Here is a 228,324-nt window from a genome sequence, read left to right as displayed (position 1 = left end):
GAGGCCGTACTGCTGGAACTGCTCCACACCGCCTCACAGGAATGGCTGGAGCACCTGGACGACGCACTGGGCCGCGTGGTGGACTCGGACGCGGATCTCGTCGGGCGCAGCCGAGCGGTGGCCGCCACGCTGGCAACGACCCTGGCGGCACGCCCCGTCCTGTGCGATCTGCTGAGCGCCCAGGCGGCGGTGCTCGAACGCAACGTCTCGGCGCGCGTGGCCGCCGAGTACAAACGCGCCGCCATCGGTGACGTCGAGACTCTCGCGGGCCTGGTCGACGGGCGACTGCCCGAACTGGGGGCGGCCGACGCCCTGCGTTTCGCCGCCGGCGCCGTCATGATGGCCGGCACGATCTGGGCTCACGCGCACCCTTCGGCCGCCATGCTCGCCGCGTACGAAGCCGAACCGGCGCTGGCCGCGATGCGGCTGGACTTCCCGGATCCGCTCCACCAGCTCCTCGAAACCCTGCTGGCCGGCCTACTGGCCAAGTGGGACTGACGCGATCGTTTCGTGGCAGGTCGGCTCCACCGTCGTACGCGCGCCGAAGGCCACCCGACCGGGCAACGGGCTTCGCCAGACGGTCGACCACTTGTTCTTCCTGGTCAGATGGCTTTCACGGCATCCACTGATTTTAGGTGCGGGCCCGTTTCGGTACGACCGACCGGGTCCGTGCCGGTCTAGGAGGAGAGCCATGAGGCCGCCGAGGCTCTGCTGGTCCTCGACGGCCGGCTGGAACTGGAGGTGGGTGGCCCGGACGTGTCGGTGCGGGCGGGCGAGCTGTTCATGGTGGCGGCGGGAACCGCACACACGGTCCGCCCCGGAAGCCGGGGCACGTTGGTGATCGTGGAACCGCCCGAGGAGTGACGGCTCTTTGATCCGCGATTCAGTACGGGGCCTTGCCCGGATTCCCCGCGCTGAGCCGTGCGCCGGCCGCACCGAGGGCCGGTACGCGGTCGTCTGTGTGGTCCGGCGGCTGCGGAGGCCAGGCGAGGCCGTCGCCCTTCTCCCAGATCTGATTGCACGAGCCGGTGTGCGCGCACGTGGTGGCCCGGTCGCGCCAGCCGGCCATGTTCATGAGTCCGGCCTTGTCACCCGGGGTCCACACGTCGTTCCAGCTGGAGACGTCGTCCGCGACCCGTACGGAGGACATCAGGGTGTTGTAGTCGCGGAAGGGGGTGTTGTAGTGGGCCAGGCCGAGGGTGTGGCCGATCTCGTGCATCACCGGAATCGCCATCGCATAGCGGGACCACCGGTCGCCGTCCTCGCTGCCGTCGACCAGACGGGTCCAGGTGTCCGAGGCGGTGAGCCGGATCAGACCGCCGTTGTAGATCGCTCCCCGGTTGTCCAGAGCGGTCGACGGACTGGCGATCCCGGTCGCGGGAATGGTGTCGAAGACGAGGGCGATCTCGTCCGAGGGGCGGGTGCCGGGCCAGGTGTCGCCGTCGTTGGGCTCGTAGCGCAGCCGTCCGCCCACCCATTTGTTGGTCTCCAGGACCATGGTCGACATGACGTCGTCCAGACCCTCCACCCAGTGCCTCTCCTTCGCCTTGGTCGCGGCATCGGTCGAGCCCCGGTAGTTGAAGTAGAGCTTCACGGTGTAGCTGTCGCGCAGTTCGTAGTAGGCGGGATTGTTGAGACCGCCGACCCTCACGAGGTTGAAGCCGTACGAGTTGGAGATGTTGCCCCCCGTACCGGGGTTCACGAGCATGGGTCCTGGCTGGTACGGGGTGCGGCCGATGCTCGGATCGTAGGGCGGAGCGGCCGAGGCCGGGCCCCCCGCCAGCACGGTGAGAGGCAGGGCAATCGCGGCCGCTACACTCACGCGCAGTCGCCGCCAGGTGGTTGAACGCGCGCGCATCGTTCTCCGTCCGTAGGGGCACGCGATGCGAGGGACCGCGGGCCGGATCAGAAGAGCACTGCTCGATCGGCTTCACTGTAGGAGAAGCCCGGCAGGCGCCGCTGAGAAACCCTTGTTTACAGTCCGTCGGTGAAGAGGACGGCATTGGGGGAGGTCTTGGTGAGCTTGGTCAGGACGCCCTTGGTGGACTCGGAGTCCAGGAAGTCGGCGAGTTCCGCCGGGTCGGCCTTGGGATGGGCCTCTTTGTAGAGGGTGGCGACTCCGGTGACGTGCGGTGCTGCCATCGAGGTGCCGTTGAACGAGACGGAGCCGCCGCCGAGCTTGGCGGAGAGGATGTCCTCACCGGGGGCGTAGAGATCCACGCATGTACCCCAGTTGGAGAAGCCGCTCTCCTCGTCGGACTTGTTGCTCGCCGCCACCGTGACCACCCGGTCAGCCGAGCCGGGGGACGCGCCGCAGGCGTTCTTCGCGTCGTTGCCCGCCGAGAGGACCGGCAGGACGCCCGCGTCGGAGAGTGCGGTCGTGGCGGCGTTGAGGGCTGCGGATCTGTCGCCGCCGACGGAGGCGTTGAGGACCGCGGGCCGCACGGCGTTCTTGGCGACCCAGTCCAGGCCCGCGATCACCGCGGAGTCTTCGCCGTCACCCTGGCAGTTCAGGACGCGGACGCTGACCAGGGTCGCCTTGGGCGCGACGCCGTAGGTCTTGCCGCCGACGGTGCCGGCGACGTGAGTGCCGTGGCCGTTGCAGTCCGCGCCGTTCCTGCCGTCCTGGACCGCGTCGAAGCCGAACGTCGCACGCCCGCCGAACTCGGAGTGGGCGTACTCGATGCCGGTGTCGAGGATGTAGGCGCTCACCCCGGCGCCGTTGCCCGCAGTGGTGAACTTCCCGTCGAGCGGCAGATCCCTCTGATCGATCCGGTCCAGGCCCCAGGCCGAAGCCGGGCCGCGCTGTGCGAACGCGGCGGGTGTGGTCGTGGAACTGGGCGCGGAGATCTTCGCGTCCTCCTCGACCGCCTTCACGCCGAGGCTGCCACGGACGAGCGTCAGCTGCCGGGGGGTGAGGGGGACGGCGAAGCCGTTGAGGACCTTGCTGTAGAGAAAGGTCGGCTTCAGACCCAGCCTGGCCGCGGCCTTGGCGGGGTCGACAAGCTTGTCGAGGGTGACGATGTACTGGCCCGGTACCGGGTTCGCCGCACGCACCAGCGGTGCGGGTTCCGGTGCCGGAGCGGAGGCGGATGCCGTACCGGCGGCGAGGGGCCCGGCCAGGGAGAGCGCGACGGCGCAGGCGAGAACGAGCTTGCTGCGAGTATTCACGCGGACCACACGATCACACGGAAACGATCCTTCCCAAGAACCGACCCCGGCGATTCCGGCCCGGCCGATCCGAATCCCCGCCCGTTCATGCCGGGCCATCTGTACGGTCTTCGGTCGGCTGACGGCTAACGGCTAACGGCTGACGGCTGACGGCTGACGGCTGACGGCTGACGGCTATGAGCAGCCGCCGTGTTCGCCAAGGAGCAGGGAGACGCCCTGCGATCCGCCAAGGGGGAGCTCGGTCCCCGCGGCGGTCTGTTGTGCCGCTGTCGCGGCTCTGCTTGCCGCGTCCTCGATCTCTTCACGTGTCATGCCGACGAAGTAGACCATCTCCTCGTGGTTCGTGGACCCGATGAAGTTCTCGGCGAACGTCGAGTCGTACAACGTGCCGGAAGGCGCAACCGTACGTGTACGGGCCCGCGGCGGCGAGCGCTCGGCGGAGCCGGCCAGGGCCGGGCGGCGGCACGTCTCCCGTTGCCGCCCGGTGAACCCGCCACCGTCACGGCTTGACGGCCAGGAACCCCCACTGCACGCACGCGTCGGCCCCGTCCGGAGCCGTGACCGCGGCCGGCAGGACCAGTTTCGGCAGCGGGCCGAGCCCCGGCGGGAGCAGGGTCAGGCCGCGTGCGCAGTCGGCGATCTGGTCGGGTGTGCGGGCGAGGTACGCCCCGTCCGGATCAGCCTGTACGTAGTGCTCCTGCATCCTGAGCACGCCGGGTGTCTCGATCGTGTCGCACACCGCCAGGCAGGAGCCGGAGGCCAGACGGCTCGTGTACCGCTCCACCAGGCCGGCTGCCTCGGCCGGCGGGAAGTGGCCGAGCGTGGACAGGACGAGCAGCGCGACCGGCTTGTCCAGGTCCAGGGTTTCCGACGCCTCCTCCAGGACGGCGTCCACGTCACGGAAGTCCTTCCGGAGGCACTGGATCCTGCCCTCGGGTGAACTCCGCAGCGAACCGGCGTGGTTGAGCACGACGGGGTCGTTGTCGACGTACACGACCCGCGACTCCGGGGCCGCCTTCTGCGCCACGCCGTGGGTGCCGATGCCCGTGGGGATGCCGGCACCCAGGTCGAGGAGCTGGCGGATCCCGCCCTCCCGGACCACGTAGGCGGACACCCGCTCCTGGAAGGCCCGCGACTCCATGGCCGCCATCCTGATCTCCGGGAAGGAGCCCATCATCACGTCGGCGAGGTCCCGGTCGACCTGGTAGTTGTCCTGACCGCCCTGGGCGTAGTTCCAGATCCGCGCGGAGTTGGGGACGGTGGGCACGACGTCGATGCCGGGGCGTACGGAGTCACTCATCCGAGATCCTTACTCGTCAGGGGCAGGGGAGTGAAACGGGGCGACGCCAGTCCGCTGATCACGTCCATCGCCATCCGGCCATCCGGCCTTACGACCGCGTCGAAGTCGTCCGTGATGAGCATCATGGCCGGGTGGAGGCCGGTCTGAATCAGACTCTCCCCCCTCCCGAACCTCTCGAACTCCTTGAAGCGGAGAATTCCGAGAGGGCCGCAGAGGCTGACGGTCGGCGAGTGCGGTGCGCGCGCCCGTCCCCGCAGATGCCCGTCTCACACCGTCACGACAGAGCAGACATCAGAGCCGCTTGCGACTCAAGTCCATGAGGCATGACCAGCGACATCGTCATCGCTTCACGCCCTTGCGCAGGAAGAGGAGTCCGCCAACGGTCAGAGCGGCACCGATGACGATCGGCAGCACCGCCCGGGTCCTTCCGTCCCCTGCGTCATTCAGCCCGAGAAAGATCAGAGCGACGCCGCAAAGTAGCGCCAAAATCGCTGATCCGGTCACTGCCGCTGTACGCATCGGTAACTCCTGCCCTATGGGGGCGGGATACACATCCCGCGCCTACTTCCAGATCAGCTGTACGCGGCGGTCGTCGCCCCGGCGACCGTCGCCACCAGCGTCATATGCACACGTCTCACGTGCACAACCCCCTCGGAGGAGCGCGCAACCTCAGCACCCCGGAAAGGCACCGGGGTTATGCACATATGGGAAGGCGCGCGCTGAGACGGCAGGTACGCAGGACGGGCGGTCATGCGTGATGTACACGACACGCATGACACTCCACCACGAGGGCACACGCCGCGGTTTGCTTGATCCTGGCAACGGCCCTCACACGTGTCGGCGACCTTCGCCGACCCTGCCGCGGCCCTCCAGGAATGTCCGCACCGTCCCCGGCGTGCCTTATGCCAAGCGGCTCCGCAGCTCCTCGGTCTGGGCGGGGCGGCGCTGTGTCTCGCACAGGGCCAGGGCCTGTTCCCATGCTTCGCGTGCTTGGCCCGGCAGGTTCATCGCGTGGTACGTGTCGCCGAGGTTGGTGAGGGTGTCGGCCTCGTCGTAAGTACTGCCGACGTGGCGGAAGAGCGACAGCGCCTGCTGGTAGTGGTCCAGGGCTTCGGTGTGCCGTCCGGTGTGGTGGGCGATGTAGCCCAGACTGTCGTGAGTTGACGCCTCGTCACCGCGCTGGCCGTCCGCGCGGAAGAGGGCGAGGGCCTGTTCGCAGTGGTCCTGCGCCTCGGAGTGGAGCCCGAGTTGGGCGTGCATCCAGCCGACCGCGTTGAGCTGGTTGGCCAGCCAGACGGGATTGTCGAGCCTCCGGTACAGGCGCAGAGCGCGGACGGCGTGGTCGAGAGCCTTCTCGTCGTCCCCGTGTTGCTCCCAGGCCCGCCCGAGAGTACGGCAGATGTGCGCCTGGCCGGCGAGGTCGTCGGACTGCTCGGACAAGGTGAGGGCCAGGTGCAGGTGGTCCAGGGCCTTGGCGTGCTCTCCTGTCTGCGCGTGGGCCTGTCCCAGCCGCCAGTGGGCCAGGGCCCGGGGAACGGGAGCGTTGCCATGGCGTTCGGCCGCGGTGAGGGCGGCACGCCAGACGGCGAAGTAATCCTGAAGGTGGTGGCCGCCCAGGTGGTAGGAGATCAGCGTCCAGGCCAGCTGCCACACCTGCGCGTAACGGCCCTGCTCCAGGGCGAGAATCTGGGTGGCCGGCAAGCAGGAATGTTCGGTGGTGAACCACTCCAGCGCGGCTGCCGTGTCCGCCAGCCGGAGCGGGGCGCAGCCCGGGGCGGGAGAGTCCAGTTCGGGCCGGAAGGGGGTGTGCGGGCCGTCGAGGAGCTGGTTGGCGGCGAAGGCGGTATGCAGATGGAAGTCGACCAGCCGGGTCAAGGCAGCGGCAGTGGAAGTGCCAGCGGCGGTGTCGGTGTCGGTATGGGTGTCGGTGTGAGTGTCCGTGCCTACGTGAGTACGGGTGTCAGGGGCCTGGCCCCCGTTGCTCAGTTCGGCGGCGAACAGTCCGATGAGGTCGTGCATGCGGTACCGGCCCGGGCGGTGCTGCTGGATCAGGTGAGCGGCCTCCAACTCGGCCAGGAGTTGGCGGGTCCGGGGCAGGGGAAGAGCCGCGAGGGAGGCGGTCGCGGGCAGACCGATGTCCGGGCCCGGCGCCCGCCCCAACAGGGCGAACAGGTGGCCGGCCGGTGGGGTCAGAGCGCGGTGGGAGGTGGAGAACACCGCGCGCAGGTTCACGGACACATCTCCCGTGGTCAGTGCGTCGAGCCGGCCGGTGGCCGAGCGGAGTTCCTCCGCGAGTACGGCGAGAGGGAAACCGGGATGCGTGACGGCGCGGGCGGCCACGATGCCGAGGGCGAGAGGGAGGCCCGCGCAGTGCTCGACCAGCGCGTCGACCGCGTCGGGTTCGGCCGCGGCTCTGTGCGCGCCGAGATGACGGGTGAGCAGCTCGCGGGCCTGGTCCGCCTGGAAGGCGTCGAGGCTGACGAGGCCCGCACCGTGAGTGGTGACAAGGGAGACGAGGCGATCACGGCTGGTGATCAGTACGCGGCAGGACGGGCTTCCGGGCAGCAGGGGACGGACCTGATCGGCATCGCGTGCGTTGTCCAGCACGATCACCATGCGCCGCTCCGCGAGCAGACTGCGGTAGAGGCCCGCCTGGGCTTCCGGGTCCGCCGGGACGGCGTCAGGGTCGACCCCCAGAGCGCCGAGGAATCCGCGCAGGACGACCGTCGCCGGCAAGGGTGCCGAGGACGGCTCGAAGCCGCGCAGGTTCACGTACAACTGCCCGTCAGGGAAGTGTGCCACGTTGTCGTGCGCCCAGCGCAGCGCCAGCCACGTCTTGCCGACCCCGCCGATCCCGCCGATCGCGGAGATCACCGCGGCGCTGCTCGGGGAGGTCTGTTGGGCACCAAGGGCGTCGGTGAGCTGCTCAAGCTCTCGTCTCCGGCCGGTGAACACCGGCGGAGAGGAGGGGAGTTGACGCGGGGTGGTACCGCGTGGCGCGGACGGTGGCGCGGCCGGGGCGGACAGCGCGGGGGCGCCGGTGAGTATCTTCCGGTGCAGCTCCCGGAGCTGCGCACTGGGGTCGGTGCCGAGTTCTTCGGCGAGCCGTTCGCGGGTGCGCTCGTAGTGCGTGAGCGCCTCGGCCGGGCGGCCGCACCGGTAGAGGGCGAGCAGGTAGTGGCCCGTCAGGCACTCGTCGAGGGGATGATCGGTGACCAGCTTCGCGAGCTCCGGGAGGATCGCTTCGTGGCGGCCGAGGTGGAGCTCCGTCTCGTACAACTCGGCCAGCAGGCCCAGTCGTTCCTGGTGGAGGCCCGCCCTGTTCCGGGCCGCCCAGTCGCCGCCCACGCTCCCCAGCGCCTCGCCGTGACAGATTTCGGCGGCCCGGCGGTAAAGCCTCCAGGCCTCCTGGTGGTCCTGCTGCCCCGCGGCCTTGCCGCCCCGCTGGACCAGCGCCCGCATCACATGGACGTCGACCTGTTCCGGGTCCAGCGCCAGAACGTAGCCGCCCGACTGCTGCGCCAGCGGAGAGCTCGTACCCGAAGAACCACCGCCCTGGTCCAGCAACTTGCGGAGCCGGGCGACATAACTGTGCAGGCCGGCCCGGGCCGCTCGGGGCGGGGCGTCGTCCCACACCCGCTCGATCAAGGTGTCCACGCTGACGAGCCGGCCGCTCTGCAGCGCGAGAACCGCCAGGACACACGCCTGCTTCGCCGGACCGGCGGAGACGTACGCGCCGTCGGCGGTCTCCACCATGATCCGGCCGAACAGGCGGATGCGGGGCTGAGCGGAGAGGGCACTCTCGATACGGCTCATCCGGCAACCGTCTCACAACACGGTCCCGCCATCCTCCCGGATTCCGGCCGCCGGGCGACGGCATATTCCGGCCGCGATGCCTCCTCTCAAGGAGCTGATCGACAAAGATCTGCCCGGAGAGCACTGTCAAGCTCCGAACCGGCGCTGCCTTGCCTCGTTGACGGGCAGTGTGAGGAGGGTCGTACCGTGGTCGACGGTGTACGTCGTTGTCGCAAGCCCGGTGCCGGTCGCCGGTGCCTCTCCGGTACCGAGGTTGCGGTCGTATTCGGGGAACGAACCACCGGAGATCTGCAGTCGGATCCGCTGACCGGCCGCTATCCGGTGAACGCAGAAGTCGAGGATGAGCTCGATTTCGCGAAGCCGTTGGGGTTCGGCGACGACGGGAAGACGTAGCATCCCGTCGGAAACGTTGACCGAGCCGCCCGACTCGTCCACGACACACAGGCGGGCATGCAGGTCGGCGTGGGCATGGTCCGAACGAAGGCCGAGGATCAGTGTGGGAGTCCCGGTGATCTCAAGCGGGTGCTGGAGCGGTGCGGTGCTGAAGGTCATGACGTCGTCACGCTGCTCGCGGGCCGTGTTGTCGCCGGCTCCGCCGTCCGGTGCTACGCGCCGGCCCCCGACCGTCGGTGTGGGGTCGGCAGGGTCATAGGTAAAGGTCGAGGTCGAGGGCCAGATCGACGCGTCGCCGTCCGGGATCAGGGAACCGGATGCGTCCGGCCGCAACTCCCAATGCTCCGTGGCGCGGGGCAGATCAGCGAGTTCACGCCATTCATCCGTACCGCCGACGTGGATCCGGACCTTCGGACGGTCCGACTCGGCCACGCCGTCACGCAAATGATCGTTGAACCAGGACTGCGCTTCGTCCACCATGACCGCCGCTGCGGGGCCCACGACATCGGTGTGCACCCATGGTCCCAATGTCAGCGCCGTATCGACGCCTCTGGCGCTCAATGTCCGGAAGGCGTGCAGTGTTTGCGGTAGGAAAACGTCGTAGCTGCCACCGATCAGAAGCGTGGGGGCGGTGGACCTCCGCAGGGCTTGGCTGTGGTCGTAGGGCCGCCAGAAGGGATCGGCGGCATCAGGGTGACGAGTCCAATCGGCATACCAGGGGGCGTTCGCCCCGAGCAGCTCCGCACCGGCCAGCAGCGGCAATCGCCGGGCGGCATCAGCGGGCAACTCGACAGGCTGGCCGGGCGTCTTGCGGCGCACGAGATCGCTCCAGCCCAGGCTCTCTTGTACGGTGAACGCGCCGGTGCCGACAAAGTGGCGGCCGAAGTCGTACGGGCCGACCACGATCACCGCCGCCTTGACCTCTTCGGGCGGGTCCCGCAACAGGGCGTACACGCAGTAGGCCAAGTAGGACATCCCAAGGAGCCCGAGCCGCCCGTCGAACCATGGCTGTCGCCGGAGCCACTCGACCGTGTCAAGACCGTCCGCGGCTTCCTGGACCATGGGGTTGAGCTGGCCTTCGGAGTCAGCGGTCCCCCGACAGCTTTGCAGCAGGACGTGGTAGCCGGCGCCGGCGAAAACGCGCGCCAGCAGTAGGTCATAGGGGAATCCACGACCGTAGGGTGATCTCACCAGAATCGTAGGCGCCGGTGCGTCACCCATGGGGGCGTAGTGCTCCGCACCCAGTTCGACGCCGTCACGCATGGAGACCCGGACAGAGGTCACCTGGCAGTCCGTGCTCCGCGCGCTGATCCCCAGGCCGGCCAGCACTTTTGACGGATCGGTCAATTCCGTCCGCTCTTCAAGCACGAAATCAAAGTGGGATTCAGACATATGTCGCGCCCTTCTTCTTTTCTTCAAGAACGGAAAGCCACGGCAGCACCAGGACAGAGCGCGCTCAATCTTCGAACCATTCAGAGGCCGGCGAGCCGCCATCAACAGACCATCGGTTCCTTAATAAAGTACCACCAGTCTCCTAGGGATGCAATCGCGAGGGCTTTCCCTCATGCGCCCCACGCATCGGCCGATCCATTGGGACCGCCATGGCTTCCAGTGCGTCATCAACTGGGTCATCAAGAAGCGGCTGAGTCACGCACCTCAGACCCGGCCCGGCTCAACGAGATGCGGGAGCGGCGCGGGGACCAGCCGGGTGGGCAGGGCCTCGTGCCGGGCCGCGAGCAGATGCGGTGCCTTGATGAGCAGCTCCCGGCCCAGCCGTCCCGCGTGAGGCCGGTGGTTCACTCCGGTCGTGGACCGCACTCCTCGTCGGGGACGGTGTATCCAGAGACAGAAGGCCATCGCAAGGTCATGACCACGGAGTCGTCCTCGGCGAACCAGGAGTGATCCACCCCCTGGCCCCAGACGACGTAGTCGCCCTGCCGCGCCAGCAGCACGCTGCGGCCGGGAAACTCCATGCGGAAACGTCCCGTGACGAGAACCAGCAGAGCCGTCCGCACCTCCCCCTTCACCCACCGCGCCCGTCGCTCACCGCGGGGATGGACACCCCACTTGACCTCGACGGTGTCACTGTGGCGGGGATCGCCCCGCTCCTTGAAGTGCCCGAGCAGCCATCCCCCATGAGCCGCCGCGTCCTTGTCCGCACTGCCCACGTACACGCCCTCATCCATGAACCCGAACGCTAGCAATCGAGGGCGCGGTGTCAGCCACAGCCGTCAACCGCGGGGTCGTGGTTCCGCATGCCGAGGGCCCGGACGGGTCCACCACGCCGGGGGTGGACCCGGATCGGCCCTACGGGCCGGCGCCGTTCACCGGGACTCGTCGACCAACCGGCGAGCGGCCATCTCCGCCCCGTCGGTACGGAGCCGGCCTCCCAGGGACCTCGCACGCGCCCGGGTCCCGGGTGACAGAGCGGTCTCGAGCGCGCCGCCCAGGGATTCGACGGTCGTGGTCGGAGCGTCGATGGCCGCGCCGAGGCCCAATGCCGCCACCCGGCCGGCCCAGTACGGATTGTCCGACAGCTGAAGAGGTATCACCACTTGGGGCGTGCCCGCCCGGGCCGCCGTCAGGGTCGTACCCGCGCCGCCGTGGTGGACAACAGCGGCCACCCTGCCGAACAGGTTCTGATGGCTGACCTCGCCGATGGCGAAGCAGTCGTTGCCGTCGTCGACGAGCTCCAGGTCCGCCCAACCACGGGACACGAGCACACGGTGCCCCCGTGCACGGACCGCCTCGACGGCCATGGAGCCGACGCCTTCGGCCGGGGACATACTGCCGAAGCCCACATAGACCGGCGGACTGCCCGCATCCAGGAACCTCGCCAAGTCCGCCGGCAGGGGGCGTTCGTCCGCGAGGGTCCATGCGCCTGTCTGTACGACGTCGAGGCCGGGGTTCTCCCGCCACGCCCCCAGGTCCGGGTCCGCCGCCAACCAGGGATGATCGGTGATCACGTGATCGCGCACGTTGCTCACCGGCGGCAGACCGAGCACCGCCCGGTGACTGTTGAGTGCCTCGCCGAACTGCGCGTTGACGTTCTGGGCGTCGAGCTCCCACAGGGTCCGGTTGTCGGCGGCATCAGGCTCCGGCCAGCCCGGCCGGGGCGGTGGCGCGTGGTACGGCGACGGCAAATGGACCGCCGCGTAGCTCACGTACCGGTACGAGACACCCGTGGCCTCGGCCACGGACCGCGCGGCGATCTGACCCAGACCTGCCGCCACCACCACGTCACATCCGTCGACCGCCGCCGGCAAGGTGTCGAACTGTGTCTCGACCAACTCGTTCCTGTAGCGGACCAGTTCAGTCGCCGAGGGCAGGACTTTTCCGCGCATCACCTCCCTGACAGGCGGCCCCACCGTTACCAACTGCACTCCAATACCTTCGAGCCGCTTGGCGAACTCCTCGTCCGGCGGGGCACACATCCGCACGGCCACGCCACGTGCCCGTAGCCGCACCGCGAGTGCCACCAGCGGTTCGACGTCGCCACGTGTCCCGTATGTAGACAACAGCACCCGCATTCAGCGTCCTCTTTCCTCGGGGCTTCCATGGGGCTTCCATGCTTTTCTGTCGTTTCCACCCGAGCTCGGGGTAGTGGCCGGCGGCGACAGGTGGGTCGTCACCGTGATCGGCAGCAGTGTAAGTCGCCTGCGGGTCAGGGAAGTCGGTAGTCACCTGGAACCGTCGTGTCGGTCAACTCGGCTATTTTGCGGCGGATTTACGCCTTTGGGAGTTACCCGGAAGAGCCGTACCGGTGGCGACGGCGCGCGTCGGCTTGCCCGGGGCCGGGAGGTTCGGCGGTGGTCGACTCTGGGCAGTCTGTGCTCGGCGAGGTGTGCAAGATCCCCCATCGTCCACACAACCGGAGTGCTGCGATGCAGAGTTCGTCCACACCCGTACCTGATGTTTCGGTCATCCTGCCCTGTGCCGGGTACGGAACACGTTTCGGGGCGCCCTACCCGAAGGAGTTGCACTGTCTCGCTCCTGGGGTCACCGTGCTGGACCGCAGCCTGGAAGGCGTCGTCGAACTCGCCAAGAGCGGACTCAATGTGCGCCTGGTCATCGTGTTCGGAACACACAAACTGGAGACGGTGAGTTATCTCGCCCGCTATGCCGACACCTTCCAGATGGTCTTCGTCTACCAGAACGAGTCGTTCGGACCCGGTCTCGACGGGGCGATCCGTTCCGCCCTGCCGATGACGCGGGGGCCGGTGGCTCTCGTGCTGCCCGACATCGTTGTCACGGGATCGGACACGCCGGGCAAGCTCCTTGACGCCCTGCGCCAGGTGGAGGTGGCGGGCTGGTGTGTGGTGGCCGCGGAGGAACGGGACCACGACACGCTGCGGCAGATGGGCGCGCTGGCCGTGGCCGAGGTGGGAGGCGTCCTGACCGTGGGGGCGGCCACCGACAAGCCGGCGGATCCCTCGGGCTTCAATGCGTTCTGGGGCATAGTGGCCGTCACCGAAAGTGAGGCGCACAAGCTGCCCGACGTCGCGGCCACAGGAACGCCCAGCCCGTTGGCCGGCGCGGTCGCTCTCATGGTGGACGGCATCGTCAACTTCAACACCCCCGCGGGCTGACTGCTCGCGCCCCGTCGAGTTCGCCCGATCTCCGCCATATGTGAACGAAACAGCAGGTCAGACGTGGCTCTTCGGCTCGGCCGACCCGCCTTACGAGGCTCGGATGGACGCCACCGCCAGGCCGACTGGTCCCCAACTGGTCCCCAAGAACGACGGAAAGGCGGTACCGGATTTCTCCGATACCGCCTGCGACCTGCGTAAACGCTGGTCGGGACGACAGGATTTGAACCTGCGACCCCTTGACCCCCAGGAGTGTGAGTCACCTGGATTATCCGCAGATAACAGACTTAATCTGGGCGCATGGTGTGCCTGGGAAGCTCTGTCGTGCGTTACTGCGCACATCGTGTGGTCCCCAACTGGTCCCCAAGATGCCTCGCGGGCCGTTGAATCTGCCCTCCCCAGATCTCTCACTCGGCTGCGTCGCTGGGGGCCTCGACGAGGTAGCCGTGATACCGATACACCCAAGCGTGCAGCCGCCCGGTCGACAACATCGGCTCCAGGTCCGGGCGATGGAACTGCCCCGTGCGCCAGGCGAACCCCCTCCAGGGAAGCCAGCCGCGCAATCGTCCTTGAGTCCCGCTCCCGGGAAACCGAGGCCGCCAGGGTTCCGGTCGACGCGTCCGGTCACGCGATCCCGCTCTGCCGCTTCGGCTGCGGTCAACCCGCAAGCCTTCCAGGACCCGAAGGGCTGCCCGAGCACTTCTCGTGCCGCAGGAAGCATGAGGCGTAATCCATTGGCCACCGCTGACCGCCCTCGCCGCGTCACCTGATGCCAGAGCCCCTGCCCGGTTCGGGTAAGGGATTTCATGTTTCCGCCCGACATCTCAGACCCCAGCGGCACAGTGGGCGCAGCACACCCAGCACCTCTTTCCCTAGGAGCCGACCGTGGCCCAGAGCACCACCTTCCGCACCAGCACCAAGCAGGACACCCTCGCCGACCACGGTGTGGAGTCCTCAGCCGGGTCTCCCGCGTACTCCGGAACTTGGCCGACTCGGCCGACCACGCGGCGAAAATGGTGCGGAAAGCGGACGCGGCACGGCGAAGCTGAACCGGCACACCCAGGAACGCCGGCAGATGTGCTCTCCGCGCGAGCGGCGAAGAGCCGCTCCTTGCAGGGGAGGAACAAGGCCAATCTCCAGCGCACAGCCCCGGCCCCGGCCCCGGGTGCGGTGATCTGTGCGGAGGCGGTGGCTGCGACGGTGATGGACGGTGCTGATCCCGACACGCACGTCGACGCCGAGACGGGAGATCGCCCGCACCCGCAGGACCTTCCCCAGGCGGTGGTCGCGGCCCGTTGTAGCGGCGCTTGGCGGGCAGTCGTCCGGCGCCGGATGACGGCCGCGGGGGCCAGCTGACGAGGCAGGGCTAGGCAGGCTGTTGGGTCAGGACGGGATTCGGCCTTCGAGGATCGCGGTGACCTTGTCGCTCATGAACTCCATCCACGTATCCCGGTCGTACCCGTTCATCGGATGGAGCACGGCGGGAAGCGGCGCTCGGCACAGCGAATGGAGATGGGCTGCCGTTCTGTCCTCGCCGTATTGCAGCCAGTCGTCGACGACAGCCCAGCCTTGCCTTTCCACCACCGATTGACCGGCATGCTCCCCCGGCCCCCGGCCCCCGGCCGCCGGGCGTGAGGGCCCAGGCCAGGGGGCGGAAGTAGACCTCCGAGAAAACGTCGTAGTGCTGCGTGTGCCGACTGGCCCGGACAGCGTTGTACATTCCCGCCAAGCGGGTCCGCCGGTCCAGGCATATGGCCAGGCGCAGACTGGCTCCGTCTGGCATCGTGATGCGGTCTCGTCGGCTGCGAAGGTCCTCGGCAAGCCCGCGGAACATCACCCGCAGATGCGGACTGGTGGCGAACATGCCGATGAGGATGGACCGGGCCACGCGGGCCGGCGCCAGACGCAGAGGAGGCAGGTGGAGACGCTGTCGCAGGTTCACGCGCGCCAGCACGGCGTTGCTGAAGTCCGCGTAGGCGGCGTCGTAGTGGGCGCCGGCCATGCTGTTGCAGTCGCCGCACAGGCTGTAGAACCACATGCCGCCCTGTGCGGCTCGCCCGTGGCCCAAGGCTCGGTTCGCCAAGCGTACGTTCGCGCTGACTACCCGATCCTTGTTGCCGGCGGCCTGGGGCGGCACGTGTGCCTTGGTCATTTTGCGAACGTCACCACAGAGACCGCACGGGCGGCTGCCTGCGCTACGCAGGTCAATTCCCAGAGTTCCAGGCGGTCTTCTGTCAGGCACGTGGAGAGCCTAGCCGGGGCGTCGGACAGAGCCGGAACGGCTTAACGCCTATTCCCGCCTCCGGGGCCCAGTCGCCCTGGTCTGCCGGACAGCCCTTGTCCCGGTCAGGGGTGAAAAATGGTTGGGGAGCGAGGCGGTGGGTGCTCCACGGTCCGGCGACGTTCGATGTTCTGACTGGGCGGAAATACGGGGTATTCCAAGGCGTACTGAGGAGCAGAGTGGGTCTGCCCGTCCCACGGCTTGGGCTGGCCCGGGCTGTTCGGCTCCCAATGCTTCCAGGGATCGTGCTCCGGGTGGTGGATCACGAACTGGTCAGCCACGTCGTACGCCACCTCCACAAGCGCGAAGCCGATGGCGCCCTCCGCGTGCATCAAGTGGTCCATGTGCTTCAGCCGGTCGGCGCCCCGGGTAGCCGGGCCGGGCAGGAACAGAAGGCGGTGAGGGTCCAGCGAAAGCATGATGTCGCTCAGTGCGGCAGCGCGCAGCTGGTCTTCGTCGTCGGGGCGGTTCCATATGGCGATCGGGGTATCGCTGGTTAGCAGGCACATGTCGCTGAAGCCGAGCGCCCATGGACGTGCTTCCAGGGTGAGCGCCAACGTGACGATATTCTCAACGATGTAGCGCAGATGGGGCTTGTTCTGCGCGAGTCTATGCACGTCCTGCGGGAGGCTGGTGATGTCAGGTGCTTCGGTCTGATGGTGGGTAAGCCGTTTGCGCTGACGCGTGGTGCGCAAGATCTGGGCGGCCATCCACCCCCGGAGGAGATCACGGAGCGCACCGCACGGTTCGCGAAGGACGGCGTACGGGTGTGCTGGGTCGCCACCCGGCTCCGGCCCTGGGTCGGCGCCGTGCCCTCCATCCACGTCCGGCCGCCGACCGAGGACGAGGCGAGGTGGACGGTCGCCGGTGGACTCGTACGGTTCGAGGTCGAGAGCTGCAACGACCGGCGGGAGTGCCCGGCCGGTCACGGCCACTGGCGCCAGGCCGGTTCCGATCTGCGGTCCTTCGTCCAGTGGGTGCTCGCCGGACGCGCGGTCCCCTTCCGATTACCCGTCCTCTACTCCGGCGGCTACAGCTTCCACGACGGTGATCACGTCTGGGCCGGTGCGTGGACCGCGCCGCAGTACATCGACGCCGCAGCCGACTTCGCCCGCTGGCTTCACCGCGCGAACGTCCTGCGGGAAGAGAGCAAGGCGCGCTGGCTGGAGCGCAAGCGCCGTGACCGCCCAACTGCGGCACACCGACGGTAACCGCCGATGGGCTCCGGGCACACCCCTGTACGTCCTCGACCGTCCCTACGCGGTGCTTCACCCCCGGCCCGCGTTCGTCAACTGGAGCCGGCTCAAGGGCATCGTCATCTTCGTTCGGAACACCGACGAGCTCCGCCTGCTGGGCCTGACCGCGCCCAACGGCCCCGCATCATTGTCCTGCCCGAGGACGGCGGCCCCGCCTGACCCGCCGCATCAAGTCCCATCGACCGCCCCACGCGAAAGCAGCACCACGTGACGGACCAAGCGCAGGAGTCATGGGCCGAGGCCCTGGCCGAGGAGATACGGACCAACTACCCGGGCGTGCGCCTTGCACTGGGAATCGACCACGGCCCGTATCTCGTGCTCTTCTCGATCCTCCTCCCGGAGAGCGAGCGAGGGAACGGGCTCGGCACCCACGTCATGGAGCACATCACCGCCGCAGCCGACCTACACGGTGTACCGATGACGCTCTAGCCCAAGCGACACCTTCGGCGGGGACCTGGTCCGGCTGCACGCGTTCTACCGACGCCTCGGCTTCATCACCAACACCAGGCGCGGTGAGATCGGCGCCCCAAGAGAGAGCATGGTCCGCGTACCACTCGGTTCCGCCGCGGTTGGTGAAAGCCCACTGACATATCCGTGGCAGACCCACTGACGTTCTCGTGGCAACCGACAGGCGCACGGCTGCGCCGGCGGCAGGGAGGGCCGAGTACTGCGTCCGTACGTACAAGAGGGCTGACGCGGGTTGTCGTCCGCCACGAAAGTGTCTGCGGGCTTTGCCAGTCGGTGTCAGCGGTTCCGCGAGGTTTGTCAGCGGGGGTGCTTTGGCTGACGGCCGCGATCGGTGGGCGGTAGCTGGGGTCGGGGTCGAACGGGCCGAGGGCCGTCCGATCGGATGGCTCGCCCCGTCGTTGCTCGTGTCGCGGGTCGGCACGGTCCGGGCAGGCGGCCGAATGGCCCGAGACGATCCCCCCACCCCCACACCCTGGAGTCCCCATGCGTACATGTACCCGCCTGCTCGCCGTCGCCGCGTCGGCCGCCCTCCTGTCCCTCGCCGGCACGGGAGCCGCCACCGCCGACGCCTGGGAGACCGCCGTCAGCAACAACGGCGCCACGGTCACCTGGAACAGCGACGCCGGCAATGGCAGCGTCACCTTCTTCGATGAGGGAAACAGCTTCCAGGGCACCGCGCAGTTCCCCGGCGAGGGCCCGGTCGGCTACCGCGGCTGACCCACCCCCACCACGCCCGGCGCCGATCGTTCGGGGCCGGGCCGTCCGTCCGCTCCCCCTTGGACACGCGGTGCATCCGGAGGACGACGACCAGCCCTCTGGCCGCCGCCAACTGCTGACACTTGGTCATGGCGAAGCCCGCGACACTTCCACAGCGGACAACAAAAGCCTCGTGTCAGCCGAGACACCCTGGTGTCAGAGGGCGCTGGCAGGATGCGCTGTATGACTTCCGCCACCGCAGCCGATTACGGCTGGATACGTTCTCCGGCCTCGCCGTTCGCCTACGGGCTGGAGGTCGGGTACACCCTGACGCTGGTGCGTGGGATCTCGCCTTCGGAGTTGTTCCGGATCGTGGGGGCCGAGCCGCGCGATGAGGAGTGCGAGGGGCTCGGCGATCTCATCGTCGAGCAGCAGGAGTTTCTCGACGAGTTCGAGGAGTGGCCCGATGCCTTCCTTACGGGAGCGTTCACCGTGCCGGGCGAGGGCGGCGAGTGGACGCTCGCCCTGGAGTTTGGAGGCGATCTGGGCACGCGCCCGCGCCTCATGGAGGCATTGTCCGCCGGGACGCGTGCTGTCTCCCATTCGAGCAACGGGGGGAAGCCCATGGACTTCTTCCACTGGTATGAGGATGGCGAGCTGCGGACCACCTTCGAATGGCCCGCCGACCGGTCTGGCAGCACCCCCGATGAACTGAACGCCATGATGGGGGCGGTCGGCCTCAACCCCTCAGGGGACACGGATCCGAGCGTCGACACGAAGGCGGCGGTCATGGCGCTTGCGGAGCGCCTCACCGGCGTTCGGGTGACCGCGCAGCTGCTGGCGGAGTCCGAGTACCAGCTGGGAGTAGTCCCGGAAGAACCCGTCGAGGGGTGGGAGAGCATCACCCTCGACATAACGGACGCGCACGGCGAGCGGACGTATGCACAACTGCGACGAGGTCAGCTCTGAGACACGAGGTGTCGCCAACCCCACTGACATTTTCGTGTCGCCCAACGCGGTTGTGGTTGGGGGCGTAGCGTGCGCGTCCCGGCCCTCCCCGGTGATGCAGGAGTGGCCTCCTCCCCGGCCTGAAAGGGGAGGAGGCCATGCCTGTCAGCAGGCGACTCCGGCCCCGCGCCAGGCCTTGAGGACTTCGTCGAGCGCGGCCCGTGATCCGGGCCGGCTTCTCCGTTCAGCACGAGGTGGGACATCAGCCGGCGCGCGGCGGGCAGGTCGAGACTGAGCACGGCGAGGACTCTCTCCAGAGCCTGGATCGGAGTGCGCAGATCGATGCTGTGGGCGCCGTCGAGGTAGTACGACAGCAGGCTCGCCAACCGCGCGCTCTCATCGTCGGTCTCGGCAGCCCGGACGAGTGCGGCGTGGCAGGACCACGCCGCGTCCAGGGCGTAGACGGGCAGGGACAGTGCGCGCAGGTGCTCGGGGCGGTGATCGGTGGTGGCGTAGTCGGTGACCAGTTCGGCGACGATCTGCCAGGTCAGGGTCGGCAGCAGGTAGAGGGTGTCATCCAGATTGGCCGCGGCAGCCGACCCCACGGTCCCCAGGACCTCACCCGCCAGTTGGGCGTCGGCGCTCCAGACGACGCTAGAGGGAAGAAGGACAGGACGGTCGGGACCAAGGGCGCTGCCCCTGTGGTGGATTGGCATGCCTCGATTTACCCAAGGGGTGCGGACGTCATCCGGAGAACAGTCCGAGTGCGCGGTCGTGATCGAACCGGGCTCTTCGCGCTTGCCTCTTGGCGTGTTGAGCGACAGGACAGCCGCTCACGTGAACGGGGTTGATCGATTGCCTCGTCGGTCTGCTGCGCGATCTGGCAGATCCGGCAAAGATCAAAGGTGTAGGCGTGTACGTGGAGCTGGATTGTTCCCGACGCGCCGTGAGAGATCGCACCATGACCGCGATGCCGACCGATCTGATCAACACTGCCGCCGTCATCGAGGCGATCGCCGACCCTGTTGCCCGGGAGAAAGCCGCCCGCGATCTGCAGGACACCCTCACCAAGGCGATCGCAGCACCCCTCGCCCAGACCAAGGCCATACGGCAACAGGCCGTGCTCGAACTATGCCAGAGCCTCACACTGGCCAAGACCGGCGCACTACTCGACTCGTCCGTCGCGCGCGTCGACCAGCTCGCCAAGGGCAAATAGGCTGTTTCTGCGGTGAACGGGCCCCGCCACACGGACGCACCCGTCCTCGCCCCCCACCTTCTTGACGCCGCGCGGGCGGTAATCGCTGCCGGCCGACATCTTGGGGTGACGATGCGTGACCAATGGGGCCGGCACCTGGTTGACCGGGCATGAATCTCATCCGTAAGCCGCGCTGTGCGGCGGTCCTCGCTCTGCTGTTGACCGCCCTGGTTGTCCCGGCGGCCTCGTCCGCGACGGCGGGAACACCCGCCAAGGCTCCGACTGTCCGGGCCGCTGACGTCATCAACCCGCCGCTGCCCGTGGAGGCGTTCCCGGGGCAGGTGAAGGAAGCCTGCGGGATCTGGAAGGAGCTCGCTTGGCCGCAGGCCAAGCGCCCCACGGACTACACGGTGGTGAACACCCGGTTCGTGATCCGGGGCAGCAACGTCTACGGCAACCGCTCCGGTGACCTTCCCCTGGAAGGCCACTACCGCGAGTACGACGTCAACCCCCGCACACCCGGCACCCACCGCGACGCGGAACGCCTCGTCCGCGACCCCGACACCCACACCGTCTGGTACACCGGCGACCACTACGACAACTTCCAGGAGATCGCCTCCGGCTGCTCCTGATCCGCCGACAAGCGCGAACGGGGCCGGGGGATCCAAGGCGGTCTCCTTCCCGTGTCGTACGGTACGCCCGCCCGTACGACTGCCCCGGTTCTCGCCGGAAGTCGTACGGGCGGGCGTGAAGGCCGCGGCCGGAGCGGCCGGCCCTTCACCGTAAACGACCCGTACGACCGGGCCCTGGACCTGGGCGACGGCTGGATCCGCCACACCGTCCGGCCCCTCATGAAACCCGAGGCCCGATCACAGACCTCGACCACTTCCCCAGCACCGGGTAGCCCGGGCTCACACCGCCTCAGCGGCGGGGCACGGTGAACCCAACCTCGTTGACCGCGTCGGTCCACACGCCACGGTCGAGCCACTTCCGGATGTCCGGCTGCAGCTCGGTGATGATCCGCATGCGGACCCCCAGTCGTGTCCCGCCGGTCCGCACTCGCCGGGGCAGCCGTCCTCCCCGTGAAGGTGCCCGGCCATCCAGGCGTTGACCGCCACGTTCACGATGACGCCGTACAGGTCGCCGCCGCTCTGCGCCAGCGCGTGCGGCACCCCGCCGAGGATGACCGCCAACTCGGCTTTGCCCACCGGCGGATCGGGGGCGCGCCCCCGATCCGCCCTGGCGTTCCCCTCAAGCTGCCGCTGACTTCCGCGAGGCGGTCGGCGAGCGCGGGAGCGGGTCACGACGAAACCCCGCTGGGACCTTGCCGTCGACCAGACCGAGCGGGACGCCCTGCGTACGGTCGCGGCCGGCTGCGGCAGCCTGATCCTCGCCTGCACCCGTGCCCCGTAACACCTCTCCCCGCCCGGCCGGGGCGGTACGCCGTCCGGACCGCATGCTGGCGGCGGTCAAGGCCACGTCGACGGCCGGCCGCACCTGTGCCCTCAGCATTGCGGCTGCCGCTCGCACCCGCTCCGCCACGCGGTCGATGACGTCGACCCTGACCCGGCCGGGCCGGCTTCGCGGCGGGCCCTGCCGGGCGCGCCGAGGAGCGCTGTAGGCCGCTGACTCGGGGCGACTGCGGTGGGTCTTTATGTCGGGCCCGGCCGATGCGGCTCGGGGACTGGCGGTCTTCGCCGTCTCTCCAGCGTTCAACGCGTTCACGCTTCCGGTCGCTTGCGGGCTCGTACCGCGCCATATCGCGGCGACACGACGAGAACAGCACACGAAGAACAACGCACCTGTGCCCCGCCGGGCACCCTCCAGGGCCGGCCGTGCACACCGAACACACGAGAGCGAGGAGATGACGGTGGATTCCCAGTTCGACACAGCGGTGGCGGCGTACGAGAGCAGCATGAAGGAGATGCCGTTCCGGGAGCACGTCGAGGCGTACAGCTTCCTGAACGCGGTCGGTGACATCGTCGGGCGGAATGTGCTCGACCTCGGGTGTGGCAGCGGGTTGTACGCCCGTCGGTTGCGCCGTGCCGGGGCGGCCCGTGCGGTGGGGATGGACGAGTCGGCCGCCATGGTCGAGCACGCCCGGCGGCGCGAGGAGCGCGAGGGACTGGGCGTGGAGTACCTGGCAGCGAACGCCGCCGACCCCGCCGCCGGAGACCTGTCGGACATCGCCGGTTCATTCGACGTGGTCACGGCCGTGTACGTGCTGCCCTACGCGTCCAGCCAGGAGGCGCTGCAGGGGTTCTGTGCGACGGCGCGGCGAGCGCTGCGCGCGACGGGCGGGCGGTTCGTGGCCGCGGTCCTCAACCCGGAGTTCTCCACGGACCCGCAGTGGTACCGGGGCTACGGCATGCTCCTGAGCTCGCAGCGGTCACCGGCGGAGGGTACGCCGGGGCACCTGCGGGCCTGGGTCGGGCCGGAGGTGCTGGACCTGGACTTCTTCCGCTGGTCCGCGGCAGCGCACGAGCAAGCTCTCGAGGCGGCCGGATTCGACCGCGTCTCATGGATTCGTCCGACCGTCTCCGAAGAGGGTCGCGCGAGGTACGGGGAGGCGTTCTGGGCAAACTACCTCGACTGCCCTCACGCGCTGATCATCGACGCGCACGCCGGCCCCACGGCTGTACCCGAACGCCGTGCCCGCCCGGCTGAGGACACCGCAGCGACACCGAAGAGCTGAGCCCCTCCCCCACGAACAAACTCTACGTCCCGCCCCGCCCCAACCCATCAGAGAAGTAAGGCCACTGCCATGAGCCGACTCCATACAGCTTCACCGCCCCCCACCGCTACAGACGGACCCCCGGGGACCGCGGCACAAGACACCCCAGGCCCCAGCGGGTTCCGGGTAGAGGGGTTGGACCTTCACAACCCGCGCCTGGCCGAGCGGTACGGCACCCTGGTGCTGGGTCTGTCACCGTTCAATTCCTTCTACTCCACGCAGACCGTGACCGCCCTGTGCGAAAGCGCGGCCAGGTCTTTCTCCGACGTGCACGTGGTCCTTCCGGGGGCCCCCGAATCGGCGCTGCGCTACATATCCGCCGGCAAGGCGCCGCGGCACGCGGTCCAGCGCTCCAAGCGTGTCATTCACAACATGCGCAACGTCGCACGGCGCGCCCTGGCCGACTGCGGGATGGCCGACACGGACTCCCGGGTGCATGTGATGACCCGTTTCGCCTCCCATCCGCGCTACCAGAAGAGCCGGGCCCGTATCGAGACCGCGTACCGCACGCAAACTCCGATGCGGGAGGCGGTGCACGCGATGACCCGGACGGCCCTGGCCACCTCCCTCGACTCCGAGCCCACACGGGCGCAGATCGAGAGCAACACCCGCTACATCTTCGCGGAGGCCCCGCTGCTGCTCGATGCGGCCGGCATGCTCGCGCGGCCCAGCGCCCTGTTCGTCTACCACCGCAGGGTGCCCCTCTATGACGTGGTGGCCGCCGGCCAGGTCCCCGGCCTCACCGTCGGGACCGGCCATGCCCTGTCCGTGCTCACCGATGAGAGGAACGACCGTGGCAACGACGATTCCCGATGAACTGACCTGGCCCGACTCCTTCCCCACCCGCGGACACGGCCTGCCCCCTGAGATGTTCGACCTCCTGCGCCGCGAACGGCCGGTGGCCCCGGTGACCTTCCCCTCCGGCCACCGCGCCTGGCTGGTGACCCGCCGTACCGACATCACCGCGATCGGATCCAGCCGCAACTTCTCCCGGGACCTCACCTGCCCCGGCGGGCAGCGCATCGCCGGAGACGACTTCAACAGCGTGCCCGGCGGCATCTTCAACCTCGACCCGCCCGAGCACACCACCGTACGGCGCGTAGTGCAGCCGTTCTTCAGCCCGGCCGCCGCGACGGCCCTCAAACCCGCCATCGCCCTGGCCGCCTCCGACCTGGCGACCGCTCTGCGCGACGGTCCCAACCCCGCAGATCTGCACCGCGCCTACGCACACCCGCTCGCGGCGACCCTGGCCTGCGACCTCATGCGCGTGGCACCACGCCAACGCCGCAAGATCGTGCCCCGGCTGCGCTCGCAGGTCGACTACACGACACCAGCCGCCAAGATCGACACTTCCACCCGGTGGATGCTCGACTTCGCCGCCGAAGTCATCGAAGCCAAAAGGGCCGACTACGAAGACGGACGCGAACCGCGCGACCCGGTCGAAGCGCTGATCCGCGCCCACCACCAAGGGACCATCACCTCGGAGCATCTGCACGCCACGGTGATGTACCTGTTCGTCACCTCCGCCGAACCCGTCACCGGCCCGGTCACCACCGGCGTCTACACCCTGCTGCGACACGGCGACCAACTCGCGCGCATCCTGCGCGACCCCGGACTGTGGCCCACCGCAGTGGCCGAACTCCTGCGACTGCACCACAACGGCATGACCTCGATGCCCCGGCTCGCCCTGGCCGACACCGAACTGCACGGGGTGCGCATCCGGGCCGGCGACGCCGTCGTCACCCCCTGGGTCGCCGCGACCTGGGACCCGGAACACTACAAACAACCAGAGCGATTCCGCCTCGATCGCGGCACACGGGAGGACCCGGCCATCACCTTCGGTACCGGCCCCCACTTCTGCCTCGGCGTCAACATCGCCCGCCTGTACCTGCAGACCGCGCTCTCAACCCTCTTCACACATCTGCCGGACCTGGCCTTGGCGGCCAAACACGAGGACATCGCCTGGGAACCGGACACCTACCTGTTCACCCGACCGACGGAACTGCCCGTCACCTGGTCCTGAGCCCCCGGCCCGCACCTCCGACACACCTGCCCCCTGCCGCAGTCGGCCCGCTGGCAATACTGCGGCGTGGTGGTTTGACCAGCGCCTTGCTGAGGCGTTTCGTCGGCCCTGGGCCCGTGAGCGCCCGGCCGCGCGAAGGAAACAGCCCCGTTGATCCTTCGCCCAGGACCGGTCAGAAGCTCACTCTCATCAGCCGCTTCATCATTGTCGTGAGCCGTCGCCATTGCCGTCGGCCGTGCGGGGCCGGTCCGGCGTGGAAAGATCGCCATGAGCTCACCGAAGGCACTGGCCCGTACCGCCGACCGGCGCCGCAGCACTGGCGAGTTGCACCAAGCCCTCGCCCCGCTCCTGCCCGACGACGACAGCGTGCTGACCATCCCGGCGGCCCGGCATGAGGAGCAGGCGCGGCTGGAGGCGAAGGTCTTCCTCGGTCTCGGAGCGGTCGGCGGCCTCTCCGCGCACCCGCTCGGCATCGTCCGCCTGCGCCCGGAGCGCGACCGGCTCACCATCCGGGTGACCGACGCGCCGTATGTGGTGATGTGCTGGGCGGACCTTCTCCTCCCCTGCGCCAGCGGCGAACCCGGGGAACACCCCCTTGACCGCATCAGGGGCGTCCCCGGCCTTCGCTACCGCCGCGACCACGGCGGCATCCACCTCCACCGGCCGGACACGCCGACCCGGATCACACTCACCGGGTTCCCCGCCCATTGGCGGGATCGCATCACCGACCGGATGCACCGCGACTACGACCACCTCCTCCAGCAGCATCCCGACTGGACACCGGACGAACAGGCCGCGTACGCGTACGACACCCGCTGGCCCTACCCGCCCGGCCCGGTCTTCTCACCCCTCCTGCGCCGGATCCGGGCCACGGCCGGCCCCGGGACGGTGAACTCCACCAACGCCTGGACTTCGGAGGGCGGCTACCGGATGGAGGCCACCGACGGACCGCCGTGCCCCGACTTGATCCGCCTCCTCGGCGCCGGCCCCACCGGGGCCGGTTGGCAGGTCACTCACAAGCGCTGCACCTGCCGATGCGACCACGAGCACGACAGCTGCACCGTCGACTTCCTCGACCCGCCCACGGGAATCGCCATCCACTACGGCAATGGCCGTTGGGGGCCGGACCGCCGACAAGGCCCGCGACCAGCACATGGCCGAACTGAACGCCACAGCCTTCGATTGAGTACGGCCGGCCCGATGACGGTACGGGAGGGGCCCCGGTCGGATGGGGGCGCAGCGTCAGGCCATCGAGGACTGGATGTCCTCGGCCTCGGCCCACGCGGCGGGCGGTGGCAGAGTGCAGGATGCCCCCGTCGCTCTGGTCGCCCTGGGTTTGCTCGACGAACTCGGCGTGCCCGACGGAGGTGTAGCGCAGGGAGCGCCAGCGGGGAAGGTAGTCGGGGTGGTTCGCGAAGCGCTCGGCGGTAGACATGAGCCGGTTCCAGTTGGTCCACAGGCGCTGGCTGAGCCTGCGGACCTGCGCGGGCTCCCTGGTGTCGTCCCCGGTGGGCTCGATCTCCCAGGAGACCAGGTCGTCGCTGAGGGTGCGGCAGTTGTCGGCGATGGTCGCGGCGAGGTGGTCGGCGGCCCACCGGCCGTCGGTTCCCTCCGGCTGGGCGCTGGCGATTTCGCCCAGCCGTGCGGCGAGGAAGGCGTCGAGCGGTTCGATGTCGTCTAGGCGCAGGTCGTCGGAGAACTCCAGGGTCGCTGCGGGGGCGAGGAGATCGTCGCGGTGCGTCATACGGGGGTGTCCCTCCCTGATGTCCGGCAGCCGGGGTGACCCGTCGTCATATCCCGTTCTGTCGCGTCGGACAAGGATTGTCCGACGCGATCACCCCTGTCCGCGCTTCGCGGACGCCTGTCCGCCGGATTGGCCGGAAAGGACGCCCGGATCCGCCGGACAACTCACGCGGATTCCTGGAGCAGAGCCCGATTCGGAACCACGGCCGCAGTCCCGGCCTCACGCGCCACGCGCTCCGTACGGGCCCGGTGCACAGCCGCTGCGTGGGAGACGTCGGCCTGGCGGCGGCGCTCGGTGCGGGGCCGGCCTGGCCCGCGCGGGTAGGCCGGCCCTGGCTCGGCCGATCAGGATCTTCGGAACGAACACCTCGTGAAGGCCGAGACAGCCCGGGACGTACGGCCCAAGAGCCGTACAGTGGCTGGAAGGATCGGCTCATGCTCATCACACCCCGGCCGGGAGCCGACCCTCGCAACGTCCTTCAGGCCCTCGGCGGTGCCCAGCTGACGGCGGACAACCTCCGTAGCTCCCACCGAGGCAGCGCCTACACCCAGCTCCTGGCCTATCTCGAATGGGCCACCGAGGCAGCTGGGGTCCTGCGTCATCAGGTCCGCGACGCCGACATCGACCACCTGGTGCTCACCCGCCGGTACCAGGCGCTCCTCGGCAGCTGCGGCACCCTCGCTGGAAGCGCCCAGCAACGTCTGATCAATGGTCTGGTGGCCCCTTGAACCAGAGGAGCGCACGCAGGCTCTCCAGGCAGCCGGCGAGGCACTGAAGGCGCAGATAGACCGGTGGAGTAAACCGGAGGCGCTCGTGGTCGCCGACTCCAGCTTCTACGTCCAGAACCCCGACAAGCTCGCCGACGCCGATCTGCACCAGATCCTGGACCTGCGGTCCCACGACGATGTCCGTCTTCTCTTCCCGATCACAGTTGTCGACGAACTCGACGGCCTGAAGGAGTCGGGCAAGGAAAGGAGCCGCTGGCGCGCGTCCCACACCCTCGGACTCCTGGACGGGATCCTGGGCGGGCGCACCTCCAGCGTCTGGCGGAGCGGAACCTCCTTCTTCTCCGACGACGGCACCGTGGAAATCCGAGGCCAGGTGAGCGTCGAAATCGTCCTCGATCAGCCTGGTCACGTACGGCTCCCCATCGCCGACGACGAGATCATCGATCGGGCTGTCGCCATCCAGTCGATGGCTTCGCGCGCCGTACGGCTGCTGACGTGCGACACCGGGCAGCACACACGGGGGCGGGCAGCGGGTCGGGAAGTGACCAAAATCCCCGCCAAGGACCCCGGTCCGGAACCGGACTGGGCCTCTCAAGGCAAGCCGGGCCATGGTACGAGGCAGAAGCGTCGTGACCGTGCGGCCGCACAAGCAGCCGGAGAATCGGACGTGTTCCCGGCTTCCTGAGGACCCTCGCGAGCCAACCTCCCAGGCCGGAGGATCTCTGTGCCCGGAACCCGTACGCCGGGGCGGTCCAGGGCCCGCAGCAGCTCGGGCTCCCACCCGGCGCGCGGGGTGTCGTAAGCCAGCAGGCCGGAGGCTTCGAGGGCGTCGAGCTGCACCTGGTGCTCGACGCCGAGCCGCTGTCTCCGAGGTCTTCGCCGGACCGGTAGGCGTAGCCAGGGCCGGGGCTACCGGGGTGACGTCGGCCGGGCCGGGCGGGGATACGGCACCGGGCATGCGGGCCTTCGTCGTCCAGGCCGTTGCCTCCGGGCACACGGTGAGCCGGCACGAGTCCGGTTCCTACGACACGGCGGTGACGTGCCCGGCGAGGTCGATGGCCGCCCACCGCTCCCGCAGCGAGGCGCTGGCGGCCGGGAACTCGCAGGCCCGTTCGGTGATCAGCGCGCCGATCGCCGGCCGCCCTCTCAGGCCGTATCCGTCACCAACTCGCTTGGTCGGCAAGGCAGTTCAACCGCCTCTCGCAAGTGATCTTTGCCATCGTTCCCGCTGGCTGTAGCGCTATGACCGATCGTCGTTGATCTTGTAGCGCCTGCCCTTGTCAGATGTTGTGCGCATGACGAAAAGGATCGACATGCGTAAGCACCGGGAGCGACCTGGAGGATGAGTAGCTAGCGGCGGAGGACGGTGAGTTCTCGGAGGACCCTGTGCCGCGTCAAGATATCGCCCGTAACGCACATAGGGCACATAGGGCACACCCGCCAAAGCCGCAGGTCAGCGGCCCTTTACGGCAAATTTATGGATCGCCACGCACTCCACGTGGTGGGTCATCGGAAACATGTCACCCTGGACACAGGCGGTAAAATTGCAGGTCAGAGAGCCATTCTGGTCTCGAACGAGGGCCAGCGGGTGCTCGGAGCGTCAAACGAGCGTCACGGCCGCAAGAAGGACCGATGCCTGCGCGTGCGTTCCAGGGTGGTCACCGCGGCCCAGCCCCCGGCATCCCCACTGCCTCGCCGATCCTCTTGGCGGTCTTCCCCATCCTCATCCCGTGTTGGGGGTAATGGACCGCTTCTCCCCAGTCATAGATGACAGGGCCGTTTTACGCGGCGCCCGAGGACGTTGCCGCAGGCGCCCCGCCCCCCCTCCTCACACGGCACCGACCAGAACATCCAAACAGCCCCCACTGACAATCACCCTGACCTGCAACGACGTTGCCACCTGCCTCCCCTCACCACCGGAGGCGTTAGGCTCAGCAGATGACGACCAGCAACCCGAAGCAGCAGGCCAAGGAATTGCAAAGCACCGCCTAAGCTGCAGGTCAGGAAGAGTCCTCCCCGCCAGCGCGGGGGTGTCCCTCTGACGGCGACCCCCCGTCAGATTGGCGGGAAGTCCTCCCCGCCAGCGCGGGGGTGTCCCGTCGCCGCTCTCCTCGCCGACCCCGCCTACGACGTCCTCCCCGCCAGCGCGGGGGTGTCCCGGAGTTTCAGGGGGGCGAGGAGAGTCCCGCCGAGTCCTCCCCGCCAGCGCGGGGGTGTCCCGGATCTCGCCGGGCGTGAACGGCCATGCGGGTTGTCCTCCCCGCCAGCGCGGGGGTGTCCCGGACGTCCGCCGGATGATCACCGCGGCGATCGCGTCCTCCCCGCCAGCGCGGGGGTGTTCCGCGGAAAAGGGGCTGGAGCGAGGTTCCGCCGAAGTCCTCCCCGCCAGCGCGGCACCAAGGCGGCGCTTCCTCATCTGGTCAGGGCAGCCGAAGGGGAGCCGCGGCACACCGCGGACGTGGTGAACATCAGCTCCTCGGCCGGACGGGTCGCCCGCGGGGGTACGGCTGTGTACAACCTGACGAAGTTCGGAGTGAACGGCTTCAGCGAAGCGCTGCGGCAGGAACTGCAGCCACTTCGCGTCCGGGTCAGCGTGATCGAACCGGGCACCGTCGACACCGAACTCGCCTCTCATACCCGCGAAGAACTCCGCAGCCGAGTTGAGGCTCAGACTCAGGCTATCGAGAGGCTCCAGCCGGAGGACATCGCCGACGCTGTCGCGCACATTGTCGGCAGTCCACGACGCGTCGCCGTGAACGAGGTCTTCGTCCGTGCTGCGGACCAGAGCTGGTAAGACAGCCGCCGGGACCCACCGTCCACCGGAATCGCCAGCGCCGACATCGAGTCGCAGACCGCCGACGGGCACGCGCGCGTTTATGTACGCATCGACGGCACCCAGACGGCCCGCCGAATGCGTGCACGGGAGGGGTTCTGGCGCCGCGGCGGTATTCAGTCGGTCTGGGACTTCGCTGACCCGGACCACGCAGGCATCGGCACCGTCCCTTACGTCCGCACGCCCCACTTGCCGGCCTCCGTCATCCGCGTGCAGAACGACCCCGTCGCGGTCCAGGACGGCAATTTCGTCCTGGAGGAGGGCGAGTGCAGCCAGAACGGCGCGCTCACCCGGTGCCCGGAGAGGCCCTACGACTCGGAGAACCCGACCGACGCCGGGTACTGCGGAGCTGGCGCGGCGCCTCGCCAGTTTCTTCAACGGGCAGGACTGCGAGTGCGGGCCAGCAGAAGGGCGATGTCGTCGTCCAACAGCTCTCGCATTGCCGCATCGGGGATGACGGAGTCCGATTCGCGGTGTGGCTTCGGAGACATTGCCGTGATCACTTCTGTGCAGAGATCTTTCAGTGGGATCCCGGGATGTGCGAGGGCCAACTCGAGTCGATTCAAGCCTTCATCAAGGTCGGCGCCGCGGGACTCGATGAGCCCGTCGGTGTAGAGGGCTATGACGGTGCCCTCGGGTAGTTCGATCGACAGGGACTCGTACGCGTCGAGGCCCATGCCGATCGGTGCTCCGGAGGGCAGTTCGGGGAAGGTGACGCCGCCGTCCGGGTGGAGCAGTGCGGGTGGCGGGTGTCCCGCCCGTGCCAGGGTGCAGATCCGGGTGACGGGGTCATAGACCGCGTAGACGCAGGTGCCGCCCATGGTCTGGGACCACATGCCGGATCCGCCGTCGTCTTCGGCGTCCTGTTCGGTGAGACGGACGACGAGGCTGTCGAGTCTGGAAAGAAGTTCGTGGGGCTGTAGGTCCATCTCGGCAAGGGTGCGGACAACCGTACGGAACTGTCCCATCCGCGCGGCCGCGTTGATGCCGTGCCCGACGACGTCTCCGACCACCAGCGCGGTCCGGCCGCGGGGAAGCCGAATCACGTCGAACCAGTCGCCTCCGACGCCCTCGTGTGTGTCGGCCGGCTGATAGCGCGATGCGACCTCGAGTGCCTCGCCGCCCGCGAGATGGTGGGGGAGCAAGTTCCGCTGGAGTGCCAGTGAGGCGGCCCGCTCGCGGGTGAATCTGCGGGCGTTGTCCAGACTCAGTGATGCCCGCCCGGCGATTTCCTGGCATAGGAGCAGTTCGTCCCGCGAGAACGAAAGGGGATTGTTGTTGCGGACGAACACCGCTTCACCGAGGAGTGTGCCGCGCGCCTGGAGCGGGACGATGATCAGGGAGTGCATACCGGTCGCGCGGATGGTGCCCAGGCGGTCCGGGTCTTGGTCGAGCCAGGTGCCTGGAGAGGTGTCGAGGACCGGCTCGTAGTGGGCCTGTCGGGAATACAGGGCACGGGTGAACGGGGAGGACGGGGGGACGTAGACCGCATCCCCGATGTTCCAGAGGGACTCAGGCATTCCCGGATGGACCGAGGCCGCTCCCGCACGGCGGAACACGGGAACACGCTGGTCAGGGGAGGTGAGACGCTGAAGGGGCTCACCTCCGAGCGGGACTGATTCGGCGAGGTCGACCGTGATGTAGTCGGCCAGCCGTGGCACTGCGAAATCGGCCAGTTGCTGAGCGGTCGTCATGACGTCGAGGGTCGTGCCGACGGACGTGCTTACCTCGCTAAGCATAAGAAGGTTCCTGCGGCGTTGGGACTTGCTGGCGTCCGCCGCCATGCAGCACACACCCAGTGGTCGTCCGTCAGCGTCGTCGAGGCGGAAGTACGTGCAGGAGAAGACGCGCTCCTCGTCCGAGCCTGGGACGGGCCACCCCTGCTCGCGCTCGATCACCGGCACCCCTGTTTCGAACACCTGCCGGATCAGGGCCTCAACGGTCTCACTCTCGCTGCCGGGCCACAGCTCCGTGGGCGCGCATCCCACCCGCTGGTTGTTCGCCCACCGGTCCCAGCGCGCAGTTTCCTCGTTCACCCAGACGTATCTCCCTTCACCGTCACAAATCGACACGGCGATCGGTGAGCGAGCCAGCAGCGCGGCGCCAAGAGGCGCTTGCGATGGCGTGTCGGGAAGCGCTTCGGTGAGAGCCGTAGCAGTTACCAACCAGTCGGTCGGGCCACCGCCGAACAGGGGGAACGCCTTGATGGATACCCGGACTCCCACGCCGTTGCTACGGCGCAGTTCCGTCATCCCCGACCACTGCTCCCTCAGCCGCGCCCGTCCGGCCCACTCCGCCAAGCCCTTAGCCGCGAAGCGCGGCGCCAGCAAGAGGTCGGCGGAGCGGCCGACCACCTCCGCGGCCCTGTACCCCAGAAGTTCCCTGGCCCCTTCCGTCCACCCCCTGACGATTCCCCGAACATCCACGGTCGCCACAGCCGCACCCATCCGAGTGGGTTCCGATGTTCCGCCTGTCGGGTCGGTCATCACTCTGCCTCCCGTCGGCTCGTCCTTTTCCAGCCGGCACTCCTTCGTCCAACAGCTTTTCGGGCCGGGTCCGCCGGAAAAGTGGGCACGCTTGTCGAATCATTGAACCAGTAGGGCTCGCGTTGAATCCGGCCCCCACAATGATATTTCTGCATGCACCCACCGAGTCCAAAGATCATTACAACTATCGACGGCAACGAAAACAGCCCCGTCGCGGTTTCCGCGACTACCTGGTCCCCCTGCCTCGGCCGACGGCCTGTCCAAGGCCGTTCGCCGCCTTGGTGCCCACTACGAGCACGGCCATTGATGTGCCTGGAAAGAAACAGCCGACCAAATTCTCGAATGTTGCACACTCATACGCCGAGACCTCATTCACACGACATCAGCCGTTCAGGATTGCCTGGGCGACCTCGTCGGGGTGGGTCAGCAGGCCCTCGTGGGTTCCAGGAACCATGACGGGTTCCTTGCCCAGCCGCGCCGCGAACTCGGTGCCGGGCTGGGGAAGCGCATGGTCGTCCTCGCCAAGGATGTAGAGCGAGGGAATGCCGAGCTCGGCCACCCCGGGGACATCGAGTGCGTCCAGGAAGTAGTTGCCGGGCAGCGGGGTCAGCAGCTCCGACACCAGACGCTGCGTTTCCTCCTCGACGTCCTGCATGAAGATGCCCTGGACGAACTGCAGCGAGGGTGAGATTGAGCGCGTCGGAGACGCGTCGATCAGCCCTCGCAGCATCGCCGCGGCCTCCGGAGGGTTGTCGTCGACCAGCGACCTGCCGCGCACAGGGACCTGGGCGGCGTAGTGGACCACCTTGGTGACCTTGGCCGACAGCCGGTATGCGGCTCCGGCCGCCGGATATCCGCCCCAGCTGTGAGCGACGAGAGTCACATCGCTGAGGCCCAGCCTCTCCACCTCGGACACCACGTGGTCCACCGCGTCCTGGAGTCCGATTCCCGAGGGATCGTCGCCGTCGCCCGTGCCAGGAAGCGTGAGACAGAAGGCGCGGTGCCCGGCGGCACGCAGCCGCTCGGCGACCGGACGCCAAGACCACCCACCATGCCAGGCACCTGGGATGAGAACATAAGTAGAGGCTTTCCCGCTCATTACAGATCCTCACTAATTGAAGGTTCACCCTCAGTAAGACTGTGGATGACTACTCAAATCCGGGTCAGGTGAGCGCGATAGTGAAGGGGGAATCGGCTCTCGTCCCGCCTTTCCGGTGTTTTCGCCTGCGATTCGGAGCTCCGGTGTTATCCGGCCGGTCGACGGTAGGCGCCGTACCACCAGATGCTTCCGAGCTCGCGGGCCAGCGCGGCGTCGCCGCTGCCGTCGTCCACACTGATGTGGCGGGCGATGGCCTGAGCTCCGCCCCAGACGATGACCCGGCTCGCGGTCACGGCATCAAGGTCGGCCGGTGTTGCGCCGGCCCGCTGCTGCTCCAGGAGCGTCGCGAGGACGGCCTCGTCGAACCCCTCCAGATCGGCCGCGTAGAAGTCCCGTACTGCCGCGTCGTAGGAGGCGACCTCTCGCACCGCGGACAGCACCGGATGGTGCGCTCGGTGCAGGGCGAGCACGCCTTCGAAGAACCTCGCGTACCGCTCCGCGCCGTCTTCGCCCGCTCCTGGGTCCCACTGCTGGGCCAAGCCCAGCGAGGCGTCCCGGACCTGTTGTGCCAGCCGCTTGAGGATGTCCGGCTTTCCCGGGAAGTACGCGTAGAAGGTTGCCCGTGACACATCAGCCTCCTCAATGATGCGCTGCACGCTGAGGTCCGTGAAGGACTCACCCGCACCGAGCAGTCTTTCCACCGCGGAGAGCAGCTTGGCCTCCGTCGCCGCGGACCGGCGTTGGTGATCATCGCTTCGCCGTCGCGTCACCGACGTCATGTTCGCCTCCCAGGATGGTGGCGGATCGGGCCGGACCAACAGGATGCCGGTCCGGCTGAGCATCTGAGCACCAGCATACTGGATGTTCATACACGATGTTCAGTGGTGCGCGCCTTGACTGCGGCGCAGAGGGCACGTGGTCTTCCGAAGATCCCTGTGCGTACGTGAGGTCGTCAGCGGGCAAGTGAAGGGATGCCTCCCGGGAGAGGCATGCTCACCGGGTGGGCGCGGTGGGGCCGTGGTTTTTCAGAACTCGATGACGAGGCGGCCTCTGACGCCGCCGGCCGCGAGGAGACGGTGTGCCCGAGAGGCATCCTCGGGTGGGAAGCGGGCGGCGACGCGGAGGGTGAGGGCGCTCGTTTCGGCGAGTCGGCGCAGGTGGTCGAGCTTGTCGCGGCGTCCGTCGTAGGCGTGGACGAAGGCCGGGACGAGCGTGATGCCCAGCCGCCTGGCGGCCTCGGCGAACGCCCGCTGGTCCGGCAGTTCGCGTACGTACGCCAGGGCGCCGCCCGGGCGGATCGCGCCGGTCAGGGGTGCTCCGATCACGGCGGCGTCGACGACCGCGTCGACGCCGGCGGGCACGAGGGCCCTGAACAGTTCGGCGATGTCCGGGCCCCGGGCGACCACCTCGTCGGCGCCGAGCGCGGCGACAAGGTCGGCGTCGTGCGGTGCGGTGTCGGCCAGCACGTGGTGTCCGGCGGCCTTCGCGAGCTGCACGGCGTACCCTCCCACCGCGCCCGCCGCCCCGGTCACCGCGAGGGTGCTCCCCGGCGTCAGGCGCAATTGGTCAAGGGCATGCAGGGCGGTGAGGCCGTTCATCGGGAGCGTCGCGGCCTCGGCATGGGTGCTGCCGACCGGGGCGCGTACCACCCAGGACTCCGGGAGCACCACCCACTGTGCGTACCCACCGCCTTCGGGACGGGTCGGGTTGACCATTGCCATGACCCGATCGCCGAGTGCGAGATCGGAGCTTGCGCCGGAGCCGATCTGGTCGACCGTGCCTGCGATGTCCAGGCCGGGGATGACCGGTTCCGTCCCGGTCAGCCGCACGAGCGAGGTGCCCGCGGCGATGAGAGTGTCCACGGGGTTGACGGCCGCGGCCCGCACACGGATGCGCACCTCGCCCTCACCCGCGTGCGGTGTGGGCCGGTCGATGATCCGCAGCACCTCGGGGCCGCCGTACCGCAGAAGTCCTACCGTCTTCATTGGCGCTCCTTCTCAGTCTTCGAAGGCGCCCGGGAGTCGCGGGACGCCTGCAGGTCAGGTGGTCGATGCTCCGCAGCGCCGACAGGCCGGCTCGGAGGCCGGCCGGTCGGCCTCTGGAGAGTCAATTCACCGCCTGGGTGCTGCCCGTCTCCGCAGCGCGTTCGATCGCGTCGATGAGGCGGTGTCGCGCCAGGGCGTGTTCGAAGTCGGGCACGGTGTGCGTGCCTTCGGCGAGGTCCCGGGCCAGCGCGGCATAGAGCCGGGCGACGTTCGCGGCGACGGTGCCCCGCAGTTCGGCCGGGATGTCCTCGGTGTAGGACGCGGGTAGGTCAAGAGGCTTCACCGCGCTGTCCGTTCCCCGCCCGCCGGCGAGCTCGAGCTGAGCGACCTGCATATTGCCCCATGCGGAGGTCAGTACCAGGTCGCCTTCCGAACCGTTGATCTCCCAGCGGAAGTTGTCACCGCGCGACGCGCCGCCGCGGTAGAAGACAGAAGCGGCAGCCCCGCCCCTGAGAGTGCCGATGACGGCGACCTGGTCGGCGACCGTGACCGGGACGGTGCGCCCGCTTCCGGCGACCGCGGCCTCCTTGCGGCCGACAACCAGGTTGCCCGCCACCGTGTCGAACTCGCCCAGGACGAAGTGCAGCGGGTCCAGGGCGTGGAGCGTCGGTGAGGTCAGCGGGCTGGCGCCGTTGGCGTTGTCGTACCAGTAGACCTGGCTCTCCTCGGCCTCCGCTCCCCAGGCCATGCCGGAGCCGGTCATCGTGGTTCCGAGGACCTCGCCCACGTAGCCGTCGCGCACCAGGTCGCGGGCCAACCGCACCTCGGGGGCGTACCGTCCCTGCAACCCGGCCACCGTACGGACGCCGGCGGCCCTGGCCAGCTCGGCGAGCTTCTCCGCCTCGGTCAGACCGTTCGCCAGCGGCCACTCGCTGTAGACGGTCTTCCCCGCCGCGAGCGCCGCCGCGACGATGCCCAGGTGTTCGGTCACCTTCACCGCCACCACGACCACATCGACGCCGGGGTGCGCGATGAGTTCCTCATGATTGTCGTACGCTGGCACGCCGTGCTGCACGGCGGCGGCCTCTGCCGAGCTGGGGCGAGAGGTGCTCACGGCCCGCAGTTCAAAATCGGGAGACGTGGAGAGCACCGGGAGGTGCGCCAGGGACGCCCATCCACTCGTGCTGCCGCCAATAACACCGACACCGGTCGTCTTCATAGTGATCCTTTCACCCTCTTATCTTGAACGTTCAATCCACAATTTGGGCAGGACTGCACCCGCAAGACCGCGCCCCGAGAGCCGTCGGCCGATCTCTCAGTCGAGGCAGTTCAGCGCGACCTCCGCAGAGCGCATCAGCGTGGCGCGGTCGGGGTCGATCGCCGCCATCACCCGTAGGCCCTGGAGGTTGGTCACCAGGAATTTCGAAAGGTCGGAGGCGCTGCGGTCGCCCGGAATCTGCCCTCGCACCTGCCCCTCGGCTATCACGTCGAACAGTGCGAGCTCCAGCGCCTGCGTGGTCGATCGGAGCCGCGTGGCCACCCGGTCGTCATCCCTCGCCCGTTCCATTGCGGCCGCCACGATCAGACAGGCCCGGCGCCGACCGTCCCTGGCGATCTCGTCGACAGCGCTGACGAAGACCGCCCGGACGACCTCCCGGGCGTCGCCGCGGGCGGAGCGCAGCAGGTCGGTCAGCGGCAAAGCGTACCGCTGCCGATACAGGTCGAGCGCCGCGAGATAAAGGCCCTCCTTGCTGCCGAAAGCCGCGTAGATCGACCCGCTCCCCAAGGAGGTGGCCTCGGCGAGATCCCGCATCGAGGTGCCTTCGAACCCCGTACGGCGAAACGCCTCCATCGCCGCCTCGACGGCGGCGTCAGTGTCGAACTCCCGAGTGCGTGCCATGTCCTCAACGTACCCTATCTGGAACGAACGACAAAGTATGGGGCCGGTCACTTGTCTGAACCGAACCTCGACGCCACCGCACCACACCGCATGCGGCCGGCTCGACATACGGCCCGTACACCGCGCGGCAGAGTCCACACCAGGAACCCCCCTCGGCACCCCGGCGAGCGTCTCGACGAGCCGAATACTCCGTTCGGCCGCAGACTGAGATCCGGCGGGGGAGTTGATCCCTACCGAAGACGACGCAGACGTCGGCGGCCAGCAAGCGCCCGGGAGCGTGACCGAAGCGCCAGGGCGGCGCAGATATTGGCTGGGAGATCAAGGAGGAGCTGATGGGGAAGAACTTTGTGATGATTCCAGGCGCTTGGCACGCCGCGTGGTGCTGGAGGCCGGTCGCCAAACGACTGCGTGCCGCTGGGAACACAACGCTGGCGCTCACCATGCCGGGTTTGGGGGACGACGAGGAAACTACCGGTCTGCATCTGCAGGACGCCGTCGACCATATTGCCGCAGAGTTCCAGCGCCGCGATCTTACCGACGTGACGCTCGTGGCGCACAGCTGGGGCGGCTACCCCATGACGGGCGCCGCTCACCGGGTGGCGGACCGCCTTGCCAAGATCGTCTACTGCAGCGCCTTTGTGCCGCTCCGGGGCAAGAGCGCACGCGCGGAGCTGGCCGGCGAAGGGGCCGCCGCGATCCGCGATGAGGGCATCCGCGTCTCCACCGAGGGGCCGGCCTGGCTTCCACCGTGGGAATTCGCGCGGGAATCGCTCATTCAGGATGAACCTGAAGCGGTACAGCGCCTGGTGTGGGAGCTGCTGACACCGCAGCCGGCCAACTACGGAGCCGAGGCGCTCGATGTCCCGGATGTAACGACACTTGGGATCCCGGTGGCCTACGTCCTCAGCGAACACGACCTCGGCCTGGGCACGCCGGAGGCGGGCGCACGATTCGCCGCACGCCTCGGAGTGCGGCCCATCATGGTTCCCGGATCCCATGAGTCCCTGCTCACCCATCCCGACGAGGTCGCTCACGCCCTCATGGAGGCTTAAAAGAGCGTTTTGTTCCGGCAGGGGTGTTTGGTAACGCCGACCAGCCGGTCAAGGTCTGGGAGATCACGTCGACGCGGTTGGGGTGCCCTGAGGCTGCCGGGGTCGATGTCGCCTGCTGAGTGGATCGCGTTCATGCCTCTGCCCCAGCCCGATGATCTAACGTCGCTGATCCTGCGTACCGACTTCGGTGACGACGGGGCCTGGGATGCGGTGCGTATCGCACTCGACGCTGCTGGCGAGTATCCCCATGCCACGTATGTCAGCGACGTTCGCTTCGCTGCCGTGGATGTCCAGGAGCTGCTGGACGAAGAAGCTGCTGCGGAAGAAGACGACCGGATCATCGACTTGTTCCTTGCGGACGCGACCACGATGGAGGATCCGGATCATCCTCTTTTGGCCGTGGACCTGTCGGACGAACCTGGGCGAACGTTCAGGGTTCCGGCTCAGTGGTTTCCTGACGTGTCAGCCAACCTCAGCATCGCCAATATGGACTTTGCGGACTTCGCCGATGCCGCTGATGAATCAGGAACTTTCCGCGGCTTTGACGGGGGCTGACGCCTCACCGCTGAGGCACGCGGGGTGAGCTATATGTCGCGCCAGTTCAGCGTGGCTTCACGCGTGAGTCTGCGGCTCATCAGGTCGATCATCGCGATGCGGATCATGGCTTCGGAGCGGTGCGGGTGGGTTTCGTAGTCGCGGGCGAGGCGGCGGTGATTCATGAGCCAGCCGAACGTCCGCTCGACGACCCAGCGCCGCGGGATGACCTTGAAGCCCTTCTGGTCCGGGTCGCGGCGGGTGATCTCGATGTCGATGCCGAGGGTGGCGCCGTGGTCGATGGCCTTGGTTCGATAACCGCTGTCGGCCCATGCCTGGGTATTTCACACAAATACCTTGCTTGGCTTCACAGAACTCCCAGCACGGATTCGTCCGGGCTGGGAGTTCTTCGTGTGTGGGGGATCTTGTTCGGCAGAGGCCCGGCGGTGGAGCCTGACGGCGTCGTTTGGCCGGTTCATCCCATTGGTGTTGGTGGGACGGTCGGTTCGCCTCGGGCTTCTGACGTCTCGTTGCTGCTGTCCGGGGGCATGCCGGGATGACTCGTTGTGCGGGTGTGGGTGGTTCGGGTTGGGAGCCCGTCAGCCGGGTGGGGCGCCGTCGACAAGTGCCGTGAGGCTGGTGGTGCGGCGGCGGGCGCGGGTGCGTGGTCCGGGTACTGCTGGTTCCGTTGTCTCTTCGCCTGTGAACGTGACCCAGGGGTCGGGGAGTTGGCGTTTGGTGTGCCAGGCGCGGAGGAGGGTGTGGTTGAGGCCGGCGAGGGCGAAGGCGATGAGGATGCTGTTCTTGGTGGTGCCGAAGACGCGGGTGAAGCCGCGGTCCATGTGGAGGCGGTGGGTCTTGATCTCGGCGTTGCCTGATTCGATGGCGGCGCGGCGTCCGTAGTCGGCTGCCCAGGCGTTGGTGCCCCAGACGGTGCGCTGGCGGGTCCAGGCCATGACGTCGGGGCTCAACGTGATGGTCTTCCCGCACGCGCACTGTGCGCCGATGCGGCAGGTGGTGGTGGGGCGGGTGTGCGGGAGGCGCATGGAGGTGGGGTGGTTGGGGCAGCGGAGGTGTCCGGCGAGTGCGGGGCCTTTGAGGCGCTGGTAGCCGTCGGTGTCGGGGCGGCTGTGCGGGGTGAAGGCGTAGGCGGCGCGGTGGTCGTAGCGGGCACGGAGCTCGGTCTTTTCCGCACTGCGCATGCCGATGGGGAAGCCGGGCAGGTCCCGCAGCGGGTGCGGGAGGGCGTCGGTGAAGACGGTGCCGTCGATGATGACGGTCCCGGCCAGGGGCCCGGGGTGGGTGCCGCGCTGGTTCGGGTGGAGGTCGATGACCGGCTCCAGGCCGCGAGCGCGGACGGGGTGGGCCCATCGGGCGGGGGTGCAGAAGGAGTATCCGCGGTCGGCGATGACCTCCCTGGTGTGCGGGCGGCGGGCGAGGTGCTGCTCGATCAGGCTGATGCCGGCGTCGCCCTTGTGGGATCCGGCCACGGCGAGGTGCATTGCGGTGAACACGAACGGCACCTCGGGCGCGCGGGCGCCGAGGGCGCGGGCGTTGACGGCGAGATGGAGATCGTGGCCGCAGAAGACGTTGCCGGGTGAGGCGTTGGTGCCGGAGTCAAGGAGCGCAACGAACCTGACAAAACCTTCTCCGAATGCTCCGTCGTGGGCAGCCCCAAGGTCATCACCAACATCGCGGCGCTGCTGTCCCTGCGCGACCTTGGCCGTACCGACCCCGCCGTCCGTGTACCCCCGCTCCTCATCATCGACTCCCCCCTCGCCGACCTCGGAGCCGTCGACCGATCCACCAGACACCGCCTCATCGACACCCTCATCGACGTTGCCTCCGACGGCTACGCCTGCCAGATCATCGCCGCCACCAACGACCTCCTGCCCCACCCCTACTCTGGCGTTCGCGAAATTTCCGTCAACACCGACAACCGGCTCTTCGACCACGCACCCCGCAGCGACACCTGAACCACCAGCCTGCTCGAAGCACGCTGGGACGACATATAGATATCGCCGAGGTTCGCATCGATCTCGCCTGATAGTCGAACTGCCGCCGCTCGCGCCCACACCCGAGGGCCTCTTGCAGCTCGCCCCATTGGCGGATGCGGGCAGAGTCGCGCGGGCAGAAGCGTCGACCGCCAGCGCCCGCGAACTCAACCTCTTTCCGTGTGGGCCGCCCCTGCATGCTGTGGTGGCCGATGTCCAGACATCGTTGCCGCGCGGCCGCCCGAGAGGGTCCTCTGGGACTTTTCTGGGACTTCCGGCTTCATCAACCGGCACGAGCGTGAAACAACTGAAAGGCCATTCGCGCAGGTCAGCGACCAAACCCCTCTCATCGTGGCAGGTCACCGCGCTGGCTGGTCTCTTCCGCGACATCTGAGGAGCGAACGCCGCGACACCCCGTCCGACCCTGTTTCGTCATGGGGCGGACGGGATGCGGTCGCATCTGTGGGGCCGCACCCGGCGTGCCTGCCCTGCTCCGCGCCTTCGGCGGACGACCGTCCTCGGGTCCGCGACGCGGTACGTGAGCCGGCGAGGGCGCTATAGGGGCACTCCGGCGTCTTCCGATCGACGTCACGTGCAGGATTCGAGGTGCCGGATGCCAGGGAAGAGACTCTTCCACAGCTCTTGGCTCACGCTCTCGGGGTGATCGGCGCAGAGCGCCTTGTGGATGCGGTCGGTGTCGAGGTCGAGCAGAAACGTCTGTTCCGGCTCGTCGCTCGATGCCCGCTTCGGCAGAACAGCGATGACGGGACGCTTGCCGGGGAGGAGTTCGGCCTTTTCCGCCACGTCAAGGGTCACCCGGCTCGGTGTCTGCCATCGGCCGTCGGCTCCGATGTCCCAGATCCGGTACGGAGCGCTGGTGATCATCTGGGATCCGTCCGGACTCAGCTCAAAGGTGTCGATGGGGCGGTCGAAGCGCATCGGCGCCTTCGGCCGGGGGTGGCGGGGGTCCGTGAGGTCGACCAACTCGACCGTCCCGTCACTGAGTGCCGTCGCCAGGGTGTTGCCGTCGTCGCCGGCCGAGTAGTAACCGCCGTCGGTGGCCTCGAGGCTGCTGAGTTCCCGAGGCCGCGTCACGTCGGAAATGTCCCACACCTTCACGGTCTCGGCGACCGAGTCGGTCAGCAGCAGGCCGGACTTGGCGAAATAGGAGGAGGCTTCCCCGGCAGCCGCGTCCACCAGCCGCTTTCCCTGGCGAGGATGCGCGGGATCGGTGAGGTCCCACAGTCGCAGATCGGAACGCTCCAGTGTGATCAGTGTCCTGTTCCCCGCGAACCAGAGCGCTCCCGAGGTCATCAGCTTCAGGTCCACGTTCACGGTCATCACTGCCCGCCGTAGCGGGTGGGCCCTGTCCCTGATGTCCCAGAGTTCGACACGTCGCCCGCCCCCCGCACCGATCGCGAGGGTCGAACCGTCCCGGCTCACCGCGGTCAACGGGTCAGCGGTTTTGAAGGGGATGTCGGCGCGCGGCACGGGAGCGCCGTTCTCCCCGAACTCCCAGAGCCGGAACGTATGCGAGTCCGTTCCCTCGATCCACCGGTGCCCCAGCAGCACGGGCGCCCCTGCGCCGGGAAGGAAGTACCGGGCTTCCCACTGCTTCGGCACCTCGAACCTCAGGCGAGGGCTGGCGGTCACGCCGGTTTTTTTGTCCATCGCACCGATGTCCCAGACCTGGCTCGTCAGCTCGAATTTCTCGTCCGCCGATCTGGTGACCATCAACGTGCCGTCCCTGCTGACGGCCTCCGTACCCGGATCCCCCACCGCCAGGCTGCCGTCGGCGGCCGGTGCGGGCGGACGCTGCGGCCAGATGCGGACGGCGCCCCCCACGTCCCCCGCGGCGAGGGAGGTGCCGTCCCGGTTGTAGGCGACCGCCTGGACCGCTTCCCCGCCGGGCACCCCGGTGAGGGTGTCGTCGTACAACGAGGTGTCCTCACGGCCGACCTTGCGCAGCGCGACCCCCGCGTCCCTGTCGGCCGCGGCGAGGATCCCACCGTCCGGCCGGAAACTGAGCGAGGGCTTCTCCTGGCCGCTCACCCCTCCCCACACGCGCTCGTAGTCCTCCGCTTTGACCTTCCGTAGCGTGCGCCCTCCCCGGGCGTCCCACCATTCCAGCCGGTCCTGGGCGCCTGTGGTGACGAGCAGGTCGCGTCTCGGATGGAATGCCACGGCCCACAAGGTCTCCGTGGGGGCGGTGGCCCGCAGGACCGGCCTGGCCGGATCGGTGGTGTCCCACAGTTTCACCTCGGCCGGCAGCTCAGCCTTTCGGCCACCCCTGCCGTGCGCCGTGGCGAGCAGGCGCCCGTCACGGCTGAACGAGAGGGAGATCAGAGCGACCCCGGCAGCGCTGACGACGCGCTCCGCCCGCAGCACGGGGGCGGTCGGCGCGGACAGGTCCCACAGCCGGAGCTTGCCCCGGTCGTAGCCGCCGGCCAGAGTCTTCCCGTCAGGGCTGAAGGCCGCGGTGAACGCGACCCGGGAGGTCGTGGCGTGGAACCCGACCCGACGCGGGGCGTACGGGTCGGTGGTGTCCCACAGACTGAGCCGGTCCGGCGCCAGCACCGCCAGGAGTCGTGACGAGGGGTGGAAGGCGATCGCCGCGTTCTTGCCCGCCTCGATGGCCTTGGCCTTGCGTGGCCGGGCCCCGCGCCTCATCTCCCACAGCTGGACCCGTCCACCGCGCTGGCTGGTGGCGAGTACCCGGTCGTCGGCGCGGAAGGTGACGTTGAGGACGGCCTTGCGGGTGCCTCGCAGTTCCACCGGTGCCAGGGTGGTGTACGCCGCATAAAGACTGGAGCGGGTCTCGGTGGTCCGCGCCGTCCCGTAGGCGGCAAGACTCAACTGCAGGGCTGTCAGAGGGTCCCGTTCCCGCATGGTGTCGGCCTGCGCAGCGACCCGCCGGGCGATCAGGTCGGTCTCCCGGCTCTCGGCGTCCTTCTGCGCACCCCGGGCCGTCACGGCGAGCAGGCTCGCCACCACGGCGAGGGCAAGGACCACGGCTCCGACCGCCGTCAGTGTGCGCCTCTTCCTTCGCTCCGCCCGGTCGCCGGCCCGGAGGAACGCGTCCTCCACCGGCCGCATCGGAAGGACCTTCCCGACGTCCGCGGTGAGTGACCTCGCCGCGGCGAGGTGTCTGCCCGCGTACAGGCCGCCCGCCGGCCGGCCGGACTCCTCCCAGGCGTCAGCCGCGTCGGCCAATCGCCGCCGTACCAGTAGTCCGTCGAGATCGGCGTTGATCCACTCCTGGAGGAGGGGCCAGCCATGGAGCAGCGAGTCGTGGCACAGCTGCGCCTCACCGTCGTCGACGATCACCAGTCGGGCGTCCACCAGCCTGCGGAGGAGTTCCCCGGCGTTGTCGCCCAGTTCTTCGGTGCGGACCCGGCGGCGGACCGCCACACCTCCGTTGTCCACCAGCCGGACCAGGCGCAGGCAGAGTTCACGGAGTTCGGCTCGGCCTGCCTCGTCCAGCGAGTCATGCAGTCGGCCCGCGACCCGGGCCACGGAGGTACCGATACCGCCGGTCGCCTGGTATCCGGCGAAGGTCAGGAGACCGCCCTGCCGGCGCCGGGCCCAGGTCTCCTGCAAGGCGTGGGCCAGGAAGGGCAGGGCTATGGAGTTGCCGTTCCCACCCCGTGTCAGGCTCAGTTCACGCAACAGGAGATCGGACAGGCCGCTCTCCAGCCGGAGGCCGGCGTGTACCGCGGGCAGCTCGATGGCCTCCCGCAGCTCGTCATCGGTCATGGGGGGAACGGTGAACTGCCCGGCCGTCACCAGCACGGAGAGCCGCGGGTCGCGCAGGCAGGCACCGAAGTAGTCGGCGCGCAGGGCGAGTACGAGCCGGGGACCTGGCAGAACCGCGTCGTCCTCGGGGGAACTCGCGCCGGTCAGCGCACGGATGAAGAGCTCCCGTTCCTCGGGGTCCTCACAGTGCGTGAAGATCTCCTCGAACTGGTCCACGACAAGGTATCCGGGCGCCTTGTGACCCTTCGCCGGCTGGGGGAAACGGCCTGCTCCCAGGGCGAGTTCGGCCTCGCCGAACGACACCCCCACCGCCGAGGCCCAGGACGTCACCAGACTGCGGAAGGGCCGGGGTCCCGGCGCGGGCAGCAGCAGGACGGGCCCAGGGGCCGCGTCGCTCTCCGCTCCCGTCGGACCGAAGGAACCCATCGGACCGGAGGAGCCGGGCACACTGCCGAGTCGGGCCCCGAGGCCCGCCCTGAGCAGCGAGGACTTGCCCACTCCCGAGGGCCCGACCAGCACCAGGGGACCGGCCCCCTGTCCGGTCTCCTTCGCCCGTCGGACCAGGGCCCGGGTCAGCTCCTCGCGACCGAAGAAGAGGTGACGCTGCTCGGGCAGGAACGGCCGCATGCCCGGGTACGGACACGGGCCCTCCTCGGTCTCCTGTCCCCCGGCAGCGGACTCGTCGACGGCGGAAGGAGCGATGTAGCGGGCGTTCGCGGCCAGAACCAGGTCACCGATGCCCCCCACGCTGTCGGTGTGGGGGCGGGCCGGTGCGCCGCGCAGTTGCCGGTCGAGCCTGCGGTGGGTCTCCGACAGGGTGAGCCACTTCGGTCCGCCCGCGTCGCCCTCCCGCAGCAGTCGCAGCAAGGCGCCGCTGAACAGGGTGTGTTCGTCACCTTCCGGCGCGAAGGACGAGGCGTAGTGGGTGGCGGAGGCCAGCAGGAAACTGCCGTTGGGCCGGGCGGAGACGTACGGGTCGGCGCGAAGCCCGTGGCGGGCGGGCTCCGCGAGGCCCGAGAAACAGCAGTCGAGGATGACCAGCGAGCGCACACCGGCCGCACTCAGCCGGTTCTTGATCTCGGCGTACGGCACCGCGTGGACGCTGCTGTCTGCGGATGCTCCACCGGAGGTGGCGAGGTAGAGCTGGTCGCCCGGGCCCAGGAGACCGTGGCCCACAAAACAGAAGACGACGATTCCGCCGTCCGCGCGTTCGATCGCCTCCGCCAGGGCCCCGAGTACGTCGGTCGGCCCGTCCGGGTCCTCGATCAGCCTGACCCGTTCCTCAGGCATGCCGCACACGGACCGCAGCGTCCCGGCGATCCCCGCGGCGGAGCGGAGGGCACTCGGCAGATCCGTCAGCGGCGAACCGGCCGGATAGCTGCCTGTCCCGACCACGACCGCGCTGCAGTCCGCTCCGGTCAGGTCTCTCGCGTCCCCCCACTCCACAGCTCAGGTCCCCGCTCTGCCCGGCTGGTCGGGCAGGTCAGTGCCTTCGGCAGGAACGGCCCGGTCGGAGCTCTCTTCCTCCTGCGTCTGCTCGGACTCCCTGGCGGTGACGGCGCGTTGCCGGATCGACTCCGCGACCTGCGCCGCCACCTCGCCCGTTCCCTCCGCGGTCAGCCCTCGCACCCGCTCGGAGGCAACGGTGACGCTGGTTCCGTCGGGCAGAGTGATGGTGACGGTCCTGTTTCCGCGGCGGTTCTGGAGCCACGCCACCAGCGCGGCCCCGAGGGTGGCGGCCACACCGCCGGGCTCCAGCACCAGCGACACCAGTTCCTGCGCCGCTCCCATGCTCCCCGGCTCGGGCGCGGTGATCGCCGCACGGGCCATGCGGGGCCGCAACTCCGGGTCCCGGCCGAGCCACTGGCGAAGGTCGCTGGTGCTGCTCCTGACGTCGTCCGCATCGGAAACAACGAGCGTTATGCGCACCAGTGCCCCTGTCCTTGTGGAAAGCAATGTGCCAGAACGTGTCAGGATAGACGTCAATTCTTCGTAGGGAAAGATCAGTTACGTGAACCGGCCAGGTCCGGAACTCCTGCGGACGCGGCCGGTGGAGACCGGCGCCGCGGCCGACTCCCAGCTGTGGATCCCGGTCGGGCGGAGCGGTCGGAGCACCAGGGCGTGAACACCGCTGTGCCGCTCCCCACCGGCCGGTCGGCGTACCTCGAACGGCACGGTCCTCCCAGCTCCGGGCCGGTCCAGGTAAGCCGGGTGGTGACGTATCCTCATGCGACCTCTGTGTCCACCACCAGGGGATCCATGGGCATGGCCCCGCTCGACCACTGTGAAGTTTCATGCGTGCAGCATCCATAGGCGTGCTCAGCGGCGCCCTCGCACTGCGCGGTTCCGCCCTCGCGGTCTCGCCCACCCACGCGGCGGACCGTACGGAATGGCGGGCCCGGTTTTCCGCGGACCGGCTGGAGGGCCTGGTGGACCGGCCGCGCTCGGGGGCGCCGCGGCAGATCACGGACGAACAGGTCGAAGCCCTGGTCGCCAGGACACTGGACCAGGCGCCACCGACGGGTGACTCACACTGGTCGACGCGTTCGATGGCCGGGGCGGCGGGCATGTCGCAGTCGGCCGTCTCGCGGATCTGGCGGGCGTTCGGCCTCAAGCCGCACATCGTGGAGACCTGGAAGCTGTCGACCGACCCGCAGTTCGTGACCAAGGTCCGCGACGTGGTGGGCATCTACCTCGCCCCGCCCCAGAACGCCCTGGTCCTGGCGGTGGACGAGAAGCCGCGGATACAGGCCCTGGACCGAACCCGGCCCGTGCTGCCCATGGCGCCGGCCACACCGGCGAAGATGACCCATGACTACGTCCGGCACGGTACGACCAGCCTGTTCGCCGCCCTGGACATCACCTCCGGCCCCGTCATCGCCCAGCACTACCGCCGCCACCGACACCAGGAGTTCCTCCGCTTCCTGAAGGTCATCGACGCAGCCGTCCCCCAGCACCTCGAACTCCACCTGGTCCTGGACAACTACGCCACCCACAAGACCGAGCCGGTCAAGAAGTGGCTGCTCCGGCACCCCCGCTTCCACCTGCACCTCACCCCCACCCCGGCATCCTGGCTCAACCTCGTCGAACGCTGGTTCGCCGAGCTGACCTCCCGCAAACTCCGCCGCTCGGCACACCGCAGCGTCCTCGAACGGCCATGTCTACGGCGCCATAGACCTATCATCGCTGTTGCCCACCGCGGATGCGCTGATCTTGTGCGCACCTTTGACAGATGAGAAACAACGGATTATCGATGGCCGACGTCTGGCTCTGCTCAAGGACGGCGCCTTGGTCGTCAATGTGGGCAGGGGCGAGCTCCTCGATACCGATGCGTTGGTCCGTGAACTCGAACGCGGTCGCCTCCGTGCCGCCTTGGATGTCACCGACCCCGAGCCGCTGCCTCGGGAGCATCCGCTTTGGCATCTTCCCGGCGTTCTGATCACACCGCACACCGCAGCGTTCACCGACGCCTTCTCGGCCGAGTCGATACGTTTCCTCCGCCGACAGCCTCACTCCTACGCACGAGGCGAGGCCATCGAGAACGTGGTACTGACAGCGGAAAAGTCTCCATGATCAACTGGTCCAGCCGGGTGGGACGCTTCACAGGTGAAGCCGGAACAAGCCGTGGGATGTCGGCTCCGCGTCCGGAGATCAGCGATCCCCCTTGCTGGGCTTTTTGCGACGAAGGTCGCTTGAGTCATAATATGTCTATTCGTGTGTATGTACCGAGGTAGGCGGCGCTGGTGGCCCCTTTCTCCTGCCACATACAGAACTGACGCCACCTTCTGCCTTCACGCGTTGCCGGGGGAGGCCCTTCAAGATCGTTGTTTCGACAAGTGGGATGTATTGATGACGAATCCGCCATGGCTGAGCGTTCCGAACTCGACGGAATTGCCGGACGACCGGTCGGCCGGACCGGATGCGGGTCTGCCCCGGGTGTTCGACGTGTACGAGCGTCTGGGCCACGCCGATCCGACCGGGGCATGGGACTCGTTCTGCCGGGCGCACAACTGGGCCGCCTCCTTTCCCGGGGCTTCTCCCGCCGACGGCGCGGGCGACCACGTCCTGTCCATCCGGCCCGCCGAGGGGGGTTGGCTGCTTTCCGGGGTGTGGCGACTGCCCCCGGCGTACCGGCGGGCGCGGTGGCTGGCACTGCGGTCCGCCCCCTCAGGAGACGGGCGGGCGACGGAGTGCCATCCGCTGTACGTCGTGGGTGTCGGAGCGCTGGAGCGCTCGGGCGCGGTTGACGACGAGGCTCTCCTGATACGGCTGCGCGACCTGTACATACCGGCGGGGCTGACCGCCTGTGCGGCGGGACGGGAGCTGCGGGCGGAGGAGGCGGAGTTCCTGTGGGTCGCGGTCACGGCGATGGCGATGGGGGCCGCGAGGCACCTGCTCGAGACCACCGCACGGCTGGCCCCCGAGCCCGTACCGCCCGACTCGCCGACCGCGGGCCTGGGTGCCGCGCTGGACCGGAGGCGGGAGGCCGTACGACGGGACCTGACCCTCGCCGCGGCCTCGGGCGCCGGGGCGAGGGCGGTGACCCCCGGCATCGTCGAGCGGGTGGAAGAATCACACCATCTGGTACGCGACGTGTACGCGGCGGCGTACCAGTACGCGCTGCCGCGTACCCGAAGCGTTCACCCCCTTGAATCGATCATGACAGGGAGTGTGCCGGTACTACAGCACGCCCGGTTCATGACCAGCCTTCTCCCCTCCGCCCGCACGACCTCCTGACTAGGACACGGCACCCCCTATGACAGTCATCGCTTACCAGGGCGAACCAGGCTCCAACTCGGCGACGGCAGTGGCCCACTTGTACCCCGGAAGCCAAGGGCTGCCGTGCACCGGCTTCGACCAGGCGCTCGACGCCGTGCTCCTGGGGTCCGCCGACCTCGCGGTCATCCCGGTGGACAACTCTGCGGCCGGACGGGTGGCGGACGTGCACCACCTCCTGCCGGACGCCGGTCTGTCGATCATCGGGGAGTACTTCCTCGACATCCGCTTCGACCTCATGGGCGTACCGGACGGGTCGCTGGAGCAGGTCGAGACCGTACGCAGCCACGTTCACGCACTGAGTCAGTGCCGGAAGGTCCTGCGGGAGGGCGGCTGGCGGACCCTCGTCAGCGATGACACCGCGGGTGCGGCTCGCGAGGTGGCGGAGTTGCGCGATCCCCGGCAGGCGGCACTCGCCCCGCCGGCCGCTGCGCAGCTGCACGGGCTGCGGGTCCTGAAACCGGGTGTCGAGGATGATCCGGACAACACCACGCGCTTCGTCGTCCTCTCGCGCGATCCGGCACGTCCGCCGGACGCCGGCGTTCCGACGGTGACAAGCCTGTTCTTCCTGGTACGCAACATCCCCAGCGCGCTCTACAAGGCGCTGGGCGGGTTCGCCAGCAACGCCGTCAACCTCACCAAGATCGAGAGCTACCAGCTCGGGGCCGGGACGCAGCCCAGCCGCTTCTACATCGAGATCGAGGGCAGTCCCGACGAGACCCGCGTGGCCCACTCCCTGGACGAACTGCGCTTCTTCTCCTCCGAGGTACGCGTTCTGGGCGTCTACCCCGCGCATCCGCGCCGCTTCCGCGATCACGCACACCGACCTTGAGGTTCACCGGCGCGCCGCGTCCAGGAACTTTCTGGCGGCCGGCCTCGGTCGGGCTCTTGCCCGGGTCGGCGTGCGGAGCCTCCCGCAGGACCTCTCCCCGCTCCGTCAGGAGGCCGCGAAGGGCCGCCAGTTGATTGAGTCGCCGGGCCGGTGGATTGGGCCGGACGGACGCGAAGGTACGGCGCGGTCGGGCGTCGCGAACGTGATCTCGGATCCGGCCTCGCCGAGGATCCGGTGCGCTTCGGTGAGCTTCTCGGCCCAGGCGTCAATGTCAGCGGCTCCGAGGCCCTTGATTCAGCCGTGCGGGGCCGCCGACGGCTGTCCGGCGAACAGCGCTTGGGTGGCGATCAAGTGCGCCGCGCGCTCGGCAATGCCCAGTACGGCCGCATTGGTGTTGGCCGAGACGATCGAGGGCATCACAGAGGCGTCGGCGATCCGCAGGCCGTCGATACCGTGGACGCGCAGGGCCGTATCGACCACTGATTCGCTGTCCGTGCCGATGCGACAGGTGCCCACCGGGTGGAAATAGGTGCCGGCGGTGTGACGGACGTACGCACGGCACTCGTCGTCGGTGTCCACCTCCCCGCCGGGGAGGATCTCGTCACCACGCCAGACCGACAAGGCGTCGGCCCGCGCAATGTGCCGTGCCATGCGCAAGGCGGTGACCATACGGTCCACGTCCCCGCCTTCGGCCAAGTACGCCGGGTCGATGAGCGGATGGGAGTAGGGGTCCGCGCCGCGCAGGCGCACACTGCCCCGGCTGGCGGGGGTGGCGAGCGCGAAAAGGATCGAGAAGCCCTCCTGGCCACCCTCCCATCGTGGCTTCAGCGCCACGGACGTGAAGCTCATCAGAATGTCCGGGTCCCCGCCCTGGCCGGTGCGTGTGAGGAGCATCGCCTGCCGCGAGGAGCCGGGCACCGGGGACTTCTTCACCCCGTAGGAGATCCAGGCCAGCGGATGGTCGTGCAGATTGGCGCCTACACCGGGGAGATCGGCACGAACCTGGATCCCGATCTGCCGCAGATGGTCGGCAGGGCCGATCCCGGAGAGCATGAGCAGCTGCGGGGATCCGACGGTTCCCGCACTCAGCACGACTTCCCGCTCGGCGCGGACGGTACGCGCTCTGCCGTCCCGTACATACTCGGCACCTACGCATCGCCCGTTGTCGATGACGAGCCGCCGCACCTGCGCATCGGTGACGACTTTGAGATTGCGCCGTGAGAGCACCGGCAGGAGATAGGCGTCCGCCGCACTCTGCCTGCGGCCTCCGACGACATTCCTCTCGGCCCAGAACACCCCTTCGGCCCCAGGGGCATTGCCGTCCGCACAACGAGGGAAGCCCGCGTCGGCCGCCGCGTCATGGAGGCTCTGTGCGAGAGGACCGGCGACGGGCGGCTCCTCGATGATCATGGGACCCTCCTGTCCCCGGAAACGCGGATCTCCGCCCTCGGCCCGCTCGCTGCGCATGAGGAACGGCAGCATGTCCCGGTAGTTCCAGCCCACGGCGCCCTGGTTCTCCCAGGCGTCGTAGCTCGACGCGTGGCCACGCAGGTGAATCATGCCGTTGATACTGCTGGAACCGCCCAGTACCCGCCCTCTGGGCCAGATATGGACAGTGTTCTCGGTACCTGCCTGAGGCAGTGTCCTGTAGTTCCAGTCCACGGGTGAGCCCCACAGACCGATCGCTGCCACGGGATCGGCATCCGACATGGCTGCGGGCCCTTCCCCGGCTCCGGCCTCCAGAAGGGCCACACGGACGTCAGGGTCTTCCGACAGCCGGGCGGCCAGCACGGCGCCGGCGGTCCCCCCACCGATGATGACGTGATCGTAGACGTTCTCCAATGCCGTCCCCATTTATCCGGAAAGTTCGCACGTCCTGTCCGACGGTTCCGCGAACGATGAATAGGGTCGACGCTAATGAGCCGATGTCTATTTCGCATGCACAACTTGTCTACGCCGCTCAGCCGGCCCGGTGCAGGCCGTTGAGGACGGTGGATCAGGAACCTTGGTGCGCCGCCGAATCGGGGCGACGACCCGCGGCCGCGGTCCACCCCGACACCCGTTGACGCAGTGTGACCGCCTCCGGAGCGGTCAGCTCAGCGAGCAGATCACTGGCGCGCCGCCATGAGTCGAGGGCGGCCGCCGTGTCGCCCCCGGCCGCGTGGGCATCACCGACGTACGCGAAGCTCTCCGCGACCAAGTAGGTCACCTCCGGTTCCGCGAATGATGTCGGCGCCGCCATCAGGGCGGGCAGCGATGCCTCGGGACGGCCCTTCCGCAGGTGCACCAGCGCGAGGCTGTCGCGGAGGGCCGACACCTCAAGGACATCACCGAGTTCGTGGTGCCGGGCGATGGCGGCCTCGTAGTGTCCGATCGCCTTCTCGAACTGCTTGAGTGAGGCGGCCGCTTCGCCCAGGCTGCCCAGGGCGTCCGCTTCGCCGCGCCGGTGCCCGGCTGCCTGGTACGCGCCTGTTGCCGCGGCTGCCGCCGCGTAGGCGGCCTCGTGGTCGCCCAGCAGTTGCCGCGCCTTGGCGAGGGAGTGATGTGCCCCGGCTTGCTTCACCACGTCGCCCAGGTCCCGGGCGCACTGGAGCGCGACCCGCTGGACCGTGGCCATCTCCGTCCAGTGGCCGACGCGTATCTGGAATGTCTCCAGCTCCCGGGCCAGGTGCCAGGCGTGGCGGGGGAACCCGGTCGCCGCTGCGGCGGTGACGGCGGCCAGCAGCACCGTATGCTCGCGCGCCGTCCAGGTCAGCGCCGCGGCGTAGTCGGCCGGGTGCTCCGCCACGACGTCGCCGACCGGGAGGTCCGGGGTGTACCGCGTGCGGGACGGGTCCAGAACCGAGGCCGCGTTCGCGGTGCTCCGGAGAAGTTGGTCGAAGAACCTGCGCCGTGCGTCGTTCCAGCGGTCGGCCCGGTCGATCCCGGTGTCGATCTCGCCGGCGTACGCCTGTAGGAGGTCGTGCCAGCAGTAGCGTCCGGGCCGCCGCTCCTCAAGCAACAGGACGGCCTCGGCCAGTTCGCGCAGGGCGTTGCCGGCCGTGCGGTGGGGCACATCCGCCAGCGCCGCGGCGGCGGCGACGGTGATGCCCGGGCCGGGATGCAGTGCGAGCAGGCGGAAGACTCGTGCCGAGGATTCGCTGAGGGCGGCGTACGACGCGGAGAACACGCTGCGGGCGTCACTGGCCGGGTCGCCCGCACCGAGTGCGTCGAGGCCGTTGCCCGAGACCTCGGCGGCGATGTCACGGAGCTTGAAATCGCGACGCGACGAGGCCCGCGCCGCGACCAGGGCGAGGGCGAGCGGAAGGCCGGCGCACAGTCGTACGAGCTCTTGCACCGCCTCCGGCTCCGCCGCCATCCGCTGTTTGCCCAGGCGCCGCTGGAGCAGATCAATGGCCTCCGCTTTTCTGAGCAGGTCCAGGTGGATCGGATGAGCACCGTCGACGGCTACGATCCCGCCCAGCTGGGCACGGCTGGTGATGATCACCAGACAGGCTGGTCCGCCGGCGAGCAGCGGACGGAGCTGCTGAGCGTCGCGTGCGTTGTCGAGCAGAAGGATGAGACGGCGTTCCGCGAGGGTGCTGCGGTACAACGCGTGTTGCGCCTCGGGATGGGCCGGAAGCCGGTCAGCGGCGACGCCGAGCGATTGCAGGACGATGCGCACCGCTTCGTCCGGCGATGTCGGGGGGCTGGTGGGGTCGAATCCGCGGAGATTGACGTACACCTGGCCGTCCGGGAAATCGTCCGACACCGCGTGGGCCCAATGCACCGCGAAAATGGTCTTGCCGACCCCGGCGGTGCCTGTCACCAGGCCAATCGTGGGGCCGGGTCCGGTCCGCGGTCGCGCGTGCAGCCCGACGGCCTCGCGGAGATGTTCCGCCCGGCCGGAGAAGACGCTCAGGTCCGGCGGCAACTGCGCCGCGGCCGTGACGGGAGCGGACCGGGACACCGGCTCCTCGTCCACGCTCGGCGCGACCGCCAGCCCGGGATCGGCCTTCAGGATGCGTTCGTGAAGCGTTCGCAGCCCTACTCCCGGATCGACGCCCAGCTCGTCGGCGAGCACCCGGCGCGCCTCCTGATACGCGGACAACGCTTCGGCCTGGTGCCCGCAGCGGTAGAGCGCGACCATCTGCATCTCGCGCAGCCGTTCGTCGAACGGCCGGTCCGCGACCAGGGCGGTCAGCTCGTCGACCACCCAGGTGTGTCCGCCACGGTCCAGCTCGGCCTGTAGCAGCGTGTTACGAGCGGACGAGCGCATCCGGTCCAGCGCGTCGCGTTGCCGTTCGGCGTACGGGCCGGGCAGTCTGGCCAGCGCGGTGCCCGGGAACAGGTCGAGGGCGGCCCGCAATGCGGAGACGACCCGTCCGGGGGCGCCGGAGCGCCGGGCGGACTCGGCCTCGGCGGCATGCCGGCGGAAGACACCGAGGTCGAGCTCCCCGGGCTCGAGCGGAAGCTCGTATCCGCCGAAACCCGAACGGATCACGGGTCCTCCGGTGCCGTCGCCCAGGGCACGGCGCAATCGGTAGACGTATGTCCGCACAACTCCGGCAACGGTCGCCGGAACGTCATTGCCCCACAGGGCGTCGGCGATCTCGTCGATCGACATCGGCGCGCCGTCATGCAGCAGCAGCGCGGCCAGGAGGGCCTTCTGCTGCGGCGAGCCGAGAGTGAGTTCGACGCCGTGCCGACGGGCGGTCACCGGGCCGAGAACGGTGAACGACAGACCTCTGCTCATCGGCGTTCTCCTCGAGCTTCGCGATCAGGCCGCTGACCTCGGTGGTGATCCAACGGTGATACCGCGTCGATACCGGCCGGGTTGGATGCGAGACATGGCCGACCGCGCAGGCCGACCTGGAAATTACTGCACATTGGAGAACCACCATCATGACAACCGTGCGGGACATAACCGGCAGGAACGCACTCGTCACCGGATCGACCAGCGGCATCGGCAGGGCCACCGCGACGGTCCTGGCCGGTCAGGGCGCGTACGTCCTCATCACCGGGCGGGACCAGGAACGGGGGGACGAAGTCGTGGACGTGATCCGTGCCGCGGGCGGCAAGGCCGACTTCCTCCGGGCCGATCTGTCCGACGCCAGCTCCGCCGACATTCTCGCCGAACTGGCTCTCGATACGGCCGGGGGCCGGATCGACATCCTGGTCAACAACGCCGCGATCGGTGCTCTCGGCGCCACCGCCGGGTTCGACGAGGCACTGTACGACAACCATTTTACCCTCAACGTGAAGATCCCGTTCCGCCTCGTGGGCGCGATCGCTCCCACGATGGTGGAGCGGGGCAGCGGCGCGATTGTGAACATCACGTCGATGGCCGGCCAGTTCGCCATCCCGGGCATGGCCGTATACGGAGCGTGCAAGGCAGCCCTGGGCCTGCTGACGAAGAACTGGGCCGCCGAGTACGGTCCCTCCGGCGTACGCGTCAACGCGGTCAGCCCGGGTACCACCCGCACCCCCTTTGTGGCGCCTCTGGGCGACGCGCTGGAAGGGCTGGCCGCGCAGTCTCCCCTGGGCTACGTCGCAGACCCGGCCGAGATCGCCTCCGCGATCGCCTACCTCGCCAGTGATGACGCCAGCTTCGTCAACGGTGTCGTCCTCAACGTCGACGGCGGCCGCACGGCCATCTGACCACGAAGACACGGATCGGCGTGATCCCGGGGCGGGATCACGCCGGCTCACGCGCCCTCCCGCGAAGGGTTCTGCCACCCGGTGTCGCTCCGATCTAGCTCCGGTGACACGCCGTAGCGGGTGGGCCCGCGGTGTAACCAGCACAAAGCCGCAACCCGGTTCCGCGTCTACAACGCTGCGGAGGCATTCCCAAGTGGAACCGTGACCACAAACTGGCCGGGCTGCTCCTGGCCCTTATCGGCCTTATCGCTTTCCTCCAGCTGAGTGTCGATTCTGGCCTCTTTCCCTGGGCCGGGTACTCGATCCTGGCCGAGTTGATCGCGAGCGCCCTCCTCCCTGTTCGGCTGACCTTCGTGGTTGGGTTCGCGGACCTGGGCGCGGTGGCCAGTGTCTACGGGGCAGGCATCCAGGAAGTCGCCGCGCGCGACCGCTTCATCACGGTTCCGGCGGTGTTTCTCGCGTTCGTCATCAGTCTCGTCGTCTGCCGCCTCCGTGAGGAACAGCACAAACGTCTCAGAAAACTGACGATCTCCCGAGCCCGCTTGCGCCTGCTCAGCGAGGCGGGCCGTCGTGTCGGCAGCACTCTGGATGTCTCGCGTACGGCAGCCGAACTGGCCGATGTGGCCGTGCCGGAGTTCGCCGACCTGAGCCGGGTCGACCTTCTCGTCGGCCGGGAACCTTGCGCCGCGCCGACCAACGGCACGGAACGGGTCTACCTCGCCGCGAGGCAGGGCGGTCCCTCCGTCGTGCACGAGACTCCAAGGGGCCCTGGGAACCCGATGACGTATCGGGAGTCGTCCGGTCCAGCCTTCATCCGCATGACGGTCACGGGGTGAGGGTGCTTCAGACGCTCAGCCGTCTGTTCCCAGCACGGCCGTAGCGCCGTCGAGGTAGGCGTCGAGCTTCAAGGTGACAGCCATCGCTCCGGTCAGTCCTGCGCCCCGTCCTCGTCGTCGTCGAGCCCGGGTACGCCCGCACGTCCACCGTCTGCTGAGTGACCACCGGATCATCCCAGGTCAGCCGTATTCGTTGGTTTTGCGGCCGATGATCCGGCTACCCCAGCAGAGACAGCAAAACTCACTGAGCTCGGATACGAGGCGTCAGCACGCCAAGTACCCTCCCGCAGGCCCAAGCCCCCGCCCGGCGAGCCGCTCCATACAACCGTGCAGAGCCCTCGAGGAACCTGAGCGCCCACGCCGTGCCATCGAGATGGACGGCGGGTTCCTCTCTGTTCGACGCCCGGAAGCCACGCACCTGATCGCTTCCATGTTCGATGTCCTGCACCGCGATCGCCTGGCCCGGCACATCCACGAGGGCGCGCTCTCCGCCATGGACCTTACTGTCCGCCACCCCCGTGTCCCGGCAAGTGATCGCGGCTCCCGGCTCGCCCTTGCACTCTGCCAACCCCTTGACAGCGCCCCGGGGACCTCGGTAGTCCCAGCACAGCGCAAGGCTATTGACCAACCGCGCTTCCCGAGTTGAACAGAAAGGCTTGACAGGGAAGGCCCCGTCGCCATCCTCCCGTGGGCCACCGCGAGTGACAGCAGCATCGCCTTCGGCGGACTGCTCAGCGCCCTGTACGGGCTGGCCTCCTCGCTGGCTCAGCCGGTCAAGGGACGCCTGATGGACCGCCACGGCCAAAGCACCGTGCACCTGCCGGCCGCCCTACTCAACTCAGCCTTCCTGGTGGCCCTGCCCCTGGTCGGACCGTACGGCGGATCGCGTCTCGCCGCAGCCATCGTCGTCACAGCCGGCCTGACCACTCCTCCCCTGGAGGCCGGTCTCCGGGTGCTGTGGCCCAGCGTGCTGCCCGACCCACGGCTGCGGCACGCGGCACTCGCTCTCGATACCGGTTCGCAGGGCCTCCTGTACATCGTCGGCCCGCTGCTCGTGGCCGCGCTCGCCTCCGCGTACAGCCCCGCTGTCGCGCTGACCGTCACCGCCGCCCTCGGTCTGACCGGCACCGTCGCGGTCGCCTGCACACCGCCCTCCCGCCGCTGGCGTCCCGCACCGTCCGCCGGTACGGACATCCGGTCGGCGCGGGGTCTGGCCAGCCGGGGCCCGGTGTTGCTGTTCATGTCCCTGACTGGGATCGGATTCGCGATCGGGGTCATGAACGTGTGGTCGTTCGCGATGGCCGAGCAGCACGGCCAGGACATGCTCTCCGGGATCATCCCCGCCGCGTTCTCGACCGGCAGCTTCCTCGGCGGCCCCGCCTATGCACGCCGCGCCTGGACCGGCGCCACCCGCGACCGACTGATCGCAGCCGTGGCCGCGTTCCTCGTCGGATGGTTCCCGCTCCTTGCCCTCCTGGGACCGTACGCGGCCACCTGTGCGGTCGCCGTGCCCGGTGCGTTCCTCACCGTTGTCGTCGCTTGTTCGTACGTGGCCACGGACGCGCTCACACCGGCGCGCCGCACCGGTGAGGCGTACGCGTGGCTGAGCATTTCCCCGAAAGGGTGTAGTTCGATTCCCTTTCCCGGACAAGGCGCTTTTCGCAAAAGCAGATGAGCTAACCCAACGTGAGCCCGAACCACCTTGCCCCAGCGGCGGTCGATGGTCTGGACCGTCTGGCCCTTGCTCTTGCCGCCGACGACGTAGGAGCAGGCCCGATTTCCCTGTGTGATCGCTTCGTTGATGCCACTGACCACCCGAGATCTCACAACGTTCTCCAAAGCGACCTGGCAGATGCCCTCGACGACTGCGCGCGGGAGTGTTCCGTCGGCCGGACGCGGCCGGTGGTCGTCGCCGAGGTCTTCCCCGCCGGTGCGGAAGTGTTCCGGAGAGCCCTCGAACCGCGCCCCAGGCCGAGCGGGCCTCCCGGCCGGCGCGAGGGTCCTCCGCTCGCCAAACCTGCGGAGATCAAGGGAAAAAGTCCTCAACGAGACCGCACCAGCGCGCGGCACCCCGCTCCCCTACGGCTCTGGACCACCACCTGGCACTGCGAAGTTCGAACATCCTGCCTGATCGGACGCCATCTCCACGTACCCCGACCAGCACTCCAGAGCACCTGACGCTCCATCAGAAAGAGCGTCAAATGAGCGTCAAGATACCTCTGAGAGCGTCATTTCAGCGTCAAGATATCGCCCTTAAAGCACATAGAGCACATCATGCGCACCCACCAAAGCCCCAAGTCAGCGGCCCTTCACGGCAGGTTCAAGGATCGCCACACACTCCACATGGTGCGTCATCGGGAACGGGTCGAGGGCTTCCCGATGACGGTTGCGGCGTGAAGAAGGATCACGCTTGCCCTACTGCCTCCAGGCTGGACAGGGCATCGTGTCCCGCCGTGGCGTACACGGCTCTGTCTTGGCTGGGATGGCACGAGTTGTGCCCGCGTGTGGCGGCGGCTTTGTAGCAGGTGATCGCCGGTTTCGGTAACCGGGGAAGTTTCGGAGACCCGACGTGTGAATTGCTCCCACGCGCCCCCTCCGCCTCACACCACACCGCCGCCGGCCGTCCCGCCTACTCCCAGAACTCCATGGCCGCCCCCTCCGCCCCGCCCGAAGCAACCAACACCGGCGAGTCACCCTCCCCGCTCTCCGGCACCTGGTACTCGACCAAGAACCTCGCCGGCATCCTGCACGTCAATCCCTTCTCACCGTGGACGAGGCCAGAGCGGCTCAGTCGACGGACCCGGTGAAGTCGCAGGCGTGGTCGCGTGCCCACTGCGCGTAGGAGCGGCCCGGGCGGCCGAGGACTTCGGCGAGCGTGAGGTAGGTGCCGTCGAGATCGAGGTTCGCTTCGCGGGGTTCGTCGGTAACCCCTTCCACTCCGTCGTAGCTTGTGAAGCCGGACAGCCAGTCGGCATTGTCGGCGGCGAACCCCCCTTGCCGGCGGTAGAAGCTGAGCGCCTGTTGGGGCGTCACCTCGTCGAGGGCGATGTCGTCTCCGATTGCCGTGGCAATGGAGGCGACCTGTTCGCGCTTGGTGAGCGTGTCGGGGCCCACGATCGTGTCAACGCGTCCACGGCGGTCGGAATCAAGCAGGTCGGCGATGATGACGTCGGCGATGTCGCGCTCGTGGATCGGGTTGCCGGCCTGGTCGGGGAACGGCTCAATCACCCGTCGGCCGGAGCGGATGGACGGTCCCCAGATGAGCAGGGCGTTGGTGGCGAACTCGCCGGGCCGGACGATCGACCAGTCGAGCCCGGACGCCTGCACCGCGCGCTCGACGGGCAGGTTGTAGGTGGTGTCGTAGCCCGCGGTCACGGCAGCGGATGACACAACCACGATGTGCTCGATGCCCGCCGCCCGCGCGCACGCAACAACCTCGGCGGCGGTGTCGGGCACCGCGATGAGCACAAGGGCCGTAGCCGTCCTGAAGGCGGTGTCGAGCGTTGACGGCTCGTAGAGATCACCGGCCACCACCTCCACGAGAGGGGGTAGACCGGCTTGTTGGGGACGCCGGGACACAGCACGCACTGGTCGGCCGGTGCTCAGTAGCCCATCCACGACGTGTCGGCCGAGGATCCCAGTTGCGCCGGTTACCACAGTGAAAGGCAGCACTCTATCAAGATGAGACATCACAGTCTCATAATGGTACCGTGCAGTACGATTTGGCAATGGAGTTGTCACCGCAGAGGCAGCGCACGTGCCATGCCATTCTCGACGCGGCGGCCGGCGAGTGGGCTCAGGACCCCACTGTGAGCCTGGGCCGCATCGCCACGGCGGCCGGCGTCGGCCGGGCTACCATCCATCGCTACTTCCCCGACCGCGAGCACCTCCGGTCAGCGCTCGTCAGCGATTCCTGGGCTGTCCTGCACACGGCGATCGTCGAGGCTGCTCCCGGCACCGGCCCGGTGCCGGAGGTAATCGACCGGATCGTCAGCGCCATGGTCCATGTCGGTGACCGTGTGCTGTTCCTGTTTGCCTCGACAGAGGGGAGTCCCTCCCATGCCGACGTCTCGCTCGCGAGCGCGGTCGATGAGATCCTCATCGCAGAGATCCAGCGAGGACAACGGGATGGTGACCTCGACTCGACCGTCCCAGCCCAGTGGATCCAACGCATGTTATGGAGCATCGTCTACACCGGCCTCCACGCCACCGGCGACGGGCTCGTCGCACGGCATGGGGTCGAGAACCTGATCCGCTGGACCCTTCGCGGCACCATCAGTACACGCTGAGACAGCTATGACGCCAATGCCGTCCACGCCCTGGCCCAGCTCGTCCGACTCGGCCTGCCAACGGGACCGCTGATCGCCGACCGCACCCAACCCCATCCGCACCCCCCTCTCCCTCACCGTCCAACCAGCCCCAGGACCACGCCGCTAGACCAACTGGTCCCCAACTGGTCCCCAAGAACGACGGAAAGGCGGTACCGGATTTCTCCGATACCGCCTGCGACCTGCGTAAACGCTGGTCGGGACGACAGGATTTGAACCTGCGACCCCTTGACCCCCAGTCAAGTGCGCTACCAAGCTGCGCCACGTCCCGATGGATCCCGGGTCACTGGGGAGAACCCCGCGTGACCACGTAGGAGAACATTACCGCACTTCGTGGGGCGTCGAGACGTGGGTTGTCCGGGTGGACGGGCGGACAATGGGGGGATGACGGAGAACCCGCGGGACCGCGACGGTGAGGGGCGGGCGCGGAACGCGCGGCCGCGGGACGGGTTGGGGCGGCCGCTGCCCTACGGGGCGTCGGGCGTGGAGCGCCAGCCGGAGGGCGTGGTGCGCTCGCCCGCCGAGACCGTGTGGGAGGCGCAGCTGCTGCTCGACGCCGGGAAGCCGTTCCACGCCCACGAGGTGTTCGAGGACGCGTGGAAGTCCGGTCCCGGCGAGGAGCGGGCGCTGTGGCGGGGGATGGCGCAGCTGGCGGTGGGGCTCACCCACGCCGCCCGGGGCAATACGGCCGGCGGGGCGCGCCTGTTGCTGCGCGGTGCCGGGGGGATCGCGCCGTACCGCGACGACCCGCACGGCCTCGACATCGGCGGACTGGTGGGCTGGGCCCGGGAGTTGGCCGCCCGGGTCGAACCGGTGGAGGGGGTGGGGGCGGCAGGTCGTACGGCCGGGACCGTCGACGCCGCCCGCGAAGCTCCCCGGCTGTCGGGCTGATGGGACGACCGGGCTGATCAGTCCTCCACCAGCACGACCTCCAGCGTGCGCGGGCCGTGTACGCCCTCCACCCGGTCCAGTTCGATGTCGCTCGTCGCCGACGGGCCCGAGATCCAGGTCAGGGGGCGGGTCGGGTCGAGCCGTGGCATGGCCTGCGGTACGGATCCGACGACCTGGTCCGCGACCCGTACGACACAGATGTGGTGGTCGGGTACGAGCGTCACCCGCCGCCGGCCCTGGTCCGGGGAGCCGTCGAGCACGAGGGTGCCGGTCTCCGCGACGGCCAGCGCGCAGCCTGTCACCACGCTGTCGACGAGGTTCAGTTCCTGGGCGGTGGACCCGAGGGAGTCCTCGACCCGGGTGATCTCGGGGCCCAGTGCGGCCAACCAGGCGGGTGGGACGCCCGGTGGTGCGAGAACGGTGGTCGATCCCCTGGTGGTCAGGAGCGTCGCGACGAGGGCGGGAAGGCCCTCCTCGTCCGTACGGTGGACCAGCGCGCGGTAGTCGGCGAGGTTCTCCGCCAGCAGCTCGACGACGCGTTCCGGCTCGGTGTGCGTGGTGCGGTAGTCCCGGGTGGCCGGCGGCGCGTCGGGGGCGTCCGCCACCGCGGCGCGTACCCGCGCGAGGATCTCTTCCCTGGCGCTCGTGTCCCTGGCGCTCGTGTCCCTGGGGCTAGGGTCCCCGGGGCTCATATCCGTGGCGCTCATGTGGTGCTCCCCTTGCCGCGGTTCTTCGTTGAGCTGTTCTTCTCGGCCCTGTTCTTCTTCCACCAGTCGCGGAACGGCTCGGGCGGCAACTCCGGCAGGTCGCGGCTGTCCGTCCACGCGGCCCCGCCCGGCACGCGCGACGGATGCAGCTTGCGCGTCTTCGACGCGACCCGCTCCCCCGCCGCGAGCACCTTGGGATGGTCGAAGACCCACCCGGACGCCTTGATCGCCGCCTTCTCCAGCCGGTGCCCCTTCCCGCCCCGGTCCGCGATCCTCTCCCGCAGGTGTACGAGCACCTCGGGGATGTCGATGGCGACCGGGCAGACGTCGTAGCACGCGCCGCACAGGGAGGAGGCGTACGGCAGGGAGGCGTCGACCTCGCTGCCGATGCCCCGGAGCTGGGGGCTGAGGATCGCGCCGATCGGGCCGGGATAGACCGAGCCGTACGCGTGCCCGCCCGCCCGTTCGTACACGGGGCACACGTTCAGGCAGGCGGAGCAGCGGATGCAGCGCAGGGCCTGGCGCCCCACCTCGTCGGCCAGCGTGTCCGTGCGGCCGTTGTCGAGCAGGACGAGGTGGAAGGCGCGCGGACCGTCGCCGTCCGTGGTGCCCGTCCACATGCTCGTGTACGGGTTCATCCGCTCCGCCGTCGAGGAGCGCGGCAACGTCTGGAGGAACACCTCCAGGTCCTGCCAGCTCGGCACGATCTTCTCGATGCCGACGACGGAGATGAGCGTCTCCGGGAGGGTCAGGCACATGCGGCCGTTGCCCTCGGACTCGACCACGACCAGCGTGCCCGTCTCGGCGACCATGAAGTTCGCGCCCGAGACGCCGACCTTGGCGCGCAGGAACTTCTCGCGCAGATGCAGCCGCGCCGCCTCCGCCAGGTCCGCCGGGGTGTCGGAGAGGCCCTCGGGGGCCGCCCGGCCCCACGCGCCCATCTGCTCGCGGAAGATGTCGCGGATCTCGCCGCGGTTGCGGTGGATCGCCGGGACCAGGATGTGCGAGGGCAGGTCGTCGCCGAGCTGCACGATGAGTTCGGCGAGGTCCGTCTCGTACGCGCTGATGCCCTCGGCCGCGAGGGCCTCGTTGAGGCCGATCTCCTGCGTGGCCATCGACTTGACCTTGACGACCTCCGACTCGCCGGTCGCCTTGACCAGTCCGGCCACGATCCGGTTGGCCTCGGCCGCGTCCCTGGCCCAGTGCACCACCCCGCCGGCCGCCGTCACCGACTCCTCCAACTGCACCAGGTACCGGTCCAGGTGGCGCAGCGTGTGGTCCTTGATCTGCTTGCCCGCCTCCCGCAGCAGGGCCCAGTCGTCCAGCTCCGCCACCGCCTTCTCCCGCTTGTCGCGGATGGTGTGCGTGGCGTGCCGCAGGTTCCCGCGGAGGGTCTCGTTGCCGAGCGCGGCCTTCGCCGCCACCGGGAAGGCCGGCATCCCCAGATACGTACCGCTCATGACCAGGGCTCCTCTTCGGTGGACGCAAGGATCTCCGCCAGGTGCAGGGCCCGCATCGGGGCGTCCTCGCGGCTCAGGATGCCGCCGAGGTGCATCAGACAGGAATTGTCGGCTCCGCAGAGCACGCCGGCGCCGGTGGAGACGGCGCTGCGTACCTTGTCCTGGCCCATCGCGGCGGAAACATCGGAGTTCTTGACGGCGAAGGTGCCGCCGAAGCCACAGCACTCCTCGGCGCCGGGCAGCTCTCTCAGCTCCAGGCCCTTCACCGCCTCCAGCAGCTTGCGCGGCCGCTCCCCCAGGCCGAGCATGCGCAGGCCGTGGCAGGAGGGGTGGTACGTGACGACGTGCGGGAAGTACGCCCCGACGTCCGTCACGCCGACCACGTCGACCAGGAACTCGGTCAGTTCGTAGGTGCGTGAGGCGAGGGACGCGGCGGCCGCGTCGCCGATCTCGGGGTAGTGCCGGCGCACCATCGCGGCGCAGGAGCCGGAGGGCGTCACGACGTACTCGTACCCCTCGAAGGCCCGCGTCGTCCGGCGGACCAGCGGTTCCGTCTCGCGGCGGTAGCCGGTGTTGAACTGGGGTTGTCCGCAGCAGCTCTGAGCCTCGGGAAAGTCGACTTCCACACCCAGGCGTTCCAGCAGCCGTACGGTCGCGATCCCGGTGGACGGGTATACGGCGTCATTGACGCAGGTCACGAAGAGGGCGGCGCGCATGGGCGGAGCATATGCCGCGCGTGGGGGCATACGAAAGTCTTTCAGGCGACTGATGGGTCGTCAGACATCCGAGGGGTGATCGCGTCCGCCTTTGTGGGGTCCGCACCCCCGTCGGGCGGTCGGGCGCCATGGGGCAGACTCGGTGCGGTGAGAAAGATCTATGTCATCGGCATCGGGGCGGGCGACCCGGACCATCTGACGCTTCAGGCGGTCAAAGCGCTCAACGAGGTCGACGTCTTCTTCCTGCTCGACAAGGGTACGGAGAAGTCGGACCTGATCCGCCTCCGGCACGAGATCCTGGAGCGGCACGCGACCGGCCGCCCCCACCGGCTGGTCGAGGCCCGGGACCCGGACAGGGACCGGGACCGCACGGCCGGCGGAGCCGCGTACGCCGGCGCCGTCGACGACTGGCGCGGCAGGCGCGCCGACCTCTACGCGCGCATGATCACGGACGAGCTGGGCGACGGCACCACCGAGGCCGGAGACGGCGGCTCCGACACCGGCGACCGGAGCGTCGGGGCCTTTCTCGTCTGGGGCGACCCCTCCCTCTACGACTCCACGCTCGCCATCCTGGAGGAGATCCTGGAGCGGGGCACGGTCCACTTCGAGTACGAGGTGATCCCGGGCATCAGCAGTGTCTCCGCGCTGGCCGCGAAGCACCGGATCGGGCTGAACCGCGTCGCCAGGCCCGTCCAGATCACCACGGGCCGGCGGCTGGCCGAGGGATGGCCGCAGGACGCGGACGACGTCGTGGTGATGCTGGACGCGCACCAGTCGTTCCGTCACCACCTGGCGGACGACCCGGTCATCTACTGGGGCGCCTATGTGGGGACCGAGGACGAGATCCTGGTCTCCGGGCGGCTCTCGGAGGTCGCCGGGAGGATCGAGGAGCTGCGGGCCGAGGCGCGGGCGCGCAAGGGCTGGATCATGGACACGTATCTGCTGCGACGGGACTGACCCCGCGGCGCCTCGTAGGCGCCGCGCATATCGGCGGTACCGCATATCGGCGGTACCGCGGATCAGCAGCACCGCGGATCAGCAAGCAGCACGGCATCAGCGGCACCGCGGACCATCGGCTGCTGTCACCGGGTCGTACGCGCCGTGCGCCCGGAGAACGCCCTTCGGCGACCTCCGGACCTGAGCCACGGTGTACGACACGGTGACAGCAGCCGACAGTTCCCCCGTTGCCGTCCCCGTCGGGCCCCCGCACCCGCCCCCCCGCTTCCGCGGACGGTGCAGCGACCATAACCACCTTCCGCCGCCGTCCGACAGCCTTTGCGCGGAGAGGCAAAAGGGCGCTCGCCGGGGGCGGTCGGCATGATCCCGTCCGCTTGCCTCATTTGGCCTGTTTTTTGCACCCGCCCTCAGGCCGGTCGCCCCTAGGGATTTCCCGCCCTCCCCCTGCTCAAGGCCGCACACCTCTGGGGAAGTTGCACACGTACGACCGGTATACACCCTTCCGCATACTCCTCCGGGTCGATGATTTTTACGTCAGGCTTCAAAATTTGCGCAGATTCATAGACTTCCTGCGGTCCCACTCCTAGCCTTTTCGCGTCCGCAGAGTCCCCACGAGCCGCAAGGACGTATGTCTGTGACACTCCCTCCGAGACGCCGTCTGCTTCGGCGCGGCATATCCGCATCGGTCTCGCTGGCCCTCGCCGTGGCCGGGACGGCCACCGCTGTGGTGCTGTCGACCGCACCCGCCGCGCAAGCCGCGGCGGTCCCCGCCCCCTCCCCCCTCAACGTTCCCGGCCGCGGCGCGACAGTGCCGTTCAAGGAGCAGGAGGCCGAGTACGCCGCCACCAACGGGACCCTGATCGGCCCCAACCGCCTCTACGGTTCGCTGCCTTCGGAAGCGTCGGGCCGGCAGGCCGTGACGCTGGACGCGGTCGGTGAGTACGTCGAGTTCACCCTCACCGCACCGGCGAACGCGATGACGTTCCGCTACTCACTGCCCGACAACTCCGCGGGCACCGGCCGGGACGCCGCTGTCGACCTGCGCGTCAACGGCACCTCCCTCAAGAGCGTGCCCGTGACCTCCAAGTACGGCTGGTATTACGGCGGTTACCCCTTCAACAACAACCCCGGCGACACCAACCCGCACCACTTCTACGACGAGACCCGCACGATGTTCGGGTCGACCCTGCCCACCGGTACGAAGATCAGGCTCCAGGTCTCCTCCACGGCCGCGTCGCCGACCTTCACCATCGACCTCGCCGACTTCGAGCAGGTGGCGGCGCCGATCGGCAAGCCGGCCGGCGCGCTGGACGTGGTGACCGACTTCGGCGCCGACCCGTCCGGGGCCACCGACTCCACGGCCAAGATCCAGGCCGCGGTCGACGCGGGCCGGACGCAGGGCAAGCAGGTCTACCTCCCCGAGGGCACGTTCCAGGTCCGCGACCACATCATCGTCGACCAGGTGACCCTCGCGGGCGCGGGCCCCTGGTACAGCGTGCTGACCGGACGCGATCCGTCCAACCGCGCCAAGGCGGTCGGCGTGTACGGCAAGTACGCCAACCAGGGCGGCAGCAGGAACGTCACCCTGAAGAACTTCGCCATCATCGGTGACATCCGCGAGCGCGAGGACAACGACCAGGTCAACGCCATCGGCGGGGCCATGTCCGACTCCACGGTCGACAACATCTGGATGCAGCACACCAAGTGCGGCGCCTGGATGGACGGCCCGATGAACAACTTCACCATCAAGAACAGCCGCATCCTCGACCAGACCGCGGACGGCGTCAATTTCCACATGGGCGTCACCAACTCCACCGTCACCAACACCTTCGTACGCAACTCCGGTGACGACGGCCTGGCCATGTGGGCCGAGAACGTGCCGAACGTGAACAACAAGTTCACGTTCAACACGGTGATCCTGCCGATCCTGGCGAACAACATCGTCACGTACGGCGGCAAGGACATCACCATCTCCGACAACGTCATGTCGGACACCATCACCAACGGCGGCGGGCTGCACATCGCCAACCGCTATCCCGGGGTCAACTCCGGTCAGGGCACGGCGGTCTCGGGTACCACGACCGCCGCGCGCAACACCCTGATCCGGGCCGGGAACAACGACTACAACTGGCAGTTCGGGGTCGGCGCCGTCTGGTTCAGCGGTCTCAACGAACCGGTCAACGGCACCATCAACATCACCGACAGCGAGATCCTGGACAGTTCGTACGCCGCGATCCACCTGATCGAGGGCGCGACGAACGCGTTGAACTTCAACAACATCCGGATCGACGGCGCGGGGACGTACGCGCTCCAGATCCAGTCGCCGGGCAAGGCCACGTTCACCAACGTCAAGGCCACCCACATCGCCCAGTCCAATCCGATCCACAACTGTGTCGGAACCGGCTTCCAGATCACCCAGGGCGCGGGTAACTCCGGCTGGTACGCGAACCCGCCGGCCTGCACGGGCCAGTGGCCGGCCCCGGTGTGGACCAACGGCGGTGTCCCGCAGGGCGGTACGAACCCGCCCACCGACCCGCCCACCACACCCCCGACCACGCCGCCCACCACCCCGCCCACCACTCCCCCGACGACCCCGCCGGCGGACACGGGCAACCAGGCCCAGGGCCGCCCGATCGCCGAGTCCGGTCACGCCGACGTGTACGGCGCGGGCAACGCGGTGGACGGCAACGCCGGCACGTACTGGGAGAGCACGAACAACGCCTTCCCCCAGTCCGTCACCGTCGACCTCGGAGCGGCGAAGGCGATCAAGCGGGTTGTCCTCAAGCTGCCCCCCGCGGCTGCGTGGGCGACCCGTACCCAGACCCTGAGTGTGCTGGGGAGCACCAACAACTCCTCGTTCAGCACCCTCAAGGCCTCGGCGGGCTACACCTTCAACCCGTCGGTCAACAGCAACTCCGTGACGATCACCCTGGACGGTACGTCCACCCGCTACCTGCGGGTGAACATCACCGGAAACACCGGGTGGCCGGCCGGGCAGCTCTCCGAGCTGGAGGCCTACACCAGCTGATCAGTTGGTGATCCTCCGCCCGGAACACGCGTGCGGGCCCGTCCGCGAAGGTCGGGCCCGCACTGCTGTGCCGCGGTCAGGTCAGGTGTCCGGTCGGCTGTCCGGTAGCCGACCGGTCAGCCGTCCGGTCAGCTGTCCGGCTCGCAGTCGACGTCGAGCAGCTGGATCGTGTACGTGGCGTCGAGATCCACGTACGCCTTGAAGGAGGAGGTGTTCGCGCCGCTCCCGCCCCAGTGCGCGGTCACCGTGGCCCAGCCCCGCCCGAGGGACTGCGCGGTCGTGGCCGGGCCGATGTCGATCGACTGCGGCGTGTTCTGCGCGCAGAGGAGCAGGTCGAATCCGTCGGTGTCCTTCACCCGCTGGGCGAGGTGCGGGGAGATGCCGTACTTGCGGGCGAAGGGGCCCGGGCCCTGCTCGCCGTAGAAGTCCTGGAGGAACGTACGGATCTCGGCCGCCGTGTAGCGGTTGTTCGGGTCGGTGGCGGTCGCGGCGGAAGCCGGCAGGGTCGCGGAGAGGGCGAGGCCGACGGCGGCGGCGACGCCGGCCGCCGCGACGGCGGAACGCCTGGCGGAGCGTGCGGTGACGCGGAACATGTGGATACCCCGTTTGTTGTGCTGCGCCCGTGGTCCCGGGCTGGTCACTGGATCAGACAAGGCCCGGGGGGTACGGGTTGTACCGCGCCGGGCGCTGTTGCCGTTCCGGGACGATCGGCACAGGTCTCATACGTCCCCGGCGGCACACGGCACACGGCGTACGGCCTACGGCTCACGCGTCGCCGAGGTAATACGTGTCCAGCCGCCCGCACATGCCGAAGCGGCCCCGGACGTCCGGGAGCCGGGAGCGCAGACGCGCCTCGGCCAGATGCGAGGAGTCGCCCGCGGCGAGCCGGTCGAGCTGGACCCCGGTCCGCCGTGCCGCCTCGGCCGCCCCGGCCTCCCAGCGGGCCCGCCAGTCCGCCAGCCGGGGCCGTATCAGCGCGGCGGCGGCCCGGTGGAACGCCCGCAGGGGCTCCGGGTCGCCGCGCTCCCCCGCCGTACGCAGCGCCGCGAAGCCCTCGACAGCCAGATCGCGCCGCCGGCGGGCGGCGGAGGCCTGCTCGGCCTCGGTGCCCTCGGGGATACGGACGGCTCGCGCGTACGTCTCCGGGTCGGTGAGGTACGGCGGTGGCAGCGTCAGCACCGCGTCCCCGGCCTCGGGCAGTCCGTTGTTCTGCATCAGGACGACGAGGCGCAGCCCGTCCTCGTTCACGAGCCGGTGGATGGTCCCGGGGGTGAACCACACCAGGCCGCCCGGCCCCAGGGGCGTGGTGGCGAAGCCGTCGGTCTCCGTCACGGTCTGGACGGCCCCGCGGCCCGCCGTCACGACGTACCCCTCCGAGCAGGTGAGGTGCAGGTGCGGGGTGCCGCCCCGGAGCCCGTCGGCGGCCTCCCAGTCGTACACGGCCAGGTGCGAGACCGCGACCGCTCCCGGCAGCCCGGCGAATCCGGCCGCCGCCTCACGCGTGCTGTGCTCCGCCCGCTCTCGCAGCTCTTCCATGGGACTCCTTCCGTCTCCCGGAAGGATGCGCGCCCGCGGCGGCGGGAAAACGCGCGTGGCGTGGATTCGCCGTGGCCTCGCGGCCCCGGAGCGCCGGTCCGGAGCACCGGCCCCGGGCCTCAGCGGGCGAGCACCGCCCGGATGGTCTTCCCGCCGTCCGGGCGTGGCAGGACGGTGACCTTGTCGGCCAGGCGCTGGATCATCGGCCAGCCGAACCCGCCCGTCCTGCCGGTGAGATCGGGGGTGCGGTCCTGCGGCTGCGCGGGACTGGGGTCGTCCACGGCGACCTGGAGGCTCCGGCAGTCCGCGCGCAACCGCAGGGACGTGACGTCCCCCGCGTGCCGCAGCGCGTTGGCCACCAGCTCGGACACGACCAGGATGACGTCCTGGGTCCTGCGCGGCGAGGGCGTCGGACTGAGGCCCGCGAGGAAGCCGTAGGCCGCGTCACGGGCGTCGGCCGCCAGCTGTGGCCGGGAATCGCACTCCGCAGGAGGAGGGAACGGGCTGTCGTGCGGGTGTGGGCGCTGCCAGGGGGTCGGATGGTTCGAATGAGAGGGATGGTGCGGGTGGTACATGTCGGCTCACCCCGAAGATCGGTCACGTCTTGCGGCGTCGGTCGTCCCGACGTGTACCCCCGCAGCCGCGAGCGAAGACCCTCAGAGGCGGTGACCCGGTCCGCGAGGCGATTTCCCCGGGGTCACCGGGCCTCCCTCTCCCCCGCGTCCGCGGTGAGAGCCGCCTCGACCGTCTCGTACAAAGGCAGCGCCGTCTCCAGGCCGATCACGGCGAACAGGCGCCGTACGAAGGCGGAGGGCCGGGCGAGGCGCAGCCGGGGGCCGAGGGTGGCGCGGGCCTGGAGCAGCACGTTCACCGTCGTGGAGTCGGCGAAGCTGACTCCGGCCAGATCCACGACGACGGAGCCCGTGACGGACTCGCCCGAGTGGGTCAGCGCCGTGGCGAGGGGCGCGACGCTGTCGAGGTCGAGCTCACCGGAAACGGTGAGAACGGCGGAGTCGCCGTTCTGTCGCGCCGTCACTCCCACGGTCCGGCCTGCGTTGTGAGGAGGTAGCACGGTAGTTCCTTCGGGGCGGCGGAAGGGGCGTTCACAACACGGTGGCACCCACGATAGAAGTGATAGTTGCCATTTGACAACATTCTCTTGTGAGCAACAATCTGTTCACTGCTCCGGAGCCGCCCCGCGCGCCTCCGGAGCGGCGATGTCGTGCGCGAAGTGATGTCGCGCGGAGAGTAACGTGCCCATCCCAGGAAGTAGGGCTGAATGAAGCTACGCGCTGTCCGCCACGTGGTCCCGCGCAGGCCCTGCGGCTGCGCTGTCCCCGGCGCCCAGGCGCTCGGTAGCCGCGGCACGGAACGCGGTGAGGCCCTTCGCCAGCATCAGGATGTCCGACGGATCCATCTGCTCCAGCACCATGGCGACCTCGCGCGTCCGGAAGGCGCGGTACTCGTCCAGCACCTGGTGACCGCGCCGGCTGAGCCGCAGCTCCACCTCGCGGCGGCTCGTCGGGCTCGGCGAGCGGACCACCAGCCCCATGGCCTCCATCCGGTCGCAGAGCCTGCTCAGCGAGGACGGGCGGGAGCCGAGGGCCTCACCGAGGGTCCGCAGGTTCGCGCCCTCGTACTTCTCCATGACGAGCAGGGCACGTAGTTGGGAGGGCGAGACCGGCCCCGAAGGCGCGGCCTCCTGACCTCGCCCCCACAGCACCTCGAGCAGTTCCGAGGCATTGGACGCGGCCTCGGCAACCTGCTCGGGCTGGTGCGGCTGACCGGTGAAGCGGGACATCGATTCACTCTTTCATCCGGCACGGGCCTTTGTCAGCCCAGACGGACCCGACCCTGGCAGAAGAAGGCCTGAACAACAGTGACTCTACTCGCGGACGTCGAAAGAGCGGTTCGCACAGCGGCGCCGCATGCTCTGGTGGACTCGCTCAGCGGTGCGCTGGCCCCGTACGGAGCGACCTCCGTACGGCTGTACCTCGCCGACTACGGGCTCACGGTGCTCCAGCCCGTCACGGGCGTCTCGGGCGCCCCGCACCCCGACGAGGCCCTGTCGCTGCACAACACGCCGGAGGGCCGGGCGTTCGGCAGCCAGGAGCCGCGCGGCGAGGAGGTCAGGCGCAAGGACGCGGTGGACCACCACCTGCCGGTCACCGTGCGGGGCGAGCGGCTGGGGGTCCTGACCGTACGTCTGCCGGGCGACCGTTCCACCCCTCACGCCGTCGACGAGCTGACGCAGGTCGCCGAGCTTCTGGGGCACGAGATCCTGGTGGCGGAGCGCGACACCGACCTGTACCGGCGGGCGCGCCGCGTGAACCGGCTCACCCTGGCGGCCGAGATGCAGTGGGAGCTGCTCCCGGCGCGGGCCTGCACCGCGCTGGAGTACGCGATCGGCGCCCAGCTGGAGCCCGCGTACGCCATCCACGGCGACAATTTCGACTGGTCCTCGGACGGCGACCAGCTCACCCTCGCGGTGACCAACGGGATGGGCGAGGGCATCCAGGCCTCCCTGCTGACCAATCTGGCGGTCAACGCGCTGCGCAACTCCCGCCGGGCCGGGATCGGGATCGCCGACCAGGCGGCGCTGGCGGACCAGGCGCTGTACGAACAGCACCGGGGCGCGTCCTACGTCTCGACGCTGCTGCTCCGCTTCGAGCTGGCGACCGGGACGGTCGAGGCGGTGGACGCGGGGTCGCCGCAGCTGTGGCGCCGGCGGGACAGGACGGTGGAGCGGATCCCGTTCGACGCGCAGCTGCCGCTGGGCATGTTCGAGGAGTCGGACTACCGGGTGCAGACGTTCCAGGCGCTCCCCGGCGACCGGTTCTTCTTCGTCAGCGACGGGGTGTACGCGGCGGTGTCGCCGCAGGGTGAGATCTACGGGGAGCGGGCACTGGCCCGGGCGATCAACGCGACGAGCCTGCTGCCGGCGGCGACGGTACCGCGCGCGGTACTGCAAGAGCTGGCCACGTACCGCGACGCCGAGTCGACGGACGACGCGCTGGTGCTGTGCCTGGACTGGTTCGGCCGGGAGAAGGACTGACACCGTCCGGAGCGTCGTCCCCGCGGGCCTGAGCATGCCCGGTGGGCGCCCACCGGCCGGGAAACGCCCCGTCGGGGCTGCCTGCCGCCGTACTGGGCGCCTCAGAGGTCGAACACCGCCCTGACCCGCTTGCCGACCGGGACCAGCTCCGAGGTGAGGCGGTCGCACAGGGCGTGGACGATCTCCAGGCCGTGCCCGCCGAGCCTGCTGGGGTCGCGCTCGAAGCGGCGCGGCAGCGTCACGCTGCTGTCGTACACCGTCACGGTCACCTGCCGGTCGGTGCCCTCCAGCTCCAGCAGGTACGGCCCGTGGCTGTGCCGCTCGGCGTTGGTGACCAGCTCGCTGACGACCAGGAGCAGGTCGCCGCGCCTGCGTTCCCCCACGTCGGCCAGCCACTCGGCCTCCAGCTGCTGGAGGAACCTGTCCGCGAGCTGCCTGGCCTCGGCGATGCAGCCGGGCTCGCCGGTGAACTGGCCGGCCTGGACCAGCGGCTGCACGTACGCTCCCGCGCCGGACGCGAAAGCCGAATCACTCATCCCACTCATCATCTGATCGTTCACTGTGCTCCTGCCCGCGCTCCCCGAGGGCGTCGGGCACCCCCCATCTCGGGACGGCTTATGCCCCCCGATGCGAGAGGTATGCCCGGCGATTTTTGTGAGGGGTGTCACGTCCGTCCGGGAAGCCGGACCACGGAGACGAAGAACTGGTCGATCTGCCGTACGGCGGCGATGAACTGATCGATGTCGACGGGCTTGGTGACATAGGCGTTGGCGTGCAGTTTGTAGCTGCGGAGGATGTCCTCCTCCGCCGACGACGTGGTCAGGACGACCACGGGGATGAGCGCCAGCTCGGGGTCGGTCTTGATCTGCTCCAGCACCTGGCGGCCGTCGTACTTGGGCAGGTTCAGGTCGAGCAGCACCAGGTCGGGCCGGGGCGCGTCCACGTACGCGCCGCGCCGGTAGAGGAAGTCGAGTGCCTCCTCCCCGTCCCGTACGACGTGCAGGGCGTTGCGGATCTTGTTGTCCTCGAACGCCTCGCGGGTCATCAGCTCGTCACCGGGGTCGTCCTCCACGAGCAGGACCGCGATGGGCTGCACCGGCATGATGGGCGTGTTCACTGGGCGACTCCGGGCGGGGTGGTGAGAAGGGCGTCGTGGGGCTGGTCCCCCGGGGGCATGCCCTCCACGGAGGGTACGTCGAGCGCGGGTACGGTGAAGTGGACGCGGGTGCCGCCGGTCTCCACGGGCTCCAGCCAGATCCTGCCGCCGTGGAACTCCACGATCTTGCGGCAGAGGGCGAGACCGATGCCGGTGCCTTCGTAGCTGTCGCGGGCGTGCAGCCGCTGGAAGATGACAAAGACCTTCTCGGCGAACTCGGGCGCGATCCCGATGCCGTTGTCCGCGACGGTCAGGTGCCACTCGCCGCCCTCGCGGACGCATCCGACCTCGATCCGGGACGGCTCGCCGGCCCTGCGGAACTTGACGGCGTTGCCGATGAGGTTCTGCCAGAGCATGGCGAGCGTGGTCGGATCACCGTTCATCTCGGGCAGCGGGTCCCGCCGTACGACGGTGGTGCCCGACTCCTCGACGACCAGGGCGAGATTGGCGAGCGCGCGGTCCAGCGCGCGGTCCAGGCCGACGGTCTTCCAGGCGTCGTGGACCCGGCCCACCCGGGAGAAGGTGAGCAGGTCGTTGATGAGGATCTGCATGCGCTTGGCGCCGTCGACCGCGAAGTCGATGTACTGCTTGCCGCGGTCGTCCAGTTCGTTTCCGTACCGTTTCTCCAGCAGCTGGCAGAACGAGGCGACCTTGCGCAGCGGCTCCTGGAGGTCGTGGGAGGCCACGTAGGCGAACTGTTCCAGTTCCGAGTTGGAGCGGCGCAGTTCCTCGGACTGTTCGGCGAGGCGGTCCTCGCGGAAGCGGGTCGAGGCGAGTTCGTCGGCCAGGCGGCGGCGCATGTCCTCGACGGCCGCGCCGACGGCCCGCAGGTCGGAGGGTCCGCCGACCTCGATGCGCTGGTCGAAGGCGCCGGCGCGCACGCCGTCCGACGCGGCGCGCAGCGCGTTGAGCGGCCGGCCCACCATGCGGTGGAGCACGATCCCGAGGCCGCCGACCGCGAGGAGGAAGACGACGAGGAGGGTGAAGAACACGACGTCGCGCAGCGTACGGGCGTGGTTCAGCTCGTCCCGCGCCCGGTCACGGGCGGTGTCCAGATGCTTCTGCTGTACGGCGAAGAGGCCGCGCAGCTCGTCGAAGGAGGTCTTGCTCCCGGTGAGCCGCTCCGCGGAGGCGGCTTCCGCGCCGCGCGTCCGTACGGAGGCGATCAGCGGCTCCGCCTGCCCGGTCCGCCACCGCTCGGCGGCGCGGGTGATCCGGTCGAGGTCCTCGGTGAACTGGCGGTCGGAGGCCACCCCGGCGGCGAGGGACCGGGTGTACCGGCGCTCGTCCTGGCGGCCCTGGTCGTACGGGGCGAGGAAGGAGGCTTCCGCGGTCAGCGCGAAGCCCCGTACGCCGGTCTCCTGGTCGAGCAGCGACTTCTGGAGCAGGAAGGCACCGGACCTGGCGGGCTGGATGCGGTCGACGAGTTCGTCGGTGCGGGCGTTCGTCGTGGACAGCAGCACCCCGCCGACAACCGCGCAGGCGCAGACGACCAGTACCACGGCGGCGAGGATCAGCCGGACCCAGCCCTGCACGGAGAGACGGGTGAGCGCGGCGCGCCAGGCCGAGGGGGGCGCGGGCGGGGCCGGGGGCGTACCACCCTGCCCGGGAATCCGTTCCTTGTCCGTATGCGTCACATCCTCCGTGCTCGTCCCGGTCCGCGTGCTCGCGCCGGCCCCGGTCCCCGTGCGGGTCCCCGTCCTCATGGGGCCGCTCTGGTGCGGTCCCACGCGCCGGCACATCTCACCGTGTGCCCCAACCGAGATGAAGTACGGCCACGTCGTCCGCGAGGCCGCCGTACGGCGCCGCTCCCTCGGCCGCCTCGTCCACCAGCGCGTCCACGAAGGCGTGCGCCCGCAGCGTGCCGTGTTTCCTGGCCAGGGCGAGCAGCCCTTCCTCGCCGAGGCGGGACGACGGTCCCGTACGGCCCTCGAAGAGCCCGTCGGTGAAGAGCACGACCTGTCCGCCGGGCGGCAGCGCCAGCTCGGTCCTGCTCCAGCGGCCGAGACCGGGCAGCAGCCCCAGGGCCATGCCCACCTCGGGTTCCTCCCAGGCCACCGCGGAGTGGTCGCGTACGAGCAGCCCCGGGTGGCCGGCTCTGACCACCTGTACGGTCCGGCCGCCGGGCGCGAAGTCGAGCGAGGTGACCGTGGCGAACACGTGCGGGTCGGCGCGTTCCGCGACGAGGATCTCCTCCAGGAGCCGCACCTGTTCCAGCTGTTCGGTGCCGCACAGCACGGCCGTGCGCCAGGCGACCCGCAGGCAGACGCCGAGGGCCGCTTCCGCGGCGCCGTGCCCGGACACGTCGCCTATCACCGCGTGCACGGCCCCGTCGGCGGTCTGCACGACGTCGTAGAAGTCACCGCTCAGCAGGCCGTGGGCACGGCCGGGCTCGTACCGGGCGACCGCCTGGAAGTTGTCGTCCCTGAGCAGGGGCACGGGCAGCAGGCCGCGCTCCAGACGGGCGTTCTCCTGCGCCATCAGGGCGTTGACGCGGAGGGCCGCGGTGGTCCTTTCGACCTGCTTGCGCTGGAGGGCGTAGCGGACCGCGCGGCTCAGGGTCTCCGGGTCGAGGCGGCCCTTGACGAGGTAGTCCTGGGCGCCGGTCGCCACGGCCGTGAGCCCGGCCTCGCCCTCGGCCGTCCCGGTGAGGACCACGATGGCCGCGTCGGGGGCGGTGTGGACGATACGGGTGACGGCGTCGAGGCCGTGGACGTCGGGCAGGTGGAGGTCGAGCAGGACGCACACGGGGGTGGTACAGCCGTCGAGGAACCGCTGCGCCTCGGCGAGCGATTTGCACCACGTCAGCGACGAGTCCAGGTCGCTGTCGGCGAGCATCTCCTCGACCAGCAGCGCGTCACCGGAGTCGTCCTCGACGAGCAGGATCCGCGTGTCGGCGGCGTGCGGGGCATCGCCGTCGAGCGCGGTGGTGTCCTGCGCGGGGACCGTTCCCCGGGTCCGGCGGACCCGCACGGGACGCGACGACAGGTCAACGGGCAACTCGACCACACTCCACCCCCTCATGCGAACGACGCGGGTTCACGGCGTCGTTTCCGGGCGGAAGCATATGCGACAACCGGAGCATCATTCCGGGCGTGTCGGGAGCACACCCCTTCCGGGGGAAGGTACCGGATCGACGAGGGGGCGGCGGCGCCCGGTGAAGGGGGTGGCGACACGCGCCGCGGGGGGTGGCGGCGCCCGGCGGAGGCTGTGGCACTGTGAGGAATCCGACGGCGAGAATGACGTGAAACATGCGATGCTCTTCGGCGGACACCCCTGCCGGTTGTCCAGTTGGTGAGGGTCACCTGGTGACTCATGGGGCACACAGAAGACACAGAGAAGAAACAGGTACTCATCGGCTCGCACGACGGCCGCGTACGGGGGTGCGGGGATGACTACGGTCGACGACGGAGCGGACAACGCCGTCACGGGAGCGCCGGCGTGGTTCGACGCCCGCCCGGCGGACGCCGCGGAGGCCCGTGCGCTGGCGCGCTCCTTCCTGGACGGGCACGCGGCGCCGGAGCGCACACTCGCCGATGTCCTGCTGGTCGTCTCGGAGCTGGTGACGAACGCCGTGCGGCACGCCGGCGGGGTGACGGCGTTCCGGGTCGCCGCCCGGCCCGGCGTGGTGGAGATCGTGGTGCAGGACGCGAGCCCGGTGCCGCCGGTCACCAAGGAGCACCGGGGGCAGTGGCTGCCCGGGGGCTACGGCTGGCCGCTGGTCAACCGGCTGGCCGAGGTGACCGTGGTGCCCCTGGGGGACGCCGGGAAGATCGTACGGGCGTCGGTGCGCCACCAGGACGTGTAGGCCGTCTCTTACGGATCCTGCCTCCCAGTGGCGAGGCTCCGCCGAGGAGCGTTCACTGAAAGTCCGGGGCCGGGCCCGTGTCCGTGGGAGAAACGGCTCCGCCGTGAGCAGCTCATGACGTCCAGCAGCAGGGCATGCGTGCTCCGCGGCCTGCACGGTGCCACGGAGCGCCGTCCCGGCGGCGAGAGCAGAGAGCAGGCACCCCTATGCCGTTCGTGAACGTCGGCCAGGAGAACAGTGGCCCCATCGACATCTACTACGAGGACCACGGCAGCGGCCGGCCGGTCGTCCTGATCCACGGCTATCCGTTGAACTGTCACTCGTGGGAGAAGCAGGAGCGCGTCCTGCTGGAGGCCGGGTACCGCGTGATCACGTACGACCGGCGGGGCTTCGGCAATTCCAGCCAGCCCGTGATCGGCCACGACTACGACACGTTCGCCGCCGACCTCAACACCCTCCTCGACCATCTCGCGTTCCCCGAAGTGACCCTGGTCGGTTTCTCGATGGGGACCGGCGAGGTGACCCGGTACCTCGGCACGTACGGCTCCGGCCGCGTCGACAAGGCCGTGCTGATGGGCGCCATCCCGCCGTTCCTCCTCAAGACCGACGACAACCCCGAGGGGGTGGACCGGTCGGTCTTCGAGGACATCAAGAAGGCGGTGGTCGCGGACCGGCCCGCGTACTTCAAGACGTTCCTTGACAACTTCTACAACGTCGACCAGTTCGCCGGGACCCGGATCAGCGACCAGGCGTGGAACAACAGCTTCAACATGGCCGTGGCGGCCTCGGCGCACTCCGCGTACGCGTGTGTGGACACGTGGCTGACGGACTTCCGCGAGGACCTGCCGAAGATCGATGTGCCGACGCTGCTGGTGCACGGCACCGCGGACCGGATCCTGCCGTACGACAACACGGCGAAGCGGCTTCCGGCGCTCATCAAGGACCTGACGTTCGTCACCGTCGACGGCGGGCCGCACAATGTGGCCTGGACGCACCCGGAGATCGTCAATCCGGCGCTGCTCGACTTCCTGGCGAACTGAGCGGGCGCTCCTGGCCGACCGACCGGCCACGCGCGTCAGGTCCCGGGTTCACCCGCCTTCCCGGGGCCTTCCGCGCGCGGCCGAGACCTCGACGAACTCCGCCCGTCCCGTCGCGGTCAGCCGGAGGACCGGGACGGCCTTGTCACGTGGGTTCCCGTTGTTCTGGAAGGAGAGGAAGCCGCTGGCCCCGGCCACCTGCTGCCCTCCGTTCATCTGGTGGAACATGCGGGCCACGGCGTCTCCCGTGACGGTGACCTTTCCTTGGCCGGCGGCCATCTGGATGCCTCTCGCCGCGGTCAGGACGGCGTCGTGCGCCATGATCGCCTGGCCGTCCTCCCGTGAGTTGTTGGGAAAGGTGGTGTCGAGGAAACCGCCCTCGGCGAAGTACCGCGCGGACGGCGCCGAGACCGCCTTCGGGTTCGTGCGGTACATGTCCGGGTGGGCCAGGCCCGTGTAGAGCACCTCGACCTGGGTCTTCGCGGCGGCGGCGAGCTGTTCCCTCGTCAGGTTGGTGGTGTCGTCACCGGCGATCACGGTGAACTCGACGTCCTGGCAGGCGCGGTTGGACAGCGCGTCGAGGAACCGCATGAGGTGGGTGCCGCGCCCGGCGAAGTAGATGACCTGGGGCTCCTCGTCGCAGAGCTGCGACGACATGAAGTTCATCTCGCTCTCCCAGGCGTTGGCCACCGATGAGTCGTACGTCATGGTCTCCGCGACGAGCCGGTGACCGGTGGCGGGGTCAGGGAAGGCGCGGGTGAACTCCGAGCCCAGGGTGGTGGCGTAGAGATTTCCCTTCGCCGCGTCCTGCACGACCACGGCCGTCCGGAACTTCTTCCGCTTGAGGTACGCGGCGGCGGCGTACGCCTCGTCGACGTTGGTGGGCGACACCCGGACGAAGTTGTGTATGTCCTTTATGCTCGTCGCCGTCATCGTGGACGCGACCATGGCGATGCCCTGCTTCGAGAGCAGGTCGACGGCCGCGCGGTTCTCGTCGGTGCTGGGGCCGAGTCCGGTGACCGCGACCAGCTTGTCGTCGGTGTTCTTGCGCTTGACCAGCTCACCGACGGTGTAGCGCCAATGGTCAGAGCCCCCACCGGTGTTGGCGATGAGGAGCCGGATCTTCGGGGACGCGGCCAGGTCGCCGCGGTTGTGCCGGTACTGCGCGAGATAGGCGCCCTGGAGTTCGTGCCGTACCGATTCGTCGGAGTTGCTGTCCGTACCGTCGAGGGTGAAGGACGTCATGTAGGCGACGCTGACGTACGGCTCGTCGCCGTTCTCGATACGGTCGTTCTCCTTCTCGATCTCCCTCTCGACCTGGGTGAGATGGCTCCGGAAGACGTACGAGCCGTCCGTCACCCCGACACACTCCTTGTCCTCCCCCCGTTTCACCACCCCGTCACCGCAGCGCGCCCTGCTGTCCTCCAGCCAGGACACGGCGAACCAGCCGCCCAGCGCGAGGACGACGGCGGCGACGCCGGCGAGCACGACCCGGCGGACGATGTGCAGCGGCCATTCGATTCTGACCATCGGATCAGACCTCCCCCGTCGTCTGCGGATGGCGCCAATGCCGGTACCGTTCGGCCTCGTTGAAGAGGGGCACGATGTCGTTCCTCCGGAGTTGGGACAGCTGCGTGAACCCTTCGGCGATCAGATGGGCCAGCCGCATCCCGGGGTCGGCGAGCGGATCGCTCCACACCCACCGCGCCACGACCAGGCCCTGGATCAGGGAGGCCGCGTCCACGGCCCGGGCGGGCCCGCGCCGGGAGCCCAGCGCGGCGAGCAGTTCCAGCGGGCCGCCCTCGTCCGGCAGCCGGTTGGGGGCCGAGGTGACCGTGTCGAACTCGCTGATCCACTGGGCGGCGGGCACCGCCGTGAAGCGCCGCAGCAGCTGGTCCGCCACGTCGTCCACACGCTGCACGGCAAGCTGGTGGTACATCTCCTGGACGGGCCGGCCCTCCGACCTGTAGTGCTCGGCGAGCAGTTCGTGCGCCATGTCCCAGTCGTCGGGGCGGCGGGCGAGTTGCCACAACAGCAGGCGCCGCAGCCAGGGATGGAGGGTGGGGACAAACGTGCCGGGCCCCGCCAGCAGCCAGCGTGCGCGCATCTCGCCGAACAACTCCTCGCCGTGGCCGAGGACTTGCGTACCCACGGAGAGGTCGCGGGCGGCGGCGCACTCGGCGAGCATGGCGCGCTCGACCGGGTCGATGCCGCGCAGCAGATGGCCGAGCGCGGTCTCGGCGAGGGTCGAACTGACCTCGCCCGTACGGAGTTGGCGGTCGGGGAGCTTGCGCAGCCAGCGGTCCTGGTCGGGCCCGGACTCGGCCGGGGCGCCCGACTGGCGCAACACGTCGAGGATCTGCTGCACCGCGCGCGGCAGTCCGCCGGTGAGCCGGTGCACGAACGGGGTGAGGCGGGTGTACTGCGCCAGCTCCGGGTGGCCGCCGAGCTGGAGTTCGATCCGGATGCGCACCTCGTCGAGGTTGAGGTCGCGCAGCCGCAGCGGGTACCACCAGGTGTCCTCGCCGTCCCGGGTGGGCCGGTAGGTGTGCCAGTCGGCGAGGGAGGCGCGGTCGGGGCCGCGCAGCTGCCACGGCCAGGCGTCGCCGGTGGCCGGGCCCCAGCGGGGCAGCCAGCGGTTGGAGCTGGCGACGACCGTGAGCGGGTCGCAGTCCCCGCCCGTCACGACGGTGTCGTCGTGACGGGCCCGTACGAGCAGGTCGAGGAAGCGCCTGCCGTACGGGGCGTGGGTGTTGTCCAGCAGGAGCAGGTGCGAGCGGGGCATGAAGTTGCGGGCGGTGTTGCGGCGCAGGTCCTCCAGGAACGCGGAGAACAGCACCCGGTCCAGCCGCTCCTGCTGCTGTTCGTCGCCGTCGTGGCGCCACAGGTTGAGCTCGACGAGCGCCTCCCACCGGTCGCCGCTGCGGATCAGGGGATGCGCGCCGAACCAGTGCGCCCCGGCGGTGAGCCGTCCCATGAGGCCGCGGACGGGCAGCCGCCGACCGCGCCGCAGGGCGTCCTGGAACACCGCGAGAGCGACGGACGAGGCGCCTTCCGGGACGCCGATGGCGCCCATGCCGACCTCGAAGAACGCCGCGAGGTAGTCGCCGTGCCTGGCTTCGTTGGCCTGCTGGAAGTGGTCGAGCTGGCGCTGCACCGCCCGGCGGCCCTGCGCCATGCTGTGGCCCTGGGCCATGCTGCGGATGTTCAGCTCCTCGTCCGAGGCGAGCAGCCCGAGGCTGAGGAGGGGGAAGCGGGAGCGGCCGTACCGGGGCAGCTTGCGCTCCAGCTGGCGGGCGAGCAGGGCGAGGGCGTAGCGCGGCAGCAGCGACTGCGTACCGCCGAAGTTGACGTACGCGAACGGGTGGTCGGGGCCGAAGTGCTCCATCAGGGCGCTGTGGGCCTCGCTGGCGCCGCTGCCGCGCGGGCCGAGCAGCATCGTGATCGGTCGGTCGGCGGTGGGCGGCTGCCTCAGGCATTCGTCGACGAGCGACAGGATGCCGCTGCGGCCGCGCAGTCCCAGACCGCTCCCGGACTCCATGACGGATCCCCCCTCCGCGGCCCGCCGTGCGCCCCCGTGACGGCCGGACGGCCCGCGAGTGCCCACGGTAGGCGGACGAACCCGTCAAGTCACGTGTGTTCGTGCTTCATCAGCCACCGGGGCACGAGGGAGGTGCCGTGGCGCCGGGGCGGTGATGGTCTCAGCTCAGGACGCCGGTGCCCAGCAGGCCGAGGAGCAGCACACCGACGATGATCCGGTAGATCACGAAGGCGTTGAAGGAATGCTTGGCGACGAACTTGAGCAGCCAGGAGATGGAGCCGTACGCGACGACGAAGGAGACGAGGGTCCCGGCGACCAGCGGGGCGGCGCCGACCCCCGCGCCGAGCGCGTCCTTCAGCTCGTAGAGGCCCGCGCCGGTGAGGGCCGGGATGCCGAGGAAGAACGACAGGCGGGTGGCGGCCACCCGGTCGAGGTCGAGGAGGAGCGCGGTGGACATCGTGGCGCCGGACCGCGAGAAGCCGGGGAAGAGCAGGGCCAGGATCTGTGAACTGCCCACCAGCATCGCGTCTTTGAACGAGGTGTCGTCCTCGCCGCGTTTGTGCCGGCTCATCTGGTCGGCCACCCACATCACACCGCTGCCGACGATCAGGGAGGCCGCCACCACCCAGAGCGACGCCAGGGGGCCCTGGATCAGCGGTTTGGCGGCCAGTCCCACCAGCACGATCGGGATCGTCGCGTAGATGACCCACCAGGCGAACTTGTAGTCGTGGTGGTAGCGCTCCTCGGGCTCCCGCAGGCCGGTGACCCAGGCGGTGAGGATCCTGACGATGTCCTTGTAGAAGTAGACGAGCACGGCGGCGATGGCACCGACCTGGATGACGGCGGAGAAGCCGATGACGGCGTCGTCGTCGACCGGGATGCCCATCAGGCCCTCGGTGATCTTCAGATGACCGGTGGAGGAGACCGGGAGGAACTCGGTCACGCCTTCGACGGCGCCGAGGATGACGGCCTGGCCGACGCTGATCACGCTCATCGGATCTCTTTCCGGAGGGTTCGAGGGGTACGGGAGCGGAGACACGGGCGCCGACCGCCTGTACGTCCGCCTGCCTGTACGTCTACTGCACTGTAGACGATGTCGGCGGCCGCGACGCTCTCAGGCCGTCCGGCAGCGTGTCCCCGTACCCCCGCGGAACCCCGTCAGGCGCCCAGCCGGTTGATCTCCGGGCTGTACAGCACGTGCGGCTCCGCGCCCCGCAGGCCGACCACGGCGAGCATCGCCCGGCCCAGGTGTTCCGTCGTGGTCACATGCGCGGGCATCACGCGGCGCAGCAGCGGATGGAGCCAGGAGGTCAGGCCGTACATCAGCCGGTAGACGGGCGTCCTGGACCTTGCCCCGTTGCGGGGCTGGATGTAGCCGGGCCGGAACATGTAGGCCGGGAAGTCCATGGCCAGCAGTTCGTTCTCGGTGCGGCCCTTGACCCGCGCCCACGCGCTCCGGCCGCGCTCGGTGCTGTCGGTGCCCTCGCCGGAGACGTACGTGAAGGTCAGACCGGGGCTGCGGCGCGCGAGCGCCCGGGCCGCGGCGAGGGTGTAGTCGTGGGTGATACGGCGGTACTCGTCCTCGCTCCGGCCGGACGAGGAGACGCCGAGGCAGTAGAAGCACGCGTCGAGCCCCGAGAGCTCGTCCTCGATCGCGCTGAAGTCGGTGAAGTCGTCGTGGACGATCTCGCGGACCTTGGGAGGGTGCCCGCCGGCTCTCGTACGGCCCACGAGGACCACGCTCTCCACCCGCTCGTCCAGCACACATGCGCGCAGGACACCCTGCCCGACCATGCCGGACGCCCCAAAGATGATGATGACCTTCACGTTCGACCGCCCTCGTGTGACCCGGCGCGGCCCCGTACACACCGCACGCTCGCTTAACCATCCGGTTAGACAGGGGCATCGTAGCCGCACCCCTCCGTCGGTCGCCCGCCGGGACGGTGGGTCCGGGGACCGGCCGGGCCCCAGGTGTGATCCCGCGCCTCGGCGAGGCCCACTAGCGTGCCCCCATGACGAGTAAATCCGACGCCACGCGGGCCCGCCTTCTGGACGCGGCCACCGAGGAGTTCGCGGCCCATGGACTGGCCGGCGCCCGGGTGGACCGTATCGCCGCCGCCGCTTCCGCGAACAAGAACCTGATCTACGTCTACTTCGGGAACAAGGAAGCGCTCTTCGACAGCGTCTTCAGCAGAGCGGTCGACACCTACCTGGCGGCGGTGGACTTCGACCCCGAGGACCTGCCGGGGTACGCGGGCGCGCTCTTCGACTTCTTCATGACGCGGCCCCACCTGATGCGCCTGTCGCGCTGGCACAGCCTGGAACGCCCCGGCGAGCAGCGGCGGCTGCCGCTGCTCGCGGCCACCGCCCGGGACAAGCGCGCGGCGCTGGCCGAGGCCCAGCGGAAGGGTGCGGTCGAACCGGCCCTGGCGGCGCCCCACTTGTGGGAGATGGTGCTGTCCCTGGCCGCCACCTGGGCGCCGGGGAGCCCCGATCCGCTGACGAAGGACACCGATCCGCAGGAGATCGCGGCCCGGCGTCACGCACTGGTCGTCGCGGTCGGACTGCTCAGCCGTCCCGGCGCGGAGCGGAGGCGGAGCGCCGGCCCGGAGGCCAGTTAGCCATCCGGTTAGTTATGGATAAACTGATCGGATGCGGAAGAAGTCCGATGCCACCAAGGCCCGCCTGTTGGCGGCGGCGACCCAGGAGTTCGCCGCGTACGGGATCGCGGGCGCGCGGGTGGACCGTATCGCCGCGTCGGCCGCCGCCAACAAGAACCTGCTGTACGTGTACTTCGGCAACAAGGAACGTCTCTTCGACGCGGTCCACGAGGCCGCGATCCAGGAGCTCCTGGAGGCGGCGCCCTTCGACGCCACGGACCTGCCCGGGTACGCGGGGGCCCTCTTCGACTTCTATCTGGCCCACCCGCACCTGATCAAGCTCGCCCGCTGGCACGGCCTGGAGCGCCCCGGGACGGTGCGTCTGCCGCTGGCGCGGGAGTCCACCCGGGCCAAGCTGCGCGGCCTGGCCGCGGCCCAGGCGGACGGGCTGGTGGACGCGGGGCTGCCCGCCGCCGTGCTGCTGACCCTGGTGCTCACGCTGTCGTCCGCGTACAGCGAGGGTTCCCTGGAGCCGCTCACGGCGACCGACGATCCCGCGCTCCTCACGTCCCGCCGCCACGCCGTGGTCGTGTCGGTGGGCCGCCTGACCCGCCCGCCCGGTGCACTCTGAGGACTCGTCGGTCCGTACCCGTCCCCGTCCCGCCGGGAGTCCCGGATGAGCAAGGCCCTCCCTCTCGAAGCCACCCCTGACCTGCGAGGCCGCCTGGCCCTGGTCACCGGGGCCAACAGCGGCATCGGGTTCGGTGTCGCCCGCCGCTTCGCGCGGGCGGGCGCCGAGGTCGTCCTGGCCGTACGGAACACCGCCAAGGGCCGGGAGGCCGCCGAGCGCCTCGGCGACCCGGCGCCCGGCGGCGGCCGGGTGCGGGTGGAACAGGTGGACCTGTCCTCGCTCGCTTCGGTCGGGGATCTGTGCGGCAGGCTGAACACCGAAGGACGGCCGCTCCACTACCTGGTCAACAACGCCGGGATCCTCGCCCCGCCGCAACGGTCGCTCTCCCCGGACGGCATCGAGCTCCAGCTCGCCACCAACCACCTGGGCCACTTCGCCCTGACGGGACTGCTCCTGCCCCTGCTGCGGCAGGCCGGCGGACGGGTGGTGAGCATGGGCAGCCTCACGGCCCGTACCGCCCGCCTCTCCCCCGAGGACCTCCGGGGCGGGACGTACCGCCCGTACGCCGCCCACGGCACGTCCAAGCTCGCCCAGCTCGTCTTCGCCCTCGAACTGGACCGGCGCAGCCGGCTCCACGGGTGGGGCATCGGCAGCAACGCCGCCCACCCCGGCGCCGTGGTCACCAACCTCCAGGTGACGGGCCCGACCCTCGGCGGCCACCGCGCGGGCCTGGTGGCCCGGCTCACCACCCGGATCTACCAGCTGCCCGGCCTGGGGCACGGCGTGGCCCCGGCGTCCCTGCTCCCGTTCTTCGCCGCGACGGCCGGGCAGGCGGAGGGCGGCGCCTACTACGGCCCCGCGGGCTTCGCCGAACTCACCGGCCCGCCGGCCCGGGCGAAGGTCCCCGCCCGCGCCCGGGACACGCGGACGGCCGCGCGGCTGTGGACGGCCTCCGAGGCACTCACGGGGGTGGCTTTCCCGGACTCCGGCGACTGACCGGCCGTACCTGACCGCGCCGGCCGCGGGCCCGCTCTCCGAAAAGACGGACAGGCCCTAGCCGCGCGGGAGGCGCGCCATCCGGTAGAGCATGGTGCGCTGCCGTTCCGTGGTGAACGGCGGGAGCAGGCCGCCGGAGAAGCGTGCGAGGAGCCGGCTCTGCACGCTGACCGACTTGGGGTTGGTGAACGCCTCGAAGCCGACCCTGCCGCCCCGGTAGCGCCCCATGCCGCTGGGCCCGACACCCCCGAACCCCATGCTGGTCGACATGGCGTGCAGGGACAGCTCGTTGACCGACACACCGCCGCTGGACGTCTCGTCGACCACCCGGCGGATCGCCCGGCGGTTCCTGCCGAAGACGTACAGCGCCAGCGGTTTCTCCTTCGCGTTGACCAGGTCCAGCGCCTGGTCGAGCGTGCGGTACGTGTAGACCGACAGGACCGGGCCGAAGACCTCCTCCCGGTGCACGGCGAGGCGGTCGTCCGGGTCGACGACGATGGTCAGCGGCAGCTGCCGCGTCTCCGGGTCGAGGGTCTCGCCGCGGTAGCGGTCCGGCTGGACGACCCGGAACCCCTTCTCCCGCGCCTCGGCGACATAGCCGAGGACACGGTCGTACGAGCGCCGGTCGATGATCGCGGAGACTTCCGGATTGCCCTGCACCGTGGGAAAGTCGGTGACAGTCTTCTCGATCACCGCGTCGAGGAACGCCTCCAGCGACGCCTCGGGCACCAGCGCGTAGTCGACACACAGGCAGATCTGACCGCCGTTGCCGAGCCGCCCCTGCGCGACCTTCGCGCCCACCGCCGCGATGTCCGCGTCCGGCAGGACCACCGCCGGGCACTTGCCGCCCAGCTCCAGGATCACGGGCGTCAGGTTCGGCGCCGCGGCGGCCAGGATCTTCCGCCCGACGCCCGTACCGCCGGTGAAGACGAACTTGTCCCACGGCAGCGCGGAGAAGTGCGCGGAGATGTCGGGTCCGCCGCTCACCACCGCCAGCTCGCTCTCGTCGAAGTACCGGGCGACCAGCCGGCCCAGTACCCCGGCCGTACGCGGGGTCAGCTCCGAGGGCTTGACCATCACGCGGTTCCCCGCCGCCAGCGCCTCGACCGCCGGGTCCAGCGCCAGACTGACCGGCGCGTTGAACGGCGACATCACACCGACCACACCGAGCGGCTCGTTGACCACATAGCTGCGCACGCCCGCGAGACCCAGCGCGCCCGACGACCGCCGCCGCGGCTTCACCCACTTCTTGAGATGCCGCTTGATGTGCGGAAGGTGCGACATCACGGCGAAGATGTCCGCCCCGACGATCTGGTCACGGCTGCGGTGGCCGAAGTCGGCCTGGAGCGCGTCCACCAGCTCGGTGTAGTTCTCCTGGAGCATCTTCTCGACGCGCTCCAGCCGGTCCAGCCGCTCGGCGAGGGTGGGGGGCCTGGCCGGCGAGTAGGACGCCTTCTGCACCTGGAAGATCCGGTCCACGTCCTGAGCCGTGCTCACCGCGATGCCGGCGGTCGTGTCCGCGTCGGTCGTCATCTCTGCGTCGGTCGTCATGTCTGTCTCCCGGGGTGGCGAATAAACCATCTAGTTAGTTTTACATCATCGACAGAGATGCGCCAGCCGGACGTGGGCAAAATGTCCATTTTTACGGCCACCTCGGTGGAACAATGCCGACGACCGTCACCTGCGGAGGAGCGCGCCATGGCCACCCAGCGGATCCCGCTCAACCTCTTCGGCACGTCCTTCGGCCTGGTGGGCCTCGCCGGCTGCTGGGTGACCGCCGGCGCGCAGGGCCATGTGACCGACGCGGTCGGGAACGCCCTGCTGGCGCTGACCGCCGTGGTCTGGCTGGCCACCGTGGGGTTCTACCTGCGGTACGTCCTGACCACGCGCGGCGCCTTCGTGGCGGACCTGCTGGACGACGTGGGGAGCCCGTTCGCCGCTCTCGCGCTCATCACACCGATGCTGCTCGCGTCCGAGGGCATCGCCCCGCACGCCCCGACCGCCGGGAAGGTCCTGGTGGACGTCTTCCTCGTGCTCACCGTGCTGGCCGGCGGCTGGTTCACCGGCCAGTGGATCTACGGTCCGCTCGCGCTCGACCGGCTGCACCCCGGGTACTTCCTGCCCACCGTCGCCGGCGGATTCGTCGCGGCGACCAGCGCCGCGCAGGTGGGTCAGGAGCGACTGGCCCAGGCGATGTTCGGCCTCGGCATCGCCTGCTGGTTCATCCTCGGGTCCATGATCATGGCGAGGCTGTTCTTCCGCCCGCCGCTGCCACCCCCGCTCATGCCGACCCTGGCGATCGAGATGGCACCCCCGGCCGTGGGGAGCGTCGCGTACTTCGCCCTCGACGGGAACCGCCTGGACATCGTCGCGGCGGGCCTGGCGGGGTACGGGCTGGTGATGGTGGGGGCGCAGCTCAGGCTGCTGCCCGGCTATCTGCGTCTCGGCTTCGCCCCCAGCACCTGGTCCTTCGCCTTCTCCTGGGCCGCCGTGGTCACCACCACGCTGCACTGGAACGAGCTGGGGCGGCCGGACGGGCGCACCGTCTACACCTACCTGCTGCTGGCCGCGATCACCGCGTTCGTGGGCGGTATCGCCGCGAGGACGGTGCTTGCCGTCGTACGGCGCCAACTGTTGCCGAAGGGCAGCTGACGCTGCCGAAGAGCAGCTGACTTCGGGGCGGCACCACCGGCTTTCCGCCCCGGTCAGCCCTCGAACTTTCGGCCCCGGTCAGCCCTCGAAGCCGTTGTCCTCCAGGATCCGGTCGACCCGGGCGCGATGCGCCGCCTCCCACATGTCGAGGGATTCCCCGGCCTCCTTGGCCGACTTCGCACGGGCGTCGAGCAGTACGCGCTCCTGGCGGGCGCGGGGAACGACCACGATGCCCTCTTCGTCGGCCACGACAACATCGCCGGACTCCACGTCCACGCCGCCGCAGCGCACCGGCCGGTTGAGCGGTCCGACGGCCGACTTGACCCCGGGAACGGGGATGACGCCCCGGGCGAAGACGGGAAAGCCCATCTCCCGCACCTCGGCGAGGTCACGGATGACCCCGTCCACCACAAACGCGGCGATGCCCCGCCGCTGGGCGACGGCACAGACGTTGCCCCCGGCGACCGCGTAGTCCACGTCACCGGCCTGGACGACGATGACGGAGCCGGGCTCCGCGCGGTAGATGGCCGCGTGCAGCATGAGGTTGTCGCCGGGAGGGCACCGTACGGTGAACGCCGGGCCGGCGACACGCGGGACCGAGGCCCACAGCGGGCGGATGCCGATGTCCATGACCTGTTCGCGTCCCAGCACGTCGGCGAGGGTGGTCGGCGGGATGCTCTGGAATCCGGTGGCGTCGTCCATGGCTCTTCCTTCGTCCGGGCGGCCCCTTCCGTGGCGGAAGGGGCGTGGTGCGCGGCGGCCGAGACTACCGAAGCACCGGCGCGCGCCTTCCGGCACGTTCGGGTACGTGCCGTTCCGCGGGCCCGTCACGCGAGGCCGTCACACGGGGCCGTCACGCGGGCACGTCACGCGGCGAGTTCGGCTGCCAGTTGGGCGGCCACCTCGCCAGGTGCGGGCATGGCGGCGATCTGGCGGGCGATGTTCCGCGCGTTCGCGCGAGGGCCGGGTTGTGCCGCGACGTCGAGGACGGTTCGCGCCAGCGCCGCCGGATCGGACGAGGCGGAGTCGAGGTGCACGGCCGCTCCCGCCGCCGCGACTCGTTCGGCGTGGCCCTTCTGGTCGGCTCCCTGGGGGATGAGCACGAGGGGGCATCCGGCCGCCAGCGCGCCGAGGTTGGTGCCGGCGCCGCCGTGGGCGACCACGACGTCGATGCCGTCGAGGAGCAGGTCGTACGGCAGGAATTCCTCGAACGTGACCCGCGCGTGGTCGACGGTGAAGTCGCCGACGGACGTCGTCGTGCCCAGCGTGACGCGTACCCCTGCCCCGTGTGCGGTGAGTTCGCTGATCAGCGGGCCGAGGACCGCGGGGTCGGTGAACAGGGTGCCGAAGGTGATGAGGATCCTGGGACGGCCGCTCACGGGGTCCGGCGGGCGTGGCGACGCGCCTGCGGGGGCGCGATGCGCTTCCGGCCGGAGGGGCAGCCGGCCCGGGGGAGGCTGCCAGCCGTCGACCTGGAGGGCGGGAGGGCAGATGTCCAGGACCCAACGGGGCTCCTGCCAGGGGACGCCACGTGCCGCGTAGTCCCGCACCGCCCGGTCGGCGCAGGTGCGCCTGAAGGCGGCGGACACGTCCGCGCCGAAGGTGAGCACGGCGTGCGGAACACCGCGGACGGCGGCCAGATACGGCCCCACGAAGTCCAGCGGGTCGTGGATCACCAGATCAGGGCGCCACCGCTGTACCGCTGGTACGCACTCCTCCACGGACAGGTCGAGCCGGGTGGTGACAAATGCCTCGACCTCCACGCCGCTGTTGGTCCGCACGTCCAGCCCGGTCCGGCGCGTCACCTCCGCCATGACCGCGGAACTGTCCGCGCCGGCGGCCAGCATGTCGACGTCCTCGTCGGCGAAGACAGGGACCAAGGAGGCCGGGACCATCAACGCCACCTCGTCGCCACGTGCGCGGAACGCCCGCGCCAGAGGCAGCAGCGGCAACAAATGCCCATACAGGGACACACCGGTGAAAAGGACGCGCATCTCATCAACCTATCCGGGGCGGAGGCGTACGGGCGGGACGAACAGAAGGCGGAGGCCGTGACCTCGCTGTAGTATTATGATCATAATGCAATGGGGCGCGGGGCCTCCGCTCCCCCGTCCGGGCCCGCGGCGGACGCCGCCGGTCCGGGCGCGCCCCTCGTACGGCGACAAGAAGGCGAACCCCCATGAGTACGTACTTGGCCGACGCAGCCGAAGACCTCACCGTGGAAGGCCCGTCCGCACGGTTCACCTATCGGCGCATGGGCCCACGGGGCGGCACTCCCCTCGTCCTGCTGGTCCGATTCCGGGGGACCATCGACTGGTGGGACCCGCAGTTCCTGGACCACCTGGCCGCCGACCACGACGTGATCGTGTTCGACAACGTCGGGATCGGCTACACCACCGGCCACCCTCGCGACTCCGCCGAAGGCTTCGCCGACGGCGCCATCGAATTCATCCAGGCGCTGGGCCTGCCGCAGGTCGACCTGCTCGGCTGGTCTCTCGGGGGGATCGTCGCCCAGTACGTGGTGCGGCGCAGACCCGAGCTGGTGCGCAAGCTCATCGTGGCGGGCAGCAGCCCCGGCGCCCCCGTGCCCGGCGCGCCGGGCATGAGCGACAGAGTCCGCGCCATCATGGCCAAGCCCGGCGGAGGCGCGCCGGACGACGTGCTCTATCTCTTCTTCCCCGAAACCGACGCGGGGCGGGCCGCCGGGCAGCGGCACCTCGCCAACGTCTCGACCCGGCTCCGGGCCGGGGGGCCCGCCATTTCCGACGAGGCCGCCAGGGGGCAGCTCACCGCCGTGGCGAAGCTCCAGTCGGTGCCGTTCGATCAGGTCCGCTCCCACCTGGAGAGCATCGAACAACCTGTTCTCTACGCCAACGGCGTCCACGACGTGATGATCCCCGCCCTGGCCTCCTATGTGGCCGTTGAGCATCTCGGCTCGGCCGTGCTCGTGATCTACAGCGACGCCGGACACGGCTTCCTGTTCCAGCACGCGGAAGCGTTCGTCACCCAGGTGACAAACTTCCTGGCCGGCTGAACTGTCCGGCTCCGCCACCGACGGGGCCGAGGCCTGTCCTCCCATGAGCGTACACTTGTAATATTATGCAAGGTGCGGGAGGGCAGGCTCCCTCTCCGGGAATTGGGGGAAGGTATGGCGCGATACGGGAAAGACCACAAGCAGGCGACACGGCGGCGCATCATCGAGATGGCGGGCCGCCGGTTCAAGCGCGACGGCATCGACGGCTCCGGAATCGCCGCGCTCATGTCGGACGCGGGACTGACGAACGGCGCGTTCTACGCCCATTTCGCCTCCAAGGAGGACCTGGTCACCAACGCGGTCGCCGACCAGTTGAGAGCGCAGCGCGAGAGCTTCGCCGCGCAGACGTCCGACGGCGGGCCGGGACAGGTCGTTCGCGAGTACCTCTCGGTGCGGCACCGCGACAACCCGGGCGAGGGCTGCCCTTCCGCCGCCCTGCTCGACGAGATCGGGCGCTGCACCGACGCGACCAAGCAGGCGTACACCGAGGGCATCCTGGCCATCATCGACGGCATCAACAACGCGCGCTCGGCGACGGACGATCCGGAGGCGGCACGCGTGAAGTCGCTCAGCGTCTTCGCCATGATGGTCGGCACGCTCCAGCTTTCCCGCGCCCTGTCCGACCCGGCGCTCGCCGACGCCGTTCTGGAGCAGGGCCTGCGGAACGTCCTCGCGGTACGGAGCGCCGATCAGCCGGGCTGAACAGCTGAACAGCTGAACAAGCGTCACGCGGAGCTGAGCAGGCGTCACCGACGCCGGATCACAGGACGGCCTCGGCGAGCTTCTCTATTTCCTCCGGGTCCGCCAGTGCGGGGTGGAAGATCAGCTCGTCCGTTCCGATCGCGGCGAACGCTTCCGCGGCAGCTTTCACCGCGTCGCCCCCGACACTGATGGATTCCGCGACCGATTCGGCGTATTCGGCTCCGATGGCGGCGTAATAGTCGCGGATGTTGTCCTTGCCCCGGCGGACGTCCCCAAAGGCGAAATACGCGATGGCCACGAGTTTCGGCGCTCCTTCGCGTCCCTCTTCCTCCCAGGCGCGCCTGGCCGCGTCGAAGTACGGCTCCACCGCGGGAGCGGGCAGGCTTCCCGCGACGTAGCCCTGCCCCCAGGCGGCCATCCGCCGGAACGCCACCGGAGCCAGGCCGCCGAACAGCAGGGGAACGGCCCGCGTTCCGGAGGGAACAGCCGCGTTGACGCCCTCCCCCACCGGTTCGCCGCGCCATACGCGGTGATAGATGTCCAGGTCGCGGTCCATGCGCTTGCCGAGACCCTGGGGCGGCAAGCCGTCGACCACGAAGTCGTCGGGACGGTTTCCGCCGATCCCCACCCCGAGTGTGAGGCGGCCCCCGGACATTCCGTCGATTCCCGCCAGTTCTTTCGCCAGGAGAACAGGCGGCCAGACGGTGGCCAGCATGATGTTGCTGCTGAGCCCGATCGTGCGGGTGGCGGCCGCCGCACCGGCCAGTGCCACGGTGTCCATGATTCCTGGATAAGCGGTCCGGCCCACGGTTGCCAGCGTGGAGAAACCCGCTTCTTCGGAACGTACCGACCACTCGGGGATGATCCTAGGGTCCACATCGCGAACCTGATTCGGAAGCCCGATTCCGATCTTCATAGCCGTACCGCCAATCCGTGCTGATGGAATCTGTGCTGATGGAATGCGTGCTGATGGTGAGTGAGGCCCGCGCGGAGCGCGAGTCCCGTGGAACCCGCGTCGTGTCCGGAGTCAGGCGAGGGCCGCTTCGAGTGCGGAGTAGGAGCCGGAGCCGGTGACGGTCCTCCGGAGGGTGAAGCCGGCGTCGGCGAGGAGTTGGCGCCATTCGGTCTCGCTGCGCTGGCGGCCGCCGAGCATGCCGAGCATCGTGATGTCGATCATCTTGGTGGGGTGCGGAGCGTCACCCTCGGGCACGACCATGTCGATGACAACCAGCCGGGCGCCGGCCGGAGCTGCCGCCGAGACGTTGCGCAGGATACGCAGAGCAGACGAATTGTCCCAGTCCTGGAGTACGGCCGACAGGACGTAGAAATCGGCGGTGGGCACGCTGTCGAAGAAGTCTCCCGCGACGATGTCCACGCGCCCGGAAAGTCCCGCCGCCTCGATCACGGGGCGCGCGGCGGAAACACTGCTCGGCCGGTCGAAGACGATGCCCCGGGAATCGGGACTGCCGGCCAGGATTTCCGTCAGCAGAGTGCCGTCGGCTCCACCGATGTCGGCGATGGTCCCGTCGCGGGGAAAGTCGTAGGCGGTCAGCAGGTCGCCGCGGGCGTTCTGGGTGAATCCCGCCATCGCGTCGTTCTGGAGTTCCGCCAGTTCCGGGTTCTCGTCGATCCAGTCGAAGAAGGGTTTGCCGAGGAACAGGGTCGCGGCGGGCTCGCCGGTCCGCACCGTTTCGAGCAGCTCGCCGAACGGAGCGTAATGGGTCCGGCGGAAGTACCGGGCGACGTTACGGAGGGAGTCGGCCGGGCCCTCGGCGAGGGTGTGCCCGAGATCAGTGATCTCGACCGTGCCGTCGAAGGTACGGAACACACCGTGCTGCGCCAGGAAGCGGATGATCCTCCCGAGCGCGTCGGCGTCCGCGCCGACCTCCGCCGCGAGGTCGTCGACCTCGCGTGGGCCGTTCAGCAGCGCTGTCGCCACACCGAGTTCGGCGACCGCGAACACGGCCTGGGAGACCTGGAATCCGGTGAGCAGTTCATGCATCTGCGCGGCCGGGGGCAGTTCGGTGTCGGTCATGGTTCTCTTCCTGATCTTCGAATCGGGAGCGCACCCAGGGGACGCGAGCCACACGCGAGCCGCCGCCCTGGTCCTGGGACCCCGCATCCCGGTCATTTACTTACGATCGTAATACTATCGTCGCGCCTTTGTCGAACGAGCCGGCGGCGGTGTCCCGGCAGCGGCCAGGTCCGTGCGTGACGTGGGACAACCGGGGCAGACGTGGTTCGTCTCCAGGCCGCGACCGGCATGGCCGCGGGGGCACGGAGGGAGCGAGCGCCATGGCACGTACCCGCGCGGACGCGCGGACCCGGCATCCCCGGCACGAACGGCGCGGGGAGGCCCGGCTGCCGGGTGTGGTCGCGACCCTCGCCGCGATCACCCTCTACCTCGCGCTGCCGGAGCAGTTGCTGATCGCCCCGCGCTATGTCCTGCCGGCGCTGGAGCTGCTGCTGCTGGTTCCCCTGATCGCGATCAACCCCAGACGGCTGACACGGCAGACCAGGTTGTTCCGCCTCCTGTCGCTGACACTCGTGGCGGTCATCGCCGTCAGCAACCTGGTGGCCCTCGGCATCCTGGTGCACCAACTCGTCTACGCCGGGGTCAAGGACGGACGTTCGCTCCTCGTCGCGGCACTCCAGGTCTGGCTCACCAACATCATCGTCTTCGGCCTCGCCTACTGGGAACTCGACCGGGGCGGCCCCGTCAGCCGCACCCAACTACCCCGCTCCGAACTCCCGCTGGCCGACTTCCGCTTCTCGCAGGACGAGAACGACGACGCCGTCCAGGAAGTCGCGGACGGCGCCAGCGGCTCCGCCGACTGGGTCCCCGCCCTCACCGACTACCTGTACGTCTCCGTCACCAACTCCACGGCCTTCAGCCCCACCGACACCATGCCCCTGTCACCCCGGGCCAAGCTGATGATGAGCGTCCAGGCCGTCGCCGCCCTGCTGACCTCACTCCTCGTCATCGCCCGCGCCGTGAGCATCCTCCACTGAGCAGCGGCGGCGCCGGCCGCGGGACCACACCTCTCCATCACAACTCGGCCACCAATAAAACGCATTGCTCACATCGGTCCAATCCGCGCCGCTACGGTCATGCCTCCACGAAGTACCCCTGGGGGACACATGTCGTACAACCAACCGCCGCAGCCGCCGCAATGGGGACAGCCGCCCGCCGGTCCGAACCCCTACACCCCGCCGCCCGTGCCGGGCGGGCGGCCGGGGTGGACACGGAAGCGGGTCCTCTTTCCGGCCGCGTTCCTGCTCTTCTTCCTGGGCATCGGCATCGGTGGGGCCGGCGACAGCACGGAGAACACCGAAGCGGTGGCCACGTCGGACCCCGGCCCCACCGCGACCGCGACCGTGACGGCGACGCGGACCGAATCGGTGGCGCCGACCGCCACGCCCGAGCCGGCCGTGACCACCACGGTCACCGCGAAGGCGAAGCCGGCCCCGACCGTCACCAGGACGAAGACGGTACGGGTCACGGTGGCGCCCGCCGCGGGCGGCGGTGGCGGCGACGATTCCGGCGGGGACGACAGCTCGTCGACGTACTACGCGAACTGCACCGCGGTCCGCGCCGCCGGTGCCGCCCCCATCCGCCGCGGCGACCCCGGCTACGGGTCTCACCTGGACCGCGACGGTGACGGGGTGGCCTGCGAGTAGACGCGGAGAGGACAGGGGGCAGTCGGTCGCCCGGTGGGAGGGTGTCGCGCGCTGGTAAAATGGGGGAACACGCTTCGACGCAGCCGGGGCCCGTACCGCGTGAGGTACGGGCCCCGGTCCGTTCCGGGCGCCAGACCGAGGAAGGTTCCCCCATGAACGCGAAGCCGTCAGCCTCCGGGCGCTCCGGTGCCGGCAGGACCGACCGTGCCACCGCGCCGCGGGGCGAGCTGTCCGTACCCGAGACGGTGGTCCCCGGCCTGCCGCCGGCCGGGTCCTTCGCCGAGCTGGATCTGCCGGCGGAGCTGCTGGCGACGATGGCCGGGCTCCAGGTGCGGGAGCCGTTCCCGATCCAGGCGGCCACCCTGCCGGACGCCCTGGCCGGCCGTGACGTCCTCGGCCGCGCGCGGACCGGCTCGGGCAAGACGCTCGCCTTCGGGCTCGCACTCCTCGTCCGTACGGCGGGCCGGCGCGCCGAGCCGAAGCGGCCCCTCGGGCTGGTCCTCGTACCGACCCGGGAGCTCGCCCAGCAGGTGAGCGACGCGCTGGCGCCGTACGCGAAGGTGCTCGGGCTCCGGCTGACGACCGTTGTCGGCGGTCTTTCGATCTCGCGGCAGGCGGCGGAGATCAAGGCCGGCGCCGAGGTGGTCGTCGCGACCCCCGGCCGGCTCGCCGACCTGGTCGGCCGGCGGGACTGCCACCTGGACCGCGTACGGATCACGGTCCTGGACGAGGCCGACCAGATGTGCGACCTCGGGTTCCTGCCGCAGGTCTCGGAGGTCCTGGACCAGGTGAGGCCCGAGGGGCAGCGGATGCTGTTCTCCGCCACGCTCGACCGCAATGTGGATCACCTGGTACGGCAGTACCTGCACGACCCCGTCTTCGCCTCGGTCGACCGCGCGGCGGCCTCGGTCACGACGATGGAACACCACGTACTGAACGTCCATCCGGCCGACAAGTACGCCACCGCCACCGAGATCGCCGCCCGCGACGGGCGGGTGCTGATGTTCCTGGACACCAAGGTCGGTGTGGACCAGTTCACCCGCCACCTGCGGGACAGCGGGATCCGGGCCGCCGCCCTGCACAGCGGGAAGTCGCAGCCGCAGCGCACGCACACGCTGGCTCAGTTCAAGGACGGGGAGGTCACGGTGCTGGTGGCCACCAACGTCGCCGCCCGCGGCATCCACATCGACCACCTCGACCTCGTGGTCAACGTCGACCCGCCCGCCGACTCCAAGGACTACCTGCATCGCGGCGGGCGCACGGCGCGTGCGGGCGAGTCGGGCCGGGTGGTCACGCTGGTCACCCCCGGCCAGCGGCGCGACGTGAACAAGATGATGTCGGGCGCCGGGATCCGGCCGACGATCACTCAGGTCCGGTCCGGCGAGGAGCAGTTGACCAGCATCACCGGGGCCAAGCGGCCTCCGGTGGGCGACCGGACCAAAACGGGCAGCATCCCCTTCCGGGGCATGGGCGACCGTACGGGCCGTCCCCCGAAGGAATCCCGCAAGGCCGCCGACGCCCGTAGGACGGCGGAGGCGCGGCGGGCCGCGCAGGTCCGTAAGGCGCGCTGACGACCGGCCGTACGTGCCCGGGCGCGGGGGCCGCCTCCCCTTCGCGGAAGCGGCCCCCGGGCACGGCATCAGTCGGTCGTCAGTCCGAGCGTGCCGTGGGCGGGCGGCTCACCCCCGGGCCCGTGAACGTGTAGCTGTCCAGGTCCAGGATGGCGCCCGAGCCACCGGTGAACACCACGTAGATGTCCCGCGGGGCGTCCACGGCGCCGGTGATCGGTGCGCTGACCTCGGCGTACGTCTCCCAGCCCCCCGTGTTCGGCACGGTCACCCGCGCGAGTACCGGGCCGGTGACGGAGTCGTACCGGAAGGTGGCGACGTTGCCCGCCTTGTCCGACGAGACGCGTGCCCTGACTCCGGTGATGCCCTTGAGGCTCACGGGGTGGTAGCGGACCCATTCGTTGTTCTGTACGTCTCCGAGTCGCTTGCCGCCCTCCGCCCCGGCGGCCGTGATGATCTGCGGTCCCGACAGCTGAGCGAAGTGCTCGGCCTGCCACCGCTTGGGCCACAGGGTCTGCTGGCGTTCACCGGTCAGCGCGACCGTGCCCGGGGCGCCCTGGTCGGTGTAGGTCGCCCGCACCACGTAGAACTGGGTGGCGTCGAGCCCGGAATGGATCGGGCCCGTGTTGAACGTCATCGAGCAGCCCGTTCCCTCCGCGGCCTCGTGGGCGTGCTCCTGGTGGCCGAGCGCGACCCGGACGATCACCTTCGAGCAGTCGACGGGCCCGTCCTGCGGGTCCGTCGCGGAGGCGGTCACGGTGACGTTCTCGTTCCACTCGAACGTGGCACCGTCCGGTGGGGCTCCGATGGTGAGGGTGGGACGGTTGTTGCCGACCACGACGGGGATCGTGGTGGTGCCGCTGCGCCCGGTGCCGTCGCTGACGGTCAGCCTGGCCTGGAAGCTGCCGTTGGCGGTGTACGTGAACGACGGGTTGGCCGCCGTCGAGTCGGTGCTGCCGTTGTTGGTGAAGTCCCAGGCGTAGGTGAGCGGATTGCCGTCCGGATCGCTGCTGCCCGCGCTGGAGAACGTCACGGCCAGCGGGGCGAGGCCGTTGTCCCTGTTCACCGACGCCTTGGCGAGCGGTGACCGGCCGCCCTGCACGTAATTGATCTTGTAGAGTCCGGCGTCCTCCGCGCCCGAGAAGTAGCCGCTGCCGTATTCGAGCAGGTACAGCGAGCCGTCGGGGCCGAACTCGGAGTCGATGGGGTGGACGAACCGCATGCCGTCGAGGACCGGTTCGATGGCGGTGGGGGTGCCGGTGGAGGGATTGCCGTTGTTGAACTGAACTTCCTTGATCCAGTTCCGGCAGTACTCGGATATCAGCAGCTTGTTGTCGTAGTACTGGGGCCACTTGACGTCGGAGTTCAGGTTCGGGTCGTAGTGGTAGACCTCGGTGTGGTTGGGCGAGCCACAGCCTCCCGGGGTGTCCAGTTGGGGCCATTCCTTGCTGCCGCCGTGCTGTTCCCACACGAGGGCGGGCTTGGTCGGCGGGAGCTGCTGAATGCCGGTGTTCCGAGGGGAGTTGTTGACGGGGCCGGCCGAACCGCCGCAGGGGAACCAGCCGCGCGGGGCGTTGGCGGCGAAGTCCCAGTCGTTGTAACTGACGTTGGGGCCGCCGCAGTACGGCCAGCCGTAATTGCCGGGGCCGGTCGCGCGGTTGAACTCGTCGTACGCGGCAGGGCCCCGGTTGGCGATCGTCGCGCCGGCGTCGGGGCCGACCTCGCCCCAGTACAGGGTGTTGTTCGCCTTCTTGTCGACCCAGACGCGGTACGGGTTGCGTACGCCCATGACGTACACCTCGGGGCGCGTACCGGCGGCCCCCTTCGCGAAGAGGTTCCCGTCGGGGACGGTGTACGTCCCGTTGTCCTCCGGGTGGATCCGGTTGATCTTCCCGCGCAGGTCGTTGGCGTTGCCCGAGGTGCGCTGGGCGTCGTACTGCGGGTTGCGCGAGGTGCGTTCGTCGATGGGCGCCATGCCCGCGGCGTCGCCGCCGGAGTTGGTGTTGTCACCGACCGCGAAGTACAGGTTCCCCGCGGTGTCCCAGGACATGGATCCCGCGGAGTGGCAGCACAGCTCCCGCTCGGTCCGCCACTCGATGATCATGTCCTCGCTGGCCGGGGCGATGGTGTTGGTGGTGCTGTTGAAGGTGAACCGGGAGATGCGGTTGACCAGCGGGGTGACCTTCGGGGAGTAGAACAGCATGACCCAGCCGGTGGTGGCGAATCTCGGGTGCAGGGTGATGCCGATCAGCCCGTCCTCGAACCGGGCGTCGAGCGGAAGGGTGAGCGCGACCGTGGTCGCCTTGGTGGCCGGGTTGTAGACGCGGACCTGGCCGCCGCCGTCGCTGGTGCCGCGGTTGATGTAGAGGACCTTGCCGTCCGGCAGGACGGCCAGCTCGATGGGCTCCCCCATGGGGAGTCCGCCGTCGAGTTTCACCTTCTCGAACCCGCTGGCCGGCGGGGGCGCGGCGGCGGCCTTGGGTTCAACGGCCGCCTTGGACAGAGCGGTTGCCTGAGGTGCTGCGACCGCTTGAGGTGCTGCGACCGCCTGGGGTACGGCGGTTGCCTGGGACACGGCGGTCGCCTGGGGCGCGAGCAGGAGCGCGGACACGGTCAGCAGTGCGGCGAGTAAGGAACGAGTGCGCGACAACACGGCACCTCCATGGGCCGATCGCGGGTGGGGTGGTGCGGGTCCGGGGCGTGTGCGAGCGCGGACGCCCGCTCCCTAGCGTCCGAGTACGGCGAAGTCCCAGAGGGAGTAGCCCCATTGGGTCGCCCGGGCGGTGCCCTGGACCCGTACGTACCGGGCGGTGGCACCCACGGGGATGGTGTCGAGCCCGCCGTCGCCCGCCGTGGTGGTGGCGACGGTGCGCCAGGTCGCATTGTCCGGTGAGGTCTCGACCGTGTACGCCCTGGCGTAGGCGGTCTCCCAGGTGAGCCGGACCTGGTCGACGGTACGGACGGACCCGAGGTCCACCGTGATCGACTGCGGGTCCGTGTAGGCGCTGCCCCAGCGGGTGGCGGGGTCGCCGTCCACGGCGTTGGCCCCCACGTGCGCGCTGCCCGGCTCGACACTGGTGACCGTCACCGGCCGGCCACGCGCCAGGTCGGTGCTCTGCGTACCGTCCTGCCTGATCCTGATGTCGCGGTAGTTGATGTCCATCCCGGCGCCGTCGTTCTGCACGCCGATGTACCCGGTCGCGATGTCACGGGTGCTGGTGTAGTCGTTGATCTTCACGCCGTTGAGGTGGATCTCGACCCGCCGGTCGTGCACGGCGATCTCGTAACTGTTCCACGTCCCGGGCGGGTTGAGCGCGGCGGCGCGGGCCGCCGTGTCCGGAGCCTTGAGGCTGTAGACACTGCCGGTGGTACGGGAGGGGTCGGCGTCGGTCGCGTCGATCTGGATCTCGTGGCCGAGGTCGACCGGCCGCCACGGATCGCCCTGCGGGTCGGGGAAGCCGATGAACACGCCGCCGTTGTCGTCACCCGGCATCATCCAGTCGACCTTGAGCGAGTAGTCGCTGAACGGGGTCACCGGATACCAGAGCAGTCCCATGCCCCCGACGGAGGTGAGAGTGCCGTCGGCGAGCGAGAACCCGCCGGGACCTGCCTGCCGCCACCGGTCCAGGCTGCTCTGCGTACCGTCGAAGAGCCGGGTGTACCCGTTCTCCGGGCGGCAGTCGGCGGGGGTCGCGCCGGCGGCGGTCCGGATGCCGCCGAGCAGCGTGGTGGTGAAGGCGGGGTCGGCGTACGACTCCTCGGTGTGGCCGAGACCGGTGTACCAGGACCGGCCGCCACGGTAGTTCTGGCACCAAGTGATCGGATGATCTCCCATGCTGCCGCCCGTGTACGAGGTCTCGTCCAGGCTCGCGAGCACCTTCACGGCGGAGCGGGGATTCGCGCGGTAGTTGTACCACTCGTCGGTCCGTGTCCAGCGCTGCGGCAGGTGCGCGGTGGAGGGCGAGGAGCGGTCCTCGACCTTGACCGTCGCCTGCTGGGTCGCCGGGTGGGAGGCGAAGTAGGCGCCCACCAGGCCGCCGTACCAGGGCCAGTCGTATTCGGTGTCGGCGGCGGCGTGCACGCCGACGTAACCGCCGCCGGAGGCGATGTACGACTCGAACGCCGTCTGCTGGGCTGCGTTCAGTACGTCTCCGGTGGTCGACAGCCAGACGACGGCCTGGTAGCGGGCGAGGTTGGCGGTGGTGAACGCGGCGGCGTCCTCGGTGGCGGTGACGGAGAACCCGTTGGCCGTACCGAGCTGCCGTACGGCGGCGATGCCGGCCGCGATGGCCGAGTGCCGGAATCCGGCGGTCTTGGAGAAGACAAGGACGCTGGTCAGCGGGGCGGCGGCCGCGGCGGAGGAGACTGGGGCGCTGCGGGAGACCGGCGCGGGGAGGGCGGTGGAGGACCGGCCGGTCTGCGGCGCCTGGGCCGCGTGGGCCGCCTGGGGTAAGACGGCGAGGGACAGGACAAGTGGAAGAAGCACGGTCACGACGCGGGACAGAAGGCGCACTGTGCAGTCCTCTCTCGGTGCGCCCTGGGGCGCCGACGGAGGTACGAGTACGTGGCCTCACGAGTGAACATCGGAGGTTTGGGAGGGTCAAGGGGCGGCGTCGAACTATCCCAACTTTGTTGCGTCCATGCCAAGATCAGAAGACGACCACGTCACGCCGCGCGCCGGAAGGTGGTCAGGACCGCCGGGCCCGCCAGGGTGACGGGTGCCGGTGACCGGCGGGGCGCCGCAGTGGGTGGGCCAGAGCGGCCGTGGCCCGGCCGCCGCCACGCTCGGTGCCTCACTGGCCGCCGGTGGGCGCCGCCTGGTTGGCCGCCACGGCGCGTTCCAGCAGCAGGGGGTCCGCCAGGGTGAGGGGGTGGCGGAGCATGAAGGAGACGTTGTTGAACGCCTTGGCGATGCTGCCGTCGACCACGGTGGCGCCGATCACCTGCCGGAGGGCCCACCGCTGTCGCCGCACCTCCTCCGGCACCTCCACCCCGTTCTCCGCGTCAAGACGCGCCGCGTCACCCCCGGCGGACACGGCCCACGCGGCGTCCACGACCACGTCCTGCAATCGGAAGAACCCATCGGCCCGCTGGTCGAGTGGGGGGTCGTCCCGAAGGAACTCGGACAGGCAGGAGGCGTGGAGCGCGGCGGAGGACATGCCCTGCCCGTAGACGGGGTTGAAGGACGCGACAGCGTCCCCCACACTCACCAGGCGCGCCGGGAAGCGTCGCAGGTCCGTGAAACCACGCCGTCGGCTGTCGGCCTGACGGTACGTCACTACCTCGCGCACCGGGACACCGCGCGCCGCCTCCCCGTACACCGGGGGAAGTTCCTCGCACACCGCGCGGAAGTCCTCGATCGTGCGGCCCGGTCGGTCCTCCCCGAAGCCGACCAGCAGGGCCAGCCACTTGTCGTCCTCGATGGCGTTCACGGCGGCCACGCCTGTCCCGCCGCCCGGGTACGGGGGTGAGTACACCACCAACGAGCAGGCCACCGGCAGGTCTTCGGCCGGTGTGGAGCGCTCGAAGAGGGCGGAGGCGTAGTTGATGCCGGACGGGAGCCGCTCCAGGCGTGGCTTGTCGTAGCCGTCGCTGTGGACCCACTCCGACAACCTGCTGGAACGGCCCATGGCGTCCACGACGAAGTCCGTCTCCAGGACGTCTTCCCCCTGGCTCGTGGTGTGACGGACGCCGCTGACGGCACCGTCCCGGTACAGCAGGCCGGTCGCCCGGCCCCGCACGGTCGAGACGTTGGACAGCGCCAGGACCCGGGCGCGTAAGCGGGATTCGAGGAAGGGCCGGCTCGCGCCGAGCAGCGCGTGCGCCCCGCCCGGGGCCTGCGGCTGACCGTCGAGGCAGGTGAGGGCCTGTTCCGGGGTGGCGAGGACCGCGCCCAAGTCCTGTGCCTCCCGGGTGAATCCGGGGAGCCACCGCTCGATCCACAGCCGTCCCGCGGGCAGCAACGAGTGCACCTGCTGGTCCTGGGGCACTCCCGCGCGCGACCGGCCCTCCGTGCCGGCCTCGTCCCGTTCGACGATGACAACCCGGCGCGCGTGGTCGGCGAGCACCCGGGCGGCCAGCAGCCCCGCGATGCTGCCACCGAGCACGCAGGCCGTGCCGAGGGTCGGACGGGTGGACGTGGCAGGTCCCGCGTTGACCAGCCGGTCGAACACGGATATGGGTGATTCGGTCATCAACGGCTCTTCCCCTGGGCCCAGTTGCCGAGACGGACCGGGTCCGTCCCCTCCGGCGTGGAGCGTAGCCGCGAGGGTGTCGGGACTCCTATCGTTTCCGGACGGCCCGGTGTGTCGCGCCGTGATCCCGGCTTGCGCACCGCGCCCCTGGACGTTGTCACCCCGTGCAACGGCCGGATCGCTCAGCCGACGAGTTGCTGACCGCCGTCGATGTCGTACGTCGCGCCGGTCAGCGCCGTGTTCGCCATGATGTGCACAGCGAGCGCCGCGACATCGTCCGCCCCCACCACACGGCCGATCGGCAGTGTGGTGCGCAGCTCCTCGCGCCGGGCGTCCAGCCCGTCGCCGAGGAGCTGCGCGGACAGCGGCGTGTCGACGAAGCCTGCCGCGATCAAGTTGACGCGAATCGGGGCGAGTTCGAGCGCGAGACTGGCCGTGAGCACCGGCATGGCGATGGTGACCGTCGGCAGGATCCCCAGGTCGCGCTTGATCCGCCGGCCACCGGTGCCGCCCATGAACAGCAGCGTGCCCCCGGGTCGCACCGCGTCCACGGCGTGGCGCGCGACCTCCAGCGGCAGCACCATGTGGTCGGTCATCGCCCGGCGCGCCTGCTCGGCGTCCATGTCGAGGAGCGGCCCGTAGGACGGCCGCCCGGCCGTGACCAGCACATGGTTGACCGGATTCGGCAGCGCCTCGAAGAACCGCGCCAGCTTCGACGGATCGTTCGCGTCGAAGGCGGCGCTGCTGAGCGCGTCGACGTCCGCCGCCGCACTGCGCAGCCGCTCCGGGTCCCGGCCGGTCAGGATCACGTCGGCGCCCTCGGTCCGCGCGTGCCTGGCCGTGGCGAGCCCGATGCCGGCGCTCCCGCCGATGACCACAACGGTCTGCCCGAGCAGGGCGGGGTCGCGGTGGCCGACAGAGACAGTTGTCGCGGTGCCCATGGTGCCTCCACTGTCGTGTGCGTCTTCACAGGTTTCGACGGGCCACACTCACGCCCCGACGGTCGCGTACCGCTCCTACGGTCGCTCTTTTCGCGGTACGCCGCACCTTCGCGACGCCTCGGGCGCTCGCGCCCCGGCCCCCGCCCCGCCCCCGCCCCCTGAAGTCGTTCCTCATGGCGTGATCGACAGGCCGTCGCGCCCGGCCCTCGATAAAATGAGGATCACCAGCCCCGCGGTCGGAAGGGTGACCAGGCCATGGCCGGAACGATCAGCTACCGGCGGATCTACGAGGACGTGCCGCCGTCACAGGACGGCACACGCGTGCTCGTGGACCGGCTGTGGCCCCGTGGAATGAGCAAGGAACGCGCTCACCTGGACGAATGGCTCCGCGATGTGGCGCCGACGGCCGACCTGCGCCGCTGGTACCACCACGACCCCCAGCTCTTCGCCGACTTCCGCGACCGCTACATCGCCGAACTCGAGGACGCCGGGCACCGGCCGGCCGTGGAGCGTCTGCGGAGCCTCGCGGCCCGCGACAAGGTCACTCTGCTCACCGCCACGAAGGACCTCGATCACAGCGAGGCCGCGGTGCTCGCCCAATGGCTGGACAGCGTGGGCACCACGAGCGGTTAGGGCCTGTCCGGCGGGATCCGTACCGTCGGCGGGGAGGTGTCCGCGCCCCGCGCCTGGCTCCGGAATTCGGCCGGGGTCATGCCTGTCCGCTGCCGGAAGAACCGGGCGAACGCCGTGGCCTCGGGGAATCCGAGCCGCTCCCCGACGCTGTGCCCCGTCAACTCCGTGTGAACCAGGAGGCGTTTGGCTTCCAGCAGCACACGGTCGTCGATGAAGCGCTTGGCCGCGCATCCGGCGGCCGCCTGGGTGACGCGGGTGAGGGTGCGGACGCTGTAGCCCAGGAGCCGGGCGTAGTCCTCGACGCGCCGGGTCCGTACAAAACCGGATTCCACCGCCAGGCGGAAGCGCCGGAACGCCTCCCCGCCCGTCCGCACCTCGTCGTGCCGCCCCGCCGCGTGGGCCAGGCGCAGCACCAGCACCGCGAGCAGGTGGCGCATGGTCGCCGCGTACAGCTCCGGTGGCAGGGTGGAGGAACTGTCGTGCTGGCGTTGCAGCAGCGCCAGCACGTCACGCTCGGTCTCCCCCTTGGCTCCCCGCAGGTCGAGCGGGCGGCCGGGTCCCGGCTCGTCGATGCGGGCGGCCGTCACCGTCGCGGCGTCGAGGTAGTCCGACTGGAAGAGGACCATGGTGCCCTCGGCCTCGGCGACGCCCGAGCGGTACTGCCGCACCTGCCCGGGGCGGACCCAGAGCCAATGGCCGTCGGTCAGCACGTGGTCGGTGAAGTCCACCGAGCAGCGCAGGGTGCCGGAACACACGACGATCAGCTGATGGAAGTCCGGCCGCAGTGCGGCGTGCAGGTCGACGCCGTGGCGTTCCGCCCGGGGAGGCAGCGCGGAGCAGCGGAACACCTCCACCCCGGGAGGTGCGCCGACTGTCGGCCAGAAGGCGAGATCGGTGACCTCGCCGCTCCTGATGGTGTCCGTTGTGTCCGTCGTGTCCATGATTGAGGCTCAGCATATGCAGGGTGCGGGGAGCGCCGCCGGGCCGCCGTGCTCCTCCGCCGGTCAGCCCTGGGGCGGCGCGGGGACGGCGCCGAAGGTGGTGTGGGCCCAGAGCGCCAGATTCACCTGTCCGGTGTACGGCCCCACGCTGTCCTCCAGATCGAAGACCTTCGCGACACGGCTCTCGGAGTCGTACGCGGGCCAGCCCGGGTCGCCGCCGCCGGCGAACGACGTCCATGCCGTCCGCATCCGTGCCGACAGGGCCCGCTCCGCCTCGGTCGGCTCACCGCCGAAGGGACCGGCCCCGAAGTTGCCGAAGACGAGGGGAAGGTCGCTCCCGTGCGGAGCCCCGTGCACCGGCCGCCCGAACAGCGTGGTCTTCCAGGCCAGTTCGTAGGCGTACGCGGTACCGCCGCCGGCCACCTGCGCGTCGAGCAGGCGCAGGAGCGGCGCGCGGAAGGACCAGTCCGTCATCAGCTTCTCGTACAGCTGCCAGGGCCGGGCCTCGGGGAAGGCCTCGCGGTAGGCCTTGCCGCCGTCGGGGGTCAGGGCGTGCAGGTACGTGTCCACGACGGCCTCGTCCATGCCGTCGAGCTGGCCGGCGAAGGCCATGATGGCCAGCCATTCGTTACGGGTGTGGCCGCCGAGCACCGTCACGTCGCGGGCCTGTCCGGCGGCGAGCGCGTCCCACGGGGACCGGGGAAGGACGTCCCCGTCGATGACGGGGCTGACGGGCCGGTTGGCCTCCACGCCCCAGCGCCGGGGATCGCCGGCCATCCGGCGGGCGAGTGCGGTGGTGGCGTCGGCGAGGGCCCGCGGTTCGACCGAGGCGACGCCGGCGGCGGTGGCCGGCACACCCGCCTGGTCGGCCATGGCGCGGCCGAGTCCCTCGGCGAGTTCACGGCTGTAGAACTTGCCCGGCATGCTCTGCACGACGGCGCGCCGGAAGAGCCCTTGGGTACGGGGCATGGCCAGCAGGGCGGCGACCGAACCGCCGCCCGCCGATTCGCCGAAGACGGTGACGCGGGCGGGGTCGCCGCCGAACGCGCCGATGTTGTCCCGCACCCAGGTGAGCGCGGCGGTCTGGTCCAACAGGCCGCGGTTGGCGGGGGCACCGGCGAACAGGCCGAAACCCTCCGCTCCGAGGCGGTAGTTCACACTGACAACCACAACGCCGTTCTCGCTGGCCAGCCGGGCCCCGTCGTACATCGGATCGTCCGCCCGGCCCTCGGTGTAGCCGCCACCGTAGATCCAGAACAGCACGGGCAGGCCCGCGGCACCGAGGTCCGGTGTCCAGACGTTCAGCGTCAGCCATCCCCGGTCGTCCGTCCCGGCAGGGGCTGTGCCGCCGGATCCCCGGGGAAGCGTGGTGTCCGCCGACATCGACATGCCGGACTGCGGAGGACACGGGCCGAAGGTCACCGCGTCGCGCACACCGTCCCAGGGGGCCACCGGCCGCGGTGCGGCGAGCCGTAGGGCGCCGACGGGGGGTTGGGCGAACGGAACGCCGCGGAAGACATGGACGTCCGCCTCCACGGTGCCGCGCACGGCCCCCTGGGAAGTGGCGACCTGCGGGCCGCGCGGTGTGTCACTCATGTCGGTCTCCTGTCGTCTGCCCGGCCGGGCCGGGGTGGGTGAGGCGCGGGGTGGGGGCGCTCCGCGCGGCGCGCACGGGCGGGACAGCGGGTACGGAGGGCGCGTTCCCGATCTCCTCCGCCGTCATTTTGAATGTGTCGGGGTAGAAGTCGCGCTGGGTGCGCCGCGGGGGTTCGCTGGTGCGCCAGCAATAATGGCAACAACCGCATTGAAGGACTTCCCACACCCCTGGGACAGGGGAGAGAAAAAGCGATTCGATGACGTCGTGGGCACAGCGGGGGCATATCGGTACGGCCATCAGGATCCTTCCGGGAATTGCGGGGGTGGTCAGGATTGCGCGTTCGTGTCGGCCGCTATTCGCTGCAACTTCGCCAGCCACTCGCGCGTCTCGGGGAGATCGTGCACCTGATTGCCGTAATTGCCGCGACGGTCCGGGGCTACCGGAGTGGTCGCGTCGATGACGAGCTTGTCCATGATGCCGGGGTGCTCCGGCTGCGGGGCCAGCTCCATGACGGGCTGGCCGGCGACGCGCACCAGGTCGGCGGCCGGGTTCATCTTGGTCGAGAGGGCCCACATGACCTGCGGGAGGTTGAAGGGGTCCACGTCCTCGTCGACCATGATGACGGTGGCCGCGTACCCCAGGCCGTGCGGCAGGCTGAGGACGCGTGTGCCGACCGCCTTGGCGAAACCTCCGTACCGTTTCTCCGTCGAGACGATGATCACGAGTCCGTGGGTGTACGTGGCGTTGACCGCCTGGACCTCGGGGAATTCGCTCTTGAGCTGCTGGTAGAGCGGCGCACAGGTATTGGGACCGATCAGGTAGTCGATCTCGGTCCAGGGCATTCCGAGGTAGAGGTGTTCGAAAATGGGGTCGGTACGGTACGAGATCCGGTCGATACGCAGCACGGGCATTCTGCGGCCCCCGGAGTAGTGGCCGGTGAACTCACCGAACGGGCCTTCGATCTCGCGCTTGCCCCGTTCGATGACTCCTTCGATGACCACTTCCGAGCCCCAGGGCACGGGCAGGCCGGTCAGTGGCGCCGTGGCGACGGGCGCGGGGCTGCCGCGCAGCGCACCGGCGAGTTCGTACTCGTTCTCGTCGTACTTCAGAGGTGTGGAGGCGACGATCGAGATGACGGGGTCGTTGCCGACGGCGATCGCGACCGGAAGGTCCTCGTCGCGCTCCTCGGCCTTGCGCAGGTGCTGGGCGATGTCGTGCACCGGGACCGGCTGAAGGGCCAGCTTGCGCCTGCCCTTGACCTCGATCCGGTAGATGCCGACGTTCTGCTTGCCGCTGTCGTCCGGGTCGTCGGGATCCTTGGAGACCACGGCGGCCTTGTCGATGTAGAACCCACCGTCACCGTCGTTGAGGCGGAACAGCGGCAGGACCCGGAAGATGTCGACGTCGTCGCCCTCCATGGTGTTCTGCGCCCACGGAGGGTCGTCGCGCAGTACGGGGGCGACGGGGAACCGCTCCCAGCGCCGGATGAACTCGTCCACCTGCTCCCGCGCCCCGGTGTCCTTGGGCAGGTCGAGCGCCAGGGCGTGGTTGGCCCACGAGCCGTGCACGTTCATCGCGACGCGCGCGTCGGTGAATCCGGTGACGCGGTCGAAGTACAGGGCCGGCGCGTGGTCGCCCCACCGGGTCACCGCGTTGGCGGCGGCGGCGAGGTCCGGCTCGGGCAGCACTTCTTCGGTGACGCGGAGCAGTTGGCCCTCTGTGTCGAGGGTGTCGAGGAAGGCGCGGAGGTCGTCGTACGGCAAAGGAACTCCAGACTCCGGAGAGGAACGGACGCGGAAGGTGGCTGCTTCGTGAGGGCGGCGGCCGAGGGGTGGCCGAGGGGGTGGCCGACGGGCCCGGGGCCGTCAGTCGACGGGGTGGTCGACGGGCCTGAGGGCGCGCGCGGCGCGCAGGCCGTCCCACCGCTTGGCGGCGGGCGCGGGCAGGTCGAACTGGTCGAGGACGCGGGCCGTGATGTGGTCGACGATGTCGCCGACGGATTCCGGATGGTTGTAGAAGGCGGGCATGGGCGGCACGATGCGCGCGCCCGCCCGGCGCAGGGCGAGCATGTTCTCCAGATGGATCTCGCTCAGAGGTGTCTCGCGAGGGACCAGGACCAGCTTGCGGCCCTCCTTGAGGGTCACGTCCGCGGCTCGTGCCACCAGTCCGTCCGCGTAACCGGCCCGGATGCCCGCCAGGGTCTTCATGGAGCACGGGATCACGGCCATGCCGTCGGTACGGAACGAACCCGACGAGATCCGCGCCCCCTGGTCATCGGGGGCGTACACCTCGTCGGCCAGCGTCTTGATCTCCCGTACGGAACGGCCGGTCTCCAGCTCGATGGTGCTGAGGGCCCACCGGGAGACCACCAGATGGGTCTCCACGTCCGGCAGCAGCCTCAGATTCTCCAGGAACCGCACCCCCAGCACGGAACCCGTCGCTCCCGTCATCCCTACGATCAGTCGCACAGCGCTCGGCTCCTTCACGGCCGGGCATCCTGGTGATGCCTCGCCCCGCTTTCGAACCTATGCAGCGCGACCCGGGGTGGAGCCGCGCATCGCAGCCAGGTCATGTGCAGAAACGGACAGCCTGGAGAGGGGCAACTCTTGCGGCGGGCGCCGGAGACGGCACGGCGCAAGAGGGCTCGGAGTTACGCCGGAAGGGCTGGGTCAGCTGATCTCATTCATCGGCTGCCGCTCCAGGATCGTCCGCACAGTCACCCTCACGAGGTCGTCAACCTCTTCCGGGCCTCCGGAGGTGATTTTGCCGTCCAGGATCAGGGAGGCCAGGCCATGGACGAGCGCCCAGGACCCGATGAGGAGGGCCTGTCGTGATTCCTCGGGAACGAGCTGGGAAACGCGGTTCGCCAGTACCTGCGCCGACTCGGCCGCCGCGGCATTCGCCTCGGCGTCGTAGCGGCTACAGGGGTGGCCGTACATCAGCCGGAAAATCCCGGGGTGATCGAGGGCGTACCGGACATAGCTTTGCCCCAGAGCCAAGAATTCCTCACCGGGATCCGCAGAATTGTCCGCCTCCTTCATGAGGCGTCCCAATTCATGAAATCCATGCGTCGCCAGAGCCGCCAGGAGGGCATTCTTGTCACGAAAGTGTCTGTACGGCGCATTGGCGGAAACTCCGGCTCTGCGAGCGACAGCCCGCAGGGAAAGGGTGGACTCGCCGCCCTCGTCGAGCAGGCTGATCGCCGACTCAATACACGCCGCCCGGAGGTCGCCATGATGATATCTGTCGATATCCGTCCGGTTTGGCATTGGGCCTCCTTGGCAGCGGTCGACCCAAGTTTAGCAGCTTCAGTGACACGAGCCGGGTGGCCTCAACGTGCCGCTCAAGTGAGAATGGTGAGCCGCTTCTCGGGAAGCACACGCATTAGGAGGCTGATCAGCTGCCACGGCAGCCTGGGAACGGTGGCCTTCGACGTTTCGGACTCGATGGCCCTGACGAGTCCCTTCACCCCTTCCTCCGCCGTGCTCACGTGAGGTCGATCAATCTGAAGCACGTCGTTCAATTCGGACTCGATATAGCCGGGCTGAAGAGTGGTGATCTTTATCGGAGATCCTTGCAGCTCCACGCGTAGCCCCGTGCTCAGAGAGGAGAGACCAGCTTTCGACGCATTGTAGGCATTGAGATGGCCCGGCATTCCCCGCACGGCACCGAGGGACGACATGACAACGAGGTGGCCCGCGTTCTGATCACGAAATATCTCGACCGCAGCCTCGACCTGCGCAAGGGCGCCCAGGAGGTTTGTCTCGATTGTCTTTCTGTTGGAATCAAAATTACCTGTCCCCAGGGACTGACCTATGTTGATTCCCGCGTTGACGATGACGCGGTCGAGCGTGCCGAGTTCGTCCCGGAATTCCCCGAAGGCTGAGAAAACCTGCGCATGGTCATTCACGTCCACACTGCGCGTCACCACGCGAACCCCGTGCAGCGAGCGCAGCTCCTCGGCCAACGCTTCCAGGCGGTCCAGCCGCCGTGCCGCCAAAGCGAGATTGCGCCCACCGGCCGCAAATGAACGAGCAAGCCCCTCGCCCAGCCCGGAGCTGGCACCAGTGATGACAATGTTCTTCCGCAGAGGCATCAGTCTCTCCCTCACCGCACTTGCGCGCCGTTGTGTTCGATCGCCCAGGAATGTGACCGACCGGCCATGGATGGGACTTGTCGCGCGACGAAAATACGCGATGTGTGGCCCGTCAACATGAGCCTAGATCTATGCCGTGTGCAGTGTCAACATGGGCTTTCCGTAGCGCGCGGTGCGGCCCCGTGACGACGCATGCCCAAACCTCTGGCGCCCGTTTCCCGCACCGGGACCGCGCCGCTGGACCGACCGGCTCAACCAGCCCCCAGGACAAACGGAAGGCGGTACCGGAGCTCTCCGATACCGCCTGCGACCTGCTTGAGAATATAAATTCGGGAGGGGAAGTGGGTCGATTGCAACGACGACCGCGACGATCCAGCGGCCTGTCAGGCGCCCGTTCGGCCCCCCGACCCGGCGAGCGCCCGCCGCTCGATACTGGCTGCGAAGAGGGGGGTTTCCCGGCGGTTGTGGTCGCCGGACGCGGCCTGCCGATCCGCCGAGGCCTCCTCGAAGCTGATGCTCTGCTCCTCGCTGAAGGCCATGAACTCCGACGTCGGCTGGCTCGACACCTGGTTGGTGTACGTGAGGGTCCCGTCGCCGTTGTCCGTGACGGACAGGTCCCAGATCACCTGGACCGTCGTCCAGCCGTGCGGGGTGAAGACGTCCGAGGTGGGGACCATGTGGCAGTGGTGCCTCTCCAGAATCTCCCCGACGTAGTGCTGAATCACCAGACCGGTGCCGATCATCTCCACGTTGATCGACATCGGCCTGCCGTCGTCAGTCGTGGTGTAACCGCCTTGTGGTCCGGCGGGGCGCAGCGCTGGTACTCCTTGTCGGGCAGGTTCAGGAGCCAATTGCCGATGTCGACGGCGTCCATCGGCGCGCTGACCGTCGCCGTCTCCGTGGAGGAGGAAAGGAAGAGGTCGGAAAGAATCTCGTTCCGCACGGTCATCGCACATTCTCCCTCTCGGCCTTGTTTCCCCCTGTCCACGCGAACTCCACCGTCATGGAAGGGCCGGGCGTCCCGGAACGCGCTGGGCACCGGCTGGATCCACCGGCCGGTCCCCCACAGGTCCGGCCGGCGCGGGCCGCCCGTCCGCGCTCCGTCGGCAGTCGCCGGACAGATTTGAGGCGATGCGGATCTCGATATACTCGGCCCATGCCTCGGGGAATCACTGCCAAAGGCCTCGCGACGAGGCAGCGCATCGTCGAAGGCGCGGCGGAGGTGGTCCGTACGCGCGGTGTGGCGGCCACGGGGCTCGAGGACATCCGCGAGGCGACCGGGACCAGTGGCGGTCAGATGACCCACTACTTCCCCGGCGGCAAGACGGAGCTGCTGCTGGCCGTCGCTCGCCATGAAGGGGAACAGATCCTTCAGGAACAGCGCCCTCTGCTGGACAACCTCACGTCGTGGGGGGCGTGGCTCGCGTGGGCGGACGGTTTGGTGGAGCGGCACGAGCGGCAGCGTGAGCACTGTGGTCTGAGCACCCTGCTCAGTCAGCTGGACCCCGGTGACCTGGGTGTCCGCCAGGTTCTGCTGGAGCTGTTCGACAGCTGGGGCAAGGCTCTGGAGGAGGGGATCCGGGCGATGCAGGGTGCCGGGGAGATGGACCCGGGGGCGGATCCGGGCGAGTCCGCGCGTGCCTTGCTGGCGGGTGTCCAGGGCGGTGTGGTGATGCTGCTGGCGACGGGTTCGCCGGATTTTCTCAGGTCCGCCCTGGACACCTGTTTCGCCAGACTGCGCGTCAGCTGAGCGCTGCTGTCGGGCCGTTGTGGGGACGGAGCGGCGGGGCCGCCCGGCGCCGGGATTCCTTCGCCCGGGAAGCCGGGGCACGCGCCCGGCTCACACGCCCAGGTCACGCGCCTGAGTCACCGGCGCAGGTCACGCGCCCGGGTCACCCGCCCAGGTCACAACGCCAGGAATCCGCCGTCGACCGGCAGGGTCACGCCGTGGATGTGCGTCGCGTCGTCCCCGGCCAGGAAGACCACGGCGGCGGCCACCTCCTCGGCGGTGCCCGGCCGACGCCGCGGGTGGGCGCTCGTGAGGCTTTCCTGCCGTTCCTTGTGCGCCACGTTGTGTTCCGTGGTGGTCGGGCCGGGAGCGACGGTGTTGACACGCACGTTCTTGGCCGCCAGTTCCGCCGCCCATGACTTGGTCAGGGAGTGCAGTCCCGCCTTGCTCGCCCCGTACAGGGCGGCGACGTCCATACCGACCTCACCGTTGATCGAGCCCATGTTGACGACCGCGCCGCCGCCGCGCTCCACCATCGAGGGCACCAGGGCGGCGGTCAGCAGGAAGGGGGCCTTGATGTTGACGGCCAGAGCCCGGTCGATCTCCTCCTCGGTGGCCTCCAGCATGGACTGCGCCGGAATGAGGACGGCCGCGTTGTTGACGAGCACGTCGATCACCCCCACCGCCGCGGTCGCGTCGCGGGCGAGGTCCCGTACCGCCTGCCCGCCGGCGCCGAGGTCCGCGGGGACGAAGACGGCCTTGCCGCCCTCGTCCCCGATGCGGCGCACGATGTCCTCCCCGCGCTCCGCGTCCCGTCCCGAGACCACCACGGTGGCGCCCTCGCGGGCCAGGGCTATGGCAACGGCCCGCCCGATCCCTCCGGTCGCTCCGGTGACCAGTGCGTTACGTCCCTGCATGCGGCCGGTTCCAGCCATCGCGCGCCTCCATTATGGGTTAGTGAACCCATAATGTTGCGCGAGGGAATGGGTTGTCAAACCCAGACTTGCGATCTCATCCCCCGCCGCCGAGCGGCCACTCCACCCCGGCCGCGCGCTCCGTCGCCGACCAGAGCCGTTCGCCGGCCCGAGGGTCGGTCATCCTGGCGAAGGGCTTCTCCCTCACAGGCCGCCCCCGGCCGCGCAGGAAGCGGGGCCCCCACAACTGCCCGCCCCGGGCGAGCGGATCGAGCGCGGCACGCACCGCCGGCCAGGCCGCGTGCTCCTTGCTCTGCGCGACGGGGACCTTGGGCAGGGCCCCGAGAAAGCTGGTGGCCGTACGGATGTGAAGCGGCGGACGCGAGGGGGTGAGGCCGTCGAGCGCCCCGCCGGGATGGGCCAGGACGCTTGCCACCGGGCTGCCGATGTCACGCAGGCGCCGGTCCAGCTCACAGGCCAGGACCATCTGCGCCAGCTTGCTCCTGCCGTATGTCCGGAACCCCTTGTACGGGGGTCGCGCGGCCTGGAGGTCGTCGAAGTCCAGCTCGGCCAGGCGTGCGGCGACGCTGCCCATCGTGACGATCCGGCTGCCGGCGGTGCGGGCGAGCAGCGGGTACAGCGAGGCGGCCAGGACGAAGTGGCCGAGGTGGTTCGTACCGAACACCAGCTCGTTGCCGTCGGCCGTCTCACGGCGCTCCGGCTGTGCCATCAGCCCGGCGTTCAGGACCAGCCCGTCGAGCCGCTCCAGAGACCCACACAGAGCGTCCGCCGCCTTGCGGACGGACTCCAGGTCGGCCAGATCCAGGACGAAGGTCCGCGGCCGCGCCTCGGGAACGCGGGTCCGGATCGCCCTTTGGGCCAGTTCAGCCTTGCCGCTGTCGCGCCCGGCGAGGATCACGGTGGCACCCGCGCCCGCGAGTTGCTCGGCGATGAAGTAGCCGATGCCGGACGCGCCTCCGGTCACCAGGAAGGTTCTGCCGTGCTGGGGTGGCGGCTCATGGACGTTCCACCGACCGGCGTCGCTCACGTCCTCACCGCCAGGGCTCGACGTACTGCCCGGCGGCCGGGTCCGTGCGTGGTCGCGGTCATGCGTACCTCCATATTGGTTTCTTCAGCCCACTATGGATGTGCGATTTTGGGCTGTCAAACCCAATCTGAGGCCGCCCCCGCGAGCCTCCCTTCGGCGGTGGCCCGGCCTACCCGGCGTCCGTACCGTCATGGAATCCGACAACGGCGCGGCCCGCGCGGTAGAGCGACCTGGCGAGGGTGCGCGAGTCGCCGAGGTAACCGCCCACCATCGCGCCGTCCCGCAGCATCACCAGCTGGTCGGCGGTGCCGGAGACGTCGGCGACCCCGATCTGTTCGAGCATCTCCTCAATGGCGCCCTTGAACCAACGCCGATGGGCGTCCACGACCTGGCGTACCGGATGCCCGGCATCCGCGTACTCGGCTGCGGCGTTGATGAACGGGCATCCCCGGAAACCCGGGGAGCAGCTCTCGGCCCCGATCCCCTCGGCGACCATGCGGAACACCTCGCAGACGCCCCCCGCGGCGGCCAGCCGGGCCCCCGCGACGGCGTCGCGCTCCCATCGGGCGCGGCGTTCGAGGTAGGCCACGATCAGGTCGTCCTTCGTGGGGAAGTGCCGGTAGAAGGTGACCTTGGTGATCCCGACCCGGGCGATGATCTTCTCCGCGCTCACCGCCCGGATGCCCTGGGCGTAGAACAGCTCCGTCGCGGCCTCGATGATCCGTTCCCGCATCGACGGCTTGTCGGTACGTCCCGGAGCGGGTGCCGGAGCCCCGGATCCGTCCGCCGCCGTGTCCGCCGCCGGTTCGGGGTGCTCTGTCATGTGATCCACGCTCCCCATCCTCCCCCCGTTCCGATCCCCATCCTGACTCCCGTTCTGACTCACCGCGGGCGGGTTCCGCCTCCCGATGCCGTGCTACGTTGAGGTGGAGTTACTAGTTAGTCTACCTGGCGCAGGTGCGGAGGAACCCAGACATGTCCCCATCAACCCCGATCCCCACCCCGGTCGTCTTCGTCCACGGGCTCTGGATCCACTCGGATTCCTGGCGGAACTGGTCGGATCTCTACCGGCAGGCCGGCTACGACCCAATCGCTCCGGGATGGCCGGGTGAGTCCGCCACCGTGGCCGAGACACGGCGGAATCCGGCCGCCGTCGGCAACCACGGCATCGACGCCATCACCGCGAGCCACCTGCGCGTGATCAGCGGTCTTGGCGCAAAGCCGGTCGTGGTCGGCCACTCCTTCGGCGGCCTGATCGCCCAGAAGTTGCTGGCCGGCGGACACGCGTCGGCCGCCGTCGCCATCGATCCGGGCCAGATCAAGGGCGTCAGGCCCGTACCGCTCGCACAGATACGCGCGGCCCTGCCGGTGCTCTCCAGGCCGGGCAACAAGAAGAAGGCGGTCTCGCTCACCCGGAAGCAGTTCCGGTACGCCTTCGGCAACGCCGTCCCGCAGGCCGAATCGGACGAGCTGTTCGACCGCTGGACCATCCCCGGCCCCGGCAGGCCGCTCTTCGAGGCGAGCACCGCCAACTTCAGCACGCGCTCCCCGGCGGCGGTGGACACCGGGAAGCACGACCGCGGGCCGCTGCTCGTCATCGGCGGGGGCCGGGACCACACCGTCCCGGAGGTCGTCGCCCGGGCCGCGTACAAGCTGTACGCCAGCTCCCGCGCGACCACCGACTACCAGTCGTTCCCGGACCGCGGCCACTCGCTGGTCCTCGACCACGGCTGGCAAGAGATCGCTGACTTCACCCTCGCCTGGCTGCGGCGCCAGGGCGTCTGACCGCCCGCCGTCCGGCCCTCCGTCCCGCGCGCCGCTCAAGCGGTGCGCACCCCCCGAAGAAGTAAGAGATAAGAGAAGAGAGAACCCCATGAAGTCAGCAGGAAAGTCAGCTGGGAAACCGCGCAAGCGCGGAGTGCGGTTCGCCGTCCTCGGCACCGCCCTGGCCCTCGCTACGGCGATCGTCCCCGCCGCCGCGGCGTCCGGTGCGAGCGGGAAGTCCGGCCACGGGACGGCCAAGCCGACCGTTGTGCTGGTCCATGGCGCGTGGGCGGACGGCTCCAGCTGGAACGGCGTCGTCCGCGACCTCCAGCACGACGGGTACACGGTCGACGTGCCGCCGAACCCGCTGCGCGGTGTGGCCGGCGACTCCGCCTACCTCGCGAGCTACCTCAGCACCGTCCCGGGACCGATCGTCCTGGTCGGACACTCGTACGGCGGCTTCGTCATCTCCAACGCCGCCACCGGCAACGCCAACGTCAAGGCGCTCGTCTACGTCGACGCCTACCTCCCGGCCGAGGGCGAGACCCTGAACGCGCTGACCGCCCGGTTCCCGGGCAGCCAAGTCGGCCCGGACGCGCTCAACTTCGTCCCGTCGGCCGGCGGTGTCGTCGACGCCTACGTCAAGCCCGCACTGTTCCGCGGCATCCTGGCCAACGACCTGCCGGCCGAGCGGGCCGGCGAACTCGCCGCCACCCAGCGCCCGATCGCGGCGTCCGCCCTCAACGAACCGTCCGGCGCACCGGCGTGGAACACCATTCCCAGCTGGGACGTGATCGGAACCGCCGACCACGCGCTCCCCGCCGCCGCCCAGCAATTCATGGCCAAGCGCGCCGGGGCGACCGTGACCAAGCTGAACGCCTCCCACCTGTCGATGATCTCCCATCCGAACCGGGTCACGGACGTCATCGAGGACGCGGCACACCACACCGCCAACTGACCCGGCCGGGGCAGGAGTCAGGGCCGCGCGGGAAGACCTCCCGCGCGGCCCCGGCCCCTGCCGCTCCCCGTGCGGCGGCACTCCTGCCGTACGTGAGGGCGATATCTGAGTGCGCGCGGGCCTAGGGCGTGTCCGCAAAGTGGCGTCGTTCGCCCGAAGGGCGTGGCCCGCGGCGTCTGGTGCGTGCAATCGCAAGGCGGAGGACCTACCTCGTACTGGATGTACTAGGTAGGTCCGACAACGCGGCGAGTGCGCGTGCCAGACGCCGCGGGCCAGACGCCACTTTGCGGACACGCCCTAGAGCGCTGAGACACTTCCCGGATGCCGATCATCGAAGCCTCGCCAGGAGTGTCCCTCGCCTACGAGACCTTCGGTGATCCATCCGATCCGGCCGTCCTGCTGGTGATGGGCTTCAGTGCTCAGATGATCGCCTGGCACGAGGACTTCTGCCGTGCCCTGGCAGCACGCGGACGCTACGTGATCCGGTACGACAACCGCGACTGCGGGCTGTCCACCAAACTCGACCATCACCCCGTCGACATAGGCCGGTTCATCAACGCCGTGAGCTCCGGTGACCTCTCCTCCGCTTTCGCGATGGCGCCCTACACGCTGCGGGACATGGCCGACGACGGCCTGGGCCTGCTCACCGCGCTCGGCATCGAGCGCGCTCACGTGGTCGGGTCCTCGATGGGCGGCATGATCGCGCAGACGATGGCCATCAGCCGGCCGGAGCGCGTACGGACCCTGACGTCGATGATGTCCTCGACCGGCGAGCCCGAGTACGGCCGCCCGAGCGCCGAGGCCCAGGCAGTGGTCTCCGGCCCGAAGCCGGCCGATCGCGAGGGATACGTCGCGGCGGCGGAGGCGGAGCTGCTGTGGGCCTCGAAACGTTACGGCAAGGCCGCGCCCCTTCGCGAGCTGGCCGCCCGGAGTTACGACCGCGCTTACTACCCCGCCGGAGCCGGACGGCAGCTCGGAGCGATGATCCTCGGCGGCTCGCGCGCCGACGCGCTTCGCGAACTGCGCGTACCGACCCTGGTGATTCACGGTCTGGACGACACACTGATCGACCCCAGCGGCGGCCGGCGCACCGCCGAACTGGTGCCCGGAGCGAAACTTCTACTGCTCCCCGACATGGGGCACGACCGGCCCCGTGAGCTCTGGCCCGAGATCATCGACGCCCTGGACACGCACACGCGCTGAGACCCCGCTCCCGGAACGGGAGCCGGCCGAGGGCCGACGTGGTCATGGGCAGATCCGCCACCGGGACGGCGACCACCTCCCGCGTCAGGCGGGCCACAGCGGCCGTACCGTCGCGCAGGGCCCCTCCCCCGGCGTGGGTGAAGACGAGTTCGGGTTCGGTGCCGTCGTGAGAGCGCAGGACTTGGGCGAGCAGCCCGGAGCCGGTGCCGGGGCGGACCGCGAGGATCAGCCGCGCGGGGCGGGCCGCTCGTTGGGTACGGTGCACCGCGGCGTCCAGGTCCCGGAGCAGGCGGCGAGACTCATCGAGGAAGACACCGCCCGCCGCCGTCAGTTCCACCCGGCGGCTGGTGCGCTCCAGAAGACGTACTCCCATGCGGCGCTACAGCCGGGCCACCGCCCGGGACAGCGGCGGCTGGGCGATGCCCAACCGCTCGGCCGCCCGGCTGAAGTGCAGCTCCTCGGCCACGGCGACGAAGACACGGGCCGCCGCGGAGCTTGTTCTCGCGGGAGTGCCCCGGTGCCGGGACCCCTCGGAGGTCCCGGATACGACGACGACCGGATGCGACGACAAAAGGACACCCCCCTCATGAGCGACGAGCGCAAGGCTCAGGGAGGTTTTTTGTTCACCGACGAGCTGTCGTGCAGATCTTCACCAGGACCGGCCCCGACAGCTACGAGCCGGTCGGTGAGCCCCTGATCGGCGGGGCGGGTGTGGAGTACGCGGTCACGCACCGCCGCCGCGCGCCCGGCCGGCGGCCGGCCGGGGTCTCCGGCGCGCAGGCCACGGTCGAGCCGATCGAGTCCGGGGATTACGACACGGATCTGCGCCGGGTCGACGGCGAGTGGAGGATCGTCAAGCACAGCGTGCTGCTGGACACGCCGATCGCGATCCCGGGCGCGTGAGGGGAGCCGTGGGCCACCGCCGAGGCGCCGGCAGCTGCGGTCAGCCCTTGTACCACTTCTGATTGGACGTGCCCTTGCAAGTCCACAGCTGCAACTTGGTGCCCGAGGCCGTGCCCTTGTCCAGGACGTCGACGCACTTGTCGGCGGAGCTGTTGACGAGATCGCCCGGGCCCGCGAGGTAGAACTGCTGGCCGGGGCCGCCGTTGCAGGTCACCAGCTGGATGGCGGCCCCGCTGCTCGTGGAGTTCCCCGCCACGGTCATGCACAGGCCCATGGAGCGGACGGTGCCGTCCGGGCGGAACGACCACGACTGATTGGCCTGCTTACTGGAGTTGCAGTCCCACAGCTGGAGGCGGGTGCCCGATCTGCCCTTGCCGTTCAGGGAGTCGGTGACATCGATGCAGCGGCCCGACGCCACACCCACCAGCCGCACGCCCGGCGGCGCGGTCTGACCCGAGCCCTGGGCCTGCTTCACCGGCGCCTTGCTCCCCGGGCCGGTACCGCCCGTACCGCCCTCACCGCTCCCGGCTCCGGAGCCGCCTGTGGACCCGCCGCCCTGCTCCGTACCGTTCGCGCCGCCGCCGTCTTTCGCCGGAGGCGTTGACTTCGACCCGCCGTCCTTCGGCCGGTCCTTCGGCCGGTCCGAGCCGGCCGGCGCCCCACCACCTGCGGGCGGTACAACTCCCGCGCCCACGCCGGGATTCGGCGGGACGTACGCACCCCCGCCGCCGCTGCCCCCTCGTGGGGCGGGCGACCGGTCCGTGCGCTCCTCCGACGAGGCGGGGGAAGGGGAGGGGGACGGGGTGGCCACCCCCGGCTCCCGCTCGGCCGCCGCCTCGGCCACGCTCGTGCTGGATTCCCCGGAGCCGGGGGTCAGGTCGATCGACGCGAGCAGCGGCACGGTGAGGATGCCCACACCCGTGAGGGCGGCGGCGACGGCCGTCGTCGCCCAGACCCGCGATCCCGGCAGCAGACCCCGGCGGGGCAGTGACGGGCGGCGGGCGAACGTCTCGGCGAAACCGCCGCCCTGTCCCGTACCAGAGCCGCTGCCCTGGCTCGTGCCGGGGCCGGGAGTGGGTTCCTCGGGCCGTCCGGAAGGGGTGGTGTGGGGGAAGGACGGCACGTGGGCTCCGTACGGATCGGATGGAAGCGGATGAGCGGAAGGCGGCACTCCGAGGATCTCGGTCCCCACCGACACCGCTCCACGCACATTGGGAAAACGCTTGGTTAACACGGCCCGCACAACCCGTCGGTTCGTCATGATCGGCGCACAGATGCCCAGTTCAGAGCCGTGCGAGGCCGACACAGGACGAACCGCCCACCGCCTATCCTCCTCTCGTCCGCCACTCATCCGTACGCCACTCCCGAGGGAATCAGGGGGCTGAGGCCATGCCACGCATCGACATCGGGCACACCGGCATCGAGCACACCGGCGAGGAACCGTCGGCGGCCCACGCGCCGCCTCCGGGCGATCGCACACTCCCCCTGCTGCTCGCCGAACGCGACAGCCTGCGCCACTACGTCGCGGGACTGATGGGCCGCGACACCCAGGGCGCCGAGGACATCGTCCAGGAGACCCTGTTGCGCGCGTGGCAGCTCGCCGGGCGGCTGGACTGGCAGGACAGGCCGATCAGGATGTGGCTGTTCCGGGTGGCGCGCAATCTCGTGATCGACGCGAGGCGCAAGGACCGGGCCGTCCCGGTCGGTCTCTCCACGGCCGACTTCGCGGCCGTCGCGCCCGCCTCCGTCCCCGACCACGCCGAACAGGTCAGCGAACGCTGCCTGTTGGTGGCGGCGATGCGCACGCTGGACCCGCCGCGCAGGGAGGCGGTCGCCCGTGTCCACCTCCTGGGACAGCCGGGCGAGGACGTCGCCCGGCTGCTGGGCGTCCCGCGAGGGACGGTCAAGTCCCGTACGCATCACGGGATCCGGGCGCTGCGCGCGGAGCTGAGCGGGAACGCCGCGTGAGCGCCTCGGGCGGGGCGGCCCAGTGGCTCGGACTCGCCGGGATCCTGGTCCTGGTCATCACGCTGACACTCTGGCTGGTACGGCGTGCGGGCGGTCCGCGGGCGGTGTGGCGCCGGGCGACGCGTGAAGTACGGCTCACAGGGCGGGCGTTCAGCGAACCCGTACGCGCCCAGCTGCGCTATCGGCGGCGGGTGCGGCTGCTCGGCCGGCTGCTGCGCGACCGGTCCGGATGGGCCGACGCGGAGCGGGCGGTGCTGCTGGCGGCACGGCTCCTGCCGGGATTCACGCCGTACGGAGCTTTGCTCGGACCCGACCTGGTCGGCGTGCTGGTGACGGGGCAGGCGGCGAACACGGCTGGTGGTACGGGGGGTTCGGGCGGCGTGCCCGACCTGCCCGAGCCCTGGGTCGCGGACGACGCGGAGCCCCGGCTGTGGTGGATCGCGCGGTCGGACGTGGCGACGGCGGAGGAGCCGGACGCCGGGGCGGCGGGTGAACCGGCAGGCCCGGAGGGCGCGTTGTCCCCGGCGTCCCCCGCCTCCCCGCCCCTGCTGTGCTGTGTCGGGACCGACGGCCGACGCGCCGTACTGCTCGACCTGCACGCCTGCCCCGCCACGGTCGCGGTCCTGGGAGTCCCCCGCACCGCCCGCGCGGTGGTGCAGTCGCTCGCCGCTCAGCTCGACGCGCGGCTTCCCGCCGGGTCCGTGGAGGTCGCGTCCGGAGTACACCCGCGGTACGCGGGCCGTACGGGCGCGGAGGTGCTGGCCTCGCCCGCCGGGACGTACGCGGTGTGCGCCGAGCCGCCACGGACGCCGGTGCCCGAAGGGGTCAGGCTGCTGTGTCTGGGGGTGGGCCGGGGGCGCGCGCTGTTGCTCGAAGCCTCCCAGGACGGCCTGTTGGAGGTGCACGGCGCCGCGCCGTCGCTGCGGGTCGACGCGCTGCCGCTGACGCGGGCGGTGGTACGGGCCCTCCCGGTCCTGCCTCCATACGACGACACGGCCGGGCTCGGCGCCGGTGCTCCCGGCCCGGAGAGCGACCGTGAACGGACGGGCGCGGGCGGTGGTGTGGCAACGGTGAACTCCGCACGCCCCGTGGCCGGTTCGGGAGCCACGCGCGCCCTCGCCGGATCGAGCGCCGCGCGCCCCGTGGCCCCCGCGACCGCTCCCGACGAGTTCACCGAACCCGAGGCGACCGTCGGGGCCAGCGCCGTACCGCAGGGCCCGGAACACACCGGCGCGCGTACACCGCCCCCCGTACAGCAAACCGAGCCACCCACACCCCTCCCCCGGCCCGGCGACGACGATCTCGCCGAGCCCTCCGAGTCCGGCACCGCCGGCGTCTCCGCCGCAGGGGCGCCCGCCGCGGGCGCGGTGCCCGCGGCCCGTGGAAAGAGCTGACGTGCATCTCACTCTCACCACCGTCGACAGCGCGGACGGTGTCCGGCGCGACCATCTGCTGCGGCTGTCCCCGCACGCCACGGTCGGCGAGGTCGCCGCCGCGGTGTCCGAGCCGCCCCGGCCGCTCTACTCCGGTGCCGACCGGCTCGACCCGTCCCTCGCGGCGGCCAGGGCCGGACTGCGCGACGGTACGCTCCTGGGCCTCGGCGGCCCGGCCGAAGGGCCCGATCTCGTACGGCTGCCGGCCATCGACGCGCGGCCCGCGCTCGTGGAGCTGCACGCGGTGTCGGGACCGGGAGCGGGCCGCACCTGGCGGCTGGGCCAGGGCAGTCACGAGATCGGCACCGACGTCCTGTGCGCGGTCGGACCGCTCGGCGACGCCCCGGCCGGCGGCCCCGACGCCCCCGCCGCCACGCCCGGTGTCCCCACGCACGGCCTCTGGGTGACCGTGCGCGCGGACGGCTCCGCCTACTGGCATCGCACCGACACGGCTCCCCGCGACACCGTGCTCGGCAGGACCGTGGAACCGCCCGCCGAGGACGCCGTGACCGCCGCCGTCTCCCGCGGGCCACGGCCCCGCCGGGGCGCGCCGGCGGCCGGCGGCGCGCCCGCTCCCGGACCCGGCGGGCCCACACCCTGGCCCCTCGGCGAGGATCTGACCGTCGGACCCGCCCTGCTGCGGCTGACCTCCCTCGTCGAGCCGGACGCGGCGGTCACCGAGTCCGCCGACGGATTCGGCCTCGACTACAACCGTCCGCCCCGCATCGCCCCGCACCTGGACGGTGACCGCGTACGGATGCCGCAGCCGCCGTCGCCCTCCGCCAAACGGCCGTTCCCGGCGCTGATGATGATGCTGCCGATCGCTCTCGGCCTGGTCATGGTGTGGGTGTTCCACTCGTACTACTTCCTGGTCTTCATCCTCTTCAGCCCCCTGATGCTGGTGTCCAACTGGGTCACGGGCCGCCGCTCCGGCCGCAAACTGCACGAGGAGGCGGAGCGGCGTTACGCGCGGCGGCGCGCGGCACTGGAGGAGGAGATCAGGACGGCGGTCGCGCGCGAGCGCCGGATCAGGGACGTCACCGGCCCCGACCCGGCCGCCGCGGCGCTGACCGCCACGGGTCCCGGGGGCCGGCTGTGGGAGCGGCGGCGGCACGATCCCGACCACCTCGTCCTGCGTCTGGGCACGGCCGACCAGCCGTCGCTGAAGGAGCTGGAGGATCCGGCCAGGGAGGAGAACCACCGTACGGTGCGGTGGAACATTCCCGACGTGCCCGTCGGTGTGGACCTGCCCGCCCACGGTGTGGTCGGGGTGGCGGGCGCCGCCCCGGCCGTGGGGTCCCTGGCGCGCTGGCTGGTGATCCAGTCCGCCGTCCTGCACAGCCCGCGCGACCTGCGGATCGTCCTCCTCACGGAGGCGGACCGGGCCGGCGGCTGGGACTGGGTGCGCTGGCTGCCGCATCTGCGGCCGATGTCGTACGAGGGGGCGGCGGCCACCGTCCCCACCGGACCGGCCACCGTCCTCACGGGACCGGCCTCCATCCTCATCGGCAACGACGAGGCGTCGACCTCCGCCCGGATCTCCGAGCTGGTCTCCCAGGTGCAGTCGCGCCGCCGGGCGAGGGGGGACGGCGGCCGCGCCGAGGTCCCGGGGCCCGATCTGCTGGTGATCGCCGACGGCGCGCGGCGGCTGCGGGACGTGCCGGGGATGGTCCAGATCCTCACCGACGGGCCGGGGGTCCGTATCTTCAGCGTCTGCCTGGACGAGAGCGAGCGGCTGCTCCCTGAGGAGTGCACGGGGGTGGTGCTGGCCGACGGCCCTCTGCTCACCGTCAAACGCCCCGGGATGCCCGACCTCCCCGCCGTCCGGGCCGACGAGGTGCGGCCGGACTGGTGCGAGCAGGTGGCGCGCGCGCTGGCGCCCGTACGGGACGTGAGCCCCGAGCACGACGCCGGACTCCCGCAGCGGGTAAGGCTCGTGGACCTGCTCGGCCAGGAACCGCCCAGCGCGGCGGCCCTGTGGGAGAACTGGCGGGAGCGCCCCGCGTCCACGTCCTTCGTCCTCGGTACGGGATTCGACGGTCCAGTGTCGCTGGATCTGGTCCAGGACGGTCCGCACGGGCTGGTGGCGGGGACGACCGGGTCGGGCAAGTCCGAGCTGCTCCAGACGTTCGTGATCTCGCTGGCGGCGGTGAACCGGCCGGACGAGCTGACGTTCGTGCTGATCGACTACAAGGGCGGCAGCGCCTTCAAGGAGTGCGCCGAACTCCCGCACACGCTGGGCATGGTGACCGACCTGGACGCCCATCTGGTCGAGCGGGCCCTGGCCTCGCTCGGTGCCGAACTGCGCCGGCGTGAGCGGGTGCTGGCAGCGGCGGACGCCAAGGACCACGTCGAGTACCGCACGAAGCGGGCGGCCGATCCGGCGCTCGCGCCCCTGCCCCGGCTGGTGCTGGTGATCGACGAGTTCGCGACGCTGGTGCGGGAGGTGCCGGACTTTGTCCCCGGGCTCATCAGCCTGGCGCAGCGCGGGCGTTCGCTCGGCATCCATCTGATCCTGGCCACCCAGCGTCCGGCCGGTGTGGTGACGGGGGACATCCGCGCCAACACCAATCTGCGGATCGCCCTGCGGGTCACCGACCAGACCGAGAGCCACGACGTCGTGGACACGAAGGAGGCCGTGGACATCTCGCCGCGCACCCCGGGGCGGGCCGTGGTGAAGCGCGGTCCGCGCTCCGCCGAGCCTTTCCAGACGGCGTGGGTGGGTGCCGAACGGCCAAAGGTCGAGGAGGAGTTGGAGGAGGTACGGGAGGGGGCGCCGGAAGCCGCTCCGGGAGGCGGGGTCGCCGCCGTGCCGCTCGCCTGGGAGACCCTCGGGCGTGGGGCGGTGCTCCCGCCGGAGACCGTCGTGACCCTCGGAGCGCCGCAAGGGCCCGCCCGCACCGACCTCCAGACGCTCGTCGCCACGATCCGCGAAGCCGCCGCCGGGCTGGACGACTTCGTACCGCAGGCCAGTCCGTGGCTGCCCGCGCTCGGCGAGCGGGTGCTGCTCGACGATCTGGAGCCGCCGTCGGCGCACGGCGCGAACCGTCAGCTCCTCATCCCGTACGCCCTGGAGGACGTACCGGAGTTGCAGCAGCGCAGGCTCGCGGTCGCGGACCTCTCGTCCTTCGGGCATCTGTACGTGATCGGCGCGCCCCGGTCGGGCCGTACCCAACTCCTGCGCACTCTGGCCGGATCCGCCGCCAGGACGGCGAGCTGCGCCGACGTGCACCTCTACGGGATCGACGCGGGGGGCGGCGGCCTGGCCGCGCTCACCGCCCTGCCGCACTGCGGCGCGGTGGTCTCCCGGCACGACGTGGAACGTCTCGGCCGCCTGCTGCGCCGCCTCAACCGGGAACTGACGCAGCGCCAGGACCTGGCCGGGGAACACAGCGCGACCGGCATCACCGAGCTGCGCCGGGTGCTTCCCAAGGCCCAACGGCCCCCGCACATCATGCTGTTGATCGACGGCTGGGACGCCCTGTCGGCGGTTCTGGACGAGCACGACCACGGTCAGCTGGTGCAGGACGTGACCCGGCTGATCCGGGAGGGGGCGGCGGCCGGCATCCATGTGGTCGCGACCTCCGAACGGGCCCTTCTGGGCGGTCGGCTGGCCGCGCACAACGACCACAAGCTGCTGCTCAGGCAGGGCGACCGCAGCGACTATCAGGCGGCCGGCCTCAAGCTGGGCCGGGTGCCCGCGGTCATCGGGCCGGGGCGGGGCTGGCACGTCCTCACCGGCACCGAGACCCAGATCGCGCTGCTCGCGCCCGGCGGTGGCACCGAGCAGGTCGAGGCGCTGCGGGCGATCGGCCGCGAGGCGGCGCGGCGGGACGGACAAGTCCCCGAGGAACGGCGGCCGTTCCGGGTGGAGCCGCTGCCCCGGTCGGTGGAGTTCGCCGACGCGTACGGCAGGGTCCCGGAGTCCGCGCGCCGGCCGCTGTGGGGGCTGCTGGGGCTGGGCGGTGACGACGCGGGGACGGTGGGCGTCGATCTCGCGGGCTCCTCGTCGGTCTTCGCGGTCCTCGGCCCGGCCGGCTCGGGGCGCAGCAACGCCCTTGCCTCGCTGGCCGTTTCCCTGCTGGCCGGTGACACCTCGGTGGTCGTGCTGACCCCCCGCGAATCGCCCCTCAGGGCGCTGGAGCGGCATGCGCGGGCGCGGGTGCTCAGCGAGCCCGACCCGTCGGCCGAGACGGTACGGGCCGCGCTCGACGCGCTCCCGGGACCCCGGGTGGTGGTGATCGACGACGCCGATCTGCTGATGACACCGGCCGCGGACAAGGTGCTGCGGGAGATCGCGCTGTCGGGCCGGGACCAGGGGCTCGGGCTGGTGTTCGCGGCGTCGGCCGACGGTCTCCAGTCGGGGCTGAGCGGCTGGACGACGGCGGCGAGGCGGGCGCGGCGGGGGTTGTTGCTGGCGCCCAAGAGCATGGCGGAGGGTGATCTGGCGGGCATCCGGCTGCCGACCAGCGTCGTACGGTCGGCGGGCCGGCCGGGACGGGCGTGGACGGCCGGCCCCGACGGCACGCCGATGGCGGTGCAGGTGCCGCTGACGGTGCTGCGTCCGGCGCAGTAGCCCGGGTGAGCGCTCGTACACGAGAGGGGCGGGACCGGTGTCGTACCACCGGTCCCGCCCCTCTCACCGTCGGCCCTGCGGCCGACTCCCGCCGGGATCAGCCCTGGTTGAGGCTGTTCTTGATGCCCTCGTCGAAGTCGATGGCGTTCTTCATGATGCCGTTGAACATCTCGGAGAAGTCGTTGATGCCCTTCACCGCCGCCGTGAGGCTGGTGTCGAAGTTGTTGTACGTCGTGCGGATGACCTCGCTGGACTGCTGGAAGACCATGCCGTCGTCGACGAGCAGGTTGACCCTGTTGTGGAGGTTGACGAGCATCGGCACGATCTGCTCGTGGGCCGCCAGCAGCAGGCCGGCGACGTCCTCGATCTTGTCGTACTGGAGGTTGATCCCGTTGTAGGCCATGTCGTCCTTCGCTTCGGTCGGTTCGGTCGGTTCGGTCGGTTCGGTCGCTTCGGTTGGGGGGTGTGACGGATCTGCGGGACAGCGGTCAGGCGGAGTCGGAGTTGTCGCCGCCCACCTGGTCCCAGTCCGGTGGGTTCTGTCCCTCGGCGGGTCGCGGGCCCCGGGTGTAGTCGGTGCGTTCGCCGTCGCTGTTGGTGACCGTCATCGTGCCGCTGCCGTCGGTGTTCAGATGGGTCTCGGAGCGGACCGTACTGCCGTCGGGGTAGGCGGTGTCGGTGACGTAGGTGTTGCCGTTGTCGCTGTAGGTCGTGGTGGAGGTGTACGTCTTGCCGTCGTACGTGACGGTCGACTCCTCCTTGATCACATGGTTCTCGCCGTCGAGCGTCAGATGCGTCTGGACGCTGCCGCGCTCCGTGGTGATCGTCTGGTCGACCGGGGGGTTGGGTCCCGGGTCGGTCGCCGAGCAGAAGTCCGGCATCGAGCCGTCGGGGCCCGGCACACACTGGTCGAGGTGGGCCTGGCGGTAGTCCCACTGCTCCTTCTGCCGCAGGTAGTTCCCGAGGCCGAGGTTGCTGCCGGTGATGCCCATGCCCTGGGCCAGCTCGGAGTCGAAGGAGAGGAACGCCTCGCCCACCGAGCCGAAGGCGCCGGCGAGTTCCTTCAGACCGTCGTACGCCCTGCTCAGGGTGTTCTTGGCCTCGGCGCGCAGCCCGGAGACCGCGTCGGCGACGTCCACGCTGCCGAGGACCGCCGCCGCGTCGCCGCCCGTGGCCAGTTCGGTGAAGAGGCTGCTGTCGAGGATGGGACCGATGTCCCCGGCCAGTCGTTCCATGTCGCGCTTGGCGTCGTTGAGGACGTCGTAATCGATCCTGAGCCTGTCCGGCAAGGTGTGCCTCCCTGGCGCCGTCGCCGCTCCGGGACTGATCCCGTTCGGCAGGACCACGTGCGGGGGACGGAACCGGTTCACGGCTCGGGGTCACGGCGACGGTTCATGGCGCGGAGCGTCGCCGTGAACCGGAATCGCCGCCCGCACGTGGTCCGTTGGGAATCCGGGGTGCTTCCGGGTACGGAGGGAAAAGCCGCCATGCCACGTCCGACGGACTGGAACGCGATCGGGCTGTCGGGAGACCCCACGCCCGGGGAACCCGACCGGATCACCGAACTGGCCGACCTGTTCACCGAACTCGGCGGTACCGCCCGGCGCATCTGGATCGCCGTCGAGGCCGTGATGAGCAACGCCAACGACAGCGTGTTCGTGGGCGAGGCGGCCGACGCGCTGCGGGGCAAGGTGGACGGCCGGCTGCGCGGCCATGTCGAGGACGTGGCCTGGGCGTTCGAGACGTCGGCCGGCGCGTTGCGTGAGTGGGCCGGGACGGTCACCGAACAGCAGCGGACGGCCGACGCCGCGCTGGCGGCCGGGCGCGGGCTCGCGGAGGACGATCCCGTACGGGAGCAACTGGCCACCACCGCGCGGGAGGCCGGGGACGCGCAGGCGGAGCAGGGCAGGAACGTGGCGGGGCGGATCTCCGCCGTCTCGCACATCTCGCTGCCGATCTCGGCGTGCAAGGTCTTCTGGGAGGCCTTCCAGTGGCTGGCGATCATCCTGATCATCCCGGCGCTGATCTTCGGCGGCCCGATCGCGCTGCTGGCGCTGGGGGTCAATCTGACGCTGTTCATCAAGACGGTGGTGGACTTCGCGCGCGGTGACGCCACGTTCCTGGACCTGTTCCTGGCCGGGCTCGGGCTCATCGCGCCCACCACCAAGGGCCTGCCCATCTTCCAGATCATCAAGGCGGGCACGAAGGCGTTCACCCAGGGGCTGGCGAACTTCGGCAAGGCAACGCTGGTCCTGCTCCGCAACCTGTTCACCGGGGGCGGGTTCCGCTTCGCCACGATCTTCCCGGGTCTGCGTGATCTGGTGCGGCTGTCGACGAGTTGGGTCCGCACCGGCGGGCTCTGGGTGATGCGGGGCATCACCGACCTGCCACGGATCGCGAACGTCGTGCAGCGGGGCGGACTGATCGTCTTCCAGAACGTGAAGGGCCTTCCCGCGCTCGTACGGGGTCTCCCGGCGGCGCTCGGCCGGGGCGGGGCGTTCGCCTGGCAGGGCGCGCGGGCCGGGCTCGGCGCGACCTGGTCCTTCGCCAGGGCCGAGTTGGGCGGCGGGAAGTGGCTGCGGCTGCTGCTGCCCGTGGACGCGCGGGAGATCGGGCGGTTCGGGCTGGCGAAGGCGCTGCGGATCGGGTTCTTCGAGCGCGGGGTGCTCGGGCAGGCGCGGTACGGCGCGGCGGTGGGCGCGGTCGGCCGGGGCATCAGCGGCGCGCCGATCCCGACGTCGCCGGCGCACGGTCTGGTGGACGGCCTGGTCGATCTGCCGCGCTTCGACCTGGCGAACGTACGGCTCGGGGAGTGGGCCGGGCCCGGGGCGGGTCTGCGGCCGTTCGAGATGACAAACGGGGCGCTCCACACCGGGCTGCGCCCGCCGGAGCTGAGTCTCGGTCCGGTGGGGAGCCTCGGCGCGGGGGTGGGCGAGCGCACCGGGCTCGGCTTCCACGCCTCGCGGCAGCTGGACGCGCTGGTGGATCTGCCGGCCGGTCAGCTGGGTGCGATACGGGCCGGGGACTGGGCGGTCGGGCCGGGGCGGGTGGACGTGGGGCCGGGGGTCAGCGTGATCGGCGCGCCGCAGGTCGTCCATCAGTCGGGGCTGTATCTGCCCGCCTCGGCGGGGGTGCCCGGGACGGCGGGCCTCGGCGCGCTCGCCACGGGCACACCGGTGCCGGGCGCAGCGCACGCGGGACTCGCGGGGGTGCAGGCGCCGCCGCCGGGCACGGCGACGGTGGATCTGCTCACGTCGTCGGCGCGGCCGGGGGCGACCCCGGCGCCGGTACACACCGCGCTCGCCTCCGGCGGTGTCACACCGCCCGGTGTCACGGTCACCCCGCACGCGCTGGTGTCGGTGGTGCCCGGTACGGCGCCCGGCCTCGGCCACACCGCGCTGAGCGCCGTCCAGGCGCCGCCGCCGGGAGCGGTGGTCGCGGGCGACCTGCTGACACCTGCCTCCGCCCCTGCCCCGCACGCGGGCACACCGGGCGGCGCGCACACGGTGGCCGGTGCCGGGCCCCACGTCCGGCCGGCCGCGTCGGGGAGTGTGTCGGCGCTCGACCTGGTGGCGGGCGGCAGGGCGGGCCCCGACCTGACGGTGACGGGGGTGAGCGGGGCGGGAAGCGGTTTCGCGGAACGTACGACCAGCGCCCTGACGGCCCATCAGGTACGGCTGCACCTGGACGACTTCGTACGGATGCCGGGCGCGGAGACGTCCCGTACCGGGCCGACGCTCACCGGAGCGGTGACCACGGGCCCGGCCGCTCCGGGGCCGGTCAGCACGACCGCTGCCCCCACTGGCCCGGCCACCACCGGCCCAGGTGCGGGCCCCGTCACGGCAGGGGTGGTTCCACCCGGGTCCGGACCGGGAGCCGTCCCGCACGGTCCCGCCTTCGACACGGCCGGCGCCGGTCTCGACGGCCGGCCGCCGGTCAGGGGCGCCGACCACGCGTCGGCCGGGGCCCCCGGGCCGCACGGGTCGCAGGGTCCGCGCCCCACCACCGGCATCCCGGCGGACGGCGGCCCCGGGATGTCCGGCCTCGGCGACCCGGGCGGTACGGCGGGCTTCTCCGCCGTCGACAAGGGCAAGGGCAAGGCCCACGCGGGCGCCCCGGCCGCCGGGCCGGGACCGGCCGTCGCGCCCGGTGCGCCGGTGGGAACGCGACTCCCCCACGAGCCAGGAACAGCCGTATCCCTGACCGGCACACCCCACCGCCTCACCCCGGACCAGATCGCCCGGCTGTGGGCCAGGGACGCGGACCGGGTCGACGCGCTGTTCGGCGCGGCGGACGATCCGCTGCGCGAGGTACGGCGCGACGCCTGGCGCGACTTCGCCCAGGCCCGGCACGATCTGGGACGGAACCAGGCCCTTTTGCGGGAGGGGCCGGCGGCCACCTCGTCCGGTCCGAGCGTCCACGACCTCGCCCTGCGCGGGCGGCTGGACAGCGCCGGGCAGCACTACACCGACACCCACCGGCGGCTCACAGACCTGGGGGTGGACCCGGCAGGCATCGACCGGGGCATACACGCCATCCACACCCGGAGCCTGGCGGAGCACCCCCGGCTGGACGGCGGCATGTTCCACCTCGACCACACCACACAGCCCCAGCCACACCCCCAGCCGCACCCACACCCCCAGCCCCAGCCGCACGGGATCGCGAATCTCCTCGCCGGCCCAGCCCCGCACCACCCACCCGCACCGCCCGTCCCCCTCCGGGGGTTCGACGGACAGCCCACCGGTCAGGTCCTCCACCTCGACCCGGCGGGCGGCGGCCCCCGGCTGGAAGGCCCGGGCGGGGCGGCCGTCGAGCTGCGGGACGGCCGGGTCCGGGTCGCCGGACCCGACGGCGGATACCGCGACTTCGACGCGACCGGCGGTCAACTGCTCCAGGAACGACTGCCGTTGTACGGCCCCGACGGACGCCCCTTCCACCGCGCGGCCGTCGACGTGGGCCCCGCCGGCACGTACGCCCTGCACCAGGGTGGCGGACGCCACCTCGACGTCCCGGGCGGCGGCGGGTTCCGGGTCAGTGACCCGGCGACCGGCGCCACGGCCGCCTTCGACGCGCGCGGCGCCCATCTGGCCGACGGCGTACGGCTGCGCGGGCCGGGCGGCCACTTCGCGCCGGGCGACGAGATCGTCACAGCGGGCGCCGGGGGACGTACCATCACCGACCTGGACGGCACTCCGCTGCCCGGACGGCAGGTGCACGCCCTCGACGGAGGCGGCCTGCGGGTCACCGACCCCGCGACCGGCGCGTCCGCACGCTTCACGCCCCAGGGCATCGAGGTCGAGCGCGGCACCGCACTCGCGCGCGCCGACGGGGCTCCCGTCCACGCGGTCGCGAACGGCGACGGCGGGTACCGGCTGACGGACCTCGACGGCGGGCGCCTGCCCGGCCGGGTCGCCGCCGATCCCGACAGCGGCGGCTTCCGCGTCGCGGACGGCCAAGGCCCCGGCCATCAGCTGTACGGGCCCGACGGCGCGCACACCGGGCGCGGTATGCCCCTCACCGGCCGCGACGGCCTCGGGGCCGGCCATCTGGACCTGCGGACGGACGGCACCCTGCGCTGGGTCGACGACCCGTTCGCCCCCACGGCGGGCCGCGCCGCCGAGCGCGGACCCGGCGGGCAGATCCAGGTCGGGCTGCCCGGCGGTGGCCACCAGGTGTTCGACCCGGCGTCCGGGGCGCTGCTCCGGGAGGTCACCCCGCTGCCGGGCGGCGCGGGCACCCGGACCGAGTGGGCGGGTCATCGCAGCTTCCGCCAGGGCGAGTTCATGGAGGTGCGGGCGGACGGCAGTCCCCTGCGCCAGGGCGTGAACGTCGTCCAGGACGGACGCAGGACCGACTTCCAGTACGTCGTGGACTTCCCGCAGGGCGGCGGCCGGGCCACCTGGCACCGTACCCGCGCGGGAGCCGGGGGCGGCGCCGAGCGGGCCGTGGACGGCACCTTCCACCAGGGCAAGGTCACGTCGTACGGCCCTGACGGCAGTTGGCTGCGGCTGGACAGCTCCACCGGCAAGGGCGTCGAGGTCTTCCAGCGGCGCGTCCTGCCGGGCGGTGGCGTGCTGGACGCCTTCCGCCGTACGGACACCGTCGGCTTCGGCCACTTCAACCGCCGTACGGTCTGGGTGCGTTGGGGCGAGGACGGGGCCCTGCGCGACTGGGGCACCCGGCACTACGACACGGCAGGTACGGGCTGGCGGGACCTCCCGCACACCCGCCTCGGCGGCGGGCGGCCCGGGACGGGCGCGGTGCGGGAGTACCGCGACGGCCTCCAGGCGTACGACAACGGCGCCGGCCACGTCCTGGCCGTCCGGGACGACGCGGGGGCCTGGACCTGGCACCGCTACGACGGCGGAGGCGGCCATCTGGCCGAAGGCCCCCGCACCCACGACCTCGGCGGCGGCTGGACGGACCGTGACGCCACGGGCGGCGTGGTGCAGCGGCAGTGGGGCAGCGGTCATCTCCCGCAGGACGCACGGCACTTCCAGGAGAACCGGCTGGCCTCGCAGGACGGTGTCTGGAACCGCACCGACCTCTGGGAGCGCCAGTCCCCCCACGGCAAGGAGAGCGGAAAGTACGAGGCGATGGGGCCCGGCACCCATCTGCGCACCGAGCGGCTGGGCGAGCAGCGCCCGCCGGCGTGGTTCCGCGACCGCTTCATGGCCGATGTCGGGCACGCCCCGCGCACCCACGCCCATCTCGGCGGCGACAACCGCTTCCAGATGTTCCTGTGGAGCAAGGAGGCGCCGGGCGTGGACGCGATGGGGGGCGCGCGGTACGTCGGGATGGACGGCGGGAGCGTCGACCTCAGCGCCGGCGGGGACTTCGTACGCTCCACGAACAAGCTGCACAGCGGCGACACACTCAAGGTCGGCGACCACGCGCCCCGGCCCGCGCACGACCCGACGCCGGGTGCCCTGGCGTGGCACGAGGGCGGGGCCGCCCCGCGCGGCGGGTACCGCTTCGAGAGCCCGGCCGGCGGCCGGACGCTCTGGGAGGACCGGATCGCCGTGCCCGATGTGCCGCAGGGACAGTGGCCCGTCGCGCGGGAGGGACTGCCCGGCGGCATGGTCCGCGAGTACGCGGATCCCCCGCCCGCCCACCGGCCCCGGGAAACGGGATCATGGGTGACGCGCGACGCGCACGGCAACCTGACAGGCCTTCAGCATCCTTCGCGGGCGCCCCAGGTGGCGGGCCAGGGCGATCTGTTCGTACGGGGCACCGGTGATCCGGACGCGTCGGCGTGGACGTGGAAGCTGGTGGACGCGGCGGGTGACGACGTGGCCGGGGCCGGTGGTCCTGTGGGCGGGCGGCGGGAGTTCTTCCGTGGTTCCACCGACCCGGCGCTGGCGTGGGACGACTCGTTCCGCGACTTCGACGCGGCCGGGAATCTGGTGCGCGAACGCCGCATGCTCGACGGTGGCGGGTACGTGGACGCGTGGGCGGACGGCGACCGGTGGCTGAGCGCCAAGTACCGGCGCGACGGCCAGGCCGTGGACTTCGGCGGGGGCGCGCAGGTCCGCCAGTGGTGGCACGGCGGTGCCTGGCAGGACGACTGGGCGCGCGGCGCCCGGCACTGGCAGGACGTGCTGCGCCCGCAGGGCGGGGCGGACACGACGCTGCGGGCCGTCCCGGTCCACACCAACGGCCCGCTGCGGGTGCGCGAGTACCGCGCGGACGGCCAGGTGGCGGCGGCGGACGGGGTGTGGAAGGAGTTCGACCACGGCTCGGTCGTCCGAGAGCGCAAGGCGCTCGGCGACGGGACGTTCCTGGAGACCGACGCGTGGCGCGGCCAGTGGCGCCGCTACGACGCCGACGGCGGGCTCCTCGCCCAGCGCACCGACAGCGGCCTGGTCTTCGAGACGCACGGCGGTCAGCTCCAACTCACCGGGAACGAGTACGACTTCCGGGGTCCGCTGACCGAAGTGCGCGGCTGGGGACGCCGGGTCCGTGAGGCGCAGCGCATGCCGTGGAGCGGCACGCCGCTCCAGGTCGGCGAGTCGCTCTACCAGCCGTACTGGCAAACGGTCGCGGGCAAGGCGGCGTTGGAGTTCGGCCAGGAGTTCGTGCTGGAGTTCGGCGCGAACCTGGCGGTGAACGGGATCGTGGCGGCCGTGCAGAACAAGCCCTTCACCGGGAAGGACGCGCTCAAGGCGTTCGCCAACGCGGCCGTCTCCGCCGGCATCAAGACCGGGGTCGGCACGATGATCCACGAGAACAGCCTGCCGCTCTTCCGCGATCTCGGCTCGGGCCGCGCGGGCCTGGCCAACGTCGACGGCGGCAAGCACTGGGGGCGCGCGCCCATGAACCACGACAAGACGTGGGCCAACGAGTGGGCCGGCAACGAGACGGCGACCCGCTGGCGCGGCGGCGCGTACGACTTCGGGTTCGGGGTGGGCACCGGTGTGCTGGCCGGCTGGGTCAACGGCTCCATGAACGCGGCGGTGTGGGGCATCAGCGACGCCGAGGGCAACACCGTGAAGCTCACCGGCTGGGACGCGGTCGGCGACGGCGGCATCAACGCCCTCGCCTCCCTGACCACTTCGGTGTCCACCGGTCTCGCGAAGAACATCGCCCTGCTCACCACCGGCGGCCGCCTCTTCCACCGGCAGGGTTTCGCGGACTTCTGGCTCCAACTGCCCTTCAAGATCTTCGAGAAGAGCATCTCGTCGCTGTATCTGACCTCGCCCTACCGGGCGAGCATCAATCCGGCGTGGTACCAGGTGCCGCCGCCCGCTTCCCAGACTCCGTGAGGAACCGCACATGACCCGTCACACGGTGGCGCCCAAGGGCCAGGGCGGCCGGGGCGCCTTCCGCCGGATCGGTGACGCCGTCCGGGCCGCGCGCCCCGGCGATCTGGTGGTGGTCGCGCCCGGCTCGTACCCCGAGGCGGTGGTGCTCGACCGGTCCGTCACCCTGGCGGCGGACGGCGCGCCCGGCTCCGTAACGCTGGCCGCGCCGCCGGGAGGCGGGCCCGCGCTGACCGTGACGGGGCGGGACTGTGCCGTACGGGGTCTGACGGTGCGCGGGGCCGCCGCGGGTGAGGCCGCCGTGAGCGTGACGCCGGGCGGGGGCCTGGTCCTGGAGGACTGCGTGGTCCTGGACGGCCGGGTCGAGGCGCGGGGGGCGGAGGACGAACCCCCGCCTCTCGACGGCGACTTGACGGAGAGCACGGAAAGCACGGAGCGCACGGACTCAGGGACGGACGGGACCTCCGAGGTCAACGCCGGCGTCACCGCGCTGCTGCTGCGGCGCTGCCGGCTGGAGGGGGCGGGGCTGGCCGGGCTGCGCCTGGCGGGTGCCGTACGGGCACAGCTGGACGACACCGGGATCCACGCGGTCGAGGGCACGGGCGTGGTGCTGTCCGGCGCGGCGCGCCTGGTCGCCGTACGGCTGCGGCTCGACGGCACCACGGGGTCCGGGGTACGGCTGCGCGGCCGGGCGCGGCTGCGCCTCACCGATTCCGTGCTGCACCGGGCCGGGCGGGCGGGGCTGCTGCTGGAGGACGGTTCCGAGGCGACGGCGGAGGAGGTACGGATCGACGCGCCGGGCTCGGCGGGTGTGCACCTCACGGGCGCGGCGCGGGCCGAACTCACCGACGTCCGGATCCGGCAGCCGGCGGCCAGCGGACTTGTGGTGGCGGGCCGGGCCGCGCTGACCGCGCACGGGTGCGTGGTCACCGGCGCGGGGGCCAACGGGCTGCTGGTCACCGACGGGGCCGAGGCGCTGCTGACCGACTGCCGGATCGACCGCAGCGCGTTCAGCGCCGTACACCTGTCCGGCACGGCCACCGGGCGGCTGACCGACTGCCTGGTGCGCGAGGGCGCCGAACACGGGGTCCATGTCACGGAGGCGGCCCGCGCCGAGCTGGCGGACTGCGCGCTGGGCGGCCTCGGCATGACCGGGGTCGCGGTCCTCGACAAGGCCGCCGCGACGATCACGGGCTGCCGGATCGACGGCGCGGCCTCCGGCCTCGTGGTGGGTTCGGCCGCCGGGACACGCGTGGAGCACACCGCCGTGAGCGCCACGGCCGAGACCGGCGTCCGGATCGCCGAGGGCGGCGCCGCCACGCTCACGGGCATCCGGATCACCGGGGCGGGGGCGGCCGGTGTGGTGGTCGACGCCGGGGCGGACGTGACGGTGACCGGGGGGTCGGTGGAGGACTGTGCCGGGTCCGGGATCGTCGTATGGACCGGGGCGGAACCGTCGTTCACCGACGTACGGATCCACCGCCCCGCCAAGAACGGCGTCTTCCTCGCCCCGGGCTCCGGCGGCACCTTCACCTCGCTCGACGTGACCGGCGCGGGTTTCCCGGCCCTGCACGTCGGGGCGTCGGCGGAGCCGGTCTTCCGGCAGTGCCGCATCCGCGACTGCGCCGAGGCCCTGGGTGAGGACGCGGGGGCCGCGCCCGTACTGGAGGACTGCACGGCGGACGGGACACCCCTCGTACGGCCCCGGCCGGACACCGCGCCGGCGGCCCTTCCCGCGCCGTCCTCCCCGGGGGCGTCCGCCGCGCCCTCCGCCGCCGCCTCCTCGGAGGACTCCGAAGCCGTCGAGGAGCATCTCGACGACCTGCTGGCCGAGTTGGAGGAGCTGGTGGGCCTGGACCGCGTCAAGCACGACGTGGGCTCGCTGGTCCAGCTGATGCGGACCGTCCGCCGCCGCGAGGAGGCGGGGCTGCCCGCCCCGCCGCTCAGCCGCCATCTGGTCTTCGCGGGCAACGCGGGCACCGGCAAGACGACGGTCGCGCGGCTGTACGGCAGGCTCCTCAAGGCGCTCGGGCTGCTGCGGCGCGGGCACCTGGTCGAGGTGGACCGTACGGCCCTGGTCGGGGAGTACGTCGGTCATACGGGGCCCAAGACGACCGCGGCGTTCACCCGGGCCCTGGGCGGGGTGCTCTTCATCGACGAGGCGTACGCGCTGGCGCCGCCCGGCGGCGGCAACGACTTCGGCCTGGAGGCCGTGACGACCCTGGTCAAGCTGATGGAGGACCACCGTGACGACATCGTGGTGATCGCCGCCGGCTATCCGGAAGAGATGACCCGTTTTGTCAACTCCAATCCGGGTCTGTCCTCCCGCTTCGGCCGGACGCTGGTGTTCGAGGACTACGCGGCGCCCGAACTCGTCTCGATCTTCGAACACCAGGCGCGGGAGCACCGGTACGAGCTGACACCGACGGCCAGGGAGGCACTGACGGGGCTGTTCGAGCGGCTCCCCCGCGACGAGGGCTTCGGCAACGGCCGTACCGCGCGCCAGACCTTCCAGGAGATGACGGAACGCCAGGCGCAACGGGTGGCGGAACTCGGCGCGCCGACCCAGGCGGAACTGATGAGCCTGGAGATCCAGGATCTGCCGTAGGACGCGACGACCCGGCCGTCCCTGCGAATGGGTGCGAATGGGGTCGATATTCACTTCGACACCGTCAAGTAATGGGCTACACCTCGTACGCGGTATTGCGCGCAGCGTGATGGATATGTTCGCGGAGCGAGGAGAGTTGACGGGCCGCAAGATCAGCAGTTCAATCACGAACGTATAGTCGAACTGCCAGCACAGAGGGCGGCGCATCTTCACCGCTCCGACTCCCGAGGACTCTTCGGGAAGCACCCGCTCGCGGTCCGGCGATCCCCCCACAGTCGCCCATCCCACCAGAGGGTAAACATGTACCGCAAAATAGTGCCTGGCATATGCGGCCTCGCGCTGCTTGCCGCGGGCGCGTTGTCCGTACAAAGCGGCACCGTTCGCACCGAATCCGTCGCCACGGCCGCCACCCGGACGACCGCCGCAGCTCAAGCCCTGTCCGAGCCGCAGATTGTCGCCGCGGCCGGCGCCACCACCCCCTTCGTGACGGTCGAGGCCGAAACCGGAACACTCGGCGGCGGCGCTCGCGTCCGTTCCATCGCGCCCGGTGCGGCGGCACCGACCAAAGCCACCTTGGAAGGCGAGGCTTCCGGCTATTCGCTGGTCGAATTGAAGACCAACGGCGATTCGGTGACGATACCGAACAGCACCGGCAAAAACGCCAATACTCTTGTGGTCCGCGCCTCGATTCCGGACTCGGCGGGAGGCGGCGGCATCGACGCGTCGCTGAACCTGTACGTGAACGGCACGTTCCGCCAGGCGATCACCCTGAGTTCCCGTCAGGCGTGGAACTACCGCGGTGCGACCACGAACCCGGACGACCCCCGCGCCGGCGGAGTGGCCTACCGCTTTTACAACGAGTTCCCCGTCTGGGTCACGGGCGCTCCCATCGCCGCGGGCAGCACCATCAAACTCCAGAAGGATTCCGGCAACACGGCCGCCGTCTACGACGTCGATTCCGTCGATCTGGAAAACGTCGGGGCCGCCCTGGCCCAGCCGGCCAACTCGATCTCGGTCGTGAGCAATGGCGCGGACCCGAACTTCTCCAAGGATTCGACGGTCGCCATCCAGACCACGGTCGACGCCGCCCGGACGCAGAAGAAGTCCGTGTGGATCCCGGCGGGCAAATACCTGACGAACAGCCTGGCCTCCAAGCCGCTGGACTTCACCGGCGTCAAGGTGCAGGGCGCCGGCATGTGGTACACCACCCTCTACCGCAAGGTTCCGCTTCCGGCCGGCTCGTGGCGCTCGCAGATCTCGATCGGTACGGGCACCACGGTGACGGATCTCCAGATCGACGCGAACGCGGTCTGGCGGGGCATCGGCGGTGACGGCGGTTCGGACTACGGAGTCAACGCGCAGGGCACCGGCTGGCTGGTCGACCGGATCTGGACGCGGCACATCGACGCCAACTGGCTGTCGGGCACCAACGGTGTCGCGCAGAACAGCCGGACCGCGGACAGCTACGGTGACGGTTTCAACATCAACAACGGCAACACGCCGAACGCGAACAAGCTCGGCCAGAACATCACGGTCAAGAACAACTTCGCCCGGAACACCGGCGACGACTCCTTCGCGACGTACTCCGACGCCGGTGCCGGCGGCACCAACGGTCAGGTGACCGGCGCGAAGATCCTCAACAACACCGCGATCGCCCCCTGGTGGGCCAACGGCATCCGGGTCGCCGGCGGCAAGAACGTCGAGGTGCGCAACAATCTCGTGAACAGTGTGTCCTCGAACAACGCGCTGGAGGTCAGCGTGTTCGGCGAGACGGGGCACCCCCTGGAGTCCGCCACGATCACCGGGAACGTCCTCAACGGTGGCGGCGGCTGGAACGGCCTTCGGTACGGTGCGAACGTGGGGTCCACGTCGAGCACCTCGCTGTTCCCGAACGCCTACTCGAACGTCACCATGACCGACAACATCATCCGAGGGTCGCTCACCGCGGGATTCAGCGTCACCGGACCTCGCGTCAACCTGACGCTGACGAACAACACCATCGACCGTCCGGCCAAGCAGGGCATCTGGGTGGCGAAGGGGGTGACCGGCACCGGGAAATTCACGGGTAACACGATCAAGAACCTCTTCGCGGGCCAGGTCGCCCAGCAGAACGACTCGCCCTCCACGTTCAAGATCACCGGCTGACCCTGTCCGGTCCGCTCATCAGTCCGACTCGCGGTCGGGTCTGCGCCTCGGTTTCCCTGGCGCCGGCCCGACCGCGGTGCGTGGGGCGGTGCGCCGGGCGGGGGTTGCCCCCTCGGACGGAACCACGCGCCATGCCCACGGCGTCCGTCACTGGCATGGGCGAAGATCCACTGGACGGGACCACGAGCACCCCTTCGGGCACCACCGGCGGCGCCGGATGCCTTCTGGCCGGCCTCGGCGCGGCGATCGCGCCGTTCGTATGGGCCCCGCGGGCCGCGTTCAGCATCGACGGTGGATTCGAGGGCCATGCCCGCGCTCGCGCTCGGCACGTGGGGCCTCCTGGAGTGGTGGATCCCGCGCCAGCACCCGGATCCGGGCTACGGGCCGGGAATCTGACGCTGGCCTCCAATGGATGATTCTCGCGCGGTTTCGTGTCTCTTCCCGAACAGGTTCCGTTCTCGTATTCCAAGAGCGGTCCGCGCGACGGAGGGAGCGAATATGAACGGTGATGAGGAGGTCGGCCCGGTGCGCGTCGTCACACCGCGCACCGGCCGGCGGGGCAACTGTGCTTGATCCGGAGCTACTTCACTCGTCAAGAGGAACTCTCATGCAAGCCATCACCGTCCACGATCGTGACGCCGGTGCCAGTGGTCTCACCCTGGGGGAACTGCCCTATCCCCACGCCGCCGAGAACGACGTCGTCGTGCGCGTGCACGCCGCCGGTTTCACTCGCGGGGAACTCTCCTGGCCCGCGACGTGGACCGACCGCGCCGGCCGCGACCGCACGCCGAGTGTGCCCGGACACGAGCTGTCGGGAGTGGTCGCCGAGCTGGGGTACGGCACCACGGGTCTCACGGTCGGCCAGCGGGTCTTCGGCCTGGCCGACTGGACCCGTAACGGATCACTGGCCGAGTACACCGCCGTGGAGGCCCGCAACCTGGCCCCGCTCCCCGCTGACGTCGACCACACCGTGGCCGCCGCGCTGCCGATCTCGGGGCTGACCGCGTGGCAGGGTCTGTTCGACCACGGGCGCCTCACCGCCGGGCAGACGGTCCTGATCCACGGCGCCGCCGGCGGCGTCGGGTCGGTCGCGGTGCAACTCGCCCGCGAGGTGGGGGCGCGGGTGATCGCCACCGGCCGGTCCGCCGACCGGGACACCGCTCTCGGCCTGGGCGCCGATGTTTTTGTGGACCTCCGGGCGGACCGGCTGGAGGACACCGGAGAGGTCGACGTCGTGTTCGACGTCATCGGTGGCGAGATCCTCGACCGCTCGGCCGCCCTGGTGCGCGCCGGCGGCACCCTCGTCACCATCGCCGCACCGCCCACGGTCAGGCCCGAGGACGGGCGGGCCGTCTTCTTCGTCGTCGAACCGGACCGGACCACGCTCACCGCCCTCGTACGGCGGGTGAGGGACGGGCGGCTCAAGCCGGCCGTCGGGGAGGTACGTTCGCTGGCCGAGGCGCCCGCGGCGTTCGCACCGGGCCCACCCGGCCGACGCGGACCCGGTAGGACGATCATCCGCGTCGTACCGGGAGGCGCCGCGTAGGCGCCTCCCGGCCGAGTGCGAGAGCAAGGGCGAGGAAAGCGAAAGAGCTTGTATCTGCAGAAAGAATGGAGAAGGAAGCCCTTTCATGGCCTCGCCGTGGCCCACGCTAGCACTCAGCCCGGGATCAAGTCGCGCAGGTTTTCGAGGGTGATGACCCGGGAGTCCGGGTGCAGCCCCTCGGGACGTTCAAGCCCGATGTACGTCACGGGCTCGTCCGGGACCGGCCGGTCGGCGTCCCACAGATCCACGACCGTGACGTCGTCCGACATCAGACCGACCAGGTACCACACCGTCAGGTGCTCACGCTCCACGACGGCGCGCACCACCTTGGACACCGACACCTGGTGTTCCTCGACCCGGTTCGCCGACGAGATGCCCCTCAGGTACAGGTGCAGCCACACCGCGCGCCACCGGCCGTCGTCCCCGCGCCGGAACACCAGCGGCAACGCCACCCGCCCCACCCCGCGAAGCTCCGACTTCATCCGTACCGTACGAGGCTCGAACGGCCGGCCCTTCCGCTCACCGTCGCGCAGCATGAAACCGAAGAACGACTCCTCGACGTCCTCGAAGCTCTCGCCGTCGTAGATGTGGACCTGCGGGACGATGAAGGTGCCGCGCACCCGGTCCAGGGACAGGTTGATGAACTCGGAGGCGCCGTCGGGCGCCTCCGTGAGGTCGCCCGAGTGCTCGCCGCCGACGGCGGTGAGAGAGGTGTACGAGAGCCAGGAGTCGGTGCTGTAGTCGGAGTTGAGCAGCACCGCCGAAAGGTCGTAGTCGGTCCGCTCCCCGGTCTCCTTCCAGTACACGAAGAAGCGGAGCTGTTCGCCGTCGACCATCGAGACCGACCCCCGCGGCAGTACGCCGATCCCGGCGGCGGTCGCCCGGCCGCTGAGCGGGAGCGCCACGTCGAGGACGTCGGGGTCGAGCAGGAGCCGGCCCGGCGCCGGGAGCCTGCGGCGTACCTCGTCGTCGAGGGCGGCGATCAGACGATCGCGGTCGGCGGCGGGGACGGGCGGCCGGACGTCGGGGGCGGCCCAGCCGCGGCCCCGGTGGTTGACGAAGATCCGGGGTGCGCCGGTCTCCCGCTCCCGGTTCTGGAAGTGCTCGCGGACCGAGAGCACGACCCGGCAGGACACCTCGGGAGCGACCCGTACCGCGGCCGCCACCACCGCGTTCCGCTCGTCCTGGTCGGCGCTGATCCGCAGGAGGAGGTCGAGGGTACGGAACAGCTTGCCGGGAGCGGCGGTCAGCAGCTTCACCGCACCGATGACGTCGAATTCGTCGAGCAGGCTCTCGACGCGGCTGTCGAAGGACCGCGCCTCCTTCTCGCCCCGCGCCACGGCGAACACCGCGGCGGCGTGCGGCCAGCGGGGGTACTCGTGCGGGTGGAGGCGCTCACCGAGCCGCTTGAACGGCTCACGGTGCGCGTGTACGTCCGCCAGCTTGGCCGGGTTCGCCGCGACCAGGGCGTCGAGGCCCGCGAGCAGCGCGCGGCGAGTCGGCCGCGACAGAGCGCGGAACCGGGTGGGCTCCACCAGTGTCACATCGCCGCCCGACAGCGCGCAGGCCAGCCGCAGCACATCGGTGACGGTGTCCAGCAGGAGGTCCGTACCCACGGCGAGACGGCCGGCGTTGACGACCGCCCGGTTCTCCCGGACCGGGATCGACTCCGGCTGGGGACCGAGCGCACACCGCTCGGCAAGGGCCGCGAGGTCGCGCAGGTGCTCCTCGCCCAGCGGTGTCGTACTGCCCGCCAAGGCCAGGTACAGGTCGGTGAGTTCGTCGTCCAGGTCCCGCCCGAGGTGCAGCACGGTCACCCGGTCTCCGGCCGAGGCGATCAGCTCGTCCTGCGCGGCGAGCATCTCCTCGTAGGTGTGCTGGTAGCGGCCGTACGTGGGCAGCCCGAGCAGGTCCACCACCCCGTGTGCCAGCTGAACCAGCACGTTCTCGCGCGACTCCTCGTCGGCGAGTGCCTTCGCCACACACCGCATCCAGAAGTCCTCGGTGTCGGGCACGTTGGCCGGGAAGTCGATGAAGTAGGCATTGTGGCGGACATGGTGACCCACCATCACACCCACAGTCCGCAGCGTCCGTTCGGCGGCGCGCACGACCACGGCCTCCGACAACCCCGACAGCCGTTCCAGCAAATCCCCCGAGAGTTTGAACCCCACGGAGGCCAACGCCACGTCGAACTGCCGCGCGGCGGCGGCTCCTTCCCCGGCGGAACCCGTCGGCGAGGGGAGGCGGTGGGTGTGCCGGATGACCAGCGATTCGAGACTGTGCGCCATTCGTGGATGATCGCAGAGGTGTACGAGCCGACGCACGGGGTTTACATGGCGCCGAGGGCGGCCCGGGAGGAGGTCGAGCGTCGAACGCCCGGTCCCACGTCATGAGGATCATCAGTCATGAATGGCGTGGTGCGGCGCCAGGGTGCGGAGCACGCAGAACTCGTTGCCCTCGGGATCTGCCATGACCACCCAACTGCGGTCCGAGCCCTGGCCCACATCCGCCCGGGTGGCGCCGAGGCCCAGCAGTCTGGTCACCTCCTCCTCCGTGCTGCCGTCGATCGGGCTGACGTCGAGGTGAAGCCGGTTCTTCACGGCCTTGTCCTCGGGCACCTGGATGAACTGCACGGTGGGCGCCATCTGCCGGGCCCGGACCTCCTCGACGGTCGGCATCCAGGAGCCGATCTCGACCAGGCCCTCGGCCCGGTCGATCACCTTGAAGTCCAGGACCTCGCACCAGAAGACCGCGAGCCTCTCCGGATCGTGGCAGTCGACGGCCAACTCGGTGAACCTGCTTGTCATGTCTCTCCTCGTCAGGTGCGCAGTTGGGTACCGACGGTCGTCAGACGACGGTGAGGGCGGAGCGGTGCGGCACCGGGTCGAGCTCAGGGGCGACGCCCTCCAGCATCCCGCCGTAGGTCGAGGACAACCGCAGCTCGGAGAGCTCGATCGAACGGCCCGACAACAGGACTTTGTGGCTCAGCGGCATACTCACACCCTATGCGCGAGATCCACTTCCGATCCACGCGATACCGCGCGTTGCGGAAGGCCGGGTGCGTCGCGGAAGGACGGTCCGGCGGGCGCTCCCGCCGGGGCCGCGACACGGCGCCCTGACCGCTGAGGGCCGCGACACGCCGCCCTGACCGGTCAGCCCGTAAAACGGCGGCAGACGTAGCCTTTAGTGGAGAGAGTGCGCACATGACACGTTCACCGCTCACCGCCCACCACGCACAGTGACGTGCCCGGGGCGGACGCACAGGAGGCTCGGCCAGGGGGGCTCGACCAGGGGATCCTCATGACGCAGCGCGCAGAACCGACCGGTCCGGTCCCGTCCGGGGAGGCCACCGCACTCGCCTCCGTCGTGGCCGGCCGCGTCTTCCTCCCGGGCGACGACGGGTACGCCGTGGCGACCGGGCTCTACAACCTCAATCTCGTACTGGAACCGGCCCTGGTGGTCGCCGCCGCGAACGCCGCCGACGTCCAGGCCACCGTCAGGTTCGCGGCGCGGCACGGGCGGCCGGTGGCGGTGAAGACGACCGGGCACCAGACCGCCCTTCCCGCCCGCGGAGCCGTCCTGATCACGATGGAGGCGATGACCGACGTGGTCATCGACCCGGACGCCCGGACCGCCCGGGTCGGGGCCGGAGTGATCTGGCAGAGCGTGATCGACCGGGCGTGTACGGCCGGGCTGGCGCCGGTGAACGGTTCGATGCCCCGGGTGGGGGTGGCCGGCTACACCCTCGGGGGTGGGCAGAGCCCGTTCCTCGGCCGGACCCGGGGGTACGCCGCCGACCACGTCCGCTCCCTCGACGTCGTGACCGCCGACGGCGAGCTGCGGCACGTCGACCCCACGAGCGACCCCGAACTCTTCTGGGCTCTGCGCGGAGGCAAGGGCAACTTCGGCATCGTCACCGCGCTGGAGTTCGATCTGTTCCCCCTCGCCCGCCTCTACGCCGGCGGCATCTACTTCGCCGGTGAGCACATGGCCGACGTGCTGCGGGCCTGGCGGACGTGGATCGCGGACATCCCGGAGGAGATGAGTTCCTCGCTCGCCGTACAGCGGCTCCCCCCGCTTCCCGAACTGCCCGAACCGCTGCGCGGAGCGTTCGTCCTGCACCTGCGGATCGCCTACCTCGGCTCCGCGGCCGACGGCGAACGCCTGATCGCGCCCCTGCGCTCGGCGGCCCCGGTGCTGCTGGACACCGTGGCCGACATGCCGTACTCGGCGATCGCCTCGGTCCACATGGACCCACCGGAGCCGATGCCGTACTTCGACCGGACGACCATGCTCCGCGAGTTCCCGCCGGCCGCTGCCGACAAGCTCGTCGAACTCGTCGGCCCCGACTCGGACTGCCCCCTGGCAAACGTGGAAATCCGTGGCCTGGGAGGGGCGTTCGACCAGCAGCCCGCCGTCCCCAACGCCGTGGCGACCCGTGGTCTCCCCTTCGTCATGTTCGCCTTCGGCGTGGGTCCGCCGGACCTGGCGGACCAGCTGCGGGGCCGGCTCGCCGAGGTCGTCGACGGCATGGCACCGTGGGCCGACAAGCGCCAGATGGTCAACTTCCTCTCCGCGGACGAGGGCAGAACACCGGAGGAACTCTCCGAGGTGTACGGAGCGGACGCGTACCGGCGCCTGGTCGCGGCCAAGTCGTCGTACGACCCCACGAACATGTTCCGGATGAACCACAACATCACACCGGCACGCGGCGCCGCGCCCGGAACGGAGAGTTGACGCCGGGAGTCAGTTCGTGTCGGGACGGCCCGTGAGTTCGCGGGCGCGGCGGACCGTCGCCGCGTCGACCATCGCGCCGTGGGTGTCCCGGAACGCGCCGCTGCCCTCCGTCAAACGGTCCTCGAAGAGGTCGAGCAGGGCGTGTGCGTCGGCGAGTTCGGCGGGGTCGACTCCGAAGACCTCGTTGGCGACAGCGACCTGGTCGGGGTGGATGCAGGCGCGTCCCTGGAACCCGAGCCCGCGCAGGTGCGCGCTCGACGCGCGGAAACCCCCGATGTCCGAGGTGTGTACGGAGACGGGGGCGACGGCGGAGGCGAGGCCGTGCGCGGCCGTGTGGGCGACCGTGAGTCCGCGGGCCCAGTCGAGCAGGTGGTCCCCGGGGACGGGGTCCGGGGCCATGCGCAGATCCGCGCGCAGATCGACCTCGCCGAGTTGGAGGTGACGTACCCCGGGACGGCCCGCGACGCTGCCGAGGGAGAGCAGCCCGGCAGCGCTCTCGATGAGCAGCCCCAGGGCGACGGCCGGAACACCGGATCTCACATCGGTTCCGGCCGCGACCAGCGCGATCAGTGTGTCCAGGTCCGCCCCCGCCGCCGCCTTCGGGACCCACAGCCCGTCGACGCGGCCGGTGGCGAGCAGCGCGCGGGCGTCGGCCAGCCCGCGGGCTCCTTCGTTGATGCGCACCCATAGTTCGGGACCTTCGTCTCCGTCGCGTTCCCCGGCGAACGCGACGGCGGCCGCCCGTGCCTCGTCCTTCTTCGACGGCGCGACCGCGTCCTCCAGATCGAGGATGAGCGCGTCGGCCCCGGAGCGGTTCGCGGCCCGCAGAAAACGAGGCCGGTCGGCGGGAACGTACAGGTGGGAGCGGGGTGGCTGACCAGGCATGGGCACTCCTTGCACATCATGAATCAGATGATGCATTTTCTATGTCGATGATGTAGCTTACGACTCACCATACTTCAGGCCTGGACCCCACGTACGAAAGTGGTCGTGGCCTCCGGGCTCGTGAGCCGGACTCGTAACAACGGGAGGACCGCGGCGTGTTCGAAGCCGACAGCGTGACGATTACCGTGCTGGTCGAGAACCAGGTGGACATGCTGCTGCCCGACCAGGCCAGCCCCACCGGCGGGAGCGGGAGCGGTACCGGTGACGCGGACGACCACTGCGTCTCCCGCTACGGACTGATCGAGCACTTCGACCCCAAGCGCCTGCCGCCCCAGGCCGAGAACGGCATCAGCTTCCTGGTCGAGGCGGTACGCGGCCGCCACACCACCCGCGTCCTGTTCGACGTCGGCCTGACCGGCACCGTGCTCGAACACAACATGGGCGTGCTCGGCGTCGACCCCGCCTCCATCGACCACGTGGTCATCAGCCACGGGCACCCGGACCATTTCGGCGGGATCCACCGCTTCCTCGACCTCGCCGGACGCCGTATCCCCGTCGCCACCCACGCCGACGCGGAACTCCCGCGCTACGCCGTGATGGGCGACGGCCGCACCTCCTCGGTCTACAACGCCGCGTTCCGCTTCGGCGAGGTCGAGAGGTCGGGCGGCGTGCCCGTACTGACCCAGGACTCCCTCGACCTCGGCTGCGGCGTGCACACCACCGGGGTGATCCCCCGGAAGGTCGCCTTCGAGGCGGGCGCCGCGCCCGCCTTCCGCCCCGGTGACCCCGGTCTCTACCAGGTCTCGCCGGACGGCAGGCTGCGCCGCGACGAGGTGATGGACGAGATGGGCCTGGTCATCGATGTCCGCGGCGCCGGCCTCGTGGTCCTCACCGGCTGCGCGCACGCGGGCGTCATCAACACCATCGAGCAGGCGCGCGCCGTGTGCGGGCCCAAGCCCGTCCGCGCCGTGATGGGCGGCTTCCATCTCGGCTTCCCCACCACCCCGGCGGAGAACGTCGACCTGACCGCCGCCGCCTTCGCCGAGCTGGAGGTCGCCACCGTGATGCCGATGCATTGCAGCGGACTGCGCACCCACACGCGGCTGTCCACCGACATGTCCGCCCACTACGTGCAGCCCGCGGTCGGTACCGTGCTGCGCTTCGGCCGCTGATGACCGGCGATCTGCGGGGCATCCGGGTGATCGCGGTCGAGCAGGCCGTCGCCGCACCTCTGTGCTCCCGCCATCTGGCGGACCTGGGCGCCGAGGTCATCAAGATCGAGCGGCCGGGAGGCGGCGACTTCGCCCGCGGCTACGACGAGAGCGTCCACGGCCAGTCCACCCACTTCGTGTGGCTCAACCGGGGCAAGCGCAGCGTCGTGCTCGACCTGAAGTCCGAGCCGGGGCGCGACGCGCTGCGCCGCCTGCTCGCCGGGGCCGACGTGCTGGTGTGCAATCTGGCGCCCGGCGCCCTGAACAGGATCATCACCGACGAGGCGCTCGCGGAGCTCAACCCGCGCCTGGTGCGCTGCTATCTGTCCGGTTACGGGCCGAGCGGGCCGTACGCCGACCGCAAGGCGTACGACGCGCTGGTGCAGGGCGAGGCCGGCACGATCTCCGCCACCGGCACGCCCGAGACCCCGGCCAAACCCGGTGTCTCGCTGGCCGACCTGGCGGGCGGGACGTACGCGCTCAGCGCCGTCACGGCCGCCCTGTACGCGCGGGAGAGGACCGGCGTGGGCCGGCGGATCGACGTGGCGCTCTTCGACGTACTGCTGGAGTGGATGAGTCCGCTCCTGCTCGCCGAGCTGCACTCGGGATCCGCGCCGCCGCCGGCCGGGATGCGGCACGCCAGCATCGCGCCGTACGGCCCGTACACCACGGCCGACGGCCAGGACGTACTGATCGCGGTGCAGAACGAGGGGCAGTGGCAGCGGCTCTGCCGCACGGTGCTCGACCACACGGAGCTGCTCGACGACCCGGCCTTCGGCTCGAACAGCGCGCGGGTACGGCACCGGGAACGCACCGAACGGGCCGTACAGGCGCGGCTGATCACCCTGTCCACGGCCGAGGTCACCGCGCGGCTGGAAGCGGCGGACGTGCCGTACGCGCGCCTGAACCAGATCGCCGACGTCCTGGCCCATCCGCAGGCGGAGGCGACCGGCCGCTGGTCGGAGGCCACGCTGCCGGACGGGCGGGCGGTACGGGTGGTCACCTCGCCGCTGCACCGGGTGCCGGAGCCGCCGGGCGGGCGGCGGGTGCCCGCGCTGGGGGAGCACACCGGCGAAGTACTGCGCGAACTCGGGCTTCCCGAGACGGACGTGACTCCCGCGGCGGTCGCCGAATAGGGAGCCCCCCAACCGTCACAGCAGACGTCCGGTCGTCCCCCTCACCGAGGAAGGGCGGCCGGACGGCTTCCGGGTCAGTCGTCGCCGACGTCGCGTCCGTTCGGTCGTCGCCGACGTCGCGTCCGGTCAGTCGTTGTCGACGTCGAACGGGTCCGCGACCTCCCGGCCGGTCAAGTGCCTGCCCAGCGCCTGGAAGCTGCGCGAGAGGTGCCACTCCGTCGCCTTCGCGAGCGCCGCCCCGTCACCGAGCCGCGCCGCCGCCAGCATGGACCGGTGTTCGTTGGAGGTTTCGTCGGCGCGGTCGTGCAGCACCTGGAGCACGTCCCAGGGGAACTTCTGCCAGAGCTGGTCGATCTCCGCCGCTAGCCCCTCGTTGCCGCACTTGGCGTAGAAGAGGAAGTGGAACTGGTAGTTGGAGGCGTTCAGCCGCGCCCGGTCCCCTTCCTCGGCCGCCTGCTCCATGTCCGCGACCAGCCGTTCGGCGAGGTCGATGTCGAGCGGGGAGAGCCGCCGGGCGGCCCGCTGCATCGCGTACGGCTCGATCAGACGGCGCAGCAGGTACACGGTCTTGACCTGCTCGTACTCGGCGTCCGCGACCCTGACGCCCTTGTGCGGTTCCCCGACGAGCACGCCCTCGGCCTCCAGCAGCCGGAGCGCCTCGCGGACCGGGGTGATGCTGGTGTCGAACATCGAGGCGAGGACGTCCTGTTGGATACGGCTGCCGCGCGGCAGCTCGCCCTCGCTGATCATCCGTCGTAGCTCGGTGGCGATGTGGTCGCGCTTGGTGGGCGCCTTGACCGTCTTGGCCGGCTTCGCGGGCTTCGGCGCGCCGCCGTCGGTGGCGGTGGTCTTGAGGCGGCGGGACTGCGGCGGCATGTCGTTGTCCTTGTCGTTCGGCGCCCGGCGCGTGGTGAGCGCCGGAGGGTGACCGGTGGAGGGCTGCGGGATCTACGAGTGTCGCATCGGTACGGCGGATCAACGGACCTGCGGGGACGGACAGTTGGCGGCCCTCACCCACCGGGCTCCAGGGCGGGGCCATGGTGGAACGCGGCGAGGGTGGCGGCGAAGGCTTCCGGTTCGTCCAGGTACGCGACGTGGCCCGCGCCGGGTACCGCGGCCGTCGAACCGCCGAGGCGCCGGGCGAGGGCGGCGGCGGAGGAGGCCCCGACCCGGTGGTCCCGCGCGCCGCGTACCACCTGGCACGGCAGGGCGAGCGGCCCCGGGCGTACGTGTCCGGCCCAACCGAGCGTCGCGCGCAGCGAGTCGAGCAGGACGTCGGGGCGCGTCGCCGCCATCGAGCAGTACAACAGGTCCCTGTGGGCGGGATCGCCGCTCAGTACGGTGCTGTCCACGTACGCCCTCGCGAACCGTTCGCTGCCGTCGCGCGCCAGCAGAGCCTCGGTCTCGGCCGGCCGGCGTGCGGCCTCCGGGCCGTCGGCAGGGGGGAAGCCGACGAGGGTCAGCGACCGGACGCGGTCCGGACGCAGCTGAGCGAGGAGAAGAGCGATCAGCGCCCCGAGTCCCGAGCCGACGACGTGCGCCGATCCGGCCGGCCGGTCCAGCGCCGCCGACCCCGCCGCCACGGCCCCGTCCACGGTGAACGGCTCGGCGGCGCGGGCGCCGTGTCCGGGCAGGTCGACCGCCTCCAAGCGGGCCTCACCGGCGCCGAGATGGCGCGACGCCGGACCCCAGGTGCCGGCGTCGCCGCCCCAGGTGTGCAGGAGAAGGAGAGGGGTCTCCCTCGAAGTCATAGGCACCTCATACCAAGATGATGCATTCTCTGGATTCTTAAGTATAGCTATTGCATGTCAGGCATCGTAGCCCCAGAATCCCCGGTATGACCACGATCAAATCGGTGCGCCACAGCGAGGGCGACAAGCGTGGCGGCCCCGAGGACAGTGCGCGGAGGCCGGCGGAAGAGGCCGTACCGGCCGGCGGCGACGCCGGTGCCACCGTACGGCTGGACGGGCTGACCATGCGTTTCGGTGAGCGCACGGTATCCAAGGACATCAATCTGACGATCGGCGCCGGCGAGGTGCTGTCCATCGTCGGGCCGTCGGGGTGCGGCAAGACCACACTGCTCCGGGCGGTGGCCGGGCTGATCCGGCCGGCCGAGGGTGTGGTCCGCATCGACGGCCGGGCGGTGGACGGCACCCCCGACGGGGTGGCGATGGTCTTCCAGCACTTCGGCCTCTTCCCCTGGAAGACGGTCGAGTCCAATGTGGCGTACGCGCTGCGCGTACGAGGGACCGGAAAGAAGGAAGCACTGGAGCGGGCCAGGGAGCTGATCACGCTGGTCGGGCTCTCCGGCTTCGAGAAGTCGTACCCGCATCAGCTGTCCGGCGGCATGCAGCAGCGCACCGGCCTGGCCCGGGCACTCGCCGTACGCCCCCGGCTGCTGCTCATGGACGAGCCCTTCGGTGCGCTGGACGCCCAGACGCGCGAAGTGCTCCAGTTCGAACTCCTGCGCATCTGGCAGGACCACCCCGTGACGATGCTGTTCGTCACCCACTCGATCGACGAGGCCGTTCTCTTCGGGAACCGGATCGCCGTACTCAACGGCCGGCCCAGCGGCGTCGCCGAGCTGATCGACGTACGGCTTCCTGCGCACCGGGACCGGTCCGTGCTGGCCACACCGGAATTCCTGGCGATCCGCGAGCGGGTCTGGTCCCTGATCATGAACGCCGACTCGGGCCGCTGAAAACACACCACTCCCTCAGTCGCACCACCCCATGAGTCACACCCCCTTCAGTCACACCCCTCCATCGGTCACACCCACCCTCAGTCATGCCATGCCCGCCGTGCACCTGGGCGCGGAAGCAGAAGGAGCAGTTCTCATGAAGATTCCGCGGCGCAGGTCCGCCCTGGTCGGGGCGGCCACCGTCCTCGCCCTCGTCGGTGTCCTCTCCGGTTGTGGCGACAACGGCTCGGATTCGGCGGCCGGTTCCGCGTCGGGCGGTAAAGGCGGCGGCGGCAGGATAACCATCGGTGTGCCGGGCATCCCGCCCATCTTCCTCAACACCGTGATGTACGTGGGCGAGAAGCAGGGCTTCTTCAAGGACCGCGGCCTCGATGTGACCCTGCGCCCGCTGACCACCGGCGCGGACGTCGGCCGCGCGGTCCAGAGCGGTGAGATCCAGGGCGGCATCATCGGCACCCCCGGCGCGGTCGCCCTGCGCGCCTCCGGCGGCTCGATCGTCTCCGTGATGGGCTTCCCCAAGCCGACCTACCTCCTGGCCAGCACCGACCCGGGCGTCACGAGCTGCGAGGCGGTCAAGGGCAAGACGGTCGCGGTGGACGCGGTCGGGGCGCCGAAGGCTCTCGCCCTGGCCAGCATGCTCGACAGCTGTGGACTCGGCGCGAAGGACGTCAGCACGATCAATGTGGGCGGGCCGCCCACGGTCGACGCGCTGGTGGCCGGCCAGGTCAAGGTCGCCGTACTGCACCCGGACGAACTCGCCACCGTACGCGAGAAGATCAAGCCCGGCACGAAGGTCGACGAGATCATGACACTGGCCGGCGTCGACCCGCTGGAGCACTACACCGTGCTCGTCACGTCCAAGAACACACTGGACGGCCCGGCCCGCGCGCAGTGGGTCGACGTGGTCGCCGCGATACGTGAGTCCATCGCCTACATGAACGACCCCGCCCACATCAAGCAGGTCGCCGCCGTCGCCTCCGGAGTCACCAAGGCCCCCGAGAGCGTCACCGAAGCGGCGCTGCCCACGTTCCTCTCGCTCGGCGTCTGGCCGAAGTCGGGCGACGGCCTGGACCGTAAGGCCATCGAGCACACGATCGAGGGCGCCGTCGCCGCCGGCAACGTACCCCAGCAGAAGGCGCCCACGTACGACGAGCTGGCGGATCCGTCGGTGTTCGCCGACGCGACGGGCAAGTGATCGGCTGATGGACACGAAGACTTCGGGTGTACGACCCGGGGCACACATCGCCCGCCGTCTGATCCCGCTCGCCGTCTCCGCCGCCGGTCTCCTCGTCGGCCTCGGACTCTGGCAGTGGGCAGGCGTCCGCGACCCGGTCCTGTTCGCCACCCCCGGCCGCTCGCTCTCGGCGCTGGCCACCCTGACCGAGGACGGCTCGCTGCCGAGCGCGCTGCTCTCGTCGGGGAGGCTGCTCCTCGTCGGCCTCGCGCTGGCGATCGTCGCCGGTGTCGGACTCGGTCTGCTGCTCTCCCGGGCGCGGCTGCTGCGCAGCAGCACCGACTGGCTGCTGTTCGCCCTCCAGTCCGTCCCGATCGTCGCGCTGGCCCCGCTGATCCTCTCGGCCTTCGGCTTCGGCCTGCCGGCGAAGACCCTGGTCGTGTTCCTGACGGCCGTGTTCCCCATCCTGGTCAACACCGCGGAAGGAGCCCACCGGGTGCCGACCACTCTGCTCGAAGTCGCCCGCACGTTCCGCAGCAGCGAGTGGCGGATCTGGAAGGACGTCCTGCTGCCGCACACCGTGCCGTACGCGATGACCGGTGTACGCCAGGGCATCGCCATGGCCTTCGTCGGCACCCTCGCGGCCGAGTTCTTCCTCAACGCCAGCGGTGTGGGCGGGCTGCTGCTCGCCGCGAGCACCCGTTTCGACTCGGCCACCGTGCTCGGACTGACCCTGCTCGTGTCGGTGCTCGCCGTCGCCCTGATGGGCTGCGGCCGGGCCGTCGAGGGCTACTTCGCGCGGTGGCGGGAGGTACGCCCGTGACCACCACCGGCATCACGAAGGGCCCGGACGCGGAAGAGACGTCCGCGCCGTCCGCCTCCACGGGGAAGGGCCGCCGCCCCCGGCGCGCGGACCGCCCGGCCGGCCGACGCGCCGACATGCTCGGGAAGCCGGCCGTCGCCGCCCTGGTCCTGGTCGTGTGGGAAGGCTCCGTACGGCTGTGGCTGCCCGACTACCTGCCCACCCCCACCGGCGTCGCCGGCTCGGCCTGGCCGACCCTCAGCTCGTCGGCGTTCCGCACGGCACTGGGCGAGAGCCTCGGCGGTGTGGTCCTCGGCCTCCTCGTCGGCTGCGTCGCGGGCACCGCCCTCGGCCTCGGTGTCGGACGCGTACCGTGGCTGCGGTATCTGATCTCTCCGTACGTGAGCGGCCTGTACGCCATGCCCATGCTCGCGATCGTCCCGATGGCGACGATCTGGCTCGGCTACTCCGGCGAGACCCGGCTGGCCGTCATCGCCCTCTCGGCGTTCCTGCCGTGTGTGGTCAGCACCGGCGACGGCGCCCGGAACGTACCGCTCCAGTTGTCCGAACTCGCCCAGATGCTGCGGCTGTCCCGCACGCGGGTCGTGATCGATGTGCTGCTGCCCGCCACCCTCCCGTTTGTCATCGCGGGCGTCCAAGTCGCGGTGGGACGGGCGCTGGTCGGCGCGGTGGCGGTGGAGTTCCTCGCCAGCCTCCCGGGACTCGGGACCTTCATCCTCACCAACGCCCGCTCGTTCGACCAGGACGCCGCGTTTGTCGCGGTGCTCGTGCTCGCGCTGCTCGGTATCGCCGCGCGCACCGGGACCGAGGCCGCGCTCCGGCGGCTCGCGCCCTGGCATCTGCACGTCAACCGCTGACCGCCACGCCGTCCGTCCGGCGCCCTCCCCTCCCCCGGCGCCCTCCCCTCCCCCGGCGCCCTCCCCCGTACAGAACCAAGGAGCAAGAAATGCCCGACGACGGCGGCACCCGGCCGTTCCGGACCGAGATCACCGCAGGCATGCGCGTCGAGTGGGACGTGCCCGTCACGATGGACGACGGGGTCGTGCTGCGCGCGGACGTGTTCCGTCCGGTGACCGACGAACCGGTGCCGGTGATCATGACGTACGGGCCGTACGCGAAGGGGCTGCCCTTCGAGCGCGGCTACCCCAGCGCGTGGGAGGCCATGGCGCGGGACCACCCCGACACCGTGGCCGGCACCTCCAACACGTATCAGAACTGGGAAGTGGTCGACCCGGAGAAGTGGGTGCCGCACGGCTACGCCTGCGTACGCGTCGACTCGCGCGGCACCGGCCGCTCCCCCGGCCGCGTCGATCCCTTCTCGCCGCGCGAGACCCAGGACTTCCACGACTGCGTCGAGTGGGCGGGCACGCGCGACTGGAGCAACGGGCGCGTCGGCCTCAACGGCATCTCCTACTACGCCATCAACCAGTGGCAGGTCGCGTCGCGGCGGCCCCCGCACCTGGCTGCCATCTGCCCGTGGGAGGGCGCGTCGGACTTCTACCGTGACGGCTCGTACCAGGGAGGCATCCGCTCCACCTTCTGGGAGCACTGGTACGACATGCAGGTCAAGACCGTCCAGTACGGCGTCGGCGAGACCGGGGGCCGCAACCCGAACACCGGCCAGCTGATCTGCGGCGACGAAGCGCTCACCCCGGACGGGCTGGCCGCGAACCGCACCGACCTGGGCGCGGACATCGCCGCGCACCCCTTCTACGACGCCTACCACCGGGAACGGTCGGCCGACTGGGACGCCATCGAGGTGCCGGTCCTGAGCTGTGGCAACTGGGGCGGCCAGGGCCTGCATCTGCGGGGCAACGTGGAGGGCTTTGTACGGGCGGCGTCCCGCGCCAAGTGGCTGGAGATGCACGGCCACGCACACTGGCCGCTGTTCTACACCGACTACGGCGTCGACCTCCAGAGGCGTTTCTTCGACCGCTATCTCAAGGACGAGGCCAACGGCTGGGAGGACCGCCCGGCGGTGCAGTTGCAGATACGGCACGTCGACGCGACCTTCACACCGCGCGGCGAGGACGCCTGGCCGCTGCCGTCCACCCGGTGGACGAAGCTCTATCTGGACGCCGCCGGACCGTCCCTTCGCACGGAAGCCGCCGCGTCCGGCGGCACGGCGGACTTCGCCGCACTCGGCGACGGAGTGGAGTTCAGCACCCCGCCGCTCACCGAACAGACCGAGATCACCGGCCCGTTGGCCGCCAAACTGTTCGTCTCCTCCAGTACCACCGACGCCGACCTGTTCCTTGTCGTACGGGTCTTCTCACCCGACGACGAGGAGGTCGTCTTCCAGGGCGCGCTCGACCCGCACACTCCCGTCGCCCAGGGCTGGCTGCGCGCGTCACACCGACGCCTCGACCCCGAACTGTCCACCGCCCACCGCCCCTACCACCCGCACGAGGCCGCCGAGCCCCTGGAGCCGGGGGCGGTGTACGAACTCGACGTCGAGATCCTGCCGACCTGCCTGGTCGTTCCGGCCGGCTACCGGATCGCGCTCCAGGTGCGGGGCAAGGACTACGTCCATCCGGGCCCTGTCGCCCGGCTGTCCAACCTCAAGAACGACCTCACCGGCTGCGGGCCGTTCCTGCACAACGACGAACGCGACCGGGTGCCGGGGACGTACAACGGACACACCACCGTCCACACGGGCGGCGCACACGCCTCGTACCTGCTGCTCCCGGTCATCCCGGAGAGGTGACCACCTGCATCCTGCCCTGCCCTGCCCTGCCCTGCCCCTAGAGGATTTCTCCTGGAATCGACTGGTACGTCTTCCGGAGGCGGGCCAGGACGGGGTGGTCGCAGGCGAGTTCGGTGTCATCGATCGCGGACAGGGCGCGGACGCCGACGCTGGTGTTGGTCGCGAAGGCCGCCGCCATGGCCCGGGCCTGTTCCAGTGTGACGGGGGCGACCCGGTGTTCGGTGTGTTCACTGTGCTCCTGGAGCAGGGCCATGGTGACACCGGGGAGCACCGGGCCCCGCGGCCACACCACGGTCCCGCCGTGATCGACAAATCCGGCGTTCCAGGTGCCACCCTCGGTGACGAGGCCGTCGCGGCCGACGAACAGCGCGTCGTCGAAACCGGCGAGTTGCGCGGTGCGGCGGGCGTGCAGCGCGCCGAAGAGCCCGACGTGCTTGACCTCGGGGAGGTCACGCTCGTACGGCAGGCTCATGGCCCGCAGAGGCTCCGGCGGCCGGGCGCCCGCGCCCCGTACGGACACCAGGACGCGCGGCGCGTCCGCGCGGGCCGGGTGTCCCATGTCCACCGTGGGGTCGTAGACCGTGACACGGACGACGCAGGGCCGGCCGGTCACACCGGCCAGGCCCTGTCGTACGTGGTCCCGCACGCGGCCGGTGTCGAGGTCGGCACCCCACACCGTCCCGCAGTCGCGCACGAGACGTTCCAGGTGGAGCGAGAGGCCGCGGATGCCGCCGTCCGCGTCGACGCGCATGGACGTGAAGTGGCCGACATTGGTGAGGGCCAGAGGGAGCAGGTCGTCCGCGGATACGGGCGTCCCGTCAAGTGTCACTGTCACAGGTCCGAGACCCTCGCCTTCGGCAGCGCCCGCAGGGTCGCCTGGGCCTTGAGCAGCATCTCCTCGTACTCCGCGGTGGGATCGGAGTCGAGCACTATGGCGCCGCCCGCGCCGATGGTCAGTTCACCGTCGTGGCTCACAGCGGTGCGGATCGTGATGCTGAGGTCGGTGGTTCCGGTGTATCCCATGAAGCCGATGGCTCCGGAGTAGATGCCGCGGGCCTCACCCTCCAAGGCGTCGATGATCTCCATGGTGCGCAGCTTCGGCGCGCCTGTCATGGATCCGCCGGGGAAGCAGGCCCGTACCGCGTCCACGGCGGACGTGCCGTCGCTCAGCCTCCCGGTGACCGTGGAGACCAACTGGTGCACGGTGGCGTACGACTCGGTCACCATGAGCGCGGGGACGGCGACACTGCCGATCTCGCAGATCCGTCCGAGGTCGTTGCGGAGCAGATCCACGATCATGAGATTCTCGGCGCGTGTCTTGGGATCCATCTGCAAGGAGCGCCGTCGCTCGTCGTCGGTGCGCGGGTCCGGGTGGCGGGGCGCTGTTCCCTTGATCGGTTTGGTCTCCACCGTACGAGCGGCGTCCACCTTGAGGAATCGCTCGGGTGACGAGCTGAGAACCGTGACCCCGCCGAGGCGCAGGAACGCCGCGTAGGGAGCGGGATTCAGCCGGCGCAGGCGCTGGTAGTAGGCGAGATCGTTCGCCGGTGCGGGCAGGCGGAGTTTGTTGGTGAGGCATATCTCGTAGCTCACCCCCTCGCGCAGCCGTCGGTCACACTCACCGATGTCGGCCAGGTACTGGGTGCGCGAGCGGGCCAGTCTTCGTGACGCGTCATGGGTTTCGGCGCGGGGCGGTGGGGACGTGTCGGGCGGCGTGGTGGGCAGATCGGTCAGTGTGGAGACCACTGTGCTGATCCACTTCTGGGCCGCGCCCACGTCTTCCTGGTCGCACACGGCGACCACATAGGTACGGTCCTCGGCGTGGTCCACGGCGACGAAGCGGTCGGCCTGAAGCCATACGGCGTCCGGGGTCTCCGACCGGTGGGCGCGCCGGGCCCCGAGATCGGCCTTCAACTCGTAACCGAAGTACCCGACATAGCCGCCGGTGAAATCGAAGGGCAACTGCTCGGAACCGGCGACCACCCGGCCGGTGCGGCGGTTGAGGGCGTCGAAGATGGTGCCGCCTTCCGGACGGGGAACACCTCCCGCGGGTTCCACGACGACATGGCTGTCCTCCACCCGGTAGGTCAGCATCTCGTCGCCGGGTTCCTCCGCGGAGCCGAAGAACGAGAAGCGGGCCAGGCCCGGTTCGACGTGGGAGCTGTCGAGCCAGAAGGAGCGTGCGCCGGCACCGTACAGGGTCAGGAACGCGGCCTCGGCGTCGACGGCTCGGTCCAGGACGCCGATCTCCGCCTGGAGTTGTACGGGGTCCGGGTGCGGAGTCGACAGCGCGTCGGGCAGGGACACACCATTGACGCCGGTGCCGGCCCGGCGGTCCCGGGTGCTCGTACCACTCTCGCCGGAGCCCGGGGCCAGTGCCAGGTCACGGAAGTTCGCCAGGAGGAGGGCTCCGTGTTCCGTGCAGATCGACTCCGGGTGGAACTGCACCCCCCACCACGGCCGATCGCGGTGGGCCAGGCCCATGACCACGCCGTCCTCGGCGCGCGCGGTGATCGTGAGGTGGGCGGGCACGGGTTCGGCGACGCTCAGCGAGTGGTAGCGCACGGCGGTGAACTCCTGCGGGATGCCCGCGAAGAGTCCGTCACCACTGTGCCGGATCGTGGACAGGTGTCCGTGCCGGGGCTGCGGGGCGGGGACGATCCGCGCGTCCGCCAGGAGTCCCATGCCCTGGTGCCCGAGGCACACGCCCAGGACCGGGAGCCGGGCGTGCTCCAGGACGTCGCGGGAGCGGCCGAAGTCGCGGGGGACGGCCGGGTGCCCCGGTCCCGGCGAGATGACCGCGGCGTCGAAGCCGTCCAGATCGAGGTGGCCCCAGGCCGCGGCGTCGTTCCGTACGACGACGGGCGACATGCCGTACACCTTGGCCAGCAGCTGGTAGAGGTTGTAGGTGTAGGAATCGTAGTTGTCGATGAGCAGGACGCGCATGGGCTGACACCAAGGGGTTGTGGGAGGCGGAGAAGAGGGGGGTGCGGGCACCTCACGGGGCGTCGGTCGTCACCGTTGACCAGTCGAAGGGGACGGAGTCGACGACATCCAGCTCCTGGCACAGCTGACGCAGCCCACTGAAGTCCTGAAGGAGCCGGCCACTGCCGGAGGTGTTCTTGATGTCGTGCAGCATCTGTCCGCCCTCCTCCACCCCGAGCAGTTCCAGGATCCTCGCCCAGGTCGTGAAGTCGTGGGCGGCGAACGCCTCCATCCCGTCGGCGAGTTCGGCGAGGAAGTAGCCGCGTTCTTCGGCGGTGAAGCGTTTCCATGCCTCCTGGACGACAGTGCTCGCGACGGAGGCATGGCAGTATTCGTCGCGGTTGTGCAGGACGGCCGTCAGGCGGTTGACGGGCTGGATCTCGTGATCCTCGGCGATGAGGTCCAGGTGTGCGTTGATCGACACTTCCGCGACGGTGGTGAAGGCGAGGGAGACTAGGGCCTGTTGCTCCGGGGTCCCGGCGGCGGCTAGCCGGTGCGCGTGCCGGCGTGTTTTGTATCCGAGGGGGAGTACGGAGTCGGGCATGCGCCAGCCGCGCCGGCGACGCGTCACGGCGCTGGCGTTCAGATGCATCAGTGTGTGGTACTGCTCATCGACCATGGCCTGGGTGACCGCGATCTCCATGGACTCGTCCAGCCCGGTGTCGAAGACGCCCTTGGCCATCAGGCTGAACCCCGGGTTGACCACGTACTGCTCGATGTCCATGACGTTCTTGTTGAAAGCCACCCAGCCCCACGCGAGGAGTCTGGCCTTGAGGTCGTCGTCAAGACCGAGATAGGTGGGGTGATTCCGGAAAGGCAGCAGGGCCACGGGAAAGTCCGGCCTGTTGTGCTCGAACACGTCGTCCAGACTCTCCTCCCGCCGCCTGACCGTGGCGCGCCGGTTCCAGTTGTCGGCGAGCCTGCTGATGATGGCGTTCTCCACTGCGTCATTCGGATCGTGTTCCGGGAGCGACCGCAGCCGTTCCGCCACGGAGAATGCCCCGGATTCCGGATTGATCATCCTTGTGATCTCCCCTGCTGTCGATGGATGGGCCGGGCGGACACGCGGTCCGGGTCAGGGCCGGCCGGACTCCGCCGCCGCCGCCGCGACCACGGTCTTGAGGGACTGGACCTCGTCCGGTTCCAGGGTGACCCCGAAGATCTTCTCGGAAGCGGAGAGCGTCTCGTCCTCGTCGAGTTCCCGGTGGGTCGCCAGCTCTCCGGGCCGTATTTCGGTGAGGGTGTTTCCGATGAGCACGTGCCTCACCGTGGGCTGGGTGCGCTGGAGGATGACCCGGTGGTTGAACGGTGAGCGGGGGTGGGACAGGCAGAAGTGGTTGAGGATCTCGAAGTCCGCCGGATAGCGCGGGTCGGTGGTGAACCCGTAGAGTTCCGCGGCTCCCTCGGCCCGCAGGAAGCGCAGAACGTGTTCGCCCTGCGGCTCCCGCACCAGGTCGAAGGACCAGTCGCCGTCGACCTGTGAGCCCTCGGCGAGGCGGATCGGCTCGTGCAGCCCGTACCCGCCGAAACTCACGTCGAAGAGCCACTGTTCGCCGTCCAGCTCGACGCACAGAGCGACATGGACGGCGGGACCGAATGTGTTTCCGGTACGGATCCGGGACCTGGCGGCGAGCGCGGAGAACGTGAACCCGATGCGGTCCAGCACCGCCGCTATCAGGACGACCTGTTCCAGACACCAGCCGCCGCGGCCACGCCGTACGATCTTGTCCTGCACACTCTCCAGGTCCAGCGGAACCGCCCGCCCGAGCATCGCGTCGATGTTCTCGAAGGCGATCGCGTCGACGTGGGCGGTGTGCAGACGCCGCAGTGTGTCGAGATCCGGAGCCACGTCGCCCAGGTGTCCCACGCGAGACAGATAGGCGTCCAGGTCGACGCCGTTGCCCTGCCACATCGAATCCGTCATTCGTATCCCATCCTTCATGTGAACTGTCCGGCCTTCAGGTGAACTGTCCGGCGATCGCCGCCGCGAGAATGATCCAGCCGAAGTAGCGGTTGGCGACGAAGGTGTCCCAGCAGGATTTCGGGTCGTCCAGGTTCACGCGTACGGTCAAATAGGACAACAGGAGCCCCGCGCACGCGACGAGTACGGAGAAGGCCCAACCGGTCTCCGTCTCGGCGCCGGCCCACAAGGCGCCGGCGACGCTCAGCACGATGAAGACGGCGAGCCACGCCTTGCTGGCCCTGCCGAACATCAGGGCGGAGGACTTGACACCGATTCTCCGGTCGTACTCCTTGTCCTGGTGGGAGTAGACGGTGTCGTGGAACAGGGTCCAGAAGAACCCGCACGCGTACAGGCCGATCACCGCCGCGGGGAAGTCGAAGCTCCCGGTCACCGCCGTCCAGCCGGCCAGCGCGTAGACGTTGATCACCAACGCCAGCCATGCCGTGGGCCACGGGAACACACGCTTCATGTACGGGTACGCGACAAGCAACGGGTACGAGGCCCCGACGACCAGGGCCGTCTCCCAGTTCACCAGCGCCAGGATCAGCAGGGAGGCGACCGCCTGCGCGGCGGAGAAGAGAAGGGCGTTCCGTACGCTGATCGTGCCCGCCACGACAGGACGCGACGCCGTACGGGCGACCAGGGCGTCGATGTCCCGGTCGATGACGTCGTTGACCGCGCAGCTCGCCCCGCGTACCAGTACGGCCGCCAGGGCGAGGAGTACCACCGGCACCAGGTCCGGTCGCCGTCCGGAGGCGAGGGACACACTCCACAGTCCCGGAAGAAGGTAGAGCACCACACCCGTGGGGGCGTGCAGACGCATCAGGATGAGATAGGCGCGGAGTGGATCAGGGCTCTTCTTGACCACGCGCTCGGAGAACTTCGGGGAACGAGCGCGTCCCGCAGCCGCCGGGACGCCGGTCACCACGTCACCGGAAGTTCGACCAATCCGCCGGTCAGTGTGTCGTGGCGCAGTTTCAGATCCTCCACGTCGACGGCCGGCCGCATGGTCGGGAAGCGCGTGACCAGCCGGGCGAGCGCCACCTGGAGCTGCATCCGGGCCAGCGGCGCCCCGACGCAGTAGTGCGCGCCGTGTCCGAAGGTGAGGCTGCCCCCGGTGTGGCGGGTGACGTCGACCCGCTCGGGGTCGGCGAAGACCGTCTCGTCGTGGTTGGCCGCGATGATGTTCAGCAGCAGGAGGTCTCCGGCCCGGACGGTGGTTCCGTCGATCTCCAGGTCGGTCAGCGCGTAGCGGGGCATTCCGCCGTTGTGCGGGTTCGGCATCGACATCCGCAGGATCTCCTCCACCGCGCCCGGGATGAGGCTGGGGTCGTCCAGCAGTGCCTGCCGCTCGTCGGGGTTGACCAGCAGCAACAGGGCGCCCGTGCCGATGCGGGCCACCGTGGTCTCAAAACCGCCGAACAGCAGCAACGCGGTCAGTCCCACGACCTCGTTGTCCTTGAGGCCCTCGGTCGCGCACAGCCTGGAGATCGCGTCGTCGCCCGGATTCTGCCGCTTGTCGGCCACCAGCTTCTGGCAGTAGCCGAACAGCTCGCCCAGCCCCTGCTGGGACCTGGCCCGGTCCTGGACGTTGGCGGCGTCCTGGGTCCACTGGCTGAACCGGTCCTTGTCCTCGTGGGGCACGCCGAGCCATTCGCACATCACCAGGATGGGGAGGGGCAGTGCCAGGGCCTGGCGGAGATCCGCCGGTGACGTCTGCCCGGCCAACTCGTCGAGCAGTTGGTCGGTCAGTGTTTCGACGTGGTTCCGCAGCGCCACCATGCGCTCGGGTGCGAAGTGCGGCTCCAGCACCTCCCGCATCCGGGCGTGGTCGGTGGCGAAGCCGCCCAGCAGGCTGGCGAGAAAGACGGACCCGCTGTCCCGGGCCGCCGACTCCGGGTCGGGATTGGAGCGGCTGAGCCGGTCGTCGTCCAACAGCTGCCGCACGTCGGCGTGACCGGTGACCAGCCATGCCTCATCACCGTCGACCGTACGGACCGGATGGATCGTGCCCTGGGACTGGAGCGTGCGCAGACGCGGCGCGACGTGCAGCAGATGCGTCTGTTCGAAGGGCAGTTGAGCTGTGGTGTTCACTGACAACCTCCTCGTCGAAATGCCCCACCGCCGCACTCACGTTCCGTTCGGTGATCACCGGGACGGCGGGTACCACTCGAGCACCGAGCGTCTTTTCGAGGGCACCCGCCGTGCGGGCGGTGTGTGCGGCTTCGGCCACAACGACTATGTAGTTGAGTTCGTTGCTTCCGTGTCCGTCGAGGAACCGTTGTTCTAGGCCGGCGGTGTGTATTCGGCGACCACGACTATGTAGTTCAGTTCGTTGTTCCGGTGCGCGTCGAGGAACGGCTGCTCCACGCCGGTGCGCAGCCCGGAGTGGGATCGCAGGTCCCAGTAGGGGATGGCCTCCTGGGTCAGGTCCCAGACCTGCGAGGGCACGAGGTGGTTGTCGGCGAGTGCCTTGAAGTATTCGCTGCGGTTGTTGATGTGGCAGTCGTAGTGCTCATCGATGAGCTTCACGGCCTGGCTGTTGGTCGACACGGCGTCGTTGGCGCACCAGGTGACGCAGACGTAGCGGCCACCCGGGCGCAGGAGCCTGGCGAACTCCGTGAAGGCCTCGGCGGGGTTGACGTACATGGTGGTCTCGTTGGTGTACACGGCGTCGAACGAGTGGGCGGGCAGACCGGTGTCACACATGTTGGCGAACTTGAAGGACACCTTGTCGTCGCAGCCGTGCTTCTCCTTGGCGAGGCGCTCGGCGAACTCGATGTGGTGGGCGCAGAAGTTGGCCCCCACCACCTCGCACCCGAACCGCCGGTTGACCAGGAAGGACGTGCCGCCGCGACCGGACCCGCCGTCCATGACCCTCGCGTGGGGCGAGAGCGGGGCCAGTCCCCGCAGCACCAGTTCGACCTGCTCGTTCTCCATCCGGCCCATCTCCGCGAGGATCGCCGCGTCCCGCTCGTGCTCGGGGACCTCCAGCACGGATTTGTCGTAGCCGCCGACGGCGTAGTGGTGGTGGTACAGCCCGTCCTCCTCACCCAGCAGGAGGTTGATCGGGTCCTGGGTCTTGGTTTCGTAGTGGGCCTGCGCCCGGCGCTCGAATTCGGTGCGGACGACAGGGGAGGCCGGGTTGTCGTGGGTCGTGGTCATGTTGCGTACTCCCATCCAGGTGCCGCCCCTGTCGGGCGGCGCGGGTCATGCTGCGCGATTGACGATGCGGTCGAACAACGTGGTCAGTTCGGCGGTCGCGGTCGGTGTGAGTCCGGCTCGTCCGAGGGCCTGTACGGCCGAGTCCAGGTGGCGGCCCGACAGCCGCTCGGCCGCGTGCCGGCCGCCGGCTTCGTCGATGAGATCGGCCAACGCCTGGAGGTGGGCGGGCGTGGTGCCGTCGGCCTGCCACAACCGGCTCAGCCGGTCGCCGGCCGGGCTGTCGGCGGACAGGGCGGCGAGTACGGGGAAGGTCAGGTTGCGCCGTTTGATGTCTCCGCGGATCGGCTTTCCGGTCACCGCGGGATCGCCCCAGATGTCCTCCACGTCATTGGAGATCTGCAAGGCGATGCCCAGGTGCCGGGCCGCGTCGCGCAGGGCGGCCAGGACGTTCTCCGGTTTACCCGCCCGTATCGCCGGGGCTCCGAGTGAGAACTCCAGCAGTGCTGAGGCTTTTTCCGTCACCATTTGCTCGTACGTGGCCATGCCTGCGCCCGGTCCCGGCCTGATGGTGAGTTCACGAGCCTGGCCCGCGTGAACCAGAGCGACGGCCTTGGCGAACGAGCTGGCTATTTCATTGTGGCCGGGACCGGAGTCGTCCACCACTATCCGGAGACCGAGAGCCTGTAGCGCGTTACCGGCGTGTATGGCCAGACTCACGCCGAATACCTTCCAGGCGGCCGGCCGGCCGCGACGCAGCTCGTCCGTGTCGGCGATGTCGTCGTGGACCAGAGTCGCGTTGTGCAGCAACTCCACCGCCGCCGCCGGGGACCGTACATCCTCCGGCAGCAGTCCGACTCCATCGGCGACCGCCGTCATGAGGCCGGCGCGGGTCAGTTTGCCGACCCCTTCGGTGCTGGGGTCACCATGTTCGTCAATGAAGCCGAGATGGTAACGGCAGATCCGGGCCAGCGTCGGCGGATCCAGCAGAGAAACCTTTTGCTGAATAACGGGCAATACGGTGGAACGCACTACGTTCGGCGACAGAAGGGCTTGGGACCCGGCAGGCGATGTGACACGTGTACTCATCGCGATTCTCCTCCGGCCGCGCGAGTGAAGCACATGTCGTTCGCGAATTGAACCAGTGAACACCCATCAATGTGTTGAACATGTTGCACACACGCCATCACACCTCTTCACCTCCTGCTCGACTTAGCCGTGCGGTGAAATCCCGATGCTTGGAGGCTTATGCGAAAGCCCATGATCACTCAGCATCACCGCAGGTCAACGGGCATGCTGGTCACCGGTAAGCCGCTTCCGGTTTTCACAAACCCCGGAATCCGCGCTACCGGATTGGAGTCTGAGTGATCTCTCCCAGTCGTGTCAACGACGCCTTACGGCCCTGGCGGGAATCGAGCCCAGCACTCGGCGGCGCCGGCGGATGTTCGACCTGTTCGATATCCGGTTGCCGACCGGTCAAGCTTTTCCCCGGCTTGGGCGGTTTGAGCGGCATGTAATTCGCCATCCCGAAATCCCCTGATTGGCCATGGGCGGACGTTGTCCCGTAAATGATCTACGGCACGCTGGTTGACCAGCGCCACTCCCCCTCATCCGACCGGCATGAGGCAGTGCGGGCGGACGGGGGCGCGCATGGCATGATGAACGCCGCCGCCTTTCCGCCGACGGTCGCGATGGATGTTCCAGATCGCCGTCCGGGAGAAGCCGCGCTCGACGCGGGCGCCGAACGGGCCCACCCTCCGCTCTGTTCGGGCGCCATCCACGCCCGATCGGTTGTGCCCCTCTTTTGAGTCTGGCTTGAATTACTTGCCCGCCTCAGAGCGCGGGCCGCAGCTGTCCCCTTCCTTTTCGATAACGAGTCCGCGGACAAGAACGCCCATTACAGGCCACGATCAAGGAGAATCGGCCTCTGCCGCCGCATGGCTCATATGTCCGCCCCAGCGGCTCCCGGGCATGGGAAACCGCCCGGAAATGACCGGTTGTATGGGGGGAGCCGCCATCGACGCACCGCGGGCCGTACAGGGTGTATACACCGCCGGTTCACGGACGTTCTACCTGACGAATATGCCGTCTCCCGACGCGGTGACCCGTACGTCCGCCCACGCGGAGACCAGCGAGACAGCCTGTCCGGGATTGAGCCGCGGGTCGCACAGGCTGGTACGGCGGACGGCCTTCTCCTCGTACACGGAGAGGTCCGTGGCGCATTCGAGGACGTCGTCGGGGGTGGTCTCCAGGTGCAGTCCGCCCGCCGTGCCACCGACGTCGGTCACGGCCCGGAGGAATCCCCGGATCTCCCGTGCCATGGTCTCCAGCAGGCGGGTCTTGTGCCCGTCCGGGCCGACCACGGTGTTGCCGTGCATGGGGTCGCTGAGCCAGATCACCGGATGTCCGGCCACCCGGACCGCCTCCACGAGCGGGGGCAGCCGGTCGGCGACCGCCTCGGCGCCCATCCGTGCGATGAGAGTGAGCCGGCCCGGTTCCCGCAGTGGATCCAGCCGTTCGCACAGGACGGTGACGTCCTCCGGTGTGGTGGCCGGACCCACCTTCACCGCGACCGGGTTGACGATACCGGCGACAAGGTCCAGGTGGGCGCCGTCCAGCTGGCGGGTCCGCTCGCCGATCCACGGCCAGTGCGTGGAGCCCAGCCAGCGGCCTCCGTCACCCAGCTCACGCATCATGGGGACCTCGTAGTCGAGGACGAGGGCCTCATGGCTCGTCCACAACCGGGGCTCCACCTGGGGCTGTTGACCGGGGGCCTCGGGCCCGCGCCAGCCCAGGTGCTCCATGACGTCGCAGGCGGTCATGTACGAGGTCAGCAGGCGGAGCGGATCGTGCCGACGGCTCTCCGGGTCGTGCTCAGGACCGTTGACCATGTGGCCCCGGTAGACGGGCAGTTCCAGATCCCCGATCCGCTCGAAAGGCCGGGACCGGGGCTTGGCGAACTGGCCCGCGATGCGTCCGACCCGTACGACCGGCTTGTGCGTGGCCGCCTTCAGTGTCGCGGCGAGCAGGTCCAACACCGCGGATTTTCGCGACACGTACGCGGCGTCGCACTCGTCCGGATTCTCGGCGCAGTCCCCGGCCTGCACCACCAGGGCTTCGCCCCGGGCCACCCGGGCCAGCAGTGTCCGCAGCCTGCGTACGTCCTCCGCCCTGACCAGCGGCGGACGCGCGGCCAGTACCTCCCGGATGCGCCGCACCTGTGACGGGTCGTCCCACTCGGGTTGTTGCAGGGCCGGCTTACCCATGCCGGTCACGGCGTACGCGGCCGGGACCGGCCGGGGAAAAGTGTATATACAGCACAAGCAGCCTCTCCACTGGTCAACCTGCGGTCAACACACTTGTCGGCACGGCCTGTTCGCTGCCTGTCCTGTCGTACGGACTGTCCGCTACCGTAGCGTGGTGGTGCTTCAGCTGCGACCCCTGGTGTGCGATGCCTCTACCGAGCGGCCCGCCGGTGTGACGCACGGCGAGCGTAGGCCGCGCGGACGTTGATTGTGTGCGGTGTTCCCAGTGTGCCCGCAGCCGCGGTGCTGACGCGTTCCGAACGGAGGTACCTGAAGAAGCCTCGCCCTCCATAACAACAACGCAGCCACAACGGTCCTCGCGACTCGTGCTGCGCTTGTCCACGGCGGAAGGATGCTCATGCCCCCCACTGCAACTGTCCTGCCACGAAACCCACTCGGCCCGCACGACGTGCGCGCCCTGCCGACCGGACAACTCGCGGCCCTGGCCCAGGACATCCGTACGTTCCTGATCGAGAAGGTCTGTGCGACGGGCGGCCATCTCGGCCCCAACCTGGGCGTGGTGGAACTGACCATCGCCCTGCACCGCGTCTTCGACTCGCCCCGCGACGCGATCCTCTTCGACACCGGCCACCAGGCCTACGTCCACAAGATCCTGACCGGACGCGCCGCGGACTTCGACCGGCTGCGCCAGGCCGGAGGACTGTCCGGCTACCCTTCGCGCGCCGAGTCGGTGCACGACTGGAGCGAGAACTCCCACGCCTCCACGTCCCTCTCCTACGCCGACGGCCTGGCCAAGGCCCACGAACTGCGCGGGTACCGGGACAGGTCGGTGGTCGCCGTCATCGGCGACGGAGCCATGACCGGTGGCATGGCGTGGGAAGCGCTGAACAACATCGGCGGCGGTGAGCGTCCGGTGGTCGTGGTCCTCAACGACAACGGCCGCTCCTACGCCCCCACCACCGGGGCCCTCACCAACCATCTGCACGCCCTGAAACATCCCGGCGCCCCCGCCACCGTCCAGGACCAGGCCGGTGCCAATCTGTTCACCCGGATCGGCTTCACCTATCTGGGTCCCGTCGACGGCCACGACACCGTAGCCCTGGAGGCGGTCCTGGAGCGGGCCCGCCTCCTGCGGCGGCCCGTACTCGTCCACGCGGTGACCGTCAAAGGCTCCGGGTTCGGGCCGGCCGAGGACGACGAGGCGGACTGCCTGCACGCGGTGGGCACCGTGGACGCGGTCACCGGCCGGGCCGCCTCCGGTCCGGCCTCCTCAGGGCCGCCCGCCGTGTCGTGGACCAGCGTCTTCGGCCGGGCCCTCCTCGAACTGGCCGGGGAACGCGAGGACCTGGTGGCCATCACCGCCTCCATGCTCCGCCCCACCGGCCTGTATCCGATGGCCGTGAAGTACCCCGAGCGGGTCTTCGACGTCGGAATCGCCGAGCAGCACGCCGTCACCTCCGCGGCCGGTCTGGCCATGGGAGGCTTCCACCCCGTCGTCGCCCTCTACTCCACCTTCCTCACCCGGGCCGTGGACCAGGTCCTCATGGACGTGGCCCTGCACCGGCTGCCGGTCACCTTCGTCCTGGACCGGGCCGGCGTCACCGGCCCCGACGGCGCCTCGCACCACGGCATGTGGGACGCCTCCCTCCTCGGCATCGTGCCCGGGCTGCGGCTGGCGGTGCCCCGCGACAGCGGCCAACTGCGGTCGCTGCTGCGGGAAGCCACCGCGCACGAGGGACCCACCGCTCTGCGCTTCCCCAAGGGAACGGCCGGGCGCGACCTGGAGGCCGTACGCCGCGTCGGCGGCGTGGACATCCTGTCGGCGTCCGGGATGCGGGACGTCCTCCTGGTCTCGTACGGACCGATGGCCCCCCTGTGCCTTCAGGCCGCCACTCTGCTCAACGGGCAGGGGGTCGGAGTGACCGTCGCCGACCCGCGCTGGGCGATACCGGTCGCGCCCGAACTGCTCGACCTGGCCGCCCGGCACCGGCTGGTCGTCACCGTGGAGGACAACTCCCGTACAGGAGGCCTCGGCAGCACCCTCGCCCAGACCGTGCGCGACCACGCGATCACCACCCCCGTACACAATCTGGGGCTGCCGCGCGCCTTCCTCACCCACGGCCCCCGCGAACAACTGCTGGCAGAAGCCGGCCTGACGGCCGCGCGGATCGCCGGCGCGGTCCTGCGCGCCCGCGCCGGGAAACCGCTCGAACACACCGCCCCCACCGACGGGATCCCCCAATGACCTTCGTCGATCTCCCCATGCCCACCCTTCCCCCCGCACCGGTACGGCGCCGCTCCCGGCAGATCCACGTCGGCGACGTCCCCGTGGGCGGCGACGCGGCGGTCTCCGTCCAGTCCATGACCACCACCCCCACCGCGAACGTGGACGCGACGCTGCAACAGATCGCCGAACTCACCGCGGCCGGCTGCGAGATCGTGCGCGTCGCCGTGCCCTCCCAGGACGACGCCGACGCCCTGCCCGCGATCGCCGCGAAGTCGCAGATCCCCGTCATCGCCGACATCCACTTCCAGCCCCGCTACGTCTTCGCCGCCCTGGACGCCGGCTGCGCCGCGGTGCGCGTCAACCCCGGCAACATCAAGGCGTTCGACGACAAGGTGAAAGAGATCGCGAAGGCCGCCACCGCGGCCGGGGTGCCGATCCGCATCGGCGTCAACGCCGGCAGTCTGGACCGGCGGCTGCTGGCCAAGTACGGCAAAGCCACCCCCGAGGCGCTGTCGGAGTCCGCGCTGTGGGAGTGCTCCCTGTTCGAGGAGCACGGCTTCACCGACCTGAAGATCTCCGTCAAACACCACGACCCCATGACCATGGTCGCCGCCTACCGCCACCTCGCCGCCGCCTGCGACTACCCCCTGCACCTGGGCGTCACCGAGGCCGGTCCGCCGCCCCAGGGCACGATCAAATCCGCGACCGCCTTCGCGATCCTCCTCAACGAGGGCATCGGCGACACGATCCGCGTGTCCCTCACCGCGCCCCCCGTCGAAGAGGTCAAGACCGGCCTCCAGATCCTGCAATCGCTGGGACTGCGCGCCCGCCAGCTGGAGATCGTCTCCTGCCCCTCCTGCGGCCGCGCCCAGGTCGACGTCTACGCCCTCACCGAACGCGTCACCGCCGCCCTCGACGGCTTCCCCCACCCGCTGCGCGTCGCGGTCATGGGGTGTGTCGTCAACGGGCCCGGCGAATCGCGCGAAGCCGACCTCGGCGTCGCCTCCGGCAACGGCAAGGGCCAGATCTTCGTCAAGGGCGAGGTCGTCAAAACCGTACCCGAGTCGAAGATCGTCGAGGCCCTCGTCGAGGAAGCGATGCGGTTGGGCGAACAACTGGCCCTAGAAACCGCGGAGGAGGAGAACCCGGCGTGAGCGACCCGTCCCCGGCCACCCCCTTCGACCAGGACGCCTTACGCCGCGCGGTGGACACCGTCCTCGCCGACCACCTGAGCGGCCAGATGCGCGACGCCCGCCGGCACGGCCTGCCGCGGGAAGCCGTCCAGGCGTTGAGCGACTTCCTCGGCGCCGGCGGCAAACGCATCCGCCCGGTGCTGTGCGTGGCCGGCCGGCAGGCGGCCGGCGGCGCCGGCGCCCCCGAAGCGGTCCTCAGGGCCGCGGCGTCCCTGGAGATGTTCCACGCCTTCGCCCTCATCCATGACGACATCATCGACGCCTCCGACACCCGCCGCGGCCGGCCCACCGTCCACCGCCAGGTCGGCACCGAAGCCGCCATCCTCGTCGGTGACCTCGCCCTCGTCCTCGCCGACGACCTCCTCCACAGCGCGGGCCTCACCCCCGACCAGCTCGCCGCGGTCCTGCCCGTCGCCAACCAGCTGCGCGCCGACACCATCTACGGGGACCTCAGGAAGGGCAAGGCCACCGTCCTGATGGCCCTCGCCCTGCACCACGCCGACGCCGGCCAACTCCGTGCCCTGCGCCGCCATGTGGGCAACCCGTACCTGAACCACGACGACGCCGCTCACGTACGGACCATCCTCATCGACACCGGTGCCCGCGCCGCCCTGGAGGAAATGATCGCCCAGCGGCGCCAGAACGCGCTCACCACCCTGGACACCGCCGCCCTGCCACTCCACATCAAAGCCGTACTGCGTTCCCTGGCCTTCACCACAACGTCGAGGACCACATGACGAAGAGGACCACATGACCCATTCGCCCGCAGTATCCGAACCGTCCGCGTCCCCCCGCCGCGTCCTGCTCGCCTCTCCCCGCGGCTGGTGCGCGGGCGTGGACCGCGCCGTGCTCGCCGTCGAGAAGGCCCTGGAGCAGTACGGGGCGCCCATCTACGTCCGCCACGAGATCGTGCACAACAAACACGTCGTGCGGACCTTGCGGAACAAGGGCGCCATCTTCGTCGAACGTACGGACGAGGTACCCGAGGGAGCCATCGTCCTGCTCTCCGCCCACGGCGTCGCCCCCACCGTCCACGCCGAAGCCGCCGCGCGCAACCTCGCGACCATCGACGCGACCTGCCCGCTGGTCACCAAGGTCCACCGGGAAGCCGTCCGGTACGCACGGGAGGACTACGACATCCTCCTGATCGGCCACGAAGGACACGAAGAGGTCATCGGCACCAGCGGCGAGGCCCCGGACCACATCACCGTGGTCGACGGCCCGGACGACGTCGGGAACCTCTCCGTACGCGACGAGTCCAAAGTCGTCTGGCTCTCGCAGACCACCCTCTCCGTGGACGAGACCATGGAAACCGTCGACGCCCTCAAGACACGCTTCCCGCACCTGACCTCCCCGCCCAGCGACGACATCTGCTATGCCACGCAGAACCGCCAGATCGCGGTGAAAAAACTCGCCGAGGACGCCGAACTCGTCATCGTCGTCGGCTCGCGGAACTCCTCCAACTCCGTCCGCATGGTCGAGGTCGCCCTCGACGCCGGCGCGCCCGCCGCCCATCTGGTCGACTTCGCCCACGAGATCGAGGAAGCCTGGCTGGAAGGCGTCACCACGGTCGGTCTGACGTCGGGCGCCTCCGCCCCCGACGTCCTGGTCGACGGCGTTCTGGAATGGCTCGCCGAGCGCGGCTACGACGACGTCACCACGGTGACGACCGCCGACGAATCCATCACCTTCGCCCTCCCCCACGAGCTGCGCCGCGATCTGCGGTGACACGACGAACACGCGGTCGCTAGACCTCTGTTCCGGGTCCCGGAAGGCGCGGAAACGCGGAAGGGCGGTATCGGATTCCTCCGATACCGCCTGCGACCTGCCCCTCGCCCCACAGCCCTCGCCGAACTCATTGACAGCGGACTGACCCCCTGTCACTGTCTCGTCTGACAGCGGCAGTTCCCGGAGAGAGCCCCCAGGACACCGCCGCTCGACTCCCCCCACCCGCGTCTCCCGCGCAGCTGAGTCAACGCCGATGTGGGAGCGCTCCCAGAGAGGGCTGCACTCATGAGAAAGATGATGCGTACGCTCGCCATGTCGGCCTTCGCGTGCCTCCTCCTGCCCCTCGGCACCGGGCGGGCCGACGCCGGCGCCCTGGCCGATCCGATCGGCATGACCAGCGGGTTCTACGTGGATCCGCACTCGAATCCGGCCGCATGGGTCGCGGCGAACCCCGGCGACGGACGGGCGCCGGCGATCCGGGACAACATCGCCTCGCGCCCCATGGCCCGGTGGTTCGGTTCCTGGAGCGGTGACATCGGGGCCGCGGTGGGCTCGTACGTGGGAGCCGCGGACGCCGCCGACAAGCTTCCCGTCCTGATCGCCTACAACATCCCCGGCCGCGACGCGTGTGGCGGCCACTCCGGCGGCGGGGCGGGTTCCCCGGCGGCGTACCGCGCCTGGATCTCCGCCTTCGCCTCGGCCATCGGCGGGCGGCCGGCGCTGGTGGTGATCGAGCCCGACTCCCTCGGTGACTTCAGCTGTATGTCCCAGCAGCAGATCGACGAGCGCAACGGCATGCTCAGAGACGCCCTGGGGCAGTTCTCCGCGCACGCGCCGAACACGTGGACGTACCTGGACGCCGGAAACCCCGGCTGGATCGACGCGGGCACCATGGCCCGGGCCCTCGACGGCGCCGGGGCGCGACAGGCGCACGGCTTCGCGTCGAACATCTCGAACTACTACGGCAACGGACGGAACATCAGCTACGGCAACGCCGTCAACTCGGCGCTGTCGGCGTCGTACGGTTACACGAAGCCCTTTGTCATCGACACCAGCCGCAACGGCAACGATTCCAATGGCGAGTGGTGCAACCCCGGAGGGCGGAGGCTGGGGGCCGCCGGCCAGACGGGCGGCGGAGCCGAGATGCTGCTGTGGCTGAAGACTCCCGGTGACTCCGACGGCAACTGCGGAGTCGGCGCCGGCTCCGCGGCCGGTCAGTTCCTCCCGGAAGTCGCGTACAAGATGATCTTCGGATACTGAGCCGGTCCGATTCGTCACCCCTGTGGGCCGCGCCCTCCCGGTCGCGGCCCGCGGTCACCGGTGACGGCACGGTGCAGTGGCGGTGAGACCGTCGCCCGCTGATGAACCGGGGCGGGCTCGTCGGCCGGCCCGTCGGAACCGCCATGCCCGGCCGGCCGGGTCATGACAGTGGTGAGACGCGTGAACCGATCTTGTCCGTGGTCTCCATCGGGACTCGGGTGCCGTTGAGGAACAGGCTGAGCATGCTGAACCAGGCGATCGTCGTGACGTATTTGCGTGTTCCGACGTCACCGAAGGCGCCCAGGAGGGACCTCAGTGTGTGGTCGGTGAGTGTCCCGCTGGTGAGCAGCTCATCGGTGGCCCTGGCCAGTAGTTCATACTCCCGATCGATTCCCTCCGCCGGACCGTCCGCCACGAGGGAGTCGATCTCGGCTTCGGTGAGGCCTGCGTTCGCGGCCATCTGCTCGTTCGCCTGCCATTCGTAAGGGCAGTTCAGAATCGAAGCGGCGCGCAGGATGATCACCTCGCGGTGCTTCGGATCGATGCCGGACGTACCGAAGACCGCCTTCACCATCCCCATCAGCGCCGGGTACATGTCCTCGGTGCCCGCGAACATCTTCAGTACGTGCAGAGTGGTGTCGGGATCGTAGCCCTTGCCGACGATCTTCCCGATGTCCGCTTCGTCAGGGAGCGGGACTGCGACCTCCGACGCGTAAGGAGCGGGCCTGGCCATGGTTCTTCTCCTTCTGAAATGGACAGCTGCCCGACCGCGGGGACCGTCCCGTCGCACCGCCGACAAGCGGCTCGGGCTACGGACAGCCTCGGCCACAGCACGGTGACCGAACGGCGCCGCTCATTCCCCCTCTGCTCTCACGGTGCGCGCGCCGCCCGGGTCGCGCAACCGGTGCCTGCGGGCATCGCCGGCCGGAAACGATCAATCGGCCTCCACGACCACTCGAAGCGAAGAAGGATTGATGCACCTTTTGCCGAATCCGGTGAAGTTGCACGAGAACGGCTACCCCCCGGCGTAACGCCGCAGGTTACGGAGCCTGCTCCTGCTTCGGGTGCGTGTTGGATCCGGTCGACGTCCCGGAACGGTGTGTGGCTACGCCGAGGGGGCGTGAACTGCCAGCCACCGTCCCCTTCTCGCGCAGGCGAGCGGCGATCGTCGCCACCGTCGTCCTGTCCACATCACGGTCGAGTGCCGCGTCGATCCGCCGGGGCTCCTACGCCGGCGTGCGCAGCGGCGACTCCCGTGACGTACGGCACGGCACCACCCCCCGCCAATTTCTACATCATGTAGTAGCTTCTCGTAGCAGCCCCCTGGCCGCACGCCAGAGCCCCGCAGGGTGGCGACCATCCTTCGCGCGCCTTCAGGAGGCCGATCCGCCATGCCCCGCCGCCCTCAGGTGAACGACAGCCGGCCCGACCGGCCCACCCCTCGCCCACTCCGACGGATCATGATCATCTCCGCACGCGTGGGCGCGGGCCACGACGGCGCCGCCTCCGAGCTGAGCCGGCGCCTGGAGGACGCCGGCTTCGCTGTGGACCGGCGCGACTTCCTCGATCTGCTGCCCGCCGGACTGGGCCGGCTGCTGGCCGCCACTTACCACCGCATACTCACCCGGGCCCCCAGCGGCTACCAGCGCCTCTACGCGTCGACCGAACACCTCGCCCGCCCCGGGCTGTTGGTGCGCTCCTTGATCCGCTCCTGCCAACGGCGCACGCTCCGGGCCGTCGCGCCCGGTACGGTCGCCGTCGTCTCCACGTATCCCGGCGCGAGCCATGTGCTCGGCGGACTGCGCCTGGCGGGCCGGCTGCGCGTGCCGGCCCTCACCTACCTGACGGATTTCTCCGTCCACCCGCTGTGGGTCGCGCCGGGTATCGACGCGCACCTCGCGACCCACCCGGTGCCCGCCGGGCAGGCACAGGCGTGGGGAGCGGCCCGGGTGACCGTGGTGAGCCCCGTGACCGGTGAGAAGTTCACTCCGGTGCACGACAGCGCGCGCAGAGCGGCACGCGCGGCGTTCGGCCTGCCCGCCGGCCAGACCCTGGCCCTGGTCGTCGCGGGTTCCTGGGGCGTCGGTGCCGTACGGGAGTCGGCCACGGAGATCCTGCGGGGCGGGGTCGCCGTCCCTGTTGTCGTGTGCGGCGCCAACGAGGTGCTGGCGGCGCGGTTGCGCGCCGACGGCTTTCCGTACGTCCGCGGCTGGGAGACCGACATGCCGGGCCTGATGCGGGCCTGCGACATCCTGGTCCAGAACGCGGGCGGTCTCACCTCGCTGGAGGCGTTCGCCAGCGGACTGCCCGTCGTCAGCTTCCGCTGCATACCCGGTCACGGTCAGACCAACGCCGCTGCCCTCGACGAGGCCGGGCTCGCTGTCTGGGTACGGGATCCGGCGGCCCTCGGAAACGTACTCACCTCGCTCGCCACCGGGGCGCTCGGCGAACGGCAACGCGCCTCAGGACTCCGCCTGTTCACGTCGGAACCAGGGCCGGCCGCGGTGATCACCACCGTCGTCGGCGAACACGGCGCCCGTCACGAGCCGGTCACGCACCACCCCCGCGCGGTGCGGCGTGGTGTGAGAACGGTGGCGGTGGCCCTGGCCGGTGTGGCCGCCTTCGGGATCGCCGCGCCCGCCCAGGCCGCCGACGTGGTCCCGGCCCGCTTCGCCACCGCCGCGCACCACCTGATCGAGAGGTACGAACTGTGAGCCACCACGCGGCACGGACCGCCGGCGACCTCCGCACCCGCGCCGGTCTGCTGGCGGCCGGTCTGGCCTCGGCCGCCGCCGCGGCCCACTCCGCCCCGGCCGTCTCCGCCTTCGGCCCGTTGCGCAACCGGCTGATGCCCCGCCTCGCCGGGCAGGGCCGCCCGGACCATGTCGCGCTCACCTTCGACGACGGGCCCGACCACCTGTCCACGCCGCACTTCCTCCGGCTCCTGGAGAGCCGGGGGGTGCGTGCGACCTTCTTCCTGCTGGGCTCCATGGTGGTCAGGTCGCCCGGTCTCGCCAGGGAGATCGCCGCCGCGGGACACGAGGTCGCCCTTCACGGCTGGGCCCACCGGCCACTGCCCCTGCGTCACCCGCGTGCCGCCCGCGACGACCTCGCGCGCGGCCGGGACCTGCTGGCAGACGTGCTGGGCGAGCCGCCCCGGCTCTTCCGGCCGCCGTACGGGCTGATGACCACCGGTGCGCACCTCGCCTGCCGCGAACTGGGCCTGGTGCCCGTGCTGTGGACCGCGTGGGGCGAGGACTGGCGGGCCCGCGCCACTCCTCGTTCCGTGCATGACACCGTTATGGGGTCCCTTCGCGGCGGCGGTACGGTCCTGCTCCACGACTCCGACCGCACTTCGGCGACCGGGTCGTGGCGTGCCACTCTCGGCGCGCTTCCCCGGCTTCTCGACACCTTCGGTGCCCGTGGCTGGGAGACAGGTCCGCTCCGTGCCCACGGAGGTGCATTCGGCGACCGGTCGGCCCGCCCGGTGGCCTTGGCACGGCAGGCGGCGCGGTCTGCTTTCTACAGCGAGTAGTAGGATCGACCGACCCGTGCCGACGGCGCGCGCCCGCGCTCGGGGCCGCCGGAGCGGGACGACCGGGCACGCGACGAAGGGAGTGGGCGCGGTGGGAGACGAGGGAACGGCACCCCCGGGCCGGCGAGCCCCTGGCGAGCTGGAGAACGAAGTACTGACGGCGCTGTGGGCCGTCGGCGGGCCGGCGACCGCCGCGACCGTGCGCGAGCACGTCGCGGGGAACCCCGCGCACACCACCGTGCTCACGATCCTCTCCAGGCTCCACGACAAGGGTCTGGTCAGCCGGGAACGAGCCGGCCGCGGGCACGCCTACACCCCCGTGCGGGACGAGGCGGGACACACCGCCGCGGGCATGCGGGCCCTGTTGGAGAAGGGCGGTGACCGGGCCGCCGTACTCGCCAAGTTCGTGTCCGGCCTTCCCGCCGAGGACGAAGAGCTGCTGGAGCGCCTCCTCCGCGGACACGCGGAGGGCTGAGCGATGCGCGTCGTCGTCTTCCTGCCCTTCGTTGTCAGCGGGCTGCTGGCGGTTTCCGCCCCCTGGGCAGGACGCCGGTTGCCACCGAGAACCGCCTCCTGGCTGCTGACCGCCGCGTCGACGGTGGCGGCCGGGGGCTGGACGGCCGCGCTGAGCATGCTCGCGTTCACTCTCGTCGGGCAGGTCCCGGCGGTCGCGGAGGAGGGACGCTGGTCCCCGGGTGCCCTGGCCGCGAGCACGCCGGTGAACCGGACGGTGGCCGCCGGCGCCACGCTGCTGCTCGCCGGATGTGTCGCCGCGTTGGCGGTCGCGGCCTGGCGCCGGGCCCGGCTGCTCGTCGCGGCCCGGCGGGAGTCCCGCCTCCACCCCGGCCGGGGAGACCTGGTCGTTCTTGACGATCCGGTGCCGACCGCCTTCGCGCTGCCCGGGTCGCCGGGCCGCGTGGTGGTCTCCTCCGGCATGCTGCGCGCCCTGTCCGCCGACGAGCGGCGCGCGCTGATGGCCCATGAGCGGGCCCACCTTCACCATCGCCATCATCTGTTCCTCCTGGTGCTCCAGCTGACGGCGGCGCTCAACCCCCTGCTGCGGCCCGTCGCGAACGCGGGCGGTTTCGCACTGGAGCGGTGGGCCGACGAGCACGCGGGCACCGTGGTGGCCGACCGGCCGCTGGTGGCGAGGGCCGTCGCGCGGGCGGCGCTGGCCACCAAACGGGGAGCGCGGCCCGCTCTGGCCGCGACGGGAGGCCCCGTACCGCAGCGTGTCCGCGCACTGCTCAGCCCCCTGCTCCCGTACCGGCGGCGGTGGGTGGCGGCACTGTCCTTCCTGATGATCGTCTGCTGTGTCAGCGTACTGATGTCGGCGCAGGACATGGACCAGCTGTTCGACGCGGCTTCGTACGCCCCCTTCGCGTCGCGGCGCTGACCTCCGGACGAGACGCCTCACCGCTCAGGCGGCGTTCAGGTACCCCGTGTCAGCCTGCGTGCCATGACACCCCCTATCGACACGCCGGTCACCAACGGTTCGCCCGCTCGCCTCTCGCGACGCCGGATGCTGAACAAGGTCCCGGAGATCACGCTCTACTTCTGGATCATCAAGATCCTCTGTACGACGGTGGGCGAGACCGCCGCCGACCTGCTCGACGCGAACCTCGGTCTCGGTCTGACCGTCACGTCGCTGGTCATGACGGCCGCTCTTGTCGGCACGCTCTTCTTCCAGTTCAGGTCCGAGCGGTACGTGCCGGGAATCTACTGGCTGAGCGTCGTCCTGATCAGTGTGGTCGGCACTCTCGTCAGCGACAACCTCACCGACAACCTCGGTGTCTCCCTCACCGTCACCACACCTGTCTTCGCCGTCCTGCTGGCCGTCAGCTTCACCCTCTGGTACGTGAGCGAGGGGACCCTGTCGATCCACACCATCCGCACCACCCGCCGCGAAGCCTTCTACTGGCTCGCGATCCTGTTCACCTTCGCCCTCGGCACCTCGGCCGGTGACCTGACCGCGGAACGCCTGCACCTGGGTTACTGGCTCTCCGCCCTGCTGTTCGGCGCACTGATCGCCGTCGTCGCCGTGGCCCACCGTCGCCTGGGACTGGGCGCCGTCCTCGCCTTCTGGATCGCGTACGTCCTGACCAGGCCTTTCGGCGCTTCGATCGGCGACTATCTCTCGCAGGCGCGGTCGGACGGCGGGCTCGGCCTCGGCACCGTCGGGACCAGTGCGCTCTTCCTCGCCGCCATCCTGGGCCTGGTGTCCTATCTGACCGTCACGCGGCGCGACGTGGTTCCGGACGGGCCGGAGCCGAGCTGACCCGCCGAGCCGCGAACGGATCTCATCCCAGGGGCAGTACGACCACGAACCGCGCACCCGATGCACCGGATTCCAGCGTGATGTCGCCTCCCGCCGCACGCGCCAGCCGACGGGCGAGCGCCAGACCCAGCCCCGCGCCGTCATGACCGTCCGCCGGGTCGCCGCGGCGGCCCGGCTCGAACACACCGGATCCGATGGCCCGCGGCACGCCGGGCCCGTCGTCCTGGACCACGATCCGCACCGCTCCCGCCGTCACCGCGCACTCCACCACGACGCCGTCGACCGCGTAGCGGCGGGCGTTGTCCAGCAGGGGGGCCAGGATCCGTTCGGCGACGGCGGCGGACACGCCCGCGACGGCCGGGCCCGCCGCCCGTACGGTGAGGGGCGGCGCGCCCGGAAACCCGGTCCATCCCCGGCGGACAGTCGTACGCGCCAACTCGGCCGTGTCGCACCGGCCCGGGGTCTGCCCGCCGCGCGTCCGGGCCTCGGACAACAGCGTGTCGCAGATCTCGCGCATGGTGGCGGCGGCGGAGGCGATGGCCGCGTGCGAGGTCCGCTGTTCCCCCTCCCCTCGCGGACGGGCCGCGAGCCAGTCGGTCTCGGCGATGACGCGAGCGAGCGGAGTACGAAGCTCGTGGGACAGTTCGGCCGACTGCTGCCGCTCGTGCCGGAGCACGGCGGTCAGGCGGTCCAGCAGTTCGTCGAGGCTCGCGGCGAGCGACGCCAGTTCGGCCGGCCGGGCAGCGGGCCCGAAACGCCGGGCGGCACCGTGCTCACTCCACCGCGCCGCCCGGGCGCTCATCTCGGCGACCGGCAGCAACGCCCGGCCGACGACCTTGCGGGTGACGAGGTAACTGCCGCCCAACAACAGAACGGCCAGCCCCACGGACCCGGCGAGTACGGTATCGGCGCTGCTGCGGTACGGGTCCAGCGAGACCGACGCCACCACGGTCCCCACCTGGCTCCCGCCCGAGACCACCGGCAGCGCGTAGAAGCGGGTGGCGTACGGATCGGGACTCTGGGCGAAGGCGGAACCCTGCCCGGCCAACCGGTCCGCGGTGGCCTCGGAGGAGGCACCGGCGGGCCTTTCGATCACGGAACCGCCCCGATAGATCCAGACCCCGACATCAAGAGCGCGGTCGTCGACCGGTTCGCGTACGGCAAAACGGCCGTCGGACCGGACCTCGATCGTGGAGGCCACCGCGGTGGCCCGGGTCCGCAGCAGGTCGTCGGCCTCCTGGCGAAGCCGGGCGCCCAGGACGGCGTTGAAGGCGACAGTCAGCAGCACCACCCAGCCGCCCGTGGTCACCAGCGCGAGCAGCGCCAGCCGACCGCGCAGGGTGACGGGCAACGGTACGCGCCGTGCCCAGCGCCTCAGGCGCGACCCCCGACGGCGCGGCGGGCTCACGGCCCGTCCCCCGGTCACGGTCATCCGAACCGGTAGCCGACGCCACGCACCGTACCGATGGCCCGGAGGCTGTCCGCCTCCCGCAGCTTGCGCCGCAACCTCGCGAGGTACTGGTCCAGCGTGTTGTCGCTGACCAGCGCTCCCTCCGGCCAGGCCGCCCGCTGGAGTGTGCGCCTGCTGACGACCGCGCCCGGCGTTCCCATCAGGCAGGCCAGCAGCCGGAACTCCGTCGGCGTGAGGGCAACCGGTTCCCCGTGCACCTCCAGGGCATGCCGTACGGGATCGAGACGCACGCCCTCGACCTCGACCGACCGCTCGGGGCCCGCACGACGCAGCGCGGCACGTACGCGTGCGGCCAGTTCGGCCAGGTGAAAGGGCTTGGTCACGTAGTCGTCCCCTCCCGCCGAGAAACCCGAGAGCCGGTCGGTGAGGTTGTCGTGCACGGTCAGGAAGATCACCGGGGCGGCCAGGCCCGCCGCACGCATCGCCTGGCACACGTCCCGCCCGTCCGAGTCCGGCAGACCCACGTCGAGGACCACCGCGTCCACGGGGCCGCGCGCGCAACGCAGCGCGCTCGCGCCGTCGGCGGCCGTCAGCACGTCGAAGTGCTCCTCGCGCAGACCACGGGCGAGGACATCACGCAGGCCGTGATCGTCTTCGACGACCAGCACGCGCGGAAGGTCCGCGGGCCCCGTACCACCCTGAGGAACCCGCTTCTCCGGCAACGGAATCGCTTCACGCCCTCTCATCGTCTACAGTCTAGTAGACCGTCTACACAACTGTAGTCCTTCGCGTGTGGTTCTTCAGGGGCGGGCGCCGTCCCCTCCGCCACCTCTTGAGAGGTCGTGCCGTGGCAATGGTCCCGCTCGCCCAATCGCTGGCGGTGAACGTTCTGGACGCCGGCTCACTGCTCTCCGCCTTCGGGGCTCTGGGTATCGCCGTCGTGCTGTTCGCCGAGACCGGCCTCCTCGTGGGGTTCTTCCTGCCGGGCGACTCACTGCTGTTCACCGCCGGCCTGCTCTGCGTCGACGGCTCGCGGGGTTCGGGGCACCTGTCACTCCCCCAGGTACTCGCGGCGGCGGTCGTCGGCGCGCTGGCCGGCGCGCAGGCGGGGTTCTGGATCGGGCGCCGCGGCGGCCGGGCGTTGCTCGCCCGCGGCCGGGCGAAACGACTGCGCGAAGGAGCGGCGCGGGCCGAGGAACTGCTCACCCGGTACGGCCACGCCAAGGCCATCGTCCTCGCCCGCTTCGTACCGGTCGTGAGGACCGTCCTCAACCCGCTCGCGGGAGCGCTGGACGTCCCCGCGAGGGTCTTCCTGCTCTGGCAGACCGTCGGTGGTGTGATCTGGACCGCCGGACTCGTACTCGCGGGATACGCCCTGGGCTCGTCGATCCCCAACGTCGACCGCTACCTGCTCCCGATGGTGGCGGTGGTGGTGATCGTCTCCCTGATCCCGCTCGCCCTGGAACTGCGCCGCGCCCGTACGCGCGGGCGGGCAGGCGAGGGTGACATGCCGTGAGCGGTCCACGACCGGGAACAGCCGTCCTTGCGTGCGCCTCGGCAACACTGTTCACCGCACTCGCGGTCCTGGTCGCCGTACGGCACGGGACGCCGCTCCCGGGCGACGGGGCCACGCACACCTGGTCCGTGCGGCACCGCCCCCACCTCGCCGTGAGCCTGGCGCGCGGGATCACCGCGACCGGGACGGGCCCCTGGCCCTACCTGATCGCCATGGTCGCCGGCCTGTTGGCCGGTCGCACGACGTCGGAGCGGTTGCGAGCCGGCGCTCTCGCGCTCACGGTCCTTTTCCTGGGGCAGGCGTTCCGCTACGGCCTGCTGGCGCTGATCGCCCGGCCACGACCGGCCCTGGCCGACTGGGCCACCCACGCCTCAGGGTTCTCCTTTCCCTCCGGCCACGCCACCACCTCGGCCTTGGCGGGCGGCCTGCTGTACTGGGGAATCAAGCGGCACACCGCACGCGCCTCCGCGGATCCCGGCGCCGCTTCCACCGACGGCGGCCCCCCGTTCCGCCGCGCCCGCAGCCGTCTCATGTGGACCGTTCGCGTTCTGCCGCTCGCCTGGGCGGCGGCCGTCGCCCTCACCAGGATCTACCTCGGCGTGCACTGGGCCAGCGACGTGATCGGCGGCTGGCTCTACGCCACGGCATGCCTCACGGGCGCCGCCCTCCTCGTACGCACGCGGCCGTCGCGACCCGGCTCCTGACCAGCCGTCGCCCTGCCCGGCGGCTCGGAGCGACGGCCGCGACAGCCGTCGCGAAGCCTTGATCGCCGAAGCCGCCAAAGCCGCCGAACCGCTGACGGCAGTCGTCCCCTGTTCCGCGATCGTTCAACTCCCCGCCCCCGACTTAGGTGTACATCACACCTAGGGTCCCTAAGGGTTCACAAGGGAGGGATCGATGGACACGTTCTCCACCATCCGGGCGCGCGGGATATCCAAGTCGTTCGGCGACGTCATCGCACTCGACGGCGTCGATCTGGAGGTGACGCGGGGCCAGATCCACGGCTTGGCCGGGCCGAACGGCGCCGGCAAGACCACACTGCTCGGCCTCCTACTGGGCCTGGCCGTCGCCGACAGCGGTGAACTGGACGTACTCGGCACGCCGGTGGGACGGGCTCTTGCCGCTCCCGACGGGGTGGCGGGCTTCGTGGACGGGCCCGGCCTGTACCCCTCGCTCACCGCCAGGCAGAACCTCGCCGCCCTGGCCGCCCTGCGCGGCTACGACAGGCGGACCGCGGGGATCGATGACGTACTCGACCAGGTCGGGCTCACCGATGTCGCCGACGACCGGGCCCGCGGCTTCTCCCTCGGCATGCGCCAGCGGCTCGGTCTCGCCGCCGCGCTCCTGACCAAACCCCGCGTGCTCGTGCTGGACGAACCTTCCAACGGCCTCGACCCGGCCGGCGCGAAACACGTCCACGGCGTCCTCACCCGGCTCGCGGCGGACGGGACCAGCGTCGTGCTCTCCAGCCACCGCATGGACGACCTCGAAGCACTCTGCTCCGAGGTCACCATCCTCTCCACCGGGCGCGTCGTCTTCTCCGGCCCGCTGAGTGAACTGGCCCCCGAGAGCCGGGAACTGGACTACCGGCTGCGCACCTCGGACCCGCGGGCGACCCGCCGACTGGCCGCCGCCAGGGGGATCCGGGTCATCGATGGCGCCGCGCCACGCCACGACGCACACGTGCTGATCGTACGAGCCCTGGTTCCGGCCCTCGACGAACTCGTGGTGAGCCTCGTGCGGTCAGGTGTCGCGCTGCGTGAACTCGCCCCGGTCGTCTCGCCCCTTGAGGCGGCCTTCCTCGCCCTCACCGAGCAGCAGGAGGCCACCCCATGACCGCGACGACCGCGACTCTTGTCACCGGGCCGGACACGCCCCTCGCCACGCGCCCTGTCTCCGTCGCACGCTGCTATCGCTTCGAACTCGTCAAACTGGTCTCCCAGTGGCGCATCCGCCTGGTGGTCCTCGCCTGCTGGATCGCCCCGGCGCTCTTCGTCGCGGCGGTGAGCCGGCAGGGCTCCCTCCCCGTCGACACCCTCTTCGGCCGGTGGATGCACGCCACGGGCTGGGCCGGTCCGCTGGTCGTTCTCGGTTTCTCCGGCCAGTGGGCGCTTCCCCTGCTGACCTCGCTGGTGGCCGGCGACGTGTTCGCCGCCGAGGACCGCCTCGGCACCTGGCGCCACCTGCTCGTCGCGATCCGATCGCCGCGGCGGATCTTCGCGGCCAAGGCACTGGCGAGCCTCACGGTCATCGTGCTGCTCGTGGGAGGACTGGCCGGCTCCAGCGTCGTCGGTGGCGTGGCCGCTGTCGGCGACCAGCCGCTGGTGGGTCTGGACGGCGATCTGCTGTCAACGGGGGACGCGGCGGGCAAGGTTCTTCTCGCATGGGCCTGTGTACTCGCCCCGACCCTGGCCCTCGCGGGGATCGGACTGCTCGGTTCGGTCACGCTCGGACGCTCCCCGATGGGGCTTCTGCTGCCGGCGCTCGTGGCGCTGGCGATGCAGCTCGCCCAGATGCTGCCCCTCCCCGTCCCCGTACGCCTGGCGCTGCCCGGTTACGCCTTCATCGGCTGGAAGGGCCTGTTCACCACTCCCGAGCAGCTCGGCCCGCTGCTGATCGGCATCGTTGTCAGCCTGGTGTGGGCCGTCATCGCGACGGTCCTGGCCCATCTGCTCTTCCTCCGGCGCGACTTCACGAGCCTCGCGGACGGCGCGTCGCCCCGCCGCGCCCTCGCCGCCGGAGCCCTCCCGCTCGTCGGTCTGCTCGCCGTGTCGGTCGGGGTCGTCACGGCCGCCGTGCCGAGCACAGGCTCCGGGATCCAGCAGACCAAGGTGGAGAACTCACTCGCCGTCGCCTTCGCCCATCTCTACCGCCAACAGACCGACGAACTGCACCGACCCGACGTGACGGAAGCAGAGCTGAAGTCCTCGGCGGCCTGCACCAAGGGCGGCCTCTCGGACAACGCCGAAGGGGCGGGCAACGACTGGCGCTGTGTCGTCTCCTGGCATCTCCCCGACATCGAGGCCACCGGCACGGCCGTCTACCAACTCGACATCACTCCGGACGGGCGGTTCGTCGCCGATGGCGACGGGCCGAAGGAAGTGAACGGCTACTTCCTGGTGCGCACACCGATCGGTGACGCGCCCAATCCGCTGTGGCAGTTCGACGGCAATGTCGATCTGCTCGGCACCACGAAGGGATAATCCCATGCAGGTAACACGCCGCAGGCGTCACCAGGAGGAGCTGTCTTCCTCCGCGAACAGAGGCCTCGGACGCCGCGTCCCCCTCATGACAGCGGGCATCACCGTCCTCGCCGTTGCCGCGGCGGGCACCGCTTTCGCCCAGACAGACCAGTTCGGCAGGCAGCGGGTCGGCCAGACGACCGCCAAGGGCCAGGTCATCTCGAGTGATCAGTACCTGGCGCCGTACGGCAAGCGGGCGCTCGTGAGCGACGGCAAGATCATGTCGTCGTCCGTCAGCCCGGACGGGACCCACATGGCCGCCTCGGTCACCGACGGCGGCGCGGTGCTGAACATCATCGACCTGAAGACCTGGAAGGTCCAGCAGGTCATAGGCAGCGGCGCGACCGCCGATCTGAAGATCAGCGGCGGGGACGTGGGCCAGGAAGCCCCCGCCTACTCGCCCGACGGCAAGCACCTGTGGCTGGGCCGTACCGACGGCTACACCAAGTTCACCGTCAACGCGGACGGCAGCCTGTCCAGCCCGACCACCATCTCGATCCCGGCGGACGGGACCAAGCACGCGCTGGTGGCCGCGGCGGTGTTCTCCCCGGACGGCTCCACCGTGTACGCGGCCGTCAACGGACAGAACCGGGTCGTCGCCGTCAACGCGTCGACCGGAGCCGTTCAGCAGAGCTGGGAAACCGGCAACGCCCCGCGCGGCATGGTCCAGGTCGGTGGCAAGCTCTACGTCAGCAACGAGGGCGGCCGTGCGGCGAGGCCCGGCGAGACCACCATCAACTCGTACGGCACCCAGGTGCCGGCGAACCCGGTGACCGGCGCCACAACCACCGGCACCGTCAGCGTCATCGACCTGAACAAGCCGCAGGCCGCCCCCACGAGCGTCGACGTGGGCCTGCACCCCACCGCCGTCTACGCGACGAAGAAGGCGGTGTTCGTCACGAACACCGCCGACAACACCGTCTCCGTCATCAACCCCAAGAACAACAAGGTCGTCCAGACCATCTCCACCCAGCCATGGGCGGAGGCGACAGTGGGCTACGAGCCCAACGCGGTGACACTCACCGACGACGGCCACCTCCTCGTGACGCTGGGCCGCGCCAACGCGGTCGCCGTCTACAAGTTCACCAGCGCCCAGGAACCCGTCAGCTACGTGGGTCTGCTCCCCACGGACTACTTCCCGGCCGAGGTCACCACGGTCGGGAGTGAAGTGGTCGTCTCCAACACCCGTGGCATCGACGCCCGTCGGACCACCGACAGCGACAAGCACGGCACCCACGACACCACTTCCAGCCTGACGCACTTCACGCTGCCCGGCGACAAGGCCATCAAGGCCCAGACCGACAAGGTCTTCCAGCAGAACGGCTGGACCAAGAACGCGGCACAGGCGGCGAAAGGCAAGAGCAAAGCCAAGGCCGTACCGGTCCCGAAGAAGATCGGGGACCCCTCGACGATCAAGCACGTCTTCCTGATCGTCAAGGAGAACCGGACGTACGACCAGCTCTTCGGCGACCTGCCCCAGGGCAACGGCGACCCGGCTCTCGCGGACTTCGGCGAGAACGTGACTCCGAACCAGCACGCGCTGGCCTCGCAGTTCGGGCTGTACGACAACACGTACGACATCGGCACCAACTCCGCCGAGGGCCACAACTGGCTGATGCAGGCCGACAACCCCGAGTACACCGAGTCCTCGGCCGGCGAGTACCTGCGCTCCTACGACACCGAGGACGACGCGCTCGGCCACCAGAAGAGCGGATTCCTCTGGACCGGCGCCCAGGCGGCCGGCAAGTCCGTCCGTGACTTCGGGGAGTTCCAGCAGTTCCTCACCAAGCCGTCCGGCGCCAGCTGGCAGAACCTGTACTGCGACAGCAAGAACATGCAGGCCACCGGGGACGCAACGGCCTACCCGCTGACCTCGTCCTCACCGATCCCCTCACTGAACGACGTGTCGGTGCCGGGCTTCCCGAAGTTCGACACCAGCGTCCCCGACCAGTACCGGGAACAGATCTGGAAGCAGGACTTCGAGAAGAACGGGCCTGCGAACCTGAACATGTTCTGGCTCTCCAGCGACCACACCGGAGGCCCCGCGAGCCCGGCCGCCCAGGTCGCCGACAACGACCTCGCGGTCGGCAAGATGGTCGACGAGATCTCCCACAGCACGTACTGGAAGGACTCCGCGATCTTCGTGGTCGAGGACGACTCCCAGGCCGGCCTCGACCACGTCGACGGCCACCGCGCCCCCGTCCAGATCATCAGCCCCTACGCCCAGCACGGCGGAGTCGACAGCCGCTACTACTCCCAGATCACGATGATCCGCACCATCGAGCAGATCCTCGGGATCCAGCCGATGAACCAGAAGGACACCGCGGCCACTCCGATGACCGGGGCCTTCACCAAGAAGCCCGACCTCACGCGGTTCAACGCCGTCACCAACCGGACGTCGCTGACCGACGGCCTGGCGACCGCGCCTTCCTGCGGCCTCGACACCCCCGCTCCGCAGGACCCGGAGGCGGAGGCCGTACCGGCCTCGAAGGTACCGGCGAGCATGAAGTCGACGGCGTCGACGTGGGACGAGTGGAAGTCGCACCAGCGCACGACCGGTACCCACGCGACGGCCGACTTCGCGAACCCGGAGCAGATGAACCACTTCACCTACTACCAGCGGTACAACTGGTCCAAGCCGTACCCGGGTGAGAAGAAGATCTTCACACCCAACGACGTTCCGGGGGCCTTCATCCCCTCGACGGACACCGACGGCTGACGCCCCACGGGCGACACCGCTCAGGGTCCCGGGCCGGCCGCCGCGCCGGCCCGGGACCGGTCCGGCGCGGCGCCACCGGCAACGCGGATGATGCCGGCGTGGGTGCGCGCGTGGATCATCTCGCCTCAAGGCCCGGGGGATTCCCGTGGCGAATTCCAGATAGGCCGCGCACGCCGCCAGCAGCCTGTCCCGCGCCGAAGCGGGCTCGCCGGTTAACGGCGGCGCATCCTCAGGCCGTTTTCCCGCGGCACGGCGCCGAACGTCCGCCGGACCTCGCCCGGCGCCGGTGACGCCCTGTTCGCACCGGACCGCCCAACCCCGCGCCGGACGCCGTCAGTTGTCCGTGCCGGCCAGCGCGCGGAGGTGCGCGCCGAATCCGTGCGGGGCGCGGGCGTCGGGCCGTCCCGAGGTGAGCACGGGGCACAGGTCGGTGCGGAGAATGCGACGGCCGTCGCGTTCGAGCGCGGCGACCAGGGCGCGGTCCTCGCTGAACGGGAGCGGCGGGAAGCCGCCGGCCCGCCGGTAGGCGGCCACGGCGATCCCCAAGTTGGCGCCGTGGACGTGCGGGTGGGACCAGAGGGCGGGTACGGCCGGACGGCCGTCGAAATAACGGGCGTCGTGGCGTGCGACGGTCGCCGGGCTCAACTCCGCGTGCGGGGCCAGCCGTACGGTACCCGCGAGGCATTCCCATCCGGCGCGCGCGTGGCGCATGTGGTGGGCGAGCCAGTGCGGTGGTACGAGTGTGTCCGCGTCGGTGGTGACGATCCAGACGCCGTCGCCGTGGGCCCGGAGCCGGTCGAGGGCCTCGGTGACCCCGGCCGCCCGGGCGGCTCCCACGTTCCGGCGGGACACGTCGACGACCAGCGCACCGGCGCGCCGGGCCACGGCGGCGGTGCCGTCCGTGCAGTCGTCCGCCACGACGACGGTCAGCACCGTGACTCCCGCCAGTTCGTGGTGGAGGGCCGCCGTACGCACGCTCCTCAGCGTGGCGGGCAGGTGGCCGGCCTCGTTGTGGGCCGGGACGACGACGGCGCAGGCGGACGGGCCGCCGCGGCCACGGTCACCGCTCACACCAGCCCCTCCTCCGCGGCCGGGGAGAGCACCGGGCGCCCGTCGGGATGCCTCCGGGCGAAGGTGTGCAGGACGAAGTCCGGGTCCCGGTGGTCGGTGAGCGGCTGGAGCTCCGGTACGGAGGTGAGGAGCGGCGCGAGTTCCGTACCGGTACGGAGGTGTTCGGCGACGGGATGGTTCCAGTGCGCGGTAACGAGCGTGCCGCCCGGTTCCAGGCTCTCCACCGTGCGATCGAGGATCTCGCGCAGTGCGATGTCGTCGAAGTAGTAGAGCAGTTCGGACAGGACGATCAGGTCGAAGCGGCCCTCCGGCCACTGCGCAGGCACGGTGAGCCGCTGGACGTCCACCTGGGGAAGGCCACGTGTCCGGTCGGCGGCGGCCCGTACGGCGGCCGGTACCCGGTCGGTGGCCAGCAACCGGTCGCAGCGGGGGGCCAGCAGGCTGGTGAGCACGCCGACGGAGCAGCCGGGTTCGAAGGCGGAGCGGTAGCGGCGCCGGGGCAGCGAGGCCACGGTCAGCCCGTACTTCCGCCGCTCGTACCAACGGCCGGCCAGATCCCACGGGTCGGACGCGCCCCGGTACATGCCGTCGAAGTAGTCGGCCGGTGTGGAGGCGCCGGACGGCCCGGTCATCGGAGGACCACCTCGAACGGCCTGGTGTGGTGGGCGAGTTCGTCCGGAGGGAGGATGGCCGCGTTCTCCTCCCCCTCCGCGAGCGGCGCCGTCTGGCTGGTGAAACACCGCACCGCGCGGTGCTTCCTCGCCAGGGTCCCGGCGGGCATCGGCAGGCGGGCGGCGGCGGCCCAGGGGACGCGCGGGTCCCCCGGCCGTGCCCAGTGCCACATCCAGACGGGGTAGAACCACAGCGGCGGGCCGCCCGCCGCGCAGGCCACCGCGGCGGCGCGGCCGGCGGCTTCGTGGTCGCTGTGCAGGTCACCCGTCCACGGAGCCACGCAGAGGGCGGCGCCCACGTCCCGTACCAGGCCGGCGATCGCGTCGGCCACCCGCGTCTCGTGCCGGTGCACCTGGGTGTCGGGCACCCGCAGCCGGGTGGGCCGGAGGCCCGGGAGCCCCAATTCCGCGAGGGCGGCGAGGAGTTCGGCCTCCCTCACCCGGGCCATGCGGGCCTGGTCGATCCGCGCGCTCCTGGGGTGGGAGCCCTCACCGTCGGTGACCGACACCAGGTGCACCTCGGTGCCGGCCGCCGCCAGCTCCGCCATGGCCCCGCCGAACCCCAGCACCTCGTCGTCGGGATGTGCGGCCACGACCACCACGGGACCGGTGGGAAGTGGTACGGCGGGGAGGGCGGCCAGAGGCAGCCAGGCGGCCCACTCCGGTTCCGGGGTGCCCGGTGCGTCGATGGCGTCGGCGGCGGCCTGGCGGCCGGTCGCGACGGGGTGGTTCCCGGCGCTCACCGGACGTCCGCGTTCCTGTGGTCGCCCACGCCGCCGATGTCGCCCACACCGCCGGATTCACCAGACTCGCCGGATTCACCGGATTCACCGACGTCGCTGAGCAGGTGGCCCAGCTCGGCGAGGTTGCGCTCGGCGTGATGCTGGCGGAGGTAGACGGTCAGGTCGGCGACCGCGCGGGCGTGCCCGGCGTCGTGGCACAGCGGTCCGGCTCCGGTGGCGCGTCCCACGTGGGTCAGGACCTCGGAGCAGACCTTCTCCACCAGGGCTCGCACCCGCAGGCTGCGCACCCGGCCGCCGCCCAGGGCGTCGTCGGGGTCGGCGTCGATGTCGTCGGCGGCGCGTTCGAGGACCGTCTCGGCGGCGCTGAGCAGGACGTCCACCGCCCCCAGGTGGGCGGCGGTGTGCGCGTCGGGGGCGCGGCGGCGGGTCGCGGCGGACAACGTGTCGGCCACCCCGCGCGCCCCGCCGAGCCAGCACGCGGCCACCCCGATCCCGCCGTGCTGGAAACCGGGGCGGTCGAGATAGCCGCCGACCGTCCCCACCGGCACGGCCGGGACGTCGGAGAAGGCGACGTCGGGTGAATCGCTGCCCGCCATGCCGACCGCCTGCCAGGTGCCGGGCAGCGGCGAGACGCCGGCCGCGTCCAGCCGTACGGCGAACAGCCGGCGGCCCTGGGCGGTGTCCGCGCTGATCAGCGCATGGGTGCAGACGTGGGCGCCGGAGCAGTACGGCTTGACGCCGTTCAGCCGCCAGCCGGTGGCTTCGTGCGCCTCCCCGGACGCGGCGCGGGCGGTGCCGGGCCCGCTCTCCCCCGCCGCGGAGCCGCGGCCGGGGCCGTCACCGGAGCCCGGGGTTTCCCGGGCGGTGAGGCCCGGGCCCGGCGGCTGGGCGGCCCACACCGCCCAGCGCTCGCCGTCCTGCGGCAGCGGGCCGCCCAGCTCGTGGAGGATCGCGACGGCGTCGGTGTGCCCCTCGGCCAACCGGGCCAGTGACAGGTCCTCGCGCGCCAGGTCGGAGAGGGCGCGGAAGCGTTCCCGTGTGCGTCCCTCTCCCGGCAGGGGCAGCCGGAGCGCGCCCGCGTCGGTCAGCGCGGTGAAGCGAGCGGCGACGGAACGGCGGACGGCGGCGGGATCGAAGGAGCCCACCTCACCACGGAGGCCGGGGTCGTCGCGGAGGCCGGAGTGGTCGCGGCGACCGGCCGTCGGTGGGGACCCGGCGGGAGAGCTCGCGTCAGCGGACACTTTTCCTCCTGTACGGACAGAGCGGGGCCCTCGCCTTGCCGACGGGGGCCGCTGCCGCCTGCCCTCCTCCGACCGGCGCAAACAGGTCGGCGCCGGAAGGTCCGCCCTTGTCACGGGTACGGGCGGCCACCGGGCCGCCTCAGCCGGAGGCGCCGCCCAGCAGGCGGGCGAGGGCACGGAACGGCAGGGTGACGACGGTGGCGATGGCGCCACCGATGGCACGGAGCACATCTGCGATTGCGGTGAGCATGGGGACCTCCAGGATGGACCTCCTCCACACTACGCATTTCACCCAAAAGGTGCGCTGCGCGCCCATGGGCCGGAGCCGATCAGGTGAACGGCGCCGCGCCCGCCCCCGGCAGACCCGGGAGCAGGCGCCACCCCGGCAGGACCCGGGAGCAGGCGCCGCCTCCCCCGCCGCTCATTCCTCGACGAGCAGCCCGGCGCGGAGTCGGGTCAGCGTGCGCGACAGGAGCCGCGAGACGTGCATCTGGGAGATGCCCAGCCGCTCGCCGATCTCGGCCTGGGTCAGTTCCTGGCCGAAGCGCAGCTCCAGGATGAGGCGCTCCCGGTCGTCGAGGGTGGCGAGGAGCGGGGCGAGGCTGTGGAAGTCCTCGACCAGTTCCATGGCGGGATCGACAGCGCCCATGAAGTCGGCGAGCGACGTGGTCTTCGTACCGCCGCGGCTGTCCGCACCGGAGTCGGCGGGCAGGTCGAGCGAGTCGCTGTTGTAGCCGTTCGAGGCGACCAGGCCCTCGATGACCTCCTCCTCGGTCAGCTCCAGGTGCTCCGCGAGTTCGCGCGCGGTGGGATCGCGGTCCAGGACGACCGCCAAGTGGTCCTTGGCCTTGGCCAGTTCGACCCGCAGCTCCTGCAACCTGCGCGGCACGTGCACCGCCCAGGTGGTATCACGGAAGAACCGCTTGATCTCGCCCACGATGTACGGGACCGCGAAAGTGGTGAACTCGACCTCGCGGGAGAGCTCGAACCGGTCGATCGCCTTGATCAGCCCGATCGTCCCCACCTGAATGATGTCCTCCATCTGGTCCGCCCGGTTGCGGAAGCGGCGTGCGGCGAAGGCGACCAGGGACAGGTTCATCTCGATCAGCGTGTTGCGGGCGTACTGGTGGGCGTGCGTGCCCTCCTCCAGCTCCCGCAACCGGTCGAAGAACAGCTTCGACAGGTCCCGGGCGTCCTTCGGCGCGATCTTCTCGGCGTCCTCGATCCAGGGCAGCCCGCCGGTCCGGGCGTCACCGTCGGATGTTCCTGCCGCTTCCCGGAGCGACGTCGCGGACGGGCGGTGCATGGACATGTTTTCCCTCCCGGGAAGATGAGCCGAGGCAAAAGACGCGGGATGGCCGAGGCGGCTGCTGCCCTCTCCTCCCGGCCTTACACCTGAAGATCGGCTGAAGACACCTCACGGCGCGTGAGGACGTGCGGGGGAACGAGGGTGGACCGCCCGGGCCGTTCACGGGCCCGTGCGTCCCGGGACCCCGGCCGGCCGGACGGCGCGCCGGGACGGAGGGCTTCTCAGGCGGCCTGGACCAGTTCCGCCCGGCCGAACAACAGCGCGTATCCGGGCGGGAGTTGGGCGATGACGCGCGTGAGGAGATCCGGGCCGGCGAGGACGGCGAGCGCGGAGAAGACCGAGCCGGTGTCCCAGCGCGCGACAGCGGGGGAGGTGCCGGTCCTGGCCGCGAGGTCCTTGACGAACCCCCACCCGGTGAGCGGTTCGGCGGCGGGCGCCTGCCCGCTGACGGCCAGGGCCGCCTCGAGGGGAAGGGCGGCGGAGAGGTCGGCGCGCTCCTGGCCGGTCAGTTGCCGGCCCAGGCCCGCGAGGACGGCGCGCGCGGCCCCGTCGGCGCGCTCCCGGGTCGGATAGGCCCCTTCGTACCGGATCCTCTCCAGCATCTGTTCGTACGTCATCACCGGGGTGCGCCGGCTCGGCTCGGGGCGGTACATGACTCGGTTCGCCTTTCTCGTGTCAGGGCGGTCCCGGTGCCGGGCGGGCGACGGAACCGCACGGGGAGGATCGCGGAGGGCCGGTCGGGGACGGGCACCACCGCGGGTGACGGCCGACGGGGGAAGGGCGGCCGTGATCGCGCCGGGCGGGGAGTCGCACCGGCCGGGGAGTCGCGGCGGGCCGGGGGGGAGCGGGAGGCGGGGTACGGAACTCCGCCTCCCGCCCCGGGGCCCGGCTCAGCCGGAGATCTCCCGGGCGCCGGCCGGCCTGTTGACGCTGATCCTGCGGGGCTTGGCACGCTCGGCGATCGGGATGCGCAGCGTCAGCACGCCCGCGTCGTAGTCGGCCTCGATGCGTTCGGTGTCCAGCGTGTCGGCCAGGACGATCTGCCGGGAGAACACCCCCAGCGGGCGCTCGGCCAGCTCCATCTGGACCGCGTCCGCCCGGGGCACCGGGCGCCGCTCCGCCCTGACGGTGAGCATGTTCCGCTCGACATCGACGTCGATCGCGTCCGGCGCCACACCGGGAAGATCGAACGCCACCACGTACTCGTCACCGTCGCGATAGGCGTCCATCGGCATCGCGGCCGGCCGCGACCAGGTGCCGGGGGCCGCCAACTGCTGGGTGAGCCGGTCGAGTTCGCGGAAGGGGTCAGTGCGCATCAGCATCGCGAAACACCTCCAAGGTCCGGGCTGTACTGCCCATGCGCTTCGTCTGGGATCCGTTGTAGCATGTCATCCATTAGATGACAAGCAGGATGTCGTCCAGTGGATGACGCGACCGGAGGAGACCCGTATGACAACGGCCGACCAGCCCGATCCCGGCCCGGCGCAGGTGCCGGGTCCGGCGTCCTTCCTCGCCACCGCGGCGGCCCTGGAAGCGATCGACCAGGCCCTGCGGACGGCCCGGAGCCACGCGCCCGACACACCCGAGGACGGCGGGCCGGACCCTCGGCATGTCCTGGACGCGCTGCTGCTGTTGCGCCGGGTACGGGATCAGCTCGCGGCGTGGGAGTCGGGCCTGGTCGAGACGGCGCGCGGCGCGGGCGCGAGTTGGGCGGACCTCGCCCATCCGCTCGGCGTCGCCAGCCGCCAGGCCGCCGAACGCCGCTACCTGCGGCAACGCCCCGGAGCCGCCGGAAGCACCGGCGAGCAACGGGTGCAGGCGACCCGCGACCGCCGGGCCGCGGACCGCGGTGTCACCGCCTGGGCCCGGGACAACGGCGCCGACCTGCGCGGCCTGGCCGGCCGGATCACCGCACTCACGGACCTGCCGGCCTCCTCACGGGGCCTGATCCACGACCTGCACCAGGCCCTGGCGGACAACGACCCCACGAAGCTCCTGGCCCCCCTCGCCGCCACGGGCCCGTCCCTCCGCCCCGGCCACCCCGAACTCGCGGCCCGCGTCGACGCCCTCACCGACCACACCGACCAGCTCCACCGAGGCGCCACCGACCCCGCATAGCGGGGCCCCGCCGCACCGGCCCTCTCCCATCCGCCCCCGTCCAGCCGTGACGCTGAGACCGGTGATCAGGGAGGTGACCAGCACGGGGCCCCTCGCGACGGCCCCCCGCCCTCACACGGGTCGCCGCGTACGGGCGGTGCTCCCGTCAGGTGAGCCAGGAGTTCGAGGCGCAAGCAGAGGCGGCGACCCAAACATGGGATCCAATATTGTCGTCCACCGGCCCGAACTCGGTGCCATTGCGCCTCTGGAAGACGTTGTCCGTCAGGTTGTCGGCGTACTTCTCGCCCGGAGCGAGGCAGGTGTACCCGAGTACGTCACTCTGCCCGTAATTCCAGTAGAAGGCGACGACGTCCTTGCCGCCAATGGTTCCGCTGTTCATCACGGACGAGGCCTGACCCCAATCAGAGCCGGTGAACGCGCCGATCCCATCACTCCAGTCGTAGTCTCCGCCCTGTGTCGCTCCGAGCAGCGTTCCCGAGCAGTCGGGGTCCGCCCAGGCCCGGACGTACCCGTCCCGTCCGGGCCACTTCGAGCTGCATCCGGGGCCCTGCGTCGTGGCCTCCGCAGAAGTGACCGGCACCGCGAGGCCGAAGGCGAGCAAGCCCAAAACCGCGGCGACCGAACTCGATGCACGCATGAATCCCCCTATCATCAGCCTCGTACGAGGCTTGCTGGTCCCTCGATAGGACCAGCGTGAAATCTGTGGAGTCAGACCCGAGGGCCGACGATGTCCGCAGCTCGGACGAATGCCTGGCGCTGGATCCGGTGGCTCGCGTCAAGGGCGTCGCCATACCGGCCGCGCAAGGCGTTGACGTAGTACGCCTCTCGCTTCTTGCCGATGGCCGTCAGTGATGCGGCACGCGCACAGGTCGCATCGGCGACGGCGAGCCGCCGCTCGGCCGCGAAACTCCGACCCGACGCGTCACGCAAAGCCCGTTCCCTGGCCGCTTGGCGCGCGGCTCCCGGATCCTTGTAGGGATGGCCCGCGTGTTCCATGCACGTTGACCAGACCGTCAGCGCTGCGACGAACTGCTTGTCCTTCATCACCCGGGGCACGTAGAGGGGCTGGAGATTTGAGGCGATCTTGTCGGCCCGGAACCACGCTTCCGGATCTCCGTAGAGTTTTCGCTCGGCCTCGGCCACACATCCGCCCATTTGTCTGCGGACGGTGGCACCACCCGGGGTCTGGGCCGTGATCTCCGGCGCGCGCGACCCACCGTCCAGCGCTTCGTCGTAGGCTTTCCGCCGTCCCTCGGAAAGAGCCTTGCGGTAGACGAGGTTGGGATTGGCCAGCCGTACCCGGTCCTCCTCGGCGGAAATACGGCTGCCGTACCCGTGCTTGCGAGCCCAGCCGACATCGTCCGCCACGTAACCAAGCGTGCGGCTCTTCTCCAGGCTCGGCCGCGCCGCCTCCCAGTACGTGAATCCCCGCCGATTCAGACACTGCTTGATCAACCGCTGCACGGCATCCCCGATCCGCAGCTGCTCAACATCCGTGAGCGGGCGCAGGTCGGGGACCCTCGTGACTTCCCTCGTCGTCGGTGCGCCGCCGCAACCGCTCGCCATGACGGCGGCGACAACGGCGAGCGTCGCCATCGCCAGGTTCCTTGTATTCAATGCCGGAAATCCGCTCAACCGTCCCTCTCTCTGGACCTTTGTGCACGGCCTTGTCTCACGATTGGCCGGCGTCACACCATGGGCCCGGGAGACGGACCAAGGGCCGCATGGGTGTTCCCCCGGATGCGGTCAGCGCCCCTTGGTCCCTTTCGATCAGCTGCGCATGACCCTAGGTCCAGGCTCAAGAAAACAGGAGTATCAAAATGCACACAGCAGGACCTCGGCGGTGTCACATTGCACCGCGATAGGCGCCGGCGCTGACCATGTTGAGCTCCATGGCCTTGTCGGCCGGCCGCCCATCCTCTTCAACTCGTCGTCCGGCCCTTGGCGGGCACAAGGCACCTCTGCCGATACCGCCGCACCGCCTCCGCGATGCCCGGGTTCACGCGAGTGGCGGCGCCGGCGCGCGTTGCGTCGCGCATCCGGCCGGCGGGCGGTTCCCCCGTCACATGTGGCCGAACGACTTGTAGGAGTGGGCGGCCGCCGCTGACCGGTCGGGGGGGCCTGCTACAGGTCCTCGAAGCGGACCGAGCGCACAAGGAGGCGGTCGCCGGCCGGGAGGCCGTGGGGCCTCAGCCGCCACTCGCGGCCCTCGCAGTCGATGCCGTCGTAGACGGTTGCCCCGGCGTCCGTCTGGTTGTGCGGGGCGTAGCCCGGAGGGAGGTCGTCCGAGTCGACACCGTAGAGGTTGATGCAGCGGCCGCTGCGCGGGTCGGGCAGGGTGACGCTCAGCTCCTGGCCGGAGTCGTCGCGGAACTTGTAATGGAATTGCCCGGTGGCTGCCAGCGCCGAGGTGGACATCGACAGGGTCAGCGCGAGGGTGGCGAGGGTGACGGCAAGGCCGTTGCGGAGCTTCATGGGCGGGAGGATCCCTTCCGAAGGCGATCTTGGGCACTTTCGTGCCGACCCTAGAAGGACCCCACCCCGAGGAATCGATTCACCGCAGACCCCTCCATGGTGTGTCTGGGCATCACCACCCGTTCGCGCAGAGACACAGGTGATCGGGCCGAACAGGACGAAAGCGCCGACGGCCGATCTGTGAGATATGGACGACGCGGACGACCGTCATCATCAGTACGACGGCGCTGATGGAGGAGCGGACCACGACTCCGCCGATGGTCGCCTCGCGGCGGTCGGCGTCGGCTTTGACCGGCGTGCGGCCGTGCCCGTACGGCTCGGCGGGGGGGCCGGCGGCGGGCACGTGCTCGATCGCACGGCCGAACTCCGCGGCCCGGCCGGCGTCCCATATGGTCACGCTCGCCCCGGCGGAGGTGCTGGCCTGTACGACGGCCCACGTCCTGCTGTCCCCCGAGCTGACAGAACGAACCTGGGCGCGACACCGTACGCCCAAGGACGGGCGGGTTCTGAAGTGCCATGCTCTCGCTACTTCTGCTCCGGCAAACCCTTTGTCCCCACACCAGAAAATCGAATCCATATCAAGACCCATATCACTACTGCGAGGATTACCAAAATCCATCCCGCGGTAATTCCTTGAGCGAGCAGAACGACCGCCAAGATCAGAACGGGAATTGCCGCAAAGGCAGTAAGTTTCGCATTTCTTTTTACTTTGTCGGCGCCGGTGAAAGAATTCGAGTCGACCATGAGAACTCCTTTGAGGAAGGTAGGGGGCGGTCGCATGGCCCGCCCCCCGTTTGCGGGCCGGCCGTCGCACTGTCCGCACCATGCGGGTAGTGGGGTTCGGGGGCTGTCTGGTTCTGGCGCAGGGTCAGGATGAGGCGCTCGCGTGTGTGCGGACTCGGTGAAGCCGCAAGCCAGTTGGGCGTGACTGTCGGCGGGGCGGCAGCGCCCCTCGGCTGTGAGGAGGTGTGCCTGCTGGAGCAGTTCTTCCGCGCTGACCAGATGTTGGTACGGCGGCGAGGGCACGGTGGGCCCTTTCACGAGGGTGGGCGGGGACGAGAGCCGGGCCGTCGGGGGCGGTCACGGAGCTGTGGTGGCGGAGGGGCCGCGGTGCGGCCGGCGCGGCGGCCGTCCACAACGCGGAACGAGCAGCGGCGGCCCGGTCGAGAGGGGCGCCAAGGTGTCGCGGCCGGCTGCTGGCACCACATACCCTCCCGGGCCGCATCCGATTCCAGCACGGACATGATCCGCTGGCAGTCGGCAGGAAGGACCGACACTCACATATGGATCTGGACCGTTCGCCGCCAGACCACTCTCATGCCCGCCTCCAAAACCCCCTCCGCACGCCCCTCTCCCTCGCCGTCCAACCCGCCCCCGGACGCCACCGCCAGGCCGGCTGGTCCCCAACTGGTCCCCCAGAACGACGGAAAGGCGGTACCGGATTTCTCCGATACCGCCTACGACCTGCGAAAACGCTGGTCGGGACGACAGGATTTGAACCTGCGACCCCTTGACCCCCAGTCAAGTGCGCTACCAAGCTGCGCCACGTCCCGAACTGCGCTGACCTGGGGTTTCCCCTGGCCGAACGCACATGAGAACAATACCGCACTTGAAGCGGTGGTCACGAACCGCTTTCCCGGCGGGGCGGGCTTGACCTCAAGCTTGGTTGATGTCGCAGCGTGGACGCATGACGAAGACATCGACCAAGACATCGACCAAGACGTCTGAGACCGACCCGGCCTCCGTGGCCTCCGCGAGCGACCCCGCGCCCGTCCTCCGGTACCAGGATCTGAACCGACTGCTGGCGCTCATGACCGGCGACGAGAAGCACGGGCCCGCCGCGACCTCCACCCTCGACGCGCTCTGGGTGCTCTACGACCGGGTGCTGCGGGTGACCCCCGGGACCGTCGGCGCGCGTGACCGCGACCGCTTCCTGCTCTCGAAGGGGCACGGGCCGATGGCGTACTACGCCGTGCTCGCCGCCAAGGGGTTCCTGGCCGAGGGACTGCTCCCCGGGTTCGGTTCGTACGACTCGCCCCTCGGCCACCACCCCGACGGGACGCTGCTGCCGGGGGTCGAGATCGGCAGCGGCTCGCTCGGGCACGGGCTGCCGCTCGCCGTGGGGACCGCGCTCGGGCTGCGGGCGCAGGGCCTCACCGACGCCCGGGTGTGGGTGCTGATCGGTGACGCCGAGCTGGACGAGGGCAGCAACCACGAGGCCGTCGCCTTCGCGGGGCCCGGCGGGCTCGGGCAGCTCCACACCATGGTCATCGACAACGGCTCCGCGAGCCACGGCCGGCCCGGCGGGATCGCCGCGCGGTTCGAGGCCGCCGGCTGGTCGGTCCTGACCGTCGACGGCCGGGACCACGAGGCGCTGTACGAGGCCTTCACCGCACCGCACGAGGGGGTCCCCCTGGCGGTCGTGGCCCAGGTCGAGCCCCAGTCATGACCGTCGACGGGTCCACTCGTACCGAGATCACGGGCACCCCGGTCACCCCGGTCACCCCGGTCACCTCAGTCAGTATCGATCCGCTGCGACCTTCCGGAGTTGTTTCCATGGACACCATGCGGGAACGGTTCATCGCCACCACCTCCCGGCTGCTCGACGAGGACCCGCGACTCGCCGTCGTGCTCGCCGAGATCAGCAGGGACGGCTTCACCCAGGCCGCGCGCCGCCATCCCGACCGGGTGATCAACGTCGGCATCCGTGAGCAGCTGCTGATCGGCGTGGGCGGCGGGCTCGCCCTCACCGGGCTGCGGCCCGTCGTGCACACCTTCGCGAGCTTTCTGGTCGAGCGGCCCTTCGAGCAGGTGAAGCTGGACTTCGGGCACCAGGGCGTGGGCGGTGTGCTGGTGAGCGCGGGCGGGTCGTACGACTGGCCGGCCGGTGGCCTCACCCACATGTCGCCGGGCGACGTGGCACTCATGGACACCCTCGACGGCTGGCACATCCACGTCCCCGGCCATCCCGACGAGGCCGAGGCCCTGATCCGGCGCGCCGCCGCCGGGGACGGCCGCGACTACGTGCGGTTGTCCGAGCAGAGCAACGCCCGTCCGACGCCGCTCACCGGGCCGGGATTCCGGACCGTGCGTGAGGGGCGCGGCGGGGTGGTGATCGCCGTCGGGCCGATGCTGGACAACGTACTGGCGGCGACGGAGGGGCTGGACACGACCGTGCTGTACGCGACCACCGTGCGGCCCTTCGACGGCGCGGCGGTGCGCCGGGCGGTGGCGGCCGTGGACGCGGCGGACGTGGTGATCGTGGAGCCGTACCTGGCCGGGACGTCCACGGCCGCCGCCAACGACGCCTTGGCCGACACCGCGCACCGCGTGCTGGGGCTGGGTGTGGCACGGCGTGAGCTGCGGCGGTACGGGCAGCTCCACGAGCATCTGGCCGCCCAGGGCCTCGACCCGGCGTCACTGCGCGAGCGGATCTCCGCGTTCCTGCGGCCCTGAGGAGGTGAGGAGGTGAGGAGGTGAGGAGGTGAGCAGGTGAGCAGGTGAGGAGCTGAGCAGGTGAGGAGGTGGGCGGCATGTGGCGTGTCGCGGGGAACGTCGGGGAGCGTCATCGGGCCCGGCGGGGGAACCTGTACGGGAGCCGTGCCGCCGTCACCGACGGGAGCACGAGTACGGGCACAGGTAGGGAGTCAGCCATGAACGCCAGCGGTGACCTGCTCATCGACGCCTTCGGCCGTATCCGCGAGGTGGTGCACAACGTCGTCGCGGACCTCACGGCGGAGGAGCTGGCCACCCGGCTGGACGACGGGGCGAACTCGATCGCCTGGCTCGTCTGGCACCTCACCCGGATCCAGGACGACCACGTCTCGGACGCCGCCGGGACCGACCAGGTGTGGACGTCGGGGGGCTGGTCCGGGCGGTTCGAGCTGCCGTTCTCCCACGGGTCGACCGGTTACGGCCACTCCCCCAAAGAGGTCGCCAAGGTCGCCGGCGTCACGGCGGAGCTGCTCACCGGCTATCACGACGACGTCCACGACCGGACGGTCGAGTACTTGGGCACCCTCAAGGTCTCCGACCTCGACCGGGTCGTGGACGACGCGTGGATCCCGCACGTCACCCTGGGGGTCCGGCTGGTCAGCGTCATCTCCGACGACCTCCAGCACGCCGGGCAGGCAGCCTTCATCCGGGGTGCGCTGGAGCGACGACGGTAGGAGCCGTACGGGAGGCGGGGACCGAGGGAGCCGTACGGGAGACGGGGCCGGCGGGAGCCGTACGGGAGGCCGGGACGGTAGCGGCAGGGGAGCCCGCGGGAGCGCCCTCGCACACCCCGCCCGTCGGCGTGTCCGGCAGGTACGAGAGCAGCTCGCGCGCCGCCGGGCCCGTCCGCCGGTCCTCCGGGAGCGCCGCCGAGACCTCCCAGAAGTGACCCTCCGCGCCGGTCAGGGGGACGGTCCGCAGCACGGCCGCCTCCTTCTTGCGGGCGATCGGGCGGGGAACCACCGCGATGCCGAGTCCGTGACCGACCAGCTCGATCAGGCTGTGCACGTCGTTGACCTCCAGGGCGACCCGCCGTGCCGTACGGGCGGCGGCGAAGGCGCGGTCGTTGAGGCCCCGGGCCCCCCAGTCCTCGTGGAAGTCGACAAAGACCTCGCCGCCGAGGTCCGCCCACCCGACCCCGGACGACCCCGCCAGCGGATGGTCGGGGTGGCAGAGCAGCACCATCGGTTCACGGGCCAGCGGTACGAGCCTCACCCCGTCGGGCGCGGGTCCCGACAGGGCGGTGAACGCCAGGTCGAGCCGTCCCTCCGCCACGTCCTCGACGAGCGCGGCCGAGCCCGCCTGCCGGAGCCGTACCTCCACGTCGGGGTGCTCGGCCCGGAACCGGGCGAGCAGTCCTGGCACGTGCACCCCGGTGATGCACTGCTCGGTGCCGACGACCAGCGTGCCCCGCAGGAGGCCCTGGACCGCCGCGACCGCCTCCTTGCCCGCGCGTACGCTGGCGAGCGCGCGGTGCGCCTCCACCAGCAGGGCGCGCCCCTCGCCGGTGAGCTCGACGTGGCGGGTGCTGCGTACGAACAGCGGCGCCCCCAGCTCGCGCTCCAGAGCCCTGACGGAGGCGGAGAGTCCCGACTGGGAGACCATGAGCCGGTGGGCCGCTCGCGTGAAGTGACGTTCCTCCGCGACGGCGACGAAGTATTCGAGATGCCTGAGTTCCACGATTGAGAAGCGTAGTCGCTGAATGTGTTCGCTTTCTTCTGTTGGACGCGCCGGTGGAACGGTTGCCAAGGTGTGTACGTCCCGTCGGAACCGGCGGGACCCGCAGCAGAAGGGCTCCCCCACCATGAAGACTCGTCGCATCGGGACCGTCGGCGTCAGCGCGATCGGTCTGGGCGGTATGCCCATGTCCATCGAGGGCCGGCCGGACGAGACCCGTTCGGTCGCCACGGTCCACGCGGCGCTGGACGCCGGTGTGACGCTGATCGACACCGCGGACGCCTACCACCTGTACGCCGACGAGGTCGGGCACAACGAGTCGCTGATCGCCAAGGCGCTCGCGTCCCACGACCGGGGCGGCGAGGTGCTCGTCGCCACCAAGGGCGGCCATCTGCGTCCGGGGGACGGTTCGTGGACGCTGGACGGCTCGCCCGAACACCTCAAGGCGGCGTGCGACGCGTCGCTGCGCCGGCTGGGGGTGGAGGCGATCGGGCTGTACCAGTTCCACCGCCCCGACCCGAAGGTGCCGTACGCGGAGTCGGTCGGCGCGATCCGCGATCTCCTCGACGCGGGCAAGATCCAGCAGGCCGGCATCTCCAACGCGGACCCGGAGATGATCCGGCAGGCGAACGACATCCTCGGCGGCCGGCTGGTCTCCGTACAGAACCAGTTCTCGCCCGCCTTCCGCTCCAGCGAGCGGGAGTTGGAGCTGTGCGCGGAGCTGGGCATCGCGTTCCTGCCGTGGAGCCCGTTCGGCGGCATCGCGCGGGCCGGTGAACTGGGGTCAAAGTTCGCCCCGTTCGCCAGCGTGGCCGAAACGCACGGGGTGAGCGCGCACCAGGTCTGCCTGGCCTGGCTCCTGGCCAAGTCCCCCACGGTGATCCCGATCCCGGGCTCCAGCCGTCCGGCGACGGTCCGCGACTCGGTCGAGGCGGCCGAACTGACCCTGACGGCAAAGGAGTTGGCGGAACTCGACGCCGCGTAGCGGCCGTGCGGCGCGGTGGGGTGGACGCGGCGAGGGCGGCGACCCGGTACGGGCGACGTGACTCCAGGGCGCCGCTTCCGTCCTCGATCGCCGGACGGGCTCGACCAGCCCGTCCGGCGGGCGGAAGGGCCGTGAAGCCCGTGCAACACCCCACCCGTCCGACCCATTGACCCCCTGTAATACCGCCACCTACGCTGTGCGACGTACTCCAGAAAGCGCTTTCTAACCCGCCGGCCCCACCAGCACCCGGGAGCGCCCATGAGAACCTCGCCGCCCTTTCTTGTGATCACCGCGTTACTGGCGCTCGTCCTCGGGCTCGGGATGGCTTCGCCGCCCGAGGCCGACGCGGCGCCGTTCCGCGTCCTGGTCTTCTCCAAGGTCACCAACTTCTCGCACGACTCGATCCCCGCCGGGGTCGAGGCCGTCAGGCAGCTGGGCACTGAGAACGGCTTCGAGGTCGAGGCCACCACCGACGCCACCGCCTTCACGACGGCCAACCTCGCCCGGTTCCAGGCGATCGTCTTCAACAACACCAACTCCACCCCGGAGAGCGGGGATCTGCTCGACGCCCCGCAGCGCGCCGCGCTCCAGGAGTTCGTCCGCGCGGGCGGTGGCTGGGTCGGTCTGCACGCCGCCTCCGCCAGCGAGCGCGACTGGGGGTGGTACGAGGGGCTGGTCGGCGCGATCTTCGACAAGCACCCCGCCGTCCAGACCGGCCGCGTCAAGGTGCTCGACCAGGCCCACCCCTCCACCAAGGGGCTTCCCGAGCTGTGGGAGCGCACGGAGGAGTGGTACAACTGGCGCACCAATCCGACCGGCAAGGTGCACACACTCGCCCAGATCAAGGTGAACGACGGCATCACCGGTCTGGACGAAGGGGTCGACCACCCCTGGTCCTGGTGCCAGAACTACGACGGCGGCCGCTCCTGGTTCACCGCCGGCGGCCATGACGCGTCCGCCTTCCAGGAGGACGCGTTCCGCAAGCACCTCCTCGGTGGGATCCAGTGGGCCGCGGGCAACAAGCCGGGCGACTGCACCGCCACGAAGACCAGTTCCTTCCAGCGGACCGCGCTGGCCACGGAGGATCTCGCCGACCCCTTCGAGCTGGCCGTCGCCCCGGACGGCCGGGTGTTCTTCATCCAGCGCACCGGCAAGCTCAAGGTGATCGACCAGAAGACCCTGAAGGTCTCCACCGCCCTGGACTTCGCGTACACGCCGGAGATGACGAGCCAGTCCGACGGTCTGCTCGGCCTGGCGCTCGACCCGGACTTCGCGACGAACAACTGGCTCTATCTGCTGAACTCCGACAAGACCGAGAAACAGCTCAACCTGTCGCGCTTCACCGTCACGGGGAACACCGTCGAACCAGGCTCCGAGAAGCGGCTGTTGACCGTCCCGACCCAGCGCGACGAGGGCCGGGCCAACTCCCACATGGCCGGCTCGATCGCCTTCGACAAGAACGGTGACCTGTACATCGCGACCGGCGACAACACCGATCCGTTCGCCTCCGACGGCTTCACACCGATCGACGAGCGCGAGGGCCGCCGCGCCTGGGACGCCCAGCGCACCTCGGGCAACACGAACGACCTGCGCGGCAAGATCCTGCGCATCACCCCCGAGGACGACGGTACGTACACGGTCCCGGAGGGCAATCTCTTCGCTCCCGGTACGGATCAGACGCGCCCCGAGGTCTACGCGATGGGCATGCGCAACCCGTTCCGGATCACCACCGACCCGCGCAGCGGGGCGCTGATGGTGGCCGACTACGGCCCCGACGCGCGCGCGGCCGTCGCCGACCGCGGCCCGGAGGGAACCGTCGAGTACAGCCGGATCACCGAGCCGGGGAACTACGGCTGGCCGTACTGCACGGGCAACAACACCCCGTTCAACGACTACGACTTCGCCACCAGGACCTCGGGCGCGAAGTTCGACTGCGGCAGGCTCGTCAACGACTCGCCGTACAACACCGGTCTGCGCGATCTGCCGCCGGCCAAGCCCGCGACGGTCTGGTACGCCTACTCCGCGTCGGCGCGGTTCCCCGAACTGGGCACGGGGGGTGCGGGACCGATGAGCGGTCCCGTCTACGACTACGACCCCGCGAACCCCAACCCGGCCAAGTTTCCCGAGTACTTCGAGGGAAAGTGGTTCAACTACGAGCTGACCAGGACCTGGTTCAAGACCTTCTCGTTCCAGGAGAAGGACCAGACGTTCCAGGACCCGCGCTTCGCGCCGGTGAAGGCGGGTGATCTCCAGTCCATCAACGGCGTGTTCGCCGACATGAAGTGGAACCAGCCTTTCGACGCCGACTTCGGCCCCGACGGCTCGCTCTATGTCATCGACTTCGGGCTCGGCAGCGGTACGGGCCGGGGTGGCACCAACGAGGGCTCGGGCATCTACCGTATCGACCACGTCGGCGACAACCGGCTGCCCACGGCCAAGGCCACCGCGACCCCGGACAGCGGAGCCGCCCCTCTGAAGGTGACCTTCTCCAGCTCCGGTTCGGGTGTCCCCGGTGATCTGCCGGCCACCTACGCCTGGGACTTCGACGGGAACGGCACCACCGACTCCACGCAGGCGAATCCCTCCCATGTCTACCGGACCGACGGGCAGTTCACCGCGCGGCTGACGGTCACCGGGCCCGGCGGGCTCACCGCGAACTCCGTCCAGGACATCACCGTCGGCAACACCCGGCCGGTGGTGACCATCCAACAGCCCCCGGACGGTGGGATGTTCAGCTTCGGCGACACCATTCCCTTCAAGGTGAAGGTGAAGGACCGCGAGGACGGGAAGACCGGCGAGGACGGAGCGATCGACTGCTCCCGCGTGGTCGTCCAGTCGCAGCTCGGGCACGACAGCCATCTGCATCCGCTGGACAACTACACCGGCTGCGCGGGCGAGATCGTGACGGACGCCGGGGACAGCCACGGTCCCGGCCAGAACCTGTACTACGGCATCACCGCCACGTACACGGACAGCGGGGCCGGGGACGTGCCCGCGCTGACCGGCTCCTCCGCGCTGACACTGCGCACGACGTTCCGCGAGGCGGAGCACCGTACCGAGACCGGCGGCGCCAACGGCGGTGCGATGACGGGCGATCGCGCGGACGCGTCGGGCGGCAAGCGGCTGACCGAGATCGAGGACGGCGACTGGATCGCGTTCTCCCCCGTCAACCTGAAGGGCGTCACGTCCGTCACCGTGGGCGCGGCCTCGGGCGGGATCGGCGGGAAGATCGAGTTCCGCAACGGCTCACCCACCGGGCCGCTGATGGGCACGGTGGCCGTCCCCAACACCGGCGGCTGGGGCAACGTCGTGTCGCCCAGCGTCAACCTCAGGCCGGTGGGCACCACCGTGAAGATGTACGCGGTGTTCGTCAATCCCGAGTGGTCGGCGGAGAAGGCGGACCTGTTCGCCGTGGACTGGCTGCACTTCAACGGCCCCGGTGTGGAGGCCGAACCGGCGACAAAGGTCACCCTGACGGCGGCGCCCGTGACCGCCACCGACCCGCTCACCCTCCAGCTCGGCAGCACGGTCGCACCGGCGGCGGGACGCACCATCGCCTCCTACCACTGGGACTTCGGCGACAACACCAAGGCGACGGGCACGGAAGGTCCGACCGCGCGTCACACGTACGCGCGGCCGGGTCCGTACACGGCCCACCTGACCGTCACCGACAACAAGGGCGACACCACCACGGGCGCGGTCCGGATCAACGCAGGCGGAGAGGACAGTTGAGATGACCGGCACACGACGTTCCTTCCTGGGCAGAGCGGTGGGTACGGCGGTGGGTCTGGCCACCCTGGGGGCCAGCACGGCGGCGGGTACGGGGACGGCCTCGGCGGCCACGCCGGCCGCCGCGTCGACGGCTTCCCGCCGGTGCGCGCGGCGCATCCCGCCGTCCGGGATCGGCATGCACCTCTACACGATGCGCACGCCCCTCGCGACGGATTTCAAGGGCACGCTGGAGCGGCTGGCACGGATCGGTTACGCAACGGTCGGGGTCAGCGGCAGGCACGGGTACAGCGCGGCCGACATCCGGCGGATGCTGGACGAGACCCGGCTCAAGGCCGTCCTCGAACACGTCGGGTACGGCACGGTCGCCGGCAGCGGTCTCCCGCAGGCGATCGAGGACGTCAGGACGCTCGGCGGCCGGTGGGTCGTGGTGCCCAGCCTGCCCGCCGAGCTGCACTCCCCGGCCGGATACCGGGAAGCGGCACGGCAGTTGAACAAGGCGGGGCTCCTCGCCAGGGAGTCCGGGCTCAAGGTGCTCTTCCACAACCACGACGCCGATCACGTGGTGGTCGACGGCGAGAACCTGTACGGCATCCTGCTCAAGGAGACCGATCCCGACCTGGTCGGATTCGAGCTGGACCTCTACTGGGCGGCGAAGGGCGGGGACGATCCGGGCCGGCTGTTCGTGGAGCACCGCAACCGCTTCCCGGCGCTCCACGTGAAGGACATGGCGCCCAACGGCGGTTTCGAGGACGTCGGTTCGGGGGTGCTCGACTTCCCGGCCATGTTCGACACGGCGCGCAGCGGGGGTGTGAGGCAGTGGCTCGTGGAGCACGATTCCCCGCCGGACCCGTTTGTCAGCGCGCTGAACAGCTACCGCTACCTGTCCCGGCTGCGGTACTGAGCACGGCGCCAAGTCCCTTGTAGAAGAAGGTGGTCGGGCGCAGTGTCCCGCCCGGGTCCTCGGCGTGGCCGGGGACCACACCGAGCACGGTCCACCCCGCCGAGCGGTACAGCCTCTCGGCGGGGCTGTCCGTCTCGGTGTCGAGCAGGAGCAGGGTGATCCCGGCCTCGGCCGCCGCCGTTTCGGCGGCGGCCAGGAGGGCCCGGCCGAGTCCCCGGCCGCGCGCGTCGCGGTGGACCATGAGTTTGCGGATCTCGGCGCGGTGGCGGGCGTTGGGCTTGTCGGCATACGCCACGGCGACCGTGCCGAGGACACGGCCGCCGTCCCGGCAGATCCGTACGGACAGCTCCCCGGCCCGGACGGCACCGGCCTGCGCCCGCCACCAGGCGAGGGCGGCGGTACGGTCCAGCGGGTGCAGGAAGCCGACGGAGGCGCCGCCCGCGACGGTGTCGACGAGCAGGTCGGCGAGGGTTTCGAGGCGGTCGAGCAGTTCGTCGGCGCCCAGGGTTTCGATGACCATGCCAGGGCCGGTGGTCATGGCAGGACCACCACCACGGCGTACCTGACCGGTTCCGCCCCGAGGCACCGGAAGCGTGTCGGGCCCCACAGCCGCGTCCGCAGGCAGTCGCCCGCGCGCAGGGTGTGCGCCGTGCCGTCCACCGTCATCTCGACGGATCCGTCGAGCACCCAGACGTGCTGCTCCATGCCCGGCACGGGCGGCCGGTCGTACGACAGGTCCGCGCCCGGCCGCAGGGTGCCCTCGACCACCTCGGCCCGCAGCCCCGCCTGCGGCGGCGACACCGACCGGCGTACAAAACCGGAGGCCGCGTCGGTCCATACGGTCTGGGCGCCGGCCCTCACCAGGTGGGCGGGCTCCGTCTCCACCTCGCTGAGGAGCTGCGACAGGGTGCGCCCGTACACCGCGCAGAGCCGCCCGAGCAGCGAGGCCGTGGGACTGATCTCGCGCCGCTCGGCCCGCGACAGCGTGGAGCGGCTGACACCACTGCGCCGCGCCAACTCCTCCAGCGACCAGCCCCGTTCGCCCCGCAGCTCGGCCAGCCGCGCGGCAAGCAGCACATCGACCCGGTCGGCCCCGGGTCCGGCATCGTCTTCTCTCACATTCGGGATGATATCCCAGATCCGGGATTCGGACACGCGCCCGACCACGCGCCCGACCACGCGCCCGACGGAGAACCACGTCGGGGCCCGCGCCTCGGTGGGCGTCCCCGCTCAGTCCGCCGCGGACGCCGCGCCCAGCAACTCCCTGATCCTGGACGCCGCTTCGCGGAACTCCGCGCGGCCCAGCGTCTCCGTGTAGTCGCGTTCCGCCGGCAGTCCCACGTCGATGATCTCGGTGACCGTGCCGGGCCGTGGACTCATCACCACCACCCGGTCCGCGAGATACACCGCCTCCGAGATGGAGTGGGTCACCAGCAGCACGGTGGTGCCCGTCTCGTGCCAGATCCGGTGCAGTTCGCGGTTCATCTGTTCCCGGGTGAGCGCGTCGAGCGCGCCGAACGGCTCGTCCATCAGCAGGACCGGCGGTTGGTGCAGCAACGCCCGGCACAGCGCGACACGTTGCTGCATCCCGCCCGACAACTCGTGCGGATACGCGTCCTCGAAGCCGGTCAGCCCGGTCATCTCGATGAGTTCGTCCGCCCGCCGTCGGGCCGCCGCGGCCGGCATCCGGCGCATCTCCGCCTGGAGCAGGATGTTGCGCCGGGCGCTGCGCCACTCCAGCAGCGCCGCACGCTGGAAGACGTATCCGATGTCGGGGCGCGGGCCGCGGACCTCTTCGCCGTGCAGCCGTACGGACCCCGCGGACGCGTCGAGGAGGCCCGCGACCAGCTTGAGCAGCGTCGACTTGCCGCAGCCCGAGGGGCCGACCAGGGCGACGAACTCCCCCGCCGCCACGTCGAGCGAGACGTCACGCAAGGCGGTGACGTCGCGGTTCTTCGTACGGAAGCGGACGGAGACGCCGGACAGGCCCACCGCCGCCGTAGCGGCCGTGCCTGTCGTCGCCCGAGTAGCGCCCGCGTCGCGGAGCGTCGCATCCGAGGCCATCGTCATCCCTTCAGCGCCGTGCCGCTGTCCCAGTACTCCGAAACCGCCTTGGGGCTCTTCACCAGCCCGGCCTCGGCGAAGACATCGATCGTCTGCTGCCAGTCGGCGTCGGTGTTCACCCCCGGCGCCTTGCCGTTGGTCGCGTCGGTGTGGAGCAGGGTCAGGGTCGTCTTGAACTGCTCCGACAGGACGGTGTGCGGGGGCAGTTGCTCCGACGCGCCGTGCATCGCGGCGATCGCGGGCTCGGGCGCCTTCTCCGCCGCCGCCCACGCCTCACTCACCGCCCGGGCCATCCGGCCGGCGAGTTCGCTCCTCCCCGAGAGGATCTTCTGGCCCGCGATGAGGCCGTTGGAGTAGAAGTTCAGGCCGTGTTCGGAGAAGCGGAGGTACGAGACGGGCTTCTTCGCCTTGTCCTGCATGGTCGGGCCCTGGTCGCTGGCGTACCCGAGCAGGGCGTCCGTCTTCCCCGAGATCACCGCGGCGATCTTGCCCGCCGGATCGGTGTTCTGGATCTTGACGTCGGACTCGTCCAGACCGTTCTTCTCCAGGAAGATCGGGAAGGTCTTGCTGAGCGCGTCACCGGCCGTGCCCGCGATCGTCTTGCCCTTGAGGTCGGCCGGCGCGCTCACCTTCTGGTCCGCGAAGTACTGCACGGACGACGGCGTGGTCTGGAGGAACACCCCGAGGCTCTTCACCTTGATGCCCTGATCGACCGCGCTGAGCAGCGCCGGGGTATCGGCCCAGCCGAAGTCCGTCTGCCCGGCACCGGTCGCCTGCACCGTCTTCTGCGAGCCCTGACCCGCCCTGATGGTGAGATCGATGCCGTGCTTCTCGAAGATCTTCTGCTGCTTCCCGTAGTAGAACGGCGCGTGTTCGCCGTACGGGTACCAGTTGAGCGTCAGCGTCACCTTGTCGAGCTTCTTGCCGGAGTCGCTGGTCGAGGTCGCCGGTCCGTCGTCGCCGCAGGCGGTGACGGTCGCCACGAGGAGCAGCGGTACGAGGCCGGTCATGAGTCTGCGCGCGTGCATGGCGAGAGGCCCTTCACTGGACGGAGTCGGGCGGATCGGTACGCGGTGGGGGTACGGCGACGGGGTGCGGCTTCGGGGGTGCGGCGACGGGGGCGAGGCTCCAGGTGTCAGTACGCCGTGGTGGCGCCGACATCCCGGCGGCTGGCGTGCCAGGGCAGCAACAGCTTCTCGGCGATCTCGACCAGGACGAAGAGCACCACGCCGATCAGTGACATGACCAGCAGCCCCGCGAAGAGCATCGGCGTGTCGAGATTCCCGTTCGCCTGGAGGATCACATAGCCGAGCCCCTCGTTGGCCCCGACGAACTCACCGACGACGGCACCCGTCACGGCCAGGGTCACGGCGACCTTGAGCCCGGAGAACAGGTGGGGCAGCGAGGCCGGGAACCGTATCTTGACGAAGGTCTGCCAGGGCTTCGCCCCCATGGTCGCGGAGAGTTGGAGCATCTCCGGGTCAACCGCCTTGAGCCCGGTGACCATCGAGATCACCACGGGGAAAAACGCGATGAGCACGGCGATCAGGATCTTCGGTGTGATGCCGAAGCCGAGCCACACCACGAACAGCGGGGCGACGGCGATCTTCGGCACGACCTGGGCGAAGAGCAGGATGGGGTAGAGCGTCTTCTCGACGGTCGAGGAGTAGACCATCACCACCGCCGCCAGCACACCCACCGCGACGGCGATGACAAAGCCGAGGAGGGTCTCGTAGGTCGTCACCCATGTGTGCTGCCAGAGGTAACTCGTCTTGCCGGTGAGGACGTCCAGGGTGGCGCCCGGCGACGGGACGAGGTACGGCTCCACCAGCTCGGCCGCCGCGATGATCCACCAGGCGGCGAAACAGGCGATCAGCAGGACGGCGGGCCGCCATCCCGCGTCCACCACCCGGGCCAGCCGCTCACCCGCCCCCGGCCGGCCGCGCGCCGACACACCGGACACGCCGACCGCTCCCGGCGCGCCGAGCGCGGCGGGCACCTTGGTCACGCTCACTCCCCCGGCGGGCGCCGACGGAACACTCTCGCTCTGTAACCGGCCCGGGCTGTCGCTCTGCGCCTGACTCGGGCTCGCGCTGGGAGGCTGGCTCTGGCTCACAGTGAACTCCTCGGGTGATCCGGGCAGTTACAAGAGCTAAGCGCTTTCAGAAAGCGCTTTCTGGTACGGTGATCGCCACGCTAATGACTGCCCGTCCATACGGTCAATAGGTCGTCCCTAAATTCCGGGGGTCGAGTTGAGCGAACGGGAAGCACGCAGACCGGAACCGCACGCCGCGCACGCCCATGTCACCCTCGACGCCGTCGCACGCCGCGCCGGGGTCTCCCTGGCGACCGCCTCCCGGGCCCTGAACGGCACCACCCGCGTCCGCGAGGAACTGCGCCTGCGGGTACGGGCCGCCGCCGATCTCCTCGGCTACATCCCCAACGCCCATGCCCAGGCGCTGGCCGGCGCTGCCGGGAACACCGTGGGCGTGATCTGCCACGACGTCGGAGACCCCTACTTCGCCGCGATCGCCGGCGGCGTGATGCGCGCCGCCGCCGAGCAGGACGTGCTGGTGATGCTCGCCAGCACCTTCCGGGAACCGGCCAGGGAGATCGCGTACGTCTCCATGCTCCGCGCCCAACGGGCCCGCGCCATCCTGCTGATCGGCTCCGGCTTCGAGGACCGCGCCTGGGAACGCACCCTGGACGCCGAACTCGCCCCGTACGTCCGCGCGGGCGGCCGGGTCGCGGTCGTCAGCCGGCACCGGAGCCTGCGCGCCGACGCCGTACTGCCGGAGAACAGGGGCGGGGCGGCGGCGCTGGCCCGCGCCCTACTGACCCTGGGACACCGGGAGTTCGGTGTGCTGAGCGGGCCGCCCGCGCTCACGACGGTCGCGGACAGGCTGGCCGGGTTCCGCGAGGGGCTCGCGGAGGCCGGGGTCACCCTGCGTCCCGGCTCCGTCGTCCATGGCGCGTTCACCCGGGACGGCGGATACGCCGCCGCCCGGGAGCTGTTGGCCGGACACACCCTCCCCACCTGTGTCTTCGCGGTGACCGATGTGATGGCCGTCGGCGCGCTCGCCGCCTTCCGCGAGGCGGGGATACGGGTGCCGCGCGACCTCTCACTCGCGGGCTTCGACGACATCCCGCTCGTACGGGAGTTGACGCCCGCGCTCACCACCGTCGCCCTGCCGCTCACCGAGATGGGCCGGCACGTCATCTCGCTCGCCCTGCGCGAGCCGCGCGGAACAAGGGCGCGGGTGCTGCGGGTGGGCGGTGACGTCGTCCTGCGGGGCAGCACCGCGCCACCCCGCCCGAACCCACATGGTGGTGCCCCCTCCAGGCCCTACTCCAGTACGTGAGGGGCCTCACGGCGGTCCTGGAAACCGGGGAGCAGGCCGTCCTCCCGGCGCCTGATCTGTGACATCAGCTCCGCCGCGAACGACTTGATGGTGTCGAGGCCCGTACGGCCCCAGCGCCGGGGCTCGGTGTCGACCACACAGACCGTGCCGAGGGCCAGGCCCGTACGGTCGATGAGCGGGGCCCCGAGGTAGGAGCGGATCCCGATCTCGTCCACCAGGGGGTTGCCGGCGAAACGGGGGAAGTCGCGGACGTCTTCGAGGACGAGCGCCTTGCGCCGGACGACGACGTACGGGCAGTAGCCGTGGTCGCGGGCCATGAACCGCTCGCCACCCGTCCCCCGCGCGGTGTGCAGCCCCGCGAAGAACTGCCGGTTCTCGTCAATGAAGTTGACCATCGCGTACGGGGCGCCCGTCATCTGCGCCAACTGCTGCGCGAAGGCGTCGAAGGCGGGCTCCGACCGCTCGCCCAGCCCGAGCCGCCGTAGTCGCAGCACGCGGTCGGGCGCCTCCTGGTCGACGGGCGTGAGCAGCAGGCGGGCGATCGGGTCGTACCTCATGCGGGTGCTCCGTCGCTCGGGAACATCAGGGGCAGCGGCGTCATTCGGCGTGCTCGGGGGCGGGGTCCGGAGCTGACATCGGCCTCGGGATGGGCGTAAGGCTCAGGCCCACGGCGGCACTTGGACTCGGGGCGGAACCCGTACCCGGGACAGAATCCGTACTCGGGACAGAATCCGCGCCCGGCGCGGGACTCGCGCCGACCGTCGCCGTGAGCAGATGCTGGACGAGCGTGACCAGCGTCTGGATCCCGGAGCTGGCGATCCGCGCGTCGCACAGCACGATCGGCACCTCTGGTCTGAGGTCCATCGCCGCCCGTACCTCTTCCGGTTGGTAGCGGTACGAACCGTCGAACTCGTTGACGGCGACCACAAATCCGATGCCGCGCTGCTCGAAGAAGTCGACGGCGGAGAACGAGTATTCGAGCCGCCGCGTGTCCGCGATGACGATCGCGCCGAGCGCACCTCTCGACAACTCGTCCCACATGAACCAGAAACGCTCCTGGCCCGGCGTCCCGAACAGGTAGAGCACGTGCCGCTCGTCCAGGGTCAGCCGCCCGAAGTCCATGGCGACCGTCGTGGACGTCTTGGCCTCAACCCCGGTCAAGTCGTCCGTGGCCGCGCTGACTTGCGTGAGTAACTCCTCCGTACTCAGCGGCGCGATCTCGCTCACCGCCCCCACGAAGGTCGTCTTGCCGACCCCGAACCCGCCCGCGACCAGGATCTTGAGGGCGGTGGGAAAGGATTCGGAGCTGAAGGATTCAGAGCTGTCGTCGTAGGCCATCGAGCACTGCCTCCAGCAGGGAAACGTCGGTGGGATGGTCGAAACTGTCCGGTGGCCGGGCGGTGATCGCCCCGCAGTCCACCAGGTCGGAGAGCAGCACCTTGGTGACGGTCGCGGGCAGCCGCAGATGCGCCGCGATCTCCGCCACGGAGGTCGGTCTCTGGCAGAGACCCACGGCCTGGCCGTGCTCGGGACCCAGGTGCGCGTCCGGCACCGAGCCCGTGGACATCACCAGCGTCAGCAGGTCCAGGGCCGTCGTCGGCCGCGTCCTGCCCCCGCTCACGGTGTACGGACGGATGAGCCGGCCGGCTGCCTCGTCCAGCCACGGCCCGTCCGTCGTGGCCGACACGCTCACAGCCCCCCCGTGGCACTCTGCGTCGTACTCGCCACTTGTCTCAGGGGGGTGATCAGGTACGGCCGTACGCTCTTGACCAGCATCGCCATCTCGTAGCCGAGGACGGCGGCGTCGGCGTCCCGGCCGGCCAGCACGGCGAGACAGGTGCCCGAGCCGGCCGTCGAGACGAAGAGCAGGGTGGAGTCGAGCTCGACCACGACCTGGCGGACCTCACCGCCGTCGCCGAACCGGATCCCGGCGCTCCGGCCGAGCGAGTAGAGGCCGGAGGCGAGGGCGGCCATGTGGTCCGCGCTGTCGGCGTCCATGCCGTGCATGGACCTCACCAGGCCGTCGGAGGAGAGCAGCACCGCGCTGCGGGTGTACGGGACACGCTGGACCAGACCGCTCAACAGCCAGTCGAGGTCGGAGACATGGCCGGTCGGCACATCGCTCGCCATGGTGCATCTACTCCTTGGAGGTGGTGTCGTGGCGCTGCGGTTCCGGCTGTTCCGGGAGCGGGTCCGACAGAGGGTCCGGCAGGGGCGCCGACAACGGATCCGGCAGCGGGTCGGACGAAAGGCCGGGCAACGGGCCCCGCAAGGGCGCCGGCAACGGGTCGGACAACGGATCCGGCAACGGGTCCGGCAACGTGTCCGGCAACGTGTCCGGCCCGGAATCCCGCAGCGGCTGGGATTCGGCGAGGTCGATGCCGCGCTGGAAGGCCGCCATGAGACCGGGGTCATGCAGGACCGGTTCGGCGGCGGGTGCCGGGGCGGGCCGGTCCCGCAACTGCGGGACGAGGTGCTCCTGCCCCCGGCGCCGGGGCAGTTGGGGCCTGCTCGCGGTGGAGTGGAGGGTGCCGTCGGCGGCGGGCTCGGACGACGGGTAGGTCAGCACGCGCGGCGCGATCCTGGCACCGGAGGGGGTGGCGGAGGGGTCCGCGCCGCCGGCCGGCTGCGGCCGGGGGTGCGTGACGCCGGGGCGCGCGGCGGCCGGCGTGGGGCGGTCGGGTCGCTCGCCACGGACGGGCAGCGGGGCGGGGGCGCCGGTCCCGGCCGCGCGGTGCGAGGGGCGCGGCGGTACCTCGTACGTCCGGTGCCGAGCCTGGGGTACGGGCGAGGGCGCCGGGGCAGCCGCCGGGGGCGGGGGTACGGGAGCCGGCGCGGACCGGAGGTCCGGGACCGTGCCCGCCACGCCCGAACCCGCACCCGAACTCGCACCCGCGCCGCCGGCCCCAGCCCGCCCGTCAAGCCCCGACGGATCCGCGCCCAGCAACGCCTGGGGCAGGACGAGCACCGCCTGGATCCCGCCGTAGATGTTGGACTGCAACCGGACCGCGATGCCGTGCCGGCGCGCCAGCGCGGAGACGACGAACAGGCCGATGCGCCCGTCCTGGAGCAGGTGCGCGACATTGACCTGGTCGGGGTCGGCGAGCAGCCCGTTCATCTTCTTCCGCTCGTCGGTGGCCATCCCGAGCCCGCGGTCCTCGACCTCGATGGCCAGACCGGCCGTCACATACTGCACGCGCAGCAGGACTTGGGTGTGCGGGGCGGAGAACAGGGTCGCGTTCTCGACCAGTTCGGCGAGCAGGTGGATCACGTCGGCGACGGCGTGGCCGCGCAGCGTGCCGTCGATCGGTGGCACCAGTTTGATCCGGGGGTACTGCTCCACCTCGGCGATCGCGGACCGCAGCACCTCGGTCATCGTGACCGGCTTGCTCCACTGCCTGCGGGAGATCGCGCCGCCGAGGACGGCGAGGTTCTCCGCGTGCCTGCGGATGCGGGTCGCCAGATGGTCGACGTGGAAGAGGCCCTTCAACAGCTCCGGGTCCTCGACCTCGTTCTCCAGGTCGTCCAGCAGCTGGATCTCACGGTGCACCAGGGACTGGAGACGGCGGGCGAGGTTGACGAAGACCTCGACCTTCTGCTCGTTGCCGACGCTGCTGGAGAGCCGGGAGGCCTGCACGACGGTGGTGACAGCCGTCTCCTGGGACCGTCTCAGTTCCTCCGCGAGCAGGTCGAACTCGTCCCCGCCGACAACGGCGGGCGGTGGCGTACGGCGCGGGGGCACGCGCTCGCCACGCCTGAGCTGCTCCACGACGGCGCGCAGGTCGGCCTGTCCGCGCGCGCTGGAGCGGCGCAGGGCGTTGCAGCGGTCGATGAGCGACCGCGCGGTGCGTTCCGCGCCGAGGGCGGCCGCCGCGACGGCGGCGAAGGCGACCAGCGCCGTACCGAACAGGGCGGCCCAGACCTCGGTGGTGGGCTCGGCCGCGGTGGAGCGGAAGGTCAGGACCACGGCGGCCGCACCGCTCAACGCCGCGATTATCGCGGGCAGAACGGCGGTGCGCAGGAGTTGGGGACGTATACGGGCGTCCGGTGGTGCGGGCCTGTTCTGCCGGCCCGGGGAGGGCAGGGAACGGGCGCCCGGCCGGCCGTGCCGCCCGCCTTCGCGGCGGTCCGGCCGCGCGGCGGGTGCGCGAAGTTGAGACATCAGTGTCCTCGGTACGTGGGGCCCCAGGAATCGGCGTTGCTGGTGGTCGGCTGCGGCGCCGACGGCGGGTCCGGCGCATGCCGCCCGAGCCCTCCGTTGATCACCGCGCACTCACAGTAGTCGCCAAGAGTTCGGGCGCGGTGGACAGTTGAGGAAGTTGCCCACAGAGCATCCCGCTCTGGTATGAGGCATCGCACACCAGCACGAATGCCACGCGCCCCACGAGGGGTCCCGCCGAACGCCCGCTCTACTCGCTCGGGTCCGGCCACGTGGGGGGTGTCGTCTGCCCGGAGGGCAGGATCACCGAACGGGTCAGATGACGCGGCCGGTCCGGGTCGAGACCGCGCAGGTCCGCCAGGGCGAGTGCGAGGCGCTGGATCCGTACCAGCTCGGCCAGCGGGTCGAGCCGGCCCGCCACCCACAGCCCGCCGGTGGCCGCGACCTGCTCGGCGAGACCGTCGGGGGCCGGCCCGATGATCCACGTGGCGGTGCCGGCGGTGGTGATGCTGATGGGTCCGTGGCGGTACTCCATGGCCGGGTACGCCTCGGTCCACGCGAGGGCCGCCTCCCGCATCTTGAGCGCCCCTTCCTCCGCGAGGCCGACGGTCCAGCCCCGGCCGAGGAAGGTGAACTGGGTGCAGTCCACAACACCCACAGGAAGGGGCTCGGCAAGAGCCGTCCTCGCGTCCGCGACGGCGGCATCGGTATGCAGCCCGAGGTGGGCGCGAAGCAGCGTCAGAGCGCTGGTGGCGAACCGCGTCTGGACGACGGACCGTTCGTCGGCGAAGTCGAGCACGATCAGATCGTCCGCAGCGGTACGGACCGGCGTCCGGGGGTCGGCGGTGATCGCGGTGGTACGGGCGGAACCGCGCACGCCCGCGAGCAGGCGCAGCACCTCGGTGGTGGTGCCGGAACGGGTCAGGGCGACGATCCGGTCGTACCGGCGCCCGGCGGGGAACTCGGACGCGGCGAACGCGTCGGTCTCCCCCAGCCCGGCCCCCTCCCTGAGGGCGGCGTACGCGCGCGCCATGAAGTAGGAGGTGCCACAGCCGACGACGGCCGTGCGCTCTCCAGGGGCGGGCAGCTCTTCCTTGAGCCCGTCGGCCAGCGCGGCCGCCCGGGTCCAGGATTCGGGCTGGTCGGCCAGTTCCGTTTCAACAAAGCTCATCGTCTCTCCCACTATGATTGTTTCTGCATGCTAGATGACACTTCCAATCAAAACCAAGCAACAAAGGGGATGCGGTGAACCGGCATGAACGGCACACGGCGCTGCTCGACCTCCTGGCCGAGCGGCATCAGCTGGAGGTGGAGGCGGTCGCCGCCGAGCTGGGCGTGTCCGTGGCGACCGTCCGCCGCGACCTCGACCACCTGGGCGAACAGCAGCTGCTGACGCGGACGCGCGGCGGAGCCGTGGCGCACTCGGTGTCGTACGAACTACCCCTGCGCTACCGGGCGGTACGCCACGCCTCCGAGAAGGAACGCATCGCGCGAGCCGCCGCAGCTCTGGTCCACCGGGGCATGGTGGTAGGCCTCAACGGCGGGACAACAACATCGGAAGTGGCAAGGACACTGGCGACCCGCAGCGACCTGACAGGCAGCGCCGCCGACCCGGCACTCACGATCGTCACGAACGCGCTCAACATCGCACACGAACTGGCGGTCCGCCCGCACATCAAGATCGTGACAACCGGCGGGGTCGCGATGCCACAGTCGTACGAACTGGTGGGCCCCCTGGCCCGCCACCTCCTGGACGAGATCAGCCTGGACATGGTCTTCCTGGGCGTGGACGCAGTGAACGCGGAAACAGGCGCGGCCGCACAGGACGAACGCGAGGCACAGGTCAACGCACTGCTGGCAGCACGGGCACAGCGGGTCGTAGTAGTGGCGGACCACTCAAAACTGACCACCCGAGCATTCGCCCGAATCTGCCCCCCAGAAACCATAAACACCCTGATCACCGGCACAGAGGCAAAACCCCTGACGGCACCGTTCCAGGAACACGGAACAAGGGTCATCCACGCCTGATTGATTACCCGCGCCCATCCCCCCCCCCAGAAGACACAGACCCGCGCACGGTACCTACGCCCCTGAGGTTCTGTCAGCAACCACAGAAAGCCAGCCACGACGGCGGGTGCGACGACCAATCACCCGCCACGTGTGCCTCGCTCAACCCCGCACCGACACCAGCCAAGCAATCTCCGTCGTCACAACCCCGGCCACACACCAGGCCCGGCCGTCACCCCAGCACAGAAGCCCCGCCAGGAAAAACCAGGACGGGGCTTCTGGGAGAGTGCACAACCGGTCGCCGCGAGGGTACGGCTGTCAGCTCTTGGCCGACGAAGCCGTCTCGGCAGTCCCGGCCTTCTCCGGCGCGCCGGCGCCGGCCTCCGCTTCGACGTCGCCCGCCGCCACCACAGCCGCCGGCCACCCCCCGGACGGTGTCACCGCCACCGGACGCCACCAGGGCGTAGTCGGAACCACATCACTGCCCGGCTCGAAGGGCTCACCAGGTCGGGGCAACGCGATGTCAGCGCCCGCCTCCGCCGCCGCCGCGATCGTGCCTTCGCCGGGCTCGGACCACGGGTGGGGGGCCAGGTTGAAGGTGCCCCAGTGGATCGGCAGCATCACACCCGACGGGCGGCCGCCCTGGAGGTCTAGGTGGGCCTGGATGCCCTCGGCCGGGGTCATGTGGATGTCGGGCCAGTACTCGCTGTACGCACCGATCTGGATCATGGTCGCGTCGAAGGGGCCGTGTTCCGTCCCGATGTCCTTGAAGCCGGGGAAGTAGCCCGTGTCGCCGCTGTGGTAGACCCGGTGCTCGGGCCCGGCCGCGACCCAGGACGCCCAGAGGGTGACCTGCTGATTGCGCAGGCCCCGGCCGCAGAAGTGGCGCGCGGGGGTGGCGGTCAGGTTGATCCCCGCGACCTCGGTGGTCTCGTTCCAGTCCAGCTCGCGCAGGCGCGACGCGGGCACGCCCCACTTCTCCAGGTGCGCGCCGACGCCGAGCGGGACGGCGAAGACGGTGTCCGTGGAGACGAGCGCCTTGATCGTGGGCAGATCAAGATGGTCGTAGTGGTCGTGCGAGATCACGACGACATCGACGGGACCGAGCGACGCGAGCGGTACGGGCACGGGGTGCAGCCGCTTGGGCCCCGCGAACGCGAACGGCGAGCACCGGTCGCCCCAGACCGGGTCGAAGAGCACGCGCCGCCCGTCGATCTCGGCGAGCACACTCGAATGGCCCATCCAGGTGACCCGCAGGCCGGAGGCCGGAGGCGTCGCCAGCTCGGCGAGGGTCGTCGGATATACGGGGATGGTGCCGGCCGGGGCACGCAGGGCCCTCGACTCCTTCTCCAGGTACGTCTTCGCCAGCTCCTTGCCGACACCGGACGGCCTGATCCGGGCACCCACCGGGTTCTGGAAGACGCCGTCGGCGAAGTTGGGCGAGCTGAGGATCCGCTCCAGCCGCTTCCCCGCCGAATCGGCCCCGAAGGCCGCGGGTCGCAGCGAGCGCAGCCGGGAGCGCAACGAAGGGGGAGAAACAGCGCCTGTCACAGCACCTCCTGGAGGTTCGGTGTCGTCCCCATTATGGCCGGGGCCGTACGTCCGTGCGGGTCGAGCGGGACAAGGCATCCCGCGCACCCGAACACGCGTGTGCAACGTCCACGCTGCCCCCGGGATTCCCCGGCACGCCTCGGATCCGGAATCAAAATCGACTCTTTGACAAGCGCGGCCGCCCTGCCGATACTGACTGGCCATTCAGTACACCGTCACTCACTCCACCCTCACACCCTCCGCAGATTCCGCAGACTCCGACGACTCCGAAGGAGTCCGCCCCGATGTCCGCGCCCACCCCGCCGCCCGACCTCACAGCCCCGCTGATCTCCCTCACCTGGACGGACCATGTCACCGGCCGGCAGGGCCACCTGGTCGTGGACCGGCTGGTTCGGGGAGTCGCCAGCGGCGGTCTGCGGATGCGCCCGGGGTGCACGCTCGACGAGGTGGCCGGGCTGGCCCGCGGGATGACCATGAAAGAGGCCCTGCACTTCGACGCGGACGACTCCACGGTGTCCTACGTGCCGCTGGGCGGGGCCAAGGGCGGCATCGACTGCGATCCGCGCGATCCGGAGGCGTACGGCGTGCTCGTCCGCTATCTGCGCGCCACCCGCCCGTACATCGAGCGGTTCTGGACCATGGGTGAGGATCTGGGGCTGACGCAGGACACCGTGGACCGGGCCGCCGCCGAGGCGGGTCTCGTCTCGACCGTCCAGGCGATCCATCCGCTGCTGGACGACGAGACCGCGGCGCGCCGACGCCTCGCGGACGCGTTCTCCGTGGAGGTCGACGGGATCGGTCTCGCCGAACTGGTCGGCGGCTGCGGGGTCGCCGAGGCGGTCCTCGCCGTGCTCGACCGGTCGGGGACGCCGTACGCCGGGACACGCGTCTCCGTGCAGGGGTTCGGCACCATGGGCGGGGCCACGGCGCGGTTCCTCTCCCGGTCCGGGCTGCGGATCGTCGCGGTGGCCGACGTGAAGGGGACCCTCGCGCATCCCGACGGGCTGGACGTCGAGACGCTGCTCGCGGCGCGGGACGCGTACGGCACGGTGGACCGCACCGCCCTGCGCCCCGGCGACCGTGAACTGCCCGCCGACGCCTGGCTGTCCGTGGACGCGGAGGTGCTGGTCCCGGCGGCGGTGTCGTATGCCGTGGACAGCGTCAACCAGGCCGCGATAGGCGCCCGTTGGATCGTCGAGGCGGCCAACATGCCGGTCCTGCCCGAGGCCGAGGAACTGCTCGCGCGGCGCGGCATCACCGTCCTGCCGGACGTTGTCGTCAACTCCGGTACAAACGCCTGGTGGTGGTGGACCCTCTTCGGAGACGTACGCCCGGAGGCGGACGACGCCTTCGCCCGCGTCCGCCGGGCCATGCGTGCACTGATCGATCTGATGCTGGAGCGCGCGGCGGCGGACGGGACAACCCCGCGCGCCGCCGCGCACGCCCTGGTGGCCGACCGGCTGCCGGTCATCGCGGAGCGGTACGGCTGGTACGGGGAGGGGCGGCCAAATCGCCTGAGCGAGGCCTAGGGGGTGTCCGCGAAGTGGCGTCGTTCGCCCGAAGGGCGTGGCCCGCGGCGTCTGGTGCGTGCGATCGCAAGGCGGAGGACCGAGCGTGTACTGGATGTACTCGCTCGGTCCGACAACGCCACGAGCGCCCGTGCCAGGGCGTCGCGAGCCAGACGCCACTTCGCGGACACGCCCTAGTCTTCTGAGTCAGGAATTCTGTTCAGATATGAGGCGAGGCGTTCGAGGATCTCGTCCGCGGTCTTGGTCCAGATGTAGGGCCTGGGGTCG

At 70.3% G+C, this 228,324-nt stretch carries 197 protein-coding genes, 2 tRNA genes, 5 pseudogenes and 1 CRISPR repeat array (1 of these 205 only partly in view); of the genes and pseudogenes, 88 read left to right on the top strand and 116 right to left on the bottom strand.

What is annotated here, in order from left to right:
- Positions 1-498 carry the 3' portion of a TetR/AcrR family transcriptional regulator gene (locus tag ACIO1C_RS01020; protein WP_401856980.1) on the top strand. 204 nt of this gene lie to the left of the window's left edge, so 498 of the gene's 702 nt are visible here — the last part of the coding sequence; its start codon lies beyond the left edge, outside the window; the stop codon is at positions 496-498.
- 183 nt (positions 499-681) lie between these two features.
- A pseudogene (locus tag ACIO1C_RS01015) lies at positions 682-864 on the top strand (cupin domain-containing protein); the annotation flags it as partial.
- A gap of 19 nt (positions 865-883) precedes the next feature.
- Here ACIO1C_RS01015 and ACIO1C_RS01010 read toward each other — a convergent pair.
- The 9 genes from ACIO1C_RS01010 to ACIO1C_RS00970 form a co-directional block, all read right to left on the bottom strand.
- Positions 884-1,708, bottom strand: a complete 825-nt coding sequence (locus tag ACIO1C_RS01010; protein ID WP_401856979.1) for a hypothetical protein — start codon at positions 1,706-1,708, stop codon at positions 884-886.
- A 266-nt stretch (positions 1,709-1,974) separates the two neighbouring features.
- The gene (locus tag ACIO1C_RS01005; protein ID WP_401856977.1) at positions 1,975-3,171 is read right to left on the bottom strand and encodes a S8 family serine peptidase; all 1,197 of its coding nucleotides are present in this window, start codon (positions 3,169-3,171) and stop codon (positions 1,975-1,977) included.
- A 499-nt stretch (positions 3,172-3,670) separates the two neighbouring features.
- Positions 3,671-4,471 (bottom strand): SAM-dependent methyltransferase, encoded by an 801-nt coding sequence (locus ACIO1C_RS01000; RefSeq protein ID WP_401856975.1) that lies wholly within the window; start codon positions 4,469-4,471, stop codon positions 3,671-3,673.
- Between the two features lie 339 nt (positions 4,472-4,810).
- The gene (locus ACIO1C_RS00995) at positions 4,811-4,990 is read right to left on the bottom strand and encodes a sodium:neurotransmitter symporter (RefSeq protein ID WP_401856973.1); all 180 of its coding nucleotides are present in this window, start codon (positions 4,988-4,990) and stop codon (positions 4,811-4,813) included.
- A 381-nt stretch (positions 4,991-5,371) separates the two neighbouring features.
- Positions 5,372-8,287 (bottom strand): AfsR/SARP family transcriptional regulator, encoded by a 2,916-nt coding sequence (locus ACIO1C_RS00990; protein WP_401856971.1) that lies wholly within the window; start codon positions 8,285-8,287, stop codon positions 5,372-5,374.
- A 126-nt stretch (positions 8,288-8,413) separates the two neighbouring features.
- The gene (locus tag ACIO1C_RS00985) at positions 8,414-10,072 is read right to left on the bottom strand and encodes a CocE/NonD family hydrolase (protein WP_401856969.1); all 1,659 of its coding nucleotides are present in this window, start codon (positions 10,070-10,072) and stop codon (positions 8,414-8,416) included.
- A 264-nt stretch (positions 10,073-10,336) separates the two neighbouring features.
- Positions 10,337-10,480, bottom strand: coding sequence for a hypothetical protein (locus ACIO1C_RS00980; RefSeq protein ID WP_401856967.1), 144 nt, complete (start codon positions 10,478-10,480; stop codon positions 10,337-10,339).
- A complete protein-coding gene (locus tag ACIO1C_RS00975) occupies positions 10,477-10,866 on the bottom strand; it encodes a signal peptidase I (protein WP_401856966.1) in 390 nt (129 codons plus the stop codon). Before ACIO1C_RS00975 ends, ACIO1C_RS00980 begins: the two co-directional genes overlap by 4 nt.
- A 138-nt stretch (positions 10,867-11,004) precedes the next feature.
- Complete coding sequence (locus ACIO1C_RS00970) at positions 11,005-12,210, bottom strand: glycosyltransferase (RefSeq protein WP_401856964.1); 1,206 nt, start codon at positions 12,208-12,210, stop codon at positions 11,005-11,007.
- A 474-nt stretch (positions 12,211-12,684) separates the two neighbouring features.
- Between ACIO1C_RS00970 and ACIO1C_RS00965 the strand changes: the two genes are divergently transcribed.
- Positions 12,685-13,269 carry a hypothetical protein gene (locus ACIO1C_RS00965; protein ID WP_401856962.1) on the top strand — a complete coding sequence of 195 codons (585 nt, stop codon included), beginning with the start codon at positions 12,685-12,687 and terminating at the stop codon, positions 13,267-13,269.
- 1,383 nt (positions 13,270-14,652) lie between these two features.
- Here the strand turns inward: ACIO1C_RS00965 and ACIO1C_RS00960 are convergent.
- Positions 14,653-14,853, bottom strand: coding sequence for a hypothetical protein (locus tag ACIO1C_RS00960; protein WP_401856960.1), 201 nt, complete (start codon positions 14,851-14,853; stop codon positions 14,653-14,655).
- Positions 14,854-15,615: 762 nt separating this feature from the next.
- Entirely contained in the window at positions 15,616-16,260 is a 645-nt protein-coding gene (locus ACIO1C_RS00955; RefSeq protein ID WP_401856958.1) for a hypothetical protein, read from the bottom strand.
- Positions 16,261-16,317: 57 nt separating this feature from the next.
- On the opposite strand from ACIO1C_RS00955, the gene ACIO1C_RS00950 reads away from it, so the two are divergent.
- From ACIO1C_RS00950 to ACIO1C_RS00935, 4 genes are all read left to right on the top strand, one after another.
- Entirely contained in the window at positions 16,318-16,761 is a 444-nt protein-coding gene (locus tag ACIO1C_RS00950; RefSeq protein WP_401856957.1) for a hypothetical protein, read from the top strand.
- Positions 16,762-17,013: 252 nt separating this feature from the next.
- On the top strand, positions 17,014-17,235 hold the full coding sequence (locus ACIO1C_RS00945) for a hypothetical protein (protein WP_401856955.1): 222 nt from the start codon (positions 17,014-17,016) through the stop codon (positions 17,233-17,235).
- 522 nt (positions 17,236-17,757) lie between these two features.
- The gene (locus tag ACIO1C_RS00940) at positions 17,758-17,991 is read left to right on the top strand and encodes a hypothetical protein (protein WP_401856953.1); all 234 of its coding nucleotides are present in this window, start codon (positions 17,758-17,760) and stop codon (positions 17,989-17,991) included.
- Between the two features lie 222 nt (positions 17,992-18,213).
- On the top strand, positions 18,214-18,939 hold the full coding sequence (locus ACIO1C_RS00935; protein ID WP_401856952.1) for a DUF6461 domain-containing protein: 726 nt from the start codon (positions 18,214-18,216) through the stop codon (positions 18,937-18,939).
- On the opposite strand, the gene ACIO1C_RS00930 is transcribed toward ACIO1C_RS00935, so the two are convergent.
- On the bottom strand, positions 18,930-19,523 hold the full coding sequence (locus ACIO1C_RS00930; RefSeq protein ID WP_401856950.1) for a hypothetical protein: 594 nt from the start codon (positions 19,521-19,523) through the stop codon (positions 18,930-18,932). The two genes, ACIO1C_RS00935 and ACIO1C_RS00930, sit on opposite strands and share 10 nt — an antisense overlap.
- A gap of 365 nt (positions 19,524-19,888) precedes the next feature.
- On the opposite strand from ACIO1C_RS00930, the gene ACIO1C_RS00925 reads away from it, so the two are divergent.
- The 5 genes from ACIO1C_RS00925 (at position 19,889) to ACIO1C_RS00905 (ending at position 24,870) form a co-directional block, all read left to right on the top strand.
- Complete coding sequence (locus ACIO1C_RS00925) at positions 19,889-20,134, top strand: hypothetical protein (RefSeq protein WP_401856949.1); 246 nt, start codon at positions 19,889-19,891, stop codon at positions 20,132-20,134.
- Between the two features lie 149 nt (positions 20,135-20,283).
- Positions 20,284-20,745: a ribonuclease domain-containing protein gene (locus tag ACIO1C_RS00920; protein ID WP_401856947.1), complete on the top strand. Its 462-nt coding sequence runs from the start codon at positions 20,284-20,286 to the stop codon at positions 20,743-20,745.
- A gap of 1,022 nt (positions 20,746-21,767) precedes the next feature.
- On the top strand, positions 21,768-22,808 hold the full coding sequence (locus ACIO1C_RS00915; RefSeq protein WP_401856945.1) for a class I SAM-dependent methyltransferase: 1,041 nt from the start codon (positions 21,768-21,770) through the stop codon (positions 22,806-22,808).
- A 69-nt stretch (positions 22,809-22,877) separates the two neighbouring features.
- The gene (locus tag ACIO1C_RS00910; protein ID WP_401856943.1) at positions 22,878-23,663 is read left to right on the top strand and encodes a tRNA-dependent cyclodipeptide synthase; all 786 of its coding nucleotides are present in this window, start codon (positions 22,878-22,880) and stop codon (positions 23,661-23,663) included.
- Complete coding sequence (locus tag ACIO1C_RS00905) at positions 23,641-24,870, top strand: cytochrome P450 (protein ID WP_401856941.1); 1,230 nt, start codon at positions 23,641-23,643, stop codon at positions 24,868-24,870. Before ACIO1C_RS00910 ends, ACIO1C_RS00905 begins: the two co-directional genes overlap by 23 nt.
- Before the next feature lie 273 nt (positions 24,871-25,143).
- Here the strand turns inward: ACIO1C_RS00905 and ACIO1C_RS00900 are convergent, their stop codons facing one another.
- Positions 25,144-25,638, bottom strand: coding sequence for a hypothetical protein (locus tag ACIO1C_RS00900; protein ID WP_401856939.1), 495 nt, complete (start codon positions 25,636-25,638; stop codon positions 25,144-25,146).
- A gap of 241 nt (positions 25,639-25,879) precedes the next feature.
- Complete coding sequence (locus ACIO1C_RS00895) at positions 25,880-26,614, bottom strand: hypothetical protein (protein WP_401856937.1); 735 nt, start codon at positions 26,612-26,614, stop codon at positions 25,880-25,882.
- Between the two features lie 434 nt (positions 26,615-27,048).
- On the opposite strand from ACIO1C_RS00895, the gene ACIO1C_RS00890 reads away from it, so the two are divergent.
- Entirely contained in the window at positions 27,049-27,342 is a 294-nt protein-coding gene (locus tag ACIO1C_RS00890; protein ID WP_401856935.1) for a hypothetical protein, read from the top strand.
- Positions 27,323-28,027, top strand: coding sequence for a PIN domain-containing protein (locus ACIO1C_RS00885; RefSeq protein ID WP_401856933.1), 705 nt, complete (start codon positions 27,323-27,325; stop codon positions 28,025-28,027). The genes ACIO1C_RS00890 and ACIO1C_RS00885 overlap by 20 nt, the downstream gene beginning before the upstream one ends.
- 336 nt (positions 28,028-28,363) lie before the next feature.
- Here the strand turns inward: ACIO1C_RS00885 and ACIO1C_RS00880 are convergent, their stop codons facing one another.
- Positions 28,364-28,525 carry a hypothetical protein gene (locus tag ACIO1C_RS00880; RefSeq protein ID WP_401856932.1) on the bottom strand — a complete coding sequence of 54 codons (162 nt, stop codon included), beginning with the start codon at positions 28,523-28,525 and terminating at the stop codon, positions 28,364-28,366.
- 826 nt (positions 28,526-29,351) lie between these two features.
- A CRISPR array of direct repeats spans positions 29,352-29,742; the repeat unit is 25 nt; unit sequence GTCCTCCCCGCCAGCGCGGGGGTGT.
- Positions 29,743-29,758: 16 nt separating this feature from the next.
- Here ACIO1C_RS00880 and ACIO1C_RS00875 point away from each other — a divergent pair.
- Positions 29,759-30,136 (top strand): SDR family NAD(P)-dependent oxidoreductase, encoded by a 378-nt coding sequence (locus tag ACIO1C_RS00875; RefSeq protein WP_401857973.1) that lies wholly within the window; start codon positions 29,759-29,761, stop codon positions 30,134-30,136.
- 413 nt (positions 30,137-30,549) lie between these two features.
- Here ACIO1C_RS00875 and ACIO1C_RS00870 read toward each other — a convergent pair whose 3' ends face one another.
- The 6 genes from ACIO1C_RS00870 to ACIO1C_RS00845 form a co-directional block, all read right to left on the bottom strand.
- The gene (locus ACIO1C_RS00870; RefSeq protein ID WP_401856930.1) at positions 30,550-32,661 is read right to left on the bottom strand and encodes a SpoIIE family protein phosphatase; all 2,112 of its coding nucleotides are present in this window, start codon (positions 32,659-32,661) and stop codon (positions 30,550-30,552) included.
- A 382-nt stretch (positions 32,662-33,043) separates the two neighbouring features.
- A complete protein-coding gene (locus tag ACIO1C_RS00865) occupies positions 33,044-33,760 on the bottom strand; it encodes an alpha/beta fold hydrolase (protein ID WP_401856928.1) in 717 nt (238 codons plus the stop codon).
- A gap of 146 nt (positions 33,761-33,906) precedes the next feature.
- Entirely contained in the window at positions 33,907-34,539 is a 633-nt protein-coding gene (locus ACIO1C_RS00860) for a TetR/AcrR family transcriptional regulator (RefSeq protein ID WP_401856926.1), read from the bottom strand.
- A gap of 246 nt (positions 34,540-34,785) precedes the next feature.
- Positions 34,786-35,745, bottom strand: a complete 960-nt coding sequence (locus ACIO1C_RS00855; RefSeq protein ID WP_401856925.1) for an NADP-dependent oxidoreductase — start codon at positions 35,743-35,745, stop codon at positions 34,786-34,788.
- A gap of 121 nt (positions 35,746-35,866) precedes the next feature.
- Positions 35,867-36,964, bottom strand: a complete 1,098-nt coding sequence (locus ACIO1C_RS00850) for a Gfo/Idh/MocA family protein (protein ID WP_401856924.1) — start codon at positions 36,962-36,964, stop codon at positions 35,867-35,869.
- Between the two features lie 96 nt (positions 36,965-37,060).
- A complete protein-coding gene (locus ACIO1C_RS00845) occupies positions 37,061-37,645 on the bottom strand; it encodes a TetR/AcrR family transcriptional regulator (RefSeq protein WP_401856922.1) in 585 nt (194 codons plus the stop codon).
- A gap of 332 nt (positions 37,646-37,977) precedes the next feature.
- On the opposite strand from ACIO1C_RS00845, the gene ACIO1C_RS00840 reads away from it, so the two are divergent.
- Together ACIO1C_RS00840 and ACIO1C_RS00835 are read left to right on the top strand one after the other, a co-directional pair.
- Positions 37,978-38,697 carry an alpha/beta fold hydrolase gene (locus tag ACIO1C_RS00840; protein ID WP_401856921.1) on the top strand — a complete coding sequence of 240 codons (720 nt, stop codon included), beginning with the start codon at positions 37,978-37,980 and terminating at the stop codon, positions 38,695-38,697.
- Between the two features lie 132 nt (positions 38,698-38,829).
- Positions 38,830-39,252: a DUF6924 domain-containing protein gene (locus tag ACIO1C_RS00835; RefSeq protein WP_401856919.1), complete on the top strand. Its 423-nt coding sequence runs from the start codon at positions 38,830-38,832 to the stop codon at positions 39,250-39,252.
- A gap of 29 nt (positions 39,253-39,281) precedes the next feature.
- Here ACIO1C_RS00835 and ACIO1C_RS00830 read toward each other — a convergent pair.
- A pseudogene (locus tag ACIO1C_RS00830) lies at positions 39,282-39,572 on the bottom strand (transposase); the annotation flags it as partial.
- 258 nt (positions 39,573-39,830) lie between these two features.
- Complete coding sequence (locus ACIO1C_RS00825) at positions 39,831-40,745, bottom strand: hypothetical protein (protein WP_401856918.1); 915 nt, start codon at positions 40,743-40,745, stop codon at positions 39,831-39,833.
- A 150-nt stretch (positions 40,746-40,895) separates the two neighbouring features.
- Here ACIO1C_RS00825 and ACIO1C_RS00820 point away from each other — a divergent pair, with 150 nt between their 5' ends.
- Positions 40,896-41,207, top strand: a complete 312-nt coding sequence (locus ACIO1C_RS00820) for a hypothetical protein (RefSeq protein ID WP_401856916.1) — start codon at positions 40,896-40,898, stop codon at positions 41,205-41,207.
- A 606-nt stretch (positions 41,208-41,813) separates the two neighbouring features.
- On the opposite strand, the gene ACIO1C_RS00815 is transcribed toward ACIO1C_RS00820, so the two are convergent.
- On the bottom strand, positions 41,814-46,427 hold the full coding sequence (locus tag ACIO1C_RS00815; RefSeq protein WP_401856914.1) for a hypothetical protein: 4,614 nt from the start codon (positions 46,425-46,427) through the stop codon (positions 41,814-41,816).
- Between the two features lie 3 nt (positions 46,428-46,430).
- Positions 46,431-46,910 (bottom strand): hypothetical protein, encoded by a 480-nt coding sequence (locus tag ACIO1C_RS00810; protein ID WP_401856913.1) that lies wholly within the window; start codon positions 46,908-46,910, stop codon positions 46,431-46,433.
- Positions 46,911-47,275: 365 nt separating this feature from the next.
- On the opposite strand from ACIO1C_RS00810, the pseudogene ACIO1C_RS00805 reads away from it, so the two are divergent.
- From ACIO1C_RS00805 to ACIO1C_RS00790, 4 genes and pseudogenes are all read left to right on the top strand, one after another.
- Positions 47,276-48,109: pseudogene (locus tag ACIO1C_RS00805) on the top strand (IS630 family transposase); the annotation flags it as partial.
- Between the two features lie 61 nt (positions 48,110-48,170).
- Positions 48,171-48,554, top strand: coding sequence for an NAD(P)-dependent oxidoreductase (locus tag ACIO1C_RS00800; protein WP_401856912.1), 384 nt, complete (start codon positions 48,171-48,173; stop codon positions 48,552-48,554).
- Between the two features lie 276 nt (positions 48,555-48,830).
- Positions 48,831-49,718 (top strand): hypothetical protein, encoded by an 888-nt coding sequence (locus tag ACIO1C_RS00795; RefSeq protein WP_401856910.1) that lies wholly within the window; start codon positions 48,831-48,833, stop codon positions 49,716-49,718.
- Positions 49,719-49,737: 19 nt separating this feature from the next.
- Positions 49,738-50,589, top strand: a complete 852-nt coding sequence (locus ACIO1C_RS00790; protein ID WP_401856908.1) for a prephenate dehydratase — start codon at positions 49,738-49,740, stop codon at positions 50,587-50,589.
- Between the two features lie 294 nt (positions 50,590-50,883).
- Here ACIO1C_RS00790 and ACIO1C_RS00785 read toward each other — a convergent pair whose 3' ends face one another.
- Together ACIO1C_RS00785 and ACIO1C_RS00780 are read right to left on the bottom strand one after the other, a co-directional pair.
- On the bottom strand, positions 50,884-52,431 hold the full coding sequence (locus ACIO1C_RS00785; RefSeq protein WP_401856906.1) for a GMC family oxidoreductase: 1,548 nt from the start codon (positions 52,429-52,431) through the stop codon (positions 50,884-50,886).
- A 154-nt stretch (positions 52,432-52,585) separates the two neighbouring features.
- On the bottom strand, positions 52,586-55,324 hold the full coding sequence (locus ACIO1C_RS00780) for a BTAD domain-containing putative transcriptional regulator (RefSeq protein WP_401856904.1): 2,739 nt from the start codon (positions 55,322-55,324) through the stop codon (positions 52,586-52,588).
- A 158-nt stretch (positions 55,325-55,482) separates the two neighbouring features.
- Between ACIO1C_RS00780 and ACIO1C_RS00775 the strand changes: the two genes are divergently transcribed.
- The 3 genes and pseudogenes from ACIO1C_RS00775 to ACIO1C_RS00765 all read left to right on the top strand — a co-directional run.
- Complete coding sequence (locus ACIO1C_RS00775) at positions 55,483-56,229, top strand: SDR family NAD(P)-dependent oxidoreductase (RefSeq protein WP_401856903.1); 747 nt, start codon at positions 55,483-55,485, stop codon at positions 56,227-56,229.
- Positions 56,230-56,543: 314 nt separating this feature from the next.
- A complete protein-coding gene (locus tag ACIO1C_RS00770) occupies positions 56,544-57,065 on the top strand; it encodes a hypothetical protein (protein WP_401856902.1) in 522 nt (173 codons plus the stop codon).
- 676 nt (positions 57,066-57,741) lie between these two features.
- Positions 57,742-58,740, top strand: a pseudogene (locus ACIO1C_RS00765) (MFS transporter); the annotation flags it as partial.
- Between the two features lie 1,112 nt (positions 58,741-59,852).
- Here the strand turns inward: ACIO1C_RS00765 and ACIO1C_RS00760 are convergent.
- A complete protein-coding gene (locus ACIO1C_RS00760; RefSeq protein WP_401856900.1) occupies positions 59,853-60,755 on the bottom strand; it encodes an SDR family oxidoreductase in 903 nt (300 codons plus the stop codon).
- A gap of 20 nt (positions 60,756-60,775) precedes the next feature.
- Here ACIO1C_RS00760 and ACIO1C_RS00755 point away from each other — a divergent pair, with 20 nt between their 5' ends.
- The gene (locus ACIO1C_RS00755; RefSeq protein ID WP_401856898.1) at positions 60,776-61,354 is read left to right on the top strand and encodes a TetR/AcrR family transcriptional regulator; all 579 of its coding nucleotides are present in this window, start codon (positions 60,776-60,778) and stop codon (positions 61,352-61,354) included.
- A 233-nt stretch (positions 61,355-61,587) separates the two neighbouring features.
- Here the strand turns inward: ACIO1C_RS00755 and ACIO1C_RS00750 are convergent.
- A tRNA-Pro gene (locus ACIO1C_RS00750) sits at positions 61,588-61,664 on the bottom strand.
- Positions 61,665-61,777: 113 nt separating this feature from the next.
- On the opposite strand from ACIO1C_RS00750, the gene ACIO1C_RS00745 reads away from it, so the two are divergent.
- Positions 61,778-62,284, top strand: a complete 507-nt coding sequence (locus ACIO1C_RS00745) for a DUF309 domain-containing protein (RefSeq protein ID WP_401856897.1) — start codon at positions 61,778-61,780, stop codon at positions 62,282-62,284.
- A 17-nt stretch (positions 62,285-62,301) separates the two neighbouring features.
- Here ACIO1C_RS00745 and ACIO1C_RS00740 read toward each other — a convergent pair whose 3' ends face one another.
- From ACIO1C_RS00740 to ACIO1C_RS00730, 3 genes are read right to left on the bottom strand one after another with little or no spacing between them, the layout of a single operon-like run.
- Positions 62,302-62,976, bottom strand: a complete 675-nt coding sequence (locus tag ACIO1C_RS00740; protein WP_401857970.1) for a lactate utilization protein C — start codon at positions 62,974-62,976, stop codon at positions 62,302-62,304.
- 11 nt (positions 62,977-62,987) lie between these two features.
- Positions 62,988-64,451 carry a LutB/LldF family L-lactate oxidation iron-sulfur protein gene (locus ACIO1C_RS00735; RefSeq protein WP_401856895.1) on the bottom strand — a complete coding sequence of 488 codons (1,464 nt, stop codon included), beginning with the start codon at positions 64,449-64,451 and terminating at the stop codon, positions 62,988-62,990.
- A complete protein-coding gene (locus ACIO1C_RS00730; protein WP_161308791.1) occupies positions 64,448-65,167 on the bottom strand; it encodes a (Fe-S)-binding protein in 720 nt (239 codons plus the stop codon). Before ACIO1C_RS00730 ends, ACIO1C_RS00735 begins: the two co-directional genes overlap by 4 nt.
- Positions 65,168-65,314: 147 nt before the next feature.
- On the opposite strand from ACIO1C_RS00730, the gene cobF reads away from it, so the two are divergent.
- A complete protein-coding gene (gene cobF / locus ACIO1C_RS00725) occupies positions 65,315-66,124 on the top strand; it encodes a precorrin-6A synthase (deacetylating) (protein WP_401856893.1) in 810 nt (269 codons plus the stop codon).
- Positions 66,125-66,758: 634 nt separating this feature from the next.
- Positions 66,759-69,152: a discoidin domain-containing protein gene (locus ACIO1C_RS00720; protein WP_401856891.1), complete on the top strand. Its 2,394-nt coding sequence runs from the start codon at positions 66,759-66,761 to the stop codon at positions 69,150-69,152.
- A gap of 128 nt (positions 69,153-69,280) precedes the next feature.
- Here the strand turns inward: ACIO1C_RS00720 and ACIO1C_RS00715 are convergent, their stop codons facing one another.
- The 5 genes from ACIO1C_RS00715 to ACIO1C_RS00695 all read right to left on the bottom strand — a co-directional run bounded on the left by ACIO1C_RS00715 (position 69,281) and on the right by ACIO1C_RS00695 (position 72,489).
- Positions 69,281-69,745, bottom strand: a complete 465-nt coding sequence (locus ACIO1C_RS00715; protein ID WP_401856890.1) for a hypothetical protein — start codon at positions 69,743-69,745, stop codon at positions 69,281-69,283.
- A 172-nt stretch (positions 69,746-69,917) separates the two neighbouring features.
- A complete protein-coding gene (locus ACIO1C_RS00710) occupies positions 69,918-70,688 on the bottom strand; it encodes a cupin domain-containing protein (RefSeq protein WP_401856889.1) in 771 nt (256 codons plus the stop codon).
- A gap of 119 nt (positions 70,689-70,807) precedes the next feature.
- Complete coding sequence (locus ACIO1C_RS00705; RefSeq protein WP_401856888.1) at positions 70,808-71,263, bottom strand: ATP-binding protein; 456 nt, start codon at positions 71,261-71,263, stop codon at positions 70,808-70,810.
- Between the two features lie 122 nt (positions 71,264-71,385).
- Positions 71,386-71,730, bottom strand: coding sequence for an STAS domain-containing protein (locus tag ACIO1C_RS00700; RefSeq protein ID WP_401857967.1), 345 nt, complete (start codon positions 71,728-71,730; stop codon positions 71,386-71,388).
- A gap of 243 nt (positions 71,731-71,973) precedes the next feature.
- Positions 71,974-72,489, bottom strand: coding sequence for a MarR family winged helix-turn-helix transcriptional regulator (locus tag ACIO1C_RS00695; RefSeq protein WP_401856886.1), 516 nt, complete (start codon positions 72,487-72,489; stop codon positions 71,974-71,976).
- Between the two features lie 135 nt (positions 72,490-72,624).
- On the opposite strand from ACIO1C_RS00695, the gene ACIO1C_RS00690 reads away from it, so the two are divergent.
- On the top strand, positions 72,625-73,743 hold the full coding sequence (locus ACIO1C_RS00690; protein ID WP_401856885.1) for a PP2C family protein-serine/threonine phosphatase: 1,119 nt from the start codon (positions 72,625-72,627) through the stop codon (positions 73,741-73,743).
- A gap of 101 nt (positions 73,744-73,844) precedes the next feature.
- Here the strand turns inward: ACIO1C_RS00690 and ACIO1C_RS00685 are convergent, their stop codons facing one another.
- From ACIO1C_RS00685 to ACIO1C_RS00670, 4 genes are all read right to left on the bottom strand, one after another.
- The gene (locus ACIO1C_RS00685; protein WP_401856883.1) at positions 73,845-74,279 is read right to left on the bottom strand and encodes an ATP-binding protein; all 435 of its coding nucleotides are present in this window, start codon (positions 74,277-74,279) and stop codon (positions 73,845-73,847) included.
- A 128-nt stretch (positions 74,280-74,407) separates the two neighbouring features.
- Positions 74,408-74,860 carry a response regulator gene (locus tag ACIO1C_RS00680; protein WP_401856882.1) on the bottom strand — a complete coding sequence of 151 codons (453 nt, stop codon included), beginning with the start codon at positions 74,858-74,860 and terminating at the stop codon, positions 74,408-74,410.
- Complete coding sequence (locus tag ACIO1C_RS00675) at positions 74,857-76,605, bottom strand: ATP-binding protein (RefSeq protein ID WP_401856880.1); 1,749 nt, start codon at positions 76,603-76,605, stop codon at positions 74,857-74,859. Before ACIO1C_RS00675 ends, ACIO1C_RS00680 begins: the two co-directional genes overlap by 4 nt.
- A 37-nt stretch (positions 76,606-76,642) precedes the next feature.
- Positions 76,643-77,785 (bottom strand): PP2C family protein-serine/threonine phosphatase, encoded by a 1,143-nt coding sequence (locus tag ACIO1C_RS00670; RefSeq protein WP_401857964.1) that lies wholly within the window; start codon positions 77,783-77,785, stop codon positions 76,643-76,645.
- A gap of 505 nt (positions 77,786-78,290) precedes the next feature.
- On the opposite strand from ACIO1C_RS00670, the gene ACIO1C_RS00665 reads away from it, so the two are divergent.
- Positions 78,291-78,707, top strand: coding sequence for an ATP-binding protein (locus ACIO1C_RS00665; RefSeq protein ID WP_401856879.1), 417 nt, complete (start codon positions 78,291-78,293; stop codon positions 78,705-78,707).
- Between the two features lie 206 nt (positions 78,708-78,913).
- A complete protein-coding gene (locus ACIO1C_RS00660; RefSeq protein ID WP_401856878.1) occupies positions 78,914-79,747 on the top strand; it encodes an alpha/beta fold hydrolase in 834 nt (277 codons plus the stop codon).
- A 48-nt stretch (positions 79,748-79,795) separates the two neighbouring features.
- Here the strand turns inward: ACIO1C_RS00660 and ACIO1C_RS00655 are convergent, their stop codons facing one another.
- From ACIO1C_RS00655 to ACIO1C_RS00640, 4 genes are all read right to left on the bottom strand, one after another.
- Positions 79,796-81,274 (bottom strand): branched-chain amino acid ABC transporter substrate-binding protein, encoded by a 1,479-nt coding sequence (locus ACIO1C_RS00655; RefSeq protein ID WP_401856877.1) that lies wholly within the window; start codon positions 81,272-81,274, stop codon positions 79,796-79,798.
- A 4-nt stretch (positions 81,275-81,278) separates the two neighbouring features.
- Positions 81,279-83,285, bottom strand: coding sequence for a hypothetical protein (locus ACIO1C_RS00650; protein WP_401856876.1), 2,007 nt, complete (start codon positions 83,283-83,285; stop codon positions 81,279-81,281).
- Positions 83,286-83,445: 160 nt separating this feature from the next.
- Positions 83,446-84,279, bottom strand: coding sequence for an undecaprenyl-diphosphate phosphatase (locus tag ACIO1C_RS00645; protein WP_401856874.1), 834 nt, complete (start codon positions 84,277-84,279; stop codon positions 83,446-83,448).
- 164 nt (positions 84,280-84,443) lie between these two features.
- Positions 84,444-85,112, bottom strand: a complete 669-nt coding sequence (locus tag ACIO1C_RS00640; RefSeq protein WP_401856872.1) for an NAD-dependent epimerase/dehydratase family protein — start codon at positions 85,110-85,112, stop codon at positions 84,444-84,446.
- 185 nt (positions 85,113-85,297) lie between these two features.
- On the opposite strand from ACIO1C_RS00640, the gene ACIO1C_RS00635 reads away from it, so the two are divergent.
- From ACIO1C_RS00635 to ACIO1C_RS00625, 3 genes are read left to right on the top strand one after another with little or no spacing between them, the layout of a single operon-like run.
- On the top strand, positions 85,298-85,906 hold the full coding sequence (locus ACIO1C_RS00635; protein ID WP_401856871.1) for a TetR family transcriptional regulator: 609 nt from the start codon (positions 85,298-85,300) through the stop codon (positions 85,904-85,906).
- 31 nt (positions 85,907-85,937) lie between these two features.
- A complete protein-coding gene (locus ACIO1C_RS00630) occupies positions 85,938-86,516 on the top strand; it encodes a TetR family transcriptional regulator (RefSeq protein ID WP_401856869.1) in 579 nt (192 codons plus the stop codon).
- Positions 86,517-86,561: 45 nt separating this feature from the next.
- The gene (locus ACIO1C_RS00625; RefSeq protein ID WP_401856867.1) at positions 86,562-87,512 is read left to right on the top strand and encodes an SDR family oxidoreductase; all 951 of its coding nucleotides are present in this window, start codon (positions 86,562-86,564) and stop codon (positions 87,510-87,512) included.
- Positions 87,513-87,569: 57 nt separating this feature from the next.
- Here ACIO1C_RS00625 and ACIO1C_RS00620 read toward each other — a convergent pair whose 3' ends face one another.
- A complete protein-coding gene (locus ACIO1C_RS00620; RefSeq protein ID WP_401856865.1) occupies positions 87,570-89,063 on the bottom strand; it encodes an aldehyde dehydrogenase family protein in 1,494 nt (497 codons plus the stop codon).
- Between the two features lie 147 nt (positions 89,064-89,210).
- On the opposite strand from ACIO1C_RS00620, the gene ACIO1C_RS00615 reads away from it, so the two are divergent.
- On the top strand, positions 89,211-90,164 hold the full coding sequence (locus ACIO1C_RS00615) for a TDT family transporter (RefSeq protein WP_401856864.1): 954 nt from the start codon (positions 89,211-89,213) through the stop codon (positions 90,162-90,164).
- 78 nt (positions 90,165-90,242) lie between these two features.
- Here ACIO1C_RS00615 and ACIO1C_RS00610 read toward each other — a convergent pair whose 3' ends face one another.
- Positions 90,243-90,866 carry an RraA family protein gene (locus ACIO1C_RS00610; protein WP_401856862.1) on the bottom strand — a complete coding sequence of 208 codons (624 nt, stop codon included), beginning with the start codon at positions 90,864-90,866 and terminating at the stop codon, positions 90,243-90,245.
- A 164-nt stretch (positions 90,867-91,030) separates the two neighbouring features.
- Positions 91,031-92,116, bottom strand: coding sequence for a glycosyltransferase (locus ACIO1C_RS00605; RefSeq protein WP_401856860.1), 1,086 nt, complete (start codon positions 92,114-92,116; stop codon positions 91,031-91,033).
- A 227-nt stretch (positions 92,117-92,343) separates the two neighbouring features.
- Here ACIO1C_RS00605 and ACIO1C_RS00600 point away from each other — a divergent pair, with 227 nt between their 5' ends.
- Positions 92,344-93,198: an alpha/beta fold hydrolase gene (locus tag ACIO1C_RS00600; protein ID WP_401856858.1), complete on the top strand. Its 855-nt coding sequence runs from the start codon at positions 92,344-92,346 to the stop codon at positions 93,196-93,198.
- Positions 93,199-93,312: 114 nt separating this feature from the next.
- Positions 93,313-93,900 carry a TetR/AcrR family transcriptional regulator gene (locus ACIO1C_RS00595; protein WP_401856857.1) on the top strand — a complete coding sequence of 196 codons (588 nt, stop codon included), beginning with the start codon at positions 93,313-93,315 and terminating at the stop codon, positions 93,898-93,900.
- A gap of 58 nt (positions 93,901-93,958) precedes the next feature.
- Here the strand turns inward: ACIO1C_RS00595 and ACIO1C_RS00590 are convergent, their stop codons facing one another.
- Both ACIO1C_RS00590 and ACIO1C_RS00585 read right to left on the bottom strand, forming a co-directional pair.
- Positions 93,959-94,816: an LLM class flavin-dependent oxidoreductase gene (locus tag ACIO1C_RS00590; protein WP_401856855.1), complete on the bottom strand. Its 858-nt coding sequence runs from the start codon at positions 94,814-94,816 to the stop codon at positions 93,959-93,961.
- Between the two features lie 111 nt (positions 94,817-94,927).
- Positions 94,928-95,935: a methyltransferase gene (locus ACIO1C_RS00585; RefSeq protein ID WP_401856853.1), complete on the bottom strand. Its 1,008-nt coding sequence runs from the start codon at positions 95,933-95,935 to the stop codon at positions 94,928-94,930.
- A 260-nt stretch (positions 95,936-96,195) separates the two neighbouring features.
- On the opposite strand from ACIO1C_RS00585, the gene ACIO1C_RS00580 reads away from it, so the two are divergent.
- The 3 genes from ACIO1C_RS00580 (at position 96,196) to ACIO1C_RS00570 (ending at position 99,152) form a co-directional block, all read left to right on the top strand.
- Positions 96,196-96,912 carry a hypothetical protein gene (locus tag ACIO1C_RS00580; protein WP_401856852.1) on the top strand — a complete coding sequence of 239 codons (717 nt, stop codon included), beginning with the start codon at positions 96,196-96,198 and terminating at the stop codon, positions 96,910-96,912.
- A gap of 129 nt (positions 96,913-97,041) precedes the next feature.
- Positions 97,042-97,581 carry an excalibur calcium-binding domain-containing protein gene (locus tag ACIO1C_RS00575; RefSeq protein WP_401856850.1) on the top strand — a complete coding sequence of 180 codons (540 nt, stop codon included), beginning with the start codon at positions 97,042-97,044 and terminating at the stop codon, positions 97,579-97,581.
- 152 nt (positions 97,582-97,733) lie between these two features.
- Positions 97,734-99,152 carry a DEAD/DEAH box helicase gene (locus tag ACIO1C_RS00570; RefSeq protein ID WP_401856848.1) on the top strand — a complete coding sequence of 473 codons (1,419 nt, stop codon included), beginning with the start codon at positions 97,734-97,736 and terminating at the stop codon, positions 99,150-99,152.
- Between the two features lie 79 nt (positions 99,153-99,231).
- On the opposite strand, the gene ACIO1C_RS00565 is transcribed toward ACIO1C_RS00570, so the two are convergent.
- The 4 genes from ACIO1C_RS00565 to ACIO1C_RS00550 form a co-directional block, all read right to left on the bottom strand.
- A complete protein-coding gene (locus tag ACIO1C_RS00565) occupies positions 99,232-101,802 on the bottom strand; it encodes a PQQ-dependent sugar dehydrogenase (RefSeq protein WP_401856846.1) in 2,571 nt (856 codons plus the stop codon).
- Between the two features lie 72 nt (positions 101,803-101,874).
- The gene (locus ACIO1C_RS00560) at positions 101,875-103,635 is read right to left on the bottom strand and encodes a ThuA domain-containing protein (protein ID WP_401856844.1); all 1,761 of its coding nucleotides are present in this window, start codon (positions 103,633-103,635) and stop codon (positions 101,875-101,877) included.
- Positions 103,636-103,942: 307 nt separating this feature from the next.
- Positions 103,943-105,343: an FAD-dependent oxidoreductase gene (locus ACIO1C_RS00555; RefSeq protein ID WP_401856842.1), complete on the bottom strand. Its 1,401-nt coding sequence runs from the start codon at positions 105,341-105,343 to the stop codon at positions 103,943-103,945.
- A 182-nt stretch (positions 105,344-105,525) separates the two neighbouring features.
- A complete protein-coding gene (locus ACIO1C_RS00550) occupies positions 105,526-106,284 on the bottom strand; it encodes an SDR family oxidoreductase (protein ID WP_401856840.1) in 759 nt (252 codons plus the stop codon).
- A 255-nt stretch (positions 106,285-106,539) separates the two neighbouring features.
- Here ACIO1C_RS00550 and ACIO1C_RS00545 point away from each other — a divergent pair, with 255 nt between their 5' ends.
- Positions 106,540-106,917, top strand: a complete 378-nt coding sequence (locus ACIO1C_RS00545) for a DUF488 domain-containing protein (protein WP_401856839.1) — start codon at positions 106,540-106,542, stop codon at positions 106,915-106,917.
- Here the strand turns inward: ACIO1C_RS00545 and ACIO1C_RS00540 are convergent.
- From ACIO1C_RS00540 to ACIO1C_RS00500, 9 genes are all read right to left on the bottom strand, one after another.
- Entirely contained in the window at positions 106,914-107,858 is a 945-nt protein-coding gene (locus ACIO1C_RS00540; RefSeq protein WP_401856838.1) for an AraC family transcriptional regulator, read from the bottom strand. The genes ACIO1C_RS00545 and ACIO1C_RS00540 overlap by 4 nt on opposite strands.
- 63 nt (positions 107,859-107,921) lie before the next feature.
- Positions 107,922-109,454 (bottom strand): carboxylesterase/lipase family protein, encoded by a 1,533-nt coding sequence (locus ACIO1C_RS00535; protein ID WP_401856837.1) that lies wholly within the window; start codon positions 109,452-109,454, stop codon positions 107,922-107,924.
- On the bottom strand, positions 109,447-109,752 hold the full coding sequence (locus ACIO1C_RS00530) for a non-oxidative hydroxyarylic acid decarboxylases subunit D (protein WP_401856835.1): 306 nt from the start codon (positions 109,750-109,752) through the stop codon (positions 109,447-109,449). Before ACIO1C_RS00530 ends, ACIO1C_RS00535 begins: the two co-directional genes overlap by 8 nt.
- 29 nt (positions 109,753-109,781) lie before the next feature.
- Positions 109,782-111,218, bottom strand: a complete 1,437-nt coding sequence (locus ACIO1C_RS00525; RefSeq protein WP_401856833.1) for a non-oxidative hydroxyarylic acid decarboxylases subunit C — start codon at positions 111,216-111,218, stop codon at positions 109,782-109,784.
- Positions 111,219-111,320: 102 nt separating this feature from the next.
- Positions 111,321-111,923 (bottom strand): UbiX family flavin prenyltransferase, encoded by a 603-nt coding sequence (locus ACIO1C_RS00520; protein WP_401856832.1) that lies wholly within the window; start codon positions 111,921-111,923, stop codon positions 111,321-111,323.
- 201 nt (positions 111,924-112,124) lie between these two features.
- Positions 112,125-112,724: a TetR/AcrR family transcriptional regulator gene (locus ACIO1C_RS00515; RefSeq protein WP_401856830.1), complete on the bottom strand. Its 600-nt coding sequence runs from the start codon at positions 112,722-112,724 to the stop codon at positions 112,125-112,127.
- Between the two features lie 74 nt (positions 112,725-112,798).
- The gene (locus ACIO1C_RS00510) at positions 112,799-113,551 is read right to left on the bottom strand and encodes an SDR family oxidoreductase (RefSeq protein ID WP_401856828.1); all 753 of its coding nucleotides are present in this window, start codon (positions 113,549-113,551) and stop codon (positions 112,799-112,801) included.
- 383 nt (positions 113,552-113,934) lie between these two features.
- Positions 113,935-114,312 (bottom strand): hypothetical protein, encoded by a 378-nt coding sequence (locus ACIO1C_RS00505; RefSeq protein WP_401856826.1) that lies wholly within the window; start codon positions 114,310-114,312, stop codon positions 113,935-113,937.
- The gene (locus ACIO1C_RS00500; RefSeq protein ID WP_401856824.1) at positions 114,291-114,500 is read right to left on the bottom strand and encodes a hypothetical protein; all 210 of its coding nucleotides are present in this window, start codon (positions 114,498-114,500) and stop codon (positions 114,291-114,293) included. The genes ACIO1C_RS00505 and ACIO1C_RS00500 overlap by 22 nt, the downstream gene beginning before the upstream one ends.
- A 207-nt stretch (positions 114,501-114,707) precedes the next feature.
- On the opposite strand from ACIO1C_RS00500, the gene ACIO1C_RS00495 reads away from it, so the two are divergent.
- Positions 114,708-115,301 (top strand): TetR/AcrR family transcriptional regulator, encoded by a 594-nt coding sequence (locus tag ACIO1C_RS00495; protein ID WP_401856822.1) that lies wholly within the window; start codon positions 114,708-114,710, stop codon positions 115,299-115,301.
- A 155-nt stretch (positions 115,302-115,456) separates the two neighbouring features.
- Here ACIO1C_RS00495 and ACIO1C_RS00490 read toward each other — a convergent pair whose 3' ends face one another.
- The 3 genes from ACIO1C_RS00490 to ACIO1C_RS00480 all read right to left on the bottom strand — a co-directional run bounded on the left by ACIO1C_RS00490 (position 115,457) and on the right by ACIO1C_RS00480 (position 118,065).
- Positions 115,457-116,215, bottom strand: coding sequence for an SDR family NAD(P)-dependent oxidoreductase (locus tag ACIO1C_RS00490; RefSeq protein ID WP_401856820.1), 759 nt, complete (start codon positions 116,213-116,215; stop codon positions 115,457-115,459).
- Positions 116,216-116,291: 76 nt separating this feature from the next.
- Positions 116,292-117,242, bottom strand: coding sequence for an SDR family NAD(P)-dependent oxidoreductase (locus ACIO1C_RS00485; RefSeq protein WP_401856818.1), 951 nt, complete (start codon positions 117,240-117,242; stop codon positions 116,292-116,294).
- A gap of 169 nt (positions 117,243-117,411) precedes the next feature.
- Positions 117,412-118,065: a TetR/AcrR family transcriptional regulator gene (locus ACIO1C_RS00480; RefSeq protein WP_401857961.1), complete on the bottom strand. Its 654-nt coding sequence runs from the start codon at positions 118,063-118,065 to the stop codon at positions 117,412-117,414.
- Between the two features lie 152 nt (positions 118,066-118,217).
- Between ACIO1C_RS00480 and ACIO1C_RS00475 the strand changes: the two genes are divergently transcribed.
- The 3 genes from ACIO1C_RS00475 to ACIO1C_RS00465 all read left to right on the top strand — a co-directional run bounded on the left by ACIO1C_RS00475 (position 118,218) and on the right by ACIO1C_RS00465 (position 121,167).
- The gene (locus ACIO1C_RS00475; protein WP_401856817.1) at positions 118,218-119,027 is read left to right on the top strand and encodes an alpha/beta hydrolase; all 810 of its coding nucleotides are present in this window, start codon (positions 118,218-118,220) and stop codon (positions 119,025-119,027) included.
- Positions 119,028-119,115: 88 nt separating this feature from the next.
- Positions 119,116-119,964 carry an alpha/beta fold hydrolase gene (locus ACIO1C_RS00470; protein WP_401856815.1) on the top strand — a complete coding sequence of 283 codons (849 nt, stop codon included), beginning with the start codon at positions 119,116-119,118 and terminating at the stop codon, positions 119,962-119,964.
- Between the two features lie 321 nt (positions 119,965-120,285).
- Entirely contained in the window at positions 120,286-121,167 is an 882-nt protein-coding gene (locus ACIO1C_RS00465) for an alpha/beta fold hydrolase (protein ID WP_401856813.1), read from the top strand.
- On the opposite strand, the gene ACIO1C_RS00460 is transcribed toward ACIO1C_RS00465, so the two are convergent.
- Together ACIO1C_RS00460 and ACIO1C_RS00455 are read right to left on the bottom strand one after the other, a co-directional pair.
- On the bottom strand, positions 121,136-121,540 hold the full coding sequence (locus ACIO1C_RS00460; RefSeq protein ID WP_401856811.1) for a hypothetical protein: 405 nt from the start codon (positions 121,538-121,540) through the stop codon (positions 121,136-121,138). The two genes, ACIO1C_RS00465 and ACIO1C_RS00460, sit on opposite strands and share 32 nt — an antisense overlap.
- Before the next feature lie 6 nt (positions 121,541-121,546).
- A complete protein-coding gene (locus ACIO1C_RS00455) occupies positions 121,547-121,738 on the bottom strand; it encodes a LysR family transcriptional regulator (protein ID WP_401856809.1) in 192 nt (63 codons plus the stop codon).
- A gap of 68 nt (positions 121,739-121,806) precedes the next feature.
- Between ACIO1C_RS00455 and ACIO1C_RS00450 the strand changes: the two genes are divergently transcribed.
- Entirely contained in the window at positions 121,807-122,070 is a 264-nt protein-coding gene (locus ACIO1C_RS00450) for a hypothetical protein (RefSeq protein ID WP_401856807.1), read from the top strand.
- A 40-nt stretch (positions 122,071-122,110) separates the two neighbouring features.
- Here the strand turns inward: ACIO1C_RS00450 and ACIO1C_RS00445 are convergent, their stop codons facing one another.
- Entirely contained in the window at positions 122,111-123,193 is a 1,083-nt protein-coding gene (locus ACIO1C_RS00445; RefSeq protein ID WP_401856805.1) for a ricin-type beta-trefoil lectin domain protein, read from the bottom strand.
- Positions 123,194-123,459: 266 nt separating this feature from the next.
- Here ACIO1C_RS00445 and ACIO1C_RS00440 point away from each other — a divergent pair, with 266 nt between their 5' ends.
- Genes ACIO1C_RS00440 through ACIO1C_RS00430 form a run of 3 tightly spaced genes read left to right on the top strand, consistent with a single transcriptional unit; the run spans position 123,460 to position 130,047 of the window.
- The gene (locus tag ACIO1C_RS00440; RefSeq protein WP_401856803.1) at positions 123,460-124,038 is read left to right on the top strand and encodes a sigma-70 family RNA polymerase sigma factor; all 579 of its coding nucleotides are present in this window, start codon (positions 123,460-123,462) and stop codon (positions 124,036-124,038) included.
- Positions 124,035-125,432 carry a hypothetical protein gene (locus tag ACIO1C_RS00435; protein WP_401856801.1) on the top strand — a complete coding sequence of 466 codons (1,398 nt, stop codon included), beginning with the start codon at positions 124,035-124,037 and terminating at the stop codon, positions 125,430-125,432. Before ACIO1C_RS00440 ends, ACIO1C_RS00435 begins: the two co-directional genes overlap by 4 nt.
- A gap of 1 nt (position 125,433) precedes the next feature.
- Positions 125,434-130,047 (top strand): FtsK/SpoIIIE domain-containing protein, encoded by a 4,614-nt coding sequence (locus ACIO1C_RS00430; protein WP_401856799.1) that lies wholly within the window; start codon positions 125,434-125,436, stop codon positions 130,045-130,047.
- A 97-nt stretch (positions 130,048-130,144) separates the two neighbouring features.
- On the opposite strand, the gene ACIO1C_RS00425 is transcribed toward ACIO1C_RS00430, so the two are convergent.
- Positions 130,145-130,450, bottom strand: coding sequence for a hypothetical protein (locus tag ACIO1C_RS00425; protein ID WP_319678970.1), 306 nt, complete (start codon positions 130,448-130,450; stop codon positions 130,145-130,147).
- An 85-nt stretch (positions 130,451-130,535) separates the two neighbouring features.
- Entirely contained in the window at positions 130,536-131,336 is an 801-nt protein-coding gene (locus ACIO1C_RS00420) for a hypothetical protein (RefSeq protein WP_401856797.1), read from the bottom strand.
- 198 nt (positions 131,337-131,534) lie between these two features.
- Here ACIO1C_RS00420 and ACIO1C_RS00415 point away from each other — a divergent pair, with 198 nt between their 5' ends.
- The 4 genes from ACIO1C_RS00415 (at position 131,535) to ACIO1C_RS00400 (ending at position 145,108) form a co-directional block, all read left to right on the top strand.
- Positions 131,535-138,812, top strand: a complete 7,278-nt coding sequence (locus ACIO1C_RS00415) for a hypothetical protein (RefSeq protein WP_401856796.1) — start codon at positions 131,535-131,537, stop codon at positions 138,810-138,812.
- Between the two features lie 10 nt (positions 138,813-138,822).
- Positions 138,823-141,417: a right-handed parallel beta-helix repeat-containing protein gene (locus ACIO1C_RS00410; RefSeq protein WP_401856794.1), complete on the top strand. Its 2,595-nt coding sequence runs from the start codon at positions 138,823-138,825 to the stop codon at positions 141,415-141,417.
- Between the two features lie 315 nt (positions 141,418-141,732).
- A complete protein-coding gene (locus ACIO1C_RS00405) occupies positions 141,733-143,562 on the top strand; it encodes a right-handed parallel beta-helix repeat-containing protein (protein ID WP_401856792.1) in 1,830 nt (609 codons plus the stop codon).
- A gap of 607 nt (positions 143,563-144,169) precedes the next feature.
- Positions 144,170-145,108: an NADP-dependent oxidoreductase gene (locus tag ACIO1C_RS00400; RefSeq protein WP_401856790.1), complete on the top strand. Its 939-nt coding sequence runs from the start codon at positions 144,170-144,172 to the stop codon at positions 145,106-145,108.
- Between the two features lie 113 nt (positions 145,109-145,221).
- Here the strand turns inward: ACIO1C_RS00400 and ACIO1C_RS00395 are convergent, their stop codons facing one another.
- The 3 genes from ACIO1C_RS00395 to ACIO1C_RS00385 form a co-directional block, all read right to left on the bottom strand.
- On the bottom strand, positions 145,222-147,396 hold the full coding sequence (locus ACIO1C_RS00395; RefSeq protein WP_401856789.1) for a TerD family protein: 2,175 nt from the start codon (positions 147,394-147,396) through the stop codon (positions 145,222-145,224).
- Between the two features lie 111 nt (positions 147,397-147,507).
- Entirely contained in the window at positions 147,508-147,915 is a 408-nt protein-coding gene (locus tag ACIO1C_RS00390) for a VOC family protein (RefSeq protein ID WP_401856788.1), read from the bottom strand.
- Between the two features lie 40 nt (positions 147,916-147,955).
- On the bottom strand, positions 147,956-148,102 hold the full coding sequence (locus tag ACIO1C_RS00385) for a hypothetical protein (protein WP_401858053.1): 147 nt from the start codon (positions 148,100-148,102) through the stop codon (positions 147,956-147,958).
- A gap of 306 nt (positions 148,103-148,408) precedes the next feature.
- Between ACIO1C_RS00385 and ACIO1C_RS00380 the strand changes: the two genes are divergently transcribed.
- Entirely contained in the window at positions 148,409-149,845 is a 1,437-nt protein-coding gene (locus tag ACIO1C_RS00380; RefSeq protein ID WP_401856786.1) for an FAD-binding oxidoreductase, read from the top strand.
- A gap of 9 nt (positions 149,846-149,854) precedes the next feature.
- Here the strand turns inward: ACIO1C_RS00380 and ACIO1C_RS00375 are convergent, their stop codons facing one another.
- Positions 149,855-150,730, bottom strand: a complete 876-nt coding sequence (locus tag ACIO1C_RS00375) for an HpcH/HpaI aldolase/citrate lyase family protein (RefSeq protein ID WP_401856785.1) — start codon at positions 150,728-150,730, stop codon at positions 149,855-149,857.
- Between the two features lie 155 nt (positions 150,731-150,885).
- Between ACIO1C_RS00375 and ACIO1C_RS00370 the strand changes: the two genes are divergently transcribed.
- Positions 150,886-151,902 (top strand): MBL fold metallo-hydrolase, encoded by a 1,017-nt coding sequence (locus ACIO1C_RS00370; RefSeq protein WP_401856783.1) that lies wholly within the window; start codon positions 150,886-150,888, stop codon positions 151,900-151,902.
- Complete coding sequence (locus tag ACIO1C_RS00365) at positions 151,902-153,077, top strand: CaiB/BaiF CoA transferase family protein (RefSeq protein WP_401856781.1); 1,176 nt, start codon at positions 151,902-151,904, stop codon at positions 153,075-153,077. The genes ACIO1C_RS00370 and ACIO1C_RS00365 overlap by 1 nt, the downstream gene beginning before the upstream one ends.
- Positions 153,078-153,203: 126 nt before the next feature.
- Here ACIO1C_RS00365 and ACIO1C_RS00360 read toward each other — a convergent pair whose 3' ends face one another.
- Together ACIO1C_RS00360 and ACIO1C_RS00355 are read right to left on the bottom strand one after the other, a co-directional pair.
- On the bottom strand, positions 153,204-153,953 hold the full coding sequence (locus tag ACIO1C_RS00360) for a GntR family transcriptional regulator (protein ID WP_401856780.1): 750 nt from the start codon (positions 153,951-153,953) through the stop codon (positions 153,204-153,206).
- Positions 153,954-154,087: 134 nt separating this feature from the next.
- The gene (locus tag ACIO1C_RS00355) at positions 154,088-154,828 is read right to left on the bottom strand and encodes an alpha/beta fold hydrolase (RefSeq protein WP_401856778.1); all 741 of its coding nucleotides are present in this window, start codon (positions 154,826-154,828) and stop codon (positions 154,088-154,090) included.
- 86 nt (positions 154,829-154,914) lie between these two features.
- On the opposite strand from ACIO1C_RS00355, the gene ACIO1C_RS00350 reads away from it, so the two are divergent.
- From ACIO1C_RS00350 to ACIO1C_RS00330, 5 genes are all read left to right on the top strand, one after another.
- Positions 154,915-155,778, top strand: a complete 864-nt coding sequence (locus tag ACIO1C_RS00350; RefSeq protein WP_401856777.1) for an ABC transporter ATP-binding protein — start codon at positions 154,915-154,917, stop codon at positions 155,776-155,778.
- 136 nt (positions 155,779-155,914) lie between these two features.
- Positions 155,915-156,973: an ABC transporter substrate-binding protein gene (locus ACIO1C_RS00345; RefSeq protein ID WP_401856775.1), complete on the top strand. Its 1,059-nt coding sequence runs from the start codon at positions 155,915-155,917 to the stop codon at positions 156,971-156,973.
- Positions 156,974-156,980: 7 nt separating this feature from the next.
- Entirely contained in the window at positions 156,981-157,775 is a 795-nt protein-coding gene (locus ACIO1C_RS00340; RefSeq protein ID WP_401856773.1) for an ABC transporter permease, read from the top strand.
- Complete coding sequence (locus ACIO1C_RS00335) at positions 157,772-158,632, top strand: ABC transporter permease (protein WP_401856771.1); 861 nt, start codon at positions 157,772-157,774, stop codon at positions 158,630-158,632. Before ACIO1C_RS00340 ends, ACIO1C_RS00335 begins: the two co-directional genes overlap by 4 nt.
- A gap of 89 nt (positions 158,633-158,721) precedes the next feature.
- Positions 158,722-160,482, top strand: a complete 1,761-nt coding sequence (locus ACIO1C_RS00330; protein ID WP_401856769.1) for a CocE/NonD family hydrolase — start codon at positions 158,722-158,724, stop codon at positions 160,480-160,482.
- Between the two features lie 37 nt (positions 160,483-160,519).
- On the opposite strand, the gene ACIO1C_RS00325 is transcribed toward ACIO1C_RS00330, so the two are convergent.
- From ACIO1C_RS00325 to ACIO1C_RS00290, 8 genes are all read right to left on the bottom strand, one after another.
- Complete coding sequence (locus ACIO1C_RS00325; protein WP_401856767.1) at positions 160,520-161,317, bottom strand: aminotransferase class IV family protein; 798 nt, start codon at positions 161,315-161,317, stop codon at positions 160,520-160,522.
- Positions 161,314-163,428: an aminodeoxychorismate synthase component I gene (gene pabB, locus ACIO1C_RS00320; protein WP_401856765.1), complete on the bottom strand. Its 2,115-nt coding sequence runs from the start codon at positions 163,426-163,428 to the stop codon at positions 161,314-161,316. Before pabB ends, ACIO1C_RS00325 begins: the two co-directional genes overlap by 4 nt.
- A gap of 52 nt (positions 163,429-163,480) precedes the next feature.
- Complete coding sequence (locus tag ACIO1C_RS00315; protein ID WP_401856763.1) at positions 163,481-164,488, bottom strand: diiron oxygenase; 1,008 nt, start codon at positions 164,486-164,488, stop codon at positions 163,481-163,483.
- A 54-nt stretch (positions 164,489-164,542) separates the two neighbouring features.
- Positions 164,543-165,391 (bottom strand): arylamine N-acetyltransferase, encoded by an 849-nt coding sequence (locus ACIO1C_RS00310; protein WP_401856761.1) that lies wholly within the window; start codon positions 165,389-165,391, stop codon positions 164,543-164,545.
- A gap of 34 nt (positions 165,392-165,425) precedes the next feature.
- Positions 165,426-166,355 (bottom strand): 4-hydroxybenzoate octaprenyltransferase, encoded by a 930-nt coding sequence (locus ACIO1C_RS00305; RefSeq protein ID WP_401856759.1) that lies wholly within the window; start codon positions 166,353-166,355, stop codon positions 165,426-165,428.
- Positions 166,352-167,524, bottom strand: coding sequence for a cytochrome P450 (locus ACIO1C_RS00300; RefSeq protein ID WP_401856757.1), 1,173 nt, complete (start codon positions 167,522-167,524; stop codon positions 166,352-166,354). Before ACIO1C_RS00300 ends, ACIO1C_RS00305 begins: the two co-directional genes overlap by 4 nt.
- A 192-nt stretch (positions 167,525-167,716) precedes the next feature.
- A complete protein-coding gene (locus ACIO1C_RS00295) occupies positions 167,717-168,595 on the bottom strand; it encodes an SAM-dependent methyltransferase (protein ID WP_401856755.1) in 879 nt (292 codons plus the stop codon).
- 45 nt (positions 168,596-168,640) lie between these two features.
- The gene (locus ACIO1C_RS00290) at positions 168,641-169,681 is read right to left on the bottom strand and encodes a polyprenyl synthetase family protein (protein ID WP_401856753.1); all 1,041 of its coding nucleotides are present in this window, start codon (positions 169,679-169,681) and stop codon (positions 168,641-168,643) included.
- 479 nt (positions 169,682-170,160) lie between these two features.
- Between ACIO1C_RS00290 and ACIO1C_RS00285 the strand changes: the two genes are divergently transcribed.
- Complete coding sequence (locus ACIO1C_RS00285) at positions 170,161-170,400, top strand: hypothetical protein (protein WP_401856751.1); 240 nt, start codon at positions 170,161-170,163, stop codon at positions 170,398-170,400.
- Between the two features lie 261 nt (positions 170,401-170,661).
- Here the strand turns inward: ACIO1C_RS00285 and ACIO1C_RS00280 are convergent, their stop codons facing one another.
- Complete coding sequence (locus tag ACIO1C_RS00280) at positions 170,662-171,858, bottom strand: 3-deoxy-7-phosphoheptulonate synthase (protein WP_401856749.1); 1,197 nt, start codon at positions 171,856-171,858, stop codon at positions 170,662-170,664.
- A gap of 397 nt (positions 171,859-172,255) precedes the next feature.
- Between ACIO1C_RS00280 and ACIO1C_RS00275 the strand changes: the two genes are divergently transcribed.
- From ACIO1C_RS00275 to ACIO1C_RS00255, 5 genes are all read left to right on the top strand, one after another.
- On the top strand, positions 172,256-174,103 hold the full coding sequence (locus ACIO1C_RS00275; RefSeq protein ID WP_401856747.1) for a 1-deoxy-D-xylulose-5-phosphate synthase: 1,848 nt from the start codon (positions 172,256-172,258) through the stop codon (positions 174,101-174,103).
- Positions 174,100-175,239, top strand: a complete 1,140-nt coding sequence (ispG, locus tag ACIO1C_RS00270; protein WP_401856745.1) for a flavodoxin-dependent (E)-4-hydroxy-3-methylbut-2-enyl-diphosphate synthase — start codon at positions 174,100-174,102, stop codon at positions 175,237-175,239. The genes ACIO1C_RS00275 and ispG overlap by 4 nt, the downstream gene beginning before the upstream one ends.
- Positions 175,236-176,015, top strand: coding sequence for a polyprenyl synthetase family protein (locus ACIO1C_RS00265; protein ID WP_401856743.1), 780 nt, complete (start codon positions 175,236-175,238; stop codon positions 176,013-176,015). Before ispG ends, ACIO1C_RS00265 begins: the two co-directional genes overlap by 4 nt.
- Positions 176,016-176,028: 13 nt before the next feature.
- The gene (locus tag ACIO1C_RS00260; protein WP_401856741.1) at positions 176,029-177,006 is read left to right on the top strand and encodes a 4-hydroxy-3-methylbut-2-enyl diphosphate reductase; all 978 of its coding nucleotides are present in this window, start codon (positions 176,029-176,031) and stop codon (positions 177,004-177,006) included.
- Between the two features lie 285 nt (positions 177,007-177,291).
- The gene (locus tag ACIO1C_RS00255; RefSeq protein ID WP_401856739.1) at positions 177,292-178,266 is read left to right on the top strand and encodes a glycoside hydrolase family 6 protein; all 975 of its coding nucleotides are present in this window, start codon (positions 177,292-177,294) and stop codon (positions 178,264-178,266) included.
- Positions 178,267-178,426: 160 nt separating this feature from the next.
- Here ACIO1C_RS00255 and ACIO1C_RS00250 read toward each other — a convergent pair whose 3' ends face one another.
- Positions 178,427-178,999 carry a carboxymuconolactone decarboxylase family protein gene (locus ACIO1C_RS00250; protein WP_401856737.1) on the bottom strand — a complete coding sequence of 191 codons (573 nt, stop codon included), beginning with the start codon at positions 178,997-178,999 and terminating at the stop codon, positions 178,427-178,429.
- A gap of 727 nt (positions 179,000-179,726) precedes the next feature.
- Between ACIO1C_RS00250 and ACIO1C_RS00245 the strand changes: the two genes are divergently transcribed.
- From ACIO1C_RS00245 to ACIO1C_RS00225, 5 genes are all read left to right on the top strand, one after another.
- Complete coding sequence (locus ACIO1C_RS00245; RefSeq protein WP_401856735.1) at positions 179,727-180,980, top strand: glycosyltransferase; 1,254 nt, start codon at positions 179,727-179,729, stop codon at positions 180,978-180,980.
- A complete protein-coding gene (locus ACIO1C_RS00240) occupies positions 180,977-181,801 on the top strand; it encodes a polysaccharide deacetylase family protein (protein WP_401856734.1) in 825 nt (274 codons plus the stop codon). Before ACIO1C_RS00245 ends, ACIO1C_RS00240 begins: the two co-directional genes overlap by 4 nt.
- Before the next feature lie 91 nt (positions 181,802-181,892).
- A complete protein-coding gene (locus ACIO1C_RS00235) occupies positions 181,893-182,276 on the top strand; it encodes a BlaI/MecI/CopY family transcriptional regulator (RefSeq protein WP_401856733.1) in 384 nt (127 codons plus the stop codon).
- Positions 182,277-182,279: 3 nt separating this feature from the next.
- Complete coding sequence (locus ACIO1C_RS00230; RefSeq protein WP_401856731.1) at positions 182,280-183,197, top strand: M56 family metallopeptidase; 918 nt, start codon at positions 182,280-182,282, stop codon at positions 183,195-183,197.
- A 63-nt stretch (positions 183,198-183,260) separates the two neighbouring features.
- Positions 183,261-184,079, top strand: coding sequence for a hypothetical protein (locus ACIO1C_RS00225; RefSeq protein WP_401856729.1), 819 nt, complete (start codon positions 183,261-183,263; stop codon positions 184,077-184,079).
- Positions 184,080-184,101: 22 nt separating this feature from the next.
- Here the strand turns inward: ACIO1C_RS00225 and ACIO1C_RS00220 are convergent, their stop codons facing one another.
- Together ACIO1C_RS00220 and ACIO1C_RS00215 are read right to left on the bottom strand one after the other, a co-directional pair.
- The gene (locus tag ACIO1C_RS00220) at positions 184,102-185,430 is read right to left on the bottom strand and encodes an ATP-binding protein (protein ID WP_401856728.1); all 1,329 of its coding nucleotides are present in this window, start codon (positions 185,428-185,430) and stop codon (positions 184,102-184,104) included.
- Positions 185,431-185,507: 77 nt separating this feature from the next.
- Complete coding sequence (locus ACIO1C_RS00215; RefSeq protein ID WP_401856726.1) at positions 185,508-186,158, bottom strand: response regulator transcription factor; 651 nt, start codon at positions 186,156-186,158, stop codon at positions 185,508-185,510.
- A gap of 185 nt (positions 186,159-186,343) precedes the next feature.
- Between ACIO1C_RS00215 and ACIO1C_RS00210 the strand changes: the two genes are divergently transcribed.
- The 5 genes from ACIO1C_RS00210 (at position 186,344) to ACIO1C_RS00190 (ending at position 192,967) form a co-directional block, all read left to right on the top strand.
- Positions 186,344-187,006, top strand: a complete 663-nt coding sequence (locus ACIO1C_RS00210; protein ID WP_401857958.1) for a DedA family protein — start codon at positions 186,344-186,346, stop codon at positions 187,004-187,006.
- Complete coding sequence (locus ACIO1C_RS00205) at positions 187,003-187,710, top strand: phosphatase PAP2 family protein (protein WP_401856724.1); 708 nt, start codon at positions 187,003-187,005, stop codon at positions 187,708-187,710. The genes ACIO1C_RS00210 and ACIO1C_RS00205 overlap by 4 nt, the downstream gene beginning before the upstream one ends.
- A 193-nt stretch (positions 187,711-187,903) precedes the next feature.
- Positions 187,904-188,842: an ABC transporter ATP-binding protein gene (locus tag ACIO1C_RS00200; protein WP_401856723.1), complete on the top strand. Its 939-nt coding sequence runs from the start codon at positions 187,904-187,906 to the stop codon at positions 188,840-188,842.
- Positions 188,839-190,209 carry an ABC transporter permease gene (locus ACIO1C_RS00195; RefSeq protein ID WP_401856721.1) on the top strand — a complete coding sequence of 457 codons (1,371 nt, stop codon included), beginning with the start codon at positions 188,839-188,841 and terminating at the stop codon, positions 190,207-190,209. Before ACIO1C_RS00200 ends, ACIO1C_RS00195 begins: the two co-directional genes overlap by 4 nt.
- Positions 190,210-190,213: 4 nt before the next feature.
- Positions 190,214-192,967, top strand: coding sequence for a phosphoesterase (locus tag ACIO1C_RS00190; protein WP_401856720.1), 2,754 nt, complete (start codon positions 190,214-190,216; stop codon positions 192,965-192,967).
- A 333-nt stretch (positions 192,968-193,300) separates the two neighbouring features.
- Here the strand turns inward: ACIO1C_RS00190 and ACIO1C_RS00185 are convergent, their stop codons facing one another.
- The 8 genes from ACIO1C_RS00185 to ACIO1C_RS00150 all read right to left on the bottom strand — a co-directional run bounded on the left by ACIO1C_RS00185 (position 193,301) and on the right by ACIO1C_RS00150 (position 199,324).
- On the bottom strand, positions 193,301-194,038 hold the full coding sequence (locus ACIO1C_RS00185; RefSeq protein WP_401856719.1) for a glycosyltransferase: 738 nt from the start codon (positions 194,036-194,038) through the stop codon (positions 193,301-193,303).
- A complete protein-coding gene (locus ACIO1C_RS00180; protein ID WP_401856717.1) occupies positions 194,035-194,670 on the bottom strand; it encodes an SAM-dependent methyltransferase in 636 nt (211 codons plus the stop codon). The genes ACIO1C_RS00185 and ACIO1C_RS00180 overlap by 4 nt, the downstream gene beginning before the upstream one ends.
- A complete protein-coding gene (locus ACIO1C_RS00175) occupies positions 194,667-195,452 on the bottom strand; it encodes a PIG-L deacetylase family protein (protein WP_401856715.1) in 786 nt (261 codons plus the stop codon). Before ACIO1C_RS00175 ends, ACIO1C_RS00180 begins: the two co-directional genes overlap by 4 nt.
- Entirely contained in the window at positions 195,449-196,597 is a 1,149-nt protein-coding gene (locus ACIO1C_RS00170) for an acyl-CoA dehydrogenase (RefSeq protein WP_401857955.1), read from the bottom strand. Before ACIO1C_RS00170 ends, ACIO1C_RS00175 begins: the two co-directional genes overlap by 4 nt.
- Before the next feature lie 235 nt (positions 196,598-196,832).
- On the bottom strand, positions 196,833-196,943 hold the full coding sequence (locus tag ACIO1C_RS00165) for an LPFR motif small protein (protein WP_356419479.1): 111 nt from the start codon (positions 196,941-196,943) through the stop codon (positions 196,833-196,835).
- 171 nt (positions 196,944-197,114) lie between these two features.
- Complete coding sequence (locus ACIO1C_RS00160; protein ID WP_401856713.1) at positions 197,115-198,005, bottom strand: RNA polymerase sigma factor SigF; 891 nt, start codon at positions 198,003-198,005, stop codon at positions 197,115-197,117.
- A gap of 218 nt (positions 198,006-198,223) precedes the next feature.
- Positions 198,224-198,655: a DUF2267 domain-containing protein gene (locus ACIO1C_RS00155; protein ID WP_401856712.1), complete on the bottom strand. Its 432-nt coding sequence runs from the start codon at positions 198,653-198,655 to the stop codon at positions 198,224-198,226.
- Between the two features lie 237 nt (positions 198,656-198,892).
- The gene (locus ACIO1C_RS00150; protein WP_401856710.1) at positions 198,893-199,324 is read right to left on the bottom strand and encodes an Hsp20/alpha crystallin family protein; all 432 of its coding nucleotides are present in this window, start codon (positions 199,322-199,324) and stop codon (positions 198,893-198,895) included.
- A gap of 127 nt (positions 199,325-199,451) precedes the next feature.
- Between ACIO1C_RS00150 and ACIO1C_RS00145 the strand changes: the two genes are divergently transcribed.
- Entirely contained in the window at positions 199,452-200,120 is a 669-nt protein-coding gene (locus ACIO1C_RS00145) for a type III effector protein (RefSeq protein ID WP_401856709.1), read from the top strand.
- Positions 200,121-200,265: 145 nt separating this feature from the next.
- Here the strand turns inward: ACIO1C_RS00145 and ACIO1C_RS00140 are convergent, their stop codons facing one another.
- The 6 genes from ACIO1C_RS00140 to ACIO1C_RS00115 all read right to left on the bottom strand — a co-directional run bounded on the left by ACIO1C_RS00140 (position 200,266) and on the right by ACIO1C_RS00115 (position 204,148).
- Positions 200,266-200,757, bottom strand: coding sequence for a hypothetical protein (locus ACIO1C_RS00140; RefSeq protein ID WP_401856707.1), 492 nt, complete (start codon positions 200,755-200,757; stop codon positions 200,266-200,268).
- Positions 200,758-200,828: 71 nt separating this feature from the next.
- Positions 200,829-201,716 (bottom strand): hypothetical protein, encoded by an 888-nt coding sequence (locus tag ACIO1C_RS00135; protein WP_401856706.1) that lies wholly within the window; start codon positions 201,714-201,716, stop codon positions 200,829-200,831.
- Between the two features lie 528 nt (positions 201,717-202,244).
- Positions 202,245-202,595: a hypothetical protein gene (locus ACIO1C_RS00130; RefSeq protein ID WP_401856704.1), complete on the bottom strand. Its 351-nt coding sequence runs from the start codon at positions 202,593-202,595 to the stop codon at positions 202,245-202,247.
- Positions 202,596-202,707: 112 nt separating this feature from the next.
- Complete coding sequence (locus ACIO1C_RS00125) at positions 202,708-202,992, bottom strand: hypothetical protein (protein ID WP_401856703.1); 285 nt, start codon at positions 202,990-202,992, stop codon at positions 202,708-202,710.
- A gap of 128 nt (positions 202,993-203,120) precedes the next feature.
- Positions 203,121-203,339: a hypothetical protein gene (locus tag ACIO1C_RS00120; protein WP_401856701.1), complete on the bottom strand. Its 219-nt coding sequence runs from the start codon at positions 203,337-203,339 to the stop codon at positions 203,121-203,123.
- 732 nt (positions 203,340-204,071) lie between these two features.
- Positions 204,072-204,148: transfer RNA gene (locus tag ACIO1C_RS00115), tRNA-Pro, on the bottom strand.
- Between the two features lie 257 nt (positions 204,149-204,405).
- On the opposite strand from ACIO1C_RS00115, the gene ACIO1C_RS00110 reads away from it, so the two are divergent.
- The 3 genes from ACIO1C_RS00110 to ACIO1C_RS00100 all read left to right on the top strand — a co-directional run bounded on the left by ACIO1C_RS00110 (position 204,406) and on the right by ACIO1C_RS00100 (position 206,764).
- Positions 204,406-205,044, top strand: coding sequence for a transketolase (locus tag ACIO1C_RS00110; RefSeq protein WP_401857953.1), 639 nt, complete (start codon positions 204,406-204,408; stop codon positions 205,042-205,044).
- A gap of 107 nt (positions 205,045-205,151) precedes the next feature.
- Complete coding sequence (locus ACIO1C_RS00105) at positions 205,152-206,051, top strand: transketolase family protein (protein WP_401857950.1); 900 nt, start codon at positions 205,152-205,154, stop codon at positions 206,049-206,051.
- A 197-nt stretch (positions 206,052-206,248) separates the two neighbouring features.
- A complete protein-coding gene (locus tag ACIO1C_RS00100; protein WP_401856699.1) occupies positions 206,249-206,764 on the top strand; it encodes a DUF664 domain-containing protein in 516 nt (171 codons plus the stop codon).
- On the opposite strand, the gene ACIO1C_RS00095 is transcribed toward ACIO1C_RS00100, so the two are convergent.
- Complete coding sequence (locus ACIO1C_RS00095) at positions 206,733-207,770, bottom strand: LysR family transcriptional regulator (RefSeq protein ID WP_401856697.1); 1,038 nt, start codon at positions 207,768-207,770, stop codon at positions 206,733-206,735. The two genes, ACIO1C_RS00100 and ACIO1C_RS00095, sit on opposite strands and share 32 nt — an antisense overlap.
- Positions 207,771-207,894: 124 nt before the next feature.
- Here ACIO1C_RS00095 and ACIO1C_RS00090 point away from each other — a divergent pair, with 124 nt between their 5' ends.
- The 3 genes from ACIO1C_RS00090 (at position 207,895) to ACIO1C_RS00080 (ending at position 213,385) form a co-directional block, all read left to right on the top strand.
- Positions 207,895-208,752 carry an aldo/keto reductase gene (locus ACIO1C_RS00090; RefSeq protein ID WP_401856695.1) on the top strand — a complete coding sequence of 286 codons (858 nt, stop codon included), beginning with the start codon at positions 207,895-207,897 and terminating at the stop codon, positions 208,750-208,752.
- A 258-nt stretch (positions 208,753-209,010) separates the two neighbouring features.
- Positions 209,011-212,484 (top strand): ThuA domain-containing protein, encoded by a 3,474-nt coding sequence (locus tag ACIO1C_RS00085; protein WP_401856693.1) that lies wholly within the window; start codon positions 209,011-209,013, stop codon positions 212,482-212,484.
- 175 nt (positions 212,485-212,659) lie between these two features.
- The gene (locus ACIO1C_RS00080) at positions 212,660-213,385 is read left to right on the top strand and encodes a sugar phosphate isomerase/epimerase family protein (protein WP_401857947.1); all 726 of its coding nucleotides are present in this window, start codon (positions 212,660-212,662) and stop codon (positions 213,383-213,385) included.
- Here ACIO1C_RS00080 and ACIO1C_RS00075 read toward each other — a convergent pair.
- The 5 genes from ACIO1C_RS00075 to ACIO1C_RS00055 form a co-directional block, all read right to left on the bottom strand.
- On the bottom strand, positions 213,339-213,923 hold the full coding sequence (locus ACIO1C_RS00075; protein WP_401856691.1) for a GNAT family N-acetyltransferase: 585 nt from the start codon (positions 213,921-213,923) through the stop codon (positions 213,339-213,341). The two genes, ACIO1C_RS00080 and ACIO1C_RS00075, sit on opposite strands and share 47 nt — an antisense overlap.
- Positions 213,920-214,504 carry a helix-turn-helix domain-containing protein gene (locus ACIO1C_RS00070; RefSeq protein ID WP_401856689.1) on the bottom strand — a complete coding sequence of 195 codons (585 nt, stop codon included), beginning with the start codon at positions 214,502-214,504 and terminating at the stop codon, positions 213,920-213,922. The genes ACIO1C_RS00075 and ACIO1C_RS00070 overlap by 4 nt, the downstream gene beginning before the upstream one ends.
- Before the next feature lie 111 nt (positions 214,505-214,615).
- A complete protein-coding gene (locus tag ACIO1C_RS00065; RefSeq protein WP_401856687.1) occupies positions 214,616-215,455 on the bottom strand; it encodes an ABC transporter ATP-binding protein in 840 nt (279 codons plus the stop codon).
- Positions 215,452-216,477: an ABC transporter substrate-binding protein gene (locus ACIO1C_RS00060; RefSeq protein WP_401856685.1), complete on the bottom strand. Its 1,026-nt coding sequence runs from the start codon at positions 216,475-216,477 to the stop codon at positions 215,452-215,454. The genes ACIO1C_RS00065 and ACIO1C_RS00060 overlap by 4 nt, the downstream gene beginning before the upstream one ends.
- Before the next feature lie 107 nt (positions 216,478-216,584).
- Positions 216,585-217,457, bottom strand: coding sequence for an ABC transporter permease (locus ACIO1C_RS00055; protein WP_401856683.1), 873 nt, complete (start codon positions 217,455-217,457; stop codon positions 216,585-216,587).
- Between the two features lie 244 nt (positions 217,458-217,701).
- Between ACIO1C_RS00055 and ACIO1C_RS00050 the strand changes: the two genes are divergently transcribed.
- Complete coding sequence (locus tag ACIO1C_RS00050; protein ID WP_401856681.1) at positions 217,702-218,811, top strand: LacI family DNA-binding transcriptional regulator; 1,110 nt, start codon at positions 217,702-217,704, stop codon at positions 218,809-218,811.
- Here the strand turns inward: ACIO1C_RS00050 and ACIO1C_RS00045 are convergent.
- The 6 genes and pseudogenes from ACIO1C_RS00045 to ACIO1C_RS00020 all read right to left on the bottom strand — a co-directional run bounded on the left by ACIO1C_RS00045 (position 218,796) and on the right by ACIO1C_RS00020 (position 224,141).
- Positions 218,796-219,368, bottom strand: a complete 573-nt coding sequence (locus ACIO1C_RS00045; protein ID WP_401856679.1) for a GAF domain-containing protein — start codon at positions 219,366-219,368, stop codon at positions 218,796-218,798. The two genes, ACIO1C_RS00050 and ACIO1C_RS00045, sit on opposite strands and share 16 nt — an antisense overlap.
- Positions 219,369-219,546: 178 nt before the next feature.
- Positions 219,547-220,149, bottom strand: a pseudogene (locus tag ACIO1C_RS00040) (GTP-binding protein); the annotation flags it as partial.
- A complete protein-coding gene (locus ACIO1C_RS00035; RefSeq protein WP_401856677.1) occupies positions 220,127-220,498 on the bottom strand; it encodes a DUF742 domain-containing protein in 372 nt (123 codons plus the stop codon). The pseudogene ACIO1C_RS00040 and the gene ACIO1C_RS00035, both read right to left, overlap by 23 nt.
- A gap of 2 nt (positions 220,499-220,500) precedes the next feature.
- On the bottom strand, positions 220,501-220,941 hold the full coding sequence (locus ACIO1C_RS00030) for a roadblock/LC7 domain-containing protein (protein ID WP_401856675.1): 441 nt from the start codon (positions 220,939-220,941) through the stop codon (positions 220,501-220,503).
- Between the two features lie 7 nt (positions 220,942-220,948).
- On the bottom strand, positions 220,949-222,973 hold the full coding sequence (locus tag ACIO1C_RS00025) for an ATP-binding protein (RefSeq protein ID WP_401856673.1): 2,025 nt from the start codon (positions 222,971-222,973) through the stop codon (positions 220,949-220,951).
- 247 nt (positions 222,974-223,220) lie between these two features.
- A complete protein-coding gene (locus tag ACIO1C_RS00020; protein ID WP_401856672.1) occupies positions 223,221-224,141 on the bottom strand; it encodes an SIS domain-containing protein in 921 nt (306 codons plus the stop codon).
- A gap of 74 nt (positions 224,142-224,215) precedes the next feature.
- On the opposite strand from ACIO1C_RS00020, the gene ACIO1C_RS00015 reads away from it, so the two are divergent.
- A complete protein-coding gene (locus ACIO1C_RS00015) occupies positions 224,216-224,998 on the top strand; it encodes a DeoR/GlpR family DNA-binding transcription regulator (protein WP_401856670.1) in 783 nt (260 codons plus the stop codon).
- A gap of 297 nt (positions 224,999-225,295) precedes the next feature.
- Here ACIO1C_RS00015 and ACIO1C_RS00010 read toward each other — a convergent pair whose 3' ends face one another.
- Complete coding sequence (locus ACIO1C_RS00010) at positions 225,296-226,528, bottom strand: MBL fold metallo-hydrolase (protein ID WP_401856669.1); 1,233 nt, start codon at positions 226,526-226,528, stop codon at positions 225,296-225,298.
- Positions 226,529-226,812: 284 nt separating this feature from the next.
- Between ACIO1C_RS00010 and ACIO1C_RS00005 the strand changes: the two genes are divergently transcribed.
- A complete protein-coding gene (locus tag ACIO1C_RS00005) occupies positions 226,813-228,057 on the top strand; it encodes a Glu/Leu/Phe/Val dehydrogenase dimerization domain-containing protein (RefSeq protein WP_401856667.1) in 1,245 nt (414 codons plus the stop codon).
- Positions 228,058-228,324 lie beyond the last annotated feature (267 nt).

The organism is Streptomyces sp. NPDC087420 (assembly GCF_044744165.1).
Lineage (GTDB): Bacteria > Actinomycetota > Actinomycetes > Streptomycetales > Streptomycetaceae > Streptomyces.
The sequence above is the reverse complement of the archived record's forward strand: the minus strand, read 5'-3'. Positions and strand labels throughout refer to the sequence as shown.

Coding starts and splice junctions, on each gene's coding strand:
- ACIO1C_RS00475 (WP_401856817.1), top strand. CDS start 118,218: ATGTCCCCATCAACCCCGATCCCCACCCCGGTCGTCTTCGTCCACGGG.
- ACIO1C_RS00660 (WP_401856878.1), top strand. CDS start 78,914: ATGCCGTTCGTGAACGTCGGCCAGGAGAACAGTGGCCCCATCGACATC.
- ACIO1C_RS00395 (WP_401856789.1), bottom strand. CDS start 147,396: ATGGCGCACAGTCTCGAATCGCTGGTCATCCGGCACACCCACCGCCTC.
- ACIO1C_RS00900 (WP_401856939.1), bottom strand. CDS start 25,638: ATGCTGCTGGAGGAGGTGGTCGTAGTCGCGGTGCATCCGGTCGGTGAT.
- ACIO1C_RS00355 (WP_401856778.1), bottom strand. CDS start 154,828: ATGACTTCGAGGGAGACCCCTCTCCTTCTCCTGCACACCTGGGGCGGC.
- ACIO1C_RS00780 (WP_401856904.1), bottom strand. CDS start 55,324: ATGAGCAGAGGTCTGTCGTTCACCGTTCTCGGCCCGGTGACCGCCCGT.
- ACIO1C_RS00595 (WP_401856857.1), top strand. CDS start 93,313: ATGGCGCGATACGGGAAAGACCACAAGCAGGCGACACGGCGGCGCATC.
- ACIO1C_RS00580 (WP_401856852.1), top strand. CDS start 96,196: ATGGCACGTACCCGCGCGGACGCGCGGACCCGGCATCCCCGGCACGAA.
- ACIO1C_RS00030 (WP_401856675.1), bottom strand. CDS start 220,941: ATGGCGAGCGATGTGCCGACCGGCCATGTCTCCGACCTCGACTGGCTG.
- ACIO1C_RS00645 (WP_401856874.1), bottom strand. CDS start 84,279: ATGAGCGTGATCAGCGTCGGCCAGGCCGTCATCCTCGGCGCCGTCGAA.
- ACIO1C_RS00500 (WP_401856824.1), bottom strand. CDS start 114,500: ATGACCGTGCGGAACGAGATTCTTTCCGACCTCTTCCTTTCCTCCTCC.
- ACIO1C_RS00915 (WP_401856945.1), top strand. CDS start 21,768: ATGTCGGGCCCGGCCGATGCGGCTCGGGGACTGGCGGTCTTCGCCGTC.
- ACIO1C_RS00745 (WP_401856897.1), top strand. CDS start 61,778: ATGACGGAGAACCCGCGGGACCGCGACGGTGAGGGGCGGGCGCGGAAC.
- ACIO1C_RS00150 (WP_401856710.1), bottom strand. CDS start 199,324: ATGCTGATGCGCACTGACCCCTTCCGCGAACTCGACCGGCTCACCCAG.
- ACIO1C_RS00100 (WP_401856699.1), top strand. CDS start 206,249: ATGAACGCCAGCGGTGACCTGCTCATCGACGCCTTCGGCCGTATCCGC.
- ACIO1C_RS00685 (WP_401856883.1), bottom strand. CDS start 74,279: ATGAGTGATTCGGCTTTCGCGTCCGGCGCGGGAGCGTACGTGCAGCCG.
- ACIO1C_RS00655 (WP_401856877.1), bottom strand. CDS start 81,274: ATGGTCAGAATCGAATGGCCGCTGCACATCGTCCGCCGGGTCGTGCTC.
- ACIO1C_RS00140 (WP_401856707.1), bottom strand. CDS start 200,757: ATGCGTGCATCGAGTTCGGTCGCCGCGGTTTTGGGCTTGCTCGCCTTC.
- ACIO1C_RS00195 (WP_401856721.1), top strand. CDS start 188,839: ATGACCGCGACGACCGCGACTCTTGTCACCGGGCCGGACACGCCCCTC.
- ACIO1C_RS00675 (WP_401856880.1), bottom strand. CDS start 76,605: ATGAGGACGGGGACCCGCACGGGGACCGGGGCCGGCGCGAGCACGCGG.
- ACIO1C_RS00310 (WP_401856761.1), bottom strand. CDS start 165,391: ATGACGGATTCGATGTGGCAGGGCAACGGCGTCGACCTGGACGCCTAT.
- ACIO1C_RS00165 (WP_356419479.1), bottom strand. CDS start 196,943: ATGCTCACCGCAATCGCAGATGTGCTCCGTGCCATCGGTGGCGCCATC.
- ACIO1C_RS00480 (WP_401857961.1), bottom strand. CDS start 118,065: ATGACAGAGCACCCCGAACCGGCGGCGGACACGGCGGCGGACGGATCC.
- ACIO1C_RS00925 (WP_401856949.1), top strand. CDS start 19,889: ATGCCGACCGATCTGATCAACACTGCCGCCGTCATCGAGGCGATCGCC.
- ACIO1C_RS00530 (WP_401856835.1), bottom strand. CDS start 109,752: ATGGCCGTACCGATATGCCCCCGCTGTGCCCACGACGTCATCGAATCG.
- ACIO1C_RS00025 (WP_401856673.1), bottom strand. CDS start 222,973: ATGTCTCAACTTCGCGCACCCGCCGCGCGGCCGGACCGCCGCGAAGGC.
- ACIO1C_RS00425 (WP_319678970.1), bottom strand. CDS start 130,450: ATGGCCTACAACGGGATCAACCTCCAGTACGACAAGATCGAGGACGTC.
- ACIO1C_RS00835 (WP_401856919.1), top strand. CDS start 38,830: ATGCCTCTGCCCCAGCCCGATGATCTAACGTCGCTGATCCTGCGTACC.
- ACIO1C_RS00570 (WP_401856848.1), top strand. CDS start 97,734: ATGAACGCGAAGCCGTCAGCCTCCGGGCGCTCCGGTGCCGGCAGGACC.
- ACIO1C_RS00365 (WP_401856781.1), top strand. CDS start 151,902: ATGACCGGCGATCTGCGGGGCATCCGGGTGATCGCGGTCGAGCAGGCC.
- ACIO1C_RS00505 (WP_401856826.1), bottom strand. CDS start 114,312: ATGTCGATCAACGTGGAGATGATCGGCACCGGTCTGGTGATTCAGCAC.
- ACIO1C_RS00975 (WP_401856966.1), bottom strand. CDS start 10,866: ATGGATGAGGGCGTGTACGTGGGCAGTGCGGACAAGGACGCGGCGGCT.
- ACIO1C_RS00155 (WP_401856712.1), bottom strand. CDS start 198,655: ATGTACCGCCCCGAGCCGAGCCGGCGCACCCCGGTGATGACGTACGAA.
- ACIO1C_RS00855 (WP_401856925.1), bottom strand. CDS start 35,745: ATGAAGACGGTAGGACTTCTGCGGTACGGCGGCCCCGAGGTGCTGCGG.
- ACIO1C_RS00060 (WP_401856685.1), bottom strand. CDS start 216,477: ATGCACGCGCGCAGACTCATGACCGGCCTCGTACCGCTGCTCCTCGTG.
- ACIO1C_RS00995 (WP_401856973.1), bottom strand. CDS start 4,990: ATGCGTACAGCGGCAGTGACCGGATCAGCGATTTTGGCGCTACTTTGC.
- ACIO1C_RS00735 (WP_401856895.1), bottom strand. CDS start 64,451: ATGAGCGGTACGTATCTGGGGATGCCGGCCTTCCCGGTGGCGGCGAAG.
- ACIO1C_RS00045 (WP_401856679.1), bottom strand. CDS start 219,368: ATGAGGTACGACCCGATCGCCCGCCTGCTGCTCACGCCCGTCGACCAG.
- ACIO1C_RS00920 (WP_401856947.1), top strand. CDS start 20,284: ATGAATCTCATCCGTAAGCCGCGCTGTGCGGCGGTCCTCGCTCTGCTG.
- ACIO1C_RS00860 (WP_401856926.1), bottom strand. CDS start 34,539: ATGACGTCGGTGACGCGACGGCGAAGCGATGATCACCAACGCCGGTCC.
- ACIO1C_RS00625 (WP_401856867.1), top strand. CDS start 86,562: ATGAGCAAGGCCCTCCCTCTCGAAGCCACCCCTGACCTGCGAGGCCGC.
- ACIO1C_RS00635 (WP_401856871.1), top strand. CDS start 85,298: ATGACGAGTAAATCCGACGCCACGCGGGCCCGCCTTCTGGACGCGGCC.
- ACIO1C_RS00245 (WP_401856735.1), top strand. CDS start 179,727: ATGATCATCTCCGCACGCGTGGGCGCGGGCCACGACGGCGCCGCCTCC.
- ACIO1C_RS00845 (WP_401856922.1), bottom strand. CDS start 37,645: ATGGCACGCACTCGGGAGTTCGACACTGACGCCGCCGTCGAGGCGGCG.
- ACIO1C_RS00620 (WP_401856865.1), bottom strand. CDS start 89,063: ATGACGACCGACGCAGAGATGACGACCGACGCGGACACGACCGCCGGC.
- ACIO1C_RS00225 (WP_401856729.1), top strand. CDS start 183,261: ATGACACCCCCTATCGACACGCCGGTCACCAACGGTTCGCCCGCTCGC.
- ACIO1C_RS00705 (WP_401856888.1), bottom strand. CDS start 71,263: ATGTACCACCCGCACCATCCCTCTCATTCGAACCATCCGACCCCCTGG.
- ACIO1C_RS00600 (WP_401856858.1), top strand. CDS start 92,344: ATGAGTACGTACTTGGCCGACGCAGCCGAAGACCTCACCGTGGAAGGC.
- ACIO1C_RS00260 (WP_401856741.1), top strand. CDS start 176,029: ATGACCCATTCGCCCGCAGTATCCGAACCGTCCGCGTCCCCCCGCCGC.
- ACIO1C_RS00190 (WP_401856720.1), top strand. CDS start 190,214: ATGCAGGTAACACGCCGCAGGCGTCACCAGGAGGAGCTGTCTTCCTCC.
- ACIO1C_RS00200 (WP_401856723.1), top strand. CDS start 187,904: ATGGACACGTTCTCCACCATCCGGGCGCGCGGGATATCCAAGTCGTTC.
- ACIO1C_RS00330 (WP_401856769.1), top strand. CDS start 158,722: ATGCCCGACGACGGCGGCACCCGGCCGTTCCGGACCGAGATCACCGCA.
- ispG (WP_401856745.1), top strand. CDS start 174,100: ATGACCTTCGTCGATCTCCCCATGCCCACCCTTCCCCCCGCACCGGTA.
- ACIO1C_RS00510 (WP_401856828.1), bottom strand. CDS start 113,551: ATGCCTCTGCGGAAGAACATTGTCATCACTGGTGCCAGCTCCGGGCTG.
- ACIO1C_RS00550 (WP_401856840.1), bottom strand. CDS start 106,284: ATGGGCACCGCGACAACTGTCTCTGTCGGCCACCGCGACCCCGCCCTG.
- ACIO1C_RS00590 (WP_401856855.1), bottom strand. CDS start 94,816: ATGAAGATCGGAATCGGGCTTCCGAATCAGGTTCGCGATGTGGACCCT.
- ACIO1C_RS00710 (WP_401856889.1), bottom strand. CDS start 70,688: ATGGAAGAGCTGCGAGAGCGGGCGGAGCACAGCACGCGTGAGGCGGCG.
- ACIO1C_RS00280 (WP_401856749.1), bottom strand. CDS start 171,858: ATGGGTAAGCCGGCCCTGCAACAACCCGAGTGGGACGACCCGTCACAG.
- ACIO1C_RS00350 (WP_401856777.1), top strand. CDS start 154,915: ATGACCACGATCAAATCGGTGCGCCACAGCGAGGGCGACAAGCGTGGC.
- ACIO1C_RS00380 (WP_401856786.1), top strand. CDS start 148,409: ATGACGCAGCGCGCAGAACCGACCGGTCCGGTCCCGTCCGGGGAGGCC.
- ACIO1C_RS00575 (WP_401856850.1), top strand. CDS start 97,042: ATGTCGTACAACCAACCGCCGCAGCCGCCGCAATGGGGACAGCCGCCC.
- ACIO1C_RS00990 (WP_401856971.1), bottom strand. CDS start 8,287: ATGAGCCGTATCGAGAGTGCCCTCTCCGCTCAGCCCCGCATCCGCCTG.
- ACIO1C_RS00540 (WP_401856838.1), bottom strand. CDS start 107,858: ATGGACACGACGGACACAACGGACACCATCAGGAGCGGCGAGGTCACC.
- ACIO1C_RS00555 (WP_401856842.1), bottom strand. CDS start 105,343: ATGACCGAATCACCCATATCCGTGTTCGACCGGCTGGTCAACGCGGGA.
- ACIO1C_RS00440 (WP_401856803.1), top strand. CDS start 123,460: ATGCCACGCATCGACATCGGGCACACCGGCATCGAGCACACCGGCGAG.
- ACIO1C_RS00870 (WP_401856930.1), bottom strand. CDS start 32,661: ATGACCGACCCGACAGGCGGAACATCGGAACCCACTCGGATGGGTGCG.
- ACIO1C_RS00285 (WP_401856751.1), top strand. CDS start 170,161: ATGATCTACGGCACGCTGGTTGACCAGCGCCACTCCCCCTCATCCGAC.
- ACIO1C_RS00130 (WP_401856704.1), bottom strand. CDS start 202,595: ATGAAGCTCCGCAACGGCCTTGCCGTCACCCTCGCCACCCTCGCGCTG.
- ACIO1C_RS00120 (WP_401856701.1), bottom strand. CDS start 203,339: ATGGTCGACTCGAATTCTTTCACCGGCGCCGACAAAGTAAAAAGAAAT.
- ACIO1C_RS00135 (WP_401856706.1), bottom strand. CDS start 201,716: ATGGCGACGCTCGCCGTTGTCGCCGCCGTCATGGCGAGCGGTTGCGGC.
- ACIO1C_RS00535 (WP_401856837.1), bottom strand. CDS start 109,454: ATGAGTGACACACCGCGCGGCCCGCAGGTCGCCACTTCCCAGGGGGCC.
- ACIO1C_RS00650 (WP_401856876.1), bottom strand. CDS start 83,285: ATGGAGTCCGGGAGCGGTCTGGGACTGCGCGGCCGCAGCGGCATCCTG.
- ACIO1C_RS00985 (WP_401856969.1), bottom strand. CDS start 10,072: ATGTCTGAATCCCACTTTGATTTCGTGCTTGAAGAGCGGACGGAATTG.
- pabB (WP_401856765.1), bottom strand. CDS start 163,428: ATGCGCGTCCTGCTCATCGACAACTACGATTCCTACACCTACAACCTC.
- ACIO1C_RS00585 (WP_401856853.1), bottom strand. CDS start 95,935: ATGACCGACACCGAACTGCCCCCGGCCGCGCAGATGCATGAACTGCTC.
- ACIO1C_RS00795 (WP_401856910.1), top strand. CDS start 48,831: ATGACGAATCCGCCATGGCTGAGCGTTCCGAACTCGACGGAATTGCCG.
- ACIO1C_RS00400 (WP_401856790.1), top strand. CDS start 144,170: ATGCAAGCCATCACCGTCCACGATCGTGACGCCGGTGCCAGTGGTCTC.
- ACIO1C_RS00665 (WP_401856879.1), top strand. CDS start 78,291: ATGACTACGGTCGACGACGGAGCGGACAACGCCGTCACGGGAGCGCCG.
- ACIO1C_RS01010 (WP_401856979.1), bottom strand. CDS start 1,708: ATGCTCGTGAACCCCGGTACGGGGGGCAACATCTCCAACTCGTACGGC.
- ACIO1C_RS00295 (WP_401856755.1), bottom strand. CDS start 168,595: ATGACCACGACCCACGACAACCCGGCCTCCCCTGTCGTCCGCACCGAA.
- ACIO1C_RS01000 (WP_401856975.1), bottom strand. CDS start 4,471: ATGAGTGACTCCGTACGCCCCGGCATCGACGTCGTGCCCACCGTCCCC.
- ACIO1C_RS00250 (WP_401856737.1), bottom strand. CDS start 178,999: ATGGCCAGGCCCGCTCCTTACGCGTCGGAGGTCGCAGTCCCGCTCCCT.
- ACIO1C_RS00160 (WP_401856713.1), bottom strand. CDS start 198,005: ATGTCCATGCACCGCCCGTCCGCGACGTCGCTCCGGGAAGCGGCAGGA.
- ACIO1C_RS00490 (WP_401856820.1), bottom strand. CDS start 116,215: ATGGCTGGAACCGGCCGCATGCAGGGACGTAACGCACTGGTCACCGGA.
- ACIO1C_RS00470 (WP_401856815.1), top strand. CDS start 119,116: ATGAAGTCAGCAGGAAAGTCAGCTGGGAAACCGCGCAAGCGCGGAGTG.
- ACIO1C_RS00230 (WP_401856731.1), top strand. CDS start 182,280: ATGCGCGTCGTCGTCTTCCTGCCCTTCGTTGTCAGCGGGCTGCTGGCG.
- ACIO1C_RS00740 (WP_401857970.1), bottom strand. CDS start 62,976: ATGAGCCCCGGGGACCCTAGCCCCAGGGACACGAGCGCCAGGGACACG.
- ACIO1C_RS00090 (WP_401856695.1), top strand. CDS start 207,895: ATGAAGACTCGTCGCATCGGGACCGTCGGCGTCAGCGCGATCGGTCTG.
- ACIO1C_RS00345 (WP_401856775.1), top strand. CDS start 155,915: ATGAAGATTCCGCGGCGCAGGTCCGCCCTGGTCGGGGCGGCCACCGTC.
- ACIO1C_RS00145 (WP_401856709.1), top strand. CDS start 199,452: ATGACAACGGCCGACCAGCCCGATCCCGGCCCGGCGCAGGTGCCGGGT.
- ACIO1C_RS00315 (WP_401856763.1), bottom strand. CDS start 164,488: ATGATCAATCCGGAATCCGGGGCATTCTCCGTGGCGGAACGGCTGCGG.
- ACIO1C_RS00390 (WP_401856788.1), bottom strand. CDS start 147,915: ATGACAAGCAGGTTCACCGAGTTGGCCGTCGACTGCCACGATCCGGAG.
- ACIO1C_RS00410 (WP_401856794.1), top strand. CDS start 138,823: ATGACCCGTCACACGGTGGCGCCCAAGGGCCAGGGCGGCCGGGGCGCC.
- ACIO1C_RS00865 (WP_401856928.1), bottom strand. CDS start 33,760: ATGAGCGGGAAAGCCTCTACTTATGTTCTCATCCCAGGTGCCTGGCAT.
- ACIO1C_RS00375 (WP_401856785.1), bottom strand. CDS start 150,730: ATGCCTGGTCAGCCACCCCGCTCCCACCTGTACGTTCCCGCCGACCGG.
- ACIO1C_RS00970 (WP_401856964.1), bottom strand. CDS start 12,210: ATGCGGGTGCTGTTGTCTACATACGGGACACGTGGCGACGTCGAACCG.
- ACIO1C_RS00415 (WP_401856796.1), top strand. CDS start 131,535: ATGCCACGTCCGACGGACTGGAACGCGATCGGGCTGTCGGGAGACCCC.
- ACIO1C_RS00180 (WP_401856717.1), bottom strand. CDS start 194,670: ATGACCGGGCCGTCCGGCGCCTCCACACCGGCCGACTACTTCGACGGC.
- ACIO1C_RS00630 (WP_401856869.1), top strand. CDS start 85,938: ATGCGGAAGAAGTCCGATGCCACCAAGGCCCGCCTGTTGGCGGCGGCG.
- ACIO1C_RS00275 (WP_401856747.1), top strand. CDS start 172,256: ATGCCCCCCACTGCAACTGTCCTGCCACGAAACCCACTCGGCCCGCAC.
- ACIO1C_RS00955 (WP_401856958.1), bottom strand. CDS start 16,260: ATGGCCGCCCAGATCTTGCGCACCACGCGTCAGCGCAAACGGCTTACC.
- ACIO1C_RS00005 (WP_401856667.1), top strand. CDS start 226,813: ATGTCCGCGCCCACCCCGCCGCCCGACCTCACAGCCCCGCTGATCTCC.
- ACIO1C_RS00695 (WP_401856886.1), bottom strand. CDS start 72,489: ATGTCCCGCTTCACCGGTCAGCCGCACCAGCCCGAGCAGGTTGCCGAG.
- ACIO1C_RS00715 (WP_401856890.1), bottom strand. CDS start 69,745: ATGTTCCGCGTCACCGCACGCTCCGCCAGGCGTTCCGCCGTCGCGGCG.
- ACIO1C_RS00210 (WP_401857958.1), top strand. CDS start 186,344: ATGGTCCCGCTCGCCCAATCGCTGGCGGTGAACGTTCTGGACGCCGGC.
- ACIO1C_RS00935 (WP_401856952.1), top strand. CDS start 18,214: ATGACTTCCGCCACCGCAGCCGATTACGGCTGGATACGTTCTCCGGCC.
- ACIO1C_RS00460 (WP_401856811.1), bottom strand. CDS start 121,540: ATGGGAGTACGTCTTCTGGAGCGCACCAGCCGCCGGGTGGAACTGACG.
- ACIO1C_RS00085 (WP_401856693.1), top strand. CDS start 209,011: ATGAGAACCTCGCCGCCCTTTCTTGTGATCACCGCGTTACTGGCGCTC.
- ACIO1C_RS00895 (WP_401856937.1), bottom strand. CDS start 26,614: ATGACGCACCGCGACGATCTCCTCGCCCCCGCAGCGACCCTGGAGTTC.
- ACIO1C_RS00495 (WP_401856822.1), top strand. CDS start 114,708: ATGCCTCGGGGAATCACTGCCAAAGGCCTCGCGACGAGGCAGCGCATC.
- ACIO1C_RS00850 (WP_401856924.1), bottom strand. CDS start 36,964: ATGAAGACGACCGGTGTCGGTGTTATTGGCGGCAGCACGAGTGGATGG.
- ACIO1C_RS00020 (WP_401856672.1), bottom strand. CDS start 224,141: ATGAGCTTTGTTGAAACGGAACTGGCCGACCAGCCCGAATCCTGGACC.
- ACIO1C_RS00385 (WP_401858053.1), bottom strand. CDS start 148,102: ATGCCGCTGAGCCACAAAGTCCTGTTGTCGGGCCGTTCGATCGAGCTC.
- ACIO1C_RS00105 (WP_401857950.1), top strand. CDS start 205,152: ATGGACACCATGCGGGAACGGTTCATCGCCACCACCTCCCGGCTGCTC.
- ACIO1C_RS00290 (WP_401856753.1), bottom strand. CDS start 169,681: ATGAGTACACGTGTCACATCGCCTGCCGGGTCCCAAGCCCTTCTGTCG.
- ACIO1C_RS00615 (WP_401856864.1), top strand. CDS start 89,211: ATGGCCACCCAGCGGATCCCGCTCAACCTCTTCGGCACGTCCTTCGGC.
- ACIO1C_RS00110 (WP_401857953.1), top strand. CDS start 204,406: ATGACCGGCGACGAGAAGCACGGGCCCGCCGCGACCTCCACCCTCGAC.
- ACIO1C_RS00760 (WP_401856900.1), bottom strand. CDS start 60,755: ATGTCTCATCTTGATAGAGTGCTGCCTTTCACTGTGGTAACCGGCGCA.
- ACIO1C_RS00545 (WP_401856839.1), top strand. CDS start 106,540: ATGGCCGGAACGATCAGCTACCGGCGGATCTACGAGGACGTGCCGCCG.
- ACIO1C_RS00360 (WP_401856780.1), bottom strand. CDS start 153,953: ATGCCGCCGCAGTCCCGCCGCCTCAAGACCACCGCCACCGACGGCGGC.
- ACIO1C_RS00885 (WP_401856933.1), top strand. CDS start 27,323: ATGGTCTGGTGGCCCCTTGAACCAGAGGAGCGCACGCAGGCTCTCCAG.
- ACIO1C_RS00840 (WP_401856921.1), top strand. CDS start 37,978: ATGGGGAAGAACTTTGTGATGATTCCAGGCGCTTGGCACGCCGCGTGG.
- ACIO1C_RS00255 (WP_401856739.1), top strand. CDS start 177,292: ATGAGAAAGATGATGCGTACGCTCGCCATGTCGGCCTTCGCGTGCCTC.
- ACIO1C_RS00340 (WP_401856773.1), top strand. CDS start 156,981: ATGGACACGAAGACTTCGGGTGTACGACCCGGGGCACACATCGCCCGC.
- ACIO1C_RS00465 (WP_401856813.1), top strand. CDS start 120,286: ATGCCGATCATCGAAGCCTCGCCAGGAGTGTCCCTCGCCTACGAGACC.
- ACIO1C_RS00515 (WP_401856830.1), bottom strand. CDS start 112,724: ATGCCAAACCGGACGGATATCGACAGATATCATCATGGCGACCTCCGG.
- ACIO1C_RS00910 (WP_401856943.1), top strand. CDS start 22,878: ATGAGCCGACTCCATACAGCTTCACCGCCCCCCACCGCTACAGACGGA.
- ACIO1C_RS00790 (WP_401856908.1), top strand. CDS start 49,738: ATGACAGTCATCGCTTACCAGGGCGAACCAGGCTCCAACTCGGCGACG.
- ACIO1C_RS00890 (WP_401856935.1), top strand. CDS start 27,049: ATGCTCATCACACCCCGGCCGGGAGCCGACCCTCGCAACGTCCTTCAG.
- ACIO1C_RS00940 (WP_401856953.1), top strand. CDS start 17,758: ATGCGTACATGTACCCGCCTGCTCGCCGTCGCCGCGTCGGCCGCCCTC.
- ACIO1C_RS00730 (WP_161308791.1), bottom strand. CDS start 65,167: ATGCGCGCCGCCCTCTTCGTGACCTGCGTCAATGACGCCGTATACCCG.
- ACIO1C_RS00075 (WP_401856691.1), bottom strand. CDS start 213,923: ATGACCACCGGCCCTGGCATGGTCATCGAAACCCTGGGCGCCGACGAA.
- ACIO1C_RS00065 (WP_401856687.1), bottom strand. CDS start 215,455: ATGACGATGGCCTCGGATGCGACGCTCCGCGACGCGGGCGCTACTCGG.
- ACIO1C_RS00610 (WP_401856862.1), bottom strand. CDS start 90,866: ATGGACGACGCCACCGGATTCCAGAGCATCCCGCCGACCACCCTCGCC.
- ACIO1C_RS00080 (WP_401857947.1), top strand. CDS start 212,660: ATGCACCTCTACACGATGCGCACGCCCCTCGCGACGGATTTCAAGGGC.